Raw genomic sequence first — 230686 nt, 5'->3', positions numbered from 1 at the left:
CCGCCGCGTGCATGGGGCTGGCCGTCCACCTCACCGACTACGGCGTCGACCGCCTCGGCCTGTGCGCGGCGTCGCCGTGCCGCAACGTCTTCCTCGACACCTCGACCAACCGCTCCCGCCGCTACTGCTCGGACCGCTGCGCGACCCGCGCCAACGTCGCGGCCTACCGCGCCCGGAAGCGCCAGGCCAGCGGCCGTACCGCCGACGCGGCCCACGAGACCACCGCGGGCACCGACCGCACCGAGCGCTGAAGCCCCCGCGGGGGCCGCAGCCGCAGCAGGGCGCGGGCGACCACCAGTTCGTCCGGTACGGCGCCGAACTCCCGGCTGTCGTTCTCCACGAACCGGTTGTCGCCGAGCACCCACCAGCCGCCGTCGCGGCGCTCCACCACCCGTTTCACGATCAGCAGATCCTGCTGGAACGGGTGGCGCAGCACGGCCACGTCACCGGGCCGCACCGCCGACTCGTACTGCACGAGGAGCTGATCCCCCGGACGCAGCGTGGGCACCATCGACGGACCGTCGACCACCGCGAGGCCGAGGCGCTGGAGCCCTCGGCGCCCGGCGTCGTGCCCGCGCTCGTTCACCTGGCCCTGCATCGGGCATGCACCTCCGGCCTGTCGTCCACAAGGCCCAGCCTTCCACTGGACTTTTGACCTAAGCCCTCCGGGGCACTCGCGAATTTTCGTTCCCCACGGAGTAATGTCCCATCTGGAAGACGATCACGAGGAAGGACGGCTGCTTTCCATGATTTCTCGCCTGTTCGCCCCCAAGGTGACGGTCAGTGCCCACTGCGATCTCCCCTGCGGCGTCTACGACCCGGCCCAGGCTCGCATCGAGGCCGAATCGGTCAAGGCCATCCAGGAGAAGATGCAGGGCAACGACGACCCGCACTTCCAGGCGCGGGCCACCACCATCAAGGAGCAGCGCGCGGAGCTTGCCAAGCACCACGTTTCGGTGCTGTGGAGCGACTACTTCAAGCCCCCGCACTTCGAGAAGTACCCTGAGCTGCACCAGCTCGTCAACGAGACCCTCAAGGCCATCAGCGCCGCCAAGGGTTCCACCGACCCGGCCACGGGCCAGAAGGCACTGGACTACATCGCCCAGGTCGACAAGATCTTCTGGGAGACCAAGAAGGGCTGAGGCCCGACCGTCCGCGAGGACTGTCCGCGAACACCGCGCCCGTACCGTCACGGACGGTACGGGCGCGTCGGCGTCCGGGCCGCGGATTCCCCCCGCTTCCGTAACAGTTCCCTGCTACGCCCGCGCGTCGATAAGTTCTTGCTACGCGGCGCGCGTTGCCGTCAGTTCTTCCGGAGATCGGCGAGCGCCGTCTTCGTCTCGTCCTTGAGCATCTGCTCCACCTCGTCGTAGGACGGCGGATCGCCGGAGTCGGTGCCTCCGTAGTAGCTCCAGTCCATCTCGTAGGTGAACCAGCCGTCGCGTACGGCCAGGCTCATCGAGCGGCTGCTGCTGTCGCCGTCGCTGTCCTCCCGGACGAGGAACGCCTCGTCGCCGAAGCCGCTGACGGGCTCGGTCACGTACTTGTAGTCCTCGTTCGAGCGGTCCTCGAAGCCCTTGTACGTCGCGGCGAACTCGCCGCCCGGGTCGGACGCCTCGTGCCAGACGGCGCTGGCGGAGAGGTAGGAGCTGGCGTAGTCGGACGAGTCCGCCTCGCGGTCCGTCAGGCTCCAGCTACAGAAGCTCTGGTCCAGCCCTTCCTGCTGCGAGCCCCAGCCGGTGGCGTCGCCGGCGGTGTCGGCAATGTCGTAGCGCTCGTCGAACGCCTCCAGGTCCGAGTCGCACAGGTCCTTCTCGAAGCGGTAGCCGAGGACCGCCTCCGGCTCGTCGGAGGAGTCGAACCCGCCGGTGGCGAAGAGCGTGCCCGCCCACACCGCGGAGGCGAGCACGGCGCCGCCGAGACCCCAGAGCCAGGCCGGCACACCCTTCTTCTCCGGGGTGCCGAAGGACGGCGCGCCCGGGGGCTGCCCCGGCTGGCCCGCGGGCTGGCCCGGAGGCTGGCCGGGCGGGGGGCCGCCGGCGGGCTGGCCGGTGATCGGGACGCCGGCGGGCATCGTCGGCTGCGCGTACGGGTACTGCTGCGGCACCGAGCCCTGTGGCGGCTGCTGAGCGTAGGGGTTGGGGTTGTTCTGCTGGTACGGATTCGGCGGCGGGCCCGGCGGTATCGACATGTGCGCAATGTACCGCCTGGCAGCGGCGGTGGCCGAGCCGTCGCCCCGGCGCCCCCGGACGGGGCCGGGGCACGGCCGGCGGCCTCAGAGAGGTAGGCTCCAGGTGGCGGGCTCTTTCTCGAAGTCGAAGCCCTGGAGGACAACTTCGACGTCGAGGTTCTTCGCGCCCTCGGGGACGAAGAAGGCGAACCTCTGTGAGCCCTTCTTGCCGGGCAGGATGTTTCCGGCGAAGCCGCCGCCGACCTCTCCGTCGAAGATCTCCTCGGCCTCGTTGCCCTCCTGGCCCGCGCGGGCCAGGAGGAGGGTCATCGTCGCGTCGAACTTCTCGTCGCCGACGTTCTCCAGCGCGACCGTGACCTCGTAGGGCTTGTGGCCCGCCGGGACGTCGACCATCTCGTCGATCGCGTACGGCGTCGCCTCGGTCACGGTGGCCTTGAGGTCGTCGTAGGCCGCGGTGTCCCCCGGGGCCAGCGCCCCGCTCTCCTCCGCCGCCTCCTTCTCCTCCCCCGACCCGCCGCCCTTGGCGGCGGAGCCGGCCTTCTCGGTCTTCGGCTCGTCCGCCCCGCAGGCGGTAAGGCCGCCGAGGGCGAGGACGGCGGCGATGGTGCCGGCCACGGCGAGAACTCTGCGGCGAGGCGCGGTGATGGATGCGGACATGGGTCCCTCCCCTGAATTGAACGACCCCCCGTTTGGGGCTCGCGGGTCAACACTAGAGATGACTGTGAACGTCGTCAACACTCTTTTTCATTTGAGATGCATTCACGCCGTGGACAGGATCTTTGAGCGCATGCCGATAGGCTTTGGCTCACAGCTCCGGGCCGAACCATGCGAGGAGGCGCCGTGCCGGACGAGCACACCGCCGTGACCGCCGCCGGCATCGCACGCCTCGCCGGCGTCGGCAGAGCCGCCGTCAGCAACTGGCGGCGCCGCCACGCGGACTTCCCGCGCCCCGTCGGCGGCAGCGAGGCCAGCCCCACGTTCGACCTCGCCGCGGTCGAGGAGTGGCTGCGCGACCAGGGAAAGATCCGCGCCGTGCCGCTGCGCGAGCGGGTCTGGCAACAGGTCTCGGCGCACCCCGACGGCGCACCCGCCGGGCTCGCCCTCGCGGGGTCGGCACTGCTCGTCGTACGGGAACAGCCCTCCGTATGGCTGGCCCTGGCCGAGGGCACCGACGCCGCCCTCGCCGCCGGGCTGCCGCCCGCGCTGCGGGAGGTGCTGGCCGGACGGCTCGGTTCACAGCATCCTGTGAACATCCCCGACGACGTCTCCGCCGCCCTGCCGCTCCTGCGCGGCGCGGGCGAGCTGGCCGCGGAGGCGGGCAGCGCCCCGCGCGCGTACGAGTTCCTGCTCACCCGCTATCTGGAAGCCAACCCCCGCCAGCACACGCTTACGCCGCCGGAACCGGCGTCCCTGATGGCCGCGACCGCCGGCGCCGGCCGGCACGCGGCCGTGCTCGACCCCGCGTGCGGCGCGGGGACGCTGCTGGCCGCCCCGCCCGGCGACGGGCCCCGCTACGCCCAGGAGGCCGATCCCGACCTGGCCGCGCTCGCCGCCCTGCGGCTCGCGCTCCACACCGCCGCCGAGGTCCGGGTCGCGGCCACGGACACCCTGCGCGCCGACGCCTTCGCGGACCTCGCCGTCGACGCCGTGCTCTGCCATCCGCCGTTCAACGAGCGCAACTGGGGCCACGACGAACTCGCCTACGACCCCCGCTTCGGCTACGGGCTCCCCGCCCGCACCGAATCCGAGCTGGCCTGGGTACAGCACGCGCTGGCCCGGCTGCGCGACGGCGGCACCGCGGTCCTGCTGATGCCGCCCGCCGCCGCCTCCCGCCGCTCCGGCCGCCGCGTCCGCGCCGAGCTGCTGCGCCGCGGGGCGCTGCGGGCCGTGGTCGCCCTGCCGGTCGGCGCCGCGGTGCCGTACGGGCTGCCGCTGCATCTGTGGGTGCTCCGCAGGCCCGGTGCGAGCGCGCCCGCGGGCGGGCTCCGGCTGCTGTTCGTGGACGCCGCCGAGCGCTACGGCGTCGGCCGGGACCGGGTCCGCTGGGCGCCGCTGCACGCCGACGTGACCGCGGCCTGGCGCACGTTCGACCGCGCCGGCGAGATCGAGGAGCAGCCGGGGGCGGTACGTACCGTGTCCGTCGTCGACCTGCTCGACGACGACGTGGACCTCACGCCCGCCCGGCACCTGCCGCCCGCCGCCGCGGACGGCTCCGCGGCGGCGCTCGGCGCGGTACGGGAGCAACTGGCCGACGCCCTGCGGCTGAGCGTGGAGCGCACACCGCCGCCGCCGGCCCGTGCCGCGTCCCGCGAGGCACCGCTGACCACCGTCGGCGAGCTGGCGCGGGCCGGCGCCCTGAAGCTGCGCATGGGCGGCGCGGGCGCGGTGCCGCCGGGCGGCGCGGCGATGGCGGTGCTGACCGAGCACGACGTCGCCGGGGGCACCGCGCCCTCCGGCCGGCTGCCGGAAGGTGCCGCGGAGGAGCCCTTCCTGGTCGCGGCCGGGGATGTCGTGGTTCCCGTGCTGGGCGGCGGGCGCGTCGCGCGCGTCGTCGACGAGGACACCGCGGGTGCCGCGCTCGGCCGCAACCTGGCGCTGCTGCGCCCGGACGCCGCGGCCGTGGACCCCTGGTTCCTCGCCGGGTTTCTCCGCGGTACGGCCAACGCCCGGCAGGCCAGCAGCCACGCGTCCACCTCGACTCGCCTCGACGTACGCCGGCTCCAGCTCCCCCGGCTGCCCCCCGCGCAACAGCGGCACCACGGCGAGCTGTTCCGGGCGCTGGCCGCGTTCGAGGACGCGCTGCGCGAGGCCGGCCGGCTCGGCGGCAGGCTGGTGCAGGGGCTGTACGACGGGCTGGCCGAGGGCAGCGTAGAACCCTGGTGAGTCGTGCGGTGTCCGTACACACGCCCGCGTCGGTACGCTTTTCTCCACCATTTCCCCACCTGCCCACGCCCGGTGGCGGCTTCGCCGCCGGGGTCCGCACCCCCACCCGGTCCCGCACAGGAGCACCGCATGTACGGCCCTCCGGAGCCGCGTCCCTCCTCTCCCGCGCTGCGCATCGTGCTGCGCCTGGTCCTCACGGCCGTGCCCGTCGTCAGCCTCGGCCTCCTCGCCTGGGTACCGATGCTGCGGCTGGCCATCCTGCGGCGTACTCGCCGCGACTGGGTCCTGTTCTGGGCTTCCGCCGCGGTCTCATTCGGCGCGGTGGGGATGCTGGTCACGGTGGACGACCAGAAGCTGCCGGCGTGGCGGGAGAACACGGGCGGGGTCCTGCTGATCCTGCTCATCGTGACGGTGGCCCCGTGGTTCCTCCGCGCCGACATCCGGCACCACCGGGAGGCCACCGGGCGGCAGTTCGGCGCGGGCGGTCCGGGGGCGGGCGGACCGGTGCCGCCGTACGCGCACCCGGGCGGGCCGGTTGGGCCGCCGCCGTACGCGCAGGGCACGAGGCCGCACGGGCAGGACGCGTCCCCGCATCCGCCGGGGGCCCTGCCGCCCCAGCCACCCCCGCCGCACGGGCCGTCCCAGCCGCCCCAGCCGTCCCAGCCGTCCCAGCAGCCTCAGCCGCGCGCGCCGGAAGCACCCCGCGCCGCCCAGGTCCGCGCCGAACTCGACGAGTTGAGCGACCTCCTCCGCCGCGAGCAGGAAGGCGGCCGGTGAACGGCCGCCTCGTCGCCGGCCGCTACGAGCTGTCCACCCCGATCGGCAAGGGTGGAATGGGCCAGGTCTGGCAGGGCTACGACCGAACGCTCGACCGCCGGGTGGCGGTCAAGCTGCTCCGGGTCGAGGCGATGACGACCGGCTCCCAGGCGGACGAGCTGCGCCGCCGCTTCGGCCGCGAGTGCCGCACCACCGCGCAGGTCGACCACCCCGGCCTGGTCACCGTGCACGACGCGGGCAGCGACTCCGGCGAGCTGTACCTCGTCATGCAGCACGTCGGCGGCGCCGACCTCGCCGACCATCTCGCGGAGCACGAGCCGTACCCCTGGCAGTGGGCCGTGGCCGTCGCCGCGCAACTGTGCGCGGTGCTCTGCGCCGTGCACGCCGTGCCGATCGTCCACCGGGACCTGAAGCCGCGGAACATCATGGTCCGGCCGGACGGCACGGTCACCGTGCTCGACCTCGGTATCGCGGCCGTGCTCGACGCCGACACCACCCGCCTCACCCGCACCGGGGCGCCGATCGGCACCCCCGCGTACATGGCACCCGAGCAGGCGATGGGCGGTGCCATCGGCCCGTACACCGACCTGTACGCGCTCGGCGTGGTGCTGCACGAACTCCTCACCGGCGGCGTGCCGTTCGGCGGCTCCACCGCCCTCGGCGTACTCCACCGCCACCTGTACGAACCACCCGTGCCGGTGCACCGGATGCGTCCCGAGGTTCCCGGGGAGCTGGCGGACCTGGTGCTCTCCCTCCTGGCCAAGGACCCCCAGGACCGGCCGGCGACCGCCCACGACGTGTACGAGGCGCTGACGCCGCTGCTCCCCGCGCCCGACGGCGCCCGCCCCTCCGGCCTGCTCGACCCGACCCGGCCCTTCCGCCGCCCGCACGCCCCCTGGCCGGACCGGGCTCCGGCACCGGGCGGGGCGGCGGCGGCCCCGGCGCCGACCGGACCGGCCGGTGCGCCGGAGCCGGCCGGTGCGCCGGAGCCGGCCGGCGCGCAGGGGGCGCTCGGCGCGCCCGGGAGCGTGCCGGCGCCCTCGTCCGCCGGTACGTCCTCCGCCGCGCCCGCAGGCGGGCCGCCCGCCCGCTCCGGCACCGACCTCGCCGCCGCGGTGGACGAGGTCAAGCAGCTTCTCGACGCCGGCCGGATCACCCAGGCCGTGGACATACTCGGCGGCATCCTGCCGGAGGCGAGCGCCCGCCACGGTGAGGGCTCCACCGTGGTCCGTATGATCCGCAGGCACTACGCGGCCTCCCTCATGGACGACGGCCAGTACCGGCGCGCGCTGCCGGAAATGCGCCGGCTCGCGGACGAGCGCGCCGCGGAGGCCGGGGCGGCCGACCCGCAGGCGCTCCGGTACCGCTACGAGGCCGCCCAGTGCCTGGAGCAGATCGGCGCGGCCTCCGCGGCGCTCGCCGAATACCGCGCGCTGCTGCCGTACTTCACGAACCCGTACGCGGGACTCGACCCCGCCGACGCCCTCGGCCTGCGCCACCGCACGGCCCAACTGCTGCTCGCGCTCGGCGACCACACGGCGGCCGGCGGTGAACTGTCCGCGCTCCTGCCCGAGCTGGAGCGGGTCTACGGTCCCGGACACCCCCTGGCCGAGTCGGCGCGCCGCGCTCTGGCCACCCTGACCCGGTTCGGCGCCCGCTGACCACCGGCCCCCTCAGAGCGGCCGGGCGGCGCCCGTCAGCGCAGCCGGGCGGCGCGCAACTGGAGATAGCGCTGTTCGGGCACGCTCAGCGTGCGCTCCGCCGCGCGCCCGTACGCCTCCCGCGCCGCCCCCGGCTCCCCCGCCAGCTCCAGCAGGTGGGCCCGTACCGCGTCGAGGCGGTGGTGCTCCGCGAGCCGCGGGTCGTCCGCGAGCTTGGCCAGCAGGTCGAGCCCGGCGCGCGGGCCGTCGGCCATCGCCACGGCGACCGCCCGGTTGAGGCTCACGACGGGGCCCGGCGCCAGCCGCTCCAGCAGGTCGTACAGCCCGAGGATCTGCCGCCAGTCGGTGTCCTCGGCGCGCTCCGCCTCGTCGTGCACGGCGGCGATGGCGGCCTGCACCTGGTACGGGCCGAGCGCGGCGGTCGTCAGCGCCCGGCTGACCAGGGCCACGCCCTCCTCGATCTGCGCGCGGTCCCAGCGCCCGCGGTCCTGCTCGTCGAGCGGCACCAGCGCGCCGCCGGGCCCGCTGCGGGCCTCGCGGCGGGCGTCGGTGAGCAGCATCAGGGACAGCAGCCCCGCGGCCTCGCCGCTGTCCGGCATCAGGGTGTGGACGGCGCGGGCGAGGCGGATCGCCTCGGCGGCCAGGTCGGCGCGGCGCAGGGAGGCGCCCGAGGTGGCGGTGTAGCCCTCGTTGAAGATCAGGTACAGCACGTGCAGCACGGCGTCGAAGCGCCCCGGCAGCTCCCCGGGCTCCGGCCGCCGGAAACGTGCGCCCGCGTCCTTGAGGGTCTTCTTCGCCCGGCTGATCCGCTGCGCCATCGTCGCCTCCGGCACCAGAAAGGCGCGGGCGATCTCGGCGGTGGTCAGACCGCCGACCGCGCGCAGCGTCAGCGCGATGCGGGACGGCTGGGTGAGCGCGGGGTGGCAGCAGAGGAAGAGCAGGGTGAGCGTGTCGTCCTCGGAGGGGTGGCGCGCCTCCCCCGGCGGCGGCGCGCTGAAGTCGTCGCGGGGCGTCAGCGCGGCGGCGGTCTCCTCGCGGCGGCGCCGGGCCTCCTCGCTGCGCAGCTCGTCCGTCAGCCGGCGGGAGGCGACGCGGATCAGCCACCCGCGCGGGTTGTCCGGCACGCCCTGCGCCGGCCACTGGCCGGAGGCCGCCAGCAGGGCCTCCTGCACGGCGTCCTCGGCGGCGTCGAAGTGGCCGTAGCGGCGTACGAGGGCGCCGAGGACCTGCGGCGCGTGGCGGCGCAGCAGGTCCTCGACAGGGGCGCTCACTTGTTCGGTGCCGCATCCAGAATGGGGCGGACCACGACGTTCGAGGGCGGGGAGCCGACCGGGGCGGGGCACTGGTGCACCCGCTTGGCGATCTCGGTGACCCGCTCGTCGCTGGCGCAGTCCAGCACCCAGTAGCCCGCCAGGACCTCCTTGGTCTCGCCGAAGGGCCCGTCGGAGACGACGGACTGACCGCCGGGGCCGCCGGTCACGACGATGGCCTGCTTGGGCGCCGACAGCCCGTTGCCGTCGACGACCTCCCCGGTCTCGGCGAGGTCGTTGTTGATCGACTCCATGTGCTCGAACATCGCCTGGAGGTCCTTCTCCGTCCACGCGGGGTGGCCCTCGGAGCCGGTGCCGTTCATGGCGTCGTAGTCGGCCTGCGAACCGTAGATCATCACCAGGTACTTCATGGTTCTCACTTCCCGTGTTCCCGGCACCCGGTGCGGGCGCCTCTCACAGGAGACGTCGGGGCCGGCGGGCGCTTCTCGACATGCTCCGCCAAAGATTCTTGCGGGAATTTTCCCCGCCCGCTCGTTCTCTCCGCGGGGAGGGTCGCGTAATCTCGATTACATGATTACATCGCAGGACACGGACGAGCTACGCGGATGGATCACCGGGCGGCTGCCCGACGGCCTCTACGCCTCACCGGTCGAGGTCACCGTCGACCGGGAGGAGATCAGCATCGTCGGCACCGTCCCGGAGCCCACGGGGCTCGCCGAGGACGTGACCGGCGCCGAGCGCGACGCGGCACTGGACGGCCGCATCGCCGAGTTCCGCGAGCGCACCCGCAAGGAGCGCATGGCGGTGGCGCGGGCCGCCGAGCGGCGCTACCGCAAGAAGGTCTCCTGGGGCGCCGAGTGCGGCGGGAGGCGGGAGGTCTTCACGAACGTCTCCGCACCGGTGATGACCCGGCTGCGGCAGCCGCAGCGGCAGGTGCTCGACACCCTCGTCGCGGCGGGGGTGGCGCGCAGCCGGAGCGAGGCGCTGGGGTGGTGCGTACGGCTGGTGGAGAGCCACGCGGACGACTGGCTGCGGGAGCTGCGGGACTCGCTGGAGCACGTACGGCACGTACGGGCCCAGGGGCCGGACCGGGACGGGGATCCTGCGGACCGGGCGCCCGCGGCGCCTCCCGCCGACCCGGCCGCCACCGGCCCGGCTCCCACCCGGGACGAGGCATGAGCGAGGGCACCCCGAGCATCTACGAGTGGGCCGGCGGAGACGAGGCGTTCCGGCGGCTCACCGAGGTCTTCTACGGGCACGTGCGCAAGGACCCCGTCCTGGCACCCGTCTTCGCGCACATGGACGACGCACACCCGCGGCACGTGGCCATGTTCCTCTCCGAGGTCTTCGGCGGCCCCGAGCGCTACAGCGCGGAGCACGGCGGCCACGACCACATGGCGCGCATGCACCTCGGCCGGCACATCACCGAGGAGCAGCGCAGGCGCTGGGTGTCGCTGCTGGCGGACAGCGCGGACGAGGCGGGGCTGCCCGCCGACCCCGAGTTCCGGGCGGTGTTCTCGTACTACATCGAGTGGGGCACCAGGATGGCGCTCGTCTACTCCGCCGACGACCCGCCGCCCACGGCGGGCCCGATGCCGAAGTGGGAGTGGGGCCAGACCCCGCCCTGGCGGCCGGGCGGCTGACGGCGGCCGGGCGCAACTGGCCCAAGTGGTCTGGACATTGGCACACGCGGTCGGATAAACAGGGTGTCCGTTGCACTTTCGTACACGGAGCAGCGTGACGAACCCCCCACCACCCGCACCGTGAGAGGACCGCCATGCGACCTGGGCCCGTGTATGTCTCCCGGCGAACCGCGCTCAAGGCCGGCGCCGGCGCCGCGCTGGCCGCCGGCGGGGGCGGCGCCCTGCTGCTCGGGGGCAACGCCGCGGCCGACGGCGGCGACTCCATGCGGCGCACGGCGGACGACCCGTCGTACGTGATCGGCACCGGCGACTGGGGCGCACGGCCGCCCGGGGGCAACGTCTCCGTCTCGTCCGGCACGACCACGAAGATCGTCGTCCACCACACCGCGTTCCCGAACACCACGGACTACTCGTACGAGGCCGCCGTCTTCATGGCTCGCAAGATCCAGGATCTGCACATGGACGACAACGGCTGGATCGACAGCGGCCAGCACTTCACCGTCAGCCGCGGCGGCTACGTACTGGAGGGCCGGCACCGCAGCCTGGAAGGGCTGACCGACGGCGGCTACCAGGCCGTCAGCGCGCACGCGGTCGGCGAGAACACCCGCGGCATCGGCATCGAGAACGACGGCCACTACGTCAACGACACCCCGCCGCCGGCGCTGCTGTTCTCCCTCCAGCGGCTGTGCGTGACCATCGGCACGCAGTACGGCTTCGGCGCGGACCGCATCTTCGGCCACTGGGACTTCAACGACACGCAGTGCCCGGGCGCGCTCTTCTACCGCGAGTTCCCGGCGCTGCGCCGGCAGGTGGCGCAGGTGCTCGGCCAGGGCCCGGACGAGATCCCGGCGCGCACCTGGCCCGACACGTACAAGTCCAGCAAGGGCGGCACGGTCGAGATGGCGCAGCGCCTGCTGCGCGCGTACGGCTACGAACTGAAGGCCGACGGCGCGTACGGGCCGGAGACGCTGGAGGCGGTGCACACCTTCCAGCGCACGATGGGCCTGCCGGCCGTGGACGACGGCACGCTGGACAACGCCACATGGGAGGCCCTGACGGTGCCGGTGAGCACGGGGCACAGCGGGGACGCGGTGCTGGCGGTGCAGCAGATGCTGGTCCGCAAGCTCCACCTGGAGCAGGCCACGGGCAAGTACGACGCGGCGACGACGACGGCGGTCGCCGAGATGCAGGAACTGCACGGGCTGCGCGCGACGGGCACGATGGACGTGACCACGTGGTGCGCAACGGCGGGCGGGGTCGTCCGCGAGGAGTTCACCACCGCCTGAGCGGGGCCGCCCGCCGCCACACCGGCCGCGGCCCGGGGTGCCGGGGGCTAGTCGGGGGGTGTGAACCGGATCTCGGTCTTTTCCGCGTCCGGGGCCGCGAAAGTCAGCAGGTCCTCGGCCGCCGCCGCCAGCCGGTCCCGGTCCGGGTCCGACAGGGCCGCGAAGGGGCGGAGGTCGACCGCGGCCGAGGTCCGCTTCAGCTCCGGCTGCCAGACGCCCGCGACGCGGCCGTCGAGCAGGATCGTGCCGCGGACGATGCCGTTCGCGGTGAACACCCGGCGCTCGTCGGCCTTGTCGATGATCCGCGTACGATCCGCGTGCGCGAGGAGGACGTTGTCGAAGGGGCCGAGGAGCAGCGGCGGCACCGGGGCGGCGGGGTCGGGCAGTTCGGTGCCGGCGAGGTCGAACAGCTCACGCCCCGCCGCGTCCCGGTACGTCACCAGCCGCGGGCGCAGCCGGTCGAAGACCGTCTTGAGGCGGGTCAGCGACAGCCACTTCTGCGCGTCCGCGACCGACGCGGGACCGTACGCGGCGAGGTAGCGCAGCACCGTCTCGTCCGCGGCCGGGTCGGTGGCGGACGGGGCGCCGAGCCACTGGTCGGCGTGCGCGTAGACGAGCCCGCCGCCCCCGCCCCACACCCCGCGCGGCGGCACCTGCACCAGCGGCAGCAGCGAACGGGCCAGATACGCCAGGTCGTTCGGCTCCGCGTCCGCCCAGCGGGCGGCGAGCCGGGCGCCCAGATCGTCGTTGTGCAGGGGCCCCGCGGCCAGCGCCGTACGGGCCGCGGCGGCGAGTTCCGCCGGGTCGAGGCCCGCGACCTTGCGCCCCGCGGTGGTGGTGAGCAGCGTCCTGTCGAGGTACGGCTGCACCACGGCCCGCAGCCGCAGCGCGTCGCGGGCGCTGACGAGGTGGATCGTGCCGCGCATCAGCACCACCCGCACCGCCCGGCGGCCGGTCAGCAGCGCCGACAGGTCGCCGGTGGTGAAGCCGGCGAGCCGGCTCCAGAGCTGGTAGTACGGGGCGTCGCCGGACTGCGCCTGGAGCGCGACGAGGTGTTCGACGGCGTCGAGCGGCGGCGCCTCGCGGCGCTCGACGAGCCACTGCCGGTGCAGCAGGGCACGGCCCAGCGCGCGGTTGTCGAGGACGGAGCCGGGCGAGGTCATGCGCGTTCCCTTCGTCGTGCAGGTGTACGAGCATGCCAGCCGCGCTCCGCCGCCGGCCCGGCCGCGCGCCCGCCCCGCCGGTCCGCCCTAGCCGCTCCCCCGCCCCGCCGCGGGCCGGGCCCGCGGGGTCGGGGCCGGCGGGGTCCGTACCGCGCCGGTGCTCGCCGCGATCACCATGCCGATCGCCACGCACTGCACCGCCGTGAGCCCCTGGTCCAGCACCAGGTACCCGGCGAACGCCGCAAGCGCCGGCGCCAGGCTCATCATCAGCGCGAACGTCGCCGCCGGCAGCCGCCGCAGGGCGAACTGGTCCAGCGCGTACGGCAGCCCCGAGGACATCACCGCCACCGCCAGGCCCAGCCCCAGCGTCACCGGCTCCACCAGCCGGCCCCCCGCGCTCGCCACCCCTATCGGCAGGCTGACCAGCGCGCCCACCGACATCGCGACCGCCAGCCCGTCGGCCCGCGGGAAACGCACCCCGGCCCGCGCGCTCATCAGTATGTACGCCGCCCACAGGCTCCCCGCGCCGAGCGCGAACGCCACGCCCACCGGGTCCAGTCCGCCGAACCCGCCGCCGCTGAGCAGCACCACCCCGGCCAGCGCCAGCGCCGCCCACAGCAGGCCCGCAAGCCGTCGCCCGGCGAACACGGACAGGATCAGCGGCCCGAGCACCTCCAGGGTGACCGCGGGGCCCAGCGGGATCCGGTCGATGGCCTGGTAGAAGGACATGTTCATACCGCCGAGCGCGACGCCGAAGCCGCACAGCACCGCCCAGTCGCCCCGCGAGTGACCCCGCACCCGGGGGCGGAAGACGAGCATCAGCACGGCCGCGGCGAGCGTCAGCCGCAGCGTCACCACGCCGAGCGCGCCGGCCCGCGGGAAGAGCAGCGCGGCGACCGCGGCGCCGAACTGCGTGGACAGCGAGCCGGTCACCACCAGCGCGACACCGCCGAGCCGCCCGGCGCCCCGCCCCTGGCGGGCGCCCCCGCCACCGCCCGCACGCCCGCGCCCGCCCACGCGCCCGCGCCACCCGGCGCGTACGCCCGCCGGCCCCACCGCCCCGGCGGACGCGGAGCCGGCCGCCGCGGCGGCGGGCCCTTCTGCGGCAGAAGCTGCGGAAGCTGCGGAAGCAGCCGAGGCAGCGGAGGCGGGGCCGGGGATCCGGGGGGACGTCACGCCCTCACGCTACGAGCGCACACTCCCCTCGTGAAATGCATAACCTGCTGCGCTTATGCTTCCGAAGCATGACCGTGGAGCTGCGGCACCTGCGCGCCTTCCTCGCCATCGCCGACGAGGGCAGCATCACCCGCGCCGCCGCCCGGCTGGGCACCGGCCAGCCCGTCGTCTCCCGCACCCTGCGCCGACTGGAGGACCACATGGGCGTCCTCCTCGTCGACCGCTCCACCCACCACCTGGAGCTGACCCGCGAGGGCCGCGCCTTCCTCGACCGGGCCCGCGCCGCCGTCGCCGCGGCGGACGCCGCGCTGGACCCGGCGGGACTCGTCGTACGCCCCCTGCGCCTCGGCCACTCCTGGGCCGCGCTCGGCGACGAGACCGCGGCCCTGCTGCGCCGCTGGGACGAGGAGCACCCCGACGTCCCGCTGGAGCTGCTGCGCATCGACGACCGCTGCGCCGGCCTCGCCCGCGGCCGGGTCGACGTCGCCGTGCTGCGCGCGCCCGCCGCCGACTGCGCGGCGCGTACCGAACCGCTGCGCACCGAGAGCCGCGTCGCCGCCGTCCCCGCGGACAGCCCGCTCGCCGCCCCCGGCCGCGGCTCGCTCACGCTCGCCGACCTCGCGCACCTGCCGCTGGCCGTCAACACCGTGTCCGGAATCACCACCCCGGCACTGTGGCCGAAGGGGCACCGTCCGCGCCGTACCGTCGAGGTCGCCAACACCGACGACTGGCTCGCCGCCATCGCCGCAGGCCGCGCCGTCGGCGTCACCACCACGGCCACCGCGCAGGCGCACCGCCATCACTCGGTTGCCTACGTCCCGCTGCCCGGCGCGCCCGCCGTCCCGGTGGTGCTGGCCTGGCGGGACCCGCCCGGCCACCCTGCGGTTCCCGCGCTGCTGGCGCTTGCGCACCAGGTCGCCGGGGAACCCGGACAGGAACCGAAGGGCCCCGGCAGCCGTTGATCCATTAAGGGGCGCGCGGGATACTTGGGACCAAAGCGGTAGCAGCGGCAGAAAACCATCCCATTCGTCAGGCATCACGTCAGGAGAGACACATGGCAGGCTTCCTCGACCGCGCGAAGGAGAAGGCGGAGACCGCGATGAACCAGGGCAAGGAGAAGGTCGGGGAGGTGCAGGCCCAGCGCGAGGGCCAGAGCCTCCTGCGCCGGCTCGGCACGGCCTACTTCAACGAGCAGCGCGGCACGGGTTCGCCGCAGGAGGTGCAGGACGCCCTCCAGGCCGTCCACGCGCACATCGCCCGGCACGGCGACGGATTCCTCACCCGCGGCTGAGCCGGGCCGGGACCCGCGGCCGAGCCCGCGGCGGTACGGGCCACAGGCCCGGCACCGGCCCCGACCGGCCACCGACCGGCCCCACCCGCCAACAAGAAGCGCCCCGTGCACGCCCCAGAGCCCGCCGGCCCCGGTCCGGCAGCCCCGCCCCCGGACGGCCGGCCCGACGGTCGATCAGCCCACGGCCGATCGCCCGACGACCGGCCGCCCGACAACCGTTCACCCGACGACCAGCCGCCCGCCGGCCCACCCTCCGGCGGGCGGCTCGCCGCGCTCCGCCCCCAACTGCCCTCGCCGCTGGAGGAGGTCGCGGACGACCGCCTGGCCGCCCGCGGCGTACGCCTCCTGCTCAAGCGGGACGACCTGATCCACCCGGCGCTGCCGGGCAACAAGTGGCGCAAGCTGATGCCGAACCTGGAGCCGCGGGCGGCCGGCACCGCCGAGGGGGACGGCCGCCCGCTGCTGACGTTCGGCGGCGCGTACTCCAACCACCTGCGGGCCACCGCCGCCGCGGGCCGGCTGCTCGGCATCGGCACCCTCGGCGTGGTGCGCGGCGCCGAGCTGGCGGACCGCCCGCTCAACGAATCGCTCGCCCGGGCCGCGGCGGACGGCATGCGGCTGCACTTCGTCACGCGCGCGGCGTACCGGCGGCGCACCGACCCCGCCTTCCACGCCGAACTGCGCGCGCTCTTCGGCGACTTCCAGCTCATCCCGGAGGGCGGCAGCAACGCCGCGGCGGTACGCGGCTGCGCCGCCCTCGGCCGCGAACTCGCGGGCGCGGCCGAGACCGCGGTCGTCGCCTGCGGTACGGGCGGCACGCTCGCGGGCCTGGCCGCCGGGCTGCCCGCCGGTGCGCGCGCGATCGGCATTCCCGTCCTCAGGGGCGGTTTCCTCGGCGCCGACGTCGAGCGGCTCCAGAGCGCCGCGTTCGGCGGCCGGTGCGGCGACTGGCGGCTCGCGGACGGCTTCCACTTCGGCGGCTTCGCCCGCCGTACGCCCGAACTCGACGCCTTCGCCGCCGACTTCACCGCCCGCCACGGCCTCGCCCCCGAACCGGTGTACGTGGCGAAGATGCTCTACGCCGTCGTCGCCCTCGCCGCCGAAGGCGCCTTCCCGCCCGGCAAGGCGGTCGCGGCGGTCGTCACCGGATGACGCCGGTGTCGCCCGGACGAGGGAAGCCGGTCGGCGGTTGTCGGCGGGCCCTGCCATAATGGCAACCCGGAGTGACCGCACGGGAATTGGGACGAGTAAGCCCTAGCGACGGAGCGTAACTAGGGTTTACTATTAGTGACAGCCGCGGGATGGGGTGGCCTTCTCCGGTCCAGGAGACAGCAGCTCATCGCACGCGGTAGCGTCGCAGGCGAACGATGTGCCGCGCCGGTCCGTTACTCCCAGTGACGGGGGACAGGCCGGCGTTCCTATGGCAGAGAGTCGCCACGCACCTTGGAGGTGAGGGTGTCCCAGTTCGAAGGCGAGCCCAGTCCGAAGGACTTCGTAGAAGTCCGGCTGCCGGCTGCGGGGGCGTACCTATCGGTGCTCCGCACCGCCACGGCAGGGCTCGCTGCCCGCCTGGACTTCACGCTCGACGAGATCGAGGATCTGCGCATCGCGGTCGACGAGGCGTGCGCCATCCTCCTCCAGCAGGCCGTTCCCGGCTCCGTACTCACCTGCGTCTTCCAGCTCGGGGACGACGCACTCCTGGTGACGGTCTCGGCGCCGACCACCGACGGCAGGGCGCCCGAGCGCGACACCTTCGCGTGGACCGTGCTGTCCGCACTGGCGGGCAGGGTGGACGCGACCGTGGGCGAGGACCGCACGGTCACGATCAGCCTGCTCAAGGAGCGCGGCGCGGCGCCGGGGCTGACGTGACGAACGTCAGGGGCGTTCCGATGCGAGACGAAGGCCGGCTGGCCGCGGCGGAGCGAGAGCGGGCGGACCACATGGACGGACTCCAGCAGCACGACAGGCGTGAACCGCAGGATCGCAGCGGCGCGCGGGCGATGTTCCACGAGCTGCGCAAGCTGCCCGTGGACTCCCCCGAGCACGCCGAGCTGCGGAACGCCCTCGTGCAGATGCACCTGCCGCTGGTGGAGCATCTGGCCCGGCGCTTCCGCAACCGCGGCGAGCCGCTGGACGACCTCACCCAGGTCGCCACCATCGGCCTGATCAAGTCGGTGGACCGCTTCGACCCCGATCGCGGGGTGGAGTTCTCGACGTACGCGACGCCCACGGTCGTCGGCGAGATCAAGCGGCACTTCCGCGACAAGGGCTGGGCGGTGCGGGTGCCGCGGCGGCTTCAGGAGCTGCGGCTGTCGCTGACCTCCGCCACCGCCGAGCTGTCCCAGTTGCACGGCCGTGCCCCGACGGTGCACGAGCTGGCCCAGAAGCTCAACATCTCCGAGGAAGAGGTCCTGGAGGGCCTGGAGTCGGCGAACGCGTACTCCACGCTCTCCCTCGACGTCCCCGACACCGACGACGAGTCCCCGGCCGTCGCCGACACCCTCGGCGCCGAGGACGACGCCCTGGAGGGCGTCGAGTACCGCGAATCGCTCAAGCCGCTGCTGGAGGAGCTGCCGCCGCGGGAGAAGAAGATCCTGCTGCTGCGCTTCTTCGGGAACATGACCCAGTCCCAGATCGCCCAGGAGGTCGGCATCTCGCAGATGCACGTCTCCCGGCTGCTGGCGCGCACGCTGGCACAGTTGCGCGAGCGGCTGCTCGTCGAGGAGTGAGCCGGGGGGCGCGTGCACACCGCCGTGACCCGCGAGGCGCTGTGCGCCGTTCTCCGGCGCCCGCGGACCCCTCGGTGGGCTGAGACGGGCTTCCGGTGCGTACGGGCCGTGTGGGGGCCGTACGCGGTCGTACGCCCCTCCCCCGGCCTCGCCGCGGTGCTACGCCGTCCGGCCCGGCCCCACGCCCAGCGCCTCCGCGGTGCTCGGGCTGAGCACGCACACGAGCGCCACCAGCGCCACGGCGCCCAGCGAGATCCCCAGCGGCAGCATCACGCCGCCCGCGGACGCCATCGCCCAGGCCACCGGCAGCGCCAGGATCTGCGTGATCATCGAGGGGCCCCGGCTCCAGCGGCGCTGCTGCCACAGCCCGAACGCGGCGGCCAGCGGCAGCGCGGCGAGCGCCAGCACGGTGAGCCCGCCGAAGACGGCCTGGCGGGTGCTGTCCGGCTCGCCGAAGATCCCGCGGATCAGCTCGTACGCCCCGAGGGCGGCGATGACGACCCCCTCGACCGCGGTCAGCACGGCGGCGACGGTCACCCGCGGCGGACGCGGCCCGCGCTCCTCGGCAACCTGCTCCTCGGTCCCGGCCCGCTCCGCCGCGGCCTTGCCGGCCCCGGCGTTCTTCGCGGCCGACGCCTTGCCCGGCTGCTTGCCCGCCTGCTTGTCAGACTGCTTGCCCGAGCCTGGTTTTCCGGAGCCCTTCATGCCGGAGGCCCGCGCCTCCGGCGCGCTCGCCGCGGGCTTGCCCCCCGCGTTCCTGCGCTTGGCCTGCGTGCCGCCGGAAGCCTCGCCCGGCGCCTCGCCCGGCGCCTCGCCCGGCGCCTCGGCCGCACTCGCCGCACCGGCCGCCGAAGCCTTCTTCCGACCCGCCCCGGCCGTCTTCTCCCGCCCGGACCGGGCCGCCTGCTTCCGCCCGCCCCGGCCCTGCGTTCCGCTCATGCGCTCCAGCCTACTGGGGCCCCGAGGCCCGCTACGTCTGGGCTGGGCCCGTCTACTTTTCGGTAGGTAACCTGCATGCCATGCGCGCGCTCCTCGTGGTGAACCCCGCCGCCACCGACACCAGTGCCCGGACCCGCGACGTGCTGATCCACGCACTCGCCAGCGACCTGAAGCTGGAGGCCGTCACCACCGAGTACCGGGGCCACGCCCGCGACGTCGCGCGGCAGGCGGCGGACAGCGGCGAGGTCGACATCGTCGTCGCCCTCGGCGGCGACGGCACCGTCAACGAGGTCGTCAACGGCCTGCTGCACCGCGGCCCCGCGCCCGAGGAACTCCCCCGTCTGGCCGTCGTTCCCGGCGGCTCCACGAACGTCTTCGCCCGCGCGCTCGGCCTGCCCAACGACGCGGTCGAGGCCACCGGCGCGCTGCTCGACGCCATGCACTCCGGCAGCGAGCGCACCGTCGGCCTCGGGCTGGCCTCCGGCACCCCGGACACCGACGACGAGGGGGCGCCCGCGCGCTGGTTCACGTTCTGCGCGGGTCTGGGGTTCGACGCGGGCGTCGTCGGCCGTGTCGAGCAGAAGCGCGAGGGCGGCAGGAGGTCCACGCACCCGCTCTACGTACGGCAGTTGCTGCGCCAGTGGCTCGGCGAGGGCAACCGCCGGCACGGCATGATCACGCTGCGGCGCCCGGCCGAGGACCCCGTCGAGGGACTGGTGCTCTCGCTCGTCTGCAACACCTCGCCGTGGAGCTACCTGGGCAACCGCCCCCTCTACGCGACGCCCGGCGCGTCCTTCGACACCGCCCTCGACGTGCTCGGACTCTCCCGGCTCTCCACTCCCTCACTGCTGCGTTACGGCACCCAATTGCTCACGTCCTCGCCGGAGCGCGGGCCGCACGGCAAGCACGCGGTGTCACTGCACGATCTCACCGACTTCACCTTGGAATCACAGGCCCCACTGCCTTTCCAGATGGACGGTGACCACCTCGGACTGCGTACGAGCGTGACCTTCACAGGCGTACGGCGCGCACTGCGTGTGATTGTGTGAGTGGAAGGCCCTAAAGTCCTTCCAGTCGAACGTTTAGGCTGCGACTCACCCCCTGGAAGTGGGGTCCTTAGTCAACTGAGACCAAGGAATCCAAAGAAACTTCCCGGAAGGGGTTGTATCCGAAGCTGAGGTTTGCGAACCTCTTCATGGCGGCTGGAGCGCCTACCCCTCAGGGGACCTGCCTCCGGCGCACTCGCCCCCTCCACATGTTGAAGGTCACACCGGAAATCTGGTCGGCCCCCTTCACTTGTCGGAGGATTCGTGAAAGCGTTCACATTCACAAGCAACTGACAGCAACGCGAAGAGATGGAGCAGTCATGGACTGGCGTCACAGCGCCGTTTGCCGCGAGGAAGACCCCGAGCTCTTCTTCCCGATCGGCAACACCGGTCCTGCGCTGCTGCAAATCGAGGAAGCCAAGGCCGTCTGCCGTCGCTGCCCCGTGATGGAGCAGTGCCTGCAGTGGGCGCTGGAGTCCGGCCAGGACTCCGGTGTCTGGGGTGGCCTCAGCGAGGACGAGCGCCGCGCGATGAAGCGCCGCGCCGCCCGCAACCGGGCGCGCAGGGCAAGCGCCTGACCCGACACCCCCCGGATGCGCGAAGGCGCCGTGGGACTCACGGCGCCGCTCTTCCCGAGCCGCAGCGCAGCAGCCACAAGCCACACACGAGCACCTCAGAGCCCCGGAGCCGACGGCCCGGGGCTTTTTGCTGCCTTTTTCCGCCGTCCTACGGACGGGTGTTGGCGTAGGGGCACACGGAGGCGCGGACGTACGGAGGCACGCGCCCGCGTCCGCCGCGCGTCAACGCGCGCCGTCCACTTCCGTACGCCCCAACCCCCGGCGCGTCAGCGCTTTTCGGGTTGCACGGGAATGTCGAACACCACCCGCGTGCCCCCCTCCGGCGCCCGCACCATCGAAAACGTGCCCGCCAACTCCCCCTCGACGAGCGTGCGTACGATCTGGAGCCCCAGGCTCCCGGACGTCGCCGGGTCGAACCCCTCCGGCAGCCCCCGCCCGTCGTCCTGCACGGTCACCAGCAGCCGGCTGTCCTGCCGCGCGCCGGAGCGCAGCGCGGTGACCTCCACGCGCCCCGACTCCCCCGGCCCGAAGCCGTGTTCCAGGGCGTTCTGGAGCACCTCGGTCAGCACCATGGACAGCGGCGTGGCGACCTCCGCCTTCAGCACGCCGAAGCGGCCGGTGCGGCGGCCGGTCACGCGGCCGGGGTTGATCTCCGCCACCATCGCCACCACCCGGTCGGCGATCTCGTCGAACTCCACGGTCTCGTCCAGGTTCTGCGACAGCGTCTCGTGCACGATGGCGATCGAGCCGACCCGCCGCACCGCCTCGTCCAGCGCCGCCCGGGCCCGCCCGTCGGGGTCCTCGGCGGCCAGCCGGCGCGACTGGAGCCGCAGCAGGGCGGCGACGGTCTGGAGGTTGTTCTTCACCCGGTGGTGGATCTCGCGGATGGTGGCGTCCTTGGTCATCAACTCGCGCTCGCGCCGCCGGATCTCGGTGACGTCGCGCAGCAGCACCAGCGACCCGATGCGCGCCCCGCGCGGCTTCAGCGGGATCGCGCGGAGCTGGATGACGCCGCCGTTGCCCTCCACCTCCGCCTCCCGCGGCGCCCAGCCGCTGGCGAGCTTGACCAGCGCCTCGTCCACCGGCTCCTTGCTGATGGCCAGCTCCGAGGTCGCCTGGCCGAGGTGGCGGCCGACGAGGTCGGCGGCCTGGCCGAGCCGGTGGTAGGCGGAGAGCGCGTTGGGCGAGGCGTACTGCACGATGCCGTCCGCGTCGAGCCGGATCAGCCCGTCGCCGACCCGCGGCGAGGTCTCCGTGTCGCCCTGCTGCCCGGGGTAGGGGAACGCGCCGGCGGCGATCATCTGCGCCAGGTCGGAGGCGCTCTGGAGGTACGTCAGCTCCAGCCGGCTGGGGGTGCGCACGGTCAGCAGGTTGGTGTTGCGGGCGATGACGCCCAGGACGCGGCTCTCCCGGCGCACGGGGATGGACTCGATCCGTACGGGCACCTCCTCGCGCCACTCCGGGTCGCCCTCGCGCACGATCCGGCCCTCGTCGAGTGCCATGTCGAGCATGGGGCGCCGGCCGCGCGGGACGGTGTGGCCGACCATGTCGTCCTGGTACGAGGTGGGGCCGGTGTTCGGACGCATCTGCGCCACGGAGACGTAGCGGGCGCCGTCGACGGTCGGGACCCAGAGCACGAGGTCGGCGAAGGACAGGTCGGCGAGCAACTGCCACTCCGATACGAGGAGGTGCAGCCACTCCAGGTCGGTCTCGCTCAGCGCCGTGTGCCGGCGGACGAGTTCGTTCATGGACGGCACCCCTGGAGCCTACCGGCGGGGCGAACACCCGCTCGCCCGCGACGGGCGGTGCGGGCCGGGGACACCGGGTCCGTACCGCGCACAGGGGCCCGGGGCGCCGGAACGCACTTCGGGCCGCGGTACCAGGACCGGGACCCTCAACCCGTCCGGCACCGCGGCCCGGAGCCAAGCACCGGTGCGCGCGTCGCGGAGTGTGCGGCCCCGCGGCGTCGCAACCGGTGAGGAGGCCGGGACGCAGTCAGGGCAGAGAACGTCTCGGGCCTCGTTCCGCCCCGTCGTGCGGAAGGGGCGGAAGCCTGACAAGCATTGTGGACTAGACCACTCCCGGCTGTCTACGCCCCGGACGCACCGACTTGGCCGCCCCGGGTCGCCGCCGTGAAGCCGGCCGCGGCGACCTCCGCCACCCGCTGGAGCAGCTCCCGGTCCGCACCGTCCCTGGCCTGCGCCGACATGCCCTGGAGGACGGCCCCGGCATAGGTCGCGAGCTTCTCGGCGTCGGTCCCGGGCGGCAGCACGCCGGCGTCCACGTCGGCCTGGACGCGGGCCGTCATGACCGCGAGGTTCAGGGCGCGCAGCTCGCGCATCTTGGTCACGACCTCGGGGGTGGTGGCACTCACGCCGACGCTGAGCACCATGCAGCCGCGCGGGCGGTCCGGTTCGGTGTAGCCGACGGCGGCCTCGCGCAGGATGCGCGTGAAGGCGGCGACGGCGGTGGGCTCCTCGGCCAGCGCGCGGTCGATGAACGTGCCGTTGTCGCTCGTCGCGTACGCCTCGACCGCGGCGTCGAAGAGCGCCTTCTTGTCGCCGAAGGCGGCGTACAGGCTCGGCGCGCCGATGCCGAGGACGCGGGTGAGGTCGGCGACGGACGTGGCCTCGTAGCCGTGCTGCCAGAAGGCGTGCAGGGCCTTCTCCAACGCCTCGTCGCGGTCGAAGGAGCGGGGGCGCCCGCGCTGCTTGGTGGCCATGGGAACAATTCTATAGCGCCCGCTAGCTAATGTGATACGGTCCTTTCTGTAGCGACCTTTACAGAAAGGGGGGCGCAGCCATGGGCGCGCTCACTGGCAAGACGGCGCTGGTCACGGGCGCAAGCCGGGGCATCGGCAGGGCGATCGCGGAGCGGCTGGGGCGGGACGGCGCGCGTGTCGCCGTGCACTACGGCAGCAACGAGGCGGCGGCGAAGGAGACCGTCGCCGCGATCGAGGCGGCCGGCGGCGAGGCGTTCGCGATCAGGGCCGAGCTGGGCGTGCCGGGCGACGCGGCGGCGCTGTGGGCGGAGTTCGACCGGCACGCGGACGGGCTCGACATCCTCGTCAACAATGCGGGCGTCGCGCTCCAGGCGCTCATCGAGGACACCGAGGAGCCCGACTTCGACCGGCTGTTCGCGGTGAACACCAAGGCGCCGTTCTTCGTCACCAAGCTGGGCCTGCCCCGGCTGCGCGACGGCGGGCGCATCGTCAACGTCTCCACGGTGGCCACGCACGCGGCGATGATGCCCACGCTGCTGGCGTACACGATGACGAAGAGCGCGGTGGACGCCTTCACCAAGTTCCTGTCGAAGACCGTGGGCGAGCGGGGCATCACCGTCAACGCGGTCGCGCCCGGCGCCCTGGACACCGACATGAACGCGGCGTGGCTGCGCGACAACGACGACGCCAAGGCCGGCATGGCCGCGATGTCCCCGCTCGGCCGGATCCCGGACGTGAGCGAGGTCGCGGACACGGTGGCGTATCTCGTCTCCGGCGACGCGGGGGTGCTGACCGGCACGTACGTCGACGTCTCCGGCGGCGTGCTGCTGTAGGCCGGTGCGATACGGGCGACGGCCCCGGCTCCGCGAGGGAGCCGGGGCCGTCGCCCGTACACGGTCAGCGGGTCAGCGGGTCAGCGGGTCTCCGTGACCTTCGCCAGCGAGCGCGGCGCGTCCGGGTCCTGGCCGCGGGCGATGGTGACCTCGTACGCGAGCAGTTGCAGCGGCAGGATCTCCAGGATCGGCTGCACCTCCTCCGCCACCCCCGCCGTCGGCAGCACGAAGCCCCCCGCGGCGGCGTCCACCTGCGCCCTGGGGCCGACGACGACGAGGTCCGCGCCGCGGTCCCGCAGCCGGTCGAGCACCGGCTGGAGCGCCTCGCCGCCGCGGCCGTCGGTGACGATGGCGATGACCGGCGAGACGTTGTCGACCATGGCCAGCGGGCCGTGCAGCAGGTCGGCGCCGGAGTAGGAGAGCGCCGGGATGTACGACGTCTCCATCAGCTTCAGCGCCGCCTCCTTGGCCGTCGGGTAGCCGTAGCCGCGCGAGGTGAGGACCATCCGCTCGGCGAAGCGGTACCGCTGCGCCAGGGCCTTGACCTCGTCCTGCCGGGCGAGGATCTGCTCCGCCAGCTCCGGCAGCACCGCGGCGGCCTCGCCGCGCCCGCCGCGCATGCCCTCGACGAAGAGGTAGAGCGCCAGCAGCGAGGCGGTGTACGTCTTGGTCGCCGGCAGCGCCTTCTCCGGGCCCGCCTTGACGTCGATGTGGTACTCGCTGACGCCGGCCAGCGGGGAGTCCGGGTTGTTCGTCACCGCCAGCGTGATCGCGCCGGCCTCGCGGGCGGCGCGGGTGGAGGCGACGAGGTCGGGCGAGCCGCCGGACTGGCTGACCGTGATCACCAGCACGTCGGCGAGGTCCGGCTTGGCCTCGTACGCCGTCGTGGTGGACATCGACGTCAGCCCGCAGGGCAGTCCGAGCTGGACCTCCAGCAGGTACTTGGCGTACAGCGCGGCGTTGTCCGACGTGCCGCGCGCGGTCAGCAGCACGAAGCGCGGCGAGCGGGCGGCGATCGCCTCGGCGACCCTGCGGATCTCCGGGGCGCCCTGCGCCAGGACGCGGCGCAGGGCCTCGGGCTGTTCGGCCATCTCGCCGGCCATGATCCGGCCCGGCTGGGCGGCAGTCATGCGGGGTGCCTCCGTTTTGCGGTGTCAGGTGGTGCGGGCGGTGGGGGTCAGGCCCCGGCGCCCTTGCCGGTGATGACCTCCGCGGCGGCGCGTCCGCAGACGCGGGCGGCACCGTGTGTCGCGATGTGCGGCGCCCCGCGCGGCGGCGCCTGCGGCACCCCCATCTCCACCACGACGGTGTCGGGACGGGCGGCCAGCAGCGCGTCGAGCGCGTCCGCCATCCAGGGGTGGCGGTGGACGTCACGTACTACTGCGACGATCCTACGATCACCCGCCGCCGCGAGCACATTTGCGGTCAGCGCCGACAAACCCTCCCGGCTCGCCGCGTCCCCGCCCCGGCTGTCCGCCGCGCCCAGCGCCGAGCCGTCGAAGACCGCGGACTCGGTGCCGGGCAGCTCGCGCTCCAGCTCCGCGCCGACGCCCCACGGGGTCTCCTGCCCCACCGCGATGCTGGCCACGGGCGTGAACCCCGCGACGTACACCGGGCCGGCCGGCGGCACGTAGTCCGCGGCCCCCGTGACGCGCAGCGCCCGGCGGGCCGCGGCCTGGCCGACGCCGGGGTCCGGCGCGATCCCCTCCACCGCGCCGCCCGTCGCCGACCAGGCCGCCAGCGCCCGTACCCGGGCGGCGGCGTCGGCCAGCCGCTCCTCGGGCAGGTCCCCGCCGCGCACCGCGGCCACCAGGGCGTCGCGGGTGCGCAGCACGATCTCCTCGTCGCCGCGGGCGCCGATGCACATCGCGTCGGCGCCGGCCGCGACGGCCCGTACGGCACCGCCCTCGATGCCGTACGTCGCGGCGATGGCCTGCATCTCCAGCGCGTCCGTGATGATCAGGCCGGTGAAGCCGAGCCCGCCGTCGGCGACGGGGGCGCGCAGCAGGCCGGTGAGCACCGCGGGGCTGACGGTGGCGGGCACGTCGGTGCGCAGGGCGGGCAGCAGGATGTGCGCGCTCATCACGGCCTTGGTGCCGGCCGCGACCGCGGCCCGGAAGGGCACCAGCTCGCGTTCGTGCAGCACGTCGACGGGGACGTCGATCCGCGGCATGGCGTGGTGCGAGTCGACGTTGGTGTCGCCGTGGCCGGGGAAGTGCTTCGCGCAGGCGCTGACGCCCGCGTCCTGGAGGCCCTCGATGTACGCGGCGGTGTGCCGGGCGACGAGCGCGGGGTCGGCGCCGAAGGAGCGGGCGCCGATGACCGGGTTGTCGGGGTTGGAGTTGACGTCCGCGGACGGCGCCCAGTCCAGGTTCACGCCGACCTCGGCGAGCCGGCGGCCCAGTTCGCGGGCGACGGCCCGGGTCAGCCCGGGGTCGTCGACGGCGCCCAGGGCGAGGTTGCCGGGGAACGAGGAGCCGGTACGCACCTCAAGGCGGGTGACGTCACCGCCCTCCTCGTCCATCGCCACCAGCACCTCGGGCCGGGCGGCACGCAGCCGCGCGGTGAGCCGGGCGACCTGCTCGGGGTTCTCGATGTTGCGGCCGAAGAGCCCGACGCCGGTCAGGCCCTCGTCGAGGCGGCGCAGCACCCAGTCCGGGGGCTCGGTGCCCAGGAAGCTCGGCTGGAGTACGGCGAGGGCGTCCCGGGTCAGGGTGTCGGTGCTCCCTGCGAGTGTCGTCATGGCCGTCGTGCTGTCCCTTCCCGCGGCGGGTGGTACCGCCGCAGCTTACGGGGTGGTACGTCAGCCCTTCACGGCACCGGCGGTGAGGCCGGCGGTGACCTTGCGCTGGAGGTAGAGGAAGAGCAGCAGGATGGGCAGGGCGAACAGCGACGCGGCGGCCATGGTGGCGCCCCAGTCGTCGCCGAACTGGGTCTGGAACTGCGACAGCCACAGCGGCAGGGTCTGCGCCTCGGCCTCCTTGTTGAGGACCAGCACCATCGGGAACTCGTTCCAGGCGGTGATGAAGCCGAAGAGCGAGGTGGCCATCAGGCCCGGCGCGAGCAGCGGGAAGATAACCTTGCGGAACGCCTGGGTGCGGCTGGCGCCGTCGACCATGGCCGCCTCCTCCAGGTCCTTGGGCACCGCGGCCACGAAGTTGCGCAGGGTCAGGATGGTCAGCGGCAGCACCATCACGGTGTAGAAGAGCGTGAGCGGTACCAGGCTGTTCAGCATGTCCGCGTCGCGCACCAGCATGTACACCGAGATGACCATGACCTCCCAGGGCGCCATCTGCGCGAACATGAACACCAGGATGAGGCTGCTGCGGCCCCGGAAGCGCATCCGCGCGATGGCGAAGGACGCCAGCAGCGCGATGATCAGCGAGAAGCCGACCGCCAGCAGGGTGACCGTGAGCGAGTTCTTCCAGAAGTTCCAGAAGTTGTCGGCGTCGAAGGCCGTGCGGTAGTGCTCGAAGGTCGGGTCCAGGGGGAACCAGACGGGGTCCTCGCTGATGATGTCGCCGGTCGGCTTGAGGGACGTGGCGAACATCCAGTACACCGGGAAGAGGAAGATGACGAACAGCACCATGGCCGTCGCGTTGGGCCAGAAGCGGCCGAAGAACGAGCGCCTCACGAGTCTTCCCTCTCCTGCTTCATGAGCAAGCGGATGTAGTACGAAGTCAGCCCCATCAGGACCAGGATGGTGAGTACGGAGATGGCCGCGCCCATGCCGTAGTGCTGGTTGCCGACGCCCTCGACGAAGGCGTAGACGGGCAGCGTCTCGGTGAGCCGGTCGGGCCCGCCGCCGTTGATCGCGTACACGTGCGGGAACGCCTTGAAGATCCAGATGATCTCCAGGAACGTGGTGGCGAGCAGGAACGGCCGGATGAACGGCAGGGTCACCGAGGTGAAGGTGCGCCACGCGCCGGCGCCGTCGAGCCCGGCGGCCTCGTACAGCTCCTTGGCGATCGTGGTCGTGGCCGCGTAGAGGTTGATCGCCACGAACGGGATCGACGTCCAGACGAGCATGACCGTGATCACGAAGAAGGTGGAGAACTGGCTGCTGGTCCAGGAGTAGTCGGCCATCGAGTGCCAGCCGAGCTTGTCCAGGATCCAGTTGACGACGCCGTAGCGCTCCGCGAACAGCCACTGGTAGACGGTGGTGGCCGCGATGATGGGCATCGCCCAGGCGAGCACGAGCGCCATCAGCAGGGTGAGCCGCATCTTGCGGCCGAGCCGGGCGAGCAGCAGCCCGACCAGGGTGCCGAGCACCATGATGAGCGAGACGTTGACCGCGGTGAAGATGATGGTCCGGAGCGTGACGCGCCAGAAGTCCTCGCCGCCGAGGGCGTCGGTGTAGTTGTCGAAGCCGTTCCAGACGGTGAGGTGCTGGATCAGCTCCTTCATGCCGAGCTGCTGGAACGACAGGATGCCGTTCTTGATCAGTGGCCAGCCGAGCAGCACCGCGGTGAGCACCAGGGCGGGCAGCAGCAGCAGGTACGGGAGGGCGCCGGCCGTTCCCTGTGACTTGCGGTGGCGTCCGGGCGGTGGGGGTTGGGTACGGGCGCGGCCTTTGACCTTCTCGGCCGGCCTCGGTATCTGCACAGTCATGATGCGGCGATCTCTTCGGGACGAGGTGGTTTCGGACCCGCGGGTGCGGGCGGGGCCGGGGCGTACCCGGTCCCGCCCGCCCGATGACACTTACTGCTGCGCGAGGCGCTCGTTCAGATCGCCCTCGACCGACTCGGCCGCTTCCTCGTGGGAGTCGCCGTTGAGGAAGGCGGTCATGTAGGACTTGATGGGGTTGGGGGTGTTCTCCACCGCGCCCCACTCCGGGATGAGGGGCGTGGTGCCGCCGACGGCGGCGGCCGGAGCCGCGGCCTCGGCCGCCTCGTTGCCCTCCAGCTTCGACTGGAGCGAGTCCTTGTTGGGGATCACTCCGTTGGCGGCCGCGAGGGCGCCCTCGTTCTTGTCGGAGAGCGCGATCTTCAGGAACTCCTGGGCCAGTTCCTGCTTCTCGCTGCCCGCGGCGATGGCGAGGTTGGAGCCGCCGAGGAAGACGCTCTCGGGGGTGTCGGCGGTCTCACCGGGGATGGTGAAATAGCCGATCTCCTTCTCGAAGTTCTTGTCCTTGCTCGCCTCGATGGCGATGCCGGACTCCCAGCCCATGCCGATGATCGCGCCGGTCTTGCCCTTGCCGAAGACCTCGCCCTGCTGGGGCGTGGCCTCGTCCTTGTCCTTGGGCGCGGTGGAGTAGTCGGCGTACTGCTTGTAGATCTCCATCGCCTGGCCGACCTTGGGGTCGGAGAGGTTGGAGACCCACTTGTCGCCGTCCTTCTTCACCAGCTCGGCGTCCTGGCCGATGAGCAGACCGTCGAAGAAGTACCAGTTCTGGCCGGGCATGTAGATCGGCTCGGCGTCGGTGTTCTTCTCGATCTTGTCGAACGCCGCGAAGAGGTCGTCACGGGTCTTGGGAAGCTCCGTGATCCCCGCTTCCTCGAAGATCGACTTGTTGTACATCACCACGCGGTTGGCGAAGAACCACGGGACGGCGTACTGCTTGCCCTCGTAGATCGACGACTCGTTGAGGGACTCGGTCCACTCGGTGCCGATCTCTTCCTTCAGTTCGGTCAGGTCGGACAGACCGCCGGTCGCCGCATAGGCGGGCGTCTGGGTGTTGCCGACCTCGACCACGTCGGGCGGGCTCTCCTCGGACAGCGCGGTGGTCAGCTTCTGCTGAATACCGTTCCACTGCTGCACCTTGTATTCGAGCTTGGCGCCCGTCTTCTTCTCGAACTCGGCCTCGACGTCCTTCAGCCAGTCGTCCGGTGTGGAGCCGTCCATGGCCCAGAAGGTGAGCGTCTCGCCCTTGAACGACCCGGGGCCACTGCCCTTGTCGTCGTCCTCGCCACCATCGTCAGAACCGCAGGCGGCGAGGCTTGCCACCAGGCCAGCCGCCGCCAGCACCGCTACCGCCGTGCGCTTCACGTCACCCTCCTCAACATGCCGGCCCACGCCCCCCTGCCGTCGTTCGCCAGCGATTCGCCACCGAAAAGTCCTTGCTCCCGGACCCTGCCCGTGGAGTGGACTTGTGGTCTTTAATGGTTTAGACCAGGTTGACGGTCTTGGTCTGGACCAATCGTGGAACGAAGCCTGGCCTAGACCAATGAGGGTGTCAAGGGTGTGCGGCCTGCTGGTTCGGCTTCCGTTATCGGACCGACATGTGAGCTATCCCGTCACCCCGCGCGTGCACCGACGGGTGACCAGCCGTGCCAGGATGTGAGCCGCTACCAGACGGAGGAGTCATGAGGACGAACGCCGGACCGGCCGAGGGAACGTCGGCTGCGACGGTACCGGCAGCCGACGAGCCGGGACGCGCCGGGGGGAGCGCCGGGCGGACCACCCGGGTGCCCAAGTACTACCGGCTCAAGCGGCACTTGCTGGAGATGACCGAGACCCTGCCTCCCGGCACCCCGGTGCCACCGGAGCGCACGCTCGCCTCCGAGTTCGACACCTCCCGTACGACCGTGCGCCAGGCCCTACAGGAGCTGGTCGTGGAGGGGCGGCTGGAGCGGATCCAGGGCAAGGGCACGTTCGTGGCCAAGCCCAAGGTGTCGCAGGCCCTCCAACTGACCTCGTACACCGAGGACATGCGGGCCCAGGGCCTCGAACCCACCTCGCAGCTCCTGGACATCGGCTACGTCACCGCCGGCGACCAGCTCGCCGAGCGGCTCGACATCACCCCCGGCGGACGCGTGCTGCGTATCGAGCGGCTGCGGCTGGCCAACGGCGAGCCGATGGCCATCGAGACCACCCACCTGTCGGCGAAGCGCTTCCCCGCGCTGCGCCGCAGCCTGGTCAAGCACTCCTCGCTCTACACCGCGCTCGCCGAGGTCTACGACGTCCACCTGGCCGAGGCCGAGGAGACCATCGAGACCTCGCTCGCCACGCCCCGCGAGGCGGGGCTGCTGGGCACGGACACGGGGCTGCCGATGCTGATGCTCTCGCGGCACTCGCTCGACACCCAGGGCGAGCCCGTGGAGTGGGTCCGGTCGGTCTACCGCGGCGACCGCTACAAGTTCGTCGCCCGCCTCCGGCGCCCGGTGGGCTGAGCGGATCCGCACGACGGCGGGCCCGGCCCAGCGCCGGGCCCGCCGCACGCGTCCCCCGCCACCGCGGGACCCAACCCCGAGGAGCGCTGAGCCCCGCCGGGGCCGGCCACCGCCCCGGCCCCGGCGCAGCCGGCCGCCGCAGCGCCCCGGCCGGGGACTTTCGTGATCGGATAGCGACGGCGCACCCTAGTGACGGCGGCCCCACCCTGCTCTACATTTTCGAGCGCATTGCAAGAGATGTGAGTGCTCAGGGGACGGAGCCGCCATGACTGTGCAAGCACCCCCGGACGCGCCGCGAAGGCCGCGCCCGGAACCGAAGAGCGTGATCCTCTGGACCGCCGTCGCCCTGGTGGGGGCGCTCGGCTGGACCGTGCTCGCGCTCTCCCGGGGCGAGGAGGTCTCCGCGGCGTGGATGGTGGCCGCGGCCCTCGGCTCGTACGCCATCGGCTACCGCTTCTACTCGAAGTTCATCGCCTACCGCGTGCTCAAGGCGGACAAGACGCGCGCCACCCCCGCCGAGCGGCTCGACAACGGCATCGACTACCAGCCGACCGACCGCCGGGTGCTCCTCGGCCACCACTTCGCCGCGATCTCCGGCGCGGGACCGCTGGTCGGCCCGGTGCTGGCGGCGCAGATGGGCTTCCTGCCGGGCACGATCTGGATCGTCGCGGGCGTGATCTTCGCGGGCGCGGTCCAGGACATGGTGGTGCTGTTCTTCTCCACCCGCCGCAACGGCCGTTCGCTGGGCCAGATGGCGCGCGAGGAGATCGGCCCGGTGGGCGGCGCGGCCGCGCTGGTCGCCGTGTTCGCGATCATGATCATCCTGCTGGCGGTGCTGGCGCTGGTGATCGTCAACGCGCTGGCGGAGTCCCCCTGGGGCACGTTCTCCATCGGCATGACGATCCCGATCGCCCTCTTCATGGGCTTCTACCTGCGGATGATCCGGCCGGGCCGGGTCGCCGAGGTGTCGCTGATCGGCATCGCCCTGCTGCTGCTCGCGCTGGTCGCGGGGCGCTGGGTGGCCGAGTCCTCGCTCGCGGACACGTTCACGCTGAGCAAGGAGTCGCTGGTCATCTGGATGGTGATCTACGCCTTCATCGCCTCGGTGCTGCCGGTGTGGACGCTGCTCGCGCCACGCGACTACCTGTCGACGTTCATGAAGCTCGGCACCATCGCGCTGCTGTTCATCGGCGTGCTCGTGGCCGCGCCGACGCTGAAGATGGAGGGCGTCACCGACTTCGCCACCGAGGGCACGGGACCGGTCTTCGCCGGCTCGCTGTTCCCGTTCGTCTTCATCACCATCGCCTGCGGCGCCCTGTCCGGCTTCCACTCCCTCATCTCCTCCGGCACCACGCCGAAGATGGTGCAGAAGGAGACGCAGGTACGGATGATCGGCTACGGCTCCATGCTGATGGAGTCCTCCGTGGCGATCGTCGCGATGATCGCCGCCTGCGTGCTCGACCCGGGGCTGTACTTCGCGATGAACTCGGCGCCCACGGTGATCGGCGACACCGCGCAGTCGGCGTCGGAGGCGATCCAGGGCCTCGGCTGGGAGATCACACCGGCGGCACTACAGGCGGCGGCCGACTCCGTCGAGGAGCCGTCGCTGCTCTCCCGTACCGGCGGCGCACCGACCTTCGCCCTCGGCGTCTCGGAGATCTTCTCCAACGTGACCGGGGACAGCCTCAAGGCGTTCTGGTACCACTTCGCGATCATGTTCGAGGCGCTGTTCATCCTGACCGCGCTGGACGCGGGCACCCGGGTGGGCCGCTTCATGCTCCAGGACACCCTGGGCAACGTCTACAAGCCGCTCAAGCGCGTGAGCTGGTGGCCGGGGCTCATCGGCACCAGCGCGGTGGTCGTGGGCCTGTGGGGCTACTTCCTGTGGGTCGGCGTCAACGACCCCCTCGGCGGCATCAACCAGCTCTTCCCGCTCTTCGGCATCACCAACCAGTTGCTCGGCGCGGTCGCGCTGACGATCTGCACCACACTGCTGATCAAGTCGGGGCGGCTGAAATGGGCGTGGGTGACGGGCATCCCGCTGATCTGGGTCGCGGTGGTGACGCTCACCGCGAGCTGGCAGAAGGTGTTCTCGGACGACCCGCGGGTCGGCTTCTTCGCCCAGGGCGACGTGGCGCAGGAGGGCATCGACTCCGGCAAGCTGTCCGGGCAGGAGCTGGAGGACGCCGAGACGATCGTCACCAACACGACGGTCGACGGCGTGCTGTCCGCCGTCTTCGCGCTGCTGGTGATCGTCGTGATCCTGGACGCGGCCCGGGTGTGCGTGAAGTCGCTGCGCGACCCGAAGTCGGTGGTCAGCCACGAGGAGCCGTACCACGAGTCGTCGTTCATCGCGCCGGCGCAGCTCATCCCGACCAAGGAGGAGAAGGCGGAGCTGGCCGCGGCAGGGCTCGGCAGCGGCGGCGGCTTCAAGCCGGGCACGGGACCGGGCGCCGGCGGCGGCAGTGGCGGCGGCGGTGCCGGTGGCGCCGGCGGCGGCAAGCAGGACGGGGCGGGCTCGTGACGGGCACGGCGACGCTGGCGGCGGCCGGGCGCAAGGTCTGGTGGTACGTCCGCGAGGTGATCGGCGACACGGCGTACGAGCGCTACGTCGAGCACCTGCGCCGCCACGACCCCGAGGCGAAGGTGCCCGGCCGGCGCGAGTTCGAGCGGATGCGCACGGACGCGGGCGACGACCCGCGCAAGGGCTTCCGCTGCTGCTGAGAGCGGTGCGGCGGGCAGCAGCCGACCGCGGTGGGCTCCCCCACTGCGCGCTGCGCGCGCGTGGGCGGTACCCCCAGGCCGCCGTCCCCCGGTTTCCGGGGGCGGCGGCCCGTTGTCGGTGGGGCAGGGCACACTTTCAGGCATGGACTTCACGGTGCGGCCGGTGCGGCCGGAGGAGTACGAGCAAGCCGGTGAGCTGGTCGCCCAGGCGTATCTGGCGGACGGGCTGCTGACGTTCGGCGAGGACGACGGCTATGTGCACGAGCTGCGCAACGTGCGCGCCCGGGCGGCGGCGGAGCGCGCCGAGGTGCTGGTCGCGGTCGACGGGGACGGCCGGCCGGACGGCGGGCGGGTGCTGGGCAGTGTGACCTTCGTGACGGCGGGGTCGCCGTTCGCGGAGCTGAGCGGGCCCGGGGAGGGCGAGTTCCGGATGCTGGCGGTGGCGCGGGAGGCGCGCGGCCGGGGTGTGGGCGAAGCGCTCGTACGGGCCTGTCTGGACCGGTCCCGGGAGCTGGGCGCGCACCGGGTGGTGATCTCCAGCACCCCGGACATGGCCCCGGCCCACCGGCTGTACGGGCGCATGGGGTTCATACGCGCCCCCGAGCGCGACTGGTACCCGCTGCCCGATCTCCCGCTCTGGGCCTTCGTCGCGGACCTCTGACGCACGACCGACACGCGACACAACATATAGGGGTGGTTCCCTGACGAGCCACTAGATGTATGCTCGTCCTAGCTGCCGAGCAGGGGAATCCGGTGGAAGTCCGGAGCTGTCCCGCAACGGTAAGCGAGGTGCCGCCATGCCCGCCACGCGCCGGTGTGTCCGTACGTCGTGAGCCCGAGAACCTCCGGCAGCGATCGATGACGTCCGGGTCTCGTGGATTGGGCTCACGGACGCAAGCGGGTCCGCCTCAGGCGGTGTCTGGCATGCCCGCGTGCGCCCGTACCGCAGCCTCTGCCGCGCGGCCCCGCCGAGCGAGGGAGAGCAGCACCTTGACGATCGCACCACCGGCCGTGCTTACGGAGCCCGCCTCAGCCACCCCCCGTGCCGACGACGGCCCGGCCGCCGCGCTCACCCGCACCCTCGCCGAGCTGACCGCCGACCTGCCCGCCACCGACCCCGCCAGGGTCGCCGCGGGCGCGCTGCGCGGGCGCCACCCCGGCTCCGGGGAGGCGGAGTTGCGGGAGCTGGCCACCGAGGCCGCGGCGGCGCTGATCGCCGAGGAGCCGGAGTACTCGCGGCTGGCCGCCCGGCTGCTGACCCGGGCCGTCGCCGAGGAGGCGGCGGGCCAGGGCGCCACCTGCTTCTCCGCCGCGATCGAGGTGGGCCACCGCGAGGGCATCGTCGCCGACGCCACCGCCGACTTCGTACGGCGGCACGCCGCGCGCCTCGACGCCCTGGTGGACGAGGCCGTCGCCGAGGGCCGCGACGACCTGTTCGGCTACTTCGGCCTGCGCACGGTCTACACCCGCTACCTGCTGCGCCACCCCACCGAGCGCGCCGTCATCGAGACCGCCCAGCACTTCTTCCTCCGCGTCGCCTGCGGCCTCGCCGCCGACCGGTCCGACGCCGCCGTGAGCGAGGTCGCCGAGCTGTACGGGCTGATGAGCCGCCTCGGCTACCTGCCCTCCTCCCCCACGCTGTTCAACTCCGGCACCCGCCACCCGCAGATGTCGTCCTGCTACCTGCTGGACTCCCCGCTAGACGAGCTGGACTCGATCTACGAGCGCTACCACCAGGTCGCCCGGCTGTCCAAGCACTCCGGCGGCATCGGCATCCCCTTCACCCGGGTCCGCTCCCGCGGCTCGCTGATCCGCGGCACCAACGGCCACTCCAACGGCATCGTCCCGTTCCTGCGCACCCTGGACGCCTCCGTCGCCGCCGTGAACCAGGGCGGCAAGCGCAAGGGCGCCGCCTGCGTCTACCTGGAGCCCTGGCACGCCGACGTCGAGGAGTTCCTGGAGCTGCGGGACAACACCGGCGAGGAGGCCCGCCGCACCCACAACCTCAACCTCGCGCACTGGATCCCGGACGAGTTCATGCGCCGCGTCGAGGCCGACGGCGTCTGGTCGCTGTTCTCGCCCGCCGAGGTGCCCGAGCTGACCGACCTCTACGGCGCCGCCTTCGACGCGGCGTACGCGCGGGCGGAGGCCGAGGGGCGGTACGTCAAGCAGGTCCAGGCGCGGCAGCTCTACGGCCGGATGATGCGTACCCTCGCGCAGACCGGCAACGGCTGGATGACCTTCAAGGACGCCGCCAACCGCACCGCCAACCAGACCGCGGAGCCCGGCGCCGTCGTGCACTCCTCGAACCTGTGCACCGAGATCCTGGAGGTCTCGGACGACGGCGAGACCGCGGTGTGCAACCTGGGGTCGGTCAACCTCGCCGCCCACCTCGGCCCGGAGGGCGAGATGGACTGGGAGCGGCTGGACGCCACGGTCCGTACCGCCGTGACGTTCCTCGACCGGGTCGTGGACGTCAACTTCTACCCCACCGAGCAGGCCGCCGCCTCCAACTCCCGCTGGCGGCCGGTGGGCCTGGGCGTGATGGGGCTCCAGGACGTCTTCTTCCGGCTGCGGCTGCCGTTCGACTCCCCCGGGGCGCGCGCGCTGTCCACGCGGATCGCCGAGCGCATCATGCTCGCCGCGTACGCCACCTCCGCCGACCTCGCCGAGCGGCACGGCCCGCACCCGGCCTGGTCCCGCACCCGCGCCGCCCGCGGGGTGCTGCACCCCGACCACTACCCCGCGGCCGACGTGACCTGGCCGGAGCGCTGGACCGCGCTGCGCACCCGGATCTCGGAGACCGGCCTGCGCAACTCGCTGCTGCTGGCCATCGCGCCGACCGCGACGATCGCCTCCATCGCCGGTGTCTACGAGTGCATCGAGCCGCAGGTCTCCAACCTCTTCAAGCGCGAGACGCTGAGCGGCGAGTTCCTCCAGGTCAACTCCTACCTGGTGGCCGAGCTGAAGGCGCTGGGGGTGTGGGACGCGCAGACCCGCGAGGCGCTGCGCGAGCACGACGGGTCCGTACAGGAGCTGAGCTGGATCCCCGAGGAGGTCCGGGCGCGCTACCGCACGGCGTGGGAGCTGCCGCAGCGCGCGCTGATCGACATGGCCGCGGCCCGTACGCCCTATCTCGACCAGGCCCAGTCGCTGAACCTCTTCATGGCCGCGCCGACCATCGGCAAGCTCAGCTCGATGTACGCCTACGCCTGGAAGTCCGGGCTGAAGACCACGTACTACCTGCGCTCCCGCCCCGCGACCCGGATCGCCCGCTCGGCCCGCGCCGCCGCGCCCGCCGACGCGACCGCCGGCCCCGGCCCCGTACCCCTGCCCGTCCAGCAGCCGCACGCCGACGACGCCGTCGCCTGCTCCCTGGAGAACCCCGAGACCTGCGAGGCATGCCAGTGACCACCGCCACCGAGGCCAAGAACCTGCTCGACCCCGGCTTCGAGCTGACCCTGCGGCCCATGCGCTACCCGGACTTCTACGAGCGCTACCGGGACGCGATCAAGAACACCTGGACGGTGGAGGAGGTCGACCTCCACTCCGACGTGTCCGACCTCGCCAAGCTCTCGCCGGGCGAACAGCACCTCATCGGGCGGCTGGTGGCGTTCTTCGCCACCGGCGACTCGATCGTGGCGAACAACCTGGTGCTCACGCTCTACAAGCACATCAACTCGCCCGAGGCCCGCCTCTACCTCTCCCGCCAGCTCTTCGAGGAGGCCGTGCACGTCCAGTTCTACCTGACGCTGCTCGACACCTACCTGCCCGACCCGGACGAGCGGGCCGCGGCGTTCGCCGCCGTGGAGAACATCCCGTCGATCCGCGAGAAGGCGCAGTTCTGCTTCCGCTGGATGGACTCCGTGGAGAACATCGACCGGCTGGAGACCCGGGAGGACCGCCGCCGCTTCCTGCTCAACCTGATCTGCTTCGCCGCCTGCATCGAGGGCCTGTTCTTCTACGGCGCGTTCGCGTACGTCTACTGGCTGCGCTCCCGCGGCCTGCTGCACGGTCTGGCGACGGGCACGAACTGGGTGTTCCGCGACGAGAGCATGCACATGGACTTCGCGTTCTCCGTGGTCGACACGGTCCGCGAGGAGGAGCCCGACCTCTTCGACGAGGAGCTGGGCCGGCAGGTGCGCGACATGCTCGACGAGGCGGTGCAGGCGGAGCTCCAGTTCGCGCGGGACCTGTGCGGCGAGGGCCTCGCGGGGATGAACACCGAGTCGATGCGCGCGTATCTGGAGTGCGTGGCCGACCAGCGGCTCGCCCGGCTGGGCCTCGCGCCGGCGTACGGGTCGCAGAACCCCTTCGCGTTCATGGAGTTGCAGGACGTGCAGGAGCTGACGAACTTCTTCGAGCGCCGCCCGTCCGCGTACCAGGTGGCGGTGGAGGGCTCGGTCGCGTTCGACGACGAGTTCTGAACCGCCGGGCCGGCCGGACCCGCCGCGAGGGGCGGGTCCGGCCGGCTGCTCGCCTGCACGGCGCCGTTGCCGCGCCGGGGCGTTCTCCCGCGGTCAGATGCCGCAGGAGGGAGCGGACCAGTAGCGGGAGGACCGGCCGTCCACGTGCGTGTGGTCGTTGTGGCCCGGGTAGCCGGGACCGAGGATCCCGCCGAAGCCGTGGGTACGCGCCTGCTGGGCCAGCCGGCAGAACGACGGGGAGCCGACGAGGTCGGCCGCCGTGCCGTACAGATGCTGGCTGTTGGAGGCGCCGCCGACCGCGTTGTTGCACGAGGTGGAGCGGAAGCCGCTGCTGATGTTGATCGCGACGTCACCGAGGGCGTGCCGCATCGCCTCCAGCTTCCACATGGTGCGCTTCGCGTTCTCCTTGGCAGTCGCCGCGGATACCGCTCCTCCGCTCCACGTGGAGTTGCACTTGTTCAGCTCGCCGTAGGTGAAGTGGATCGGCGTGCAGTCGGCGTCCTGAAGGCTGTAGATCTTGTTGAACGTGTTGGGACCCGCGACGCCGTCCGAGCTGAGCCCGTACGCGGCCTGGAACTTCGCCACCGCCGCCTTGGTGCGCGGGCCGAAGTTGCCGTCGACGGCGAGGATCTCGCCGGACGTCACGTGCCCCGCCACCCGGATCTGCAACTGGGTGACGTCGGCACCGGAACTGCCTTCACTGAGCGTGCGGTTCCACGTGTAGCAGGAGTCCGCCTGCGCGGTGCCGGCGGTCGCGACGGTACCGACGACACCTGCCGCCGCGATCATGACAATACTGAGGATGAGTCTGACCGTACGTCTGAGCATCGTGCCTCCGTGCCGTACGAATGGGGGGCTCCGAGCCTCGCGTGCGACGGGCGCGCGGTCAACGAGCCGCCAGGGTGCCAGTGGACTGGACCACTGCCGTAACCGCCGCGCAAGAGGCGGCGGTTACGGGCCGGCGGGGAGGCGGGCCTGGGCGGCCGGAGAGGCGGCCCTGGGCCGTCAGTCGTTGGGGACGGTCTCGTAGCGCGGGGTGTTCTCCGCCATCTGCTGCATGACGTCCTTGCGCTCGCGCTTGGAGAGCCGGTCGATGTAGAGCCGGCCGTAGAGGTGGTCCGTCTCGTGCTGGAGGCAGCGGGCGAAGTAGCCCGTGCCCTGCACCCGGACGGGGTTGCCGTCGAGGTCCCGGCCGCGCACCACCGCGTAGTCCGGGCGGGCCAGCGACATGTACGCGCTGGGGACGGAGAGGCACCCCTCGTTGCCGTCGTCGAGCTGCCGGCGGTCGGCGGGCAGCTCCTCCAGCACGGGGTTGCACACCGCGCCCACGTGCCGCACGCCGTCGTCGTCCGGGCAGTCGTAGACGAAGACCTTGAGGTCGACGCCGATCTGGTTGGCCGCGAGCCCCACGCCCTCCGCCGCCCGCTGGCTGGCGAACATGTCGTCCACGAGCGCCCGCAGCGCCTCGTCGAACTCCGTGACCTCCCTGCACTCACGGTGCAGAACCGGATTGCCCACCACCGTGATCGGTCTGACCGTGCCCCGCTCGCGGGCCTCCCGCTCACGCGCCTCGGCGTCCGTCACGTCGTCGAGGAACACGTCCGGCGACTCCGCTTCCCGCCCCGCCTGCTGCTGCTCCGCCTGCTGCGTCATCCTCGCCGTACGCCTTCCTGGTTCCCCGCCCTCGCGGGCATGACGAAAAGGTCGGAGTCCAGGGTACGGCCACGCTCGGACAGCCTCAGACGACTTCTTCCAGATCCCGCCAGTCCCGGGTGTCCGGACTGTCCGCGGCCCAACTCTCCAGCAGCCCGCGTACCAGCGACGCGGGCGCGGCTATCCCGCACTCCCGCTCCGGCACCCACAGCCCGTCCTCGGTGCGGTGCACCAGCGGCCCGGGCCGGCCGGGCTCGCTGTGGTCGTGCGGGTCGAGGGACGCCTGGAGCGAGCCCTCGGCGCTGGGCATGCAACTCTCCGAGCAGGTACGGCAGAGCAGCCGCACCGACGACGACCAGTCCTCGGCCGCGTACCCCGCCTCGGCCGCCAACCGCTCGACGGCGTCCCGGTCCGCCTCGGTGGCCGCCTCCAGCAGCACCACCCACGTCGGCACCGGCGACGGCGCCCACAGCTCTATCTCGTCGAAGACCGGGTACGACGGGCCCGCCAGCGTCGCCCGCTCGCCGTGCGGCACCCCGTCGTGCAGCACGACCTCGCCCCAGCGCCGCCCCGACGACGGCAGCGGGATGGACTGCACCTCGATCCGCGCCGGGTCCAGCCGGCGGCCCCAGACGACCTCCGCCTCGCCCTCCGGCGACAGCCGGACCGCGGCGCTGCCCAGCTCCATGTCCTCGGGCGGCTCGGCCGCCCCCTGGTGCGCGGCGCCGCCGGGCACGTGCAGCCCGTACGCCTCCCAGGCCCGCCGCGCCAGCGGCCAGTCCTGGAGCGCGGTGGCGGCGATGCCGACGTTCCACCAGTCGGGCGCGCCCGCCTCGCGGTCGAGCAGCGCGACGGCCCGCAGACCCGCGGCGCGCGCCTGCTCCCAGTCGTGGCGGAACTTGTGCAGCAGCGCAAGGTTGAACCACGACTCCGACAGCCAGGGCTCCAGGCCCGCGGCGCGGGTGAGCAGCGCGCCCGCGTCGTCGTACCGGCCGTCGCCGATCAACGTGAACGCGCGGTCGGTCGCCTGCCGCCACGAGGCGGAGGGCCGATGCCGTGTTCTGCCGAAGATCCTCACGATTCCTGCCTGCCGTCTTTGACTCCAGGATGACCACTGTGCGGCCTGTCCGCACGGCGTGCTCTCCCGGGGGGCGCCGTTGCTCCCCGCAACTTCCTGTCCGCTCGGGTGCCGGGCTATGCCCGCATCCAACCACGTGCTGCCGTACACCCGCTTCTTACCGGTCAGTTAGCGCACACGCCACCCGCCAGCACCTCCCGCAGCGCCTCCACCACGGCCGGGTCGTACTCCTCCGCGGTCGCCAGCCGCAGCCGCTCCAGGGCCTCCAGCGGCCCGGCGACGACCGCACCCTCACCCTTCGCGTTCCCCGCCACCAGTACGTCGTATGCGGCGGCGACGCGAACGATACGGGCCGCAACCGGCTGGTCACGGTACGGCTCCGCCTGCCGCTCCACCACGACGGCGACCTCGGCGGCCACCCCGGTCTGCCGCACCACCGCGCCGCCCAGCAGCGCGATGCGCCGCCGGTCGGCGCGGCCGTCGGCGCCGGCGGGCACGGGGCCGGCCAGCGACAGCTTGCCGAGGTCGCGCATGAGCGCGGCCTGCTCCACCACGTCCAGCTCCCGTTCCGAGAGCCCCCGCACCCGGCCGATGGCCCGGCTGAGGGCGGCGACGCGGTGGGCGTGGCCCTGGGTGTGGAAGCCGGCCATCTCGGTGGCTCGGGCGAGGGAGGCGATGGTCTGGCGGTACGTGCGGCGTACGGCGGCGTAGCGGCGGAACGAGAGCTGGGTGAGCAGCAGCGGCAGGCTCAGCACGGGCAGCGCCCACGGCCCGGCGACCTGCGCGGCGAGCGCGATGACGACGCCGGTCGCGCACATCGCGGAGCCGACGCCGGGCAGGGCGCGCAGTTCGTCGCGCAGCAGGGGGCCGTACGGCCAGCCGGTACGGGCCCGGGCGAGGCAGGCGGCGAGGACGGCGTCGCAGAGCGCGGTCAGGGCGAGGACGCCGAGCAGCGCCAGGACGTAGCCGGGGCCCGCGGTGAGGCCGGCGACCGGGCCGCCGCGGCCGTCATAGGGGGCGCCGGCGCACAGCGGGCGGCAGCAGGCGGCGGCGAAGGCGGTGCCGAGGACCCGGCGGACCAGGTGCTCGGCGGTGGGGGTCCGGCCGCGGGCGACGTGCGGGACGGCGCCGACGACGGTGGCGGTGAAGGAGACGGCGGCGATCTCCAGCACGGCGCCGCCGGCGGTGTCCGCGGGGATGCAGAGCAGGGCATAGCCGAGTGCACCGGCGGTCGCGAGAGGCGCGGGGATGCGCGCGGGGGCGCCCGCACGGTGGTCGCCCGCCACCTCGCCGAGCACGATGAGCAGTCCGAAGGCGAGCGCCGCCTGCGGCTGCGCGAGCCCGTGCGACAGCGTCCAGCCGAACCCCGCCGCGGTGACGGCCCCCGCGGCCCCGACCGCCACACGCACCTCGGGCGGGGTCCCGTGGCGGCGGCGGGAGCGGAGAACCGATTCGCTCACGGCGCGCCACCGCTGCGTACGACGGCGTCGGCCGCACCGCCCGCAACGCCACCCGCCGCGCCGCTTGCCGCGCCGCTTGCCGTGCCGCCCGCGGTGCCGCTTGCCGTGCCACCCGCCGCACCGCTTGCCGCGCCCTCCCCGGCCGTGCCGCGCAGCGGCGCGGGGACCGTCGCGGGCTCGTCCGCGGTGACCTCGGCGTGCCAGCCGCGGCGCTCGATCGCACCGGCCAGCGCGCGCACCATCCGGGGGTCGAACTGCTCCCCCGCGCACCGCCGCAGCTCCGCCAGCGCCGCGGGCACCTCCCGCGCGCGGCGGTAGGAGCGGGTCGACGTCATGGCGTCGAAGGCGTCGGCAACGGCCACCACCCGGGCGTATTCCGGAATCCGCTCCCCGGTGAGCCCGTACGGGTAACCGCGGCCGTCCATCCGCTCGTGGTGGTGCAGGATCGCCGAGCGCACCTCCTCCAGGAAGCCGATGCCGCGGACGATCTCGTGCCCGTACTCCGGGTGCAGCTCGATGACCCGCCGCTCCTCCTGCGTCAGCGGCCCGTCCTTGCGCAGGATGCGCGTCGGTACGCCGAGCTTGCCCACGTCGTGCAGGATCCCGGCGAACCGCAGCACCTCCTGCCGCCGCTCGTCCATGCCCAGCTCGCGCGCGATGAGCACCGACGCGCGGCCGACGCGCTCGCTGTGCCCGCGGGTGTAGCGGTCCTTGATGTCGACGGCCTGCACCAGCGCCCTGATGGTCGCCTGGTGCGCCGCGCGCTCCCGGTCGGCCTGGGCGAAAGCCCAGCATGAGATGGCCATCGGCAGCAGCACCAGCAGTCCGCTGGCGGGCCCGTGCGGGCTGTGCCAGAGCATCGCCATCATCAGCCCGGCGAGCCCGTGCACGAGGTACGCGCCCGCCGCCGCGGGCGCTCCGGCCAGCGCCGCACGCGGGGAGCGGCGCTCGGCGGCGGCCCGCATCACGGCGTCCAGGCAGGTGAGCACGGTCCAGAAGGCGGCGACCGCGGCGAGCGCGGCGGGCAGCAGCTCGGGGAACCCGGCCTCGCCGAGCCCGGCGTCCCCGGGCACGCGCCCGGCGGCGTACGCGGCGGCCCAGCCGGCGAGCGCCAGCTCGGCGGCCCGCCACAGCCGCCGCGGGGCGGTCGGCTGCTCGGCGACCCGGGCGGTCAGCGCGCCGGGGAGGGGGACGAGGGCCGCAGCGGCGGGCGGCAGCAGAAACGCTCCTGCAAGCAGGACCGGGAAGAACGCGCCGATACCGACGGGCACCCGGCCCGCCGGCAGGCAGCGCCAGAGGTGCTCGCCGGCCGCGTAGACGGCGGCGAGCAGGCCCAGCGCCGTCCAGGGGATCGCGGCTCCGGGCCGCAGTACGGGGGCGGCACACGCCGCCGTGGCGAGCAGGGCGCACAGCAGACAGCCGCGCCCGGCCGCAGAGACCTGCGCCATCTGCCCCATGCGCCCCACGCTCCTCGTCCGAGCAGTACTCCGTACGAGTTGGGGAGCATAGGGCGGCACCTGCGGCCGAATGGGGCTCAGTTGCCTAAAAGAACACTACGAGCCGGGTGGATTCGCACCTTCGAGTGACGTGGAGCGCCCCTCGTCCCCGGCGTCGAGCACGGGCTGCTCCGGTACGTCGTCGCCGGACCTGATGAGGTCGATCCGGCCCATCACCTTCGCGCGCAGGTCCGTCGGTACGTCGTCCTGCCCGCAGCAGCGCTTGACGAGCTTCTTCACCGCCTGCTCCAGGCCGTACTTCTCCAGGCAGGGGCTGCACTCGTCGAAGTGCACCTGGAACTTGGCACAGTCGCCTTCGGGCATCTCCTGGTCGAGGTACTCGTAGAGGTGGTCGAGGACCTCTGAGCAGTCGGTCTCGTGCGCGTCTCCGCAGCTCATGATCCCGAACCCTTTCCCGTGTGCGACCCGGCCGACTCCGGCCCGGCTCCCGCCGGCATCAGGCCGCGCTCCTGCGCGTAGTCCTCAAGGAGGCCGCGGAGCTGGCGGCGACCGCGGTGCAGCCGGGACATGACCGTACCGATCGGTGTCCCCATGATGTCCGCGATCTCCTTGTACGCAAAGCCCTCGACGTCCGCCAGATACACCGCGATACGGAACTCCTCCGGGATCTCCTGGAGGGCTTCCTTCACGTCCGAGTCGGGCAGGTGGTCGAGCGCCTGGGCCTCGGCGGAGCGCAGACCGGTGGACATGTGCGACTCGGCGCGCGCGAGCTGCCAGTCCTCGATCTCCTCGGCGGCGCTGCGCTGCGGCTCGCGCTGCTTCTTGCGGTACGAGTTGATGAACGTGTTGGTCAGGATGCGGTAGAGCCAGGCCTTGAGGTTCGTGCCCTCGCGGAACTGGTGGAAGGACGCGTACGCCTTGGCATAGGTCTCCTGCACCAGGTCTTCCGCATCGGCAGGGTTGCGCGTCATGCGCAGCGCGGCCGAGTACATCTGGTCGAGGAACTGGAGCGCGTCACGCTCGAAGCGCGCGTTCCGCTCGGCGGTCGTCTCCTCGGGCGCAGTCGGCTCCTCGGCCGGCTCGCCCTTCCCCGTGTCGGTCCCAGTGACGAGACCCACCTCCTCCAGCACCGTGGTGGAGCCAACCGCGGCCCCGTACGGTTCGGAGGATAGACGACGTCCGTGCACATCCGCCGCCCAGTACTTCTCCGCTGCCGCCGGCTGCGGACGCGACGGGCATGCAACCCCGCTCATGCGTTTCCCTTCGTCGAGCGCCTGGAACGTACAGGGGTGTCAACGCCTGCCCCCGGCGGCACATTCCCCGCCGGTGCGGGCGGGGAGCCGCGGGGCGGGTACGGGGCGCGCGGAACGTCAGCGCAGGCCGGTGAGCCATTCCGCGGCGGCGGCGGTGATCGTGGCGGCCGTTTCTGCGTCGTCGGCCGGGGCGCTCTTCGCCACCGCGAAGCCGTGGTCCGCGTAGGGCACGGGCACGACGTCGACGTCCGCGGGGAACTCCGCGGGACCGCCGAACGGGTCGCGCTCGCCCTGCACCACCCGGGTCGGCACCCCGGCGTCCAGCAGCTCCGCCAGCCGGGACTTCTCCGGCTTGCCCGGCGGGTGCAGCGGGAACGCCAGGGCGAGCACCGCCCTGGCCCCGAGGTCCCGGGCCGTCCGGCACGCCACCCGCGCGCCGGCGCTCCGGCCGCCCGCGACGACCGGCACCCCGGGCTTCGCCAGGGCGGGCCACAGCGCGGTCCAGCCGGCATCGAGGGTCCTGGGCGCGGGCGCCAGCTTGCGGCCGGCGACCCGCCAGGGCTGCTCGACCAGCGCGACGGTGACCCCCTCGGCGGGCAGCGCGGCGGCCAGCGCCCGCAGGTCGCGGGCCTCGATGCCGCCCCCGGCGCCGTGGCTCAGGGCGAGCACGAGCCGCGGGCGGGCGGCGCGGTGCCAGGTGATGCGGGCGTCGCCGGGCGGGGTGGCGACGGTCTCGGTGGTGGGCTTCACGCGCCTCAATCTAGGCGAGTCGTACGGGCCGGAAGGTGCCCCCGCACCGGCGCCGTGGGACGGACTCCCCCGGCAGCGCCCGCCCGATCCGCTGCCCGGAGCGGCTAGAAGAGCGTCTCCTCCTCCGGGGCCGCTATCTCCTCCACCAGCTCCGCGCCGTTGTTCCGCACGTCGCTCACCTGCGTCGACACCGGGAACGCCCGGAGCAGCCCGGCCGGCGGCGGGGTGAGCAGCTCGCGCAGCGCCTCCGGGTCCTTGTTGGCCGGGTCGAGCCAGGTGTCCCAGCGGTCCGGGGTGAGCATCAGCGGCATCCGCGGGTGGATCTCGGAGAGGGTGTGCGGCCCCGACTCACCCGCCGCGCCGCCCGCCAGCTCCGTGGTCTCCGCCTCCGTGGTCAGCACCGTGCACGTCACCCACCACGCGCGCGGGTCGTCGTCCGGCAGCGTCTTGTCCCGCCAGAACTCGAAGAGCCCGGCCATCGCGAAGACCGAGCCGTCGACCGGGGTGACGAAGTACGGCTGCTTGCGGGGGCGCTTCTTCTTGCCCTGCTCCTCAAGCTGCCGCTCGCCCTTGAACGTCAGCCACTCGAAGTAGCCGTCGGCCGGCAGCAGGCACCGCCGCGAGACGAACGCCCGGCGGTAGGCCGGCTTCTCGTGCACCGTCTCGGCCCTGGCATTGATCATCTTCACGCCCAGGTCCGGGTTCTTCGCCCAGGACGGCACGAGGCCCCAGCGCAGCGCCCGCAACTGGCGCACGGGCCGGGGGTCGTCGGAGTCCCGCTCGGGGCGCTCCAGCACCGCGTACACGTTCTTGGTCGGCGCCACGTTGTAGTCGGGCGCGAGCGTTTCCTCCGCGTCCCACTTCTCCACCTCGAAGAGGTTCGCCAGGTCCTCGGGCTTCCTGCTCGCCGCGTACCGTCCGCACATGGGTGACAAGCCTGCCACGCCCCTCTGACAGCCCGCACACGCCGCCTTGGCTACCCTGCTCGTCCGAGCACCGGGAGGGCACATGGAAGGAACCAGCCTCGGCGAGCTGTGGGACCGTGTCGTCGGCACGCAGCCTGACCCCTCGGAGTGGCTGGTCGTGGTGACGGGGCTCGTGGCGCTCTCCGCCGTGCTGCCCTGGGGCATATGGCGGGTGGCGCGCAACGCCGTCACCATCGCGCACGAGGGCGGCCACGGCCTGGTCGCGGTGCTCACCGGGCGGCGCCTGGAGGGCATACGGCTGCACTCGGACACCTCGGGCCTGACCGTCAGCCGCGGCAAGCCCTCCGGCCTCGGCATGGTCCTCACCGCCGCCTCCGGCTACACAGCACCGCCGCTGCTCGGCCTCGCCGGCGCCTGGCTGCTGGCCGACGGGCGCATCACGGCGGCGCTGTGGGGGTCGATCGCGCTGCTCGCGGCGATGCTGCTGATGATCCGGAACGCGTACGGGGTGGTGACCGTCGTGCTGACCGGCGCCGCGTTCTTCCTCGTCTCCTGGCTGACCGAGCCGGAGGTGCAGGCGGCGTTCGCGTACGGGGCCGTGTGGTTCCTGCTTCTCGGCGGGGTGCGGCCGGTCTTCGAGCTCCAGCGCAAGCGGCGCCGCGGCGAGGCGCCGCAGTCCGACGCCGACCAGTTGGGGCGGCTGACGCACACCCCCGCCGGGCTGTGGGTACTGCTGTTCTACGTCGTCGCGCTCTGCGCCCTGGCCGGCGGCGGCCGGTGGTTGCTCGACCTCTGATCTGCATCCGGTTGTCCACAACCGGCCGGTTTTCCACAGGCCGCGGCCGGACCCTGCGGGGCGCGGCCCGGCCCGCATAGGGTGAGTGCCATGACCGCTTCGCAGAGCAGCCACTGGCCCGCGCCGACCGCCTCAGGACCCGTGACCGCGGCCGTCACCGTGCCCGGATCGAAGTCGGTCACGAACCGGGCGCTGGTGCTCGCCGCGCTCGCCGCCGAGCCCGGCCGGCTGCGCCGGCCGCTGCGCTCGCGCGACAGCGCGCTGATGGCGGGGGCCCTGCGGGCCCTCGGCGTCGGCATCGAGGAGGGCACGGGCCCGGACGGCGGCGAGGAGTGGCGCGTCACGCCGGGCGGCGGACTGCGGGGCGACGCCTCGGTGGACGTGGGCAACGCGGGCACGGTCATGCGCTTCCTGCCGCCCGTCGCCGCGCTCGCCGACGGCCCGGTCCGCTTCGACGGCGACCCGCGCAGCCACGAGCGCCCGCTGCACGGCGTCATCGACGCGCTGCGCGCCCTCGGCGCCCGGATCGACGACACCGCGCAGGGCAGCCGCGGCGCCCTGCCGCTGACGGTGCACGGCGAGGGCGCGCTGCAAGGCGGCGCGGTCGAGGTGGACGCCTCGTCGTCCTCGCAGTTCGTCAGCGCGCTGCTGCTGTCCGCGCCGCGCTTCGACAAGGGCGTGGAGCTGCGGCACACGGGCGACCGGCTGCCCTCGCTGCCGCACATCCGGATGACGGTGGAGATGCTGCGCGCGGCCGGCGCCGAGGTGGACGCGCCGGAGGACGGCGGCGAGCCGCATGTGTGGCGGGTGGCGCCGGGCGCCCTGCGGGGCCGGGACCTGACGGTGGAGCCCGACCTGTCGAACGCGCAGCCGTTCCTGGCCGCCGCGCTCGTCACCGGCGGCCGGGTGACGATCCGCGACTGGCCCCGGCAGACCACGCAGCCCGGGGACGCGCTGCGCGAGATCTTCACCGAGATGGGCGGCTCCTGCGAGCTGGTGACCACCGCGGACGGCACGGACCTGGTCTTCACCGGCGCCTCGGCCGGCCCCTGGGGCGGCGGAGTAAGCGGCATCGACATCGACCTCTCCGAGGTGGGCGAGCTGACCCCCGGCATCGCCGCGGTGGCGGCGCTGGCCGATTCGCCGTCCCGGCTGCGCGGCGTCGGCCACCTGCGGCTGCACGAGACGGACCGGCTCGCCGCCCTCACCCGGGAGATCAACGGGCTGGGGGGCGACGTCACCGAGACCGAGGACGGATTGGAGATCCGCCCCCGACCGCTGCACGGCGGCGTCTTCCACACCTACGACGACCACCGCATGGCCACCGCGGGAGCGGTCCTGGGTCTGGTGGTGAAGGGTGTGCAGGTGGAGAACGTGGAGACGACCGCCAAGACCCTGCCCGACTTCCCCGCGATGTGGGCCGGGCTCCTCGCCGGGACCGGCACCGGGCCCGGAGCCGGCGCGCCCGCCCCCGCCGCCGCCCCGAGAGACTGACCCGCGCGATGCGGCGCTACGGCAAGAACCCCGACGAGGACGACGTCCGCGTACGCCCGGACCGCCGGGGCAGCCGGCCCCGCAGCCGCAACCGCCCCAAGCACGACGACGCCGCCGAGGGCTTCGTGGTGACCGTCGACCGCGGCCGCATCACCTGCCTGGTCGAGGACCGCACGATCACCGCGATGAAGGCCCGCGAGCTGGGCCGCAAGGGCATCGTCGTCGGCGACCGGGTCGACGTCGTCGGGGACATCTCCGGCGACCCCGGGACGCTGGCGCGCATCGTCCGGGTCCAGAAGCGCGCGTCGGTGCTGCGCCGGACGGCGGACGACGACGATCCGTACGAGCGCGTGGTCGTCGCCAACGCCGACCAGCTCGCCATCGTCACCGCCCTCGCCGACCCGCCGCCCCGGCCGCGGCTGGTGGACCGCTGCCTGGTCGCCGCGTACGACGGCGGGCTCGACCCGCTGCTGGTGCTGACGAAGTCCGACCTGGCGCCCGCGGACGACCTGCTGGAGTCGTACGCGCCGCTGGGGGTGCGGGCCGTCGCCTGCAACCGGGACGAGCTGGCCACCGGCGAGGGCGCCGCCCGCGTGCTGGACCTGCTCACCGACCGGATCACCGCCTTCGTCGGCCACAGCGGCGTCGGCAAGACCACCCTGGTCAACGCGCTCGTGCCGGAGCACCAGCGGGCCGTCGGCGAGGTGAACCTCGTCACCGGCCGCGGCCGGCACACCACGACATCCGCGCTCGCCCTGCCGCTGCCCGACGACAGGGGCTGGGTCATCGACACCCCGGGCGTGCGCTCGTTCGGCCTGGCCCACGTGGATCCGTCGCGCGTCATCCACGCCTTCCCCGACCTGGTGCCCGGGACGGCGGACTGCCCGCGCGGTTGCAGCCACGACGAGCCGGAGTGCGCCCTCGACGCCTGGGTCTCCGCGGGGCACGCCGACCCCGCACGGCTGGCTTCGCTGCGCCGGCTGCTCGCCACCCGCGAGCGCCACGAGGGCGACTGACGGTGGCTCACGGTGGCGGGCAGCGGCCGGCGGCGGCACTGACGGTGAATCAGCCAGACCAGGCAGACCAGCCGAATCAGCCCGCGGGCCGCGGGAGCCGATCGGCGAGGTCCATCGCCCCCGCGCACTCGCGTTGGGCATAATCGCAGGAGCGTCAACCGAACGGGAGGCACTACACGATGGCGTGGCTGCTGGTCGTCGTGGCCGGAATCCTCGAAACCGGCTTCGCCGTCTGCCTCAAGCTCTCCCACGGCTTCACCCGGCTCTGGCCGACGATCGCCTTCTGCGCGTTCGCGCTCGGCAGCTTCGGCCTGCTGACGCTGTCGCTGAAGAAGCTGGACGTCGGCCCGGCGTACGCGGTGTGGACGGGCATCGGTGCCGCGGGCACCGCGATCTACGGCATGGTCTTCCTCGGCGACCTGGTCTCCACGCTGAAGCTCATCTCCATCTCGCTGGTGATCGTCGGCGTCATCGGCCTGCAACTGTCCGGCTCGGCGCACTGACGGTCAGCAGCCCGCGGATCGTCCGCTCCACGTCCTCGCCCCTGGCCGCCGGCGCGACCACGTACGACAGCGTCAGCCGCGTCACCGCCTCGCAGACCCGGCGGCGTTCGCCCGGCGGGCCCGGCAAGTGCTCCTCCAGCGCCCGCAGCACCCGGTCGCGTACCTCGTCGACCAGCTCGGCGGGCGACTCGACGGCCAGGTCCTGCCCCGTTCGCCGCACCCCCGGCGGGCCGCCGCGGGCGGACACCCGACGTGCCGGGGCAGGCAGTTGCGGGCCCCAGCACCCGGTGAGCGCGGCACGCACCAGCGGGTTACCGCGCGCGGCGCGCAGTGTCCAGGCGACCAGGGCGAGCAGCCGGCCGCCGGCGTCGGCACCGGATCTGCGGGCGCCGGCCAGCGTCCGTTCCACTCCCGCGAGATAGCCGTCGACCTCGCGTCTGACGAGGGCCTGGGCCAGGCCCTCCTTGCTGCCGAACTCGTTGTAGAGAGTCTGGCGGGACACCCCGGCCGCGGCGGCGACGTCGACCATCCGCACCCCCGCCCAGGGCCGGTTCCTGAGCGCCGTGAAGGCGGCGTCGAGGAGTCCTTCTCGCGCTGTCGGCATCGTGGCCTCCAGAGGGCGACCGTGCGCTCAGAATTGACGCACCGCCAGGTGCTGTCAAGGGTCCGTACGAGGGGCCCTGGGACCCGCCACGCGGCCGGGCGAAGGTTCGCGGTGCACCTTTGGGGTTACTGTTCGTTGCATGGCCGGTTTTCATGATGATCTGCGTCTCGCCCACGTCCTGGCGGACGCCGCCGACGCCACCACGATGGAGCGGTTCAAGGCGCTCGACCTGAAGGTCGAGACGAAGCCGGACCTGACCCCGGTGTCGGAGGCGGACAGATCGGCCGAGGAGCTGATCCGCTCCTCGCTGCGGCGCGCCCGGCCACGCGACGCCGTGATGGGCGAGGAGTACGGCACGGAGGGCACCGGCCCGCGCCGCTGGATCATCGACCCCATCGATGGCACGAAGAACTACGTGCGCGGCGTCCCCGTCTGGGCGACGCTGATCGCGCTCATGGCGCCGGGCGCGGAGGGCAACCAGCCGGTCGTCGGCGTGGTGTCGGCGCCGGCCCTCGCCCGCCGGTGGTGGGCGGTGCAGGGCGGCGGCGCGTACACCGGCCGCAGCCTGGCGAAGGCGAGTCCGCTGCGGGTGTCCGGCGTGCAGCGCATCGAGGACGCCTCGTTCGCGTACTCCTCGCTGCACGGCTGGGACGAGCGCGGCAGGCTCGACGGCTTCCTGCACCTGACCCGCGACTGCTGGCGCAGCCGGGGGTACGGGGACTTCTGGCCGTACATGATGGTCGCCGAGGGCACGGTCGACATCTGCGCGGAGCCGGAGCTGTCGCTGTGGGACATGGCGGCGTGCGCGGCGATCGTGGCGGAGGCCGGCGGCTCGTTCACGGGCCTGGACGGCGAGCCGGGCCCGCACAGCGGCAACGCCGCGGCGTCCAACGGGCTGCTCCACCAGGAACTGCTGAAGTACCTCGGCCCGTAGCCGCCCGTCCGGACGGCCGGCGGACCCGCGCCCGGGGCGCGCGGGTCCGGCCCGGCCGGACCCTTCCCGCCCCTTGTTGCTCCCTCCCGGGCGTGCCAGTCTGACTGTGACAGACCTTGTGAACTTGTGAAAACCTTCACAGGCACGCACAGGGCCCCGTTACGCACAGGAGGTGGCTCCACCCCATGCTCGTCCGCGACGCCATGAGCACGGTGGTCCTCACCATCGGCCCCGCGCACACCCTCCGCCAGGCCGCCTCGCTGATGTCGGCGCGGCGCGTCGGCGCGGCGATCGTCCTCGACCCCGACACCAGCGGGCTCGGCATCCTGACCGAGCGCGACATCCTCAACTCCGTCGGCGCGGGCCAGGACCCCGACATGGAGAAAGCCGACGACCACACGACCACGGACGTCGTCTTCGCCGCACCCGGCTGGACCCTCGACGACGCCGCCGGCGCCATGACCCACGGCAGCTTCCGCCATCTGATCGTCCTCGACGACGCGGAGCCGGTCGGCATCGTGTCCGTACGCGACATCATCCGCTGCTGGACCCCGGAGCGGCAGGAGCCGGAGCACCGCGAGACAGCCCTCGCATAGCGCCCGGACGCAGCAGAGGGGCCGGGAGCCCGATCGGCGTCCCGGCCCCTCTGTCCGTGCACGGCAACCGGCCCGCGGCCGCACAGGGCCTGGAGCGCGACCTCGGGACCGATCGCCGTAGTCTGTGAGTGACACTACATTAGACACAGTCCAAGTCAAGATGCCAATGAAGTTCGTATGGGTTCTGGCCATAGAGCGGTGCGCTGCTACCCTGAATGCATGAGCGACCTCTTGGAGCGACTGCGCGGCCGAGGCTTCCGGCTCACCGCACAGCGGCGAGTCGTGGCCGAGGTCCTGGACGGCGACCACGTGCACTACACCGCCGACGAAGTACTTGCGCGTGCCACCGCCCTGCTCCCGGAGATCTCCCGGGCGACGGTCTACAACACGCTGGGCGAGCTGGTCGCGCTCGGCGAGGTGCTCGAAGTCAGCACGGACGGCCGCGCCAAGCGGTACGACCCGAACGCCCACAGCGCCCACCAGCACCTGGTGTGCAGCCGCTGCGGCTCGATCCGCGACGTGCGCCCCGAGGGCGACCTGCTGTCGGCCCTGCCCGAGACGGAGCGCTTCGGCTTCCGGATCTCGGGGGCGGAAGTCACGTATCGCGGCATCTGTCCGGACTGTGCGTAGCGCGGCGGGACGTAATTTGCGCTCGTCGATCAGCCAGGGGTAGTGTTGGTTTCACCGACGCGGGGTGGAGCAGCTCGGTAGCTCGCTGGGCTCATAACCCAGAGGTCGCAGGTTCAAATCCTGTCCCCGCTACCACTGACGGAGGCCCGGACCACACGGTCCGGGCCTCCGTCGTTCCTGCCCACGCGCTGTCTGCCCGCAGCCGGCCGCCGGCCACGGGTAAGGGCCGGCGGCCATGGCCGCCGGCCCTTACTCCGTACCGCTCAGGGTCGCCCGGGCCGCTCAGGCGGTGAGTTCCTGCGCGAGCGCGTCCCGCAGCCGGGCGGCGCGCTCGGCGACCTCCGCCGGGCCCAGCTCCACCGCCCGCGACGACCAGTGCTGGCTCTCCGGCAGGTCGCCCCGCCGGGCCGCCAGCAGCGCGAGCCGCAGCGCCGCGCGGCCGTGGCCGTGCTCCGCCGCCCGGCGCCACCAGATCGCCGCCTCCGGCACACTGCCCTCCCGGGCCAGCAGCAGGCCCAGGTTGAACGCGCCGTTGCGGCTGCCGGCCTCCGCGGCGGCCCGGTACCACCGGCCCGCGGACTCCGTGTCGCCCCGCGCGGCGGCGCGCATGCCCAGCCGCACCTGGGCACGCCGGTGCCCCTGCCGCGCGGCCTGCTCGTACCACCGCTCGCACTCGGCGTCCGCCTCGGAGCCGCCGGGGCCGCCCGGGGCGCCCGTGGAGCCCGTGGAGCCCGCCGACCCCGCGCCGCCCCACACCCGCGCGCTGCGCGGGCCCGCGGCACCCGGGGCGTCCGCCCCGGGCCCGGGGCGCCGGTCGTCCAGCAGCGCCGCCAGCCGGAACGCACCCTCGGGGCTGCCGCCCTCGGCGGCCGTACGCAGCCGGTGCTCCGCCTCCTTCTCCTCGCCGTCGCGCAGCAGCGCGATGCCGACCTGGAGCGCGGCCTCCACGTGCCCGGCGGACGCGGCGCGCTCGTACCACTGGCGCGCGCCCGTCTCGTCCTCCCGGCCCGCGTGGATGATCCCGAGGTTGAACGCCGCGTCGACGCTGCCCGCCTCCGCGGCCTTCGAGAACCACGGCTCGGCACCCGCGGCGTCGCCGCGCTGGAGCAGCAGCACGGCCAGCGCGTTGGCCGCCTCGCAGTGCCCCGTGTACGCGGCCTGCCGGTACCACTGCTCGGCCTGCTCGGCCCGGTTCCCCGCGGCGCACAGCAGCGCCAGGTTGTACGCGCCGTTCACGTCGCCCGCGTCCAGCGCCGCGCGGTACCAGCGCTCCGCCTCCTGCGGCTCGCCGCGGTCCGCGTAGAGCGCGCCGAGCGCGTTCGCGGCGTTGCCGTCGCCGTCCCTGGCCGCCTGGCGCCACCACACGGCCGCGCTGGAGTCGTCGCCGGCGTCGCGCAGCAGGAAGCCCAGGGCGCAGGCCGCGCGCGGCTCACCGCCCCGCGCGGAGATCACGTACCACCGGCCGGCCTCCTGCGACTCGCCGCGCTCCTCCAGGAGCGTGCCGAGGTGCAGCGCGGCGCGCACGTGCCCGCGCGCGGCGGCCTGGCGGTACCACTGCTCGGCCTCTGTGACCGGGTCGTCGCCGGCCCCGGCCGCGCCGCGGACGAGGCTCACCGCGCCCGGCCGCGCCGCCGGCGGCCTCAGCCGCGTACCGGTCTCGACGCCGCTGCCGGACGGCGCCCGGGCGCCGGTGTCGAGGATGCGCGCGAGCCGGTACGCCGCCTCGCGGTGCCCCTTGTCGGCGGCGATCCGGAACCAGCGCTCCGCGCCCACGTCGCTGCGGTGCTCCAGCAGGTCGGCGAGCGCGTACGCGCCCAGCGCGTGCCCGGCCTCGGCGGACTGGCGCAGCCAGTACTCGGCGCCGGGCTCGTCGCCGTTCTCGCGGTAGTACCGCCCCAGCGCGTGCGCGGCGGCGGGCGAGCCGCCGACCGCGGCGATACGCCACCAGCCGGCCGCCTCGTGCACCTGCCCGCGCTGGTAGAGCAGCACGCCCAGGTTGTTCGCCGCCGCCCTGTCGCCCTCGGCGGTCGCCGCGCGCAGCACCGGCTCCGCGCCGTCCAGATCCCCTTTGCGCAGCAGTGCCGCGCCCCGCGCGCTCAGTTCGGCCACGGCCGGATCCGGTCCGCGCGCAGCGCTCAACTCACCGGCGGCGGCGGGAGCCTTGCGCTCCTGGCCACCGGTGCCCCCTGTCCTACGGGCGTCCAACACCCTTGCCTCGTCCCCCATGAGGTCCATCGTCGCACCACCTGCAACCCGCGTACACCTGGTATACCGCAGCCAGGAAGGTCACTTCAGCGGTTTGTCGACTTCCCGACACAACGACTCATCAAACCTTGTCACGCCGGGTACCCCCAAAACAATGACCTCAAGAACACACACACGACACATCCGCCCCCCTCGCCATACCGCCCCCACGGCGCACACAGACCACGCGGCAGACACACGTCGAGGCCCGGAGTCCGATGGGACTCCGGGCCTCGATCTCGCGTAGCGGGGACAGGATTTGAACCTGCGACCTCTGGGTTATGAGCCCAGCGAGCTACCGAGCTGCTCCACCCCGCGTCGTGTGCCGTAAGGCTATCACGGTGCGGAGGGCCCCAACGCCGCCGTTCCGCGCGGGCCGTGGCCCGCCGGACTTCCCGTCCGGCGGGCCACGGGCCGCCCTAGGCCCCGCTGCCTCCGCCGTCACCGGCATCACCGGCATCACTGCCGCCTCCGCCGTCACCGCTGTCGGCACCGTCGGCGCCGCCGTCGCCGGCGTCCTCACCGGCACCGCCGTCGCCCTTCGAGTCCGCCTGCTGCTCGGCCTCCTCGATCCGCTGGAGGGCCTCCTCCAGCTCGTCCTGGGCCTGGCCGTACGCCTCCCAGTCCTGGTCCTGGAGCGCCTGCTGACCGTCCTCGTAGGCGTTCTGGGCGTCCTCCACGGCGTCCTGGAGGGTGCCCCCGGCCGGCGGCTCCTCCTCCGGTGGTGGCTCCTCGCCCGTGTCCTCGGGTGGTGTGGCTTCCTCCACCCCGAAGACGACGTTCAACGCCTTGGGCAACGTGTCCTCGAAGGCCGTCTGGTCGCCGTACGTGACCAGCACCTTGCGCAGCAGTGGGTAGCCGGTGCCGGTGCCTTGCACGTACACCGGCTCGATGTAGATCAGTCCGCCCTCCAACGGCACCGTGAGCAGGTTGCCGTAGATGACTTCCGAATCGCCTCTCTGAAGGATGTTGATCTGGTCGGCGATCGCGGCGTTGGAGTTGAATCTGGACTGCACCAGCTTCGGTCCCGGCACGGGACTGTTGGGTGGCAGCTTCAGGATTCTGATCTGCCCGAAGTCGTCGCTGCGCGCGTCCGCGCCCACGGCCATGTACGCGCCGAGGTTGTTGCGGTTGCGTGGCGTGAACGTCGTCGTCAGCGAGAACGTCCGCGAGTCCTGGTCCGGCATCTTCATGCTCAGGTAGTAGGGCGGCACCGAACTCTCGACCTTGGTGGTCGGGTCGTCCGGGATCTCCCACTGCTCGCTGCCGGAGTAGAACTGCTTGGGGCTGGTGACGTGGTACTGCGTCAGCAGCTCGCGCTGGACCTTGAACAGGTCCTGCGGGTAGCGCAGGTGGTCCATCAGCGAGTCGCCGATCTCCGCGCGCGGCTTGACCGTGTCCGGGAACGCCTTCATCCAGGTCTTGAGGACCGGGTCGTCGGTGTCCCACTCGTAGAGGTCCACGCTGCCGTCGTAGGCGTCGACGGTGGCCTTCACCGAGTTGCGGATGTAGTTGACCTGGTTCTGCTGCGCGATCACCGAACGCTGGTCGTCCGTCAGCGAGTCGGCCGTGGTGTCGCCCAGGGTGGTCCTGGTCGAGTACGGATAGCCGTTGCTGGTGGTGTAGGCGTCGACGATCCAGGTGATCCGGCCGTCGACCACCGCCGGGTAGGGGTCGCCGTCGATGGTCAGCCAGGGCGCGACGGCCTCCACCCGCTCCTTCGGGGTGCGGTTGTAGATAATCTGCGAGCCGTCGCCGATCGCACCGGAGTACATGATCTGCGGCTCGCTGAACGTCAGCGCGTACGCGGCCCTGTTGATCGGGTTGGACAGGTCCACCCCGCTGTCGCCCTTGTAGCGGTACGTCTTCTCGCCGGAGTCGTCGGCGTAGTCGACCTCGTCCTGCGGGCCGCCCACGATCGAGTAGTCGCGGGTCTGCTCGCCGTAGTAGATACGCGGCTCGTACTCGCCCAGCTCGCCCTCGGGCGGCAGGTTCTTCTCCGTGTACGCCGGGTCGCCGTCGTCGGTGACCTCGGTGCCCTTGGCGGCGACGACGCCGTAGCCGTGGGTGTAACGGAAGTGGCTGTTGATCCAGCCCTTCTCGGGGATGCCGCCGACGTTGATCTCGCGCAGGCCGACGACGGTGTCCTGCGAGTTGCCGTCCTCGTCCTCGTACCGGTCGACGTCCAGGGTGCCGGGGAACTGGTAGTAGCCGCGGACCTGCTGCTGCTGCTGGTACGTCGGCGAGACCACGCTCGGGTCGAGCAGGCGGACGCTCGCCGTGTTGTCGACGGCGGTGCGCAACTGCTCGTTGGTGGTGTCCTTGGGCGCCAGGCCCGAGTACTCCGTCACCTGGGAGTCATCGATGTCGTACGCCTTGCGCGTCGCCTCGATGTTCTTCTCGATGAACGGCGTCTCCTTGGCCTGCTCGTTCGGCTGCACCTGGAACTTCTGCACGATCGCCGGGTACAGCCCGCCGATCAGGATCGCCGAGAGGACCATGAGGCCGAGGCCGATGAGCGGCAACTGCCAGGTGCGCCGCCACAGGGTGGCGAAGAACAGGCCCGCGCAGATGATCGCGATGACGAAGAGGATCGTCTTCGCCGGCAGATAGGCGTTCGCGTCGACGTAGCGCAGACCGGTCCAGCCGTCCGTGGTTTTCAGACCGCTGGTCTTGGTCGCCAGGCTGTAGCGGTCGAACCAGTACGCCACCGCCTTGAGCGCCACGAAGGTGCCGAGCAGCACCGCGAGATGGCCGGTCGCCGCGGACGTCGCACGCGCGCCGGGGCTGGAGATGCGCAGCCCGCCGTAGAGGTAGTGCGTGAGCGCGGCGGCGATCGTGCACAGCACGACCGCCGCGAAGCCGAAGCCGAGCAGGAAGCGGTACCACGGCAGGTCGAACGCGAAGAAGGAGATGTCCTTGTGGAACTGCGGATCCTTCTCGCCGAACGACTGCCCGTTCACCCACAGCAGCCACGTGCGCCACTGCCCCGTCGCGGAGGCGCCGGCGATCAGGCCCACCAGCGTGGCGATGCCGAGCAGCACCCACTTCTTGTACGGGGCCAGGTTCATCCGGTAACGATCGAGGCTCTCCTGCTCCAGCGACATCGCGCTGAGCGGCGGGCGCAGCCTGTGGGCCAGCCACATGTTGAAGCCGACCGCGAGCGCCATCAGCAGGCCGAAGACGAAGAAGAGCCCCACCTTGGTCCACAACCGGGTGGTGAAGACCGAGGAATAACCGACGGAGCGATACCAGAGCCAGTCCGTCCAGAAGCCGGCGAACATGACGAAGATGATGCCCAGGATGGCGAGCACACCCAGCGTCATCAGCAGCGTTCGTACCCGCCGGGACGGCCTGCCCACACTGATCCGTGGCCCGGTGGGGCCTCCGCCGCGGTCCGGCATCTGGAAAGCCAACGTGGCACCTCGAGACTTGAACGTCCTGTCATACGGCCCCCGCGGCACAGGGGCTCAATGTGGCAACTTACTAAAGCTTTACTCAGTTCCCGCCGGGGGGTGGCAGAGAGCGATGAGGCAGGATGACGAGCATGTCCAACTCTCCCACCGGCGGTCCACCCCTGGCAGCTGACCCGCTGACACGCGCGGTCCTGGAGCTTGACGAGTACGCGGCCGGTTTCGGCTGGGACCGGCCCCCGCGGCTGTTCGCGCTCGTCGACACCGCGCGGCTGCGCGCGCAGGAGCCGGGGCTCGCCCGGCGGCTGGACCTCGACACCGAAGAACCCGGGTCCGGGGACGGCGCCGGGCTCGCGGCGGGGCCGGCCGCGCAGGTTTCGTACACACCGATCGAGCAGCAGGAACTGCCCGAAGGGCAGCCGCTCGACGAGTTCCTCGGCACCATCGCCTGGCCCGACGCGGTCGGCGGCTGCGCGCTCACGGTCGAGCGGCTGATGCTCCCGCCTGCGGCGGAGGCCGAGGTGCCCGAGGACCTCGACGAGGCGGGGCTCGCCGCCTGGGTCGCCGAGCACCCGCGGCGCGAGGAGGTCCGGATGACGGTGGGCGTGCTGCGCGACGGCAGCCGGGAGGCCGCGCTGCGGCTGCGCTCCAAGGACGCCCCCACAGAGGTGCTCACCGGGCCGGAACTGGTCCCGGGGCTCGCCCGGGCGCTGGCGGCGACGTTCGACTGAGCCGGTCGCCGGGCCGGCCGCCCCGCCGGGGCGGCCGGGCCTCGCCCGCTGTGCGCATCCGGCCGGCTACTCCTTGCACTCGTCGAGCCGGTCGAGGTTGCCGTCGCGGATGTGCTTCAGCGCACCCATGGCGTCGTCCATCGTCCGGATCTCCACCAGCGTGAGCCCGTCGGGTACGTCCCGGGCGGCAGTGGCGCAGTTCGCCGCGGGGGTGAGGAAGAACTTCGCGCCCTGGTCGCGGGCGCCGACGGTCTTCATGTGGATGCCGCCGATGGGCCCGACCCGGCTGTCGGTGTTGATCGTGCCGGTGCCGGCGACGAACTCGCCGCCCGTCAGGTCGCCCTTGGTGAGCTTGTCGACGATGCCGAGCGCGAACATCAGCCCCGCGCTGGGCCCGCCGACGTCGGCGAGCTTGATGTCGATCTCGAACGGGAAGGTGTGCGCGGTGCCCGCCGTGATGCCGACCATGGCCTTGCCGGGCTCCCGGTCGGACTCCCGGGTGGCGACCTCGATGTCCTTGCCCGGCAGCTTGCGGGGGTCCTCGCCGTTCTTCTCGGCCTTCTCGGCCTTGTCCGCGGGGACGATCCGGAACTCGACCTTCTCCCCCGGCTTGTGGCCGGTGACGAGCTCGACCACGTCGCCCGGCCCGTCGACGGGGGTGCCGTCGACCGCCTTGATCACGTCACCGGCGTGCAGCGTGCCCTGTGCGGCGCCGCCGGCGACCACGGAGGCCACGATCACGCGGGTGGTGAAGTCGATGCCCAACTCGTCGAGGGCGGCGACCTTTGCGCTCTCCTGCGAGGCGGTGAACTGCTCGGCGTTCTGCTGGTCGACTTCCTCGGCGGTGCTGTCGTCCGGGTACAGCGACTCGTGCGGCACCACCGCGTCGTCGGGCGAGAGCCAGCCGTAGACCGCCTCGACGAGGTTCATCTTGTAGTCGGCGCCGGTGACGCGGACCGTCGTCATGTTGAGGTGGCCGCTGGTCGGGAACGTCTTGCGGTCCTCGATGTGCAGGACGGGCTCGCCGTCGTGGTCCCCGAGGGTGTTCACCGTGGGCCCGGGCGACATCTCCGCGTACGGCACGGGGATGAAGACCCCGGCGATGAGGATGGCGAGCAGCGTCACGGTGGAGGCGAGCAGCGTCGCCGTGCGGCGTGGCATAGAACGACAGTACGGGACGCTCAAGCGGCCCCGGAACGCGAGTGACTACGCTCCATGGCTTCCCGGAAACGGGCGTACCCCGCCAGCTCGGTACTGTCTCCCACCTTGCGGTTGCGCGTCGCCCAGCCCGCCCATACGGCGGCTGCCCCGGCTGACGCGAGGGGTATGACCAACCAGGCTATCGCTGCCATCCCGTGCTCCTAGCTGATGTGAGTTCTTTCCGATAAGCCAACGCTCACGCGGGCCCGGAAGTTACGCAACTCGACAACCTCAGCCTGCGCCCACCCATTCCTCCGTCCCGTCGGTGAACTTCTGGTGTTTCCAGATGGGAACCTCGCGCTTGAGGGTGTCGACGAGGCGGCGGCAGGCGTCGAACGCCTCGGCGCGGTGCGGGCAGGAGACGGCGACGACGACGGCGAGATCCCCCACGGCCAGTTCCCCCACGCGGTGGACGGCGGCCAGGGCCCGTACCGGATAGTCGGCGGCGACCTTCTCGGCGATACGGCGCATCTCCGCCTCGGCGGTCGGATGGCAGGAGTACCCCAGCGCGGTCACGTCCTGGACGCGCTCGGACGCCTCCTGCCGGTCGTGGTCACGGACCGTGCCGACGAAGAGGGCCGTGCCGCCCGCGGCGGGGTCGCCGACGGCGGCGAAGACCTCGTCGAGCGAGAGCGGCTCCGCGCGGACGGCGACGAGGCGCACGGGGTCCGCGGCGCCCTGCTCGCCGGGGTGCTGCGGGGTGTCTGCCATGCGTCCATCCTGCCGCACGGGACCGACACCCCGCCCCGCGGCCGGTGGTAGCCCGGTGCGCCGGGCGGCCGAGCCGGCCGTGCGGCGCGTGGGCGGGCCGGCCGTGCGGCGCGCGGCCCGGCCGGCCGCGCGTACGGGCCGGGACCCGGTCCGTACGCGCCGCTCCGCCGCGGCGGAGGCTCAGATCTTGCCGCGTCGCGCCTTGCGCACCCGGCGCACGACCGCGGCCGTGCCCAGCAGCGCGACCGTCGCCCCGGCCGCGCCCGCGGCGCCCGCCGCCGCGGCGTCCTTGCGGCCCAGCCGGCGGCCCGCGACCGTGTGCCGGCCGGAGACCTCCTCCAGCAGCTCGGCGAGGACCTCCTCGTTGGTGTGCTGCGGGCGCCAGCCGGCGTCGTGCAGCCGGCTGCCGCTGACGACCCAGGGGTACATCGTGTACGCCAGGTCCCCGGCGGGCGACGGCGTGAGCCCGAGGCGGTGCAGCCGGGCGGCGGCGCCGAGCGCGACGGCCGACGGCAGCTCCATGCGCCGGATGCCGGTCAGCTCCTCGACCTCCTCCTGCTCCAGCCACCCGTCGCAGCCGACGGCCAGCTCGCCCTCGGCCTTCTCCAGGGCCGCGAACTCCAGCGCGGCGGCCAGGTCGTCGATGTGGCAGAACTGCCAGCACGGCCGGGTGCCCTTGACGACCAGCAGCCGCGGCGACTCGAAGTACCGGGTCAGCGGGGTGTCGACGCCGCCGACGACGGCGGCGGGGCGCACCACGGTGACGTTCAGGCCGGGGTGCGCGCGGGGCGCGCGGCGACCCAGGCGCTCCATCTCCAGCAGGTCGCCGACGCCGGTGGCCTCCTCGGTGGCGCGCAGCTCGGCGTCCTCGGCGAGCGGGACGGGGTTGTCCGGCAGGGCCCCGTAGACCATGGCGGAGGTGCACAGGACGACCCGGCGCACGCCGGCCGCGGCGGCGGCGGTGAGCACCGTCTGCGTACCACGTACGTTGTACGCGGTACGGGCCGTGGCGTCGGTCTCCAGGTCCAGGTCGAGGGCGAGGTGCACCACGACGTCCGTGCCGCGCAGCTTGTCGGCGATCGCGGGGTCCCGCACGTCCAGCACGTGCCAGTGGGCCTCGGGCAGCTCGCCGCGCCGCTCGTCGATGGCGACGACCTGCCTGACCTCGTCGGAGGCCGCCAGCCGCTCCGTGACCAGGGCGCCGATGCCGGCCGCCGCCCCGGTCACGGCGACGACGGGGCGCCACGCGCCCGGGGCGGGCTCGTCGGCCGCGACCCCATCGGCGGCCTTTCGCGCTGCGCGAACGTTCGGTTCCGGGGAACTCACCGGGCGGCTCCAGCTGTTGTGTGCAGTAGTTCCATCCATCCTGCCCCAGCCGCACCCGCAGCGGTGGCGACGGGCGGCAGGACATCGTGCAGGCATACGAAGCGGCATAGGGTGGAGGTATTGGAGGGCGTACGCCGCCGGCCCGGTGCAGGCGGCCCGACGAGCCGAGGAAACCGTGAGTGACACCCCATTCGGATTCGGCCTCCCCAAGGAGCCGGACGACGACGGCGAGGGCGACGACAAGGGTGCCCGCAAGGGGGACGGCGACCGGAGCGGCCGGGACCCGTTCGGCTTCGGGGGCGCCGCGGGCGACCCGCAGAACCCCTTCGCGGCCATCTTCGGCTCCCTCGGGGGCGGCCCGGGCGGCGCCATGGGCCCGCAGGACCTGGGCGCGGCCTTCCAGCAGCTCGGCCAGATGCTGAGCTACGAGGGCGGGCCGGTCAACTGGGACATGGCCAAGGACATCGCCCGCCAGACCGTCTCGCAGGGCGCGGCCGACGAGAGCAAGGACGCCAGCGTCGGCGACGCGGAGCGCAGGGGGGTCGAGGAATCCGTACGCCTGGCCGATCTGTGGCTCGACGAGGTGACGTCGCTGCCCTCCGGCTCGGGCGCCGCGCTGGCCTGGAGCCGCGCGGAGTGGGTCGAGGGGACCCTTCCGGTGTGGAAGGAGCTGGTCGACCCGGTCGCCGAGCGCGTGGGCGCCGCCATGGGCGGTGTGCTGCCGGAGGAGATGCAGGCCATGGCCGGCCCGCTCATCGGCATGATGCGCTCGATGGGCGGAGCGATGTTCGGCACCCAGATCGGGCACGCGGTGGGCGTGCTGGCCGGCGAGGTCGTCGGCTCCACCGACATCGGGCTCCCCCTGGGGCCCGCGGGCAAGGCGGCGCTGCTGCCGGTGAACATCAGGAGGTTCAGCGAGGGCCTGGGCGTACCGCTGGACGAGGTCCGGCTGTACCTGGCGCTGCGCGAGGCCGCGCACCAGCGCCTCTTCGCCCACGTACCGTGGCTGCGCTCGCACCTGTTCGGTGCCGTCGAGGGCTACGCGCGCGGCATCGAGGTGGACACCTCCAAGCTGGAGGACCTGGTCGGCCAGGTCGACATCGAGCGTCCCGAGCAGTTGCAGGAGGCACTCCAGCAGGGGATGTTCCAGCCGGAGGACACCCCCGAGCAGAAGGCGGCGCTGGCCCGTCTGGAGACGGCCCTGGCGCTGGTGGAGGGCTGGGTGGACGCGGTCGTGCACGCCGCCGCCGAGCCGCACCTGGACGCCCCGTCGCTGAACTCGCTGCGCGAGGCGCTGCGCCGCAGGCGCGCCACGGGCGGTCCCGCGGAGCAGACGTTCGCCACCCTCATCGGGCTGGAGCTGCGCCCGCGGCGGCTGCGGGACGCCTCGCGGCTGTGGGCGTCGCTGGCCGACGCGCGCGGGGTCGACGGGCGGGACGCGCTGTGGGCGCACCCGGACATGCTGCCGACGGCGGGCGACCTGGACGACCCGGACGGGTTCGTGCACAGCGAGCAGCCGGACTTCTCGGAGCTGGAGAAGATGCTGGGCTCGGGCGGGACGCCCGCGGGGCCGGACTCCGGCAAGGCGGTCGGGCCGGGTGAGGCTGCCGACGCGGGCGGCTCCGGCGGCGACGAGAAGGACCGCAAGGACGGGCCGGACGCAGAAGGCGAACAGGACGGGCAGGGCGGCGGCAAGGGCGACGCGGACAGGTGACGCTGCGGAACGACGCCGAGCGCGTACTGAAGGAGTGGCACGCGCCGGACGCCGGTCAGGACGCGCTGCGTGGCGCGTACCTGGAGCATCTGGCGGCCCATCCCGACGGCATGTACAAGCCGTGCGCGGCCGGGCATGTGACGGCCAGCGCCCTGATCGTCGACGTGGCGCGTGAGCGGGTACTGCTGACCCTCCACCGCAAGCTGAACATGTGGCTCCAGACGGGCGGCCACTGCGAACCGGGGGACGCCACGCTGGCCGCGGCGGCGCTGCGGGAGGCGAGCGAGGAGTCCGGCATGACGGGACTCACGCTGCTGCCCGGCGGCCCGGCGGGGCTCGACCGGCACGACACGCCCTGCGCGCGGCACCTGGACGTGCAGTACGCGGCCCTGGCCCCCGCGGGGGCGGTGCCGTCGATCAGCGAGGAGTCGCTGGATCTGCGCTGGTACGGGTACGACGAGGTGGCGGCCGTCGCCGACCCGTCGGTGGCGATGCTGGTGGAGCGCACGCGGGCGCGGCTGGGCTGAGGGCCGGGCTAGTCGGCGCCGGGCGGCGGGCCGGTCGGCGCGGGGCGCGGGATGAACGGCAGGCTCTCGCCGGCGACCACGCCCTCCAGGTAGCCGCGGGCCCGTTCGGTGCGGGGGTAGGCGCCGACCAGCTCCCAGAAGCGGGGGCCGTGGCCCGGCACGAGCAGGTGGGCCAGCTCGTGGATGAGCACGTAGTCGATGACGTAGTCGGGCATGCCCTTCAGCCGGTGCGAGAGGCGGATGGTGCCTTCGGCGGGGGTGCAGGAGCCCCAGCGGGTGTTCTGGTTGGTGACCCAGCGCACGCTGGAGGGCCGGGCGCGGCCGTCGAGGTACTGCGCGGACAGCCGCTGGGCGCGGTCGGCAAGCTCGGCGTCCCCGGGCATCCGCCGGTTCTCCTGGGCCTGGAGCTTGTCGAGCATCACCGTGACCCAGCGCTGCTCCTCCGCCTCGCTCATGCGGGCGGGGATCAGCACGACGGTGCGGTCGCCCTCGCGATAAGCGGAAACCGTCCTGCGTCTGCGCGCGCTGCGTCTGACCTCGACCGCTCGCGACGGTTTCGGCCGTCCTGGGCTGTGCTCTGGGTCAGCGGGCACGGCATGACGTTACCTGGTCAGGGGGGAGAAAGTCCCGGCCAGGAGCAGGTGTACGACGCCGCCGCGGGCGCCGTGTCCAATTCGTACGACTTTTTCCGGCACCTGTGGATAACTCGTGATGCGGCAAGGCGGGGCCTGGCAGAGTGGCGGAGGAACGAGGGGGGCGCGATGCATCCGATGATCAAGCCGGCGCTGCGGCGGAGCTGGCGCGGCAGGCACACCATGCAGATGGGGGTGACCAGGGCACATGCGGTGTCGATCCATCCGGTGGACTCGGCGACGGGGCTGTTCCTGCGCCGGCTGGACGGCACGCGCGGGCTGGATGCGCTGCGCCGCGAGGCGCACAGGTTCGGCCTCTCCCCCCGGTCGGTGGACACCCTCGTCGCCCGATTGACGAGGGCGGGGTTGATCGACGAAGGGCCGCCCCCGCCGAATACCACCGGAACTCCCCCGGACGACCACCCGACCTCCACCGACCGTCCACGCGGCATCCACCCTTCCCCGAGCCCGGATCCACCGGCACCGCCCGCGGCGGCGCCGTCCGGGCCGCCGCCGTCCGCGGCACGGCGGGGTGGGGCGCGGGGTGGGGCGCGGCGAGGTGGGGCGATACCGGCGCGGCTGCGGGGTGACCAGGCTTCGCTGTCCGTCGTGCATCCCGAGCCCGGGGCCGCCGCGGAGCGGCTGGCGGCGCGGCGGGGGCTGCGAGTGCTGGTGCGCGGCGCCGGGCGCGTGGGGGCCTCGGTGGCGGCGCTGCTCGCCGCCGCGGGCGTCGGCGAGGTGGAGGTCGTCGACGGCGGCTGCGTCGAGCCGTGGGACGTGGCGCCCGGCGGTGTGGGCGCCGGGGACGTCGGCCGGCGGCGGCGGGACGCGGCCCTCGGCGCCGTGCGGCGGGCCGGGCCGTGGCCGGCGGCGCGGGGCGGGCGCCCGGGCGGGGCGGTGTCGCTGGTGGTGCTGGCGCCGCGGGACGGGCTCGCCGCGTACGCGCCGGATCCGGAGGTCGCGCGGCGCTGTCGCGAAGCGGGCTTTCCGCACGTGTACGCGGGTGTGCTGGAGGGCACGGGGGTGGTGGGACCGCTCGTGCTGCCGGGTGGTTCGGCCTGTGCGGGCTGTCTCGCGGCGGCCCGGGCGGAGCGGGAGCCGGAGTGGCCGCGGCTGCTCGCCCAGTGGCGGAGCGGAGGTGATCGGGAGGGGGTCGCCGCGTGTGATGTGGCGTTGGCGACAATGGTGGCGGGACTGACGGCCGCCCACGCCCTGACCTTTCTCGACGGACGGCTGCCGGTCTGCACGGGGGCCCGGCTGGAGTTCGCGCTGCCGGGCCTGGCCTGGGAGTTGACGAAGCTCGATCCACACCCGAGGTGCGGGTGCGGTGCGGCGGCAGCCGCTGACCGGGATACGGGAGTGGCCCATGTCTGACCTTCCGCGCAAGGCGATCACGCGTACGGCCAGGCTGGCCTCGCTGCCGGTGGGCTTCGCCGGGCGCGCCACCTGGGGGCTCGGCAAGCGGCTCGGCGGACGGCCGGCGGAGCTGGTGGCCCGCGAGTTGCAGCAGCGCACCGCCGAGCAGTTGTTCAAGACGCTGGGCGAGCTGAAGGGCGGGGCGATGAAGTTCGGGCAGGCGCTGTCCGTCTTCGAGTCCGCCCTGCCGGAGGAGATAGCCGGGCCGTATCGCGCGGCCCTGACCAAGCTCCAGGAGGCGGCGCCGCCGATGCCGGTGCGCACGGTGCACGGGGCGCTGACGGAGCGGCTGGGCCCGGACTGGCGCGATCTCTTCGTGGAGTTCGAGGACACGCCCGCGGCGGCGGCCTCGATCGGGCAGGTGCACCGGGCGGTGTGGCACGACGGCCGCGAGGTGGCGGTCAAGGTGCAGTACCCGGGCGCGGGCAAGGCGTTGCTGTCCGACCTGGCGCAGTTGGGCCGCTTCGCGCGGCTGTTGGGGCCGCTGGTGCCGGGGCTGGACATCAAGCCGCTGATCCAGGAGCTGCGGGACCGGGTCGCGGAGGAGCTGGACTACGAGCTGGAGGCCCGGGCCCAGAGCGCGTACGCGGAGGAGTTCGCGGACGACCCGGACGTGCTGGTGCCGGACGTGGTGCACCAGGCGGACCAGGTACTGGTCACCGAGTGGCTGGACGGGGTGCCGGTCTCGGAGCTGATAGCGAACGGCTCGCGGACGGAGCGGGACCGGGTGGGCCAGTTGCTGGCGCGGTTCCTCTTCGCCGGTACGGCGCGCACGGGCCTGCTGCACGCCGACCCGCACCCGGGCAACTTCCGGCTCGTGAAGGAGGGCGAGCCGGAGGAGTGGCGGCTCGGGGTGATGGACTTCGGCACGGTGGACCGGCTGCCCGGCGGGCTGCCGGAGGAGATCGGCGTGGCACTGGGGATGACGCTGGCCGGCGAGGCGGACGAGGTCTACGAGCTGCTGCGCGAGCAGGGGTTCGTGAAGCCGGACGTCGAGCTGGATCCGGAGGCGGTGATCGACTATCTGGTGCCGATCATCGAGCCGGCCGCGGTGGAGGAGTTCGCCTTCAGCCGGGAGTGGATGCGTACACAGGCGGCCAGGATCGCCGACCCCCGCAACCCCGCGCACCAGTTGGGCCGGCAGCTCAACCTGCCGCCGTCGTATCTGCTGATCCACCGGGTGACGCTCAGCACCATCGGGGTGCTCTGCCAGCTCGGCGCGCAGGTGCGCATGCGCGAGGAGCTGACGGAGTGGCTGCCGGGCTTCGCCGACTACGCCGAAGGGGGCCGTCCGGAGGACGACCCCCACGAGGGTTCTGCGACGGAGGATCCGGCGCCCGCGAGCGCCTGAGGGCCGGGGCCGTTACTGCATGACGGCCATGGCCAGCGCGCGCCGGGCGCGCATGTGCGCGCGCTCGGCCCGTCGCTGCATCCGCCGGGCGGCGATCAGGCGCATGGCCCTGCGTTCCCGTTCCGCGGCCTCCACGCGGTCCCGATACTGGGCCCGCGCGAGAGCTTCTGGCATGAGTTGCATTTCGAGGTTCCTGTTCTGGCGCTCGTCGTAGGCGCCTGCTTCGTGGCGTGCTGCGGGGTAGTCGGTGGACGGGCTCATCGTCGTTTCCTGCTCTGCCGGTTCGTGCGCTCTCGGACGGTCGATCGTGCCGTGGGCGTTCATGCCACGACCGGGTTCTTCCGCGGGCGCCCACGCGGCCGCTTCCGCGGTACGACCACACCCTGGACGAACAGCTCGCCGCCCCAGACGCCCCAGGGCTCGCGGCGCTCCTTGGCGCCCGCGAGGCACGCCTCACGGACGGGGCAGGTCTGGCAGAGGGACTTGGCGTACTCGACGTCCGCCGGGGTCTCGGCGAAGAACACTTCGGGGTCGTAGCTCCGGCAGGGCACGAGGTCGCCGAGCGCGTCGATTCGCTCGTCGAGCTCGGTGAGAGCGGTGAGCTGGGTCAAGGGGACCTCCAGGTCGGTGGTGCCGGGCACGGGGTCGGGCGTGGGCCTGTGCGGGGTGTGCACGGGGAGGGACACGGTGCCGTCCTTGCTCGTCGTGTTGATCAACTTCTGCGTTGGGCAAATCAAAAGGGCCGCGGATCCCGGTTCGGGTTCCGCGGCCCTGGAAGGTGCCGTCTCGATCGGTTTGATCAAGATGGTTCTTTCCAGGGATCAGGCCCGCGGAAGGCCCGCATGTGCTGCGTCGTGGCCGCAATGCCGCCGCCAAAGGCGCCATTGGCCCACTCCTGCTGGAGGTCGGCACCCGCTGCCGCCGCCGCATAGGCCGGAGCCTGCGCCGCTGCTACAAGGAGTGCCTTGGTCGGTCGCTCGTCACGGGTGTCGGCACCCAGACCGCCACGGACACCGGACACACCGGTGGCGGGGACCTGGGACTTGGAGAGGGCGAGCAGGCAGGAGGAGACGACCTCGCGACCGTCGGCAGCACGACCGTCAAGTTTCGTGATGCTGATCATGGTTTCTCCTCCTCTCTGGTCTCGTCGGACCGGCGAGCCGGTCCAAGGTCTCCTAGTACAACACGGAATCACCGGCTCCGTGAAGAGCTGTTCTTCCGTGCCGGAAGGCTATGAGGCTACTCCCGGCGATCGCAAACCATTTTTCGGGGAATTTTTTCCGGCCCCCCGTCACGGCTCCTCGGCCGGCTCCCCGGACGGGTCGCGACCCGCGCACAGATCCAGGACATCGGCGCCATATCGGTCGAGCTTGCGCTTGCCCACACCCGAAATGACCGACAGCTCCTGCTCGTTGGCCGGTGTGGCCTCGGCGATGGCGATCAGGGTCTTGTCGGTGAAAACGCAGTACGCGGGCTGCCCGAGTTGCCGCGCCTGGACCGCGCGCCAGTCGTGCAGCCGCTCGTACAGCCCCTCGTCCATGTCGGACGGGCAGTCCTCGCAGCGCATCAGCTTGATCTCGCCGGCGTCCGTCAGCGTCCGCCCGCAGACCCGGCAGCGCACCGGCCCGCGCCGCCTGCGCCTGGCGCCCGTGCCCCGCTCCGCGCTCCCGCGCTCCACCCCGCCCTGCGTCACCACCCCGGCGCCGCCCCCGCGCCCTGAGCCCGGCCGCAGCCCGGTCAGGAAGCGGCTCGGGCGCCGCGAGGCCCGCCCGCCCGGCGAGCGGGACAGCGCCCAGGACAGCGACAGGTGCACCCGGGCCCGGGTGATGCCCACGTACAGCAGCCGGCGCTCCTCCTCGATCTGCTCGGGCGTCTTGGCGTACGTGATCGGGAGCATGCCCTCCGTGAGGCCCACCAGGAACACCGCGTCCCACTCCAGGCCCTTCGCGGCGTGCAGTGAGGCGAGAGTCACACCCTCGACCGTCGGCGCGTGCTGCGCCGCCGCGCGCTCGCCCAGCTCCTCGACCAGATCCCTCAGCGTCGCGCCCGGCCGGGCACGGGCGAAGTCCTCGGCCAGCCGCACCAGCGCGGCCAGCGACTCCCAGCGGTCCCGCACCGCGCCCGAGCCCGCCGGCGCCTGCGGCGACCAGCCCAGCACGGCCCGGACCTGGGCCGCCAGGTCGCCGTCCCGGCCGGCCTCGTCCAGCATCGCGTCGTTCTTGCCGCCCACCGCCGCGCCGCGCAGCTTGACCCCGGCCTCGCGGACCTCGGGCCGCTCGAAGAACCGCTCCGCGCCGCGGAGCTGGTAGGGCACGGAGCGGTCGGCGAGGGCCTGCTCGTAGACCTCCGACTGGGCGTTGATCCGGTACAGCACGGCGATGGAGCTGGGCGGCACGCCCGCGTCGACGAGCCGGCGGATGTGCCGGGCGGTGCCCTCGGCCTCGGCGGGCTCGTCCGCGTACTCCGTGAAGGCCGGCTCCGGGCCCGCCTCGCGCTGCGCGACCAGCTCCAGCCGGGCGGCGGCGGCCCGGCCGGTGGCCTGGGCCAGCACGCCGTTGGCGAGATGGACGACCTGGGGCGTCGAGCGGTAGTCCCGGACGAGCTTGACGACCGTGGCGTCCGGGTGCCGGGTGCGGAAGTCAAGCAGGTGGTCGGGGGTGGCGCCGGTGAAGGAGTAGATCGTCTGGCTGGCGTCGCCGACGACGCACAGGCTGTCCCGGCCGCCGAGCCACAGCTCCAGCAGCCGCTGCTGGAGGGGGCTGACGTCCTGGTACTCGTCGACGACGAAGTGCTGGTACTGCCGGTGCACCTGCTCGGCGATGTCCGGCCGGTCCTGGAGGACGCCCACGGTGAGCAGCAGCACGTCCTCGAAGTCGATGACGCCGCGGTCGCGCTTCAACTGCTCGTACCCCCGGTAGATGCCGGTGATCTCCGCCGGGTCCCGCGGGGCGTCGCGCCCGGCCTTGGCGATCGCCGCGGCGTAGTCCTCGGGGACGGTCTGCGTGACCTTCGCCCACTCCAGCTCGCCGGTGACGTCCCGCAGCTCGTTGCGGTCGAGCCGGACCCGGGCGCGCGCCGCGGCCTCGGCGACCAACTGGACCTTGCGCTCCAGCAGCCGCGGCAGCTCGCCGCCGACGGCCCGCGGCCAGAAGTACTGCAACTGCCGCAGGGCGGCGGAGTGGAACGTCCGCGCCTGGACGCCCGGGGCGCCGAGCTGGCGCAGCCGGCCGCGCATCTCGCCGGCCGCCCGGTTCGTGAACGTCACGGCCAGCACGCTCCCGGGCTGGAGCACGCCGGCCCGCACGCCGTACGCGATGCGGTGGGTGATCGCGCGGGTCTTGCCCGTGCCCGCGCCGGCCAGCACGCACAGCGGGCCCCGCAGCGCCGTCGCCACCTCGCGCTGCTCCGGGTCGAGCCCCGCCAGCACCGCGTCGGCCGAGCCCGGGACGGCGGGGAACTCCGTGGACTCCGTGGGCTGCGTGGACTCCGTGGACAGGGAGGGCTGCGTGGACCGGGAGGACTGCGGGGGCTGCGGTGCTGCTGTCACCCCGCCATGCTGCCAGGTCTCCCGGGACCGGTGTGCCGGTTGTCCACAGGCTCCGCGCGGCCGGTCCGGTTGTCCACAGACGAACGGGCGGGGCTACGGGAATGGCGGCGCCCCCGGGTACGTTCAACCTCCGGAACAGCTCGCGCCGCGACCGGCCGACCCCGAAGGAGCGCAGCGACATGGCGGGTACCGTCACGATGTACAGCACCACCTGGTGCGGCTACTGCCGTCGGCTCAAGGGCCAGATGGACCGCGAGGGCATCCCGTTCGAGGAGATCAACATCGAGCAGGACCCGGATTCCGCCGCCTACGTCGAGAGCGTGAACAACGGCAACCAGCTCGTGCCCACGGTCGTCGTGGTGCCGCGGCAGGGCGGCGAGTCCGTCGCCATGCCCAACCCCTCCCTGGCCCAGGTCAAGGCCGCCCTCGGCGCCTGACCGCAGCCCCGGGACCGCACCCGCGGCGGCCGTCAGCCCGGCCGCCGCGGGAGGTCCGAGCCGTACCACAGCTCGATCAGCCGCCCCGCGATCGAGATCCCGTACGGCGGCAGCACCTCGCCCGTCTCGTACGCGGCGCCCAGCTCCTTGCGCGAGAACCAGCGCGCCTCGTGCAGCTCCTCGCCGTCCACGCGGATCTCCGCGCCCTTGGCGTCGGCCGCGCGCGCGAGGAAGCCGACCATGAGGCTCGACGGGAACGGCCACGGCTGGCTGGCCACGTACTCCACGTCGCCGACCACCACCCCCGCCTCCTCGAAGACCTCCCGCCGCACCGCGTGCTCCAAGGACTCGCCGGGCTCGACGAAGCCCGCGAGCGTCGAGAAGCGCCCCTCCGGCCAGTGCACCTGGCGGCCCAGCAGGATCCGGTCCTCCGGGTCCGTCACGGCCATGATCACGGCGGGGTCGGTACGCGGGTAGTGCTCCGCGCCGCACGCCTGGCAGCGGCGGATGTGGCCCGCGGCGGCGATGACCGTACGCTCGCCGCAGCGCGAGCAGAAGCGGTGCAGCCGCTGCCAGTTCTCCAGCGCCACGGCGTGCACCATCAGCCCGGCGTCCTGCTCCGAGAGCAGCAGCCCCGCCTCGCGCAGCCCCGCGGCGCGCGCGGTGTCGTCCATGCGGCCGGGCAGGGAGTCCTTCTGGAGCGCGAAGTAGCGCACGCCGTCGGCGTCGGTGCCGAGGAAGTAGCGGTGCTGCTCGGTCGGCGGGGCCTCGAAGGCGGGGGTCGTCACCAGCTCCGTGCCGCCGTCGGGGGTGTCGTCGATGAGCACCTGGCCCTCGCAGACCACGAAGACGCGGGTCGTCGGATGGCTCCAGGCCGCCGCCAGCCACGCCTCGTCCACGCGGTGGTGCGCGGCGCGGTCGACGCCGCTGTCCGCCGTGAAGGAGACCGGCCGGGAGGCCGGCCGCTCGATGCCCGTGGTCACTGCTGCTCCCCTTCCGCCGCGCCGCACACGGCCCCCGCGCGCTCCTCCCGCAGGCACTCCGAAGGGTCGGCGACGCTGCCGGGGGTGGTGCTCATGCCCCCGAGCCTAATCCGTCCGGCCGGAGAGCAGGGCCTCAAGTTCCGCTCTGCCCGGCAGTGTGGCCGGACGCACGATCTCCCCGGTGCGTACGTACAGGAAGGCGGCGGTGACGTCGTCGAGCGGCAGCCGCTCCTGCTCGGCCCAGGCGAGGCGGTAGACGGCGAGCTGGAGGGGGTCGGCGCTGCCGCTGCGGCCGGTCTTCCAGTCGACGATCTCGTAGCCGCCGCCGGGTCCGCGGTAGACGGCGTCGATCCGGCCGCGGACGAGGCGGCCGGCGAGGCTGAGCTGGAAGGGGGCCTCCAGGCGGTACGGGGTGCGCCGGGCGTACGGGGACCGCTCGAAGGACTCCTTGAGCGCGGCCAGCTCGCGTTCGTCGGCGATGTCCGGCGCGTCCTCCTCGCCGCCGGGCAGCTCGTCGGGGCCGAGCATGGGCAGCGGCAGCGCCTCGAAGCGCGACTCGACCCAGGCGTGGAACCGCGTCCCGCGGCGCGCGGCGGGCATCGGCGGACGCGGCATGGGCCGGGCCAGCTCCTGCGTGAACGTCTCGGCGTCGGCTGCGAGCCGCAGGAGCTGCGAGGCGGTGAGGGAGGCGGGCAGGGCCACGTCGCGGACGGGCCGGCGGGCGGCGAGCAGCTCGGCTTCGAGGGCGTCGATGTCCCGGTCCCAGGAGTCGACGACCCGCACGTCGGCGGGACCGAGGGGGTGGGGGCGAGCCTCCTCGGGGCCGGTGCCGGCGGCGTGCTCGTCCGCCGCCGCCCGGCGGGTCAGTGCCGCCTGGACGGCCGCTGCCGCCTCGCGGCGGCGGGTGGTCGCCGCCGGGTCCAGCGGGAGCGGCCACGCGCGTTCCGCCGCGTGGGCCTCCAGGGCCGGGTTCCGGGCGTCCTTCGCGGGTTCCGGGGCCCAGGTCTCGACCTCGCCGCCGCCGCGTTCGCAGTGCTCCCGTAGCGCGTGCAGGAACGCCGACGGGCCGCGGGCCTCCTTCTGCGTCGGGCCCCACCAGTGGCCCGAGCCGAGGAGCAGCGAGCGCGGGCGGGTCACCGTGACGTACCCGAGGCGCAGCTCCTCCACCTCCTGGTGCTCCCGCATCGCCGCCTTGAAGTCCTTCAGCCCGCGCGCCGTCCACTCCGCCACGTCCGGCAGCGTCTCCGCGTCGCCCCGCAGCGCGTGCGGCAGCACCTTGCCCTGGGTGACCCACGACTCCCGCGGCCGGCGGCTCGGGAAGTGCTTCTCCACCAGCCCCGGCACCACCACGACGTCCCACTCCAGGCCCTTCGCCTTGTGCGCCGTGAGCACCTTGACCGTGTCCCGCCCGTCGCCGGGCAGCGAGCTGTCGAGCCCCTTCTCGTACTGCGCGGCCGTCCGCAGGAAGCCCAGGAACGCCAGCAGCGTCGCCTCGCCGTCGAGCGCGGCGGAGGCCGCGTAGTCGGCGGCGACGTCGAGGAAGCGCGCCAGCGTCTCGCGCCGCCGGGCCGCCAGCGCGTGCGGCGACGCGGACAGCTCGACCTCCAGGCCCGTCACGCCCAGCACCCGGTGCAGCACGTCCATCAGCGGGTCCGCGAGCGACCGCCGCAGCTCCCGCAGCTCCGTCGCCAGCCGGGCGAACCGCCCCCGCGCCACCGCGCCGAACGGCAGCCCGTCGTCGGACTGCCGGGACTCCAGGAACGTGTCCAGCGCGTCGGCCAGCGACGCCACCTCCGCCGGGTCGACGCCCTCGACGGCCTGCGCCAGCCGCTCGTCGGCGTCCGCCTCGCCGTCCGTACGCGCCGTGGCCACCAGCAGCCGCGCGCGGCGCCCCAGCAGCGCCAGGTCGCGGGCGCCGATGCGCCACCGCGGGCCGGTCAGGAGGCGTACGAGCGCGGCGTTGGCCGTCGGGTCCTGGAGCACCTCGCACATCGCCACCAGGTCCGCGACCTCCGGCAGGTCAAGCAGCCCCGCCAGCCCCACGACCTCCACGGGGACGTCCCGCGCGACCAGCGCCGCCTGGATGTCGCCGAAGTCGCCCGCGGTGCGGCACAGCACGGCGACGTCGCCGGGGGCCGTGCCCGTACGCACCAGATGCGCCACCGAGTCCGCCAGCCACTCCAGCTCCTCCCCGTACGTCGGCAGCAGCGCGCAGCGCACCGTACCGTGCCGCTCCGCGCCGGCGGCGGGGCGCAGCGCCTCGACGCCGACGTGGCGCTCGCGCAGGGGGGCGGCGAGGCCGTTGGCGAGGGCGAGCAGGCGCCCGCCGCTGCGCCGGTTCTCGCTGAGCGCCTGGCGGCGCGCGGGGCTGCCGTCGGCGTACGGGAAGTGGGCGGGGAAGTCGTCGAGGTTGGCGACGGACGCGCCGCGCCAGCCGTAGATCGCCTGGCACGGATCGCCGACGGCGGTCACCGCGTGTCCCGTACCGCCGCCGAACAGCCCGGCCAGCAGCCGCCGCTGGGCGACGGACGTGTCCTGGTACTCGTCCAGCAGCACCACCCGGCACTCCTCGCGCAGCAGCCGTCCCACCGCCGGGTGGTCCTCGGCGAGCAGCGCGGAGTGGGCGATCTGGTCGCCGAAGTCGAGCAAGTCGCGGCGGCGCTTCTCGCGCCGGTAGGCCCGTACGAGCCGCAGCAGCTCCAGCCGGGCCTGCGCGGCGCCGGGGGCCTTGCGCAGCTCGTCGTTGGTGAGCCGGACGCGGTCCAGTTCGGCGAGCTGCGCGGCGCCGAAGTCCGCGAGCGCGTCGGGGTCCACGAGGTGTTCGGCCAGCTCGGCGTCGAGGGCGAGGAGTTCGCTGACGAGGGTCGGCAGGGACTTCGTCAGCGCGGGGTACGGGCCGGGGGCGGTGCGCAGGACGTGGGCGGCGAGCTGGTAGCGGGTGGCGTCGGCGAGGAGGCGGGCGCCGGGTTCGAGGCCGATGCGCAGGCCGTGGTCCTTGAGCAGTTGGCCGGCGAAGGCGTGGTACGTGGAGATCCGCGGCTCACCGGGCTCCGCCGAGCCGTCGCCCCACACGCCGTCGCCGTACGCCCCGTCGCCGTATCCCCCCTCGCCGTACGCCCCGTCCGGGCCGGCCGCGCCCGCGGCCCCGTCCGCCGGGGTGACCCCCGCCTGCGCCAGCGCCCGGCGCACCCGCTCCGCCAGCTCCGCCGCCGCCTTGTTGGTGAACGTCAGCCCCAGCACCTGCTCCGGCGCCACCTGCCCCGTGCCGACCAGCCACACCACCCGGGCCGCCATCACCGTCGTCTTGCCGGAGCCCGCCCCCGCCACGATCACCTGCGGGGCGGGCGGTGCGGTGATGCACGCCGTCTGCTCCGCGGTGAAGGGGATCCCGAGGAGCTCCTTGAGCTGATCGGGGTGGGTGATACGAGCCGGCATTCCAGCGAGCGTAGCGGCGCCCGCCGACAGCCGGGACCGGCCGGCTGCCGACGGGCGCAAGGGACGGGGGATGCGCTACGGGGCGTACGCGCCCGGTTCGCCCGGGTTCGGGCAAGGACCGGGGTACGGCTCGGGGTTCAGCCGCTCAGCTCGTCCAGGCTCACCGCGTCGGCGGGCGCCGTGACGTCCACCTTCTCGTTGAAGCCCGAGAACTCCGCCGTGCCCGGCTCGTCCCCGTCCACCATCTCCATCTTGAGGATGTACGGCTCGCCCTCGGTGGCGACGTGGACCCGCGTGGTCTCGCCGTCCTCCTTGGCGATCAGCGTGATGGTCGGGGTGCCCCGCACCTCGCCCTCGTCACCCTTCTCGGTCTTCTCCTTCTTGTCGCCCTTGCCCTCGTCGTCCACGTCCTCAAGCATCTTGTCGAGGTCGCAGAAGGACGCGAAGTCCTCCTGGCCGGCGCCCATGTCGACCCAGCGGTCGCCCACCGCCGACTCGATGAGCTGCGCCTGCTCCGGGCTGCCCGCGTTCATCTCCCAGAACTTCGAGTCCGGCTTCATGTACGACGTGCCGTCGACGCGCAGGATCTCCGCGGTGGCGCCCTGGGTGGTGATGGTGCCCGTGCACTCACCGCCCTTGGTCACCGACAGCTTCATCGCCATCTCCTCGGCCCCGGTCTGCTGGAGGTCCAGGGTCATCGACTTGGCGGAGCGCATGGCCGCCACCGTCTCGTCCTTGATCTCCGCGGGCGACTTGCTCGCGAGGCCGTCGTCCTCGCTGCCGCACGCCGACAGAACCGTTACGCCAAGGGCCGAGACCAGGGCCGCCGCCACCACGCTCTTCCGCACAGTCAATCCTTACTTGTTGCTTACGCCTGACCGATTGGTCATACGACCACATAGAAGGCCCGCATGTCACACCGGGGTCTCACACTGTGGTCTCACTCGACGACGTGCCGGCCCTCCGGGCGGGCGCTGCACGAGCTGCGGAAAGTGCACTGCGCGCAGTGGTCGCCCGGCGTCGGCCCGAAGCGCTCGTCCAGCACCCGGGCGGCGGCGGTCGCCAGCATCCGGGGCACCCAGTCCCCCTCCGGCGGGGGCTGCTGCTGCACCTTCGGCAGCGCGTCGCCGCCCTCGCGGACCGGCGCCCCGATCCGCAGGTGGACCAGCTCGGCGCCGCCCGGGACGGTGCGCTCCGGGCCGGCCGCGCCCTCGGCGACGGCGGCCTGGTACACGGCGAGTTGGGCGTGCTCGGCGACCTCGGGGCCGGTCGGCCGGGACTTGCCGGTCTTGAAGTCGACGACGTAGGCGCGGCCTTCGTCGTCCTCCTCGACCCGGTCCATGGTGCCCTTGATCTGCACCTCGTACGTGCCTGCCTTCAGCGTGACGTCGAAGTCCCGCTCGCTGGCCACCGGCCGGCGGCCCCGCTCCAGCACGTGCCAGCGCAGGAAGCGCTCCAGGGCGGCGCGCGCGTGCTCCTTCTCCTGCGCGGACTTCCACGGGGCGTCGAAGGCGAGGCCGTCCCAGACGCCGTCGAGGCGCTCCATGAGCGCGTCGAGGTCGGCGGGGGTGCGGCCGGAGGCGACCTCGTCGGCGAGGGCGTGGACGACGAGCCCGAAGCCCTGGGCGGCGGAGGCCGGCTCTCCGGCGCGTACCTCGCGGCCGAGGAACCACTGGAGCGCGCAGGTGTCGACCAACTGCCCCACGGCGCTGCCGGAGAGCGCGACGGGCTGGTCGCGGTCGCGCAGCGGGACCGCGTTGTCGGTCGGCTCCACCAGGCCCCACCAGCGGTCCGGGTGCGCGCCGGGCACCAGCGGACGGCCGTCGTCCCCCGGCGCCGCCAGCCGGGCCAGCCGCTCGGCGGCGGCGGCGCGCAGGGCGTCGGACGCCTCGGGGTCGACGGTCGTCGCGCGCAGCTCCGCGACCATCGCGGCGACGGACAGCGGGCGGCGGGGGCGGCCGGTGACGTCCCGGGGGTCGACGCCCAGCTCCGTGAGGAACCGGGACGGCTGGTCGCCGTCCTCCGCCGGCGCCTTCACGGCGGTGACGACGAGCCGTTCGCGGGCGCGGGTGGCGGCGACGTAGAACAGCCGGCGCTCCTCGGCGAGGATCGCGCCGGGCGGCAGCGGCTCGGCAAGGCCGTCGCGGCCGATGCGGTCCGCCTCCAGCAGGGAGCCGCGGCGGCGCAGGTCGGGCCAGAGGCCCTCCTGGACCTGGGCGACGACGACGATCCGCCACTCCAGGCCCTTGGCGCGGTGCGCGGTCATGAGGCGTACGGCGTCGGGGCCCGCGGGGTCGGGGTCGGCGCGGCGGGTGAGGACGTCGGCGGCGATGTCCTGGGCCTCCAGCTCCTCCAGGAAGTTGAGCGCGCCGCGCCCGCCGGTGCGGTCCTCGGCGCGGGCGGCGGACTCGAAGAGGGCGCAGACGGCGTCGAGATCGCGGTCGGCGTTGCGGCCGGCGGGACCGCCGCGGGCGGCGGCGCGCTGGAGCCGGGCGGGCCAGGGGGTGCCGTCCCACAGCTCCCACAGCGCGGCCTCGGCGGTGCCGCCGCGGGCGAGGACGTCGCGGGCGTCGCGCAGGAGCACGCCGAGGCGGCGGGCGTTGCCGGCGTAGGAGCGGTCGTGGACGACCAGGCGCCGCGGCTCGGCGAGCGCCTCGGCGAGGAGCACGTCGGAGGGGCGCGGTACGGAACGCCCGGCGGACCGCTCCTCCTCGCGCAGGGCCCGCCCGAGGCGGCGCAGGTCGGCGGCGTCCATGCCGCCGAGGGGCGAGGAGAGGAGGGCGATGGCGACGTCGGGGGCGATCCAGGGTTCGGGGGCGGTGTCATCGGGGGGGTTGCGGGGGTCGGAGGTGGCGTCGGCTACGGGGCCGCCGTCCGGCACGGCGCCGGGTGCGCGGTCGCCGTCGGGCGGAGCGTCCGGTGCGGGATCGCCGTCCGGACCTGCGTCGGGTACGGGATCGCCGCCCGGTGCGCGGTCGCCGTCCGACGTGCCGTCGGGTACGGAATCGCCGTGGGGTACGGAATCGCCGTCCGGCCCGGCGGCGGCGGGGTGCGCGTCGGGGCCCGTCCCCGAGCCGGGCGCCGCGGCGGTCGACGGCGCCTGCGGCGCCGGGTCTCCCGCCCGCGTCCGCCCGGCCGCCGGACCGTCGCCGGCCCGGCCGCCCTCCGTCCCGTCCACCCGCTCCCCGCGCCGCGACGCAGGCGGTTGCGCCGCACCCGCCGCCGCGGCGGCCACCCGCAGGGCCGTCAGGAGGGGCTGGACCGCCGGTTCGTGGCGCAGCGGCAGGTCGTCGCCCGTGATGTGCAGCGGCACTCCCGCCGACGTCAGGGCGCGGCGGACGGAGGGGATCGTGCGGGCGCCCGCGCGGACCAGGACCGCCATCTCGCGCCAGGGGACGCCGTCTTCGAGGTGCGCGCGGCGCAGGATGTCCGCGATGTTGTCCAGTTCGCCGCTCGCCGTCGGGTACGTGTACGCCTCCACCCGGCCGCCGTCGCGCAGCGACGCCAGCCCCCGGTGGGCCCGTACCGCCGCGGAGGGCAGCCGCGGCAGCGGCATCCGGCGGGTGAGCAGCCGCGTCGCCGCCAGCAGCCGTGCGCCCGAGCGCCGCGACGTGCCGAGCACCGCGACCGGCGCCGGCCGGCCGTCCGGCCGCGGGAAGACCTCCGGGAACGTCAGGATCCCCCCGACGTCCGCGCCCCGGAACGCGTAGATCGACTGGTCCGGGTCGCCGAAGGCGACGAGCGTCCGGCCGCCGCCCGCGAGCGCCCGCAGCAGCCGCACCTGCGCCGCGTCGGTGTCCTGGTACTCGTCGACGAACACCGCGTCGTACCGCCCGGCCAGTTCCGCCGCCACCCGCTCGGTCTCGGCCAGCAGCACCGCGCGGTGCACCAGTTCGGCGTAGTCCAGCACGCCCTGCATGTCGAGCACGTCCAGGTACTCCGCCAGGAACTCCCCCGCCGCCCCCCAGTCCGGCCGCCCGGCCGCCGCCGCGAACCGGTCCAGCGCCTCCGCCCCCAGCCCCAGCTCCCGGCTGCGCGCCAGCACGGCCCGCACCTCGTCGGCGAAGCCGCGCGTCGTCAGGCAGGCCCGCAGCTCGGCCGGCCAGGACACCCGCGCCCGTACGCCGTCCTCGTCGTGGCCGGCGAGCAGTTCCCGTACGACGACGTCCTGTTCCGGCCCGGACAGCAGCCGCAGCGGCTCGACGAACATCTCGGCGTCCTGGTGCGCCCGCACCAGCGCGTAGCAGTACGAGTGGAACGTGCTCGCCTGCGGCGCCCGCGCGCCGTCCAGCCGGGCCGCCATCCGGTCGCGCAGTTCCACCGCCGCCTTGCGGCTGAAGGTCAGCACGAGGATCCGCTCGGGGTCCGCGCCGCGCCTGATCCGCTCGGTGACGGCCTCCACCAGGGTCGTGGTCTTGCCCGTCCCGGGGCCGGCGAGCACCAGCAGCGGCCCGGCCCCGTGCTCAACCACCGCGCGCTGTCGCGCGTCCGGCACAGGGGGGACCGGCCGCACGGGCGCGGTGCGGACGAGCCGGTAGGCCGGGGAGGGGACGGACAGAGTGCTCACATGTATCGCCGCTGGGAGAGATCGGGAGGGACGGGAGGGAGGTGCCGGTTGCCGAACCGTACTCCGTACGGGCGGTGCCCCGGGCCGTTTGGTGCCCGGTGTCGGAAGCTGTCAGATATGACCCTCGACACCGTCGCCGCTGCCGTCCCAGCGGGCGCGTCGGAGGTCGATGCGCTGGTCACCCGCGGTGGTGGCACGCAGGGGCGTGCCCTCCACGCGGTACTGCTCCAGGGCCTCGCGCTCGTGGCCGGGGAGCGGCCGGCCGTCCGCGCGCACCACGCGCCACCAGGGCACGGCGCTCCCGTAGAGCGCCATCACCCGGCCCACCTGGCGCGGCCCGCCGCGGGCCAGGAACTCCGCCACGTCCCCGTACGTCATCACCCGGCCCGAAGGAATGCGCTCTGTCACGGAGAGCACCAGGTCCGCGTACTCGTCGAGAAGAGCCGCGTCGGGGCCCGGGGTGCCCGCGGAGGGTGTCTCGTCGTCCATCCGCCCCATCCTGCCGCAGACCGCCGACAGTCCGGCACGGCGGCGGGCAGCGGGCGTACCGCTGCAAAGCACACCCGGATGCGACCATCGGAGACATGCTCGTGCCACCATCGTGCGGGCGGTGACTGGTGATACGAGACGAAGACGGGACTACCCAGGGCATGCGGCGCGACTCCGCGGCCGAGCCTCCGCCGGCAGAGCCGGCCGCGGAGGCGCAGAGCCCTGCCCGCCGGGACGGTGACGAGGGGGGTGCGCGCGGCGGCAGGGTGCGGCGCGTGAGCAGGGACGCGTACGAGGCGGGGGCCGCGCGCGACGAGCCGGACGGGCACGGTGGGCGGGACGGGCAGGGCGAGCGGGACGGGCAGGGCCCGTACGGGAAACCGGACGCCCGCGACGAGCCCGACGCCGACGACGGCCCCGACTCCCCGGACTCCCCCGGCTCGCCCGGCTCGCCCGACTCGTCCGACGCCGGCGACTCCCCCGAGCCCGCGAACGCCCCCGGCTCCTCCGCCGGCGACTCCCCCCGCGGCCTCTACGACGCCCCCCACGCCCCCGCCGCCGCGCCCCCCGCCGGCCGCCACGACTCCCGCCGCCGCGCCGCCCCCGGCCCCATCGAGGGCGACGACCCCCTCCTCCCCGCCCGCGTGCACCGCCCCTCCGACCTCATGCGGCTGCTCCTCGGCATCCTCGGCATCGCCGCCGTCCTGGGCCTCGCCACGGTCGCGCACGCCACCACCGAGGGCCTGGAGGAGGACATCACCAAGGGCGCCGAGTACACGCCCTCGTTCGTCGTCACGCTCGGCGGCCTGACCTCCAGCATCGCCGTCCTCATCGTCCCGGTCGCCTTCGCCGTCGAACGCCTCGTCAAGCGCGACGGGCTGCGCATCGCCGACGGCGTGCTCGCCGCCGTGCTCGCCCACGGCGCCGGCCTCGCCGTCTCGCTCTGGGTCTCCGAGGGCGCCCCCGGCTCCGTGCAGGGGGCGCTGACGCAGATCGCCCGTGACGGCGAGCGCACCGACCCCGTACACGGCTATCTCGCCCCCGTCATCGCCTACATGACCGCCGTCGGCATGTCCCGGCACGCCCGCTGGCGCGTGCTGATGTGGACGGTCCTGGTGCTCGACGGCCTCGCGGTGCTCGTCGGCGGCTACACCACGCCGTTCGCCATCCTGCTCACCGTCCTGATCGGCTGGACCGTCGCCTACGGCACGATGTACGCGGTCGGCTCCCCCAACGTCCGCCCCACCGGCCGCAACCTCCTCGCCGGGCTGCGCCGCGTCGGCTTCCGCCCCGTCAGCGCGCTGGTGCCCGAGGAGCAGCCGGACCTGGAGGGCGACGGCCGCGGGCGGCGGTTCGTCGTCACGCTGGAGGACGGCCCGCCGCTGGACGTCACCGTCGTCGACCGCGAGCAGCAGGCCCAGGGCTTCTTCTACCGCGCCTGGCGCCGCCTGTCGCTGCGCGGCGTCTACCAGCGGCGCAGCATGCAGTCGCTGCGGCAGGCGCTGGAGCAGGAGGCGCTGCTGTCGTACGCCGCGATCGCCGCCGGCGCCAACGCCCCCAAGCTCATCGCCACCTCCGACCTCGGCCCCGACGCGGTGATACTCGTCTACGAGCACACCGGCGGCCGGCCGCTGGGCACCGTCTCGGACGCGGCGCTCACCGACCGGCTGATGCGCGAGAGCTGGCGGCAGGTCAAGGCGCTCCAGTCGCGCCGGATCGCGCACCGCAGGCTCGACGCGGACGCGGTGCTGGTGACCCGCTCGGGCGAGGTGATCCTCACCGACCTCAGCAGCGGCGAGATCGCCGCGGGCGACGTCGTGCTGCGCATGGACATCGCCCAGTTGCTCACCACCTTCGCGCTGCGCGTGGGCGCCGAGCGGGCGGTCGCGGCGGCGGTGGAAGTGCTGGGCCCGGACGCGGTCGCCGACGCCCTGCCGCTGCTCCAGCCGATCGCGCTGACCCGGGACACCCGCGCGGAGCTGCGCCGGCTCTCCCGCGACCGGGCGGCGCGCGAGCGCGAGGCGGTCATCGAGGCGTCGCGGTCGCGCAAGCACCAGGCGGCCGGGGACCGCAAGTCCATGCGGGCCGCCAAGCAGGCCGAGAAGCGGGCGATCGAGGGCGCCCTCGACGAGGCCCGCGAGGAGGACGTGCTCACGCAGATCCGCCACCACGTGCTGCTGATCCGGCCGCAGGCGCCGGTGGAGCCGGTACGGATCGAGCGGATCCGGCCGCGCACGCTCGTCAGCATCATCGCGGGCGTCTTCGCGGCGTACTTCCTGCTGACGCAGCTCACCCACGTCAAGATCGACGACGTGCTGTCGCAGGCGAACTGGCGCTGGGCGGCGCTGGCCGCGGTGTTCTCCGCCTTCACCTACCTCGCCGCCGCGCTGTCCCTGCTGGGCTTCGTCCCCGAGCGGGTGCCGTACGGGCGCACGGTGCTGGCGCAGGTCGCCGCCTCGTTCGTCAAGCTGGTCGCGCCGGCGGCGGTCGGCGGGGTCGCGCTCAACACCCGCTTCCTCCAGAAGTCGGGCGTACGGCCCGGCCTGGCGGTCGCCAGCGTCGGGGCCTCGCAGCTCTTCGGGCTCGGCAGCCACATCCTGCTGCTGCTCACCTTCGGCTATCTGACGGGGACCGAGCGGACGCCGTCGCTGTCCCCGTCCCGTACGGTCATCGCCGGACTCCTCGCGGCGGCGGTGCTGATCCTGATCATCACCGCCGTACCGCTCCTGCGGAAGGCCGTGTCGTCGCGGATCCGGTCGCTCTTCGCGGGCGTGGTGCCGCGCATGCTGGACGTGCTCCAGCGCCCGCAGAAGCTCGCGGCGGGCATCGGCGGCATGGTGCTGATGACGCTGTCGTTCGTGCTCTGCCTGGACGCCTCGGTACGGGCCTTCGGCGGCGACCTCAGCTTCGCGAGCGTCGCGGTCGTCTTCCTCGCCGGCAACGCGCTGGGCTCGGCGGCGCCGACGCCGGGCGGCGTGGGCGCGGTGGAGCTGGCGCTCACGGCGGGTCTGACGGCGGCGGGGACGCCGAGCGACACGGCGCTGTCGGCGGTACTGCTGTTCCGGCTGCTGACGTTCTGGATGCCGGTCCTGCCCGGGTGGCTGTCGTTCACGCACCTGACCCGCAAGGGCGCGTTGTAGTGCCCCCGGGGGCGCGTCACAGGTCGACGACGCGCCAGGGGCGGATGCTCCAGTCGTCCACCAGCCCGTTCGCCACGTACGGGTCCTTCCTGACGAACTCCTCGGCGGGCCCCGGGCCGTCGGTCCGCCAGACCATCAGGCCGCGCGGCGGTGCCTCCGTCATCGCGCCGGCCATGAGGAGGTCGCCGCGCCGGTGGCACTCGCGGATGAGGTCGAGGTGGGCCTGGCGGTAGAGGTCCCGGCGCTCCAGGTAGTCGTCGACGTAGGCGTAGTCGAGGACGTAGTAGGACACGCGGCCTCCCGGGCGGCGGGGGTGAACGGTACGGGACCACCGTACTCACCCGTACGCCCCGCGCAGCGCGCGGCCGTCCGCTGCCCGCCGGACGATGGCAGTCCGCCCACCGCCGAGACCGGGGAGCCGCCGTGCGGGTCACCACCAAGCTGACCACCGCCGCCACCGCCGTCACCGCCGTCCTGCTGACCGCCCTGGCCGCGGGCGGCTGCGGCATCGCGGCGTCGTCCGACAGGGCCGGCGGCCGGGAGGACGGTGAGGCGGGCGGCGGCGTCGACTGGGGCGCCTGCAAGAACCTCCCCGCGCCCGCGCCGGGGGCGCCGGTCGCGGAGGCCGACTGGCAGTGCGGCACGCTCGACGTACCGCTCGACCACGACAGGCCGGACGGCGAGAAGATCGGCATCGCCATGATCCGCGCCGCGGCCACCGGGCCGCGGGCGGAGCGCATCGGCTCGCTGCTGTTCAACTTCGGCGGCCCCGGCGGCTCCGGCATCGACACCCTCCCGGGCCTGGCCGGCCAGTACAAGACGCTGCACAAGCGCTACGACCTCGTCAGCTTCGACCCGCGCGGCGTCGGCCGCAGCGACGGCGTGCGCTGCCTCGGCGACCGCGCGCTCGACAGGTACTTCGCCGCCGACAACACCCCCGACGACAAGGCGGAGGAGGAGGCGTACCTCGGCCGGATCCACGACTTCGCCGCCGCCTGCGAGAAGAACTCCGGCAAGGTCCTGCCGTACGTCGGCACCGAGAACGCCGCCCGTGACATGGACCGCATGCGCGCCGCGCTCGGCGACGACAAGATGCACTACTTCGGCATCTCCTACGGCACCGAACTGGGCGCCGTCTACGCCCACCTCTTCCCGGAGCGGATCGGCCGGGCCGTGCTCGACAGCCCCGTGGACCCGACGCAGGACAGCGCGCAGCGCTCGCTGGCCCAGGCCAAGGGCTTCCAGCGGGCGCTGGAGAACTACGCCGAGGACTGCGCCGAACAGGGCAAGGACTGCCCGCTGGGCGACGGCTCGGGCGGCGGCCCCGCGGTCGCCACCGACGACGTCGCGGACCTGCTGAAGCAACTCGACGGCAAGCCGATCCCGGGCACCTCCGGCCGCGACCTGACGGAGTCGCTGGCGACCGGCGGCATCGCGCAGTCGCTCTACTCCAAGCAGCTCTGGCCGCTGCTGACGCAGGGCCTCGAACAGGCGCGGGGCGACGACGGCGCGACCCTGCTGCTCCTGGCCGACGCGCTCAACGGGCGCGAGCCCGACGGGCACTACAACACGCTCCAGTCGTCCTTCCTCGCGGTCAACTGCGCGGACACCAAGGACCGCTACTCGACCGGCGACATCCGCGACCGGCTGCCGGAGTTCCGCGAGGCGTCGCCGGTCTTCGGCGACTTCATGGCCTGGGGCATGGCGTCGTGCGACGGCTGGCCGGTGACGGGCAAGCGCTCGACACCGGAGGTGAGCGCGAAGGGCGCCGACAGGATCCTGGTCGTCGGCACCACCGGCGACCCGGCGACGCCGTACGAGGGCACGCAGCGGATGGTCGACGCGCTCGGCGGCGACGTGGCGGTGAAGGTGACGCGCGTCGGCGAGGGACACGGGGCGTACGGCAGCGGCAACGAGTGCACGCAGCAGGCCGTCGACACCTACCTCCTCGACGGCAAGGCCCCCCAGAACGACACCACCTGCCGCAAGTAACCCCGCGGAGCGGCCCGCAGACACACGCGCGTGCCGCCGCCGGAAGCCCTCCGGCGGCGGCACGCGCGCGTCGTACGTCAGTAGATCGGCTTCTCCGGCTCGATCTGGTTCACCCAGCCGACCACGCCGCCGCCGACGTGGACCGCGTCCGCGAAGCCCGCCGACTTCAGCACCGCCAGGACCTCCGCGGAGCGGACACCCGTCTTGCAGTGCAGGACGATCTTCTTGTCCTGCGGCAGCCCTTCCAGGGCGTTGCCCATCAGGAACTCGTCCTTGGGGACCAGCCGGGCGCCGGGGATCGAGACGATCTCGTACTCGTTGGGCTCCCGGACGTCGATGATGTCGATGTTCTCGCCGTCGTCGATCCACTCCTTGAGCTGCTTCGGAGTGATCGTGGAGCCGGCCGCGGCCTCCTGCGCCTCGTCGGAGACGACGCCGCAGAACGCCTCGTAGTCGATCAGCTCGGTGACGGTCGGGTTCTCGCCGCAGACCGCGCAGTCCGGGTCCTTGCGGACCTTGACCTGGCGGTACTGCATCTCCAGGGCGTCGTAGATCATCAGCCGGCCGACCAGCGGGTCGCCGATGCCGGCGAGCAGCTTGATGGCCTCGTTGACCTGGATGGAGCCGACGGACGCGCACAGCACGCCCAGCACGCCGCCCTCGGCGCAGCTCGGCACCATGCCGGGCGGCGGGGGCTCGGGGTACAGGCAGCGGTAGCACGGGCCGTGCTCGGCCCAGAAGACCGACGCCTGGCCGTCGAAGCGGTAGATGGAGCCCCACACGTACGGCTTGCCGAGCAGCACGCAGGCGTCGTTGACCAGGTAGCGGGTGGCGAAGTTGTCCGTGCCGTCCACGATCAGGTCGTACTCGGCGAAGATCTCCATCACGTTGGAGGAGTCCAGCCGCTCCTGGTAGAGCTGCACGGTCACGTACGGGTTGATGCCCAGCACCGTGTCGCGGGCGGACTCGGCCTTGGAGCGGCCGATGTCCGCCTGGCTGTGGATGATCTGGCGCTGGAGGTTCGACTCGTCCACCTCGTCGAACTCGACGATGCCGAGCGTGCCCACGCCCGCCGCGGCCAGGTACATCAGCGCGGGCGAGCCGAGGCCGCCCGCGCCCACACAGAGCACCCTGGCGTTCTTCAGCCGCTTCTGGCCGGCCATCCCGACGTCCGGGATGATCAGGTGGCGCGAGTACCTGCGGACCTCGTCGACGGAGAGCTCGGGGGCGGGCTCGACCAGCGGTGGCAGCGACACGGGGACTCCGTAAGCGTGTGAGAGCACAGTGGGTCTTCCCGTAACACTGCCACGCACCCCCTCATTCCGAGACACCCTGTCCGAGACGCGAGACGAGCTCGTCCCAGTAGCCGGGCAGGGCCTCCCAGCCGGGCCGGTCGGTGAAGAACACCGAGGCCGCGCCCTGCCAGCGGGCGACCCGCAGGGCCTCGTCCAGATGCGTCGGCGGTACGCCGTGGACCAGGTGGCAGAACCGCTCCGCGGGGTGCTCCGCGGTCCACTCGGCGACCTGCGACCAGCGGTAGTCCGCCCACGCGCCCGCGAAGGTGACGAGCTGGTCGGCGGCCTCGGCGTAGCCGGGGTACGGGTGCGTGCCGATGCCGAGGACGACGTGGGCGCGCGGGGCGAGGGCGCCGAGCGTCGTGGAGACCCGCCGGACCTCCGGCAGGAGGTCCCGGTCGGCGGGGCAGCGGGCGAGGAAGAAGCCGTCGACGCGGTACCAGTCCAGGTAGCGGTGCGCGTCGGTGATCAGCTCGCCGAAGGGGCGGCGGCCGTGGCGCAGGTCGAGGCGGCCCAGGGTGCGCACCCGCGCCGACTTCAGCCGGCCCGCGGCCTCCAGGCAGTGCGGGTCGGGGCGGGCGCCGGGCCCGCCGGCGACGTCGAGCACCGTCCAGTGCACGGCGTCGGCGGCGGCGGGCCGGGTCAGCTCGCCCCACTCGACGGGGGCGAGGAGGGGGTGCGCGTAGCCGGGGACGCCGAGGCGGAGGGGGGTCTCGCCCGGCTGGGGCGAGGGCTGGCGCCGGCCCTCGGGGGCGGGCGGGGTCCCCGGCGGGTCCCGTAGCACCGCCCCCGGGCCGGCCGGTGCGCCGGTCCCGTCAGCTCTCAGATGCGGCATGCCGCCTCCATCCAGATATCGGCAAGGCTCTCCTCGATTCCGATCCGGGGCCGCCAGCCGAGCCGGTCCCGCGCCGTCCTGACGTCCGCCTGCTGCCAGGCGCCGCACCCGTCCGGATACGGATACGCCGCGGCGACCGCCGCCGGTTCCGTGCCGGGGCCCCCGTTCGTACCGTGGCCGGGTCCGTGGCCGTGGCCCGGCCCGTGCCCGAGGCCGTGGCCCAGCCCGTGCCCCGGGCCGTGGCCGCCGTGCCCGAGGCCGTGGCCGGCGCCCGCGGGCTGCGGGATCCGGCCGGTCAGCGTCGTGTCGTACTCGTGCAACTGGCCGCCGTACCCGGCGATCCGCGCCAGCGCCGCCGCCGCGTCCCGCAGCCGCACCGCGCGCCCGCCGCCGATGTTCACCACGCCCTGCGCCGCCGACAGCGACGCGGCGTGCACCGCCCGCGCCACGTCCCGTACGTCCACGAAGTCCCGCTGCGCGCCGAGCCCGCCGAGCTTCAGCTCGCCGTCGCCCTGCTGCATCGCCCGCCGCAGCGCCTCCGCCAGCCGGCCGAGCGGGGAGCCCGCCGGGGTGCCGGGGCCCGCGGGCGAGAAGACCCGCAGCACGATCGCGTCCAGGCCGGAGCCGAGCACCAGCTCGGTCGCGGCGAGCTTGCTCACCCCGTACGGGCCGCCGGGGCGCGGCAGCGCGTCCTCGGCCGTGGACGAACCGGCCGGGGAGGGCCCGTACTCCGAGGCGCAGCCGACGTGCACCAGCCGCGCCGAGCAACTGCTGCGCCGCATGGCCTCGCAGAGGGTGGCGACGGCGACGGTGTTGTGCCGGGTCAGGTCGCGGGCGCTGCCGCGGGTGGTGCCGGCGCAGTTGACGACGACGCCCGGGTGCACGGCGTCCAGGAACCGGGTCAGCGCGCCGGGGCTGCCGGACGACAGGTCGAACCGCACGTCGGCGTCGTCGCCGCGGCCGAGCGCGGTGAGCTGCACGGCGGGGTCGGCGAGCAGGCGGTCGGCGACGTAGCGGCCGACGAAGCCGGTGCCGCCGATGAGCAACACCCTCATCGCGTACCCCCCGGGTTCGAGGAGGGCGTGGCCAGTAGTGGTGCGGTCATCTCGTTGTGCTCCTTGCGATGAGCTGAGGCTCGGGTGAGTGCGCCGCCGGCGTACGCCAGCAGCGCGAGCGCGGCGACGCCGCAGGCGACCGCAGGCACGGCGGCCATACGGAAACCGGCGGAGCCGGCGACCAGCAGCTCGACCGGACGGCCGAGCAGGGCGAGCCCGGGAACCCGGGCGGCCAGGACCAGCAGCAGCGCCGCCACCTGCGTGGCGCAGGCAGCGGCGACGCCGTACGCGGCGGCCCGGGGGAAGCCGTGCACGGCGAGCAGCCGGGCGAGGAAGAGCAGGGCGCCGAGCGCGCAGGCGGCGGCGACGGTGCCGGGGACTCCGGCGGCGTGGTCGGCGACGACGTGTTCGGCGGCGGTACGGGGCCGCGGCCCGTCCGCCAGCCGTCCGGCGCCCGCGGCGGCGAGCTGGAGGGCGACGAGGACGGCCAGCACGGCGACGACGGCGGCGGCCAGCAGCGGGCGGGCGCGGGCGCGGAACTCCGCGAGGTCCCGGCTGTCCCGCAGGCCGCCGCGGGCCCGCGCGGCGAACCACCGCGCGACGGCGGCGGCGGGCAGCACGGCGGCGGTGAGCCCGGCGAGGGCGGCGGCGGTGGCGTACGGGACGACGGGCGCGCCGGTGACCCCGGTGGCGCCGCCGAGCAGTTCGCCGAGGACCCAGTCCCCGTACACGGCGTACGCCAGCAGCCACCCCACGCCCAGCCCGGCCCCGGGCGGCAGCCCCCGCCGGACCCGCAACGGCCCCCGCTGCAACCCGAGCACCAGCGCGACGACGACGGCGGCGACGCCCGCGGCGGTGACGACGGGCTGCGCCGTGCCGCGCAGTCCGGCGGCGCCGACCACGACGAGCCCGCCGAGGAGCGGCAGGAGGTGGGCGAGAGGGGCGAGAGGGGTACGGGCCGGGGGCGCGTCCCACTGCGACTGCGACTGCGACTGGGACTGCGACTGGGACTGCGACGGCTGCGGCTCGGCGTCGGGGCGGCGGGTCCGTACGTACATCTCCTCGGCGAGCGAGAACACGTCCCGGTGCCGGTACCGCAGGGCGATCCTGTCGGTCACGCCGTACGCCTCCAGCCCGGCGGCGATCTCCAGCGGATCGACGGCGCGACGGCACAGCTCCCGGTGCCGGTGCATGAGGCCCCGCACGGGATCGGCGGGCTCGGGTGCGGCGGCCGGTCCGGGCGGCGGGGCGGGCGTTGCGGGCGAGGGACCGGGGCCGGGGTGGGGGCCGAAAGCTTCCTTCAGGGCTTCCGCCAGATCCTCCGCCGGCGTCGGCGGTGACGGCTCCCCTGCCTTTGCCGTCCCGGGCGGCTGCGCCCGCGTCCGGCTTCGCGGCTCGGAGGCCGCTCTGGGTACGTCGGTCATCGATCGGCCCCTTCGAGCAGGGGGCGTACGCCCGGTGCCGGCGAAGCCGCGGGCCGGGACGGGAGGTGCGCCTCCGGCGGGTGCGCGAAGGGGCGCGGCCCGCCGGCCGCCGGGGCCGCCGCCGTGCGCCGCGAGACCAGCTCCAGGTAGATGCGCCCGAACGCCCCCACGTTCTGTTCCGCCGCGAACAGCTCCACCGCCCGCGCCCGGGCCGCCGCGCCCAGCCGGGCCCGGCGGGCCGGGTCGCGGAGCAGCGCCAGGCAGGCGTCCGCCAGCGCGCGCGGCTTCCGCGGCGGGACCACGAGCCCCGTGCCGCCGATGACCTCCCGCACCGCGCCGACGTCCGTCGACACCGTCGCCCGGCCGCAGAACATCGCCTCGACCAGGCCCACCGGGAAGCCGGCCACGGCGCTGGAGAACACCGTGATCCCGCCGGTCGCGTACGCCGCCGCCCGGTCCGGCAGCGCCGGGTCGCCGACCGCCTCGAACGACACCGGGCTCGCGCCCGCCGCGGGCGCGTCGGCGGGCTCGGCGGCGGCCTCGTCGGGGAAGAGCCGGGCGGCCAGCGCGCGGCAGTGGTCGCGGTAGCCCGCGTGGGCACCGGGCGAAGGGCCCGTCTCCACCACGACGAGGTGGGCGGCCGGCTCCTCCCTGCGGATCTCCGCGAACGCGTGCAGCAGTGCGATGAGGTCGCCGGCCGGCTCTATCCGGCCCGTCCAGACCAGGGTCCTGTCGTCCGCCCCGGCGGGCATCGACCTGTCCGCCTCCGTGAAGCGCGTGCTGTCCATCCCCGGGTAGACGGTCCGCAGCCGCCGCCGCTCGGCCCCCAGGTGCAGCGCCCAGCGGCGCGCGTGCGCGTTGCCGGGGGTGACCAGCGCCGCCTTGGCGTACGTCTCGGCCGCCAGCCGGCGGTGGAAGGCCGCCGTCAGCGCCCGTACGGTCACGGATCCGCCGGCGTGCGTCCCCGGCCCGCTCTCCAGGTAGTGCCGCCGCAGCCGCACCCCGTACTCCGTCACCAGCAGCGGCGTGCCGAAGAACCGCCGCGCCAGCAGCCCCGGCAGCGCCGCGGGACCGCCGGAGAGGGCGTGGCACAGGTCGACCCCGGCCAGCCCGCCGCCCGCCGGCCCCCCGTGCACCGGCCCGCCGGACCGAGACCCGCCGGACGGAGCACCGCCGCCCCGATCCCCGTACCACCCCGCCGCCAACGGCCGCAGCGCCCGGTCGAGATGGCCCGCCACCGCCACCAGGTCCGCCACGCGCGCCCCCTGCACGACCCGGTGCGCGCCCGGCGCCCGGCACGCCCGCTCCAGGATCCGCACCGCCTGCTCCGACCGCAGCGGGCGCCCCGGGCCGCCCGCGACCCGGGCCAGCTCGGCCAGCCCGTACAGCCCGGAAGCGAAACGGTCCTGCCCGTCCGCCTCCCCGGCCGCCCCGGTCTCCACGGCCCCCGCGGCGCCCGCCGCCAGCGCGGTGGCCAACTCCGTGAAGTGCTCGGCGAACCGGCGCCGGTCCGCGCGCCCGTAGCGGCGTTCGCCAGGCGCCGGGCGACCCAGCGGCGCGACGTGCACCGCGCGCACCTGCGGCGGCAGCGGGACGAGCCCCGACGTCTCCTGCGCCGCATCCACCGCAAACGCGAAAACGTCGAACTCGTGGTGCGCGAGCCCGCGTACGAGCCGGTCGCACCACCCCGGCGACTCGCCCGCGGCAAACGGAAATCCGCCCTCCGCGAGAAGGCCGATGCGCAACGCGAACACCCCCGAGACTGCTGTGGCTCCATCCGGTGGGAGGACCGTACGCACGCGAGGGGGCAGCGCGACGGACGGTTGTCCGTCGCACCACCGGAAGGGGTGAATACCCGTGACTATTTGGGGACTGGGGCGTTTTGCCCGCCGCCCGTCAGTCGCGCGGGAACGGCCAGGGGTTGGGCTTGCAGGTGGCGCCGTCCGTCGACAGGTACTTCGTCTGCTGCATCATCACCGGCGCCAGCGCCCCGTCGGCCGCGCACCCGACGTGCCCGTTCCCGAGCCGGTGGCCGACCTCGTGGTTGATGAGCATCTGCCGGTAGCCGTGGATGTCGTCGCCGTAGGTCTTCGAACCCTGCGCCCACCGGAAGGCGTTGATCATCACGCGCTCGGTGGCCGCGGAGTCGCAGGACACGTCCTCGTCGCCGGTGTCCAGGCCCGACTTGGCGCACCACTCGTCCGTGGTCCCGGGGCTGGCCAGGGTGATGACGAACTCCGACTCCTCGCCGGGGCCCACCCGCTCGAAGGTGCGGTAGCCCTGGCCGCCCCAACTGCGCTTGTCGTTGAGCGTCTTGTGCACCGCGGACGCGAACAGCTCGCCGTCCAGCGGCAGTCCCTCCTCGACGTCCACGCGGTACGCGACCACGTCGCCGCGGCCGGGCGCCTTGTCGCCGCCGGGGACCGCGGTGAGCTTGCCGGAGCCGGTGAGGTCGCGGCTGAGGGGGTACGTGGCCGCCATCTTCTCGCCGTACGTCGCGGGGACGGCCCGCGCCTCCTCCTCCGCCTCGGCCGGGGCGTCGCGGCCCCCGGAGCGGGAGGCGGCGTCGTCGGCGGCGGCGCGCTGCTTGCGCGCGTCGGAGGCCGCGGCGTCGGCGCGCTTGGCGCGGCCGTCGGAGACCTGGCCGGCGATGGCGGCGGCGAGCGCGCAGGTCACGACGGCGGCGGCGACGCCGGTGGCGACGCGGGCGCGGTTGGTCGGGCGGCGGCGGGCGCGGCGCCGGCCGCCGCCGGCGGACTCCAGGGCGGCGGAGTCGTCGGGCGGTTCGTCGTCGCCGGGCGGCGGCCAGCCGCGGTCGTCGGCGGCGGGGGCCGGTCCGGGCACGTCGCCGGGGCGGCGGCGCGCAGCGGGCCCGGCGGCGTGGCCGGGGCCGGGCCCGGGCCCGTCGAAGGCGTCGAGGTACTCCTGCCGTACGGGCGAGGGCGCGGCGGCGACGGTGGCGGTGCCGAGGCCGTGGGCGGGCTGCTCGTACGGCGGCGCGCCCCACCCGCCGCCGGGCTCGCGGTGCTCGGGATGGCCGAGGGGGTGCTCGCCGGTGTCGTCCGTACCGGGCCTGCCGGGCATGCCGGGCATGCCGGGCGTACGGGGCGCGCGGGGCATGCCGGCCGCGTGCGGCGGGCCTCCGGGTGCGGCGGTGCGGCGCATCGCGCCGGTGTCGCCGACCCCGCGGAAGCCCCCGGTGTCGCCGACCCGCGGCATCGCGCCGGTGTCGCCGACCGGCCGCATGGATCCGGTGTCGGTGACCCGGGGCACCGGGCCCGTGTCGGAAACCCGCGGAATCGGCCCGGTCCCGCCGGCCCGAGGCACCGGCCCCGTACCGGCGACCCGGGGCACCGGCCCCGTGTCCCCGAACCGGGGCATCGCGCCCGTACCCGTGACCGTCCGCGCGGCCCCGGGCACCGGCCCGGTCCCGGTCACCCGCGGCACCGGACCCGTGTCCGTCACCCGCGGCACCGGACCCGTGTCCGTCACCCGGGGGATCGGACCCGTGTCGCTGATCCGCGGAATCGGCCCCGTGTCCCCGCGCCGGGGCAGGGGCGGGCGCGACCGGGACCCGGTCCCGCCACCGCCGTCCCGCGCCTGCTTCTTGCCCTTGCCGGCCGCGCTGTGCCTGCCCACCTTGTGCGTCAGCTCCTGCCGGGACTCGCGTCGGCGGCCCCTGTCTCGTACTCGTCCAACAGCTCGGTGAAGGCCCTGGCCACCACTTCCGGGTACTCCATCATGGCCACGTGCCCCGCCGCCGGCAGCGCCAGCAGCCGCGAGTTGCGGAACGCGGTCTTCGCCCGCCGCGCCATCCTGAACGATACGAGTTGGTCGCGACCGCCGTAGATCAGCAGGGTAGGCGCCAGCACCCGTTCGGCAAGCCGCCACAGCGAGTGCTGCCCGCCGAGGGTGTACGCGCCGACGACCCCGCGCGCCGACCGCTCCATCGCATCCCAGTGGTACGGCAGTGTCATGCGCTTGGCGTACGCGCGCGCGTGCTCGGCGAAGCCCTCCGGGCTGACCCGCTCCGGGTCGCCGTAGCAGAGGCCGAGCACGGCGCGGGTGCGCTGCTCGGCGGTCCAGTTCCGGGTCAGCCGGGCGAAGAGCGCGGTGACGCCTGGCAGGGCGAGCAGCGCGGTGGGCACCGCGGTGGGCTGCGGGGGCAGCTCGGGCAGCGCCGGGGAGACGAGGGTGAGGGTGCGCACCAGGTCGGGGCGGAGGGCCGCGACGCGGGTGACGATGGTGCCGCCCAGGGAGTTGCCGAAGAGGTGTACGGGGCCGCGCTCGCCGGCGTCGAGGTAGCGGATGACGGCGCGGGCGTGGCCGGAGAGGGAGTAGTCGCCGTCGTCCGGGGGCGGGGAGTCGCCGAAGCCGGGGAGGTCGACGGCGTCGCCGTCGACGCGGCCGGCGAGCAGGGGGCCGAGGCCCGCCCAGTTCAGCGCGGAGCCGCCGAGCCCGTGCACGTACACCGCGGGCGGCAGCCCGGGGGCGGCAGCCGGGTGGCTGTGGACGGCGAGGGTCAGCCCGGAGAGCGTCACCTGCCGTCGCGTGACACCGCCTCGGCCTTCGCTCGGGGGTGGCGGCACGCTCGCGGACGACCCGGTCGCCGGGGGTACCTCGTCGCCCGCCAGATAGGGCTCTGTCGACGGCATGGGGGCAATGTTACGAGACAGTCACGCAGTGGTTCATGTGTTCGCGCCCACAAGCCGCCTCGCGGCCGAACGCACCCTCTCTTACGCTCGTATGGAGGACATCGGCCGAAACTGTGCCCGAAGTCCCGGTGACTTTCGGCGCGGAGCAGCGGCACTACGGGAACGGCACGGAGAGGGGAGCCGACGCTATGGCGGTCGACCCGCAGGATTCGGACACGTTCGACGAGCCCGCCCGCGGTACGGGCCCGGCCGACGCCGGGGACGCCCCGGGGGGACCGGACGGCGAGACCCCGGAGGCCGACGCCGCGGAGCAGCGCGCCGAGGTGGAGCAGGGCGAGGACGACACCGCGCCGGCCGAGCGCCACAGCGGCGAGGTGGACCCCGCGGACGCCGCCGAGCAGGCGCGCGCCGTCGAGCAGAACGAGGACGAATACCGGTGACGTGCTCTGTATTGCCCCGGTTCGGACCAGGTCGAGGCCGATGAAATTTCGCGCAGCGACGGAGCGCCGGACGATTACCCGCACGTACGATGGCACCTGCGGTCGGCCCGCCGGACAGGCCCGGCGTCCCGGGGGCGATCACCTGAGGAACCAGGAGGCGCAGTGACAGCCATGGAGCAGGCCGAGACGCGTCCACGCAGTACGCGGCTTCCCCGTCGCGCGCGCCGCAACCAGCTCCTCGGCGCGGCCCAGGAGGTCTTCGTCGCCCAGGGGTACCACTCCGCCGCCATGGACGACATCGCGGACCGCGCCGGCGTCAGCAAGCCGGTGCTCTACCAGCACTTCCCCGGCAAGCTGGAGCTGTACCTCGCCCTGCTCGACCAGCACTGCGACGCGCTGCTCAAGGCGGTGCGCGCGGCGCTCGCGTCCACGTCGGACAACAAGCAGCGCGTCGCCGCCACGATGGACGCCTACTACGCCTTCGTCGAGGACGAGGGCGGCGCCTTCCGGCTGGTGTTCGAGTCCGACCTGACCAACGAGCCGGCGGTGCGCGAGCGCGTCGACGCGGTCAGCCTGGACTGCGCGCAGGCGGTCAGCGAGGTCATCGCCGAGGACACCGACCTGCCGGTCGAGCAGGCGATGCTGCTCGCCGTGGGGCTGTGCGGCATGGCGCAGATCACCGCGCGGTACTGGCTGGGCTCCGGCCAGCCCATCCCGCGGGACGCCGCCGCCCGGCTCATCGCCTCGCTCTCCTGGCGCGGCATCGCCGGCTTCCCCCTGCACGGGGGCCCGGACCAGCCGTAGCACCCGCCCCCCGGGACACGTACCGCCGCGGTGTTCGCTGCGGGCGTGCAGGCATCGGTCCCGCGGGGTGTGTGCACCGGGTTAGTGTGCACACGTACATCCAACTGACCGAAAGGGATCAGGCCGTGGAGGTCAAGATCGGCGTGCAGCACGCCCCCCGAGAGATCAGCCTGGAGAGCGGGCAGTCCGCCGAAGAGATCGAGAGCGCGGTGGCGGACGCGCTCGGCGGCAAGTCGGAGGTGCTGACCCTGGTCGACGACCGCGGCCGGAAGATCCTCGTGCCGTCGGACCGTATCGCCTACGTGGAGATCGGTGCACCCACCGCGCGCAAGGTGGGTTTCGGCGCCATGTGACGGCGGGTCATCCCGCTTGCGCGGTTCGTCCGGCCCCTCGGTGTCCGTCACCGGGGGGCCGTCGTTTCGCCGCCGATCCCCGCGGGTAGATCCGGAGCGTCCGATTCGCCCCAGCAGCGGGGGCCCAACGAAGGGCGGGCGCGAGATGATCCTGACAGCCGTGTGTGCCGCAGTCATCGGCCTGGCGATTGCGCTGGCCGCATTCTCCCGCTATCCCGATCGGTTCAGGCACCGCAACCTCACCCTGGCCACCGGCCCGGGGGCCGCCGTGCTCGGCGCCGCCCTCGCGCACACGGTGCTGGGCGCGGGAAACCTGCCGATCGTGCTGCCGGTCGCCGGAGCGTTCGCGGCGGCGATGCTGTCGCTGCTGGTCAAGCACCCGGAGCGAAGCCGCCCCGCGGCGGCGTACCTGGCGGGACGCCCGGTGCGCTGAGCGGCGCCGCGGACGTACGAAGGCGTCGGCACCCGTAGACGTATGCGGACGCCGCACGTACGCGGACGCCGGAGTCACGCGGACGCACGCGCGCCCGGGCCCCACGGCCCGGGCGCCGCGCTACGCCGAAAGACCCAGCGCCGCCATCCGCTTGGTGTGCGCCTCGGTGATACGCGAGAACATCCGCCCCACCTCCGCCAGGTCGAACCCGTCGGCGACCCCGCCCACGAGCATCATCGACAGCGCGTCCCGCTCCGCCACCACGCGCTGCGCCTGGCTCAGCGCCTCCCCCATCAGCCGCCGCGCCCACAGCGCCAGCCGGCCGCCCACCCGCGGGTCGGCCTCGATCGCGCTGCGGACCTTCTCGACGGCGAACGTGGCGTGCCCGGTGTCGTCCAGCACGCTCAGCATCAGACCGCGGGTGTCGGAGTCCAGCCGGACCGCGACCTCGCGGTAGAAGTCGCTGGCGATCGAGTCGCCGACGTACGCCTTGACCAGTCCCTCCAGCCAGTCGGACGGCGCCGTCTGGCGGTGGAACTCGTCGAGCGCGGCGGCGAACGGCTCCATCGCGCGGGCCGGGTTCTCGTCGATCTCGGCCAGCCGGTCCCGCAGCCGCTCGAAGTGGTGGAACTCGGCCGCGGCCATCGCCGCCAGCTCCGCCTTGTCCTCCACGCCGGGCGCGAGCTTCGCGTCCTCCGCCAGCCGCTCGAAGGCGGCCAGCTCGCCGTAGGCCAGGGCGCCGAGCAGGTCCACGACCGCGGCCCGGTACCGCGGGTCGGCGCCGGCCTGCGCCCAGTCCTCGGCGGCTACGCCGGATGCGGCGGCCCCGGTGTCCCCGGCGGCCTGGGTTGCCCCGGTTACCTGGCTGGCCTCGGTGGCCCGAGTGTCCTGGGCGGCCCGGGTGGCGGCGTCGTCGGCAGAGGGAGAGTCCATGGAGCGGAGAATAGCGGCCCGCGCGGACCTGGGAAGAGCCTGGTCAGCCCGTGGACTATGAGACATCGCACAACACGGCTGCACGATTTTAGGTAGAGTGGTATAGCGCCCGCCGGTCACGGCGGGTCCCCCATGCCCGGGCGTGAGCCCGGAGGCGCGTGGGAAGCATGTACTGAAGGATGCCCGGTCGGTGGCCCGATCGGCTCCGACCCCGACCGCTCTCAGCGGAGCCCGTGCGGCCTGTCCCGCCGTACGCACACCGCCGGAGGGAATTCTCGCGGCTGGAGCGCCCGAGAGACGGAAGAAGTGGTCCCGCGCCACCATACGCGGTACGACCCCCGTCCCCCGCCGCTCGCCGCGACCGACAGAAGAGGCAAGCATCCTGTCCACGTTTCGAGACCTCGGGATCCTCCCCGAGACTGCTGAGGCCCTGGAGGCCGTGGGAATCACCGCTCCTTTCCCCATTCAGGAGATGACGCTTCCCGTGGCCCTCGCCGGCACCGACGTGATCGGCCAGGCCAAGACCGGTACCGGTAAGACGCTCGGATTCGGCCTTCCCCTGCTGGAGAAGGTCGTCGTCCCCGCCGACGTCGAGTCCGGCCGCGCCGAGACCGGCGCCCTGACGAACGCGCCGCAGGCGCTGGTCGTCGTCCCCACCCGCGAGCTGTGCGTCCAGGTCACCAACGACCTGCTGACCGCCGGCAAGGTCCGTAACGTCCGCGCGCTGTCCATCTACGGCGGCCGGGCGTACGAGCCCCAGCTTGAGGCGCTGAAGAAGGGCGTCGACGTCGTCGTCGGCACCCCCGGCCGCCTCCTCGACCTCTCCGGCCAGCGCAAGCTGGACCTGTCGAAGATCAAGGTGCTGGTGCTCGACGAGGCCGACGAGATGCTCGACCTCGGCTTCCTGCCGGACGTCGAGAAGATCATCCAGCAGCTGCCCGCCAAGCGGCAGACGATGCTCTTCTCGGCCACGATGCCGGGGCAGGTCATCGGCCTCGCCCGGCGCTACATGTCCCAGCCCACCCACATCCGCGCCACCGCGCCGGACGACGAGGGCGCGACCGTCGCCGCCGTCGAGCAGCACGCCTTCCGGGCCCACTCGATGGACAAGCCCGAGATGCTGGCGCGCATCCTCCAGGCCGAGGGCCGCGGGCTGACCATGATCTTCTGCCGTACGAAGCGCACCTGCGCGGACGTCGCGGAGCAGTTGGCCCGGCGCGGGTTCGCCTCCGGCTCGGTCCACGGTGACCTGGGCCAGGGCGCGCGCGAGCAGGCGCTGCGGGCGTTCCGCAACGGCAAGGTCGACGTGCTGGTCTGCACGGACGTGGCGGCGCGCGGCATCGACGTCGCCGGCATCACGCACGTGATCAACTACCAGACGCCGGAAGACGAGAAAACGTACCTGCACCGCATCGGCCGCACCGCCCGCGCGGGCGCGTCCGGCACGGCGGTCACCCTGGTCGACTGGGACGAGATCACCCGCTGGCACCTGATCAACAAGGCGCTGGAGCTGGGACTGGAGAACCCCGAGGAGACCTACTCCACCTCCCCGCACCTCTTCGAGGCGCTGAGCATCCCCGAGGGTACGAAGGGCGTGCTGCCGCGCGCCGAGCGCACCCGCGCGGGACTCGGCGCCGAGGAGCTGGAGGACCTGGGCGAGACCGGCGGCGGGCGCCGCGGCGCGGGCCCGCGCCGCGCGGTCGCCACCGAGGAGCGTCCCAAGCGCAGCCGTACGCCGCGCCAGCGGCGCCGCACCCGCAACGGGCGCCCGTTGGCGGCGGACGCCGTCGAGGGCGCCGGCGGCGAGACGCGGGAGGCCGCGCCGGAGCCGGTCGCGGAGGTGGGCGCGGACGCCGCGGCCCGCAAGCCGCGCCGCCGCCGTCGCCGCACCCGCAGCGGCAGCGCGGGCCAGCAGCAGGCCGCGGAGTAGCCCAACGGCAGGACCTTTTGGGCCCGGTGCGTACGTCACGGCGTACGCACCGGGCCCGCGGTCGTGCCCGGGGTGGGTGGCCGGGGGCGTACGGGCAGGGCCTAGGGTCGGGGCATGAGCAAGCCGCCGTTCGTCGCGCTGCCGGCCGGGGCCGAGGCCCTGCGGATCGAGACCCCGCGCGGGGCGTTCGCCGCGCTGCGGGCCGGCCGGCCCGTACACGGGACCGCGCTCCTGCTGCCCGGGTTCACCGGCAGCAAGGAGGACTTCATCGCCCTGCTCGCCCCGCTCGCCGCCGCCGGCTACCGCGTCGTCGCCGTGGACGGCCGCGGGCAGTACGAGACGGACGGGCCCGACGACGAGGCCGCGTACGCGCAGGACGAACTCGCGCAGGACGTCCTCGCGCTCGCCGCCGCGCTGACCGCCCCCGGCGACCCCCCGCCGCACCTCCTCGGGCACTCCCTGGGCGGGCACATCGCCCGGGCCGCGGTGCTGCGCGCCGACCCCCGCACCTTCTCCTCGCTCACCCTGCTGAGCTGCGGCCCCGGCATCGTCTGCGACGAGCAGCAGTCCCGCGCCAAGCTCCTCGGCGACGCCCTGACCAAGTACGACATGGAGTCCGTCTGGCAGGCCATCCGCGCCTTCGACCCGCCGGAGGCCCCCGACGCCGGCACCTCCGCCGAGGTGGACGACTTCCTGCACCGCCGCTGGCTCGGCACCAGCCCAGCCCAGCTCATCGCCACCGGCCGGCAACTGTGCGAGGAGCCCGACCGGACCGCGGAGCTGGCCGCCCTGCCGCTGCCCGTGCACGTGCTCACCGGCGCATCCGACTACGTCTGGCCGGTGACGCAGATGGACGGCATGGCCCGGCGGCTCGGCGCCCGCCGCACGGTCGTCGACGGCGCGGACCACTCCCCCAACGTCGACCGCCCGGCCGAGACCGCCGCCGCGCTCGCCGCGTTCTGGTCGGCCGGTCCGGCGGCGCGGTAGCGAACCTCAACCGTGGTTGAGGTCGGGTTACGCTGGCGGGCATGACGCAACACCTGTCCCCCCGGGCCAAGGAAGCCACCATCGGCGAGCTGTCCGACCGCAGCGGAGTCCCCCAGTCCGCGCTGCGTTTCTACGAGCGCCAGGGCCTGATCAGCAGCCGCCGCACCACCGGCAACCAGCGCCGGTTCTCCCGGGACACCCTGCGCAGGGTCGCGTTCATCCGTGCTTCGCAGCGCGTGGGCATCCCGCTGGCGGCGATCCGCGAGGCGCTCACGTTGCTGCCCGAGGGCCGTACGCCCAACCGCGCGGACTGGGCGCGGCTGTCGGAGTGCTGGCGCCAGGACCTCAACACCCACATCCGCCGGCTGGAGCGCCTGCGCGACAACCTCACCGAGTGCATCGGCTGCGGCTGCCTCTCGCTCGACAAGTGCGCCCTGGCCAACACCGACGACCGGATGGGCGAACGCGGCCCGGGCGCCCGCGGCCTCGGCGTGTGAGGCGGCAGGCGCCCCGCGCCCGCCGGACGGACTCCGGGGCCCGGCGCGCTCAGCGCTTGATCGGGGCGGCGCCCGTGGCGCGGTCGACGATCTGGTCGTAGATCTCCGGGGCGGTGGTGAACTCGCCCAGGCGGCAGGTCTTGCGCGAGCCGTGGTAGTCGCTGGAGCCCGTGGCCAGCAGGCCGAGGTCCGCGGCCGTGCCGCGGAGCTTGGCGCGGGTGTCCTCGTCGTGGTCCATGTGGTCCACCTCGATGCCGTCCAGGCCCGCGGCGGCCAGCTCCGCTACGGCGCTCTCCGGCAGGCACACGCCGCGCTTGACGGCGAGCGGGTGGGCGAAGACCGTGACGCCGCCGGCGGCCTTGATCAGGCGGATGGCGTCGAAGGGGTCCAGCTCGTGCTTCTCCACGTACGCCCGGCCGCCGGAGCCGATCCACTCGTCGGTGAACGCGTCCTGGATCGAGGCGACGATGCCGGCCTCGACCATCGCGCTGGCCACGTGCGGCCGGGCGATGGCGCCCTCGCCGGCGATCTCCTGCACCCGCTGCCAGGTGATGGGCACGCCCAGCTCGATCAGCCGCTCGGTCATCAGCCGCGCGCGGCGCACCCGGTCGTTGCGGACGGCGTCGCGCTCGCGGGCCAGCTCCGGCTCCTCGGGGTCGAAGAGGTACGCGAGCATGTGCAGGCTGACGCCGTCGAGGTCGCAGGACAGCTCCATGCCGGGGACGAGCGTCAGCCCGTCGGGCAGCGCCTCGATCGCCTCGGCGTGCCCGCCGACGCCGTCGTGGTCGGTGAGCGCGACGACGTCCAGACCCTCGGCCGCCGCTTTGCGCACCAGCTCGGCGGGGGTGTCCGTACCGTCCGAATCGGCGGAGTGGGTATGCAGGTCGATGCGCACGGACGGTACCTCGCACGGGCTCGGGGGCGCTGGAAGGCACCCAGCTTACGGTCCCGGGCGGGCGTCCAACTGCTGACGGTACGGGTTCCGGGCACCGGCCCGGCTACAGCAGCCGGGGCGACAGCGCCCCGCAGGGCAGCAGCTCGATCTCGGCGCCGGCGTCCCGCAGGTCGGTGAGCACCAGCTCGTCGTAGAGCAGCAGCCCCGACTGCTCCGGCCAGACGACCGCCCACAGCCACAGTCCGCGCGCCTCCCCGGCGAAGACGGCCCGGTCCGGGGGCACGCCGCCGACGTGCCACATCGGGGTGGGCCGGCCGGCGGCGATGACCTTGGCGTCCGGCGGCTTGTCCGTGCACATCCCCGGCCCGGGGTCGGGTCCCTGCACGCCGGCGAAGCGCGCGCCGAGGCCGACACCCAGCTCCTCGGCGACGAGGATCAGCTCGCCGGGGCCGCCCAGCGGCCCGGGTCCCGAGCAGGCGACGGCGGTGGCCCGGCCGCCGCTGCGGTCGTCGCCCGCGTTGGCGACGCCGGTGAACAGCCAGCCCAGGGGGAGCGGCCACGGCATCCACACCGGCACCTGGGCGCGGTGGACGACCACCCCGAGCGCCTCGACGCTGGGCGGTATGACGGGCTGGAGCGGCTGCACCGGCCCGTGCCGTTCGCACTGCCAGGAGTCGGTGAAGAGACCGGGCGCCCGGACCCGCCCGCCGCACTTCGGGCAACTGGGTTCGCCCCTCATAGGAACTTACGGTCCTCCCCGGTCGCCGCGCCGTCAAGGACGATCACCCGTCCGGGGCCGCCCGGCCCGGCGCCCCGGCGCACGCGCCGGACGTCGCCCCGGCCCCGTACGGCGAGCACCGGGAGGCGCCGCTACGCGCCCAGGTCCACCCCGCGGCGCAGCGGGTCGCGCAGGTCCGTGCCCGCCGCGAGCCAGCGCTCGCGCAGCGCCGCGGCGCCGTGCACCCGCTTCCACGCGGCCTCGTTCGGGGTCATCGGCAGCAGCGGCAGGAACCGCACCGGCTCCCGCGGCTCCGGCAGCGCCACGTCGTCCACCAGCCCGCCCGGCTCCGCGACCAGCACCGCGCGGAACGGCGCCCCCGGCCACAGCGGCTCCCCCACCTCCAGCGACGACCCCGGCGCCACGACGACGCCCTCCACCTGGGGCGACGCGGCGAGCACGGCGAGGGGGCGGAGCACCTTGCCGGTGTCGGCGTGCCCGGCCCGTACGGTCAGCAGCAGCTCGGCGCGCGGGCCGCGCAGCGGGTCGGCGAGCAGTTGCGCGGGGTCGGCCATGGGCTGCCCGGACATGCCGAGGGTGGCGTAGCGCAGCAGCGGCTCGCCGTCGGCGGTGGCGGACGTGAAACGCACCACCTCGATGCGGTCCGTGCCGACGAAGGTCACGGCGGCGCGCGCGTCGGGTTCGCCGAACGCCCCGGTCAGCCGCCGTTCCACCTGCGCGAGCACGTCGTCGTACGCCATGCGCCCCAGCCTAGGGCGCCGGTCCGCCGCCGAGCCGGGCGGCCCGTTCACCGGCGGCTGGTAACCTTGCGTGTCGGCTCGGTGCGCGTCGTAGGACACGGGCACCGCGTGCGACGCGAAGGCATCTGACCAGCACGCGAACGACCAGCACGCGAACGGCTTTGACTCGTACGCCCTTCGACAGGGCCCGGCCGGAGGAGGTGGGGACTGCGGTGGATCCCAGCCGACCTTGCAGTACCGACAGCTCTCCCGCCCGGCCCGGCCTCGCTGACCTCCGCTGAACCTTCCCCCGCACCGCCGCGGGGATCTCCAGGTCGACTCCCGGCCGCGCCGTTCGGCGCCTGGCGGCTGAGCACGCACTTTTCCGTCGTAATCCACTGACGTGCCGTCGGCGCGCTCAGCGGTGCCCGCTTTGTGGGTGTACCTCTGCGTAGATCCCCATTCCCGGCAGCGTTGGTCCGCGCCCGGCAGGAGCGTGAAGGAGTTCGCCCATGTCGATGATCCGTGACCTGCGAGCCGTCGTCCGTCCCGCCCACAAGCGCCGGGGCCAGTCCGCCCACGGCTACGACCCCACCCGCGACCCGGCCACCGGCAGCGCCGTCGTCGACTGCGCCGTCTACCGCGGCGGCCGGCGCATCAGCGAGCGGCTCTCCCCGGCCCAGGCGATGCGCCGGGTGCGCGCCGGGGGCGGCTTCGCCTGGATCGGGCTGCACGAGCCGACGGAGCGCGAGTTCGCCGGCATCGCCCGGGAGTTCGGGCTGCACCCGCTGGCCGTCGAGGACGCGATCGACGCGCACCAGCGGCCGAAGCTGGAGCCGTACGAGGACTCGCTGTTCACCGTCTTCAAGACCATCCACTACGTCGAGCACGCCGAACTCACCGCCACCAGCGAGGTGGTGGAGACCGGCGAGGTGATGTGCTTCACCGGCCAGGACTTCATCATCACCGTCCGGCACGGCGGCCAGGGCTCGCTGCGGGCGCTGCGCGCCCGGCTGGAGCAGGACACCGAGCTGCTGGCGACCGGCCCGTCCGCGGTGCTGCACGCCATCGCCGACCAGATCGTCGACAGTTACATCGTCGTCGCCGACGCCGTCCAGGAGGACATCGACGAGGTCGAGATCGACGTCTTCTCGCCCAGCGACGGCCGCAGCGCGCGCGGCAGCGACGCCGGGCGGGTGTACCAGCTCAAGCGCGAGGTGCTGGAGTTCAAGCGGGCCGTGGCGCCGCTGCTGCGGCCGATGCAGTTGCTCTCCGAGCGGCCGATGCGGTTCGTCGACCCGGAGATCCAGAAGTACTTCCGGGACGTCGCGGACCACGTGGCGCGCGTACACGAGCAGGTGGTCGGCTTCGACGAGCTGCTCAACTCCATCCTCCAGGCCAATCTGGCCCAGGCCACGGTGGCGCAGAACGCCGACATGCGGAAGATCACGTCGTGGGCGGCGATCTTCGCGGTGCCGACGATGATCGCCGGGGTGTACGGCATGAACTTCGACCACATGCCGGAGACCGCGTGGGAGTTCGGCTATCCCATGGTGCTCACCCTGATCCTCGGCATCTGCCTGGCCATGCACCGCGGCTTCCGCCGCAACGGCTGGCTGTAGGGGTACGGGCCCGGGGCCCGGCGGCTACGCTCGTGCCCCATGGAGCCGATCGCCGCCGCCCTCGCAGAAGAAGCCGCCAGGAAGTCCGGGCTCGTGTGGATCGAGGGCCCCGACGGCACCCAGCGCGCGCTGTGGCACGTCTGGCACGACGGCGCCGTGCTCCTGGTCGGCGACGGCCCGGCCGAGCAGCCGCTCGACGGGCTCGGGCTGGCCGACGGGGCGCTGGTGACCGTGCACGCGCGCAGCAAGGACAAGGGCGGGCGGCTGGTCGCGTGGCCGGCGCGGGTGGCCGAGCTGGCGCCAAAGAGCGAGGCGTGGGCGGCGGCGGTGGAGGAGCTGAAGGGCAAGCGGCTCAACGCCGTGGACGCCGACCACGTCGCCGGGCGCTGGGCGCGGGAGAGCCGGGTGCTGCGGCTGGCGCGGGACGGCGCCGCGGTCGCCGGGGACGCGCTGCCGACCGGGTCGCTGGCCGCCCCGCCGCCGGTGACCCCGGCGACGACGCGGCAGCCGGCGCCGGCGGCGCTGCCGCGGCTGCTGTTCCGGCGGCGGCGGCGCGGCTGAGGGCGGCGCGGGTCGTACGGCGGGGAGGGCGGCGGCCGTTCAGCTCGCCGAGATCTGCTTCCCGTAGTCCACGACGTCCTCCTTGCGCGGGGCGTTGACCTCGAACTCCTCGTCCCAGTCCACGAGTCGCAGCTCGCCCGCGTCCCCCGCGCGCTCCAGCAGCAGCGGGTACGGCCGCCCGTCCAGGGCCACCTCCAGCGCGCCGCCCGCGCCGTCGTCGGCCGTCACCCGGATCGTGGGGAAGCCGTCGACCTCGCCGTTCTCGTCCGCCGCCAGCTCGCCGTCGAGCTTCAGCAGCCCGTCGAGCAGCAGCTTCATCTCCGTGAAGCCGCTGAGCTGCTTGTACGCGGTGTCCTCCGGCGGCACCTTCACGTACTTGCCGTCGAGCTTCCTGGCCGCCGCCACGTCGGAGTCGGAGGGGCTGCCGCCGTCGTCCTTGCCGTCGTCCTGGTGCAGCCAGAACTCGTCGCCGGCCTTCAGGAAGAGGTCTTCCTCGTCGCGCAGCAGCGAGAACGTCATGCCGCCGGTGGACACTTCGCCGACCCCGCCGTCCGACGACAGTCTCATGTCGAGCTTGACCGGCTGGCCGTTGCTCACCAGCGTGCCCGCCAGGCGTACCGAACTCGCGCCCGCCGCCGCCCGCTCCGCCTTGGACCTGATGCTCTCGGGGGAGAGCTTCCCGACACCGTTGTCGCCCGCCTGCGGACCGTCCTCGGAACAGCCCGCGAGGACGGTGGCCGAGACAGCGAACAGCACCATCCGGAAGGCCGATCTCCTCATCACGTGCGGCAGCGTACCGGGCCCTCGGGCACCTGGCTTTCCCCGCCCGCGGCACTCGGCCGTACGCTGGTGGCATGGCTGTCACAGAAGAGGCGGTGCGCACCGCGCTCGCGACGGTGAACGACCCGGAGATCCACCGGCCGATCACCGACCTCGGCATGGTCAAGTCGGTCGAGATCGGGACAGACGGCTCGGTGGCCGTCGGGGTCTTCCTGACCATCGCCGGCTGTCCGATGCGGGACACGATCACCTCGCGGGTCACCGAAGCCGTCGAGCAGGTCGCGGGTGTGACGTCCGTCACCGTCGAGTTGGACGTGATGAGCGACGAGCAGCGCAAGGCGCTCGCCGCGTCCCTGCGCAACGGCAAGGCGGAGCGTGAGATCCCCTTCGCCCAGCCCGGCTCGCTGACCCGGGTGTACGCGGTGGCGTCCGGCAAGGGCGGCGTCGGGAAGTCGTCGGTGACGGTCAACCTGGCGGCGGCGATGGCGGCCGAGGGGCTCAAGGTCGGGGTCGTCGACGCCGACATCTACGGCCACTCCGTACCCCGCATGCTCGGCACGGACGCCGTGCCCACCCAGGTCGAAGACATGATCATGCCGCCGACGGCGCACGACGTGAAGGTCATCTCCATCGGGATGTTCACGCCGGGCAACGCGCCGGTCGTCTGGCGCGGCCCGATGCTGCACCGGGCGCTCCAGCAGTTCCTCGCGGACGTCTTCTGGGGCGACCTCGACGTGCTGCTCCTCGACCTGCCCCCGGGCACCGGCGACATCGCGATCTCCGTCGCGCAGTTGATGCCGAACGCCGAGATCCTCGTCGTCACCACGCCGCAGCAGGCCGCGGCCGAGGTCGCCGAGCGGGCCGGCGCGATCGCCGTGCAGACGCACCAGAAGATCGTCGGCGTGGTGGAGAACATGTCGGGCCTGCCGTGCCCGCACTGCGGCGAGATGGTCGACGTCTTCGGCAGCGGCGGCGGCAAGCAGGTCGCCGAGGGGCTGACGCGCACGACGGGCGCACAGGTGCCGGTGCTCGGCGCCATCCCGATCGACGTGACGCTGCGGGCCGGCGGCGACGAGGGCAAGCCGGTCGTGCTGACCGACCCGGACTCCCCGGCGGGCGCGGCGCTGCGCGACATCGCGGCGCAGCTCGGCGGCCGGCCGCGCGGGCTCGCGGGGATGTCGCTGGGCGTCACACCGCGCAACAAGTTCTGAGCGGCGCCGCCCGGACGCCGGGCGCGGCGGGGGCGTACGCCCCCGTGCCGCGTGGCCGGGGGGCGCGGTGCGTACGCGATCCGCGCCCCGAACCGCCGCGGGCGGCTACCCGCGGCGGTCTTCGTACGTGGTGATGTCCTTGATCACCGAGAACGCGAGCCCGTACGCGCTCATGCCGCGGCCGTACGCGCCCAGGTGCACCTGGTTCTGCGTCGTCCCCGCCAGCACCCAGCCGAACTCCGACTCGCGGTAGTGGAACTGCGTCGCCTCGCCGTCGACCGGCAGCGACAGCGCCGACCAGTCGGACCCCTCCAGGTCGTCGGCCAGCTCCCAGGCCACCGACGTCTGCTGGTCCAGCCACTCCTCGCGCATCTGGCGCTCCATCTGCGTCGGCCAGGTGCACGACAGCAGCCCGGAGCCCGCCAGCCAGGCCGCGGACGACACGGACGTCGCCTCCAGCACCCCGGTGCCGTCCGCGCTGCGCCGCACGGGGCGGCTCGCGACGGTCACGACCACCGCGAAGCGGTGCTCGCGCATGCCGGCCTCGGCAAGGTACGAGGGCTGGTCCCCGTGGCCCACCGTGCCGTGCTCCACACCGCCGTCTCCGCCCCCGGTGGACTGGAGCCAGCGCGGACCCGCGAACGCGCCGTCCAGCCCGTACCAGGGGAAGGACGCCAGCAGAAAGCTGTCCACCAGACGCGGCTCGGACTCCTGAACCGTCCCCCCGGGCTCCGCCTCGCTCGTGATCTCCATCAGCGTGGTGCCTCCTCGTGGCCTGGACCTGTCATTCGGCGGTCGCCCCCCGCCGGGGCGCACGCCCCGCCTGGCACACCGCATGCCGGGCGCTCACCCAGACACACGGGAGGATATCCACCTGCATACGCTAGGACAGGCAGGTGGTCTGATATGTGAGCCGATCAGGTGGCGTCCGCGTCGTACGGGGGGCGCTCGGCGGTGGCCGTGCCCTTGGCCTCACCTGCGGCGTCGCTCTTGCCGTCGGTGCCGCTGCCGCCGTCCTTCGTCAGGCTCAGCGGCTTGCCGCCGCCCGCGGCGCCGTCGTCGATGTCCCCCACGGTGCGCGCCGCCTCGCCGACCTCGGCGACCTCCTTCTTGAGGTCGAAGCCGTTGCGGATCTCCTTCAGACCCAGGTCGTCGTTGTCGAGGAGGTGCTTCTTCGCGAAGTTCTTCGGGTTCAGGTCCTCGAACTCGAAATCCTTGAACTCCGGGCCCAGCTCCTTGCGGATGTCCTCCTTGGCGCTGTCGGAGAACTCCCGGACCTTGCGGACGAACCGCATGGTGTCCTGGATGACCTTGGGCAGCTTGTCGGGGCCGAAGACGATCGTGGCCAGGATGATGAGAGCGATCAGCTCGAGGGGTCCTATGTCGAAGAACACCTGGCACTCCTTGCTGTCCTGTCCGTCGGCCCGCTGCCGGCAGGTCCGGGCGACTCTCACGGTACCTGGCGATCCCGCCCCACCGGGAGTACCGCATCGGCCGCTGTGGACTGGTCATCGGCGGCCGATGCGGTGTTTGACGGTGTTTGGCAGGGTCAGTCGGTGGAGTCGCCCTCGCCGAGGGTGACGTCGACGGTCAGCTCCTCGCCGCCGCGCTCGACGGTCAGGGTCAGCTCGTCACCGGGGCTGCGGCTGCGGATCTTGACTATCAACTCCTCGCCGTTGTGCACCCCTTCGCCGTCGACGCCGGTGATGACGTCGCCCGGCTCGATGCCCGCGGTGTCCGCGGGGCCGCCCGGGGTGACCGGCTCGGTGCCGCCCTCCTCGGCGGAGGAGCCGACCTGGGCGCCGTCGCCGGTGTACTGCATGTTGAGCGTGACGCCGATGACGGGGTGCGTGGCCTTGCCGGTGTTGATCAGCTCCTCGGCGACTTCCTTGCCCTTGTTGACCGGTATGGCGAAGCCGAGGCCGATGCTGCCGCCCTGCTCGGTCTGCGGTTCGCCGCCGCCGTTGTCGGCGGCGCGGATGGCGCTGTTGATGCCGATCACGCGGCCCCGGGAGTCGAGGAGCGGACCGCCGGAGTTGCCGGGGTTGATCGGGGCGTCGGTCTGGAGGGCGTTGACGTACGAGATGTCGCTGCCGTCGCCCTGCTCGCCGCCGGCGGTGATGGGGCGCTCCTTGGCGCTGATGATCCCGGAGGTGACGGTGTTGGGCAGGTCGTACGGTGCGCCGATGGCGACGACGGGGTCACCGACGGCGACCGAACGGGAGTTGCCCAGCGGCAGCGGCTTCAGCCCGGAAACACCCTTGACGCGGACGACGGCGAGGTCGTACCCGGCGTCACCGCCGACGACCTCGGCGGACTTGGACTCGCCGCCGCTGAACGTCACCGTTATGTCGCCGCCCTCCTCGGCCGGCTGCACGACGTGGTTGTTGGTCAGGATGTGCCCGCGCTTGTCGAGGACGAAGCCGGTGCCGGTGCTCTGCTCGGCCGCCCCGCTGACGCGCAGCGTCACGACCCCGGGCAGCGCGGACCGGGCGATCCCGGCGACGCTGCCGGGCGGGCGCTTGCCGCCGGCGTCGTCGGCGGAGGACTGGTCCAGCTCCAGTTGGCCCGGGGTGCCGTTGCGCTCGACGTAGCTGCCGATGGCGCCGCCGATGCCGCCGGCGGCGAGGGCGATGACGAGCGCCCCGACGAGGGTGGCCCACCTGCCCTTGCGCCGCTCCGCTGCGTGGTGGGCCGGGTGCGCGGAGGCCCAGGGGTCGTAGCGCTGCCACTGGGCCCCTTGCGGGGCGCCCTGCGGGTGGGGGCCGTACGGCGCGGTCGCGCCGGGCCCGCCGCCGGGGGGCCGCCCGGAACCGTCGAACCCGGGCGTGCCGGGTCCGGGGGTGCCGGGGCCCGCGCCCGGGCCGGGGGTCCCCGAGGCGGGGGTTCCAGGGCCGGGAGTGCCGTGACCCGGGGAGCCCGTGGCGGGGGTGCCTGGGCCCGGGGTGCCGGGGCCGGGGGCGGGCATGCCGTGCGCCGCGGGCGGGTGGCCGCCGGGGGGGCGCCCGGAGCCCTCGGGCCCGGGTCCGCCCTGCGCGGGTACGCCGCCGGGCGGTGGCGCGCCGTGTACGGGGGGCCGGCCGCCGGGCCCGTACGGCGCCCGGGGACCGCCCTGCGGGCCGGGGCCGCCGGGCGCACCGGGCGTACCGGGGTGGCCGGCCTGCGGGGCGGGGTAGCGGGTGTCGCCGGGCGCGGGCCCGCGCGGCACGTCGCCCTCGGCGCCCCCGGCCGCCGCGACGGCGGGTGCCACGGCCGCGTCGGCCGCGGGCCGCCGCGGACCCGGGACCTCCCCGGCGGTCCGGGGGTCGGAGTCGGAGATGACGGCGAGCTGCGTGGTGTCGTCGTCCTCGACGACGGGCCCGGCCGCCACGGCGTCGTTCGGTGCCTCCACGGGCTCCTCCCGGCCGGAGGCGGCCGTACGGTCGCCGGCCGCGGGGGCGGGCGGCGGCGGGGGCGCTGCGGCGTCCTGGGGGCCGTCTGCGGCTGCTGCCGGGGGCTCGGGGGCGGTGTCGTCCCGTTCGTCGCGCGGCGGCAGGGCGGCGCGGCCGGCGCGGGCGCCCGCGACGGCGGACACCGCGGCGGGTATGTCTCTGCCGCCCGGCGAGGCCCCGGCCCCGGCCTCCGCGGCACCCGGGTACGGCCGTACGCCGACCTCCCAGGGCCGTTCGTCCGAGCGGTCGCCGCCCGCCGCCGACGCGGCGGAAGGGCCCGCCGCGACAGCGTCCGGGGCCTGCCCCGCGTGCGCAGCCGCGGCTGCCACCTCGTCGGGTGAACCCGCGTCGGCGGTCCCGGATCGTGCCGGGAACGCACCTGCGTCCGTACTGCCCGGGGGAACGCCCGCGTCCGCGATCGGCCCGCCGGCTGCCACAGGGCCCGGTGCGTCCGCGACCCGGGGCCGCGTCGGGAGCACACTCGTGTCCGTGTCCGGCCCGCCCGTCTCCGGGGCCAGCGCCGCGGGAAGATCCGCCTCCGTCACCGCTCCGGCGGGCGCGTCCGCATCCCGCCCGGCACCGGCGTCAGCGGCCGGCGGCGCGTCAGCCGCCGGGGTCCACGCATCGGACGCCACCGTGTCCGGCCCTGCTACGGCGTCCGCCCCCGGGCCCACCGAGGCAGCACCGGCCTCCGGGGTCGGCGCATCGGGGGCCGCCGTCTCGAAGGTCAGCGTCTCGGCGGCGTCGGCGACCGCGGGCGGCTGCCCGCCCGGCGCCGTCACGTCCCGCTCGCCCGCACCACCGGCACCCGGCCCGCCCCCGGCGGGCGGCACCGCCGCGTCGGGCGACGACGCCCGGCTCCGGCCCCTGTGGTACTCGTCCTCCCCGTCGCGCCACTCCCGCAGCGCCTCCCGCACCCGGCGCAACTGGTCCACCTCCGGGTCGTACCCCGGGGGCGGACCCGCGTCCTCCGGCGGGGCCGCCGGGGCGGCCTGCGGCGCGGAGGTGTCGGAGTCGGTGGGCGGTCCGGCGGTGTCCGGCTCGGCCTCGCGCGCAGGCTCGCCGGGCTCCTGCCTCCACCAACTCGGCTTCCCCTGGTCCATGTTCTCCCCACACGTTCCGCATGCGACTGGGCGCGAACCGTCGCGGCCCGCAGTTGTTGCTCACCCGCCGGGCAGGCCCTTGCGATTCAATCAGGTGCATGCGGTCCGGCGCATCGCCCAGGGACCGACGCCTCGCCGGTCCCCGCGGGCCGTCACTGCGGCGAAGGGGTATTCATCCCGCTCAGTGCGGTCTGCGGCGCGGAGGTCGACGGCTCGGTGACCGCGAACACCGACAGCAGCGGCGGCTGCGGGGTGGCGGTCGTCGCCGCCGTCGCGGAGGCGGCCATCTGGAGCGGCCCGCTGTGGGTGGAGAACGGCTGCACCGGGCCGGCGTCCTGCGCACCGCCGCCGGTGGAGAGCTGGGGGTCGTACGAGTAGCGCGCGGGCACGCCGCGGTCGCCGGGGGTGACCGCCGGGGAGCCGGCGGGGTCGACGGGCACCTCGATGGGCAGCGCGCCGCCGAGGGCGAGGGCGGCGAAGGAGACCGCGCCGGCGGCGGCGAACGCGAAGCGCCGCCCGCGGGCCACGGCGGGCCGCTCGACCTCGTGGATCGGGAATCCGGGGCCGCCGTCGAGGACGCCGCCGCCGTCCAGCATGCCGCCGTCGAGCACGCTCCCGCCCGACCGCCTGCGCGCGGCGGCACCCGCCGGCGTCAGCCCGGCCCGGGAGCCCGCGTCGCGCCGGCCGCCGAAGCCGCCGGCCCGCGTCGCGCGCGCGCCGCCGGCCCTGCCGCCCGTACGCGCACCGCCGCCGTCCCCGGCCGCGAAGGGCGACCGGCGGGCGGCGTCGTCGAGGTCGACGCCCGGCAGGTTCTCCAGCCGGGCCAGCAGTCCGTCCGAGGGCGCGGGCGGCGCTGCGGCGGAGAACACGCTCTTGAGCCGACGCTGCTCGTCCGCCTCGGCCTTGCACCGCGGACACGTCGCCAGATGCGCGAGCACGCGGTCGCGCGCGTCGTGGGGCAGCTCCCCGTCGACCAGCGCCGCCAGCGCTTCGCCCAGGTGCTGCTCGGCGGGCGACAGCCCGCCCACGCTGCTCACAGCGTTCCGCCCTCCTCGTCCGAGCCGTAGGCGCCCTGCCCCGCCCCGGCGAGCGAGCGCTGCTCGGCCCTCGCCTCCGGGGAGCGGTGCTTGAGCGCCTTGCGCAGGTGGGAACGGCCGCGGTGGATCCGGCTGCGGACCGTGCCCAGCTTGACGCCCAGGGTGGCGGCGATCTCCTCGTACGACAGGCCCTCGATGTCACACAGCACCACCGCTGCCCGGAACTCGGGCGCGAGGGTGTCCAGCGCCTGCTGGACGTCGGCGTCGAAGTGCGTGTCGTTGAAGTGCTGCTGCGGCGACGGCTCGCGGCTCGGCAGCCGCTCGGCGGCGTCGTCGCCGAGCGCGTCGAACCGGATGCGCTGCTTGCGCCGCACCTGGTCGAGGAAGAGATTCGTGGTGATGCGGTGCAGCCAGCCCTCGAACGTCCCCGGGGTGTACGTCGACAGTGACCGGAAGACGCGGATGAAGACCTCTTGCGTGAGGTCCTCGGCGTCGTGCCGGTTCCCGGTGAGGCGATAGGCGAGACGGTAGACGCGACCGCTGTGGGTGCTGACGATCTCCTCCCACGAAGGCGGAGTCCACCCCTTGGACGACGCGTCGTCTGCCGGGAACGCGGAGAATCCGGCAACGGTCACGGTGTCGGTGGCGTGGCTGCGGTCGTCAGCATTGTCGGTCACGGATTTCGGCTCATCCGGTGTCCGGGACCCGCGGCCGATTCGCCGCAGGGCGCCCCGTTCGCCGAACGCGGCCGCACCTCCCCTGGTGGCTCTGGTGATGTCCAGTAGGCCCCCTACCATATCCACCTCGCCCGTTAGCTCCGGATAAGCTCATCCGACCGGTATTTTCCCGCATTCAGCGGAACCATCCCCGCCGGCATCCTTACCTCGTCCGTATCACTTCCGTCTCCCCCAACGCACGGTCCGGCCAGCAGGTTCCCAGGGGCAGCGGATACAGTCACGCTTGCGACGGATGCAGGTGCAGGTGCCAACGGGGAACAGGAGAAGGCGATTACCGGCAACCGGCTGGCGAGCTGGTCGTTCGCGGAGGCGTACGGCACGGACGGTGCCGCGGACGCCGACAGCGGCCGGGCCGGGGCGACCCCGGGCGGCCCGGCGGCCTCGACGCGTGCGCAGGGCTCGGCGACGGCTGCGCTGCACTGGGCCCGGCAGCGGGCCCTGGAGGCGGGGCTGCGCCAGGTGTCCGCGGGCGCCGGGGCCGCGCTGCGGCTGCTGGCGGCGACGGCGGGCGCCAAGTCGGTGGTCGAGATCGGCACCGGCACCGGGGTCTCCGGCATCCACCTGCTCCAGGGCATGCGCGCCGGCGGGGTGCTGACGACCGTGGACCCGGAGCCGGAGCGGCAGCAGTTCGCGCGCCAGGCGTTCCGGGCGGCGGGGTTCGCCGCGAACCGGGCGCGGATCATCGTCGGCCGGGCGCTGGACGTGCTGCCGCGGCTGGCGGACGGGTCGTACGACATGGTGTTCTGCGACGGCGACCCGCTGGAGTGCCTGGAGTATCTGGGCGAATCGTTGCGCCTGCTGCGCCCGGGCGGCGTCGTGTGCTTCGAGGGCGTCTTCGCGGACGGCCGCACGGTGGACTCGGCGGCCCAGCCCGACGAGGTGCAGAAGCTGCGCGAACTGCTGCGCGCGGTGAAGGAGAGCCCGGAGCTGATGCCCGCACTGCTGCCGGTGGGGGACGGGCTGCTGTGCGCCGTCAGGCGCGAGACATGACGGCGTGACGGACGTGACGGACGTGACGGACACGACACGACAGCGTCCGGGAGGATCCGGCCCGTGAGGGCGATCCGCCCCGGCCACCACGTGGCCGGGGCGCATACAGGGTTCTTCCGGACCTCGGTCCGACTAGCTGACGACCTTCTTCAGGGCGTCGCCGAGCGCGTCGGCTTCATCGGGGGTCAGCTCGACGACGAGCCGCCCGCCGCCTTCGAGCGGAACGCGCATGACGATGCCCCGCCCCTCCTTGGTCACCTCGAGCGGGCCGTCGCCCGTCCGCGGCTTCATGGCCGCCATGCTCGTTCCCCTTCCTGAAACCAGCTCTTCGTTGAGAAGCTCTCGACGGCCTGTGGGCAGGCTCGTCGCCACCGGCATCGAACACAGTGCTTCTCGCCCATTATCCCGCATTGCCGGTCCCGATGACCAACATCGGTCCGCATCCTCTCGACGACGTCCGACCGCAAAACCTCCCAATTCCCGCCAGAGGGATGCGATACTGCGCCCTTCCCGGCCGGGGCGCGCCGCGTTTCGATTTGACGCACGTCACATGTCGCGGGGCGGGGATCTCCGCCATGCTGACGGCACCGACGAGACGCGGCAGAGCCCCGGCCACCCCGGGGCGTAGCGAAGGGAAGAACATGGCGGACACCGTGCTGTACGAGGTCGCCGACGGACTCGCGACCGTCACCCTCAACCGCCCGGACGCGATGAACGCCCTCGACACCGAGACCAAGAACGCCCTGCGCGACACCCTGCGGCGGGCCGCCGCCGACGACGCCGTACGGGCCGTGCTGCTCACCGGCGCGGGGCGGGCGTTCTGCGTGGGGCAGGACCTCAAGGAGCACATCGGCACCCTCGCGGCGGCCCGGGCCGCGCAGCGCACGGACCACGCGATGGACACCGTCGCCGAGCACTACAACCCCATCGCCGCCGCCCTCGCCGGGATGCCGAAGCCGGTGGTCGCGGGCGTGAACGGGGTGGCCGCGGGGGCGGGCGCGGGCTTCGCCTTCGCGGCGGACTACCGCGTGGTGGCCGACAGCGCGTCGTTCAACACCTCCTTCGCGGGCGTCGCGCTGACCGCCGACTCCGGCGTCTCCTGGACCCTCCCCCGCCTCGTCGGCCACGGCCGGGCCGCCGACCTGCTGCTCTTCCCGCGCCGGATCCCCGCGGACGAGGCGCTGGCGCTGGGCATCGCGAACGTCGTCGTGCCGGCGGCGGACCTGGCCGCCGAGGCGGCGGCGGTGGCCCGCAGGCTCGCGTCGGGGCCGACCGGGGCGTACGCGGCGATCAAGGAGTCGCTGGCGTACGGGGCCGGGCACTCCTTCGCCGAGACGCTGGCGAAGGAGGCGGAGCTCCAGTCCCGGGCGGGCGCGTCGGAGGACCACAGGATCGCGGTGGAGGCGTTCGTGGCGAAGGAGGAGCCGCGCTTCACGGGCCGCTGAGCACGGCGGCCCGGAGGGCTCGTACGCGCCCGCCGTGCCCCCGTGCCGCAGCCGTGCCCCGCCGCCACGCGCGCTAGCGCGCGTGGCAGTCCGCGAGGTGGTCGTCGACCAGGCCGCACGCCTGCATCAGCGCGTACGCCGTGGTGGGTCCCACGAACCGCACGCCGCGCCGCTTCAGCTCCTTGGCCAGCGCCGTCGACTCCGGGGTGACGGCCGGTACGTCCGCGAGCGTACGCGGCACGGGGCGGCCGGCGGGGTCCGGGGCGTACGACCAGATCAGGGTGTCCAGCTCGCCCGGGGCCCAGGCGGCGAGGGTGCGGGCGTTGGCGAGGGTGGCCTGCACCTTCAGCCGGTTGCGGATGATGCCGGGGTCGGCGAGCAGCCGCTCCTCGTCCGCGGGGCCGAACTCCGCCACCGCGGCGATCTCGAAGCCGGCGAAGGCGGCCCGGAAGCCCTCGCGGCGGCGCAGGATCGTCAGCCAGGACAGCCCGGACTGGAACGCCTCCAGCGACAGCCGCTCGAAGAGCGCGTCGTCGCCGTGTACGGGCCGGCCCCACTCCTGGTCGTGGTACGCGACGTAGTCCTCGGCGGAGAGCCCCCAGGGGCAGCGCAGCAGGCCGTCGGGCCCGGCCACGGCCCCGCCGTCGGCGCTCATGCCCGCCCGTCCAGGCCGCCGCGCGGCTCCGGCCCGCCGGAATCGGGCCCGCCCGGCTCCCGGCCGCCGAAGTCCCCGTCACCGAAGTCCCCGTCACCGAAGTCCCGGCCGCCGAAGTCGTCCCCGCCGAAGTCCCCACCGCCGAAGTCCCGGCTGCCCAGCTCCCGGCCGCCCCGGTCCGTACCGCCGTTGCTCCGGATACCGCCCAGGTCCTCGCCGCCTCCGAAACCCGGCCCCCGGTAGTCCACCGCCCCGGGCGCCGCGTCCTCGTACTCCCGCCCCGCCGGCCGGGCCCCGCGGTACGCCGTTGCGTGCGCCCCCGCCAGCGCCGCCTCCAGCTCCGCGATGCGCGCGTCCCGCTCCGCCAGCTCCGCGGCGACGCGGTCCAGCGCGTCGTCCACGTCGTCCATGCGGTATCCGCGCAGCGCGACCGGCAGCCGCAGCGCGTCGATGTCGGCGCGGCCGAGCGGGCGGTCGGGCGGCAGCGGGTCGTGGAGCCGGTCCGGCTGCGGCTCGGTCAGTTCCTCCTCGCCGTTGCCCGCCAGCACGACGGTGACCGCGGCGACGACCGCGACCATGGCGATGAGCATGAACCAGAACACGATGTCTCCCCGTGGACAGCCGGGGCGCCGGATGGCCGCGCCCGGTACGCCGGGTGGCTGCGCCCCACCATATCCGGGGCCTGTGACAGCCCCCGGGCCCGCGGGCGCGGCGGCACCGTGCCCGCCCCGCCGCGCCCGCGGGCTAAGGTCGCGGAAGGAGCCCGGGGCCGCCGTCCCGGAGGGTGTCAGAGGAGGCAGCATGCTGCGACTGGGGTCGCGCGCTTTCGCCGCGCACGAACCGGTGATCATGGCGATCGTCAACAGGACCCCGGACTCCTTCTACGACCAGGGCGCCACCTTCCGCGACGAGCCCGCGCTCGCCCGCGTCGAGCAGGCCGTCGCCGAGGGCGCGGCGATCATCGACGTCGGCGGGGTGAAGGCCGGCCCCGGCGACGAGGTGTCGGCCGCGGAGGAGGTGCGCCGCACCGCGGGCTTCATCGCCGAGGTACGCCGCCGCCACCCGGACGTCGTCATCAGCGTCGACACCTGGCGGCACGAGGTCGCCGAGGCCGCCTGCGCGGCCGGCGCGGACCTGCTCAACGACGCCTGGGGCGGCGTCGACCCGCGGCTCGCCGAGGTCGCCGCCCGGTACGGCGCGGGGCTGGTGTGCACCCACGCGGGCGGCGTCCGGCCGCGCACCCGGCCGCACCGCATCGCGTACGAGGACGTGATGGCCGACATCCTGCGGGTCACCCTGGGGCTGGCGGAGCGGGCCGTGGAGCTGGGCGTACGCCGCGACGGGATCCTGATCGACCCCGGTCACGACTTCGGCAAGAGCACCCGGCACTCGCTGGAGGCCACCCGCCGGCTCGGCGAGATGACGGCGGCGGGCTGGCCCGTGCTCGTCTCCCTGTCGAACAAGGACTTCGTCGGCGAGACGCTGGACAAGCCGGTCAAGGAGCGGCTGGTCGGCACGCTCGCCACCACGGCGGTCTCGGCGTGGCTGGGGGCGCAGGTGTACCGGGTGCACGAGGTGGCCGAGACCCGGCAGGTGCTGGACATGGTGGCCGCCATCGCGGGCCACCGCCCGCCCGCCGTCGCCCGGCGGGGACTCGCCTAGCCCGCCGCCGCCCTACGGGCCGCCGGCCCTACGGCGTCTCCTTCGTGACCAGCGTCACGGCCTCGCTCACGTCGTCCGTGATGTGGAACAGGTCGAGGTCCCGCTCCGCCGCCTTGCCGCCGTCCACGACGGTCTTGCGCAGCCAGTCGACGAGCCCGCCCCAGTAGTCGCTGCCGAAGAGGACGATCGGGAACCGCGTCACCTTCTTCGTCTGCACCAGGGTCAGCGCCTCGAACAGCTCGTCCATCGTGCCGAAGCCGCCGGGCAGCACCACGAACCCCTGGGAGTACTTCACAAAACATGTCTTGCGCACGAAGAAGTAGCGGAAGTTCACGCCGAGGTCGACGTACCGGTTGAGGCCCTGTTCGAAGGGCAGCTCGATGCCCAGCCCGACGGACAGCCCGCCGGCCTCCAGCGCGCCCTTGTTCGCGGCCTCCATCACCCCGGGCCCGCCGCCGGTGATCACCCCGAAGCCGGCGTCCACCAGCCCCTTGCCGATGGCGACGCCCCGCGCGTACTCCTCGCTGTCCGGCGCCGTACGGGCCGAGCCGAAGACGCTGATCGCCGGCCCCACCTCGGCGAGCGCGCCGAACCCCTCGACGAACTCCGCCTGCATCCGCAGCACCCGCCACGGGTCCTCGTGCACGTACTCCGCGGAGCGCTCCCGGGTGTCCAGCAGGTGCTGGTCCATCGTCCCGCGCTGGATGCGGCTGCGGCGGCGGATGACGGGGCCGAGCCGCTGCTCCTTGAACTCGTCCCAGTTGCCCACGGGCACGCTCCCTTCCTGGTGTCTCGTCGCGTTTCCGCGTACGACGATCTCCGGCCCAGGCTAGGCGAAGCGGCCGGAAGCCCGGGGAATCCCGGCAGAAACCGCTGCGGAACAGCCGGTGACGCGCCCCGCCGGTCAGGCGGTGAGCCAGGCCCGCAGCCGCTCCTCGCAGTGGTGGATACGGGCCGTGTGCACGTGCTCGTCGCGCTTGTGCGCGTAGTTCGGGTCGCCGGGGCCGTAGTTCACCGCGGGGACGCCGAGGGCGGTGAAGCGGGCCACGTCGGTCCAGCCGTACTTCGGCCGCGGGGTGCCGCCGACGGCGGCGGCGAACGCGGCGGCGGCGGGGTGGCCCAGGCCCGGCAGCGCGCCCGGGGAGCTGTCCTCGACGGTGATCTCCGCGACGCCGCAGCCCGCGAAGTACTCCCGGACGAAGGCGATCGCCTGCTCCTCGGAGCGGTCCGGGGCGTAGCGGAAGTTGACGGTGACCTCGCAGACGTCGGGCACGACGTTGCCCGCGACGCCGCCGGAGACGCGGACGGCGTTGAGGCCCTCGCGGTACTCCAGGCCGTCGATGACGGCGTGCCGCGACTCGTACGCCGCGAGCCGGGCCAGCGCGGGGGCGGCGGCGTGGATGGCGTTGGTGCCGAGCCAGGCGCGCGCGGAGTGGGCGCGTTCGCCCTCGGTCCGCAGGACAGCGCGCAGCGTGCCCTGGCAGCCGCCCTCGATCCCGCCGTCGGACGGCTCCAGCAGCACGGCGAAGTCGCCGGCGAGCCAGTCGGGGTGGCTCTCGGCGAGGCGGCGCAGGCCGTTGCGGGAGGCGTCGACCTCCTCGTTGTCGTAGAAGACGAAGGTGAGGTCGCGGTTGGGCGCGGGCACGGTGGCGGCGATGCGCAGTTGGACGGCGACGCCGGCCTTCATGTCGGAGGTGCCGCAGCCCCACAGGACGCCGTCCTCGTACGTGCCGTCGAGGCGCGACGGTACGTTCCCGGCGATGGGCACGGTGTCGATGTGCCCGGCGAGCACGACGCGCTCGGCGCGCCCGAGCCCGGTCCGGGCGACGACGGCGTCGCCGTCGCGGTCCACCCGCAGGTGGTCGAGCCGGCGCAGCGCGGCCTCGACGGCGTCGGCGAGGTGCTTCTCCTCGCCGCTGACGGAGGCGGTGTCGACGAGGTGGGCGGTGAGCCGTGCGGCATCGAGCGTCAGGTCCATGCCGACGACCCTAAGGCCCGGCGCGCGGCGCCCTCGCGGCGTACGGGCACGGTGCCGGCGCGGTACGGGCGCCGTACGGGAACGGTGCGGCGGCGCAACGCGCGCGGTACGGGCGCCGTACGGGAACGGTGCGGCGGCGCAACGCGCGCGGTACGGGCGCCGTACGGGAACGGTGCGGCGGCGCAACGCGCGCGGTACGGGCGCCGCCCGCCGCGCTCCGGCGTCGGCGGCCGTCCGCCGCGAACGCTACGGTGGGCCCGTGCCCGCCTCCCCCGTTCTCCGCCGCCGCCTCCTCCGCGCGTTCGTCGCGCTCGCGGTGCTCGGCGGCGTGGGCGCGTACCTGCTGGTCCACCTCAACACCGGCGGCGGTCCCGCGCCGCGCTGCGAGGTCCGCGGCAAGGGCGACGGCGAGCCGTACGAGCTGGATCCCGAACAGGCCGCCAACGCCGCGACGATAAGCGCCGTGGCGTCCTCGCGGCGGCTGCCGGAGCGCGCGGTGACCATCGCGCTGGCCACCGCCATGCAGGAGTCCGGGCTGCGCAACATCGAGCACGGCGACCGGGATTCGCTCGGCCTGTTCCAGCAGCGCCCGTCGCAGGGCTGGGGCTCGGAGGAGCAGATCCTCGACCCGGTGTACTCCAGCGGCAAGTTCTACGAGCACCTGGCGGAGAACCCCGGCTACTCGCGGCTGCCGCTGACCGAGGCCGCGCAGCGCGTCCAGCGCAGCGGCTTCCCGCAGGCGTACGCGAAGCACGAGCCGGCCGCCGCCCTGCTGTCCGCCGCACTGACGGGCCGCGCGGGCGGCGCCTTCACGTGTACGACGGCGAAGGGCGACCCCCGCGCCGGCGACCTCGCGCTGCTGCGCAGGGAGCTGAAGCGGGAGTTCGGCGCGGGGGTGCTGCCGGACGCGGGCGCGGGCGGCCCGGGCGGCGGGGCCGGCGGTGCGAGCCGGGGCGAGGACGGGCAGGTGCTGGTGCTGCCGGTCGCCGGGGACACCGCGGGCGGCAACACGGACGCGACCGGCCGCGGCTGGGAGCTGGCGCACTGGGCGGTGGCGCAGGCGCCGCGGCTGCGCGTCGCGCAGGTGTCCTTCGCCGGCCGCGAGTGGCGGGCCGGGGAGTCGGCCGACGGCTGGCGCGCGGTCGAGGGCGCGAACGCGGAGGCGGGCGCGGCGTCGGTCCGTATCGTCACCGAGCCGTAGCGCGCGTTCCTTCTTACGGGGGAAGCCGGTCAACGCCGCATGACGGCGGAACGGGAATTCCCGTTCTTTTCCACGATCCGACAAATCCCCGGTGAGCGTCGGTCCTTGGGCTCTCGAACGCGACTCGCACCGACCCGCTTTGCCCGGTTTTCTGGCGAAGCAGATAATGCGACGCATTACCAACTCTTTACCTGGGGCGGCCGCAACCTTCCGGCGCCTCACGCGGTAGTCACAGCGTCCGCCCGGCGGACACGACCATCCAGTAACCCCTCCGTCAAAGGAGCACCATGTCCCACCCCCTGAAGCGCCACCTCGCCCGGGTCGCACTCGTCGTCGCTGCGGGTGCCGCCCCGGTCGTCGGCGCCGCGGGTGCCGCCAGCGCCGTCGAGCTGCCCAGCACGAACGGCCTGAACCCGGTCAGCGCACTGGACACCGCCTCGCTGCCCGCCACCGCCTCCCAGACCGGCGGCGAGGTGCTCACCAGCGGTACCGAGACCGCGAACCAGCTCGGTGACACCGCCGGCCCGACCGCCGAGAAGGCGCTGGTCGCGGTCCAGGAGACCACCGGCAAGACCGTCGAGCAGGGCCAGACCGCGGTCACCGACGCCGCCGGGAACCTGGCCCCCGACCTGCCCACGTCGGGACTGGGCCTCGTCTGAGCCCGACCGGCTGACCCACGAGGCCGCCGGCGGCCCGCGGAGCCGTCCTCCGCGGGCCCGGCGGCTCGTCAGCGCCGCAGCGCCGCCAGCCGCGCCACGGCGGCGGCCACCCGCTCGTCCGTGGCGGTGAACGCCACCCGCACGAACCGCTCCCCCGCGGCCCCGTAGAACTCCCCGGGAGCCACCGCGATCCCCAGCTTCGCCAGCTCCGCGACCGTGTCCCAGCACGGTTCGTCGCGCGTCGCCCACAGGTACAGCGACGCCTCGCTGTGCTCGATCCGGAAGCCCGCCCCCGTCAGTGCCTCGCGCAGCGCGGTCCGCCGGCGGGCGTAGCGCTCGCGCTGCTCGTCCACATGCCGCTGATCGCCGAGCGCGGCGATCATCGCCTGCTGCACCGGCCTGGGCATCATCATCCCCGTGTGCTTGCGCACCGCGACCAGCTCGCGCACCACCGCCGCGTCGCCGCCCGCGAACCCGGCGCGGTAGCCGGCGAGGTTGGAGCGCTTCGACAGCGAGTGCACGGCGAGCAGTCCCTCGTACGAGCCCTCGCTGACCGACGGGTGCAGCACGGACACCGGCTCGGTCTCCCAGCCCAGCTCCACGTAGCACTCGTCGGAGGCGACGAGCACCCCGTGCGCCCGCGCCCACACAACCGCCCGGCGCAGCTCGGCCGCGTCCATGGTGCGTCCGGTGGGGTTGGACGGGGTGTTGAGCCAGAGCAGCTTCACCCGCGCCGGGTCGAGGTCCGCGACCGGATCGGCGTACGTCACGGGCTCGGCGTGCGCCGTCAGCGCCCCGATCTCGTACGTCGGGTAGGCCAGCCGCGGGTACGCCACCTGGTCCCCCGGCTCCAGCCCCAGCAGCGTCGGCAGCCAGCCGACCAGTTCCTTGGTGCCGATCGCCGGCAGCACCGCGTCCGGCCCGACCGCCGCCCCGAGCCGCCGGCCGAACCAGCCGGCGATGGCCTCGCGCAGCGCCGGGGTGCCCCACGCGAGCGGATAGCCGGGGCTGTCGGCGGCGTCCGCGAGCGCGGCCTTGACCACCTCGGGAACGGGGTCGACGGGGGTGCCCACGGACAGGTCGACGATGCCGTCGGGATGGGCGGCGGCAGCGGTCTTGTAGGGCTCCAGCCGGTCCCAGGGGAAGACCGGCAGGCGGGAGGAGACGGGTCGCACTCTCACAGTCCTCGATCGACGCAACAGCCCCCGCCGATCGGCCCGGAGCCGATGGGCAGGGCCGAAGGGCGGGGGCGATGCGTGTGTGTCGCCGTGGTTCTCGGGTAATGCCGACTGCTACTCGTCGTGCTCCTGCGGCGGAAGGGCCGCGACGATCGGGTGGTCCCGCTCGATCAGGCCGAGCTTGGAGGCGCCACCGGGCGAGCCGAGGTCGTCGAAGAACTCGACGTTCACCTTGTAGTAGTCCTTCCACTCCTCGGGAGTGTCGTCCTCGTAGAAGATCGCCTCCACGGGGCAGACCGGCTCGCACGCACCGCAGTCGACGCACTCGTCCGGGTGGATGTACAAGAACCTCTGGCCCTCGTAGATGCAGTCGACGGGGCACTCCTCAATGCAGGCCTTGTCCTTGAGGTCCACACAAGGCTCTGCGATGACGTAGGTCACGCTGTCGTTCCTCCTCGATCAGGCTGGCGGCGCGGGAGCGCGGCGTGTCGATGCCCGCACCTAGTATCTCCGTTCCCGGGCACTGAGCGAACAAGAGGGGCGTGGAGAGCTGTGGAATTCACCACTGGGGCGCGGCTCGAAGTCCGTATCACCCCCGATGACGTGGGAAAACGCGTTTCCGTACGACGCCTGACAGATGCCTGCGAGACAGGCGCGCGGTTCACGGACGCGGTCGGCGTGCTCACATCGTGGGACGCGGGCGAGCTTCGGCTGACCAGACGGAACGGTCAGGTCGTCCGGATCCCGGAGTCGGCCGTGGTCGCGGCGAAGGTCGTGCCGGCCGAGCCGGCGCGGCGGCGCGGCCCCGCGGCCACGGCGGCGGAGCTGGTCCGGGTGGCGGCACGGGGGTGGCCGCCGGTGGTGAGCGAGCAACTGGGCGACTGGACGCTGCGGGCCTCGGACGGCTTCACCGGCCGGGCCAACTCGGTGCTGCCGCTGGGCGGCCCCGGACTGCCGCTGGACGCGGCGCTGGCGCGGGTGACGCGCTGGTACGGGGAGCGGGGGCTGCCGGCGATGGTGCAGGTCGCGACCGGTGCGGCGGGCACGCAGGAGTCGCTGGCGGCGGAGCTGGACGCACGCGGCTGGTCGGTGCGGCGGGCGGCGCTGATGCAGGTGGGCGAGCTGGCGCCGGTGGCGGACAGGGGGGCGGCACAGCGGGTGGAGCTGTCCCGTACGGCGTCCGCGGAGTGGTTCACGCTCTACAACCGGGCCGGGGAGCCGACGCCAGCCGCGCGGACGGTGCTGGAGGGCGGTCCTTCGGTGTGGTTCGCGACGGTCCCGGGTGCGGACGGCGTACCCGCGGCGATCGGCCGCTGCGTGGTCGACGGCCGCTGGGCGGGTTTCGCGGCGGTCGAGGTGTCCCCGGAGCACCGCCGCCGCGGCCTGGCCACGACGGTGATGGCCGCGCTCGCGGCCCGGGCCCTTCAGGAGGGCGCCTCGGCCGCGTACCTCCAGGTGGAGCCCGACAACGAGCCCGCCCTGGCCCTCTACGAGGGCCTGCGCTTCACCACCCACCACGCCTACCACTACCGGTACCGCCCCACCACCTGACGCCGGCCCGCGGCGCCGGGCGCGGGCGCCGCGGCGCGCGCTCCTTGCCCACCGGTGTCCCGTTGCACGGGACGTGTGCGCCGGCGCGTCGCACAATGGGTGAATGAGTATGTCCGGTGTCTGGCACCGGGCCCGGTTCGCGGAGGAGGCCCGCGCACCGCGGCCCGATCTCGCGCTGCTCTGCCTCCTGGTCGGGGCCGAGACCGACCCCGGGCTCGACGAGGACGGCATCGACGCCGTGCAGATCGAGCTGGACGAGCTGGCCGGGCAGTTGCCGTACGCGCCCGGCGGGCCCCGCGCGTGGGCGCGGGCCGCCGCCGACCTGCTCGGCGAACGCTGCGGGTTCCACGGGACGCCCGGTGACTACGGCCGGCTGGAGGCGTCACAGCTCCACGAGGTGCTGCGGCGCCGCCGCGGGCTGCCGATCATGCTCTCCGTGATCTGGATGGAGGTCGCCCGCCGCGCCGGCGCCCCGGTGTACGGCGTGGCGCTGCCCGGGCACTTCGTCGTCGGCTTCGGCCCGCCGCCCACCGGCCCGGGGGCCGCACCCGCCGCGGGCGACCCGGTGCTGGCCGACCCCTTCGACGGCGGCCGGCTGCTCTCCCCCGCCGACGCCGAGCTGCTGGTCGCCGAGGCCACCGGCGGGGAGCCGCTGTCGCCCGCGATGCTCGTACCGGCCGACCCGCTGGACATCGTGCTGCGCATCCTCAACAACATCCGCGCCTGGGCAGCCCCGCGCCCCGAGCAGTCCGACGTCCAGCTCGCGGCCGTCGAACTCGCGCTGCTGCTGCCCAGCCACCCCGCGCGGCTGCGGCACGAGCGCGCGCAACTGCTCGTCGCCCGCGGGGACTTCGTCACCGGGGCGGCGGAGCTGGAGGAGTACGCCTCGGTGATAGCGGCGATGGAGCCGCAGGGCGCCGACACCCTGCGCCGCCAGGCCCGCGCCGCCCGCGCCCGCCTCAACTGAGCGCAACCGGCCCCCGGAGGGCGGCACGGACGACGGCACCGGAGACGGCAGACACGGCAAAGGGGCCGGTCCCGGGAAACCCCGGCACCGGCCCCGCGACGATCGGCATGCGCCCCCGCCGCTACTCCTTGACCGGATCCGCGGACGGGCTGTCCTCCAGCGCCGCCAGCGCCTTGTCCATGATGACCACTTCCTCGCGCTCCACCGTGGGCTCCTCGGGGAAGTGGCAGGCCGTCAGGTGCCCGCCGCGGTTGCCGCCGATCTGCACCAGCGGCGGCTCCTTCTCCGCGCACAGGTCCTGCGCCTTCCAGCACCGGGTACGGAACCGGCAGCCGGTCGGCGGGTTGATCGGCGACGGCACGTCGCCCGCCAGCCGGATGCGCTCCCGCGGCACCTCCTCCTCGTCGTCCGAGAGGAGCGCCTCCGGGACGGCCGAGAGCAGGGCGTGGGTGTACGGGTGCCGCGGCCGGGTGTAGATGTCGTCCCGGTCGCCGATCTCGACGATCTTGCCGAGGTACATGACCGCGACGCGCTGCGAGAAGTGCCGGACGATCGCCAGGTCGTGCGCGATGAACAGGAACGCGATGCCCATCTCGCGCTGGAGCTGCTGGAGCAGGTTGACGACCTGCGCCTGGATCGACACGTCCAGCGCCGAGACCGGCTCGTCCGCCACGATCAGCTTCGGCTTGAGCGCCAGCGCCCGCGCGACCCCGATGCGCTGCCGCTGCCCGCCGGAGAACTCGTGCGGGAAGCGGTTGTAGTGCTCGGGGTTGAGGCCGACGGTCTCCAGCAGCTCGCGGACCCGCTTCTCCCGGCCGCCGGGCGGGTTGATCCCGTTGACCTCCATCGGGCTGCTGATGATGGTGCCGACGGTCTGCCGCGGGTTCAGCGACGAGTACGGGTCCTGGAAGATCATCTGGATCTCGGACCTGATCGGCGCGAGAGCCTTGCGCTTGGCGTACGTGATGTCCTGGCCGCGGTACGTGATCTTACCGCCGGTCGGCTCCAGCAGCCGCGTCAGCAGCCGCCCGGTCGTCGACTTGCCGCAGCCGGACTCGCCGACCAGGCCCAGGCTCTCGGACGCACGTACCTTCAGGTCGACACCGTCGACCGCCTGCACCGCGCCGACCCGCCGCTTGATCGGGAAGCCTCCCATGATCGGGAAGTGCTTCGTGAGCCCCTCGACGGTGAGCAGCTCCTCGCCCGCCGCTGTCGGGGTGTCGTCCCGGGGGCCGGGGAGGGTGAGTTCTTCGCTCATGGTGGTCAGTCGCTCCCTAGCCCAGCCGGGGCTTGATCTGCTCGATGAAGATGTCCTGCTTCTGCCCGGCGCTCAGGTGGCAGGCGGCCCCGCGGCCCTCGGGCAGCGCCGGCCGGTCCGTACGGCAGGCGACGCCGCCCACGTCCTTGACGAAGGCGCACCGCGGGTGGAACGGGCAGCCCGGCGGCGGGCTCAGCAGGCTGGGCGGGGTGCCCTTGATCGGGGTGAGCGGCACGTCCACGTCCGACGACAGCCGCGGCATGCTGCTCAGCAGGCCCCAGGTGTACGGGTGCTGCGGCTTGCGCAGCACCTCGCGGGTGCTGCCCCGCTCCACGGCGCGCCCCGCGTACATCACCAGGATGTCGTCCGCGACGTTCGCGATGACGCCGAGGTCGTGGGTGATGAAGACGATCGCGGAGCCGAACTCTTCCTGGAGGTTCCTGATCAGGTCGAGGATCTGCGCCTGCACGGTCACGTCGAGCGCGGTGGTCGGCTCGTCGGCGATCAGCAGGTCGGGGTTGCAGACGAGCGACATCGCGATCATGGCGCGCTGCCGCATGCCGCCGGAGAACTGGTGCGGGTAGTCGTCCGCGCGCAGCTTGGCGTTGGGGATGCCGACCTTGTCCAGCATCTCCACGGCCCGCTGGTGCGCGGCGCGCTTGGAGACGCCCGTGTGCTTGCGGTACGGCTCGGCGATCTGCCGGCCGACCGTGTAGAAGGGCGAGAGCGCGGTCAGCGGATCCTGGAAGATCATCGCCATCTTGTTGCCGCGCAGCTTCTCCATCTTGCGCTCGGGCGCGCCGATCAGCTCCTCGCCGTCGAGGCTGATGGAGCCCTCGACGTTGGTGAACATCTGGTTGTGCAGGCCCAGCACGGTCAGGTTGGTGACCGACTTGCCGGAGCCGGACTCGCCGACGATGCCCAGGGTCTTGCCGCGCTCGACGTCGAAGGAGAGACCGTCGACGGCCTTGACGACGCCGTCCTCGGTGGTGAACTGCACGCGCAGGTCCTGCACCGAGAGGAAGGCACCGTCCGCGGACGGTGCGGAACCTTCCGATTCCTTGGTCAGGGTGGTCACTGCTTCTCCTAGGACAGACGGACGCGCGGATCGATGAAGGCGTACGCCGCGTCGACGATGACGTTCATCAGGATGATCATGGTGGACGAGAACAGCAGCACGCCCATCAACACCGGCAGGTCCGCCTTGAACACGGAGTCGATGGAGAGTTGGCCGAGGCCCGGCAGCGAGAAGGTGAACTCGGTGATGATCGCGCCGCCCAGCAGCGAGCCGAGGTCGATGCCGAAGATCGTGACGACCGGGATCAGGGCCCCGCGCCAGGCGTAGCGGAAGAAGACCGTGCCGCTCGACATGCCCTTGGCCTTGGCCGTTCTGACGTGTTCCTCCTGCAACTGCTCGATCATCGTGGACCGCACCATACGGGTGTAGTTCGACGCGAAGATCGTGGAGAGCACTGCCCAGGGGAGGATCAGTCCGACCGCCCATTTCCATGGGTTCTCGGTGAACTCGTTGTAGGCCGGGTCACCGAAGAGTCCGGTGCTGTACACCAGCGCCCACAGGACGAGCGGGCCGATGAAGTAGATCTGGAGCGAGCCGATCACCAGGGAGCTGCCGCTGACGAACTTGTCGAGCGGGGTGCCGCGCCGCCAGGCGGCGATCATGCCGGCTCCGACGCCGAAGACGAGGAAGACGACGGCCGCGCCGATGGTGAGCGACAGCGTGGTGGGGAAGCGGTCCTGGATAAGGGTGAGGACGTTCTCGTCGTGCACGAAAGAGCGGCCGATGCAGGGCGCCGGGCAGTCGCCCGTCGGGAAGGAACGGCCGGCGAAGATGCCGGAGAGGAAGTTCCAGTACTGCACCGGGACGGGATCGTCGAGGCCGAGGGACCTGCGGATCAGCTCCAGGTTCTCCGGCGTGCACTTCTCACCACAGGAGATGCGGGCCGGGTCACGCGGAATGGCGAAGAACAGGAAAAAACAGACCGCGCTGAGGATCAGCAGGATGATCAATGCGCCGATTGTCCGGCGAATCAGGAAACGAAGCATGACTGTGGGCTGCTTTCGAAGGACAAAGCGGCGACGTGGACTGAAGGGTGGTGCGCGGGGCCCCGCCGATCGGGCGGGCGCCCCGCGCACCGGAAGTGGTGCTTACTGCTTCAGGTAGATCTTGCGCAGGTCGATGTCACCGATGACGTCGTCGTACTGGACGCCGCCGATGTTCGAGCCGTAGAGCTGGATCTGCTTGTAGTACGTCATGGGGATGTTGGAGATCAGGTCCTTCACCACGTACTGGGAGAGCGTGTTCCACTCCTTGGCCGCCTCGGCCGGGTCCGAGATCTTCTGGATCCGGTCGATCTCGCTGTTGACGTGGTCGTCGTTCGTGTGCGAGTAGTTCGACGAACCATCCTGGATCTGCCGGCCGTCGTACAGCGGCGGAACCACGGTGCTGGCGGACGGCCAGTCGGCGCCCCACGCGCTCACGTACATGTCGAACTTGTTGTCGACCAGGCCGATCTCGTCGTAGTACGTCTCGGCCGAGATCTCCTTGCGCTGGACGTCGAAGCCGGCCTCTTCGAGGGTCGCCTCCATCGTCGGCGAGTAGTTCTGGCCCTCGGGGGTGTTGATGTAGCCCCAGGTGAGCTTGTAACCGGTCTCGCCGGCCTCTTCCAGGATCTTCTTGGCCTTGGCCGGGTCACCCAGCGGCTTCTTCAGCTTGCCGAAGGGGTCGAAGCCGTCCTCGTAGCCGGAGACGGTCGGGCTGATCAGACCGCCGGCCAGTTCCATGCCCTGCGGGCCGCCGAACGCCTGCTGGTAGGGCTGGATGGGCAGGGCGTACGCGATGGCCTCGCGGACCTTCTTGTTCTTGACCCGGTCCATGTTGATGGCCATCTGGGCGACGTACGGCTGGTAGCCGTTGACCGAGCGCTTCTGGGCGTCGGGGTCCTTGTTCAGCTTCGGCAGCGTGGCGGCGTCCACGTTGTTGGTGAAGCTGATCGAGTTCTTGTTCTCACCCTTGTCGGCCATCAGCCGCTCGGCCGAGGTCTCGAACTGGATGTTGAAGGTGATCTCGTACCCGTCGGGGTAGGCGTTCCGCGTCGAGTCGGTCGCCGGGTCCCAGTGCTCGTTCTTGACCAGCGTCATCGACTTGCCGGTCTTGAAGGACTCGATCTTGTACGGGCCCGCGGTCATCGGGTCCTTGTCGTACTTCTCCTGGGTGTCCTTGGCCTCGGAGACCATGGAGTAGCCCGGCATCGCCAGGGCGTAGGGGAAGTCCGGCTTCGGGTCCTTGAACTTGAAGATGATGGTCTTGTCGTCCGGCGTCTCCAGGACGGAGTCCGGCAGGTGGTCACCCTTGTACGGGCCCTCGGGCAGCATCTCGCGGTACTCGGTGCCCGGCACGTTGGCCAGCCACTGCTGGATGAAGACCGGGCCGTCGTTGATGAACTCGGCGAACTGCCGCTCGAAGGTGTGCCGGACGTCCTTCGACGTGATGTCCGTGCCGTCGGCCCACTTGATGTTGTCCTTGAGCGTGTACGTCCACGTACGGCCGCCGTCGGAGGGCTTGCCGCTGTCCGTGGCCAGGTCGCCGACGAGGGTCTGCTTGCCCTTGAAGTCGGCCTTGTAGCCGGTCAGACCGCGGTGGATCAGCCGCGCCAGCGCACCCTCGTCCGAGACGTATATCTGGGCCGGGTCGAGGTGCGCGTAGCTGTCGCGCTGCATGACGGGGATCGTGCCGCCCTCTTGGGCGCCCTTCACCTCGGCGGCGGGGCCGGTGGACGCCTTGGCGTCACCGAACGGGATCTGCGCCTGCTGCTCCGCCGCCTTCTTCTTCTCGTCCTGCTGCGAGTCGGTGTCGTCCGAGCCGCTGCTGCACCCGCTCAGGGCCAAGGCCCCGGCTGCAAGCGCCGCCACCACGGCGTGCGATCTGCGTGCACCCCTGATTCTCACTGTCTACCACCCTGTCTGTCGGTCTTGACTTGCTGTGTGCGTGTTCACCCGTTGCCACGGCGTCGCACCCTGGCGGCGGTACGAACGTCAGCGCGCGGCCTTCGGATCGAACGCGTCGCGGACGGAGTCCCCCAGCAGGTTGAAGGCGACCACGAAGATCACCATGGCGATGCCGGGGAAGAACATGAACGTGGGAACGGTCTCGGACACGTCCGCGGCCCGGGAGAACATCAGGCCCCAGTCCGGGGTCGGGTTCACCAGGCCGACGCCGAGGAACGACAGTCCCGCGGCGCTCGTCACGACGAGCGGCAGCTCGAAGGTTCCCTGCACGAGGATGGGTGTGACGAGGTTCGGCAGCATCTCCTTGCGGATGATTCGCCAGTTCGACGCCCCGCTCACCTTGGCGGCCTCGACGAACTCGCGCTCACGCATCGACAGCGCGACACCGCGCACGATGCGGGCCATGCGCATCCAGCCCAGCGCGGCGAGCACGCCGATCAGCACCGCGATCCGCAACCAGGTAGGCGTCGCGTCTTCGGGAGCGACGAACATCGCGGTGATGACGGGCATGAACGCCACGAAGAAAAGCTGGCTCGGGAACGCCAGCATCAGGTCGGTGAAGCGGCCGATCAGCGTGTCGGTGCGACCACCGGTGAAGCCGGCGGCCACGCCCAGCAGCACGCCGACGCCGACGGTCAGGATCGTCACCGCGATGGCGATGGCCAGCGAGGTCCGGATGCTGTAGATGAGCAGCGTGAAGACGTCCCGGCCGAGGATGGGCTCCAGGCCGAACCAGAACTCGCCGCTGATGCCGCCGTTGGGCTTGACCGGGTAGCCGAGAGCGTCGAACAGCTCGGGCTTGCCGCTTGCCGAGTTGTACAGCGTGTACGGCGACTTCCCGTACAGCTTCGAGATCAGTGGAGCCAGGATCGCGATCAGCACGAAGAAGCCGACGATATACGCGGATATGACCCCCGCGCGGTCGCGCTTGAAGCGCTGCCACATCAGCTGACCGGGCGATTTGCCGATGTACTCGGCGGTGCCCTGGCCTTGGTCCCCCTCTGCCTTGACGGGTTCGAGCGTTGTGGGCTCGGACCCCGTCGGGGCAGCCTCGGATGGACTCGTCATTGGCGTTGTGCTCCCGAACCGGATGAGAGCCGCAGCGCCCGTGCACGCTGCGGTGGTTGACGGGACTTTCGCAACCGATTCATCCCCTAGTCAAGGGGGTGGCCGGTGAGACCGACGTGCGGTATCGCTTCTTGAGCGTATGTTTTGCAGATTGAGGTCCGTACGTGCTTGACAAGACGCCTTAGTGACCGACATGTCCGACATATTGGATCGAAGGTCGTTAACACGTCGGCAACCGACCTGTCGCATCACCGATATACGAACGCGTCACTCTGGGGAGCGTACGGCCGTGCGGGTGCCGTCACCCGGCCGGGTCCGGCCAGCGTGCCGGATCCGGCCGGATCCGGGCGCCTTCCGCCCCCGCCCGGCGGGTCTTGCCGAGGGTGTTGTCCGGCGCTGCCGAGAGGTGTAGACCTGGGTGCCGAGTGGGCCCAAAAGGCGCACGGTTGCGTATCGGGGGTCGGCCGGCGATGGACCAAGGACACATACTGGGGCGCGGCGCACGCGTCTTCGGTGCCGTGTGCTGCGCGCTCCTCGCCCTGCTCTCGCTCCTGTGGATCGGCCGCGACGTCGACGTCGCCGCGAGCCTGCCCGACCTGTGGTGGTCCTGGGCGGGCTCCCCCGAAAGCGCCCCCGAGAGCCACTGGGGCACCTCCCTCTACGACCCGGTCCTCGTCTGCGTGTACGCCGTCGCCGGCGTCACCGCCCTGCACTCCACCGCCGCCGCCGGCGCCCTCGGCGCGGCCGGCGCGGCCACGATCCTGCTGCGCGCCCCCGCGCTGTGGACGCTGACGGCCGACTGGATGCAGGACGTCGACCAGGACCTGCGCAACCGCGCGCTGCTCTCCGCCGGCGTCGCCGTCACCCTCGGCGCCGTGCTGCTCATCTCCGTCGCCGCCGGCCGCCGGCCGGTGGAGTCCGGCACCGGCTACCTGCTGCCCGACGAGCAGCCGCCGCGCCGGCCCGCCCGCGGCGCCGCGGCCACCGGCGCGGTCTTCCTCGGCGTCGCCGCGCTGGCGTTCGCCGCGTGGGAGGTGCGCCGGGCCGCCGTCGACGGCTGGGACGCGTACGGCCACCGGCTCACCGGCGAGCACACCACCTACGCGCTGCTCCAGCCCCCGGCCGCGTACGGCAAGTGGGCGCTCGCCGCCCTGTGCTTCGTCGCCGCCGTGGCCGCCGCCAAGCGCACCCCGCTCTCCCGCCCGCTGGGCATGACCGCCGGCGCGTTCGTCCTGGGCTGGGGCACCGCCGAGACCTCGCGGTACCTGAGGGACGAGGTCTTCGAGAACTTCCGCGCCCTGGGCACCGAGCACCAGTTGCTGGCCGGCACCGCGATCGGGCTGCTCCTCGCGGGCTTCGTCATCCTCTTCGCGCTCGCCGGCCGCGGGGAGCGCGACCCCATGGCGGAGCCCCTCACCGGCTGGCAGGAGCCCTCCTCCCCGCCCCCCTGGTGACCGTCCGACCACAGCCGTCCCACCGCTGAACGACGCCTCCGCCGCCGCCCCCGCGGCGGCCTTCCGCGTGCGACCCCTTCATGCGCCGGTGCGCCGAACGATGCACAGGCACCGATAGTTATGATGCGTGCGCGCGACGGGCATGCATCACCTTGCTCGTCAGATGACCCGACCGCAGGTCCCGGGAGGTGAGCCGCTGTGGCTCTGTCGATCTCGCTAGTGCTGCTGCTCGCGATCGTCGTCTTCTTGCTCGTCAAGAAGAGTGGCCTGAAGGGCGGCCACGCAGTCGTGTGCATTCTGCTGGGCTTCTACCTCGCCAGCTCGTCCATGGCACCGACCATCGACGATGTGACACAGAACGTCGCGGGGATGATCGAGAGCATCAACTTCTGACCCGGGGGACCTTCCGTCCGCTCGTCTAGGCTTCCCTCATGAGCAGGGAGCTTCCGAAGCGCAGGCTGCTGCTGGTGCACGCGCATCCGGACGACGAGACGATCACCACCGGCGCCACCATGGCGCGATACGCCGCCGAGGGCGCCCTCGTCACCCTGGTGACGTGCACCCGGGGCGAGGAGGGCGAGATCATTCCGCCCGCCCTCGCCGGTCTGGGACCCGGGCGGGACGACCGGCTCGGCCCGTACCGGGAGGGCGAACTCGCCGCCGCCATGCGGGCGCTGGGCGTCACCGACCACCGCTTCCTCGGCGGGCCCGGGCGGTTCCGGGACTCGGGCATGAGCGGTCTCGACGTCAACGGCCGCCCGGGCACGTTCTGGTCGGCGGGCGTCGACGAGGCGGCCGGGCTGCTGGTGCCGGTGATCCGCGAGGTACGCCCCCAGGTGCTGGTCACGTACGACCCCCGCGGCGGCTACGGCCACCCCGACCACATCCAGGCCCACCGCGTCGCGACCCGCGCGGCGGAGCTGGCCGCGGACGCGGCGTACGCCGCGGACCCCGCCGAACCGTGGGCGGTGGCCCGTGTCTACTGGACCTGCGTCGCGCGCACCGCGGCGGAGAAGGGCCTCACCGAACTGGCCGCGGCCGGCCACCCCTTCCCGGACACGGCGACCGTCGCGGACCTGCCGGGCGTCGTGGACGACGGCGAGGTCACGGCGGCCGTGGACGGCGGCGCGTACGCGGCGGCGAAGTCCCGGGCGATGGCGGCGCACGCGACGCAGATCACCGTGGCCGGCGGCGCCTTCGCGCTCTCCAACGGGCTGGGCCAGCCGATCGTGACCACGGAGCAGTTCCGGCTCGCCGGCGGCGCGGACGCCGCGCGGCGCGATCCGGGCGCCGTGGAGACCGACCTGTTCGCGGAGGTGGCGGCGTGAGCGCCAGGAAGCGGCCCGTACGCCCCAAGTCGGCCGCTGGCGGCGGGAGTACGGGCAACGGCGGCGCGAGCCGCGGGAGCGCGGGCAAAGGCGCCGGAAGCGGCGGGAGCGCGAGTCGCGGGGGCGCGGGCGGCGGGAGCGCGAGCCGCGGGGGCGCGGAGAAGCGCAGCCGGGCCGGCGCCGCCACGACGAGCCCTCCCGCGCGCCGCCCCGCGACCCCGCCCCCCGGCAGCGCCCTCGCGCAGCCCGTGACGCTCGGGCGCGTACTCGCCTACCTGGCCGCCCTGGTGCTCGGCGCCCTCGTCGGGCTGGCCGGTTCACTCGTCCAGGGGGCCTGGTCGCCGGGCGGGATGCTGCTCGCCCTCGCCGCCGTCGGCGCGCTCTGCTACGGCGCCGGGGTGGCCACCGGCGGCCGGGGCGCGGGCTTCGCCGCGGGCGGCGGCTGGTTCCTGGCGGTGATCGCCATGTCGCTCAACCGACCCGAGGGCGACTTCGTCTTCGTCTCCGGACTCGGGCCGCAGCTCTTCATCTTCGGCGGGATGGTGATCGCTGTGATGTGCACCACCCTGCCGCGGCTCGTCGCCACCGGCGAACCCCCGTCCCGACTCCCCGAGTGACGTGCTCTGTTGGGCATCGGGTGCTGTCGAGTACGCCTTCGCGCGGGTGGCCGAATGCGGTTGTCTGGCCTGTGTGACGGAGCGGACAAGTATGGTGGTGCGCGCCGCCGAGCTGCCCGCGGGTGCCATGACGGGCGGCGGAGCACTACGGGAGACCTGCCGTGAGCCGAGAGAATGACAGTCCGCCATCCGGTCCCGAGGGACGCGGCGACGCCGCGTATCCGCCGGGTACCCCGCCGTACGCGGGACCGGACACGCCGACCGCCGGGGGTACCGCCCTGGGGGAGCCCCCCGCGCCCGCTCCGGGCACGGGAGCGGGCCGGGCCGGCGGCGCGGGCGTTCCCGCGACCGAGACGACGCTGACGACCCGGATCCGGATCAACATCCCCGGCTCCCGGCCGATCCCGCCCGTCGTGGTGCGCAAGCCGCTGGAAGCCGGGGCGGAGGAGCCCGACACCGCCGGCGGCGCCGGCGTTCCCGCGCCGGCCCCGGGCCCGGCGGAAGCCGCCGCGGCGTCCGCGAACGGGCAGGGCGGCGCCGGCGGCAACGCGAAGCCGGCGACGAGCGACTGGTTCGCCCCCCGCAAGCAGAAGGACGCGACGCCCTCCCAGGGCGTCCCCGAGGCCGCACCGGCGGGCCCGCCCCCGGCGCAGCCCCCGATGGCGCCGCCCTCGGGCCCCACGGGCACGACGGACGGCTCCGGGATGCAGTTCCCCGCCTTCGCTCCGCCTCCCGGCGAGCCGGCGGGGCCGTCGGACACCCCGCCGGCCGGCGTCCCGCAGGCCCACCCGGCGCCCGGCGACACCGGTGCGGTGGACGTACCGGTGAGCGAGAGCGGGCACGGCTTCGCCGGGGACGACCCGGCCAACGCCCTGCCCGTACGCCCCACTCCGTCCGGCGGCACGCCCCGCGGCGGCCTCGGCGGACCCGGCGGCCCGGCCGGCGCCGGCGGTCCCGGCCGCGTGCCCTCCGGCCCGACCGCGGGCCCGGCCACCGGCAGCATGCCGCTCAAGCCCGCCGCCCCGGCCGCCGGCCGCACCCTGCGCGGCTCCGCCGCGCCGCAGACCCCCACCGGCGGCATGGGCGACACCGCCGTCGGCGGCATCCCCGCGGTGCCGTCCGGCCACGACCCGACACCGGCGCACGGCGTGCCGCAGGGCCCCGGGCACACCCCGGCCCACGGCGTACCGCAGGCCGGCCCGCACGGCGCGGGCCCCGGCCACACCCCGGCGCACGGCATCCCGCAGGGCGGCCCCGCCCCCCGCGGCTCGCAGTACCCCCAAGAGGCCGCGCCCGCGCCGGGGTTCGCCCCCGCCGGGCAGCCGCCGCGCTCCGGCCCCGGCGGCGCGCCGCCCCCCGGCCCCGGCCCCGTACCAGGCAGCGAGGGGCCGCCCGTGCCGCCGCCCGCCCCGGCCGCCGCCGCGCGCTCCCGCTCCGGGAGCCCGTCCGGCCGGGCCCGCGGCGACCGCAAGAAGCTCGGGGTCATGGCCGGCGCCGGCGTCTTCGGGGTGCTCTGCATCGCGTACGGCGCGGGGCTCGTGCTCAACAACGACGACGTGCCGAAGGGCACCACCGTCCTCGGCGTCGACATCGGCGGCAGCTCCCGCGACCAGGCGGTCGCCAAGCTCGACGCCGCCGTCGAGGAGCGTACGAAGGCGCCGATCGTGCTCCGCGTCGGCGAGCGGGAGCAGGAGCTGACGCCGCAGTCGGCCGGCCTCGGCATCGACACCGCGGAGAGCGTCCGCTCGGCGATGGGCAGCGACTACAACCCGGTGTCGGTCATCGGCTCGCTCTTCGGCGGCTCCCGCGAGGTGGACCCGGCGATGGTCGACGACACCGACAAGCTCCGGGCCCAGTTGCAGGAGATCGCCGACGAGGCGGGCGGCGGCAAGGACGGCATGATCCGCTTCGTCGACGGCGAGGCGGTGCCGGTGAAGGGCGAGCCGCACGAGGCCGTGGACGTGGAGAAGTCCATGAGCGCGGTGCGGGCGGCGTTCGACGAGCGCGCGGCCGGCGGTGCGAACAAGCCGGTGACGCTGCCGGTCTCGCAGCAGGAACCGGCCGTCAGCCAGGCGGAGTTCGACACGGCGATGAACGGCTTCGCCGAGACCGCCATGTCCGGCTACGTCTCGGTGCAGGCGGGCGACCGCTACATCGAGTTCAGCCCGGAGCGCTCGATCTCCGAGTTCCTCACGATGCAGGCGACGCCGGACGGCAAGCTGGCGCCGAAGTTCGACCTGGAGAAGCTGGAGGCGCTGTACGGCAGCACCTTCGACGGGCTCCTCGTCCAGCGCGGCGACGGCAGCACGACGGAGATCACGCCGAACGACGTGGCGAGCGCCATGATGGGTCCGCTGCGCGAGACCGACCCGGAGAAGCGGGTGGGGGTCATCGACATCGCCTGACCGCCGCGGCGCGGCCCCGCCTCCGGCGCGGGCCGCCCGGAGCGGACGGGTCGCCGACGCGACGTACGAGGACGGGCCCCGCGGTGCTGCCGCGGGGCCGTCGTCGTACGGGCTCAGGCGGTGCGGCGCTTGCGGGCCACCACGACGGCGCCGGCGCCGAGGGCGGCGAGGCCGCCGATGCCGGAGGCGAGCGGAAGCCAGATGTCGGCGCCGGTGTCGGGCAGTTGCCCGGCGCGCGCGTCCTCGTCGTGGTCGTAGTCGCGCGGGGCGGTGCGTCCGTCGGGCGGCTCGAAGCCGTCGCCCTCCCCGTCCGCCCCGCTGCCGGACGCGGGCTCCTCATCCTCGGGCGACGCGGGGGCCGCGGGCGCGGCGGCCGCCGGGGCCCCGGCGCCGGGGCCTTCGGCACCGGGAGGGTCGACCGCCGGGGCCTCGGTGCCGGGGGGTTCCGCAGAAGGCCCGTCACCGCCCGGCACCTCGCCGCCGGGGCCGTCATCGCCGGGGCCGTCATCGCCGGGGGCCCCCGGAGCCCCGGCCCCGTGGTGGTCCGGCTCGGCGGGCCCCGTCCCCGCGCCCCTCCCTCCGCTGCCGCCGTCCCGAGTCCCCGGGCCGGTCTTGTCGTCCGCGCAGTCGTCGTCCGGGCCCGCGGCCTCGAACTCCGCCGCCTCCGCCTCGATCTCCGCCTCCGACGCCCCGAACCCGGCCTCGATGTCCCCCGCGAACTCCTCCGCGAACCCCGCCGCCGACGCCTCCCGGTCCTCCGTCGCCGGGCGTACGGACCCCGCGGCCGGTGCCGCGTGGACCTCCGGGACCGCGACCGCCAGGGCGGACGCGGCGGCGAAGAGCGCCCCGCTCAGCACACTGAGCCGGCGGCGTGGCAATCGCTTCATGGTGGGTGTCCCTCTGCTCGGTGACGGGGCATCAGTGGCCGACGCCCACCATGGCTATCACTGATTCGTGATAAAACCGACTAACCAGACTTCCCGCTCGGCGTCAGATTCGCCCCGTCGGCCTACCGGCCCGCCCCCGGCTCCTCGTCGTCCTCCCGCTCCGCCGCGAAGTGGCAGGCGGACGGGTGCACCACCGCCCCCTCCGCCTCCCGGAACCACGGCGGCACGTCCAGCGCGGGATCCTTCTCCGCGCACACCGGCTGCGCCTTCCAGCACCGCGTCCGGAACCGGCACCCCGACGGCGGGTTCGCCGGCGACGGCACGTCGCCGCTGAGCAGGATCCGCTCCCGCGTCTCCCGGTCCTCGGGGTCCGGCACCGGCACCGCCGAGAGCAGCGCCTGCGTGTACGGGTGCGTGGCGTGCTCGTAGATCGCCTCGTCCGTGCCGGACTCCACGATCCGGCCCAGGTACATCACCGCGACCCGGTCGGAGATGTGCCGGACCACGGACAGGTCGTGCGCGATGAAGATGTACGACAGGTGGAACTCGTTCTGGAGCCGCTCCAGCAGGTTCACCACCTGCGCCTGCACCGAGACGTCCAGCGCCGAGACCGGTTCGTCCGCGACGATGATCTCCGGCCGCAGCGCGAGCCCGCGCGCGATCCCGATCCGCTGCCGCTGCCCGCCGGAGAACTGGTGCGGGTAGCGGTTGATGTGCTCGGGGTTGAGCCCGACGACGTCCAGCAGTTCCCGGACCCGCCCCCGCCGGCTGCCCTTCGGCGCCACCTCGGGGTGGATGTCGTACGGCTCGCCGACGATGTCGCCGACGGTCATCCGCGGGTTGAGCGAGGTGTACGGGTCCTGGAAGACCATCTGGATGTTGCGCCGCACCGCCCGCAGCGCGCGCCCGGACAGCCGGGTGATGTCCTCGCCCTTGTACCGGATCCGGCCGGCGGTCGGCCGCTCCAGGTTGACCAGCATCTTGGCGATGGTCGACTTGCCGCAGCCGGACTCCCCGACGATGCCGAGGGTTTCGCCGCGCCGCAGGTCGAAGGAGACGCCGTCGACCGCCTGCACCGCGCCGACCTGCCGGTGGAAGACGATCCCCTGGGTGAGAGGGAAGTGCTTGACGAGGTCGCGCACTTCGAGGATCGCCTCGCCACCGGCCGCCTCCGGCCGGACCTCGGTCACCTCAGGGCTGGTCATGAAGCTGGTCCTTCCAGAAATGGCATGCGCTCCCCCGCCCGGCGAGAGGTCGGCCCGTGTCGTCCGTCACCTCGTACAGCGGCGGGCGGTCGGTCAGGCAGATGTCCTGGGCGCGCGGGCAGCGGGGGTTGAAGGGGCAGCCCGGGGGGATGGACAGCAGGCTGGGCGGGGTGCCGTGGATGGCGCTCAGCTCCTGGCCCTTCTGGTCCAGCCGCGGGATGGAGTCCAGCAGCCCGCGGGTGTACGGGTGCGCCGGCGCCTTGTACAGGTCGTGGACCGGCGCCGTCTCCATGATCCGGCCCGCGTACATCACCGCGATCTTGTCGGCGACGTCCGCGACCACGCCCAGGTCGTGGGTGATGAGGATGAGCCCCATCCCCGTCTCGTCGCGCAGCTCCGCCAGCAGGTCCATCACCTGCGCCTGCACGGTCACGTCCAGGGCCGTCGTCGGCTCGTCCGCGATGATCAGCTCCGGGCCGAGCGCCAGCGCCATCGCGATCATGATGCGCTGCCGCATGCCGCCGGAGAACTGGTGCGGGTAGTCGTCGACCCGCTCCCGGGCGGCCGGGATCCGTACCCGCTCCATCAGCTCGATCGACCGGGCCCGCGCCTCCGACCGGCTCGCGCCGCGGTGCACGCGGAACATCTCGCCGAGCTGGAAGCCCACGCTGAGCACGGGGTTGAGCGACGACAGCGCGTCCTGGAAGATCATCGCCATCCGCTCGCCGCGCACCCGGCGCCGCGCCTCGCGGCCCAGCGTCAGCAGGTCCTCGCCCTGGAAGAGCACCTGCCCGCCGGTGACGAACCCGGGGGGCGTGTCCAGGATGCCCATCACGGCCTGCGCGGTGACGGACTTGCCCGAGCCGGACTCGCCGAGCACCGCCAGCGTCTCGCCCGCGTCCACGCTGTACGAGACGCCGTTGACGGCCTTCGCCACCCCCTCCCGGGTGCGGAACTCCACCTGTAGGTCGCGGACGTCGAGCAGCGCGGTCACGGGCACCTCACCTGAGCTTCGGGTCGAGCGCGTCGCGCACCGCGTCGCCGAGCATGATGAACGCCAGCACGGTCAGGCTCAGCGCCCCGGCCGGCCACAGCAGGGCGTGGGGCGCGTTGCGGATCTGCTGCGAGGCGGTGGAGATGTCGCCGCCCCAGGAGACGGTCGGCGGCTTCAGGCCGACGCCGAGGAACGACAGGGTCGCCTCCAGCGCCACGTACGTACCGAGGGCGATGGTGGCGACGACGATGATCGGCGCGATCGCGTTGGGCAGCACGTGCCGCAGCATGATGCGCCCGGTGGACGCGCCGAGGGTGCGGGCGGCCTGGACGTAGTCGTTCTGCTTGGCCGTGATCACCGAGCCGCGCGCGATCCGCGCCACCTGCGGCCAGCCCAGCAGCACGATCAGCCCGATCACCGGCCAGACCGACCCGCTCTTGATGACGGAGAGGAAGACCAGGCCGCCCAGCAGGATGGGGATGCCGAAGAACACCTCGGTGATCCGGGAGAGGACCGCGTCGCCCCAGCCGCCGAAGTAGCCGGCGAGGCCGCCGAGTACGGTGCCGATGACGGCGGCGCCGAGGGTGGCCAGGGTGCAGACGGTCAGCGAGGCGCGGGCGCCGTAGACGGTGCGGTTGTAGACGTCGCAGCCCTGGCTGTCGAAGCCGAAGGGGTGGCCGGATTCGGCGCCGAGGTTGCGCTTGGCGATGTCGCAGTCGTACGGGCTGCCGGTGGCCACCACGCTGGGCCACAGGGAGATGAAGACCAGGAAGAGGATCAGCAGCCCGGAGACGACGAAGACGGGGTTGCGGCGCAGGTCCTGCCAGGCGTCGGACCACAGGCTGCGGGCCGGCTGGTCCGTCCCGGCGGTGCCGCCGGCCTCGGCCTGGAGGATGTCGCTGCCGGGCAGCGACTCCGCCTCCTGGGTCGCGATGTCCGCCCGCTGCTTCTCCTCGTAGCGCTCAGGCATAGCGGATCCGGGGGTCGAGGACCGCGTAGAGCACGTCCACCAGCAGGTTCGCGAGCAGGTAGACGATGACGAGGACGGTCACGAAGCCGACGACCGTGGGCGCGTTCTGCCGCAGCACGCCCTGCCAGAGCTGGTAGCCGACGCCCTGGATGTTGAAGATCCGCTCGGTGACGATGGCGCCGCCCATGAGGTTGCCGATGTCGATGCCGAGGAAGGTCACCACCGGGATCAGGGAGTTGCGCAGCAGGTGGCGGACCGTGATGCGGCGGCGCGGCAGGCCCTTGGCGACGGCGGTGCGGACGTAGTCGGCGCGGGCGTTCTCGGCCACGGAGGTACGGGTCAGCCGCGTGGTGTACGCGAGCGAGACCAGCGCCAGCACCACCGCCGGCAGGATCAGCTCGTTCCACGGCGCCCCGGGGGACACCGCGGGCTTGACCCAGCCCCACTTGACGCCGAGGAGGTACTGGAGCACGTAGCCGGTGACGAACGTCGGGATGGAGATGACGACCAGGGTGGCGAAGAGCACCCCCGTGTCCACCGCCCGGCCGCGCCTGAGGCCGGAGACCACGCCGAGGGTGACGCCGATGATCATCTCGAAGAGCACGGCGAGCAGGGCGAGCCGGACGGTGATCGGCCAGGCGCTGCGCATCAGGTCGAGCACCGGCTGGCCGTTGAACGCCCGGCCGAAGTCGCCGGTGAAGATGTTGCCCATGTAGAGCACGTATTGCTGCCACAGCGGCTTGTCGAGGTTGAGGTCCCGGCGGATCTGCGCCGCGGTGGCGGGGTCGGGCGCCCGGTCGCCGAACATGGCGGCGACCGGGTCGCCGAGCGCGTACACCATGAAGAAGATGAGGAACGTGGTGCCGATGAACACGGGGATCATCTGAAGCAGCCGCCGGATCACGTAACGGCCCATCGGCGCCCCTCCTCTCCTCGCGTGCCCGCTCCTTCCGTCCCTGCCGCGGCGGTCCGCCGCGCGTGCACTACTTGACCTTGACGTCCGGGTAGTAGGGCACGCTGAAGGGGTCGAGGAAGACGTCGGTGACGCGGTCGGAGTGGCCGGCGATGCCGTTCTGGTACCACAGCGGGATCGACGGCACGTCCTTGGCGAGCAGCCGCTCCGCCTCCTTGTACTTGTCGACGGCGGCGGCGGTGTCCTCGGCGGCGTTGGCCTGGTCGAGGAGGTCGTCGAACTTCTTGTTGCTGTACTCGCCGTCGTTGGAGGACGCGCCGGTGTAGTACGTGGGCGCCAGGAAGTTCTCGATCAGCGGGTAGTCCATCTGCCAGCCGGAGCGGAACGGGCCCTTGAACTCCCGGTCCACGACCTGGGTGCGGAAGTCCGCGAAGGTGCCGACCGGGTTGACGACGCAGGCGTTCTCCTTGTCGAGCGTCTTGTTGATGCTGTTGCAGACCGCGTCCATCCACTCCTTGTGGGAGCCGGTGTCGACGTTCGAGGAGATGGTCAGCTTGCCGCCGGGGAGGCCGCCGGCGTCCTCGATCAGCTTCTTGGCCTGCTTCGGGTCGTACGTGCACAGGTCGCCGCAGATCGTGTCGTCGAAGCCGCCCTTCTCGCCGATGACCGGGGAGGTCCAGTCCTTGGCGGGGATGCGGGTGTCGTTGTAGATCTGCTTGGTGATCTGCTCGCGGTCGATCGCCATGGAGATCCCGCGGCGCAGGCCGGCCTTGTCGGCGCCGGACCAGGCGTCGTCGTAGAGCGGGTAGGCGAGGGTCTGGATGATGCCGGCCTTCTGGTTGATGAAGCGGTCGCCGAGGTCGCTCTCGGCGTTGGCGAGCTGGCCGGCGGGCAGCTCGTCGGAGATGTCGAGGTTGCCGGCCTGGAGGTCGGTGTAGGCCGTGTTCTGGTCGGTGTAGACCTTCAGCTCGATGCCGTCGTTCTTCGCCTTGTCGTCGCCCTTGTACTTCTTGTCCTTCACGAGCTTCATCGACGTGCCCTTGGAGTACGAGTCGATCTTGTACGGGCCGTTGCCGACGGGCTTGTCGAGGTAGGCGTCGTGGTCGTCGAAGAACGCCTTCGGCAGCGGCGCGAAGGCCGGGTAGCCGAGGGTGTCCGGCCAGATGGCGAACTTCTGCGAGAGCTTGACGGTAAACGTATGGTCGTCCACGACTTTGAGCCCGGAGAGCTGCTGCGCGCGGGGCTCGGCGTCCTCGGCGGTCGGGTGGACCTCGTCGTAGCCGTCGATGTACTTGAAGAAGCTGCTGTTGACCTGCTGGTTCTTGATGTTGGCCGCGTAGTTCCAGGCATCCGTGAAGGACTTGGCGGTGACCGGCTCGCCGTTGCTGAACCGGAAGCCCTTCTTGACCTTGACGGTCCAGTTCTTCTGGTCGTCGCTCTCGATGGACTCGGCGAGCATGTTCTTCGGCTCGGCGGTCTTCGGGTCGTACACGACGAGCCCGCGGGTGATGAGCTTGAGGACCTTGCCGCCCTGGACCTCGTTGACGTTCGCCGGCTCCAGCGGACTCTGCGGGTCCCCCCACTGCGCGGTGACGGTGCCGCCGCCCCCGCCCGACGAACCGCCGCCGCCGTCACCGCTGTCACTGCCGCAGCCGGTCGCGGCGAGCGCGGCGCAGACGGCACAGGCCGTCCACGAGGCGCGGGTGGCTCGACGCATGGTGCCTCCCAAGAGTCCCAAGTATCACTTAAGTGACATAAGACCCCATGGGGGACGCCCGCGCTCCCGGTGGCACGCCATCGGGGGAACACAACCCCCCGGATGGAGCGCGCGCCGCACGCCCGGTCCGGAGGGCTTCCTCTGCTACGTACGACCCGCGCGCCGTCCGTGCGTCCCGCGCGCCGCCCTACGCGTGCTTGGCCCGCGAGGCGGCCCGCGCGCGCTCGCGCCCGTCCAGCGCCACCTTGCGGATCCGCACCGTCTCCGGCGTGACCTCCACGCACTCGCCGTCCCGGCAGAACTCCAGCGACTGCTCCAGCGACAGCTTCCGCGGCGGGACGATCGACTCGGCGATGTCCGCCGTCGAGGACCGCACGTTGCTGAGCTTCTTCTCCTTGGTGATGTTGACGTCCATGTCGTCGGAGCGGGAGTTCTCCCCGACGATCATGCCCTCGTACACCTCCGTACCCGGCTCCACGAAGAGCGTCCCGCGCTCCTGGAGGTTCGTCATCGCGAACGCCGTCACCGCGCCCGTCCGGTCCGCGACCAGCGACCCGCTGCTGCGCGTACGCAGCTCGCCGAACCACGGCTCGTGGCCCTCGAAGATCGAGTGCGCGATGCCGGTGCCGCGGGTCTGGGTCAGGAACTCCGTACGGAAGCCGATGAGCCCGCGCGAGGGGACGACGAACTCCATCCGCACCCAGCCGGAGCCGTGGTTGGTCATCGTCTCCATCCGGCCCCTGCGGGCGGCGAGGAGCTGGGTGATCGCGCCGAGGTGCTCCTCCGGGGCGTCGATCGTCATCCGCTCGACGGGCTCGTGGACCTTGCCGTCGATCTCCTTCGTGACCACCTCGGGCTTGCCGACGGTCAGCTCGAAGCCCTCCCGGCGCATGGTCTCCACCAGGATCGCCAGCGCCAGCTCACCGCGGCCCTGCACCTCCCAGGCGTCCGGCCGCTCGGTGGGCAGCACGCGCAGCGACACGTTGCCGACCAGCTCGCGGTCCAGGCGGTCCTTGACCAGCCGGGCGGTGACCTTGTGGCCCTTGCCCTTCCCGCCGCCGATGCCCTTGCCCACCAGCGGCGAGGTGTTCGTCCCGATCGTCATCGAGATCGCCGGCTCGTCGACCGTGATCAGCGGCAGCGCGACCGGGTTCTCCGGGTCCGCCAGGGTCTCGCCGATCATGATGTCGGTGATGCCGGCGACCGCGCAGATGTCGCCGGGCCCGGCGAGCTGAGCGGGGCGGCGGGTGAGCGCGTCGGTCATCATCAGCTCGGTGATCCGCACGTTCTGCACGGTGCCGTCGCGCCTGATCCACGCGACGGTCTGCCCCTTCTTCAGCTCGCCCTGCTCCACGCGCAGCAGCGCGATGCGGCCGAGGAAGTTGTCGGCGTCGAGGTTCGTCACGTGCGCCTGGAGCGGCGCGCCCTCGTCGTACGACGGGGCCGGGACGTAGTCCAGCACGGTGGAGAAGAACGGCTCCAGACTGTCGCTGTCCGCCGGCACCGTGCCGTCCTCCGGCTGGGTCAGCGAGGCGATGCCGTCACGGGCGCAGGCGTAGACGATCGGGAACTCGATCTGCTCCTCGTCGGCGTCGAGGTCGAGGAAGAGGTCGTACGTGTCGTCCACGACCTCGGAGATCCGCGAGTCGGGCCGGTCCGTCTTGTTGATGCACAGGATCACCGGCAGCCGCGCCTGAAGCGCCTTGCGCAGCACGAACCGGGTCTGCGGCAGCGGTCCCTCGGAGGCGTCCACCAGCAGCACGACGGCGTCGACCATGGACAGCCCGCGCTCGACCTCGCCGCCGAAGTCGGCGTGGCCGGGGGTGTCGATGATGTTGATCACCACCGGGTCGCCACCGCCCTTGGGGTGGTACTTCACCGCGGTGTTCTTCGCGAGAATGGTGATGCCCTTCTCGCGCTCCAGGTCGCCGGTGTCCATGACCCGGTCGTCGACGGACTGGAGCTGGTGCTCGGCGAAGGCGCCGGCCTGCTTGAGCATGGCGTCGACCAGGGTGGTCTTGCCGTGGTCGACGTGGGCGACGATGGCGACGTTGCGGATGTCCTGGCGCGTCGGCATGACTGGGCGGTGCTCCCGAACTAGAGGGGGTCAGCCGGGCGATTCGACCACGGCCGTCCTATCGTACGGGCCCTCTCCGACATCGCCGCGCGCGCCGGGTGCCGCCGGCCGGCCGGCCCGGTCCGCCGTCAGTTGCGGTAGCCGATGTCCTGGTAGCGGGGGGTGGCGAAGCCGAAGGCGCCGGCGTTGGCGAGGTTGCGGTCGGTGGCGACCAGTTGGGGGCGCTGGTAGAGCGGGATCGAGCCGGCCGCCGCCCAGATGCGGGCGTCGGCGCGGGTCAGCAGTTCCTGCGCGGCCTCGTCGTCCAGTTCGGCGACCGCCTGGTCGAAGAGCTGGTCGATCTCGTCGGTGCCGACCCGGGTGTAGTTCTGCTCGACGACCAGGGAGCCGTCGGGGGACGGCACCGGCTTGGCGTAGATCGGGCGGGCGTCGGTGGCCGGGTAGGGGGTGCCGGGCCAGGAGTAGAGCGCCATGTCGTACTCGCCGGCCGCGATGTGGTCCCTGAAGTAGCCGGCCTCCCCGGCCTCCACCACCTCGGTCCGTACGCCGATGTTGTCCATCATCCTCACCACCCGCGAGGCCACCGACCGCAACTGCTCCGTGCCCGGCCCCTGCGGCACCACGAAGCGGAGCGTCAGGGGCTTGCCGTCCTTGACGAACGGGCGCTGCCGCGGCGGCTGCGCCACGCTCGTCTCCCGCTCGGCCAGCGCCGCGCGCGCCAGCCGGGCCGCCTTCACGGCCTTCTTGTACGGCTTCGAGGACTTGCCGTGCTTCGCCGCCGCCGCCCACAGCTCCGCCTGCCGGCCCAGCGCGACGTTCTGCGCCTGCGCCGGCCGCGTGACCGACAGCGGCAGGTCGTACGTCGGCAGCAGCGCCGCAGCCGGCTTGTCGTCGCCGGAGCGCGCGCCGTCGGCCCGGTCGCGGCCGTCGCGGCCGTCGCCGTCGCCGGTGCCCTTCGCCTCCGCCTCCGCCGACCGCGGGCCGCCCTTCCAGCCCGCCTCCGCCAGCAGCTTCTGCGCCGCCATCACGTCCTGCGGGCCGAGCGCGCCGCTCTGGTCGCTGTAGCCGGGCTGGCCCGGCATCAGCAGGTGGCTGCCGAGCGGCTTCGCCGGCAGGCCGTGCGGGCCGAGGACGCTGCGCGCCAGCGTGCCGCGGTCCACGGCGCGGGCGACGGCGCGGCGTACCCGCTCGTCGGCGAGCGGGCCCGCGCTGCCGTTGAGCGCGAGCTGCGTGTACGCGGGCTCCAGCGCCCGGTGCACGGTGTACGGGCGCGGGCCGGCCTTCGGCAGCGTGACCAGGTCCGCCGGTTTGCCGTCCTGGGCCCGGTCGGACCTGGCGACCTGCACCGTGGCCGCCGCGGCCCGCTCGGCGCGGGCGGCGTCCAGGGCCTCGTCCCGTTCGACCTCGGCGATGTCGAGCCGGCCGGCCTTCAGCGCCTTCTCCCGCCCGGTGCCGCGCGGCAGCTCCTCGAAGACCAGGCGGTCGAGGAGGGCACGGTCGCCCCACCAGCGGGGGTTGCGCACGAGGGTCACGGACGTCGGCTCGCTCGCGGCGGCCCCGTCCCGCCTCCCCTTCTTCCCGCCGTCCTTCTCCTTCTTCTCCGACTTCTTCTCCGACTTCTTCTTCTCCGCCTTGCCGTCCTTCTTGCTCTTTCCGCTCTTCTCCGCCTTCTTGCCGTCCTTGTACGTCCCGCTCTTCCTGTCCTTCTTCTTCTCGCCCTCGTCGCCCTTGACGTCCTTGACGTCCTTGACGTCCTTGACGTCCTTGACGTCCTTGATCATGAACGGGCCCGCGACCTCCGGCAGCCCGGTCCGCGCCCTTTCGTTGAACGCCTCCGGCGTTTTCGTCACGCTCATCGGGTACAGCGGCGAGAACAGCGCCTGCCAGTCCGCGTACGGCTCCTCGAAGACGACCTCCACCTCGCCCGGCTCCTCGCCGGCCCCGACCGACTCGATCCGGTCGTACCCGGCGTTGCGCGCCGTCCAGTACGCGGTGTCCTCGCCGTTGAGCGCCAGCCACTGCGCCTCGAAGTCCTCGGCCCCGATCGGCCGCCCGTCGCTCCACACCGCCCGCGGGTTCAGCCGGTAGACCACCCGCTGCTCCGGGGTGCGCTCCACGACCTCCGCGCTCTCCAGGTAGTCCGGGTCGGCCGCCGGCCGGCCGTGCTCGTCGAGGGTGAACAGCCGCGGCAGCACCGCGCCCGCGACGCGGTCGGTGGCGTCGCCCGCGTCGGCCTGGAAGACGTTGAACGTCTCCGGCGCCGCGTCCACGGCCCAGCGGACCGTGCCGCCGGGCCGGAGCTGCTCGCGCGAGACGGCGGTCACGTCGTGCGCGGCGCCGGCGGCGTTGTCCGGGGAGGTGTCGCAGCCCGCGAGGGGCAGGGTGACGCCCGCCGCGATCAGCGCGGCGGCGTAGCGCCTGCGGCTGTGAAGGGACATGCGCGATACCTCCGTGATGCACACTTTCGGCGCATTTGCCGCTCATCACACTTCTCTTGCCCCGCCACCTAAAACGAGCCCGCCCCCCGCCCAGGGGCGACACGGCGGGCGCGCCGCGCAACGCAACCCGTCCGGCCCAGCCATCGGGAGATCGGCCCGTGTGTTTTCCGTACACATCGGCCGGATCCAGCCCCGTACGTCACCCCAGCAGGGGGAAATCCGCAGATCTCTTCCCAAGCGAGCGCGGGACGCGCGACACTTCCCCCCACAGCGCCCTGAGCGCGTCTTCGCCGTGCGCGGAGACCGCGCGAGGGGCACCGTCAGCACCGCCCGACCGAAGACGTGAGGGCATGTCATGACCCTGAACGAAGAACTGACCGCAGCACAGCGTTCCGTCGACGATCTCGTACGCACCGTGAGCCGCCTGGAGCAGCGCATGGGCACCGGCGCGCTGGAGTTGCGCCGGGTGCGGACCGACGCCGACCACCTGCGGGAGTCACTCGCCCTGCTGCGCGAGGTCTCCGCCCAGGGACCGGAGAAGGAGGGACCGACCCTGGTCCCGATTCCGGACCAGCCTTACGACCACACCCTGTGGCGGGACGCCGACGACGAGGGACTCGGCGCCGGCGGCCGGCACGCCCCATAGCCGGGCTGCCGGACCACCCCCGCCCGCGCCCGCGCGCCGGGGCCCCGTCAGGCCCCGGTCCGCCGACGCACCCTCCGTCCCTCCCCCGACCCCACTACTCCCGTCCTGCCGGAGAAGACCTTGGCCACCGGAACAACCGAACGCCCACCCAGCCCCGACCAGCCGGGCGGTGTCCGCGCCCCGGGCCGGGCCGCGATCGCGGCCCGCCATCTGCGCACCGACCGCTGGTGGGTGCAGCCGACCGCCACCGTCGCCGGGCTGCTGGCGTTCATCGTCTACTCGACCTGGCGCGCCCTCATCAACGACGACTACTACGCGGCGCCCTACGTCTCACCGTTCTACTCGCCCTGTCTGGGCTCCGACTGCGTGGACATGAAGGGCGGCCCGAACTTCGCGCTCTTCGGCGACTGGTGGTTCATGTCCCCGGCGGCGATCATCCTGATCTTCCCGCTGGGCTTCCGGCTCACCTGCTACTACTACCGCAAGGCGTACTACCGCGGCTTCTGGGCGTCGCCGCCCGCCTGCGCCGTCGCCGAGCCGCACAAGACGTACACCGGCGAGACCCGCTTCCCGCTGATCCTCCAGAACCTGCACCGGTACTTCTTCTACGCCGCGCTCGCGGTCGCCGCGATCCTCACGTACGACGCGATCCTCGGCTTCCGCAACAGCGAGTACGAGTGGGGCCACATGGGCCTCGGCACCATCGTGCTCTGGATCAACGTCGTGCTCATCTGGCTCTACACCATCTCCTGCCACTCCTGCCGGCACATCGTCGGCGGCCGGCTCCGGCACTTCTCCAAGCACCCGCTGCGCTACCGCGCCTGGGGCTGGGTGGGCAAGCTCAACGAGCGCCACGCGCAGCTTGCCTGGGCGTCCCTGATCAGCGTGGGGCTGGCCGACCTGTACGTGTACCTGGTGGCCTCCGGCGCATTCGACGACCCGGTGCTGTTCTGAGGCGCAGCGAGCCGACCGATGGGAAAGGCGAAGCACAGAAAATGACGCAAGTCGAACGGCAGCAGTGGGACGTCGTCGTGATCGGTGCCGGGGGCGCCGGGCTGCGGGCGGCGATCGAGGCCCGTGAGCAGGGCCTGCGCACCGCCGTGATCTGCAAGTCGCTCTTCGGCAAGGCCCACACCGTGATGGCGGAGGGCGGCATCGCCGCCAGCATGGGCAACGTCAACGCGGGCGACAACTGGCAGGTGCACTTCCGCGACACCATGCGCGGCGGCAAGTTCCTCAACAGTTGGCGGATGGCCGAACTGCACGCCAAGGAGGCGCCGGACCGCGTCTGGGAGCTGGAGACCTGGGGTGCGCTCTTCGACCGCACCAAGGACGGCAAGATCTCCCAGCGCAACTTCGGCGGCCACGAGTACCCGCGCCTCGCCCACGTCGGCGACCGCACCGGCCTCGAACTGATCCGCACGCTCCAGCAGAAGGTCGTCTCCCTCCAGCAGGAGGACTTCAAGGAGAGCGGGGACTACGAGTCCCGGATCAAGGTCTTCCAGGAGTGCACGGTCACGCGCATCCTGAAGGCGCCCGACGGCCGGGTCTCCGGCGTGTTCTACTACGAGCGCGAGTCGGGCCGGTTCTTCGTGATCGAGTCGCCGGCGGTGGTGCTGGCCACCGGCGGCATCGGCAAGTCGTTCAAGGTGACGTCCAACTCCTGGGAGTACACCGGCGACGGGCACGCGCTCGCGCTGCTCGCCGGGGCGTCGCTGATCAACATGGAGTTCGTCCAGTTCCACCCGACCGGCATGGTCTGGCCGCCCTCGGTCAAGGGCATCCTCGTGACCGAGTCGGTCCGCGGCGACGGCGGTGTCCTGCGCAACAGCGAGGGCAAACGCTTCATGTTCGACTACATCCCGGACGTCTTCAAGGAGAAGTACGCCCAGAGCGAGGACGAGGGCGACCGCTGGTACGAGGACCCGGACAACAACCGGCGCCCGCCCGAGCTGCTGCCCCGCGACGAGGTGGCGCGCGCCATCAACTCCGAGGTCAAGGCGGGCCGCGGCTCACCCCACGGCGGCGTGTTCCTGGACGTCTCCACCCGGCTGCCCGCCGAGGAGATCAAGCGCCGGCTGCCGTCGATGCACCACCAGTTCAAGGAGCTGGCGGACGTCGACATCACGGCCGAGCCGATGGAGGTCGGCCCGACCTGCCACTACGTGATGGGCGGCGTGGACGTCGACCCCGACACGGCGGCGGCGCTGGGCGTGCCCGGTCTCTTCGCGGCCGGCGAGGTCGCCGGCGGCATGCACGGCTCCAACCGCCTGGGCGGCAACTCGCTGTCGGACCTGCTGGTCTTCGGGCGCCGCGCGGGCCTGCACGCGGCCGAGTACGCGCGCGGCGCGGCAGGCTCCGGCGCCGGTCCTGCGGAGATCGACGAGGAGCAGGTCGCGGCGGCGTCGGCGGAGGCGCTGCGCCCGTTCAGCGCGGAGGCCGACGCCGGTGACGCGGCCGGCGCGGCGGGCGGGGACGGCGGCGCCCGGCCACCGGAGAATCCGTACACGCTCCACCAGGAGCTCCAGCAGTCCATGAACGACCTGGTCGGCATCATCCGCCGGGAGGGCGAGATGAGCGAGGCCCTGAACCGCCTCGGCGACCTTCGGGTACGTGCCCGCCGCGCCGGCGTCGAGGGCCACCGGCAGTTCAACCCCGGCTGGCACCTCGCGCTGGACATGCGGAACATGCTGCTGGTCAGCGAGTGCGTGGCGCGCGCGGCCCGGGAGCGTACCGAGTCCCGCGGCGGCCACACCCGCGACGACCACCCGGCCATGGACCGCGACTGGCGCAAGCAGAACCTGGTGTGCCGCCTCGCCGACCCGGCCGGCGGCGCGCTGCCCGGGAGGGACGTCCCCGACCCCGAGCGGGGCCAGATCCGGCTGGAGAAGCGCGAGATGCCGCCGATCCGGCCCGACCTGCTCGACCTCTTCGAGAAGGACGAGCTGGTGAAGTACCTGACGGACGAGGAGCTGACCGAGTGACCACGGCACCCACCACCGGCACGGGCACACCGCCCCCCGGGGAGCAGCCCCCCCAGGCCCCCCACCTCGCCCACTTCAGGGTCTGGCGCGGCGACACCGAGGGCGGCGGCCTGGAGGACTTCAAGGTCGAGGTGAACGAGGGCGAGGTCGTCCTCGACATCATCCACAGGCTCCAGGCCACGCAGGCCCCGGACCTGGCCGTGCGCTGGAACTGCAAGGCGGGCAAGTGCGGCTCGTGCAGCGCGGAGATCAACGGCCGCCCGCGGCTGCTGTGCATGACCCGGATGTCGGTGTTCGACCGCGAGGAGACCATCACGGTCACCCCGCTGCGCGCCTTCCCCGTGGTCCGCGACCTGGTCACGGACGTGGGCTTCAACTACGAGAAGGCCCGTGAGATCCCCTCGTTCGTGCCGCCGGAGAAGCTCGCGCCCGGCGAGTACCGGATGCAGCAGGAGGACGTGAACCGCTCGCAGGAGTTCCGCAAGTGCATCGAGTGCTTCCTGTGCCAGGACACGTGCCACGTGGTCCGCGACCACGAGGAGAACAAGCCGGCCTTCGCCGGCCCGCGTTTCCTCATGCGGGTCGCGGAGCTGGACATGCACCCGCTGGACGCGGCCGGGGACGAGGGTCTGGACCGGAAGACCACGGCGCAGGACGAGCACGGCCTGGGGCTGTGCAACATCACCAAGTGCTGCACCGACGTCTGCCCGGAGCACATCAAGATCACCGACAACGCGCTGATCCCGCTCAAGGAGCGGGCGGCCGACCGCAAGTACGACCCGCTGGTGTGGCTGGGGAACAAGATCTTCCGCCGCAAGGAGTGACCGCCTGACCCGGCCGTCGGCCGGATAACCACCGGTCGGACCAATGACACGGGCAGCAAGGTACTTGTTGCCCGTGTCGCGGTTCCGGAATGCTCCACTGTCATGAGCAGATCCCCCAGACGTCCGAAGTCATCAGCGCGTACGTGGACTTGGCCGGCCGCCACCGCGATGGCCGCCCTCCTCGCCCTCGGCCTCGGCGGCGGCGCCCCCGCCGGGGCGGATCCCGACGACGACGGGCTCAAGCAGGCGCTGGACAACGTCCTGGCCGACGAGCGGCTGGAGGGCGCGCTCGCCTCCGTCGTCGTGGCCGACGCGGCGAGCGGCGAGACCCTGTACGAGCAGTCCGCCGCCACCCGGCTCACCCCCGCCTCCAACACCAAGCTGCCCACCTCGGCGGCGGCGATGGAGCTGCTGGGCCCCGACTACACCTGGTCCACGGACGCCCTCACGGCGGGCGGGGACCTCTACCTGCGCGGCACCGGCGACCCGACGATGCTGGCCGCCGACTACGACGCGCTGGCCGCGAAGGTCGCGGCGGCGGGCGTGGACGAGGTCGACCGGCTCGTCGCGGACGACACCCGCTTCGACTCCGTACGCCTCGGCAACGGCTGGTCCGCCGACTACGAGTCGGACTACTACGCGATGCAGATCTCCGCGCTGACCGTGGCCCCGGACACCGACTACGACTCCGGCACGGTGGTCGTGGAGGCGTACCCCGGCAAGCGGCCGGGCGCGAAGCCGACGGTGAAGGTGACGCCGGCCAACGACTACGTGAAGATCGACAACCGCGGCCGTACGGTCGCGGAGGGCGAGCCCGACACGCTGGGCATCACGCGCGAGCACGGCACGAACACCGTCGTCGTCAGCGGGAACATCCCGGTGAAGGCGAACGCCACCAAGGAGTGGATCACGGTCTGGGAGCCCACGGGCTACGCCGCGTCGGTCTTCCGGGACGCGCTGGAGCGGCACGGGGTGGAGGTCGACGGCCGGACGGTTCCCGGGCGGGCGACGCCGGAGAGGGCGCGTACGGTCGCGAGCCACGCCTCGATGCCGCTGAAGGACCTGATGGTCCCCTTCATGAAGCTGTCCAACAACGGCCACGCGGAGATCCTGACGAAGACGATCGGCGTGGAGACGGCGGACGCCGGCACGTGGAGCGCGGGCCTGCGGGGGGTCTCCTCGTACCTGAGGTCGGTGGGCGTCGACACCTCGACGCTGCGGCAGGTGGACGGCTCGGGGCTGTCGCGGGGCAACACGATCCCGAGCCGCGAGTTCGTCAAGCTGCTGACGGCGGTCCAGGACGAGCCGTGGTTCGACGCCTGGTACGAGTCGCTGCCGGTGGCCTGCGGGGAGGACCGCTTCGTCGGCGGCACGCTGCGGACGCGCATGTGCGACACCCCGGCGGAGGGCAACGCGCGGGCGAAGACCGGGTCGCTGACGGGTGCGTCGGCGCTCTCTGGCTATGTGACCGACGCGGGCGGCCGGGAGCTGGTCTTCAGCGTGGTGCTCAACAACTATCTGGCGGGTTCGGTGAAGGACATCGAGGACGCGGTGGTCACGACGCTGGCGGGATACGGCGGTACGGAGACGGCGGAACCGCAGCCGCGGTCCCCGACGAGCCGGAGCGCGGAGCACCGGGCGGATGTGGAGTGCGCGTGGCTGAAGCCGAGGGCGTGCTGAGCCCCCGCTGAACGCGGCCCCTGCGGGCGCCGGGCACGGCCGTGCCCGGCGCCCCCGCGGCCGGCCGGCCCGGCCGAACGGGTGAGTACTTCCCGCGCGCGCTCCGGACGGGCCCGGGGCGCGAGAAACGCCGCCGCGCGGGTCCCGGGTGCGGGGGTGAGGAAAGCCGCATAACCTCCCGTACAGGGCGCGCCGACCTGCGGTGCGACCGGTGCGGGAGGCGCGCGCATGCGGATACGGCGGCTGGCTGCCCGGCTGACCACGGCCGGCGCCCTCGCGCTCCTCCTCGCCGCCGCCCCGGCCGCACCCGCCGCACCCGCCGCACCGGCCGCATCCGCCGCCGCACCGGCGCCCGGCCCCGCCGCCGCCCCCGGCACCGATCCCCTCCCCCTCGACCGCGACGGCCAGGTCACCGACCGCGTCGGCGCCCTGCGGGACCGGCGGCCCGACGTCGGCGCCGCACTCGACCGGCTCGACCGGGACCACCGCATCCAGCTCTTCGTCGCCTACGTACGCGACTTCTCCGACTTCTCCGCCCAGGACTGGGCCGACACCACCGCCGAGCAGAACGGCCTCGGGCAGCGCGACGTCCTGCTCGCCGTCGCCACCGGCGACCGTCAGTACGCCGTGTCCGCCGCCGCCGACTCCGGGTTCTCCCAGCGCGACATCGACGCCGTCAACGCCGAGGCCGTCGAGCCCGCCCTGCGCCAGAACGACTGGGCCGGCGCGGCCATCGGCGGGGCGAACGGCTACGCCGCCGTGCTCGACGGCCGGGCCGTCCCCCCGCCCGACGTCACCCCCGGCCCCACCGACCCCGCCGGCGACCCCGGCGGCGAGTCCGCCGAGGGCGATGTCAGCGCCACCGACTTCGTGGTGCCGGTCGTCGCCGCCCTCGCGGTCGCCGTCCTCGCCGCCCTGTTCTTCTCGCGCAGACGAAGCCGCAGAGGCGCGGGACAGCCCCACGGGCCCCGGCCCCGGGGCGCCGCCGCCACCCCCCTGCCCGAACTCGACGCCCACGCCAAGGCACTCCTCGTGGAGACCGACGACGCCCTCCGCACCAGCCAGGAGGAACTCGGCTTCGCCACCGCCCAGTTCGGCGACGAGACCGCCCGCCCCTTCGCGGAGGCCGTGGGCCACGCCCAGGCCGAGCTGACCGCCGCCTTCCGCCTCCGGCAGGCCCTCGACGACGCGTACCCCGAGGACGACGCCGCCCGGCGCGCCATGCTGGCGGAGATCGTCACCCGCTGCACCGACGCCAACGCCCGTCTCGACGCCGAGTCCGACGCCTTCGACCGGCTCCGCGCGATGGTGTCCCGGGCCCCGCAGGTCCTCGCCGCCGCCGAGGCCGTCGCGCAGCGGCTCCCGGAGCGCCTCGGCGCCGCCGAGGGCACGCTCGCCGCGATGGCCGACGCCTACGACCCCGCCTCCTTCGCCGCCGTCGCCGGCAACCCCGACGCCGCCCGGGACCGCCTGGACTTCGCCACCGAGAACCTCGGCAACGCCCGCGCCGCCCTCGGCGCCGACGACGCGGCCACCGCCGCCGTCCACGTACGCGCCGCGGAGAGCGCCGTCGACCAGGCCGGCACCCTCGTCGAGGCGGTCGTCCGCCGCGAGCAGGAGCTGCGCGAGGCCGCCGCGGGGCTCGCCGACGCGCTGCGCGACATCCGCGAGGACGTCGCCGACGCGCAGGGCGTGGTGCGGGGCACGGCCGCGGACGAGTCGAGCGCCGACCTCCAGGGCCGGGTCGCGCGGGCGCGGACGGTGCTGGCGGAGGTGGAGCAGGAGGTGGCCGGCGGCCGGTACGACCCGCTGGCGGCGCTGCGCCGCGTGGAGGAGGCGGACGCGGCGCTGGAAGGGTCGCTCGCCGGGGCCCGGGAGCGGGAGGAGGCCGACCGGCGGGCGCGCCGGCTGCTGGACCAGGCGCTGGTCGGCGCGCGCAGCTCGGTGGCCGCCGCCCGGGACTTCGTCACCACCCACCGCGGCGGCATCGGCCCCGTGGCCCGCACCCGGCTGGGCGAGGGCGAGCGGCACCTCCGGCAGGCCGTCGAGCACGCCGGGACCGACGCGGCCGGCGCCCTCCGGCACGCCCAGCGCGCGGACGAACTCGGCCGGGAGGCGCGCCTGCTGGCGGAGCAGGACGTCGGCGGCTTCGACGGCTCGTACGGCGGCGGGCCCTTCGGCGGCCCGTACGGGGGCGGCTACGGCCCGGGCGGCGGACGCGGCGGCATGGGCACCGGGATGCTCGGCGGGATCATCCTCGGCGGCATGCTCGGCGGCGGCTTCGGCGGCGGCCGGGGCGGCTTCGGCGGCGGCTCGGGCCCCGGCCCCGGCAGCTTCGGCGGCGGGGGCACTCGGGGGCGGATGGGCGGCGGAGGCCGCTTCTAGGAGGCCGCCACGACCACGAGTACGCGAGTACGCGACCGCGCGCTCCGCGCGTCCACCCACCAGATACGAAGGAGACCCCCCGTGACCGGCAAGCAGACCATCCTCGGCCGCACCCTCCAGCTCGCCCGCGCCAACGTCAACGCCCTCATCGACCAGGCCGAGGACCCGGCGAAGATGCTCGACCAGCTCATCCGCGACTACTCCAACAGCATCCGCGAGGCCGAGCAGGCCGTCGCCACCACCATCGGCAACCTGCGGCTGATGGAGGCGGACCACAGGGAGGACACCGGCGCCGCCGAGGAGTGGGGCGCCAAGGCCCTCGCGGCCAGCCGCAAGGGCGACGAACTGCGCGCCGGCGGCGACGGGCCGCAGGCCGAGACGTTCGACAACCTGGCCCGCAAGGCGCTGGAGCGGCAGATCACCGCCGAGAACGAGGCGACCGCCGCCGAGCCGCTGATCGCCGCGCAGACCGAGGTGGTGGAGAAGCTGAAGCAGAACCTCGACGCGATGCGGGAGAAGCTGGCCGACCTCGACTCCCGGCGCGACCAGCTCGTGGCCCGCGCCAAGACGGCGGAGGCGCAGAACCGGATGCTCGACGCCGTCGAGAGCATGGACGTCACCGACCCCACCGCCGACCTGGGCCGCTTCGAGGCGAAGATCCGCCGCGAGGAGGCGCGCGCGACGGGCCGGACGGAGCTGGCGAACTCGTCCCTGGACGAGCAGTTCGAGCAGTTGGACGACCTGGACAAGGAGGCGGAGGTCGACGCCCGGCTGGCGCGGCTGAAGGGCGACGAGATCCCCCGCATCGGCGGCGACCAGGCCGCGGCCTGAGCGGGCGCGGGCCGGGCGGGGGCGGCGGGTGGGTCGTGCGCGGCGGGCCGGACCACGGGCGGCGGGTTCGGCTCAGAACGCCGACAGCAGCGCTTCGGCGTCCAGTTCGCGTTCCTGGCCCGTGCCGGGCAGCGCCAGTTCGTACCAGACGGTCTTGCCGCGGTGCGTGCGCCTGCTGCCCCAGTTGCTGCTGAGCATGCTGACCAGCTGGAGCCCGCGCCCGCCCTCGTCGGTGTCCCGGGCGCGGCGGCGGCGCGGCTGGACCAGGTTGCTGTCCCACACCTCGCACACCAGCGTGCGGTCCAGCAGCAGCCGGAGCCGTATCTCCGGTTCGCCGCCGCCGCTGCGGCCGCCCTCGCCGTGCCGGAGCGCATTCGTCACCAGCTCGCTGACCAGCAGCTCGGTGGTGTCGATCAGCGGTTCCAACTGCCATGCGGCGAGCTGCGTGCGGGCGTGTTCGCGGGCGAGCGCGACCGAGCGGGGTTCCGCGGGCAGCAGCCAGTCGCCGACGGTGTCGGCGGGCAGTCCGCCGATACGGGCCATCAACAGGGCGATGTCGTCCTCTCCGTGCCGGGTGTAGAGCGTGTCGAGCACGTGGTCGCAGACGTCCTCCAGCGGCTGTGCGGGGTCGGAGAGCGCCTTGCGGAACTCCTCCAGGCCCTCGTCCAGTCCGTGGTCGCGGGACTCCACGAGACCGTCGGTGTAGAGCGCGAGAAGGGCGCCGTCCGGCAGCTCGACCTCGACCTCCTCGAACGGCTCGCCGCCGACGCCGAGCGGCATCCCCGGCGGCACCTCCAGCAGCAGCGGCGGCTCGCCGGGCTCGACGACGACCGGCGGCAGGTGCCCGGCGTTGGCGAAGGTGCAGCGCCGGGTGACCGCGTCGTAGACGACGTAGGAGCAGGTGGCGAGGTAGACCTCGTCGGAGACGCCGCCGAGGCCGCCGGCGATCTCGTCGAGCGCGGCGAGCACCTCGGCCGGCTCCAGGTCGAGCATGGCGAGGGTGCGTACGGCGCTGCGCAGTTCGCCCATGGCGACGGCGGCGCGCAGGCCGCGGCCCATGACGTCGCCGACGACGAGGGCGGTGCGGTGGCCGGGCAGTTCGATGACGTCGAACCAGTCGCCGCCGACCTCGGTGGCGGTGTTGCCGGGCAGGTAGCGGCAGGCGATGTCGAGGCCCGCGGCCTCGGGGTCGCCGGGCGGGAGCAGGCTGCGCTGGAGGATGAGGGCGCGGGAGTGCTCGCGGCGGTAGAGGCGGGCGTTGTCGATGCACACCGCGGCGCGGGCGGCGAGCTGTTCGGCGAGGGCGGCGTCGCGTTCGCCGAAGTCCTCGCTGCCGCGGGCGCGGGAGAACTGCACGAGCCCGACGACGGTGTCCCCGGCGACCAGCGGCACCGCGAGCGTCGTCTGCACCAGTCCGCTGTCCCCGCCCGGCACCCGGCGCACCTGGGCGGTGCGCAGCGCGGCGGCGTGCGGGGAGTGGAAGGCGAAGCGGTGGGTGGAGCCGACGGCGGTGACGGGGGCGTCGGAGACGGCGCTGGCGAACGCGACGCGCCGCAGCTCGGCGCTCCCGTCGGCGAGGCCGGGGCGGCCTTCGTCGCCGTCGAGGAGGCTCTGGTAGACGTCCACGCAGGCCATGTCGCAGAACTGCGGGACGGTGACGCCGAGCAGCTCGCGGGCGGTGGTCTCCAGGTCGAGCGAGTTGCCGATGCGGGCGCCGGCCTCGTTGAGCAGGGCGAGGTTGCGGCGGGCGCTGGCGGCCTCGCTCTCGGCGCGGCGGCGGCGGGTGACGTCGGAGACGATGGCGGCGACGCCCATGGCCCGGCCCGTGCCGCTGTGCACCCGGTACAGCGATATCGACCACCGCAGGCTGCCCGCCTGCCCCTCGCGCGCGGACGGGGCGGCGGGGCCGCTCAGCGGGTCCTCGGGGGTGGGCCCGAGGATCTGCATGTCGGTGACGGGCTCGCCGGTGTCGAGGACCTGCTTGAGCGCCGCGGTGACGCGCTCGGCCTCGGGCCGCGGGAGGTAGTCGCGGGGCGAGCGGCCGACGTGCGAGGCGGCGGTGCCGCCGAAGGCGGCGGCGACGCGCTCGTTGACGCGTACGAGCCTGAGGTCGGTGCCGAAGAGCAGGAAGCCCATCGGGGCTTGGCCGAAAACGGCCTGTGAGGCGGCGAGATCGGTCTCGATACGGCGCAACGCGTACGCGTCGACGGTGAGGCACAGCGCGCCGCGGGCACCGCCGACGCCCATGGTGGGCATGACGTACAGCTCGGCGATGCCGTCGACGGCGGGGTGGGTGGCGCCGGCGGCATCCGTCACGGCCGGCTTGCGGTACGGCAGCAGGCCCGTCCACTCCCGCCCGTCGAGGATCTCCGCGACCTTCTCCCCGACGTCCGCCCGCAGCTCCTCCGGAACCAGCGCCTCGACGGCGTCACGGCCCAGCACCTCGGCCGCGGAGACGCCGAGGAGCTCCTCGGCGCGGGCACTCCACTGCTCGATGTGGCCCTCCGCGTCCAGCGCGAAGGAGGCCACCTGGATGTGGTCGTAGATGGAGCCCGGCGGACTGCTCTGCCAGAACGGTGCTCCCACGCGACCGCCCCCTTTGCTGATCCTGCTCCGGGTACGCACCGCAGAGTATGCGGGAAGATCCGTATCCGGAACATGGTCGTCGGGTCACGGGTTCGGAACGCCCCACCGCTTCCGGTCCCCGGTATCCGCTGCGTCTGCGAGTGGTGCCCGCACGGCACCCGGCGCTACGCCACCGCGCGGCCCCCTTCCGTACGTCTATGAAGCCTCCCCCGTACGTTCTAACCAGCGGACCCCAGCTCGAACCACACCGTCTTGCCCATTCCGCCGCAGCGGGTCCCCCAGCGCAGTGCGACGCTGGCGACGAGTTGGAGTCCGCGGCCGCCTTCCTCGTCCGGCGCGGCGGCGCGGAGCAGGGGCGGCACCGGCAGCGTGTCGGAGACCTCGACGCGGATGCCGCCGCCCGCGTCGGGCCCGCCGACGGGGCGCAGGCGCAGGCCGACGGGGCCCGAGGCGTAGCGCAGGGAGTTGGTGACCAGCTCGCTGACGAGCAGGACGGCCAGGTCGGTCACGGGGTCGAGGTGCCAGGTGCGCAGGGTTTCGCGGACGACGGCGCGGGCGGTGCGCACGCAGCCGGGGTCGGCGGGGAAGCTCCACTCGGCGGGGCCGGCGGGGTCCGCGCCGGCGCCGGCGGCAGGGGCCGCGGGATCTCGGAGGCCGGGGAGTGCGGAGGGGCCGGTGAGCGGGGGAAACGGCGTCACGGCGGCGTGGCGGAGGAACGGGGGGTTGCTCACACCTACCACATCCCAGCGGAGTTCTGTCGGTTTTGCCCGACTTAAGGGGAGTGGTAGATGCATACCCGCTTTGGGGGGAAAATATCACCTACATGCGTACGTGGAGCTACACGGAGTTGGCGTCGCCGCCGCCGGTGCGCTCCACCCGGTATATCTGCCGTTGCTCCGCGGGCCCGAAACGGGAGACCACGCGCTCCGCCTCGTCACGCGTGGCGTAGCTGCCCACGCGGTAGCGGTTACCGTTGCCGTCCTCGCGGACGATGACCCACGGGCGTGCGGCGCCGCTGTCACCCGCACCCATAAAGCCCACCCCAGGAATGTCTGCCCCGGACGCACCACGGGACGACTGCGGCCCCGGCGTCCTGCTTGCCTTCCGAATATGCCAGAGCTTACGCCCGGCATTCACTCCCCGCATACGGCTTTACACGAGAAGTGCCATTCTCGGCCGAAAGTTCGAATCGAAGCATGGCAGAAAAGGAGAGGGCCCCGGGAGCCGCAATCCCGGGCTACCTGACGGGCAGGTGGTAACTGACGCGGTAGCGGTCGGCCGGCACGATGACGTCCGCGGTCTCGACCGCCCGCCCCGAGGCGTAGAACGTCCGCTGGATGCACAGCACCGGCTGCCCCGGCACGGCCCCCAGCGCCTGCGCCTCGTCGGCCAGCCCGGGGCGGGTGCCGACCTCCTCCGCGACGTTGTCCACGACCACGTCGATCGCCGCCATCCGCTCCACCACCCCGCGGCCGGCGAGCGGCCCCTCCTCGGGCAGCATCACGGGCGTACGGCCGGTCAGGGCCAGCGGCTCCCAGGAGGTGGAGAGCAGGACGGGCTCGCCGGCCGAGCGGAAGACGTAGCGGGTGCGCATCACCGGATCGCCGGCGCCCAGGTGCAGCCGGGCCGCGACGCCCGCCTCGGCGTGCTCCTGTGCGCTGCGCGACTCCCAGGAGCCGGCCACCGACTCGTCGGCCTGCTCCTGGCGGAAGGGCGTGAGGTCGCCGAGGCCGCGGTAGCCGGTACGGACCAGCCGGTGCGGCTCGGGGCGGGGGCGTACGTACGTACCCGACCCGGACCGGCCTTCGACCAGGCCCTCGGCCATCAGGACCTTGCGCGCCTCCAGCGCGACGGTGTCGGAGACCCCGTACAACTGGCGGATGCGGGCCTGGGACGGCAGCCGGGCGTGCGGCGGGAGCTCCCCGCCGACGATCTTCCGGCGAAGGTCCGCGGCGACCCGCAGATAGGCGGGCTGCTCACCTAGAGGCACCGTTTCTTCACACCCCCGTCGCCGCAGTTGCCGTACGGGCCCGCGCCGTCCCCGGCCTGCACCGTTCCGGCCTGAACACGCGCGAAAGCCTGGCAACCCGGAACCGGCGCCGCAACCTCGGGGGAGAGCTTTACGGTGCGCGTTCACCGACCGGTGTGCGCGGGGCCACCGGGACGTACGCCCGCGCACGGGAAGCCCTGCCCGGGCCCGCGGCCAGCCCCGCTCACAGGCCGAGCACCACGCGGGCGATGAGGAAGTAGATCACCAGTCCCGTGGCGTCGACCAGCGTGGTCACCAGCGGGGCCGAGATCACCGCCGGGTCGATCCCCAACTGCTTCGCCAGCAGCGGCATCACGGAGCCGACCACCGCCGCCCACGAGCAGATCAGCACCAGCGACAGCGACACCGTCAGCGCGATTCCGCCGTCGGTCATGATCGTCGCCATCACCATTCCCACGATGCCGAGCCCCACCCCGAGCAGGAACCCCACCCGGCACTCCCGCCACGCCACCCGGGCCACGTCGCCCGGGCGCAGCTCGCCGACCGCGATCGCGCGCACCGCGCCCGTCGCGGCCTGGGCGCCGACGTTGCCGCCGGTGCCGACGAGCAGCGGGATGAACACCGCCAGCGCGGTCACCTCGTCCAGCTCGCCCTCGAACGCCTGGAGCACGCTCGCGGTGAGGGTGGCGGCGAGGATCAGCAGGAAGAGCCAGATGATGCGCGCGCGGGCGAGCCGGAAGACCCCGACCGACAGGTAGTGCCCCTCGACGGGCTCGGCGCCGGCCTGCCGGGCCACGTCCTCGGTGTCCGCCTCCTCGATCAGCTCGATGGCGTCGTCCACCGTGAGGATGCCGACGACCCGCTCCTCGCTGTCCACGACGGGCAGGCCCAGGAGGTTCGCCTCCTGCATGAGGCGGGCGGCGGTCTCGGCGTTGTCCGTGGCGTAGACCCGCGGGAACTCGGTGTCCACCAGCTCGATGAGGGGACGCTCCGGCGGGGCCAGCACCACCTCCCGCAGGGAGGCGACGCCGACCAGGTGCCGGCGGTCGTCCACGACGGGCAGCGTGTAGACGGTCTCGGCGTCCGGGCCCTGGCTGCGCACCCGCTCCAGCGCCTCGGCGACGGTGGACTGCTCCTTCAGCCGGACCAGCTCCGGCGACATGTACCGGCCGACGGCGTCCGGTTCGTAGCCGAGCAGCGGGGCGGTCAGGGCGCGCTCGCGGGGGCTGAGCCCGGCCAGCACGCGCTGGGTGAAGTTGGCGGGCGCCTCGCCGAGGAGCCGGGCGCGGTCGTCGGGGTCCATCTCCTCGACGACGTGCCGGAAGGTCTGGTCGCGCAGCCCTTCGAGGATCTTCTGCTGGTCGCCGGCGCGCAGTTCCTCGAAGACCTCGACCGCGCGGTCCTTCTCCAGCAGCCGGAAGCAGAAGACGGCCGTGACCTCGTCGGCGCGGGCGAGTTCGTCGGCGACGACGTGCGGCGGGTGGTCGGCGAGCCACTGCTGGAGTCCGGCGACGTCGTTGCCGTCGAGGAGGGTGCCGAGGTCGGTGTCCGTGCTCATGCCGTACCGCCCTCCGTTCCGGCCGCTGTCCGGCTTCACCCTAGAACGTGCCGATTACCGGGCTGAGCAGGGGCATGCCGCCGGGTGCGCCGTGCCGTACGAACCCTTGACCCCTATTGGTCTAGGCCAATAGCGTTCGGCGCACCCGAGAGAAGCGCGATCTCCCGAGAAGAGGGCTTTCATGCACCGAAGACTCGTGCGCCGCCTGGCCGTGGCCGGCTGTGCGCTGTCCCTCCTGGTCACCCCCGGCCTCACCACGGCCGGCGCCACCGCCGCGACCCCCGACGACAGCGCCGCCACCGCCGCCACCGCGGCCCCGCAGGCCGGAAAGGGCGGCCACGGCGGGCACGGCGGGCACGGCGGCCGAGAAGAGGCCCGGCGTGTCGGCTACTTCACCCAGTGGGGGGCCAGGGACCGCGACTTCCTCGTCAAGGACCTCGTCACCAGCGGCACCGCCAAGCGGCTGACCCACCTCAACTACGCCTTCGGAAACGTCAGCCCGGACGGCAAGTGCTTCGAGGACAACATCCCGGGCGAGGGCGACGCCTTCACCGACTACCAGCGGACGATGACCGCCGCCGAGTCCGTCGACGGCCGGGGCGACTCCTCGCGGCAGCGGCTCGCGGGCAACTTCAACCAGCTCCGCGAGCTGAAGGCCAGGTACCCGGACCTGAAGGTCATGATGTCGCTCGGCGGCTGGGCCTGGTCCACGTACTTCTCCGACGCGGTCCGTACGCCCGAGTCGCGCAGGGAGTTCGTGTCCTCGTGCATCGACCTGTTCATCAAGGGCAACCTGCCGAAGATCGACGGCCGCGGCGGGCCCGGCAGCGCGGCGGGCGTCTTCGACGGCATCGACCTGGACTGGGAGTGGCCGAACTACCCGGGTGACGTCGACACGATCTACCGCCCCGAGGACAAGGAGAACTTCACCGCGGTCGTCGCCGAGTTCCGCCGGCAGCTCGACCGGGCGGAGCGCTCGCGCGAGGGCCGCGGCCGGCACCTGCTGCTGACCGCGTTCCTGCCGGCGAACGCCAACGCGATGGACGCGGGCTACGAGACCCGCAAGATCTTCCCCAAGCTGGACTACGCCACCCTCCAGGGCTACGACCTGCACGGCGCCTGGGAGAAGAACACCAACCAGCAGTCCGCGATCCACTCCCCCGACGACAGCCTCCAGCAGGTCGTCGACGACTGGCTGCTGCGCGGCGCGCCGCGGGACAAGCTGGTCCTCGGCATCCCGTTCTACGGCCGCGGCTGGAAGGGCGTCGAAGGCGGCGGCGACGGCTACAACCAGCCCGCCGCGGGCGCGGCGCCGGGCACCTGGGAGGCGGGCTTCGAGGACTACAAGGTCCTGAAGGAGTTCGCGGCCTCGGGCGAGTACCAGGTCCACCGCGACAAGGAGAGCGGCCACGCCTGGCTCTTCGACGGCAGCACGTTCTGGACGTACGACGACCCGAAGGTCATCGCGCAGAAGGCCGAGTACATCGACGACCGCAACCTGGGCGGCGCGATGGTCTGGTCCCTGGACGGCGACGACGACGGCGAGCTGTACCGGGTCCTGGACCGCGGTCTGGACTGACCCGTCCCCGACGAGGCGGTGCCGGGTCCGGGCCCGGCACCGCCTCCTTCCGTACCCCCCGCGCCGTACCCCCCGCGCCGCACCCCCGCGGGACGGGCTGGAGCGGGTGGTGACACCGCGTCATGTGACCATGTCGGCATGACCGACAGCGCTCACGCCGAGGCGGCGAACCTCGCTCCCCTCCCCGACGACTGGCAGCGGGCCCTCGCGGTCGTCGCGCACCCCGACGACCTGGAGTACGGCACCGCCGCCGCGGTGGCGAAGTGGACGGACGCCGGCAAGGAGGTGGCGTACGTGCTCGCCACCCGCGGCGAGGCCGGGATCGACGGGCTGGAGCCCGTCGAGTGCGCCCGGGTGCGCGAGGCTGAGCAGCGGGCCGGCTCCGCGGTCGTGGGCGTGAGCGCGCTGGAGTTCCTCGACCACCGCGACGGCGTCATCGAGGAGGGCCTGCCGCTCCGCCGCGACCTGGCCGCCGCCATCCGCCGGCACCGCCCCGAGCTGGTCGTCACCATCAACCACCACGACACCTGGGGCACCGGCCCCGGCGCCCCCCGCAACACCCCCGACCACCGCGCCGTCGGCCGCGCCGTGCTCGACGCCGTCGGGGACGCCGGCAACCGCTGGATCTTCACCGAGCTGCTGGAGCAGGGCCTCGAACCGTGGGGCGGCGTCCGCTGGACCGCGGTCGCCGGCTCCCCGTACCCCACGCACGCCGAGGAGGTCACCGACGCCGCCATGGGCCGCGCCGTGGCGTCGCTGGCGGAGCACCACGCGTACATCGTCGGCCTGGGCGAGGACGACCCGCGCGAGTACGCCCGCGGGCTCATCGAGCAGATGCTCGCCTCCACCGGCAAGCAGCGCGGCGTCGACCTCGCCGTGGGCTTCGAACTGGTGCCCCAAAGTTTCGGGGACTGACGGCTTGACCTTGACGTAACGTCAATTTCTACGGTGGAGGCTCACCGACCGGCCACCGGCCACCCGCCTTCGTACCGAGGAGCGAGCACCGCCATGGAGTGGTCCATCCAGGAGATCGCGCGCACCGCGGGCACCACGAGCCGCACCCTTCGCCACTACGGCGAGCTGGGGCTGCTCCGCCCGAGCCGCGTCGCGGCCAACGGCTACCGCTACTACGACGAGCACGCCCTCGTCCGGCTCCAGCGCATCCTGCTGCTCCGCGAACTCGGCCTCGGCCTCCCGGCCATCGCCGAGGTGCTCGACGGCGGCGACGGTCCCGAGGACGCCGCGGCGGCGCTCGGCACGCACCTGGAGCTGCTGGTGCGGGAGCGGCGGCGCATCGGCCGGCAGATCGCGTCGGTGAAGACCACACTGCGCAAGCTGAGAGAAGGAGAGCCGCTCATGGCGGAAGAGGTGCTCGACGGGTTCGACCACACCCGGTACGAGGAGGAGGTCACACGGCGCTGGGGGAAGACGGCGTACGAGCGGGGCGATCGGTGGTGGCGCTCGCTCAGCGAGGAGCAGCGTCAGGACTTCCAGCGCCGCCAGCGCGACATCGCCCGCGACTTCGCCGCCGCGCACGCCGCCGGCGAGGCGCCGGACGGCGCGGCGGCGCAGGGGATCACGCGGCGCCAGTACGAGTGGATCAGCGCGGGCTGGCAGGGGCAGGGGCCGTCGGCGGAGGCGTTCGCGGGGCTGGGGCAGATGTACGTGGACGACCCGCGGTTCACCGCGAACTACGACGCGCACGGGGAGGGGACGGCGGTGTTCGTACGGGACGCGATGCGGGTGTACGCGGACCGCAACCTGGGCTGACGGGAGGCGCGGGGCGCCGGGGCCGGCGCCCGTACGGCCCGCGTGACCCCGCGCCCGTACCCGCTCGCCCCGCGCCCGCGCACCCCGCGCCGAAGGGCCCGTCGACCTCGTCGACGGGCCCTTCCGTACGCCCCCTCATGCCGCCAGGGCGACCGTCTCGACCGCCGGCGTCCGCAGCACCCGCCGCGCGGTGCCCAGCGCGGTGACCATCGTCGCCGCCGCGGCCACCCCCACGACCGCCGCCCAGATCCCGTACCCCGCCTCGGGCAGCACGTTGTCCGTACGCGCCACCGTGAAGGGCAGGATCCCGGCCGTCGCCGCCAGCGTCCCGAAGAACACCCCGGTCACCGTCAGCAGCAGCCCCTCCATGCCGACCCCCGCCAGCACCTGGCCGGGCGTCGCGCCGGCCAGCCGCTGCTGGCCGAACTCGCGGCTGCGGTACGAGGTCGCCGCGTACAGCGTGTTGATCAGCATCACGCAGGCGAAGACCGCGATGATCCCGACGACCACGAAGTTCAGCGTCTCCACGTTCTTGTCGTCCACCGACTGCGTCAGCCCGGCGGCCTCGATGTGGTCGTTCTCGATGGCCTGCATGTACAGCGTCGCCACCGAGATGCCCACGAAGAGCACCATCGGCATCAGCACCCCGGACAACTGCGCGGCCCGCTGCCGCAGCCCGTGCACCGTCAGGTAGCCGCTACCGCCGCCGAACACCGTCAGCAGCCCGCCGGTGAGCCGCAGCAGCCCGCCGAGCAGCGCCGGCGAGAAGGCCGCGAAGCCGACCGACAGCAGGATCGCCCCGTACGCCGGCGGGGCCATGGCCTCCGGGCCCGCGTCGCCCATGGCGAAGCCGGTCAGGCACAGCGCCGCGCCCAGGCCCAGCGCGGCGAAGCCGCCCCAGGTGCGCAGCCGGCGCCGCGGGGCGCGCTGTTCGCGCGCCTTGTTGGCCCGCCGCACGGCGAGGAACGCGGCGCCCACCGACGCCAGCAGCGTGATGTCGATGCCGGACATCAGCGCGATGGTGCCGAAGACGTGGTCGACGTCGTCCGCGACCTGCCCGCTGTCCTGGAACAGGTCCAGCAGGATCTGGCCGCCGAGCATGCCGGGCACGATCGCCAGCAGTCCGCCGACGAGCGCGACGACCGCCGCCTCCCCGACGACCATCCTGCTGATCTGCGCCGGCGTCGCGCCGGTGGAGCGCAGCAGGTCGATCTCGGTGGTCCGCTGCCGTACGGCGACCGTGAGCGTGGAGGCGACGGCGAAGAACACCAGCAGGGACCCGTAGCCGCCGACGACCATCGCGGCCGTGGTCAGGGACTCGGAGCTGACGTCGTCCACGCCCTTGGCGCCGGCGGTGTCGAGCAGCGAGTTGAACATCATGATGATCGTCGCGCCGAGGAAGGCGGACAGCAGCGTGGCGGCGAAGCGGCCGGGCCGCTGCCGGATCGAGCGCATGGCCAGCGTGAACATCGGTCAGACCCCCATCGGCGCGCCGTGGCGCGGGTCGTGGTGCGGGGCGCCGGCTTCGTACATGTCGCCGAGGTGGGTCATCCGCTCCGCGACGGTCTCGGCGGTCGGGGCGTTGAGCTGGCCCACCAGGCGGCCGTCGGCGAGGAAGAGGACCGAGTCCGCGTACGACGCGGCCACCGGGTCGTGCGTCACCATCACCACGGTGCGGCGGTCGACGCGCACGGTCTCCTGGAGGAGGCTCAGCACGTCGCGGGCGCTGCGGGTGTCGAGGGCGCCGGTCGGCTCGTCGGCGAAGACCACGCTCGGCGCGGCGACGAGCGCCCGGGCGATGGCGACGCGCTGCCGCTGGCCGCCGGAGAGCTGGTCGGGCCGGTGCCGCATCCGGTCGGCGAGGCCGACGCGGGCCAGCACCTCGCGGACCCGGCCGCGGTCGACGCGGCGGCCGGCGAGCTTCAGCGGCAGCACGACGTTCTGCGCGACGTTCAGCGTGGGCAGCAGGTTGTACTGCTGGAAGACGAACCCGATCCGCTCGCGGCGGAACTTCGTCAGCTCCGTCTCGCTGCCCCCGGTCATCTCCGCGCCGTCGACCATCACCACGCCGCTGTCGGGCCGGTCCAGGCCCGCCGCGCACTGGAGCAGCGTCGACTTCCCGGAGCCGGAGGGCCCCATCACGGCGGTGAAGGACCCGGCCGGCAGGCTCAGCGTCACCCCGTCGAGCGCGGTGACGGCCGCCTCCTCGGCGCCGCCGGTGCCGTAGACCTTGGTCACCTTGACCAGTCGCAGCGCCTCGTGCGGCGCGCCGCCGTCCACGGGACCGGCGGACCCGCGGCGCTCGTTGCGTCCGAACATCGTCTTCACCCCTCGTCAGCAAGGCACTCCCTGTGCCTGACTACGAAGCTACGGACGGTGACGGGCGCGGGCACTGGGCGCACGACCCCAATGGGGGGTGGTGTTACGTGCACCCTCCCGGGGGCGCCCAGGTACGGGTTGACCTGAACCGCGGTTGAAGTCGCAGGCTGGGGGCGTGCCACCGACGAAAGGGGAGCGGCCGTGATTCTGGTGACCGGAGCGACGGGCAAGGTGGGCGGACAGGCCGTCGCGCAGTTGCACTGGGCGGGCGCGGACGTACGCGCCCTGGTCCGCGACCCCGCCCGGGCGGACTTCCCCGAGGGGGTGGAGGTCGTACGGGGAGACCTCGCCGACCCCGCCTCGCTGGGCCCGGCCTTCGCCGGCGTCTCGGGGCTCTTCCTCGTCTGGCCGCTGCCCACGGCCGACACCGCGCCCGCCGTCCTGGACGCGGCGCTCGCCGGGGGCGTACGCCGGGTCGCGTACGTCTCCGCCTGGGGCGCCGCCGACGACCCGGACGAGGAGCCCGACGGCATCCTCGGCTTCCACACCGCCATCGAGCGGCTGCTGCGGGCCTCGCCCGTGGAGTGGACCCTGCTGCGCGCCGGCGGCTTCGCCGCCAACACGCTGCACTGGGCGGACGAGATCCGCGCGGGCGACGTCGTCCACGCCCCGTACGCGGACGCGGGCCGCTCCCTCATCCACGAGGCCGACGTGGCGGCGGTCGGCGTCCGCGCGCTGACCCACGAGGGCCACGCCTCGGAGACGTACCACCTGACGGGCCCGGAGACCCTCACCCAGGCCGAGCAGGTCCGCACGATCGGCGAGGCCCTGGGCCGCGACGTCCGCTTCGAGGAGTCCCCGCCGGAGGTGGCACGCAGGGCGTACGTGGCCGCGGGCCTGCCGCCGTCGTTCGCGGACGGGATCCTGGAGGCGCACGCCGAGCTGGTGGCGAACCCGGAGCCGGTGACGGACACGGTGGCCGAGGTCACGGGCCGCAAGGCCCGCACGTTCGCGGAGTGGGCCCGCGACCACGCCGCTGACTTCGGCGGCTGACCCGGTGTACGGGGCGCCCGCCGGCGCGGCGGCCCGGTGGCCGCGGAGTCCACGGTCCGGGACGAGCCGCCCGCCCGGGCCACGGCGTCACCCCCCGGCGCCGGCGGGTGCCCGCTGCCCCTCCTCCGCGGCGGCGGTCAGTGGACCGTCCAGCGGTAGCAGCGGCTCACCGTGCCGCCGGAGGGGGTGGGGAAGGACGCCGTGCCCAGGGCTTCGCCGGTGTGCGTGAGCCAGCTCACCTCGCTCTCCACCGCGCCGTCCGGGAGGCCCAGGTCGACGACGCGGCCGTGGCGCCAGTACACCGCCCGTCGGCCCGCCTCCGTGTAGCAGTGGCCGGCCGCGTCGCCGCGGTCGTTGAGAGCGGTGGCCGTGGTGCCGTAGAGGGCGTCCGGGAGGGTGGGGAGGGGCCTGAGTCCGTCGCCGGGTGACCAGCGGAAGGGGCCGTCGGTGGCCCGGCTGCTGCCGATCAGCTCGCCGCGGGCGCTGAGGAAGCGGCCGTCGAGCGGGACGCTGCTGGTGCCGCCGTCGAAGCGCGCGAAGTCCGTCAGCCGCTCGCCGTCCCAGACGAACGCCCGCCACTCCCCCGTGTCGCCTTCCGCTGAACCGGCCACCAGGCCGCGGGCGTTGACGCCCGCGCCGAACACCGGGCGGTACGCGCCGGTGAGCCGGGTCAGCTCGGTGACGGTGCCGTCGTGCCACAGGAACGGGTCCGGCGACCAGGCCATGAAGCGCACCTGGCCGGCGACGACGTGGCCGCCGTCGCCGAGTGCGCCGGCGGCGGCGTTGACCGCCTCGGGGTCGGGGGGCGTGATGCGTACGGGCGCGGCGGAGGTGGCGGGGCGAAGGACGTACAGGCCGCCGCGGGAGGGGAGTTCGGGGTCGGCCTGGTACTCGGTCTGGGTCCGCACCAGGACCCGGCCGCGGTCGTCGATGTGCGTGCCCCACGCGCGGTAGTCGTCGCCGGCCAGCACGCGCCGGGGCGCGCCGCCGCGGGCCCAGACGACCGCGTGCGTACGGTCCTCGTCCGGCAGGTAGTGGTAACCGACCAGCGCACCGCGCCCGTTGACCCCCTGGAGGGTGTACGCGCCCGCATCGTGCAGCGCACGGGGCCGCCGCACCCGCGCCCCGCGCCACGCGGCCTGCACCTCCTCACCGTCCGGCCCGAGCGCGCGGCCCACGGCCGGGCCGGCGGGGTGGACGTACGACAGGAACGTCATCGGCAGCGAGCCGTCCGGGTTGGCCAGCGGCCGGGCCACCACGCGGGGCGCGGGGCGGCGTCCCGCGGCCGTCGCCGCCGGCTGCGGGGCCAGGGCCGCGATGCCGCCCGCCGCCGCGCCCGCGAGCAGCGCCCGCCTGCCTATGTGCCGGTACTCGGGCACGTCTCTCCTCGGGTCGGGTACGTAGGAGTCCGGGGGTTCCGGGTACCGATCCGTGGGGGACCTGCGCGCCACTGTCGCACGGTGCCCGGCGCGTGCGCTACGGCCTCAGGGGTTCGTCCACGCGTCGGGGTCCTCGGACAGCTCGTGCACGTACCCCGGCAGCCGCGCGGAGGCCACGTCCGCGAGCGTGACCTCCCCCAGGATCTTGCGTACGTTCACGCGCAGCGCGATCCACAGCGGCAGCAGCGACTCCGCGGGCCCCACGTACGACAGCTCCGGCGGCCGGGCGCCGCGCACCGACACCAGCGGGCCTTCCACCACCCGTATGACGTCGGCGATGGTGATCTCGTCGGCGGGCGCGGCGAGCCGGTAGCCGCCCCGGCCGCCTCGCTGGCTGACCACGAGCCGGCCGCGGCGCATGTCGCCGAGGATGCTCTCCAAAAACTTGTGCGGAATGCCCTGCGCGTCCGCGATCGCCTCCGCCTTGACCGGGGCGTCCTCCGTCGCCGCCGCCAGCTCCAGTGCCGCGCGCACCGCGTAGTCTGCTCGTGCCGAGATCCGCATGCCGGTCATTATGTCTGCACGGTGTCCCCGGCTCTGTCAGGGGCATGCGCGTCACCCCGCCTTACCCGTCACGCGTGCGTGCCGGGCGGGCGGTCCGGGAGCGGGATCACGGCGCGTACCCGGTAGCCACCGCGGGGGCGCGGGGCGGCGTGGAGCGTACCGCCGTAGACCGCGAGACGTTCGCGCAGGCCGATGAGTCCGCGCCCGCTGCCGGCCGCGGCGCGGGCGGTGGGCGGGCCGCCGGTGTCGGTGACCTCGACGCGCAGTTCGCCGGGCCCGTGCGCGACGGAGACGGCGACGGAGGCGCCGGCGGCGTGCTTGACGGCGTTGGTCAGCCCCTCCTGCACGACGCGGTACGCGGCGAGGTCGACGCCGGCCGGCAGCGGGGCCTCCGGGGCGCCGGTCACGGACAGCTCGACGGGCACGCCGGTGTCGCGCACCCGCCCGGCGAGGGCGGCCAGTTGGCCGAGGCCGGGCTGGGGGGCGAGGTCGACGGCGAGGGCGGGGTTGGCGGCGCCGGGTGCGGGGCCGGCGGCGGTCCTGCGGGGGGTCCTGCCGTCCGACTTGCGGTCCGACTTGCGGTCCGGCTTCGCGCCCGGCTTGCGGGCCGTCCTGCCGCCCCGCTTGCGGTACGTCCCCCGGACCGGCCCGGGATCGGCCATCGGGTCCGCGATCGGATCCGCGATCGGGTCCGCCATCGGGTCCGCCGTCGGGTCCGCCATCGGATCCGCCATCGGATCCGCCGTCGGGTCCGCGGTCGGGTCCGCCGTCGCGTCCGCGGCCGGGTCCGCCGCCCCCTCCGGCCCCGCCGCCGCCATCGTCAGCAGCCCCATCACGTGCCGCAGCTCCGCCATCGCCGCCCGCCCGCCGGCCTCCACCGCGCGCATCGCCTCCCGCGCCTGCTCCGGCGACGTGTCCAGCACCTTGCGCGCCGCCCCCGCCTGGATCGTCATCATGCTGACGTTGTGCGTGACGACGTCGTGCAGTTCGCGCGCGATCCGCGACCGCTCCTGGTCCACCGCCCGCCGCGTCGCCTCCTCCTGCTGCTCCTGGAGGGCGCGTACGCGCTGCTGCCAGGTGTGGATCGCGTTGGCGGCCAGCCCGACCGGCAGCAGCACCAGCAGCGGTACGAACCCGCGCCCCACCTCCGGCACCACCCCCGCCACCGCGAACAGCGGCACCCCCGCGAGCAGGCTCGCCAGCGCGCTCCTGCGGTACGGGCTGTACATCACCGCGCTGTACGCCGCGACCACCCAGGCCGCGAACGCGAACGCCGTCGCCCCCTGCGCGACCTCGCCGAAGTGGAACGTCACGGCCGCGCCGAGCACCGCCCAGAACGCGGCGAGCGGGTAGCGGCGCCGTACGGCCAGCGGCACGGCGGTCAGCGCCGCGAGGGCCAACTCCCAGCCCCGCACGGGCGGCAGCACGTGCTCGACGACGGGCGGCGGCGGGTACACCTCCTCGCGGGGCGGCTCGTCCGGCCCGCCCCTGCCGCGCTCGGGCACCCCCGGCGAACCCGGCTCCGGGAGCAGCGACGAGCCGGGCTCGGGAAAGAACGGCGAACCGGGCTCCGGGAACAGCGGCGAGCCGGGCTCCACCATCCCCGGCCAGCCCGGCGGCGGCGGGCCGACGTCCTGCGGGGCGTCCCCGCGCGACTCGTAGAAGGAGCGGTCGAGGTCGGCGACGACGGTGCCGACGGACAGCACGAGGGCGAGCGCGATGTCGGCGGTCCAGGCCCACCGCGACAGCCGCGGCGGCACGCGGACGCCGCCGGCCGGGCCCCGGGTCCCGCCGAACCACCCGCGCGCCCGTCCCGCCGCGCGGCCCACCCCGCGCCCGTACCGTCCGATGACCGCACCCGCCCACGTCACCGGTTCAGTGTGCCAACCCGTCCCCGCCGCCGGATCCACCGCGCGGCCCACCCCGCGTCCGCCCCGCGCCTACGCCGCGGGGATGACGCCGCCCGCCGTCGGCCGGATGCGGTACGGACCTTCCGCACCGCGGCCGACGTGCCCGCGCCGCCGCCGCGCCTAGCGTCTGGCCGCACGCCGACCGCCGAACTGGGGAGGAACCCGGGCCATGGCCACACCAACGCACACCGCCCAAGCCGCGAGCGACCACGGCGGTGCCGACGTCCTCATCGACGTGCGCGGGGTCAGCAGGACGTACGACGAAGGCCCGCCCGCGCTGGACGACCTGACGCTGGCGGTACGCACCGGGCAGGCGCTGGCCGTGCTGGGCCCGTCCGGCAGCGGCAAGTCGACGCTGCTCAACCTCATCGCGGGGCTGGACCGCCCGGACGCCGGCACCGTCACCGTGGGCGGCATGCGCGTGGACGAGCTGAGCGAGAGCGCGTCGGCGAAGTACCGCCGCGCGTCGGTCGGGATGGTCTTCCAGTTCTTCAACCTGCTCGACGACCTGACCGTGGCCGACAACGTGCTGCTGCCCGCCCAGTTGGCCGGGATGCCCCGCGCCCGCGCCGCCGCACGGGCCGCCGAACTGCTGGCGTACCTCGGTATCGAGCGGCACGCCCGCGCGTACCCCGGCCGGCTGTCGGGCGGCGAGCGGCAGCGCGTGGCGGTGGCCCGGGCGCTGATGAACCGCCCGCCGCTGCTGCTCGCCGACGAGCCCACGGGCGCGCTGGACACCGCGTCGGGGGCGGAGGTCCGCGAGCTGCTGCGGGACCTGCACGCGGACGGGCAGACGATCGTGCTGGTGACGCACGACCTGACGCTGGCGGAGGCGTGCGCGACGCGGACGGTGGAGCTGGTGGACGGGCGGATCGCGCGGGACAGCGGGGACGGGGGCGGCGGTCCCGCGTACGGCGCGCAGGGCCCGTACGCAGGCGCCGGCACGACCGGCACGACCGGCACCGCCGGCACCGCCGGCACCGCCGGCACCGCCGACCGCCGTCCGGGGGCCGGCCGATGAGCGCCCTGGGCCGGGTGGTGCGCGCCGGGGTCGGCCGGCGACGCGTGCAGACCACCGTGATGGTGCTGACCACGCTGCTCACCGTCGCCGCCGCCGTGCTGGCGACCGGGCTGCTCGTCGCCTCCCGGGCGCCGTTCGACGACGCGTTCGCGAAGCAGCACGGCGCCCATCTCACCGGGCAGTTCGACGCGGCGAAGGCCACGGCGGCGCAGGTACGCGCCACTGCCGACGCCGACGGCGTCGCCGCGGCCTCGGGCCCGTACGCGATCACCTCGCTGCGCATGCGCACCACCACCGCGCCCGAGGGGGCCGATTCGCCGCCCATGGCGGTGGCCGGGCGGGCGTCGGCCGGCGGTCCCGTGGACGACCTCGACGTCACGGAGGGGCGCTGGGCGAAGGCGCCCGGCGAGATCGTGATCGAGGTCGGCGCGCGGGCCCCGGACATGGTGATCGGCGCGCGGATACAGGTCGACGACGCGCCGGGCAGCCCGACCCTGAAGGTCGTCGGGATCGCCGAGTCGGTGGGCGAGAGCGCGGACGCCTGGGTCGTACCGGAACAGCTCGGCGGCCTGACCGCGGCCGGCACCCGCCCCGACCGCCAGATGCTCTACCGCCTCGACGACGCGGGCTCGCGGGCCGACGTCGCGGCCGGGCGGAAGGCGGTGGCCGCCGCCGCGCCCGCGGGGGCGCTGGCGGGCTCGCAGTCGTACCTGGACGTCAAGCAGCTCGCGGACGAGAACACCGCCGCCTTCATCCCGTTCGTGACCGCCTTCGCGCTGCTGGGGCTGGCGATGTCGGTGCTGATCGTGAGCATCGTCGTCAGCGGCGCGGTGGGCGCCGCGACCCGGCGGATCGGCGTGCTGAAGGCGCTGGGCTTCACGCCGCCGCAGGTCGGCCGGGCGTACGTCGCGCAGGCGGCGATCCCGGCGGCGGTGGGCGCGGTGCTGGGCGCGGTCGTGGGCAACGCGCTGTCCGTACCGCTGATGAGCGAGGTCGCGAGCGCGTACGGCACGGGCCGGATCCTCATCCCGCTGTGGGTCGACCTCGCGGTGCCGGCCGCCGTCCTCGCCCTCGTCGGGGTGACGGCACTGGCCCCGGCGCTGCGCGCGGCCCGGCTGCGGACGACGGCGGCGCTCAGCGTCGGCCGCACCCCGCGGGCGGCGCGGGGCCGGCGCGTACGGCACGTGCTGGGGCGGCTGCCGCTGCCGCGGGCGGTGGGACTGGGCCTCGCGGGCCCGTTCGCGCGGCCGGCGCGGTCGGCGACGATGGCTGCGGCGGTGACGTTCGGGGCACTGGCGGTGACGTTCGCGGTGGGGCTGGGGACGTCGCTGATCGCGTTGCAGAAGGAGGGGACGCCGGACGCGACGGGGGATGTGATGGTGCACCGGATGCTGGGGCCGGAGAGCGGGATGGAGCACGGGGCCCCGGGCGCGCCGGGCGCACCGGGCGCACCGGGCGAGAGGGGCGCACCGGGCGAGGGGGGCGAGGGCGCGGGGCCGGCGGAACCCGGCGGCGCACCGGAGACCCCCGCAGCCGCCCCGGCCGCCTCCACCGCCTCCACCGCCTCCACCGCCTCCACCGCCTCCACCAAGGAGATCACCGCGGCGCTCGACGCCCGCCCGGAGACGGAGCACTACTTCGCCACCGCGGAGACCGATGTCGGCGTCGCCGGTCTCAAGGGCGCCGTACCGCTGGTCACGTACCGCGGCGAGGCCCCCGACGACGGCCACCGCCTGGCGAAGGGCCGCTGGTTCGCCGCCCCGGGCGAGGCGGTCGCCCCGGCCCGCTTCCTCCAGGCCACGAACGCAGGCATCGGCGACACCGTTACCCTCAGGGACGGCAAGCGCACCGCCGAACTCCGCATCGTCGGCGAGGTCTTCGACCTGGGCGACGAGGGCATGGCCGTACGCACCGCGAACGCCTCCGTCGCCGGCCTGGTCCCGGACCTGGAGCCGGCCGAGTGGGCGGTGGAGCTGACCCCGGGCACCGACCGGGCCGCCTACCTCAAGGCGCTCAACGCCGAACTCCAGTCGCTGGGCGCCCAGGGGACCTTCTCCGAGAACGACAGGGAGTCCTCCGTGATCGTCGCCATGCAGGCGCTGATCGCCATGCTCACGGCGATGCTGGTGGCGGTGGCCTGCCTGGGCGTCCTCAACACCGTCGTCCTCGACACCCGCGAACGGGTCCACGACCTGGGCGTGTTCAAGGCCCTCGGGATGAGCCCGCGGCAGACGGTCGCCATGGTCCTCACCTCGGTGGCCGGCATCGGCCTGGCCGCCGGCGCGGCCGGCGTCCCCCTCGGCGTGGCCCTGCACCACTACGTGGTCCCGGAGATGGGCCGCTCGGTCGGCACGAACATCCCCGACGCCCTGGTCGACATCTACGCGCCGCTGGACCTGACCCTCCTGGCCCTGGCGGGCATCGCCATAGCCACGGCCGGCGCCCTGCTCCCCGCCACCTGGGCCGCGGCCACCCGCACGGCAACGGCCCTACGCTCGGAGTAGCGGACCGAGGGGTCCAGCACCGGGGAGGGGTCGGGGCGGGTGAGCATCATCGACGAGCTGTGGAGCGGGTTCGAACTACCGATCCGCGACGCGCTCCACATCGGGGGCGGAAAGTCGTACGACGTCACCCTCGCCCCGGCCGCCCCGGCCGGCCTGCGGATCCAGGACCCTTTCGACCTCGCCGCATTCGTGGCCGCCGACCCCGGCTGGACCTCGGCGGTCGACGGACTGACCGAGGTGGAGTGCGGCGGCGGAGACCTGATCTGGGCCGGCGAGGGGTCCTACGGCTCCGAGGGCTTCGCCGCCCGGCTGCATAGGGACCGGACGCTGGTGTGGGCGGTCTTCTTCGCCGACTCCAATCCCTTCACGGAGATTCGGACCTCGGAAAGAAAAGCGACGTTCCTCTCGACCTCGGGGGTCGGGATCACCCTGGACGTCGACGACCCGACCGCCTGACGCGGCGCCGCTCACACCTCGGCCGCCTTCGGGTCCACCGGGTGGACCGCCAGGGCGTGGACCGTGACGTCCATCCAGGGCCAGACCGGGAGCGACGAGATGATCGCGTGCATCTCCGTGGGGTCCGCCGCCCGCCACAGGCCCCAGTTGTCCGTGCGGCCCGGGACTCGCCACATGCGGACCAGGTGGCCCGCCCCGGCGAGTTCCGCCGCGCGGCGGCGTTCGGCCTGGGAGACCGAGTCCTTGTGTTCCGGGTCCATTCCCTCGGGCCAGGTGATGCGTATGTTGATGAGGAATTCCATCGGGGGGTCCTGTCGTCTCGTACGAAATGGGGCGTCAGGCGCCGAACGGGTCGGCGGGTGTGCCGTGTTCGATGACCACGGACTTCGTCTGGAGGAACTCGGCGACCGCCTCGACGCCGTTCTCCCGGCCCAGCCCCGACTGCTTGTAGCCGCCGAAGGGGACGCTCCAGTGCAGCAGCCGGTAGGTGTTCGCCCAGACGACGCCGGCCTGGAGGCGGCGGGCCAGGCGGTGGGCGCGGGGGGCGTCGCGGGTCCAGAAGCCGGCGGCGAGGCCGTAGTCGACGGAGTTGGCGAGCGCGACCGCCTCGTCCTCGGTGCCGAAGGGGTGGACGGTGACGACCGGGCCGAAGACCTCCTCGCGGCAGACCGCCGCGTCGGGGGCGGCGTCGACCAGGACGGTCGGCTCGTACCAGTAACCCTCCCGGAAGTCCGCTCCCACCGCCGCCCGCCGCCCGCCCGTCAGGGCCCGGGCGCCGCCGGACAGCGCGTCGGCCACGTACGTCTCGATGCGCTCCAGTTGCGCCGCTGAGGCCACCGGGCCGACGTGCGTGGCGGGGTCCGCCGGGTCGCCCACGCGCAGGCGGGTGACGGCGGCCGCGTACCGGGTCAGGAACTCGTCGTAGACCTCGCGCTGTACGAGGATCCGGGAGCCCGCCACGCAGGTCTGGCCCGCGGCGGAGAACGCGCCCTGACGGGCGGCGGTGACGGCGGCGTCCAGGTGGGCGTCGGCGAAGACGAGGTGCGCGGACTTGCCGCCGGCCTCGCAGACGTAGCGCTTCATCAGGCCGGCCGCGCGCGCCCCGAGGGTCCGGGCGACCGCGGTGCTGCCGGTGAACGTCACCATCGCCACGTCCGGGTGGTCCAGCAGCCGCCCGCCCTCCTCCGCGCCGCCGATGACGACGCTGACGACGCCGGGCGGCAGCCCCGCGTCGAGGGCGAGTTCCGCCAGCCGTACGGAGGACGCCGGGGCCTGCGGCGGCGGCTTGAGGACGACGGTGTTGCCCGCGGCCAGCGCCGGGGCGAGCTTCCACGAGCCCAGCGACAGCGCCCCGTTGAACGGCGTGAAGGCGGCCACCACGCCCAGCGGCTCCTGCCGGATCAGCGCGTCGGTGGTGGCGCCGAGCGTGCGGTGCCGGTCTTCGAGGGTCTCGGCGGTGGCGGCGAAGTAGCGGTACCAGCGGGCCAGCGCCCGCACCTCGCCGCGGGTGGCGCTCAGCGGCTTGCCGTTCGCCAGGGTCTCCAGCCGCGCCAGTTCGTCGGCGTGCTCCACGATCACGTCGCCGAGCCGGTGGAGGAGGTCGGCGCGGCCGTGCGCGGGCAGCGCGCCCCAGGGGCCGTCGGCGAACGCGGTACGGGCGCCGCGCACCGCGTCGTCCACGGCGTCCGCGTCGAGGCGGGCCCGCGCCCAGACGCGGCCGGTCGCCGGGTCGGTGAGCGGCACGGGGGTGCCCGCGGGCGCGCGCCGGCGGCCGTCCGTGTGGGAGGTGTACTGGGCGATCGAATCGGGAGCGGGGGTCATGGTGCGGGGGTCCTTTCGGCGAGGGCGGCGCGCACGGCCGGGGTGTCGTGGTGGTGGCAGGCCACGGTGTGGCCGGTCGCCGAGACGGCGGCGGGCAGCGGTGAGCCGCCCCGGCGGCACTCGGCGGTGGCGAAGGGGCAGGACCGCTGGTAGCGGCAGCCGGGGGGCGGGGCGGAGGGGTCCGGTGGCTCGGCGCGTAGGACGTCGGCACGCGGGCCGTCGTCGTGCGGCCCGTGGGCGTGCGGCCCTTCGGCGTGCGGGCCCGCGTCCGGCGGGCCGCCCTCCCGCGGGCCGGAGCCGCGCATGCCCGGTGCCCTCGGGTCCGGCACCGGCACCGCTTTCAGCAGCGCCCGCGTGTACGGGTGCCGCGGCGCCGCGAACAGTTCGTCGCACGGCGCGCTCTCCATCACCTTCCCGCCGTACATCACCACGACGTGGTCGGAGAGGTGCCGGACCACCCCCATGTCGTGCGAGATGAACAGGAAGCTGACGTCCCGCTCGCGGCGCAGGTCCTGGATGAGGTTGAGTATCTGGCCCTGGATGCTGACGTCGAGCGCCGAGACGATCTCGTCGCACACGATGAACCGCGGCTCCACCGCCAGCGCCCGCGCGATCGCGGCCCGCTGGCGCTGCCCGCCGGACAGCTCGTGCGGGTAGCGGCCGGCCAACTGCGGGCGCAGGCCCACCTGGTCGAGGAGTTCGGCGACCCTGCCGGAGACGGCGCCGGGGGCGACCGTGCGGTGCACCGTGAGGACTTCGCGGAGCATGGTGCGCAGCGTCATCCGCGGGTTGAGGCTCGCGTACGGGTCCTGGTAGACGATCTGCGCCACCCGCGGCAGCGTCCGGTCCCGGCGCAGCTCGCCCAGCTCCCGGCCGTGCAGCCGCACGCTGCCGGAGGTGACGGGCGACAGGCCGAGCAGGGCGCGGCCCGTGGTGGTCTTGCCGCTGCCGGACTCGCCGACGAGGCTGACGATGCTGCGCGCGGGGACGGTGAAGGAGACGCCGGCCACGGCGCGGGTCGTGCCGGTGACGCGGCGCAGTAGTCCGGTGCGTACGGGGAAGTCCACCCGCAGGTCCGCCACGACGGCGGCGGGCGGCACGGTGCCGGAAGCGGGGTCCGGGGCGGTGTCCGGGGCGGTCATGTGCCGGCTCCTCCAGCGGTGACGGGTACGGGGGCGGTGACCGGGCAGCGCACGAGGTGCCCGGCGCGCGCCGGAGCCGGCGCCGCCGCCTGCGCCCACTCCGCCAGCGGTGGGACACCGTCCCCGCACTCCGGGCGCGCCAGCGTGCAGCGCGGCTGGAACGCGCAGCCGGGCGGCGGCGAGGCGGGGTGCGGCGGCAGGCCGGGGATGGCGGGGAGCCGGTCGCCGGGCTTGCGGTCCATCCGCGGTACGGACTCCATCAGGGCCCGCGTGTACGGATGGCCGGGCGCGTCGAACAGCGCCGCGGTCGACGCCGTTTCGACGACCATCCCCCCGTACATCACGGCGATCCGGTCGGTGACGCCGGCGACGACGCCCAGGTCGTGGGTGATGAGCACCAGCGCCATGTCCAGCTCCCGGCGCAGCCGGTCGATGAGCCGCAGCACCTGGGACTGGATGGAGACGTCGAGCGCGGTGGTCGGCTCGTCGGCGATCAGCAGCTTCGGCTCGCGGCTGATCGCCATGGCGATCAGGACGCGCTGGCGCATGCCGCCGGAGAGCTGGTGCGGGTAGGCGCGCAGCCGGTCGCGGGCGGCGGGAATGCCGACGAGCCGGAGCAGTTCGGTGCAGCGGTCGGCGGCGGACCTGCGGCTGTGGCCGTCGTAGCGGACGAGCGGCTCGGCCATCTGCCTGCCGATGGTCATGGCGGGGTTGAGCGCGGACAGGGCGTCCTGGGAGACGAGCCCGATGCCGGAGCCGCGGACCGCGCGCAGTTGCTTCTGGGTGAGCGCGGTGAGGTCCGTGCCGTCGAACACCACCCTGCCCGAGACCCGGGCGCCGCCCCGGCCCAGCATGCCCAGGACGGCCAGCATCGTCTGGCTCTTGCCGCTCCCGGACTCGCCGACGACGCCCAGCGACTCGCCGGCGGCGACGCGGAAGGAGACGTCGCGGACGGTGGTCAGCGAGGAGTCGTGGTCGTGGCCCGGGTGGGTGACCTCAAGGTGCGCTACGTCCAGCACGTTCACGGTGGTGCCTCCCGCTACGCGAGCTTGATCTTGGGGTTGAAGTACGCCTGCGCCACGTCGACCAGCAGGTTGATCAGCACGAAGGCGACGGCGATGACGAGGATTCCGCCCTGTACGAGGGGGATGTCGCGGGACGAGATGGCCTGTTGGAGCGCGAGCCCGACGCCGGGCCAGGAGAACACCGTCTCGGTGAGTACCGCCCCGCTGAGCAGGAACCCGGCCTGGAGCCCGATGACCGTGACGACCGACGGCATGGCGTTGGGCAGCACGTGCCGTACGACGACGTGGAACTCGCCGATGCCGCGAGAGCGGGCCGTCTGCACGTAGTCGTTGTCGATGACCTCCAGCACCGCCGAGCGGGTCATGCGGGCGATGACGGCCAGCGACCAGGCGGCCAGGGTGACGACGGGCAGCACCATGTGGGCGGCGGTGTCGAGCGCGCCGCCGCCGGCGATCGAGGTCATGCCCGTCGCCGGGAGGATCCGCAGTTGCAGCGAGAAGACGACGATCAGGACCAGGCCGAGCCAGAACGACGGCACCGAGTTGAGGAACAGCACGCCGACGGTCAGCCCCCGGTCGCGTACGGAACCGGGCTTCTGCGCGGCCCACGTGCCGATCGCGACGCCCAGCACCGCGGCGACGACGATGGCCGTGCCGGAGAGCAGCAGGGTGTTGAGCAGCCGCTCCGACAGCACCTCGGAGACCGGGCGGCCGAAGGACAGCGAGCGGCCGAGGTCGCCGCTGAAGAGGTTGCCGAGGTAGGTGAAGTACCGCGAGACGGCGGGCTCGTCGAGGCCGAGGTCGGCGCGCAGGGCGGCGCGGTCCTCCTCGGAGGACGTCGGGCCGAGGAGCGCGGCGGCCTGGTCGCCGGGGATGATCTGGCCGAGGCCGAAGGTGGCGACGGTCACCCCGAGGAGTACCGGGACCATCTGGAGCGCACGGCGCAGGATGAAGGTCAGCATGCCTGCTCTCCCGTCCTGCCGGACCCCGTCTTGCCGGACCCCGTCCTGCCGGACCCCGTCCCGCCGGCCGCGCGGCCGTCCGCCGTCGCGGCGCGGCCGTCCGTCTTCGTGACGCCGTCGTCGCTCTTCGCGCCGAAGTCGTCCGCCTTCGCACCGCCGTCGTCCGCCTTCGCCGCCCGCGAGCGCCGCGAGCGCGGGTCGAGCCGGTCGCGTACGCCGTCGCCGAGGAGGTTGAAGCCCACCGCCAGGACCACGACCGCCAGGCCGGGGAGCGTGGCCACGTGCGGCGAGGTCACCAGCAGCGCCCGGCCGCCGCTGAGCATCTGGCCCCAGTCGGGCGTGGGCGGCTGGGCGCCGAGGCCGAGGAAGGCGAGACTGGCGCTGAGGATGACGTTGCGGCCGGTCTGGAGGGTGGCGAAGACGACGAGGCCGCCGAGCAGGTTCGGGGCGATGTGGCGGAACGCGATCCGCCCGTGCCCGTAGCCGAGGGCCGAGGCCGCCTCGACGTACTGCTCCTGCCGCAGCGAGACGACGTTGCCGCGGACGATCCGGCCGAACTCGGGGATCGTCACGACCACCACCGCGACGATCAGCGACGTGGTGCTCGGCCCCAGCGCGACGCCGATGCCCAGCGCCAGCAGGATGCCGGGGAACGAGAACATCACGTCGAAGACCCGCATCAGCACGCTGTCGACCCAGCCGCCGACGTAGCCGGAGAACAGGCCGATACAGCCGCCGACGGCCAGCGCGAGGAGCGTCGGCAGAATCGCGACGAGCAGCGCCGTCCGGGCCCCGTACATGAGCCTGCTGAGGATGTCGCGGCCCACCTCGTCGGTGCCGAGCAGGTGCCCGTCGCCGAAGAGGCCGAGGCCGATGGCCGCGGGGTCGGTGTCCAGCGGGTCGTGCGGGGCGATGAGGGGCGCCAGGAGCGCGACGAGGACGGTGACGGCGACGATGCCGCCGCCGAGGTACGCGGTGGCGTTGCCGGCGGAGAGCCGGGCGAGCCGGCCGCGCGTCCGCGGACGGGGGCGCGGGCGCGGGCGCGCGGCGGGCGCGCGGCCGGCTCCCGGGGGTGCTGCCGCGGTGGCCTTCATGGCTGTTCTCCCCTCACTTCTCTCCACGCTTGTCTGCGCACCTGTCTCACTTCTCCCGTTCCTCACCGGCGGCGGATGGTCGTGTAGTCGACGTAGACCGAGGCGGCGGGCGCGACGCCGCCGACCTTGTCGCCGAGGAGGCGGGGCAGCCGGTCCTGGTAGAGGAAGACCCAGGGGGCGTCAGCCGCGATCTCGTCGGCGGCCTGCCGGTAGAGCCCCATGCGGCGCGCGGTGGCCGGCTCGCCCCTGGCCCGGTCGAAGAGCGCGTCGACCTCGTCGTTCGCGTACCAGCCCCGGTTGACGCCCGCCGGCGGGTGGGCCTGGCCGCTGAACATCCGCTCCAGGAAGTCGGCGGCGTCGGCGCCCGTGGTCCAGCCGTTGAACGAACCGTGCGTGCGGTCGTCGTAGCCGTTGCCCTCCTCGGCCACCAGGGACGCGAACTCCATGTACCGCACCCTCAGCGACACCCCGACCGCCTTCAGGTCCTGCTCCAGCAGCGCCATGATCTCGGTCGCCTGGGAGAAGCCGGGTCCGCTGTCGGGGGCGAGGAGCGTGATGCGTACGGGCGTCTCGACGCCGCTCTCGCGGATGAGCTGCCTGGCACGCTCCGGGTCGTACGTGTACGGGGAGCTGCCCCGGCCGTCCGTGCGCGCGGCCTGTTCGTCGTACGCCTCGTTGCCGCGCGGCAGCGGCCCCGTGGAGGGTGCGACCTGGCCCTGGGTGAGGGTGGCGATCGCCTTGCGGTCGACGGCGTGGTTGAGCGCCTGCCGGAACGCCGGGTCGTCGGTGGGGGCGATGCGGGCGTTGAGCCGCAGGAAGTACTGGTTCGCCGCGTCCGGGTACTGCACGCTCATCGCGTCGTCGTGGGTGAGCTGGTGCACCTGCTGGGCGCCGGCGCTGAGGATGGCGTCCACCTCGCCCGTCTCGGCGGCGATGGCCAGCGTGGTGGGGTCGGTGACGGACTCGACGACGATGGTCGGCGTGCGCGGCCGACCGCCCCAGTAGCCGGTGTTGCGCTCCAGGGTGATGCGCCGGCCGTGGTCCGCCGAGCGCTGCGTGAACGGGCCGGTGCCGACCGGGTGCAGGCCGATGTCGTCGGGCCTGCCGGCGCGCAGCGACTCGGGGCTGACGATGGACATACGCCGGTCGGAGAGCAGCCGCGGCAGTCCCGCGTACGGCTCGGAGAGCCGCAGGGTCAGCTCGTACGGTCCGGTGGCCTCGACGCGCTCGATCCAGCGGGTCAGGAACGTCATGTTCCCGGCGGCGGTGGCGTCGTGGACCGGGGAGTCCTCGTCCATGATTCGGTCGAAGTTGAGCTTGACGGCGTCGGCGTCCAGGCGGGCGCCGTCGGCGAAGGTGACGCCCCTGCGCAGTGAGAGGGTGTAACTGCGCGCGTCGGGCGCGGACTTCCACGACTCGGCGAGGCCGGGGCGGAGCGCGGGGGCGCGGTCCGTACGGGCGCTCAGGTCCTCGCGGACGAGGGGGTCGTAGAGGGCATCGACGATGCGCAGGCCCACGGTGCCGGACATGCGGTGCGGGTCGAGCGGCGGTATCTCGCCCTCGGCGCCGATGACCAGGGTGTCGGGGTCGCGGCCGAAGGAGGGGTTGGCGCTGCACCCGGCGAGCAGCAGCGCGGCGGCGAGCGCGCAGCCGGCGGCGGCGCGCAGGCCCCCGCGGGGTGCGCGGCGCGGACGGGGCGGACGGGGGCGGTGCGTGAACCTCATGCCGGTCGCCTTTCCTCGTCGTCGTCGGTCGGGTCGTGGGCCGGGGCGCGGGGCGGGTCGTAGGCCGGGTCTTGGGCCGGGTAGCGCAGTCCGGCGCCCGGGGCGGGTCGCGAGCCGGGGCCGGGGCCCGGGGCGGTGTTCCGGTCGCCGGACCCGCCGCCCTCGCGCAGGTCGGTGAGCACCGTGCGGGCCGCGTTGCGGCCGGGGGTGCCGGTGACGTAGCCGCCGGGCCAGGTGCCGGCGCCGGAGACGTAGAAGCCGCGCAGCGGGGTGCGGTAGCCGGCGACGGCGGGGTGGGGGCGGGCGCCGAAGAGGCCGGCGGGGAGCATGTCGCCGTGCGTGATGTTGCTCTCCACCAGGCCGAGTTCGCGCTCGATCGCGTCCGGGCCCAGGAAGCGGTGGTCGACGATCCGGTCGGCGAGGCCCGGCATCAGCTCCTCCAGCACCGCCACGCAGCGGCGGCCGAACGCCTCGACGCGCGCCCCGTCCCAGCCGCCGTCCTCCGGTGCGTACGGCGCGTGCCAGGCGTTGACGCTGACCAGGTGGGTGTTCCCGGGGGTGAGACCGGGCGAGGTGAGGGTGGGGACGAGGCCCCACATCAGCGGGCGTTCGGACATCCGCCCGGCCAGGGCCGCGGTGACGGCCTCCTCGATGTGGCCGAGCGAGTCGCCGAAGCGGAACTGGCAGGCCCGCGCCGCGTCCGGGTCGGCGCCGTCGGGCAGCCCGGCGTACGCGGGCAGCGCGTCGACCTCCAGCACCAGCTTGAACGCCGAGCCGCGCATCCGCTGCCCCGCCACGTCCGCGCGGACGCCGGCGCCCAGCGCGCCGTCGTCGAGGAGGTCGCGGAAGAGGTGGACGGGGTTGACCGCGGCGACGACGCGGTCGGCGGCGAACTCCTCGCCGGACGCGGTCACCACGCCGCGTACGCCGCCGTCGCCCCCCTCGTCGTACAGGATGCGGGTGACGGGCGTGCCGGTGCGGAACTCGACGCCGTGGGCGCGGCAGCTCGCTTCGAGCGCGTCCACGATGGCGCTCATGGAGCCCACCGGCAGCCCGGTGGAGCCGCGCAGCGCCACGCTCTCGGCGTCGCCGGGCCCGCGCAGCCCCGCCGCCGACGCGCGAGCGAAGGGGCGCATCATCAGCCCGACGCCCGTGCCGGGCGCCGACGGCGGGACGAGCTGGGCGTTGAGCGCCAGCATCCCGAGCAGTCCCCCGGCCTGCTCGGAACGCAGCCGCTCTGCCAGCAGCCCGGTGAGGCTGCCGTCGAAGACGGCGGTGAAGAGCCTGAGATCCTCCGGGTCCGACAGGCGTCCGCGCAACTCGCCCAGATCCGGGGGCGGTTCGTCCAGCGACACGCCGAGAGCGGCGCCTAGGCGCTCCAGGCCGGCGATCAGCTCGCGGTAGCGGCGGGCCTCGCCGGCGGCAAGGGCGTCGAGCTGCCGGTCGACGCGGGCCCGGTCGCGCCAGCCGACGAAGCTGCGGTCGGCGAAGCGGTGCACCACGGTGGGATCGGCCCGTACGAACCGCAGACCGTGGTCCGCCAGGCGCAGCTCCCGGACCACCGCGGGGTTGAGGGAGCCGGGCGAGTTGGTGAACGACAGGCTGCGGCCGGGCAGGAACTCGTACGCGCCGCAGGGCCCGCCGAGGCGGTCGCGCGCCTCGACCACCGCGACGCGCAGCCCCGCCCGGCCCAGGTAGGCGGCGGCCACCAGGCCGTTGTGGCCGCCGCCCACGACGACCGCGTCAAGACGCCTCATCGCCGCACCACGTCCTCTCCGGAAGTCCCGTCGTCGTGTGTCGTCGTGTGTCGTCGTGTGTGCTCGGGTGTGCCGTACCGCTGCGGGAACCGGCCGGGGTCAGCCCTGCGCGCCCGGCCGGAAGCCCTCGTCGAAGACCCGCACCCAGTTGCCGCCCGAGATCAGCTCCACCTCGCGCTCGCCGAACCCGCGGCGGCGCAGCTCCGCGAGCACGCCGGCGTAGCCGCTGCCCGCGGCGAACCACTCGGGGAAGTCGACCTGGCCGGAGATCGGCACCAGCGGCTTGCGGCTCCAGCGCCCCTGGCGCCACCAGTGCAGTTCCTCGTCGCCCTGGCCGGCGTAGTAGTCGGAGGCGAGGCCGACGTGCTCGACGCCGATCAGCTCGACGGTGTACGCGACCATGTCGCAGAAGTCGGCGACGGTGCACGCCTGCCCGTTCGGCGCCAGCCGCGGGTACATGCTCAGGCCGACGACGCCGCCCTGCTCGGCCGCCTTCTTCAGCACGGTGTCGGACTTGTTGCGGAAGGCGAGTTCGACGTCCTCGCCGACGAACGCGCGCGGGTTGGCGTGCGTGATCATGACGGGCCGCTCGGAGGTCTCGATCGCCTCCAGCGAGGTCCGCTCGTTGCAGTGGGAGATGTCGACGAGCATCCCGACGCGGTTCATCTCGCGGATGAGGTTCACGCCGTACGTGCGCGAGAGCCCCGCGTTGTCCGCCTCCCAGCAGCCGGCCCCGGCGGAGTTCTGGGTGTTGTACGTGAGCTGGGCGATCCGCACGCCGGCCTGGTGGAACGCGCCGACGAGGTCGAGGTCGTCCTCGAACGGGCTGCTGTTCTGGAAGCCGAGGACGACCGCCGTGCGGCCGTCGCGGTCCGCGGCGCGGATGTCGTCGGCGGTACGGCCCTCGCACAGCAGGTCCGCGTGCTCGGCCAGGTGCCGCTGCCAGCGCCCGACCTCCCGCATCGTCTCGGTGGAGTCCTCCCAGATGGCCACGGTGACGTGCACGGCGGTGATCCCGGCGGCGCGCCACTCCTCGAAGCGTTCGCGTGCGGGCTTGTTGAACTGAAGGGCGTCTACGAGCACGGTCCTGTTTCCTCTGCGGTGCGGTGGGGTGTGGTCCGTCGGGCGGCGGGGCTCAGCCGGGGAGGCCGCCGAGCCTGCCGAGCGCCGGCATCTCGTCCCGTAGACCCAGGTGGCGCAGGGCCCGCCACAGGGATGCCTGGTTGCTCGTCACCACGGGCAGCCCGGTGTCGAGTTCGAGGTACGGCAGCACCTCGAACGTCCGGAACGTGCCGCAGGAGATGAGGAGGGCGTCCGCGTCGGGCGCCGCCTTGTGCAGCCGGCGGCCGAGCCGGTAGGCGCTGTCGGCGTCGTGGACGCTGGCCTCGTACGGGTCGGTGAGCTGGAGGCCCTCCATCGCCACCACCTCGAAGCCGAGGGCGGTGAGGTACGTGCGCAGGGCCTCGTTGACCTCGTCGGTGTAGATGCTGCCGACGGCGACCTTCGTCGCGCCGAGGGCGCGCAGCGCGTCGTTGGTCGCCTGCTGCATGGTGATCGCCGGTACGCCGGTGGCGGCGGTGATCTCGGCGGTGACCTTCTCGTCGGTGCCCGGGCCGGGGATGAAGGTGCCGGGGGCGCCGCACTGCACGATCAGGTCCACCTTCGCGGTGGCCAACTGCCGCGACGCCTCGACGACCTGGCCCATCATCTCCCGCAGCCCGGCGGCGTCTACGCGCGGGACGATGGTCCGGGCGTCGGCGAACGCCACGCCCGTAGGCGCTACTTCACGCCACTCCTCCGCCCCTTCGATCGCCGTCGCCGGGCGGATCTGCCCGATTCGTGCACGCCAGCCGAGCAACATCAGAGCCTCACCTTTGATTCTGGGACACTGTACCAAGACCGATTGGGACACCGTACCTTCAGCTTTTGGGCAGGTCAATGGGGTGGGAGGAGAACGATGCGGGCACGAAAAAGCCGGTCAGACGCCTGATCGGCGCCTCACCGGCCGGAAATCACGGGTGGTGCGGGGGTGGTGCGGGGGTGCTGCGGGCGGGGTGCGCGGGGCGCGGGGGCGCTACGCGGGCTGGCGCCAGCGGAGCGCGATCTCCGCCGCCGCCTTCTGGAGCGCCGGTACGAGTTCCGCCATGCGCTCGTCGGTGAGCCGGGCTTCGGGCCCGTAGATGCTCAGGGAGGCGACGAGGCTGCCCTGCGTGCCGATGGGTACGGCCACACCGCAGCCGCCGGCGATCCACTCGCTGCGGCTGAGCGCGTAACCGTTCGCGCGGACCTCGGCGACCTGTCCCAGAACCCGGTCCGCGGCCGTCTCGTCCGGCCCCTCGGCCCCGTGCTCCCGTACCAGCCGGCGGCGTTCGTCCTCGGGCAGCAGGGACAGCAGGACCCGGCCGGTGGCGCCGGAGAACAGCGAGTAGGGCCGGCCCACGCCGGTGATCAGCCGCAGCGGCTGCGAACTCTCCGCCTCGTGCACGGTCACGCGGCGGCCGTCGACGATGGTGGAGATGCAGGCGGTCTCGCCGGTCACGGCGGCGATGCGTGCGGTCGTGCCGGTGGCGGCACTGACCAGGTCGCTGTTGTCGGCGTGCTTCCACGCGAGCGTGAGCGCGGCGGGCCCGACGACGTACTTGCGGGTGGCCTCGTCCGCGACGGCCAGCCCCACCCGCTCCAGGGAGGCGAGGATGCGCTGCGTGGAACTCTTGCTGATGGCGAGGTCCCGGCTCAGCTCCCGCACGCCGCGCGGTCGGTCGGCCTCGGCGATGGCCTTGAGCACCATGAGCGCGTGATCCACGATCTGCACGGTCCCGGGCCCCTGGGCGCTCTGCGTGCCCCGCCCCGCACCGGCGGCGGCGTCCGCGCCGCCCTGCCCGGCCGGCTCCGACGCCTCTGCGGTCGCCATCGAGCCCGGTCCTCTCCTCGCAGCCGCTCCCTGCACCGCCAGGAGTATCACACAGCCCCCCATGAGCAGTCACTTCGCGCTCACGGCCGCCCCCGGAGAGCGGGGCGGCCGTGGCCGGTTCGGGGTCGGCGCGCGTTCAGAACTGGTCGTCGTCCACGTCGTAGTTCCGCTCCGCCAGGCGCATCGGGCGGGCCGGGGCCGGGGTGCTCGCCACGGTGACGCCCGGGCGGCCCGCCTCGACGACGAACTCCGCCGACGTGGTCGCCGTCGTGCCCTCCGGGCGCCAGACCGTGTCGACGGTGCGCAGCGAGGCGGTCAGCCGCTCGCGGGTCACGTCGCACAGCACGTACGCGCGGCGGTTGTCGATGTACTTCCAGTGCGGGCTTTCGGCCATGATCGGGTCGTACGTCGCGTGGAAGGCCGCCGGGTCGCTGTCGCCGCCCGAGGAGATCGACGAGCCGGTCAGCTCCGCGCCGACCACCGGGCTCGCCGGGTCGTCGAAGTCGGGCTTGAGGTCGCAGACCCAGGTGGCGTGGCGGTCGCCGGTGAGGATCACCGGGTTGTCGGTGCGGCCCGAGCCGAAGAACTCCAGCAGGCGGCGGCGCTGGGCGCGGTAGCCGTCCCAGTTGTCGAAGTCGAAGACCTGCTCGGGGCCGGCCCTGCGGTCGTTCTGGGCCCACATGAGCTGGTTGGCCAGCAGGTTCCAGCGGGCGCCGGAGCGTTCCATGCCGCGGACGAGCCAGCGCTCCTGGGCGGCGCCGGTGAGGGAGCGGGTCGGGTCCTCGGCCTGTTCGAGGGTGGTGATCTGGTCGCTGCGGTACTGGCGGGTGTCCAGGACGTGGACGGTGGCGAGGTTGCCGTAGCGCAGCGAGCGGTAGAGCCGCATGTCCGGCCCGTCGGGCAGCGAGGCGCGGCGCAGCGGCATGTGCTCCCAGTACGCCTGGAGGGCGGCGATGCGGCGGGCGCGGAAGGCTTCGGGGGTCTGCTTGTCGGGGTCCTGGGGGATGTCGTCGGCCCAGTTGTTGTCGATCTCGTGGTCGTCGAGGGTGACGATCCACGGCGCGTGGGCGTGCGCGGCCTGGAGGTGGGCGTCGCTGCGGTACTGGGCGTGGCGGTTGCGGTAGTCGGTGAGGCTGTACGGCTCGTCGGTGCCCTCGTGCTTGCGGACGGTGGTGTCGCGGGGGACGGACTCGTAGATGTAGTCGCCGAGGAAGGCGATGAAGTCGACGTCCTCCTGGGCGGCGTGGTGCCAGGCGGTGAAGTAGCCGTCCTGCCAGTTCTGGCAGCTCGCGAAGAGGAAGCGCAGGTTCCGTACGCGGGCGTGGGCGGCGGGGGCGGTACGGGTGCGGCCGGCCGGCGAGGTCTCGCGGCCGGCGCGGAAGCGGTACCAGTACTCGCGGTCGGGCGCCAGGCCGTGCACCTCGACGTGGACGGAGTGGCCCTGCTCGGGGCGGGCGAGTGCGGCGCCCCGCTTGCGTATCCGCGTGAAGGAAGGGGTGTCGGACACCTGCCACTGCACGGGCACCGGCCGCGCCGGCATGCCGCCGCCGGCGAGCGGGTCGGGCGCCAGCCGGGTCCACAGGACGACCCCGTCGGACTGCGGGTCGCCGGAGGTGACGCCGAGGGTGAACAGCCCGGAGGGCAACCCGTCGGCGGTGCCGCTGCGTTCGGCGGCGGTGGCGGTGGAGGGGGCAAGCAGCGCCGGGGCGCCGGCGGCGGCACCGAGGGTGCCGAGGGCGAGGGCGCCGCCGGTGCCGAGCACGCTGCGCCTATCCGGATTTGAGCGAGAGCTCACGGAATCTTCCTTCTTGTGTGGGAAGTTGCCTGAGAACTCGCATGACCATGACAGCGCAAAGAAAAGTCGCGGGGAAGCGGCAGCTACGCCCGGATGGGCACCGCCTGAAGGCTGGACGACGCCGGGATGCCCGGCGACCTGCGCGAACACCCGCCGGTCAGTGACGCCCCGTCAGCCCGCGGGCGGCGGCGGGGCGGTGGCCGCGGCGACCTCGGCCGCGTACAGCTCGGCGGGGTCGAACCCCATGCCGGCGAAGTGCCCCGCCAGCTCCAGCGACAGCACGCCGTGCAGCCGGGTCCAGACGGTCAGGGCCCGGTGGAGGACGGCGGCCGGGGCGGGGTGGCCGCGGGCCCAGTCGCGGTGGGTCTCCAGGTGCTCGGCGAAGGGCGCGGAGGCGGGGGCCGGGCCGGGCGCGGGGCCGGGCGCGGGGGCGGGTTCGTACGGCAGCGCGGCACAGGCGTCGAGGAGCGTCGCCATGATCTCGGCGGAGACGGCGGTGATGTCGTCGGGCGCGTGGTAGCCGGGGATGGGGGTGCCGTAGATGAGCAGGTAGCGCTGCGGGTCGGCCAGCGCCCACATGCGCAGCGAGCGCGCCAGGGCGTGGACGTCAGGGGCGCCGGTGACGACGCCGGCCTTGGCCGCGGTGGTGTGCATCGTGTCGGCGAGGCTCTGGTAGGCGTCCCTGATCAGGGCGGTGATCAGCTCGTCGCGATTGGCGAAGTAGCGGTAGAGCGCGGGCCCGCTCATCCCCATCTGCTTGGCGATCGCGTTGAGGGAGAGCGCGGAGGCGCCCGCGGTGCCGATCTGGTCCCACGCGTGCTCCTTGATCTCCGCGCGCACCTGGGCGCGGTAGCGCTCGCGGGGAGTCGTCGAGTCCGTCTGTCCGGCCATGGCCTGCCACCCACCCCTTACAGCTTCAAGGTTCCGTTAGAAGGTATCACCCTCGCCATTGACTCCAACCTTTCACGGGAGTTATAACCTCTAACCAAAGGAACAGCCCATACGAATCGGGAGATCGTCATGCCAGCCCTTACCGCCCCACCCACGGCCCCCGCAGCCCGGGGCATCCCGCGGTTTGTGACCCGCACCACCGAGGGGCGGTAGAGCGATGCTGTCGCGCATAGCCGAACTCGCCGTCCGCCGCGCCCGCCCCCTGCTCCTCCTCGCCGCGCTCGCCGTCGCCGTCATGGCCGTCGTCGGCTTCGGCGCCTTCGGCAAGCTCAGCGGCGGCGGGTTCAGCGACCCGGACGCGCCGTCCAGCCGCGCCGAGCAGGTCATCGACGAGGAGTTCGGCGGCGACACGAACCTCGTGCTGCTCGTCGACGCCCAGCAGGGCGGCCCCGACGCACCCGCCACCGCCGAGCGCGGCCGGGAGATCGCCGACGGGCTGCGCGCCGAGGAGACCGTCTCCCACGTCGTGTCGTACTGGGACCGCGACGACGCTGCCCTGAAGTCCCGCGACGGCGACCAGGCGCTCGTCCTCGCCCACGTCGAGGGCGGCGACCGGCACGAGGGCAAGAACGCCGAAGCCCTGATGGAGGAGTACACCGGTGAGCGGAACGGCGTCTCCGTGCGCGCCGGCGGCACCGCCGCCGTGAACAGCGACATGTCCACGCAGGTCGCCGAAGACCTCGCACTCGCCGAGGCCATCGCCGTGCCCGTCACCCTCGTCCTGCTGGTGATCGCCTTCGGCAGCCTGGTCGCGGCGCTGCTGCCGCTCGTCATCGGGCTGATCGCGATCCTCGGCACGCTCGCCGAGCTGTACGTGCTCGGCAGCGTCACCGACGTCTCCGTCCTCTCCGTCAACCTCACCACCGCGCTCGGCCTCGGCCTCGGCATCGACTACGGCCTGCTCCTCGTCTCCCGCTTCCGCGAGCAGTTGGCGGCCGGCGACTCCGTACCCGACGCCGTCCGCCGCACCGTCACCACCGCCGGGCGCACCATCGCGTTCTCCTCCGCGGCCGTCGTGGCCGCCCTGGCCGCGCTGCTGGTCTTCCCGCTGTTCTCGCTGCGCTCGTTCGCGTACGCCGGGATCGGGGTCGTGGCCATCGCCGCCGTCAGCTCGCTGCTCGTCATCCCCGCGCTGCTCGCCCTGCTCGGCCACCGCGTCAACAAGGGCCGCGTCCCCGGCACCCGCGCCGCCCACCGCACCGACTCCCCGCTGTGGGGCCGGATCGCCGGCGCCGTCATGCGCCGCCCCGTGCTGACGTCCCTGCCCGTGCTCGCCGTGCTGCTGCTCGCCGCGAGCCCGCTGCTGGGCGTCGGCTTCGGCACCCCCGACGAGCGGGTGCTGCCCACGAGCGCGCAGAGCCGCCAGGTCACCGCCGAGCTGCGGGCCGGGTTCGCGGCCACGGCCGACGGCGATGCCGCGGTGCAGATCGTCACCACCGGCCCGGTGGCGGCCGACGCGCTCGGTGCGTACGCGGGCGACCTCTCCCGCCTCGACGGCGTCCGCCAGGTCGACGCCGCCACCGGCAGCTACGCCGACGGCCGCCGCGCCGCCCCCGGCCCGGCCGCCGCCGCCCTCGCCGCCCCCGACGCGCAGCGGCTCACCCTCGTCCACGACCTGGCCCCGGCCTCCGGCGCGGCACAGGACCTCGTCCGTGACATCCGCGCCGTCGACCCGCCCGCCGGCGCCGAAGCGCTCGTCGGCGGCGGCGACGCCCGGCTGGTGGACTCCAAGGACGCCATCGCCGGCGGCCTGCCGCTGGCCGTCGCCTGGATCCTGGGCACCACGTTCGTGCTGCTCTTCCTCTTCACGGGCAGCGTGATCCAGCCGCTGCGCGCCCTGGTGCTCAACGCCGTCAGCCTCATGGCCACCATGGGCGCGATGGTCTGGATCTTCCAGGACGGCCACCTCGGCGGGCTGCTCGACTTCACCGCCCAGCCGATGGAGACGGGCACGGTGGTGCTGATGTTCTGCGTCGTCTTCGGCCTGTCCATGGACTACGAGGTCTTCCTCACCAGCCGCATCAAGGAGTTGCACGACGCCGGGGCGACACCGGCCGAGGCGGTCGCGAAGGGGCTGGCGGGCACCGGCCGGATCGTCACGATGGCCGCGGGGCTGCTGGCCGTCAGCTTCTTCGCCTTCGTCACCAGCGGCGTCAGCTTCATCCAGATGTTCGGGCTCGGCAGCGGGCTGGCGATCCTCATCGACGCGGTGGTGGTACGGGGCGTGCTCGTACCGGCGGCGATGCGGCTGCTGGGGCGGTCCGCCTGGTACGCCCCGGCGGCGCTGCGCCGGCTGCACGCCAGGGTCGGGCTGAGCGAGGGACCGGCACCGGGGGCGGCGCGGACAAGGGCCACCGGCGCTCCGGAGTCCACCGGCGCTCCGGCGTCCGTCGAGGTCCCGGAGTCCGCGCAGGTCGGGGACGTACCGGACCGGGAGCGGGCGGGCGCGTAGCTTCCGGAATGTCCGGTCTCCCCCGGCGTGGGCGGGAATTAGCAGCAAGCTGTCAATTCCCGCCCGCGCCCCCGGCGGGCGATGATGAGTACGGCTCCGAAGCGGTGACGCCTGAAGTGGGGTATCCGGAAATGGGCAGTGGTTCCTCGCGTGCACCGAACTCGCCGTCCCCGGGCCCGCCGCCCGGGTCGCCGGTGGCCACGCACTGCCCGTACTGCGCGCTCCAGTGCGGCACCCGCCTCCAGCCCGGCGCCGCCCCCGGCGAGCCGCTGCGCGTCGAGCCCGACGCCGACTTCCCCGTCAACCAGGGCGGCCTGTGCCAGAAGGGCTGGACCGCCCCCGCCGTCCTGCGCGCCCCCGACCGCCTGCGCACCCCGCTCCTGCGCGACCGCGCCCGCAGCCGCGACCGCGCCCCGGAGGGCAACCGCGACCGGGCCCGCCCCGGCCCCCTCGTCCCCGCCGCCTGGGACACCGCGCTGGACACCGTCGCCGCCCGGCTGGCGGAGATACGTGCCGCGCACGGCCCCGACTCCGTCGCCGTCTTCGGGGGCGGCGGGCTGACCAACGAGAAGGCGTACCTGCTGGGCAAGTTCGCGCGCGTGGCGCTCGGCACCCGGATGATCGACTACAACGGCCGGTTCTGCATGTCCTCCGCCGCCGCGGCGGGCGTCGCGGCCTTCGGGCTGGACCGCGGGCTGCCGTTCCCCGTCACCGACCTCGGCGAGGCCGACACCATCCTCCTCGCGGGCGCCAACCCGGCCGAGACCATGCCCCCGTTGATGCGCCACCTCAACAAGGCCAGCGCCCTCGTCGTCATCGACCCGCGCCGCACCGCCACCGCGGAGCGCGCCGCGCTCCACCTCGCCCCCGCCCCCGGCACCGACCTCGCGCTCGCCCTCGGCCTGCTGCACATCGCCGTCACCGAGGGCCTGCACGACGAGGAGTACGTCGGGGCCCGTACCGTCGGCTTCCGCGCCGCCTGGCGGCGGGCCGCGGGCTGGTGGCCGGAGCGCACGGAACTGGTGACCGGGGTGCCGGCGGACGCGCAACGGGAGGCGGTACGGCTGCTGAGCGAGGCCCGGCGCGCGTACGTCCTCACCGGGCGCGGCGCCGAGCAGCACAGCAAGGGCACGGACACGGTCGCGGCGTTCCTCAACTTCGCGCTGACGCTGGGGCTGCCGGGCCGGCCAGGCTCCGGGTACGGCTGCCTGACCGGGCAGGGCAACGGGCAGGGCGGTCGCGAACACGGCCAGAAGGCCGACCAGTTGCCCGGCTACCGGCACATCACCGACCCCGGGGCCCGCGCCCACGTCGCCGGCGTGTGGGGCGTGGACCCGGACAGCCTGCCGGGCCCGGGGCTGAGCGCCGCGGAGCTGCTGAACGCCCTCGGCACCGACGGCGGGCCGCGGGCGCTGCTGGTGTTCGGCTCGAACCCGGTGGTGTCCGCGCCGGACGCCGCGCGCGTCCAGCGCCGGCTGGCGGAGCTGGACCTGCTGGTCGTCGCGGACTTCGTACCGTCGGAGACCGCGGCCATGGCGGACGTCGTCCTGCCGGTCACCCAGTGGGCCGAGGAGGAGGGCACGCTCACCAACCTGGAGGGCCGCGTCCTGCGCCGCCACCGCGCCCTGACGCCCCCGCCCGGCGTACGCACCGACCTGGCCGTGCTCCGCGAACTCGCCGTCCGCCTCGGCCAGCCGGCCGAGCGCTTCCCGGACGACCCGCGCCGCGTCTTCGACGAACTCCGCCGCGCCTCCCGCGGCGGCACCGCCGACTACAGCGGCGTCAGCTACGCACGCCTCGACGCCGGCGAAGCGCTCCACTGGCCCTGCCCCGCCACCCCCGAAGGCGACGCCCCCCACCCCGGCACCCCGCGGCTCTTCCTCGACCGCTTCGCCCACCCGGACGGCAAGGCGCGCTTCCAGGACGTCGAGCACCGCGACCCCGCCGACACCCGCGACGACCGCTTCCCGCTGTGGGCCACGACGGGCCGGCAGCTCGCGCACTACCAGTCGGGCGCGCAGACCCGCCGGGTGCCCGAGCTGGTACGGGCCGCGCCCGAGACGACGGTGGAGATGCACCCCGACACGGCGGCGCGGGCGGGTCTCGCGGAGGGCGAGCTGGCGCGGGTGCGTTCGGCGCGGGGGGCGGTGCTGGCGCGGGTGCGGCTGGTGGCGACGCTGCGGACGGACACGGTGTTCCTGCCGTTCCACTTCCCGGGGCACGGGCGGGCCAACCTGCTGACGGGGACGGCGCTGGACCCGCGCAGCCGGATGCCGGAGTTCAAGGTGAGCGCGGTGAGCGTGGAGCCGGTGGGGACGGACGAGTCGGTGGCGCCGCCGGAGCGGATACGGGAGGCGGCGGTACGGGAGGCCGCGGAGCGGGTACGGGAGGCGGCGGCGGTACGGGGCGGGGCGGGATGAGCGCTACGGGTCCCCGCATCGTGATCGTCGGCGGCGGCCCGGTGGGCCACCGCGTCGCCGAACGCCTGCGCCACCACGGCCACGAAGGCCCCGTCACCCTCCTCGACTCCGAACCCGGCCCCGCCTACCACCGCGTCCTCCTCCCCGCCCTCCTCGACGGCAGCCTCACCGCCACCGACCTCCGCCTGCCCGACCTGCCCGACGTCCACCTCCGCCACGGCGTCTCCGCGGCCGGCATCGACCGCCGCCGGCGGCTGGTGCGTACGACGGAACACGACCGGATCCCGTACGACACCCTCGTGCTGGCCACCGGCGCCCGCCCGCACCTCCCGCCCGTACCCGGCCTGCGCCACGCCTCCGGCTGGCTGGTCGACGGCGTCACCGGGCTGCGTTCGCTGACGGACTGCACCCGCGTGCGCGGCGACGAGATCGTCGTCCTGGGCGGCGGGCCGCTGGGCGTGGAGACCGCGGCGGCGCTGCGGCGCGGCGGCCGGAAGGTCACCCTGGTGCACCCGGGCCCGTACCCCCTGCACGACCGCCTCGACGCGGAGGCCGGCGGCCTGCTGACCCGGCATCTGGCGGGGCTGGGCGTCCGGTTGGAGCTGGGCCGGGTGGCCGCCCAGGTGCTGCCCGGCAAGGTCGCGCTGGACGACGAGTGGCTGCTGGCCTGGGACACCCTGCTGTGCTGCACGGGCGTCCGCCCCCGCACCCGGCTGGCGGAGGCGGCGGGCCTGGCGGTACGGACCGGGGTGCTGACCGACGCCTGGGGACGCACCAGCGACCCGGCGATCCGCGCGGTGGGCGACTGCGCGGAGCCCGCGGGCCGGCCGTCGGGGTCGCTCTTCGCGGGCTGGGAGCAGGCGGAGGCGGTGGCGAGGTCGCTGACGGGCAGGGAGGCCGCGTACGAAGGCGGAGGCAGCCGGCACCGGCCGGTGTTCCGGCTGCGGGTACCGGGCCTGGCCCTGGGGGTGCTGGGCCGCGGCGGGTTCGGCACCGGAGACGAGATCGTCACGTACCGCGACCCGGCCCGCGGCCGGTACGCCCGCCTGTCGGTCAACGCGAAGGGCCGCCTGACGGCCGCAACCCTGGTCGGCCTCCCCCAGGCCCTGGCCACGCTCACCCAGCTCTACGACACGGGCGCCCCCCTCCCGTCGAGCCGCCTCGCCCTGCTCCTGGGCCGCTCCGCCCCCCGCACGGGCCCGCTGCCCGCACTGCCGCCGGAGGCGGTGGTGTGCCGCTGCAACAACGTGACGAAGGGGGCACTGGCGGCGGCCTGGGCCGGGGGCGCGCGGAACCCGGACGCGCTGGCGGGGGCGACGCGGGCGACCACGGGATGCGGGTCGTGCGCGGAGGACGTCCAGGTCCTCTGCCGGGAGTTCGCCGGGAGCACGGCATGAAGCGCCTCCTGGTCATCGGCTACGGAATGACGGCACACCGGCTGGTGGAGGAGCTGCGCTCCCGCGACCGGGAGAACCGCTGGCGGATCGTGGTACTGGGCGAGGAACCCTTCGAGGCGTACAACCGCATCGCGCTGGCGGACAGATTGCGGGGCGTACCGGCAGGCAAGCTGATGCTTCGGGCAACGGGCGATCCGCTGGTGGAGGTCCGTACCTCCACCAGGGCGGCGAGCATCGACAGACGGACGCGCGAGGTGGTGACGGCGGACGGCGAACGGGTGCCGTACGACGCGCTGGTACTGGCCACGGGCGCGACCCCGGCGAGACCGCCCATACCGGGAGCGGAACTGCGGGGTTGCCACGTCTACCGAACGCTGGAAGACGTCAACGCAATCCGGCGAGCGGCGGAAACCGCGTCGGGCGAAAGGGCGGTGATAGTCGGCGGGGGCCTACTGGGCCTCGAAACCGCGGAAGCACTCCGCCGCCACCTGGGTATACGCCCGCACGTGGTGGAGGCGGCCCCGCACCTGATGCCGGCGCAGTTGGACCCCATGGCGGCGGAACTCCTGGCAACGCGCCTGAGCCACAGGGGAATCCGCCTGCACCAGGGAACGGCACTCCTGTCCGTGAACGGCGACCGGACCGGCAGGGCAACCGGCATCACCCTCGCGGACGAAACCCGCATCGACGCCGGCATGGTGGTCTTCACCGCAGGCACGCGCCCACGCGACGACCTGGCACCGGAGGCGGACCTGCCGCGGGGCGAGAGGGGCGGCTACCTGGTGGGCGACGACTGCCGCACGCCGGACCCGGCCATCTGGGCAATAGGCGACTGCGCGGCAGTCCACGGCCGCCGCACGGGCACGGTGGCCCCCGGCTACCACATGGCAGCCCAGGTAGCCGGCCACCTCCTGAACACCCCCACGCCCCAACCGCCCCTCTCCCCCGCGGAACCCTCGACGGTGCTGAAGCTCCCCGGCGTGGACGTGGCCAGCATGGGCAACCTCCACGCCACCACCCCGGGCGCGATCGAACTCACCTACACCAACGCCACCCCGGCCACCCGCTACGCCAAACTCATCCTGGACCCGGAAGCCCGCACCCTCCAGGCCGCCATCCTCCTGGGCCACCCCACCGCCTACCCCCGCCTCCACGCCCTGGTAGGCCAAGAACTCCCCGCCCCCGCCGAACAACTCCTCACCTGACCGCCAGCCACGGCGTCGAATGAGAAGCCACGGCGGAGAAACCGGAGTCTGAATCGACTCGCGCCGGCCCACCGAAGTGACGCACGCCGGCGGCGAGCGGCGCATCGCCCTCCCGCCGAATGTATCGGGCAGAGCCTGTCTGTGATGAGTTACGCACCAAGAAGGCGAGTGAGCTTGATCTCTACAAATCCAGCCCCTTCGAGTCCGTCCTGCGGAAGCAGCCGACACTCACGTGAATCGAGCCGCTCCTCCCGGGAAACCGTGAGCGAATCACCGTTGTAAACGACACGAATATTCCCGTCCCTACAGAAGTCAGGGACATTCCATTCAGCAGGATTCCATGATTCCACCCTCCCCACGACCGGCCACTTCTCTCGAACAAGCCCGAGGTCACCGAAACGGCAGACCTTAATTGCCGAATTCGCGTCAAGCGTACGCGTTTGCGGCAGGTCTTCGAGGGGCTCCACGCGCGGACCGAAGAAATAGCCGAGCACGATGCCCTTGCCATCCATCCGTGCCACCACACCGATCGCGTACCCTCGATCACGAAGAGGCACCGCGAAGATGTCGCCTGACGAATACGGCAACTTTCGAGTCACATCTAACCGCCCTGCCCTGGATACCATTTGGCAAAGAATTGCCCGGCAGCATCCATGTACTCGTTGTATTTCGGATGCCTTGCATCGACTCCCGCCGTCCTTCTCACACCGGGCAATGTGGGACGCCCGTTGAGCATCCAGACAACTTGCTCCAGACCACGCTGTTCCTTGTAGACGTCCGTGCGGTATTCGACTTGGAACCTGTAGTCGGCCGTGCCGTCCGCGCGGGCGTGCTCGCGTTCTCTCCGCTGCAAGTCATTTGTTCGCCCGGTTCTGACCACATTGCCATCCACATCCCGGAGTGTATAGGCCCCACCTCGTGCATGTGGATCTCCTCCACAGTTGTGCACAAGGACGGGAGTCTGCCCCGCGAGCACATAGTACGTGTGGATGTCGTCGATCGTCAGGTCGTGGGTACGCTGGCGCTTGGTGTAGTCGTCGACATCCACAACGACGACGCCGCCGCCCTCTGGCGTGCGCAGCACCATACCGAGAGTGACATCGCCGGCGTCCACCCATCGATCACCGTTGACGACCCAGAATGGGTGGGCCGTGGTAGCGGTCAAAGCGCTTGCTTCACCGTCACGGGTGGCGACCGTCAGTTTGACAAAGTGCTTGTCGTCCTCAGTGCGGATGGTGCGTATGACCTCACGGGTGCCCGTTTTGCCCGTGGCAGGCTCGGTTACCCTGACTTTCTCACCGATCTTGATGTCCTCGATAGCCTTACGACGGCCGTCCGCAAGGAGCACCTTGGTTCTGGGCAAGAAGCTGTGACGTACGCATTTGCCGAGGGCAGCGGCTGCTACGTTGTCACCCTTGCGAACTAGCTTGGCCGCCTTCCCAACGGAGCCGAAGGGCACGAAACCAACGAACGTCCATACGCAAGATCCGCCGTCGCCATCGGCACAGCGTTCGGCATCGCGATATCCGATGAGCTCGAGGAAATCCTTGGTGGGACTGACCCAGCCCAGGGCATGGAGATCCGCGCAAAGCGCCGAACCGGGTTCACTCATGCATTGGCTGTTGGCCCACTGATTGAGCATTTCGGAGTGGGCGACATCTTCACGGGACCAGTTGTACCCCATCCCCTCCAATTGCTTCTGCGAAGGGACCACGATTCCACCGGAAAGGACCGGCCGCTGTTTCGAGGAGTCTCCGCCACCACTACGGCTACTTTGCTTGACAGGCGGATAGATCGGATATTTCGGTGCACTGCCGATAGTCTCGAGCGGGTTTCCGGTGCCCGGGCCGGTGCCCCCGACAGGGCAACCCGCGCCACATGCGTCCGCCCGGGACAGACCGGTGGGGTCCGAGAACGTGAGGGGACTGCTGCCTGCGTAGGTGTAGCCGTTGAGGGATTCCGGGTCGGTCAGGTCCATCAGCGGGTCTACCGAGATGAATCTGCCCGTGGTCGGGTCGTACTCGCGTGCACCGAGGTGCGTCAGGCCGGTGGCCTTGTCGGTGGTTCCCCCGACGAAGCCTTTCGTGCCGGGCCAGTCGGTGGGCTGCTCGCCGCGAGGGGTACCGAACGGCTGCTCCCGGCGGCGTTGCAGGTCAAGGGTCTGGACGTCGAGGGCGAGTTGGCCGGTGCCCTGGTGGTCGGCGATGGTGAACCCGGAACTGCCGTCATCCTCCTGCACGGCCTGGTGACCGCCGCCGAGGTCGAAGTAGCGGGTGGCCTTCGCCTGGCTCGCCCCCTTGGGCAGGACGACTTCGGTGTGGCCCAGGTACAGCGTGGTCTCGGTGGGCGTGCGGCCGATGAGCCGGTTGCCCTCGGCGTCGTAGAGGTACTCGGTGGTCTTCTCGCCGCCGCCTTCGACGGGCGTCGCGACCTTCGCCAGATGGCCTTCCGCGTCCCAGGTGAGGGTCTGCTCGTCTCCCGCCAGAGTACGGGTGGCAGTGTTCCCCGTCGCGTCGTAGGTGTAGGTGTCCGCAGCGGTGCCCGTCGGGCCTTCACTCATGACCGAGGTGAGGGTGTGCGGCTGCGGTTGGCCCGCATCGGGATAGGTGTAGGTGTACCGCGTGTCGCCGGCCGTGTTGCCGGACGTGTCGTGGTCGGTTCGGCTGAGTCGATTGCCGGTCTTGTCGTAGGTGAAGGACTGCCAGTACGCGGCCGGGCCGCCGATCGCACCGGCAGACGGGCCGGCCTGGCACACAGTGTCCGGCTCAGTCCATGCCTCCGTGAGGCGGCGGAGGTGGTCGTACGCGAAGCACTGGTTGTCGGTGCCGGTGCTGTTGACGTCCGCGACGGATGTGATGTTGCCGATGTCGTCGTAAGTGTAGGTGGCGTGCTTGTCCACCCCTGGTACGTCCTGCCGATCCACTCGGCTCGTGGCCAGGCGCTGGGTGCCGCGCTCATATGTGTTGGCGATCGTGGCCTGACGCGTTCCTCCCTCTGCCTTGAGCTCGTACAGCATCGGCTGGCCGGTCTGGCGGTAGGAAGTGATCGTGGAGTTGCCCCAGTTCCCGTACGCCTTGATCGGACGCAGGATCTCGTCGTAGGCGAATTTGACACCACCACCGGGCAGGGAGCCCGCCGCGGAGTACGTCTCGCCGAGCACGAGACCGTTCGCCGCGTAGTCCGTGCCTGCCTGATAGGTACGGCCCAGCGCACCCTCCACGGCCGGGATGGTGACAGCGGTCTTCATCGGCCGGTAGAGCCGGTCGTAAGCGGTCACCCTGGACGTGTAGGCGGCGGTCCCGTCGTAGCGTGTCGCGGATCCGAGATGACCCTTGGCTCCGATGATGGTGTCGTAGACCCATTCGGCGCGCAGTTCTCCGGTAGCCGAGTCCTTACGCACCTGGGTCTTGCGGCCCAGGTTGTCGTAGACGTAGGCGAGTTTGACCCCGCGGGCGTCCGTCGTGGAGGTCAGTTGGCCGCGGTCGTCGTAGGTGCTGGTGGTGATGCCCTTGTCGGGGTCGTTCGCTTCGATCTGGCGCCCGAGCTGGTCGTAGGTGTAAGACCAGGCGTTTCCGGCGGCGTCGGAGACCTTCGCCAGTTCGCCGCGCGGGTTGTGAACATAGCGGGTGGTGTCGTACACCGCTTCGGCAGAGCGTGCATGGTGGTATCGCACTTCGGTCATGCGTCCACGGGCGTCGGTCAGGCTGGTGGTGGCCGTGCCTCCCTGCGGCGGAATCACTGTGGTGCGGTCTCCGCGGTAGCTGGTGGTGGTCACCGCGAGGACGTCACCCCCGCCACCGCTGCCCGCCACCTGCTTCTCCTCGATGACCCGCCCTAGGCCGTCATACTGTAGCCAGGTCTGGGTCTCGACCTGGATCGCGCTCTCGGGCGCGAACACCGCGGCCGCCGGGGCACCGTCGGCGTAGTACGGGGCGTAGGTCCCGGACTTCAGTCCTCGCTCGTCGTAGAACGTGTCGGCGATGAGGCGTCCGCCACCGGGGCCCGGCTGCTGTGTCTGCCGCTCGCGCAGGAAGCCGTCGTACAGCGCATACGAAGTGAGCTGCCCACCGCCGCCGATGGTCAGGGCCCTGGTGGCGACCGCCACCGGCTTGCCCTCGGTGACCTGGTAGTTGAACTGATACGTCGGGAGCTGGCTGGTGTCCCGGTCGGCCTGCCACACCTTGGTGGACCGGCCGAGGGCGTCGTAGGCGAACTCGGTGGACTTGCCGTTGGTGTCGGTCTGTTTGACCGGCAGGTCACGCTGGCGGTCCACCTCGGTGATACTCGTCTGCACCGTGGCGTTGTCGCCGGCCTTTGCCGGGGGTGTGGTCTCTTTGATCTGTGCCACGAACCCCGAGGCGGGGGTGTAGGCGGTTGTCGTCGTTCGTCCGTCGGTACGGGCGGAACGCGAGACGAGTTGTCCGCTGCCGTCGAACGAAAGGTCAGCGGTGAGATCGGTCTCGGTGAGCTTCCGGCCGTAGGCGTCGAAGGTGGCCCTTGATTCCAGGTACGTCGCCTGGGCCGACGTCCGGGCCTTCAGGACGGCAGCGGCGGTTGCATCACCCTTGGTGGGTGAGGTGGGCGTGCCGGTGATGGGGTCGCCGTCGTACGCGGTGCGGGTGTCGGAGATGACGTCCTTCGTACGGTCCACTGGCTCGTCACACGCCTTGCCGACAGTCTCCTCGCGCGCGAGGAGACCGAGAATGTTGGCATCGACGTTGGTGGCATAGGTGGTGCGCGTGCACCGATTGTCCGCTGCGGTGGAGGTGTCGGCGAAGTCGTCCACAAGGGTCACACGGCCGGCCACGGTGTCGTAGCTCTTGTCTATTCGCGTGGTGCGCCAGTTCGCACCGGCCCCGTTGTCCAGGGAGGTCCACGTCTTGCTGCTGGCCGTCCCGGTGAAGTTGGCGGTCACCGTGCCCCAGGAACGCTCCCTTTTCGCCGTCTGGTGGTGCCAGGGCCGGTTGACCACCTTTTCCAGGATCTTGCCGCCCGGGCCCGTGAAGCTGACGGTCTTGTATGCGAAGCCGGTCACCGACTCGTGGTCGGTGATCAGCTCCCCCTCACCTTCTCCGAGGTCGACCCGCACGTCCTTGCTACCTCCCGCACCGTTGGCACGATCGCCGTGCATTCCGCGTAGGAAATACGTGTCGGCCTGCGACATCAGGGCGCTCTCACCGCCTGATCCGCCGGTCTTGACGCGCACGTGCCCGTAGCCGCGCCACTGCGACCAGGTCTTGAACTTCTCCTTGGTCATTCCGTCGTCATCGTCGTAGTGCCAGGCTGCCCCGTCCAGGTACTCGTAGCGGGTGACCATGTCGGACGCGCCACCCGTGCGATCACTCGCCAGCACTCTGGTGGTGACGTACTTGTTGAACCACTGCCTCTCGGGATCCGCGGTATCACTGCCGCCGATGTACTGCGGGAAGCAGCGGGTCGTGTTCGACTGCGGGGTGGGCAGGTCGGCCCAGCCGCAGGCTTCGGCGGAGTAGTCGGCTGAGACCTGTCCGCCGGTCTCGTCGGCAACTGCCGACAGGCGCGCCTTGATGAAGGGGGCGTAGCCGTCTCCGGTCTTGTCCAGCCGGTTGGCGAGTTGTGTGTAGGCGAAGGTGGTCTTCGGTAGTGTGATCGCGGGGTCTGCCGTGTGGCCGGTGTGCTGAATGGAGTCCAGTAGCAGTTGGTAGTCGATGTCCGCCTGCCCCCAGCGGTGCTTGAACTCCCAGGAGTCGACCTTGCCGTAACTGCCATCGCTCTTCAGCACATGGGTAGCGATATCTGTCAAACGATTTCGCGTGAAAAATGTCGGTGAGTAGCGGCCCTGGTCACAGTCGGCAGTCTCACCGCAGTTCAGGTCCCAGGGGGTGTCGTACCAATAGGCTGAGTCTTTGGAGATATCGCTACAGTCCGTCTGGCTGCTGGGGAGGCAGCGCTCGCCGTTGACGAGGTTCACCTTCGCTAGCGGCTTGTCGTAGACCGCCGAGGACTTCAGGCCGTACTCGATGCGGTCGAGAGTCCCGCCACGGGTGTAACGGGTGTTGTTGGCAGCCTTCAGGTTACGGCCGTACGAGTTCTTCTCCTGGTCGTAGTAGTAGGCGACGGCGTTTCCGTGGGTGTCGACCACGTAGTCGAGATTCCATCGCCAACTCTGCTGGCACCAGGAAGAGCCGAAGCCCGCGGCGTCGTGACACGGTTCGTCCGAGTCGTCACCGAAGACCGGCACCGACCAGGTCGAGTCGGTGGTCTCCTTGCCCGACTCCCATCCTGGCAAGCGGTGGTAACCGAAGTAGTAGCGGGTGCCGTTCGGGTCGGTCAGGCGCCAGTACTCGTTGTTGTTGTCTCCGTTGTCACGGTCGGCAGATGTCAACCGCTTGATGCGAGTGCCGTCGTCGTTTCTAAGCTTCCATTCGTCGCCGCCGGCCGGTACAAGTTCTCCGGCCTTGCCGTTGAAGGAGAGGACCGCGTTGTCATAACCCCAACAAAGATCACCCGGCCCGTTGCCATGGGAGTCGGCAGGTACGCCATCGTCGACGCAGGGTTTGTAGCGACGTTCGATGTATCCGGGCCACATCTCGAAGCCGTCGCCGATCCACGACGACTGGTTGTTGGTGTTCCCGGTACGGCCGTCGATGGCTCCGGACGAGTAGGCCAGGCCGACGTTCGGCTTCAGGCCACCGGGCACCTCGGGCACCGGTACGTCGTACGACCAGGTGAAGTCGCCGGTGTTGAGACTGACGTCCCAGGTGGAAGACGGGGGGAGCTGGGTGGCCTTGAAATCTCCCTGGTCGCCGTCCGCGGCGGCGGCTGCGGCCAGCAAGGTGGTCTCACCAGAGCGCACGTTGATGTGTGCACTGGTGAGGGTCTGTTCCTCGGTGTCGTTGTGTGCCTGGACGGGAGTGGTGGTGCGGCAGGCCGGCTTCTCCGGTGTGGTGAGCGCGCAAGCAGGCAGGCTCGTGAGTCCCAGCCGGGAGGCGTAGTTACCGCCGAAAGCCTCGGCGAAGTCGCTGTAATCCACGCTGACGCCCGTCCGCCCGCGACTCCCGACCTCGCCAGTGAGGGAGAAGAGCAACCCCCGCACACCGGCCTTCGAGGACACTGCTCGACTGTACGTCCGCACCCGGGCCTGGCCCGTGGCCGTCTGCTGTGCGTTTTCCGCGCTGCGGTCCGTGGAGGGTAGGAGCCCCACGGGCATCCCGTCAGCAGCCACGGCGCCGTTCGCCAAAGGCAGATCGAGGAGCGTCGTGCTTGGCTTCGGCCACACGGCCTCTGGAGCTCGCTTCGGCGTACGTGGCCCTTTGGACTTTGCTCGCGGCTCGACGGTGGCGTTCGTTCCCGCAACCACCTCGCCGCGGTCAGGCGCGGCAGACAATCCGACTGACTCGGCCCGAGAGGTTGGCGACACCACCGCCTGCAAGAGTGTCGCGCACATTACCGCTGCGACGCCGAGTGCCACCCGCCGGTGCAAAGCTCGGCTTATCCGCGTCTGTGCATTTACTAAACCCATGCTTGCCCCTCCCGGGCGCAGCGCCGCAGTGCGGCCCAGTTGAACAATCGACACGCCGGTACATCGCCGACAGACCCGCACATGCCTCGATCAACCGCCGGGCGGGACCTCGGTCGGGACGTCGAACCAGTTGGATGTGAGCCATCCGATTTGGAATTCACTCAACGCACCCTGGAAGGTCCAGATATCATCCACGGCACCGGGGAAGTACTCGCCGAAGCCACTGCCGGCCTTCGACCTCCCGATTTGGAGCGACTTGCTCGCCTTGAACGAAAGCGCGTCTTGCGCCCACGGCACGATGTCCTCACAACCGGCCTGATCCGGTTCGCCGTCGCCGTCGTCGTCAGCGCAAACGGTCTCCTCCAGCACGCCGTTGACGTAGAACTGGAGCTCTTTCGAGAAACCGTCGTAAACCAGCGCCAGATGGTTCCACTCGCGTACGTCGTGAAAATTAGCGCTATCCACCCGTACCACAGGCGCCGTCGCAGCGTCGGTGCTGGGTAGAGCAACCTGCCAGCGCCCGACTCCACCTGCGTCGGGGACGTACCGGATGGAGAAGGCACTCGTGTTCACGCCTTCCGCACTGGCCATGGCGATCGCATGATCCGGCACGGCGGCAGCCTGTGCCCAGCCGGTCAGGGTAAAGCTGCCGGAGGTGTCAACCGGGACGGTACCGGCGGCGGCATAGGCGTCGACGCCGTCGAGCTCAAGGCCGGAGAAGTCGATCCAGCCCTGGCCCAGGGCTGCCCCGCCACCCAGTGTCAGGTCGTTGCCACCTGCCTCGTCCGGCGTGGTCATGGGTGTGGTCCCGGATGCCTCTTCGAACATCCAGCGGCCTTTGACGAAGGGGCGCTGCTTGTAGAGCTGCTGGACCTCGGCCGGGGAGATGGGTCGGTTGAAGAGGCGTACGTCGTCGATGGTGCCGGGGAAGTGGCTCTTGAGGGTGTTGTTGACGGAAACGGCGCCGACGTACATGGAGCCGGCGGCGTAGAAGGCGTCGACCAGAGTCGTTGAGCCGGCCTTCTTGCCGTTGACGTACAGGGTCAGGGTGTTGGCTGTGGTGTCGTGCACGCCGACCAGATGTGCCCACGTGCCCGCGTAGGCGTCCCCCGGCTGGTCGGCCATCGCCCGGATGATCGGTGCGCCCGCGGTGTCCGACGCGTACTGGTTGAACACCCAGCGGTCGTAGGCGGCGGAGTAGTAGAGCTCGAAGCCCAGGGCGAACTCGCCCGCCTGCGCCACGACGGTCGCCTGACGATCCGGTTTGGCGTCCAGCTTGGCCCAGGCGGAGACGGCGAAGGACCGTTCGCTGTTGATGTGCGGTCCGGAGGTCTGCCCGATACGGGCGTAGCCGTCGGTGCCGTTGAACTTCGTGGCCTTGCCCGCCACGCCGGCCACGCCGGTCGTCACGCCACCGTGGTAGCGCGCGGGGAGCACACCTCCGCGCCCGGCGACCTCGGTGGCGCCTGCCGGCTCGTCGAGTTCGAAGACGGCGGTGGCGGGGCGGCCGGGGTCGCCGATGGTCTGCTTGGCGTAGAGCTTGTCGACCTCGTCCTGGGCGATGCGCTTGTCGAAGATCTGGACCTTGTCGAGGGTGCCGGGGAAGAAGTCCCTGGCAACCCCGGCCGCCGAGCCGGCGCCCAGTTGGAGGCCGCGGCGGGCGTTCCAGGAGCTGACGAAGGGGGTCTCGCCGACGAGGGTGCCGTTGACGAACAACTGGAGCTTGTCATCGACGGAGTCGTACGAGCCGACGAGATGGGTCCAGGTTCCGGTCTGGACGCCGCCGGGGTTGGGTGCCATGGCCCGGTGGACGGTGGCGTCGGGGGTGTCGGCGGAGAAGCCGTTGAAGATCCAGCGGTCATGAGCGGCCGCGTAGTGCAGCGCGAAACCCATCCGCTCGTTGCCCGGCTGGGAGGCGACCACGGCCGCGCCGGTCGTCGGCTTGGCGTCCAGCTTCACCCAGGCCGAGACGGTGAAACCGCCGGTGTTGTTGACCGCCGACAGATCGGTGGCCGCGTAGGCATCGGTGCCGTTCAGCCCGAGCGCGGTGCCCTCGGCCCCGGCGGCGCCCGTGGTCGCCCCGCCCTTGAGAGCCAGGGTGCGTGGCGGCGTGGAGCCCTCCGCCTGCATGGCACCGGCCGGCTCGTCGAGCTGCCACGTCGCGCGATCCGGCTGCCCCGCCTTCACACGGAACTGGTACGTACGGGTCTCGCTGTTGTTGCCGGCCGTATCGAAGGACTGGATGGTGAAGAAGTTCAGGCCCGGCCTCGCCGGGAGGATCTTGATGTCCTTCGCCGCGCCGCCGGAGGTTGACACCTCGTTTGCAGGCAGGGGATCACTGTTGATGCCGTAGCGGTACCGGTTCACATCCGCATCGGGCGAGTCAACGGTGAAAGTGCCGTACTGACCCACCCCGTCCAGCCACGGGTCATTCGGGTCTTCCGGATTGGACTCCGGATACTCGCCCGAGGTCACCGAGGGTGCCTTGGGTTCCTTGGTGTCGTAGACGAAGTAGCAGCCGGTTGGATCACCCGCGTAGGACCAGGGCGAGTACTGCGCCCCGTCGTGGGCACGCGCGTACCAGTGCACCGTGGTATCGGCGGGTATCGCCGGGTCGCGGGTCGGCAGCGAGATGGCGAAGGTCCGGCCCGATGGCTTGCTGCCGGTCCTCGCAGGCTTCCAGCTCCCGCCGTCCCACTTGGCCTGAAACTGTACCGAGACGTTGTCACCATCGGGATCGGTGACATCGTTGGCGTAGATCGTGCTGAGGGTACGCACCCGCGCCTTGTTGTCAGGACGCTTGCAGACACCGCCGAACTTCATCGTCAACTGAGACATCTTGATCTGAGTAGGCGGCCGGTTGTATTTCACTCGCAGGAACGCCTTGCTGGAGAACCTCTTCCACGCGTACTTGTCATCCTCATTGGCCGCTCGCAGCCCGAAGGTCATCGTCGACCACTTGTTGTTGGCCGCCTGCTGCACCGCGGACTTGATACCGAACTCGGCGTCCTTCGCCGCACAGCCGTCGTAGCCGTATGCGAAGGAGCGGGCGTCCAACTGGTCGAGCCAGAACCCGGATCCGGCATCCTGACTGTTCCAGGTGGTGGAGGACGAAATGTCCTTGGTCCGCCAAAGCTCGACCGAACGGTCCGCGCAGGAAGCCGACCACACGTTTCGTACGACGAACTCCGCCGACAGGATCGACTTGCCCGCGAAGCGGGAGGTCGGGATGCGGTAGAAGACGCGCTTGGTGTCGTGCGGCGCGCAATAGTCCCAGCCGCAGTAGCCCATCCCGGCGTTGTCCTCGCCGTTGAACTTCCACTGCGGCGACGACGCCCAGTACTTCGACGCGAAAGTCCACGCCGACGCCCGCGGCGAATACCACTGCGGATCGATGAACACCGGATACACCGTGTCCGCACCCTTCAGCACCTGCGCGTCCGGAGTGAGCACCAACTGGTCAGGCTCCTGGGCGACCTCGACGCCGACCGGGGCCAGCTTGCCCGACTCCCCCGCCACCGGCTCACCACCCGGATCACTGCCGCTCCGGGCGCCGGGGGTAGTGCCGCCGCTGGAGTCCCACATCACCGGCTGCGGCGCCTCGAACACCGCCCCGCCGGCACCGGCATCGACCGCCTCCAAGCCGCCGGCCACGGTCTCACGTACGTCCATCCCCGTCGCGCCCAGGTGCAGCCGAAGCTGCGTCAACTCCGGATTCTGCGCCGCCTCGGCGGTCTTGACCACCAGCAGTTGGGCGAAGCCGTCAGCCTGCACCCCCATCCGCAGGTCGACCCCCGGCAACACCTCCGGGTAGACGGCCGCATCACCCTCCAGCCGCGGCTGCGGCAACTCACCCGGCCACGACAGCGACAACTCCCGCCCGGCCCGGGCCATCCGCACCAACGGCGCCGCCCCACCACCGGAGAACTCCAGCCCCACGGTCGTCGCCCCCGGCGCCACCATCCCGTCCGCGGCCGGAGCGAGCCGGGTGTCGATCGCCTTCCACTCGCCACCCACACGGGTCCACACGGGCCGCAGATACTCGCGCGCCTCCAGGTTCCCGTCAGGAGTGGCGAACACCTCACTGGACTCGCCACGCAACGACGCGATCTCCACCGGCTCACCGGTACGCTCCGCCCGCGCCGCCGCCTGTTCCTCGGTGTCCGTGATCGCCGCGGTCTCTGCACCGGCAGCGGTGTCCGACGCCGCCGAAGGTGCGGGCGTGCTACCCGGGACCGCGCTCGCTTCCACGAAGGGCGCCGTGCCCAGCAACAGCGCCGTGCCCAACCCCGCCGTCAACCATGTCCGATATCCCCGCCCACGCGCACGCCACACCACAGAGCCCCACCCCTGAGACAACCCAACGTAACGTCGCGCTAACGTAACGGCATTGATGCGTCTGGACTAGACCTTCTTTGCGGGGCAATCCCGGTAATTCACCCGTGACACTCGTGACTTACAACACATCGTTTACCCCTTCGGGTACAGCAACTTCGATAAAGCACGGTCGATATGGGCTAAAGAACAGTCAAGTCCCATCACCTCGGGCGAAGTGCTCCCAGGTGCGTGCGGCCATGGGTGTGCCCCGCGCCGCCCGGCGGGGTCGGGGTCGTGGGCGGCGCGGGGCACGGGTGGGGGGCTGGTGGGGGTCAGCCCGTGGTGGTGGCGGAGGAGCGGGGCGGGACCGTCAGGGTCTGGCCGTCGGAGAAGGTCACCGTCTGTTCGCTCGCCCCGTAGTTGTGGGCCGCGTACGTCTTCGTGCCGCCGGTGCCGAAGACCGCCGCCGTGGGGCTGTCCGCCGTCACCGTGGTGTCCGGGGCGCCCGTTGCGGCGAGGGTGTGGATCCAGTGGTAGACGTGGGCCCACGACTCGCCGGCTTCCGGCCCGTACGTGCCGCCGCCGCCCGCCGCGTACGCCTGGCGTGCCGCGGCCGCGTCGCTGAGGGCCTGGAACTCCCAGAGCAGTTCGCGCCACTCGACCGCCGGGCCGCCGTTCTCGCGTTCCATCTCGGCGAGGTTGCGGTCGATGGCCGCCTTGTCGCGGGCGAGGTGCAGTGAGGCGCCGGTGACCGGGAGGACGTTGATGCCGTGGATCTCCTCCGGGTTGCCGGTCCACCAGGTGGCGTGGGCGCCGCCGGCGCTCCAGACCATGCCCAGCGTGTTGTGCTGGAAGTCGGCCGGGAAGGCGTCCTCGTCGCCGTCGAACCAGTAGTTGCGTACGGCCTCGGACTCCGTCGTCAGCAGGTACACGCCGAGGTCGCGGAGTTCGGTGTCGCCCGTGGCGGAGCCGAACATGATCAGGCCGGCGCTCAGGTTGATCGACTCGGAGGACGCTTCCTGGTTGTTGCCCGCCGCGAAGCCGGCGTGGCCGGCGGCCCAACTGTGGCCGGCGTAGACGTCGAAGCCGCGCAGGAACGGGTAGCGGTCGCCGTCGCGGGCGGGGTTGGCGGCGTCGCCGATCAGCTCGCGGACCATGCCGCCCCAGGCGGAGTCCGCGGCCCAGGCGGCGTCGTACTGGGCGACGACCGCGGCGGCCATCACGTAGTAGCCGTAGTGGAAGTGGTGGTCGTTCAGTTCCATGTCGCTGCCGTACGAGGCCGGGTAGCCGGTGAGCGTCTTCCAGTCGGAGTCGTACGAGAACTCCGTCTCGCCGCCCGCCGTGAACCACTCCTCCAGCCGCGACTTCATCACGCCGAGGATCTTGTCCCGCGCCGCCGTCGCCCCGACCTGGTCGGCGATCGGCACGACCTGGGCCAGGCGGCCGAGGGCCTTGCCGGTCCAGTACGTGTCGGCGCGGCCGATGGCCGCGGTGTCGGCGACCTCGTTGACGAAGGCGGTCAACTGACCCTGGTCCGGGCCGCTCGACTTCGGCAGCGCGGGCAGCACGCCGGTGACGTCCTGGGAGGTGGTGAAGGAGGCGCCTTCGCGGACCTTCATGGTGCCCCGCGGCGAGATGTACTCGTGCGCCGTGAGCTGGTCGGAGGTGTGCTTCCACTGGTGCGGGTAGAGCGCCTGGAGGGTGCCGGTCTCGGTGCCTTCGCGGGCCTCGGTCTCCAGGGTGTACGTCGCGTTCATACGGCCCTCGCCCGGGGCGTAGTCCCAGTCGACGCGGGAGCCGGTGACGAAGCTGAAGGCGTACTGGCTGTACGTCTCGAAGGCGTCGGCGCTCGGGAGGACGGCGACGGAGTAGTACTCCTTGCCGCCGAGGTCGGCGCTGAGGGTGCTGCCGGAGACGTTCCAGTCGCTGCCGGTGGGGGCGAACAGCGCGTAGTGCTTGCCGCCGACGGTGATGCCGAGGGCGTTGCCGTCGTCGGCGAAGACCTCGGGCGCGGCGGAGGCGTTGATCTGCGCTGCGCCGCCGGTGGCCTCGGCGTAGACGTAGGGGCTGCCGTGGCCGATGGTGGCGCGCAGGGTGCTGCCGCCGCCGGACCAGTAGGGGCTGACGGTCCAGTCGGACCAGCCGTCGGCCTTGGCGTCGGGCGAGTTGAGGCCGGCGACGCCGAGGGTGAGGTCGGCCTTGTGCTGGAACTCGTACTGCGCGCCGCCTCCGACGACGACGTGCTCGGTGGCGTATCCGACCTCCAGCCCGCTCGCCACCGCGCGGTAGCTGAGCGGGTGGCCGAACATGGGCAGGGAGTACGGGTTGTCGGCGGCCCGCTGGTACGCGAGCGACGACCACCAGTCGTTGGTCGGTACGGGCCGGTCGGCGACCCGGTCGGTCACCTTCGGCGACACCGGCTGCCCGGCGTTGTCGACGGGCCCGGATGTGCCGGGCGGCCGGGTGTCGGAGTAACTGCCGCTGCCGACCGGTATCTCGGCGGCGTTCGCCGTGCCGGCGGGCAGGGCCGCCCCGGCGACGACGGTCGCGGCGGCGGTGAGGGTCAGCAGGATGCGTCTGCGCTTCTGATGTGGTCCCACGAGCTGCGTACCTCGCAATGAGTGGGGGGCAGAGGAGGGTGAGAGCGCTCTCAAGGGGCGTCGCAGAACCTAGAGCCGCCCGAAACCGCTGTCAACACCTCTCGTCAAGACTCAACTCGGTATCCCCGCCCCAGCATTCAGTTCCTGAAGGCACCTGAAGGCACTTGAAGGCTTCTGAAGGCGCCGCAAGGCGCGGAAGCGGGTCCGGGTGACAGGAGCGGGACGTGGGGGTGCGCGGTGCGCGCTGCGGGGTGCGAGGCGAGGGGCGAGGTACGCCCCTGTCGGCGGGCGCGCAGCCGGAGCCGCCGGGGCTCGGCCGGACGGCGGCGGTATCCGCGCGCCGCCGGGGAACTGCCCGGCCACGGCACCCGCCATGGCCGGGACGTGGACGACGGAGAACCCGGAACCCTCCGGGATCCGTGTCAGGGCTTGCGGAGCAGGCCGCCGTAGTCGTACAGCCGGTTGCTCTTCTTCGTGGTGCCGACGTACTTCTGGAGCTCCGGCGGGACCGGCGGCAGCGGCGGCTGGTCCGGGTCCGGCCGCCAGTCCGCGATGTTCCCCATCCCCGGAGACACCGGCTCCAGCCCGTCGGTGAACGCGTCGACCTGCCGGGGGGTGCGGGTCTGCCAGGGGACGTGGTTGCTGTTCATGTACTCGGACGAGACCTTGGCGTGCTCCTCGTCGTCCGTGACGGCCTGGGTCAGCGCCATGTAGCTGCCCGGCACGGCACGGTCGATGACCGTACGCAGGATGGTCCGCGGGTCGTCGGCGTCCCTGAGGTGGTGGACCACCGAGAGGAAGAGCACGGCGAGCGGCTCGTCGAAGTTGATGAGCCGCTGAAGCTCCGGGTGGCCGAGGACGACCTCCTGGTCGCGCATGTCGGCCGTGATGACCACGGTGGAGTCGTCGTCGGAGAGCAGCGCCCGGCCGTGGGCGAGGACGATGGGGTCGATGTCGACGTAGACGACGCGGGTGTCCTTGTCGAACTGCTGGGCGACATTGTGGACGTTGTTGTCCGTGGGCAGGCCGCACCCCATGTCGAGGAACTGGCGGATCCCGGCCTCCTGCGCGAGGTAGCGCACGGCGCGGTAGAGGAAGAGCCGGTTCTGCCGGGTGATGTCCAGACCTTCGGGGAACCGCGGCAGCCCGGCCCGGATCATGTTGCGGTCGACCTCGTAGTTGTCCTTGCCGCCGAGCATCCAGTCGTAGGCGCGGGCGGAGGTGGGACGGTCGGTCGGGATACCGGGGATCGCGGGTCCTTCGTCAGGCGTCACTGCCCACACTCCTCGTCTGGGAACGGCCGAACATACCTACGTACGACGGAAGTTGAGACTATCCACTCCCGTCCGGCCCGACCACCGGGGTCCGGCTTACGTACCGGAGGCGGAAGCGGAGCAGGGGGTACGGGGCTCTGACGGCCGGTTTTGCGGTGTGGGGCAACAGCGTCGCCGGGGCACCCCCCGCCGGGCGACCGTAGTGCCCGCACCACGGGGGACCGGACGTACCGTCCGGCAATGCCCTTCGTACCGCTCCGCGCCTAGCCGTGCGGGGCGTGAAGGAATGGGGGATTCACCATGCGTATGGCATTCAGGGCTTCGGCCGTTGCCGCCGCCGGCGTCACGGCGGTCCTGGGCCTGTCCGGCCCGGCGGCCGGTTCGGTGTCCGGCACGGCGTCCGGCGCGGCGCAGCTCGACGCCACGATCGCCGCCGAGGCGAAGCGTGCCGGGCTGAGTACGGGGGAGGTCGCCGGGCTTCAGAAGAAGGTCGACGCCCAGCTCGCGAAGACGCCGGGGGGCGAGCGGACCGGGGTCAACGAGATCTCCTGGCGCGACGGGCAGACGGTGCTGACGCTGCCGCTGCCGGGCGAGCGGCAGGCCCGTTCGGTCGACCAGGCCGTGGGCACCCTCGGCACGGCGAATTGCAGCAAGTACTACACCTGCCTCTACGAGCACGCGACCTTCGGCGGGCGGCGGCTGTCGTGGCAGGACTGCGCCTTCCACGACCTGTCCGACTTCGGCTTCAACGACAAGACGTCGTCGTGGCACAACAACCAGTCGACGAATACCAAGACCCACGTCTACAACTGGACGGGCGGCACGTGGTCCCGCATCTGGTCGTCCGTGGCACCGTCGTCTGACACCTACGTCGGCGCAGGCGACAACGACAAGGCCGACGGCATCACCGTCTGCTGACACACGGCGGCTCGGCGGTGTGATCACCGGCGGTCGCCCGCCCCCGCCGACGGGGCACGCAGCAGCCCGGCGCCGGCGGGGGTGAGGGTGTGCAGCACCGAGTTGCCGTCGCGGACCGTGGTGATCAGCCCCGCGTCGCGCAGCGTGCCCGCGTGGCGGCTGGCCGCGGAGGCGGAGACACCGGTGGCGCGGGCGAGTTCGCCCGTCGTCGCGCCGTGCGCGGCGGCGTGCAGGACGGCCGCCCGGGCCCGGCCGAGGAGCGCGGCGAGCCGCTGCTCCGGGGGGAGGCCGGGGTCCGGGGGGACGGGGGCCGGCCGGTGGTGGACCGGGTACCAGAGGACAGGCGGGAGTTCGGGGTCCGCGAGGCTCACGGGGGCGTCGGCCGCGAAGTACGACGGCACGAGCGTCAGGCCCCGCCCGTCCAGCCGAAGGTCCCGGTCCACCCCGGCGGGGTAGCGCACCTCCAGGACCGGCGCGCGCCAGTGCATCGCCGGGCCGAGGCCCGCGAGCATGCCGTCGGAGCCCCCGTCGAGCAGCCCGCGCAGCCGGACGGTCCGCTCGGCTTCGAGCCGGGCCTGCATGTGGTCCGACCAGGGTTCGACGACGGCCTCGTAGTACGCCCGCAGGAGTCGTACGAACTCGCCGCGCTCCGCCGACTCCGCCAGCCGGGGCGCCCAGGAGGGGGCGCCGACCGTACGGGCGAGGCGGCCCACTTCGGCGCGTACCCGGCTCGGCGGGGCGGCGAGCAGCAGCTCCGCGCCGTCGCGGAACGACATCCCGGCGCGGCCGGCAGACCGGCCCGACGCCCGGCCGGAGGCCCGACCGGACGTCTGTCCAGGTGCCTGACCAGGCGCCTGACCGGGCGTCAGGAAGTCCGGGAAGTACCGCGCCCGCGGGTACGTCGGGATCAGGGTCTCGCGCACCGCGCGTTCCAGACCCTTCTCCCGCAGCACCCGGCGGGCGGTCCGGTACCACGCCGCGTGCGCGTAGCGGCCCTTGCGCGTCTGGAGCCGGTGCAGGCTGACCGCGATCTCCCAGAGCGGATCCGGCACGTCGGCGACCCGCGTTCTGACCAGGTCGGCGTCGCTGAAGTGAATGCGGAGCATGATCGTCCCCCGATCGATGAACCCCGGCCCCGCGCGAGCTTCCTCGATCGCGCGGCCGTCCCCCCGTGTGACGACCCCGCGGCCGGTGACGTCATCCACCATGCGGAACGGACCTGGGAGGAACCTTGCAGGCACCTAGAATCCGCTGGTAGCGCCGCCGGGCGGGCGGGCTGGCCGACGGGGGAACGCGCATGGAGTTTCAACTGCTGGGCGGGATCGAGGCCGTGGCGGACGACGGCCGTCCGGTGGACCTCGGCCCCGCGCGGCAGCGGAGCGTACTCGCCGCGCTGCTCGTCGACGCGGGCCGCGCGGTGCCCACGGAGCAGTTGATCCACCGGGTGTGGGGGTTCGCCGCCCCGCAACGGGCCAGGGAGACGCTGTACAGCTACCTCTCCCGGCTACGCCGTACCCTCGCGGGCTCGCCGGCAACCCTCGCCCGCGGCTCCGACGGCTACGAACTCGCCGTCGCCGCCGGGGCGGTGGACTTACACCGCTTCCGCCTGCTGCTCACCCGCGGGCGCGCGGCGAAGGACGACACCGGGGCCGCGGACCTCTTCCGCGAGGCGCTGGCGCTGTGGCGCGGCGTGCCGTTTCCCGGCATCGACACCCCGTGGTTCAACGGCCTGCGCGACGGCCTCGGCAAGGAGCTGCTGGCCGCGGAGCTGGACTGCGCCGACGTACGGCTTCGCCTCGGCGACCATGCCGCGCTGCTGACCGCGCTCGCGGAGCGCATCGCCGCGCACCCGCTGGACGAGCGGCTGGCCGCGCAGTACATGACCGCCCTCTACCGCTGCGGCCGGCCGGCCGACGCGCTGGCCCACTACCGGCGCGTCCGCGGCCTGCTCGCCGAGGAGCTGGGCATCGACCCGGGGCAGCGGCTCCAGCAGTTGCACCAGGCGGTGCTGGGCGGCGACCCGGAGCTGAGCCTGCCGGAGTCGAGCGGTCCGGAGTCGAGCGGTCCGGAGTCGAGCGGTCCGAAGTCGGCCCGCGCGGCGGCCGTACGAAGACCGTCGCCCGCCCGGCCCGCCCCGCCCGCCTGGTCCGTGCAGTGCCAGCTCCCGCCCGCCGTACGGGGCTTCGCCGGCCGCACCGATCTCGTCGACCGCCTCGCCGAGCTGCTGGTGTCCCCCGACGCCGCCCCCGTCGTCGTCTCCGGCTCGCCCGGCGTCGGCAAGACCGCGCTGGCCGTCCACCTCGGCCACCGGCTGCGGCAGGCGTTCCCCGACGGCCAGTGGTACGTACGGCTCCAGGGCACCCGCGAACGCCCGCGCAGGCCCGCCGACGTCCTGGCCGGCCTGCTGCGCGTCTCCGGCGAGGACGCCGCCGCCATCCCCGAGTCGCCGGAGGACCGCGCCGGGGCGTTCCGCGGCCGGGTGGCCGACCGCCGCGTCCTGCTGGTGCTCGACGACGCCGCGGACGCCGAGCAGATACGCCCCCTGCTGCCCGGCACCGCGGGTGTCGCGGTGCTGGTCACCAGCCGCTCCGACCTGCGGGGCCTGACCGCCAGCCACGCGGCGCACCCCGTACCGCTGGACGTCCTGCGCCCCGGCGAGGCCAACGACCTGCTCGCCGGGATCCTCGGCGAGCGGCGGGTCGCCGCGGAGCCCGCGGCGGCGGCGCGGCTGGCGGAGCTGTGCGCCCGGCTGCCGCTGGCGCTGCGGATCGGCGCGGCCAACCTCGCGGCGCGGCCGGGGCGTTCGCTCGGGGCGTACGCGGACGAGCTGGCGGACGACGGGCGGCTGGCGAAGCTGTCCATATCCGGCGACCGCGAGGCCGCGGTCCGTACCGCCTTCGACCACTCCTACGCGGCCCTGGAGCCGGCCGCCGCCCGGCTGTTCGGCCTGCTGGGGCTGCACCCGGGGCCGGACTTCACGGCGGCGTCGGCCGCGGCGCTGCTCGGCTGCGCGCCCGCCGACGCCGAGGAGCCGCTGGACCGGCTGGCCACCGCGGGCCTCGTGCAGCACACGGGCGCCGACCGGTTCCTCTTCCACGACCTGCTGCGGCTGTACGCCGCCGAGCGGGCCGCCGCCGACCCGGACGGCCCGGCGGCGTGGCGGCGGCTGTGCGACTGGTACCTGGCCTCGGCGGACGCCGCCACCGCCTTCAGTTACTCCGGCCTGGCCCAGCTTCCCCGCCCCCGGCACACGTCCGGCCGGTTCCGCGACGGGCCGCAGGCGCTCACCTGGCTCGACGCCGAGCGGGCCAACCTCGTCGCCGTCGTCATCCGCGCCGCCGCGGCCGGCCCGTACGAGATCGCCTGGCAACTGGTCGACCAGTTGCGGATGTTCTTCTTCTACCGCCGCCACCAGCCCGAGTGGCAGGCGACCGCGACGGCCGCGCTGCGAGCGGCGGAGGAGCACGGCGAGGTGCACGCGCGGGCGGCGATGTACCACAGCCTGGGGCTGCTGCGGCAGAGCACCGGCGACTCCGACGCCGCGCTCGAAGCCCTGCACCGCGCGCTGGACGCCTACCGCGAGGCCGGCGAGCAGCGCGGCGAGGCGGCGATCCTCAGCAACCTGGCGGTACACGCGGGCCAGCGCGGCGAGATGCACCGGGCCCGGCACTGCCAGGAGCTGGGCCTGGAGGTGCTGCGCTCCCTGGACATGCCGGTGCAACTGGCCAACTCGCTCAACACCCTGGGACTGATCCACTTCTACCTCGGACAGCTCAGCCGCGGGCTTGCGTGCACCACCGAGTCGATCGAGGTCAGCCTGCACCAGGGGCAGCCCTCGCGCGCCATCAGCCCGCTGATCAACCGCTCCCTCGTCCACCACCACCTGGGACGCCACGAAGAGGCCCTGGCGGACGCCACGGAGGCGCTGCGCCTGTGCAGGGAGCACCGCGAACGCCACAACGAGGCCGACGCCCACGAGGCCGCCGCCCGCGCCCACCTCGGCAGCGGAAGCACCGACCTCGCCGAGCCCCACGCCGAACAGGCCCTCAGGACCGCCCGCGAGGTCGGCGACCCCACGGAGGAGACGGACGCCCTGATCACCCTCGCGAGCCTGCACCGCATGCGCGGCCACACCGTCCCGGCCACGGACCACCTCACGGCGGCCCTGGCCATCACCCGCCGCTACGGCTTCCGCCACCAGCGGGCCGAAGCCCACGCGGCCCTGGCCCCCCTCCGCCTGGCCGCAGGCGAGGTGGCCGCGGCCACGGACCACGCGGAACTCGCCCTGGCCACGGCCCGCGAACTGGACCTGCCCCTGACGGAACACCGGGCCCAGACGGCCCTGGCGGCGATAGCCCGCGCAGCGAACGCCCCCGACAAGGCCGCCGGCCACACGGCCGAAGCCCGCCGCATCGAACGGGAAACGGGCTACCGCCCGGGCCCGAACGCCTGACCCGGCCAGGACCGTCCGGCGGTACCGGTGCGGGGCGGCGGTGATTACCCGTGATTAGCCTGTGGGTTCCCTTGACGGCCTTCGGCGGGCGGCGGCACAGTCCTGCTCATCCGCATCAGCTCCCGCCCTGCCGGTGCACGCTCCCCTGCTAATGCGTATTAGCAGTACGCGTCGCGCGCCGCCGCCCCAGCCCCGCAGCCGACAAGGAGCCCTCATGACACTCGACCGCCGCCGCTTCCTGCGCACCGCCTCCGCCGCGTCCGCCGTCACCGCCGGCGGCACGCTGTTCGCCCTCGGCGAGCCCGGCGCCGCTCCCGCGGTGGCCGCGCCCGGCGGGTTTCCCGACTACCGCTACGTGCGCACCCTGCTGGTCCCGGGCGACCTCGACTACAACCTCACCGGCGAGATCATCTTCCCCTGCATCCGCGGCGTCTACGACCGCCTGCCCGCCCCGCTCGGCCGCTACTACCTCTACTACGCGCCACACGAGAACCCCGGCGGCATCTGCCTCGCCTACGGCGACTCCCTGGAGGGCCCGTTCACCGAGTACCCGCACAACCCGATCGTCGCCAACGTCTGGTCCCCGCACTACAGCGTCAGCCACGTCTCCTCCCCCCACGTGATGTGGCACGCCGGGCGCCGCGAGCTGTGGCTCTACTTCCACGGCGAGAACAACACCACCCGGCTCGCCCGCTCCACGGACGGCATCCGCTTCACCTACGACAAGGCCGTCCTCACCACCGCGATGCTCCCCGCCGGCACCACCGAGACGTCCTACGCCCGCGTCTTCCCGTACGACCTGCCGGGCCGCGGCGCGCACTACGTCATGCTGTTCATGCGCAACGACAGCACCGACCACCGCGACATCGGCTGGGGCTGGTCGGCCGACGGCCGCACCTGGACGTTCGACCCCGCGCCGCTCATCGACCACGCCGCCGTCGGCGCCTCCGACGTCTCCGGCGCGCACCTGCTGGAGCGGGGCGGCAGCGCGTACGTCGTCTACCACACCGACAAGGGCAGCGGCGGGAACATCCTCATCACCGAGGTCGGCGCCGACTTCTCCCGCCGCAACCACCTCGGCGTCTTCTACGACTCCCGCTCCACCGGCCCGGAGAACGGCCGCGCCGCGGCCCCGTCGTTCGGCACCGACCGCGGCGTGCCGTACATGATCTACGAGGCCGGCGAACGCCTCTCCGGCGTCATCGCCATGGCCCGCGGCTGACCCCGGAGCCCCGGCAGCCGGAGGTCCGGAACCAGGACGGTCCGCCACCCTCCCCGGCGGGCCGTCCTACCGCAGCACCCGGACCGGGTCCCCGTCGCCGTCCACCGCCGTCACCTCGTACGACGCCGTGCCGCCGTCGATCCCGTACTTCTCCAGATCCACCGCCAGACACGCGCGGCGTCGAGTTCCCGCTCCCCGGGCGCGGCCGGTCCCCGGGCGGTCGCCGCCCCGCGGCGTCCAGCGGCCGTACGTCGCCGCGCAGCAGCGACCCCACGGGGCTGCGCCCGGAGCGTACGACGTGGAAGACGCCGTCCTCGCCGACGACGTCGCGGTCGCCGGCGCGGCCGGCGTGGACGACGGCGATCCCGCCGCGCGGCACCGGCCGCCGCCCGCTGTCCCCCGCGCGAGCTACGCGCAGGTGTCCTCCCCGCGGTGACGCCTCCGGGGCCGCCCGGACCCTAGCGTTCTGGGCAACCGGAGTACGGCCGAGCGGCCGACCGGGCCCGGATTCCCGCTTTTTGGAGGACATCGTGTTCCGCAGCATCCGCAGCAACGCCACCGCGACGGCACTGGTCTGGCTGTGCTGCACGGCGGCCGGCGCAGGGCTCGCCGGCTGCGCGGACTCCTCGGACTCCTCGGACGCGGCGGATCCGGGCGCCTCCGACGACGGGACCGCCGCCGCCCGGGAACGCGGCTCCGACGAGGACCTGCTCACCGGTACGAAGAAGGTCGAGATCGACGGGCAGTCGGTGAACGTGTCCTGCTCCGGCGCTCCCGCAGACGGCCGGCCGGTGGTCGTCCTGCTCTCCGGGGGCAGCGACGACCTGACGAAGCTCGCCGGCATCCAGCAGACGCTGAGCGCGAAGGACCGCGTCTGCTCGTACGACCGCCTGGGCCAGGGCGCCAGCGACAAGCCCGCCGGGCCGCAGACGATCGAGAGCACCGGGAAGGTGCTGACCGGGGTGCTCGACCGGGTCGCCGGGGAGGGTCCCGTCGTGCTGGCCGGACACTCGCTGGGCGGCCTGATCTCCGCGCGGTACGCGCCCGACCACCGGGACCGGGTCGGCGGGCTGGTGCTGATGGATGCCACCTCGCCGACCCAGAACGCCGACCTCGCCCGCGGGATCCCCGACTCCGCCACCGGCCCGGCGGTCGAACTGCGCGAGCAGACACTGGCGGTCCTCGGCGGCCAGGGCCCGGAGAAGCTGACCGTCACGGACGGGGAGGTGCGTTCCGCGGGGGACATCCCGGTCGAGGTGATCCGGCACGGGAAGGAGTACCTGGCGGCGGTGCCGGAGTACGGGCCGGGGCTGGAGCGGGCGTGGCTCGGCGGGCAGCGCAAGTGGCTGGCGCTGTCGGAGCGCAGCAGGCTGAGCACGGCGGAGAACAGCGAGCACTACATCTACGCGGACGAGCCGGAGGTCGCGGTGGAGGCGATCCGGCGCGTCACGTCCCAGGCGGCAAAGGGTGCCGCGGCGCAGGGTGCGGAGGCGGAGGGTTAGGCCCCGGTACGGCGGCGGCCGGAGCCGGCCGTGTCCCTCTCACCCGGCCCGGCGCCGCCCCGCGGCGCCCGCCCCCGCCGCGGCTACACTCCCCCGGCGACGAGTCCCCGGCAACTTTCCGAGCTGTGGCGCCGGTTCGACGTCACGGTCCGGGACCTCCCGCTCGGGCTCCTCATCCTCGTCGCCGCGCTCCTCCCGGCGTCGCACACCCACGGCACGCAGCTCGGCGGCCTCCCCGGCCGGGACTTCGACGCCCTCGCCGTCGCCGCGGTCGCCCTCCAGTGCCTGCCGCTGGCGATCCGCCGCCGGTGGCCGCTGGTCTGCCTCGCCCTGGTGACGGCCGGCTTCGCCGTCGACCAGCTCCGCGGCTACCACTCGCTCGCCGGCACCGCCCAGGCCATCGCCCTGATGAGCGCGGGCGCCCATCTGGAGCGCCACCGCCGCCCCCCTCGCGCTGCTGCTCTCCGTCGCGTACGCGGCGCTGGCGGTCGCGCTCGTCGGGGCCGGCGGGACGGAGGGACCGAGCGAGTTCGTCATGTACTACCTGGCGATGGCCCTGGTGTGGGGCATGGGGTCGTGGCTGCGCTCCACCCGGGCGGCGGAGGCCGCGCACCGGCGCCGGGTCGCCGAGGACACCCGTACCGCGGAACGTACGCGCATCGCCCGGGAGTTGCACGACGTCGTGACCCACCACGTGACGGCGATGGTCGTGCAGGCCGAGGCGGCGCGGTATCTGACCGCCGCGCCCGACCGCCTCGACACCACCCTGACCGCGGTCACCGACACGGGCCGCCGCGCCATCACCGACCTGCGGCACCTGCTCGACCTGCTGGACCCCGGCTACGGCGACGACACCGGCATCCCGTCGGTCGGCAGGCTGCTGACGCTGGTGGAGCAGACGCGGCAGGCGGGGCAGCCGGTGGAGTTCACGGAGCGGGGCGCGGCGCCGGAGTCGACGGGCAGCGCCGACCTGGTGGCGTACCGGGTCGTGCAGGAGGCGCTGACGAACGCGCTGAAGCACGCGCACGGCAGCCGCACCTCGGTGGCGGTGCACCACGGCGCGGGCGAGATCACCGTGGAGGTGAGCACGGCCGCCGCCGCCTCGCCCGCCCGCTCCCCCGGCGGCAGCGGCCGGGGGCTGGCGGGCCTGCGCGAGCGGGTCGACGTGCTGGGCGGCGAGTTCAGCGCGGACCGGCAGTCGGGCGGCCTGTCCAACGGCGAGATAGCCGCGGACCTCCAGCTCAGCCACGAGACGGTCAAGACCTTCGTGTCGCGCATCCTCACCAAGCTCGACCTGCGGGACCGCGTCCAGGCCGTCGTCTACGCCTACCGTCAGGGCCTGGTGACCTGACGCACCGCGGGACGGAGCCGGGGCCGGGGCCAGGTCCGGGTCCGGGTCCGGGTCCGGGTCCGGGCCGACGTTTCCGGCGGCACGGCACGGGCCGCGAACGGGCGTTGGATTTCTGATCGAGTCCTTACGGATTTCGATCGACTGCGCCCGGAAAAGGCGGAGTCGATCGCCGAGCCGAATGGCCCGCCGACAACAGGCGGTGCGAAAAGGGGACTTTCGTCATTAGGCACTGCGACGTTAGCGGCACACCCCGCACGGCGGTACTGTCCGTGGGTGATGAGATGGATACCTTCGGACACGAAGAGGGCCCCGGAGACGGCCACCCAAGCAGCTCCGGGAACCCTTCACTTCACGACCGGCAGGGAAAGGGTCTTCGATGCGCGATCCATTTGTTCGAGGCAGCGAGGTGCCGATGTCGAACGTTTGTGAAAGTAGCACGCTGCGGTTTTCTCCGGCTGCCCGCGGCGGGGCAATTGCCTGGAGTGTCATGCACCTCAGCGGGATGTTCGCGCTGGGCGCGATGCCGGTGCTGCTGGCCTCGGACGCGTGGCGTACGCCGACGGGTGCCGGCGTCATGGTCGCGATGACGCTCACGGCCTCCCGATCCCACTTCGGCTACCTGCGACTTCGGGCTCGCTGAGCCCGGTGCACCGGGACGCCGCCGCCCTCGCGGCCACGTACCGGCGCGCCTTCCGGCTCTTCCGTCCGGCCCTCTCGGCGGCGCGCGTTCCGTGCCGTACGTATGCGAGATGTTCAGCAGGGCGGAAGAGAAACAGGAGCAGGTATCCACGAGGAGAAAGGGCAGGTTTCAGGTGAGTGCGCCACAGAAGAGTTCGTGCTCGTACTGCGAGCGGGGGTTCGTCCAGCGCGAAGGCCCCGGACGAAAACGCGACTACTGCTCGGCGGCGTGCCGGCGGCGTGCGCAGCGCCGGCGGTCGGGGCAGTCCGGCGCGGTCGCGCCCACGCCGAAGCGGCTGGGGCTGGCCATCGCCGAGGAGTTGCCCGAGCGGGCCGCGGCGGTGCTGGCGGGCGAGCACGGCGGGGCGCCGCTGGCGACGCTGCTGGAACGGGCGGAGCAGTTGCGCCGCGAACTCGACCACTACATCGCGGCGGCGGTCGTCGACGCGCGGCGCTCGGACACCACCTGGGAGCAGGTGGCCGCGGCGGCACGGGTGAGTCCGGCGACCGCCCGGGAGCGGTGGGCCGAGGCGGAGGTCGAGCGCCGGCTGCGCAGGCGCCAGAGCGACCGCGCCGCGGAGTTCGCCCGCGCCGGGCGG

At 73.3% G+C, this 230686-nt stretch carries 192 protein-coding genes, 2 tRNA genes, 1 pseudogene and 1 riboswitch (2 of these 196 cut by a window edge); of the genes and pseudogenes, 87 read left to right on the top strand and 108 right to left on the bottom strand.

Annotated features, from left to right (window positions below; all coding sequences use genetic code 11):
• Positions 1–251, top strand: partial view of a CGNR zinc finger domain-containing protein gene (locus QBL21_RS06650; protein WP_407561052.1) — the final stretch only. Its footprint begins 370 nt before the window's first position; the window shows 251 of its 621 coding nt (coding positions 371–621); the start codon falls outside the window, past its left edge; the stop codon is at positions 249–251.
• On the opposite strand, the gene sodX is transcribed toward QBL21_RS06650, so the two are convergent.
• The gene (sodX, locus tag QBL21_RS06645) at positions 164–598 is read right to left on the bottom strand and encodes a nickel-type superoxide dismutase maturation protease (protein ID WP_407561051.1); all 435 of its coding nucleotides are present in this window, start codon (positions 596–598) and stop codon (positions 164–166) included. The two genes, QBL21_RS06650 and sodX, sit on opposite strands and share 88 nt — an antisense overlap.
• A 148-nt stretch (positions 599–746) precedes the next feature.
• Between sodX and sodN the strand changes: the two genes are divergently transcribed.
• Positions 747–1142, top strand: a complete 396-nt coding sequence (gene sodN / locus QBL21_RS06640; RefSeq protein WP_407561050.1) for a superoxide dismutase, Ni — start codon at positions 747–749, stop codon at positions 1140–1142.
• A gap of 161 nt (positions 1143–1303) precedes the next feature.
• Here the strand turns inward: sodN and QBL21_RS06635 are convergent, their stop codons facing one another.
• Together QBL21_RS06635 and QBL21_RS06630 are read right to left on the bottom strand one after the other, a co-directional pair.
• Positions 1304–2191: a hypothetical protein gene (locus QBL21_RS06635; RefSeq protein ID WP_407561049.1), complete on the bottom strand. Its 888-nt coding sequence runs from the start codon at positions 2189–2191 to the stop codon at positions 1304–1306.
• 84 nt (positions 2192–2275) lie between these two features.
• On the bottom strand, positions 2276–2848 hold the full coding sequence (locus QBL21_RS06630; protein WP_407561048.1) for a DUF4352 domain-containing protein: 573 nt from the start codon (positions 2846–2848) through the stop codon (positions 2276–2278).
• A 183-nt stretch (positions 2849–3031) separates the two neighbouring features.
• On the opposite strand from QBL21_RS06630, the gene QBL21_RS06625 reads away from it, so the two are divergent.
• From QBL21_RS06625 to QBL21_RS06615, 3 genes are all read left to right on the top strand, one after another.
• Entirely contained in the window at positions 3032–5074 is a 2043-nt protein-coding gene (locus tag QBL21_RS06625; RefSeq protein ID WP_407561047.1) for an N-6 DNA methylase, read from the top strand.
• A gap of 129 nt (positions 5075–5203) precedes the next feature.
• Positions 5204–5851: a hypothetical protein gene (locus QBL21_RS06620; protein WP_407561046.1), complete on the top strand. Its 648-nt coding sequence runs from the start codon at positions 5204–5206 to the stop codon at positions 5849–5851.
• Positions 5848–7512, top strand: coding sequence for a protein kinase domain-containing protein (locus tag QBL21_RS06615; RefSeq protein WP_407561045.1), 1665 nt, complete (start codon positions 5848–5850; stop codon positions 7510–7512). Before QBL21_RS06620 ends, QBL21_RS06615 begins: the two co-directional genes overlap by 4 nt.
• 35 nt (positions 7513–7547) lie before the next feature.
• Here the strand turns inward: QBL21_RS06615 and QBL21_RS06610 are convergent, their stop codons facing one another.
• Together QBL21_RS06610 and QBL21_RS06605 are read right to left on the bottom strand one after the other, a co-directional pair.
• Positions 7548–8783, bottom strand: coding sequence for an RNA polymerase sigma factor (locus QBL21_RS06610; RefSeq protein WP_407561044.1), 1236 nt, complete (start codon positions 8781–8783; stop codon positions 7548–7550).
• Positions 8780–9193 carry a YciI family protein gene (locus QBL21_RS06605; protein WP_407561043.1) on the bottom strand — a complete coding sequence of 138 codons (414 nt, stop codon included), beginning with the start codon at positions 9191–9193 and terminating at the stop codon, positions 8780–8782. The genes QBL21_RS06610 and QBL21_RS06605 overlap by 4 nt, the downstream gene beginning before the upstream one ends.
• Before the next feature lie 160 nt (positions 9194–9353).
• Here QBL21_RS06605 and QBL21_RS06600 point away from each other — a divergent pair, with 160 nt between their 5' ends.
• The 3 genes from QBL21_RS06600 to QBL21_RS06590 all read left to right on the top strand — a co-directional run bounded on the left by QBL21_RS06600 (position 9354) and on the right by QBL21_RS06590 (position 11712).
• The gene (locus tag QBL21_RS06600) at positions 9354–9962 is read left to right on the top strand and encodes a hypothetical protein (protein WP_407561042.1); all 609 of its coding nucleotides are present in this window, start codon (positions 9354–9356) and stop codon (positions 9960–9962) included.
• Positions 9959–10426, top strand: a complete 468-nt coding sequence (locus tag QBL21_RS06595; protein WP_407561041.1) for a group II truncated hemoglobin — start codon at positions 9959–9961, stop codon at positions 10424–10426. The genes QBL21_RS06600 and QBL21_RS06595 overlap by 4 nt, the downstream gene beginning before the upstream one ends.
• Before the next feature lie 134 nt (positions 10427–10560).
• Positions 10561–11712 (top strand): peptidoglycan-binding protein, encoded by a 1152-nt coding sequence (locus QBL21_RS06590; protein WP_407561040.1) that lies wholly within the window; start codon positions 10561–10563, stop codon positions 11710–11712.
• A 47-nt stretch (positions 11713–11759) separates the two neighbouring features.
• Here the strand turns inward: QBL21_RS06590 and QBL21_RS06585 are convergent, their stop codons facing one another.
• Together QBL21_RS06585 and QBL21_RS06580 are read right to left on the bottom strand one after the other, a co-directional pair.
• Positions 11760–12875, bottom strand: coding sequence for a winged helix DNA-binding domain-containing protein (locus QBL21_RS06585; protein ID WP_407561039.1), 1116 nt, complete (start codon positions 12873–12875; stop codon positions 11760–11762).
• 87 nt (positions 12876–12962) lie between these two features.
• Positions 12963–14051, bottom strand: a complete 1089-nt coding sequence (locus QBL21_RS06580; protein WP_407561038.1) for an EamA family transporter — start codon at positions 14049–14051, stop codon at positions 12963–12965.
• A 68-nt stretch (positions 14052–14119) separates the two neighbouring features.
• On the opposite strand from QBL21_RS06580, the gene QBL21_RS06575 reads away from it, so the two are divergent.
• The 5 genes from QBL21_RS06575 to QBL21_RS06555 all read left to right on the top strand — a co-directional run bounded on the left by QBL21_RS06575 (position 14120) and on the right by QBL21_RS06555 (position 18071).
• Positions 14120–15013, top strand: coding sequence for a LysR family transcriptional regulator (locus QBL21_RS06575; protein WP_407561037.1), 894 nt, complete (start codon positions 14120–14122; stop codon positions 15011–15013).
• Positions 15014–15105: 92 nt separating this feature from the next.
• Positions 15106–15342 (top strand): hypothetical protein, encoded by a 237-nt coding sequence (locus QBL21_RS06570; RefSeq protein ID WP_407561036.1) that lies wholly within the window; start codon positions 15106–15108, stop codon positions 15340–15342.
• Between the two features lie 105 nt (positions 15343–15447).
• Positions 15448–16494, top strand: coding sequence for a 1-aminocyclopropane-1-carboxylate deaminase/D-cysteine desulfhydrase (locus tag QBL21_RS06565; RefSeq protein WP_407561035.1), 1047 nt, complete (start codon positions 15448–15450; stop codon positions 16492–16494).
• A gap of 303 nt (positions 16495–16797) precedes the next feature.
• Positions 16798–17211: an anti-sigma regulatory factor gene (locus QBL21_RS06560; RefSeq protein ID WP_018835073.1), complete on the top strand. Its 414-nt coding sequence runs from the start codon at positions 16798–16800 to the stop codon at positions 17209–17211.
• On the top strand, positions 17100–18071 hold the full coding sequence (locus QBL21_RS06555) for an RNA polymerase sigma factor SigF (RefSeq protein WP_407561034.1): 972 nt from the start codon (positions 17100–17102) through the stop codon (positions 18069–18071). The genes QBL21_RS06560 and QBL21_RS06555 overlap by 112 nt, the downstream gene beginning before the upstream one ends.
• 159 nt (positions 18072–18230) lie before the next feature.
• Here the strand turns inward: QBL21_RS06555 and QBL21_RS06550 are convergent, their stop codons facing one another.
• Positions 18231–19010 (bottom strand): hypothetical protein, encoded by a 780-nt coding sequence (locus tag QBL21_RS06550; protein WP_407561033.1) that lies wholly within the window; start codon positions 19008–19010, stop codon positions 18231–18233.
• Between the two features lie 80 nt (positions 19011–19090).
• Here QBL21_RS06550 and QBL21_RS06545 point away from each other — a divergent pair, with 80 nt between their 5' ends.
• On the top strand, positions 19091–20059 hold the full coding sequence (locus tag QBL21_RS06545) for a diacylglycerol/lipid kinase family protein (protein WP_407561032.1): 969 nt from the start codon (positions 19091–19093) through the stop codon (positions 20057–20059).
• 317 nt (positions 20060–20376) lie between these two features.
• Entirely contained in the window at positions 20377–20634 is a 258-nt protein-coding gene (locus QBL21_RS06540; protein ID WP_018835069.1) for a WhiB family transcriptional regulator, read from the top strand.
• Positions 20635–20900: 266 nt separating this feature from the next.
• Here the strand turns inward: QBL21_RS06540 and QBL21_RS06535 are convergent, their stop codons facing one another.
• Together QBL21_RS06535 and QBL21_RS06530 are read right to left on the bottom strand one after the other, a co-directional pair.
• Positions 20901–22382 carry a sensor histidine kinase gene (locus QBL21_RS06535; RefSeq protein WP_407561031.1) on the bottom strand — a complete coding sequence of 494 codons (1482 nt, stop codon included), beginning with the start codon at positions 22380–22382 and terminating at the stop codon, positions 20901–20903.
• Positions 22383–22723: 341 nt separating this feature from the next.
• On the bottom strand, positions 22724–23356 hold the full coding sequence (locus QBL21_RS06530; RefSeq protein ID WP_407561030.1) for a TetR/AcrR family transcriptional regulator: 633 nt from the start codon (positions 23354–23356) through the stop codon (positions 22724–22726).
• 80 nt (positions 23357–23436) lie between these two features.
• Between QBL21_RS06530 and QBL21_RS06525 the strand changes: the two genes are divergently transcribed.
• Positions 23437–24189, top strand: a complete 753-nt coding sequence (locus tag QBL21_RS06525) for an SDR family oxidoreductase (RefSeq protein ID WP_407561029.1) — start codon at positions 23437–23439, stop codon at positions 24187–24189.
• 80 nt (positions 24190–24269) lie between these two features.
• Here QBL21_RS06525 and QBL21_RS06520 read toward each other — a convergent pair whose 3' ends face one another.
• The 5 genes from QBL21_RS06520 to QBL21_RS06500 all read right to left on the bottom strand — a co-directional run bounded on the left by QBL21_RS06520 (position 24270) and on the right by QBL21_RS06500 (position 30177).
• Positions 24270–25319 (bottom strand): SIS domain-containing protein, encoded by a 1050-nt coding sequence (locus QBL21_RS06520; protein ID WP_407561028.1) that lies wholly within the window; start codon positions 25317–25319, stop codon positions 24270–24272.
• A 47-nt stretch (positions 25320–25366) separates the two neighbouring features.
• Positions 25367–26932, bottom strand: a complete 1566-nt coding sequence (locus QBL21_RS06515; protein ID WP_407561027.1) for a glycoside hydrolase family 3 protein — start codon at positions 26930–26932, stop codon at positions 25367–25369.
• Positions 26933–26992: 60 nt separating this feature from the next.
• The gene (locus QBL21_RS06510; RefSeq protein WP_407561026.1) at positions 26993–27823 is read right to left on the bottom strand and encodes a carbohydrate ABC transporter permease; all 831 of its coding nucleotides are present in this window, start codon (positions 27821–27823) and stop codon (positions 26993–26995) included.
• Positions 27820–28800 (bottom strand): carbohydrate ABC transporter permease, encoded by a 981-nt coding sequence (locus tag QBL21_RS06505; RefSeq protein ID WP_407561025.1) that lies wholly within the window; start codon positions 28798–28800, stop codon positions 27820–27822. Before QBL21_RS06505 ends, QBL21_RS06510 begins: the two co-directional genes overlap by 4 nt.
• A gap of 90 nt (positions 28801–28890) precedes the next feature.
• Entirely contained in the window at positions 28891–30177 is a 1287-nt protein-coding gene (locus tag QBL21_RS06500; protein ID WP_407561024.1) for an extracellular solute-binding protein, read from the bottom strand.
• 317 nt (positions 30178–30494) lie between these two features.
• On the opposite strand from QBL21_RS06500, the gene QBL21_RS06495 reads away from it, so the two are divergent.
• The 6 genes from QBL21_RS06495 (at position 30495) to QBL21_RS06470 (ending at position 38452) form a co-directional block, all read left to right on the top strand.
• Entirely contained in the window at positions 30495–31301 is an 807-nt protein-coding gene (locus tag QBL21_RS06495; protein WP_407561023.1) for a GntR family transcriptional regulator, read from the top strand.
• Positions 31302–31566: 265 nt separating this feature from the next.
• Complete coding sequence (locus QBL21_RS06490; RefSeq protein ID WP_407561022.1) at positions 31567–33825, top strand: carbon starvation CstA family protein; 2259 nt, start codon at positions 31567–31569, stop codon at positions 33823–33825.
• A complete protein-coding gene (locus QBL21_RS06485) occupies positions 33822–34025 on the top strand; it encodes a YbdD/YjiX family protein (protein WP_407561021.1) in 204 nt (67 codons plus the stop codon). The genes QBL21_RS06490 and QBL21_RS06485 overlap by 4 nt, the downstream gene beginning before the upstream one ends.
• A gap of 142 nt (positions 34026–34167) precedes the next feature.
• Positions 34168–34686: a GNAT family N-acetyltransferase gene (locus QBL21_RS06480; protein WP_407561020.1), complete on the top strand. Its 519-nt coding sequence runs from the start codon at positions 34168–34170 to the stop codon at positions 34684–34686.
• A 58-nt stretch (positions 34687–34744) separates the two neighbouring features.
• Positions 34745–34891: riboswitch (cobalamin riboswitch) on the top strand.
• A 124-nt stretch (positions 34892–35015) separates the two neighbouring features.
• Positions 35016–37436 carry a ribonucleoside-diphosphate reductase subunit alpha gene (locus QBL21_RS06475; RefSeq protein WP_407561019.1) on the top strand — a complete coding sequence of 807 codons (2421 nt, stop codon included), beginning with the start codon at positions 35016–35018 and terminating at the stop codon, positions 37434–37436.
• Positions 37427–38452: a ribonucleotide-diphosphate reductase subunit beta gene (locus QBL21_RS06470; RefSeq protein ID WP_407561018.1), complete on the top strand. Its 1026-nt coding sequence runs from the start codon at positions 37427–37429 to the stop codon at positions 38450–38452. Before QBL21_RS06475 ends, QBL21_RS06470 begins: the two co-directional genes overlap by 10 nt.
• Before the next feature lie 93 nt (positions 38453–38545).
• Here the strand turns inward: QBL21_RS06470 and QBL21_RS06465 are convergent, their stop codons facing one another.
• The 9 genes from QBL21_RS06465 to QBL21_RS06425 all read right to left on the bottom strand — a co-directional run bounded on the left by QBL21_RS06465 (position 38546) and on the right by QBL21_RS06425 (position 47029).
• A complete protein-coding gene (locus QBL21_RS06465; protein ID WP_407561017.1) occupies positions 38546–39280 on the bottom strand; it encodes a D-Ala-D-Ala carboxypeptidase family metallohydrolase in 735 nt (244 codons plus the stop codon).
• Positions 39281–39457: 177 nt separating this feature from the next.
• Positions 39458–40105, bottom strand: coding sequence for a peptide deformylase (gene def / locus QBL21_RS06460; protein WP_407561016.1), 648 nt, complete (start codon positions 40103–40105; stop codon positions 39458–39460).
• A gap of 85 nt (positions 40106–40190) precedes the next feature.
• Positions 40191–41183 carry a tetratricopeptide repeat protein gene (locus QBL21_RS06455; RefSeq protein WP_407561015.1) on the bottom strand — a complete coding sequence of 331 codons (993 nt, stop codon included), beginning with the start codon at positions 41181–41183 and terminating at the stop codon, positions 40191–40193.
• Positions 41184–41347: 164 nt separating this feature from the next.
• The gene (locus tag QBL21_RS06450) at positions 41348–42643 is read right to left on the bottom strand and encodes a metal-dependent phosphohydrolase (protein ID WP_407561014.1); all 1296 of its coding nucleotides are present in this window, start codon (positions 42641–42643) and stop codon (positions 41348–41350) included.
• Complete coding sequence (locus QBL21_RS06445) at positions 42640–44091, bottom strand: HD-GYP domain-containing protein (protein WP_407566330.1); 1452 nt, start codon at positions 44089–44091, stop codon at positions 42640–42642. Before QBL21_RS06445 ends, QBL21_RS06450 begins: the two co-directional genes overlap by 4 nt.
• 105 nt (positions 44092–44196) lie before the next feature.
• Positions 44197–44538 (bottom strand): mycothiol system anti-sigma-R factor, encoded by a 342-nt coding sequence (gene rsrA, locus QBL21_RS06440; RefSeq protein WP_407561013.1) that lies wholly within the window; start codon positions 44536–44538, stop codon positions 44197–44199.
• Complete coding sequence (locus QBL21_RS06435; protein ID WP_407561012.1) at positions 44535–45218, bottom strand: sigma-70 family RNA polymerase sigma factor; 684 nt, start codon at positions 45216–45218, stop codon at positions 44535–44537. Before QBL21_RS06435 ends, rsrA begins: the two co-directional genes overlap by 4 nt.
• A gap of 252 nt (positions 45219–45470) precedes the next feature.
• Positions 45471–46103, bottom strand: a complete 633-nt coding sequence (locus QBL21_RS06430; protein ID WP_407561011.1) for an alpha/beta family hydrolase — start codon at positions 46101–46103, stop codon at positions 45471–45473.
• Positions 46104–46207: 104 nt separating this feature from the next.
• Entirely contained in the window at positions 46208–47029 is an 822-nt protein-coding gene (locus QBL21_RS06425; protein ID WP_407561010.1) for an SOS response-associated peptidase, read from the bottom strand.
• 82 nt (positions 47030–47111) lie between these two features.
• Here QBL21_RS06425 and QBL21_RS06420 point away from each other — a divergent pair, with 82 nt between their 5' ends.
• The 4 genes from QBL21_RS06420 to QBL21_RS06405 all read left to right on the top strand — a co-directional run bounded on the left by QBL21_RS06420 (position 47112) and on the right by QBL21_RS06405 (position 50838).
• On the top strand, positions 47112–47825 hold the full coding sequence (locus QBL21_RS06420) for a M50 family metallopeptidase (protein ID WP_407561009.1): 714 nt from the start codon (positions 47112–47114) through the stop codon (positions 47823–47825).
• A gap of 90 nt (positions 47826–47915) precedes the next feature.
• Complete coding sequence (gene aroA / locus QBL21_RS06415) at positions 47916–49319, top strand: 3-phosphoshikimate 1-carboxyvinyltransferase (protein WP_407561008.1); 1404 nt, start codon at positions 47916–47918, stop codon at positions 49317–49319.
• A gap of 8 nt (positions 49320–49327) precedes the next feature.
• On the top strand, positions 49328–50335 hold the full coding sequence (rsgA, locus tag QBL21_RS06410; protein WP_407561007.1) for a ribosome small subunit-dependent GTPase A: 1008 nt from the start codon (positions 49328–49330) through the stop codon (positions 50333–50335).
• Positions 50336–50514: 179 nt separating this feature from the next.
• Positions 50515–50838, top strand: a complete 324-nt coding sequence (locus QBL21_RS06405) for a DMT family transporter (protein ID WP_407561006.1) — start codon at positions 50515–50517, stop codon at positions 50836–50838.
• Here QBL21_RS06405 and QBL21_RS06400 read toward each other — a convergent pair.
• A complete protein-coding gene (locus QBL21_RS06400) occupies positions 50804–51442 on the bottom strand; it encodes a TetR family transcriptional regulator (RefSeq protein WP_407561005.1) in 639 nt (212 codons plus the stop codon). The two genes, QBL21_RS06405 and QBL21_RS06400, sit on opposite strands and share 35 nt — an antisense overlap.
• Before the next feature lie 139 nt (positions 51443–51581).
• Between QBL21_RS06400 and hisN the strand changes: the two genes are divergently transcribed.
• The 4 genes from hisN (at position 51582) to QBL21_RS06380 (ending at position 53737) form a co-directional block, all read left to right on the top strand.
• Positions 51582–52376, top strand: coding sequence for a histidinol-phosphatase (hisN, locus tag QBL21_RS06395; RefSeq protein WP_407561004.1), 795 nt, complete (start codon positions 51582–51584; stop codon positions 52374–52376).
• A gap of 185 nt (positions 52377–52561) precedes the next feature.
• Complete coding sequence (locus QBL21_RS06390; protein WP_407561003.1) at positions 52562–52972, top strand: cyclic nucleotide-binding/CBS domain-containing protein; 411 nt, start codon at positions 52562–52564, stop codon at positions 52970–52972.
• A 219-nt stretch (positions 52973–53191) separates the two neighbouring features.
• Positions 53192–53602 (top strand): Fur family transcriptional regulator, encoded by a 411-nt coding sequence (locus tag QBL21_RS06385; RefSeq protein ID WP_407561002.1) that lies wholly within the window; start codon positions 53192–53194, stop codon positions 53600–53602.
• 58 nt (positions 53603–53660) lie between these two features.
• A tRNA-Met gene (locus QBL21_RS06380) sits at positions 53661–53737 on the top strand.
• Between the two features lie 147 nt (positions 53738–53884).
• On the opposite strand, the gene QBL21_RS06375 is transcribed toward QBL21_RS06380, so the two are convergent.
• From QBL21_RS06375 to QBL21_RS06365, 3 genes are all read right to left on the bottom strand, one after another.
• Positions 53885–55711: a tetratricopeptide repeat protein gene (locus QBL21_RS06375; protein ID WP_407561001.1), complete on the bottom strand. Its 1827-nt coding sequence runs from the start codon at positions 55709–55711 to the stop codon at positions 53885–53887.
• Positions 55712–56090: 379 nt separating this feature from the next.
• Positions 56091–56164, bottom strand: a tRNA-Met gene (locus tag QBL21_RS06370).
• Between the two features lie 101 nt (positions 56165–56265).
• Positions 56266–59250, bottom strand: a complete 2985-nt coding sequence (locus tag QBL21_RS06365; protein WP_407566329.1) for a UPF0182 family protein — start codon at positions 59248–59250, stop codon at positions 56266–56268.
• A gap of 143 nt (positions 59251–59393) precedes the next feature.
• Between QBL21_RS06365 and QBL21_RS06360 the strand changes: the two genes are divergently transcribed.
• Positions 59394–59990, top strand: coding sequence for a PPA1309 family protein (locus QBL21_RS06360; protein WP_407561000.1), 597 nt, complete (start codon positions 59394–59396; stop codon positions 59988–59990).
• Positions 59991–60056: 66 nt separating this feature from the next.
• Here the strand turns inward: QBL21_RS06360 and QBL21_RS06355 are convergent, their stop codons facing one another.
• The 3 genes from QBL21_RS06355 to QBL21_RS06345 all read right to left on the bottom strand — a co-directional run bounded on the left by QBL21_RS06355 (position 60057) and on the right by QBL21_RS06345 (position 63227).
• Positions 60057–61151, bottom strand: coding sequence for a PDZ domain-containing protein (locus tag QBL21_RS06355; RefSeq protein WP_407560999.1), 1095 nt, complete (start codon positions 61149–61151; stop codon positions 60057–60059).
• A 270-nt stretch (positions 61152–61421) separates the two neighbouring features.
• Positions 61422–61901, bottom strand: a complete 480-nt coding sequence (locus QBL21_RS06350) for a molybdenum cofactor biosynthesis protein MoaE (protein ID WP_407560998.1) — start codon at positions 61899–61901, stop codon at positions 61422–61424.
• A gap of 180 nt (positions 61902–62081) precedes the next feature.
• The gene (locus QBL21_RS06345; protein WP_407560997.1) at positions 62082–63227 is read right to left on the bottom strand and encodes an NAD-dependent epimerase/dehydratase family protein; all 1146 of its coding nucleotides are present in this window, start codon (positions 63225–63227) and stop codon (positions 62082–62084) included.
• A gap of 175 nt (positions 63228–63402) precedes the next feature.
• Here QBL21_RS06345 and QBL21_RS06340 point away from each other — a divergent pair, with 175 nt between their 5' ends.
• Both QBL21_RS06340 and QBL21_RS06335 read left to right on the top strand, forming a co-directional pair.
• A complete protein-coding gene (locus tag QBL21_RS06340; protein WP_407560996.1) occupies positions 63403–64941 on the top strand; it encodes a zinc-dependent metalloprotease in 1539 nt (512 codons plus the stop codon).
• The gene (locus QBL21_RS06335) at positions 64938–65468 is read left to right on the top strand and encodes an NUDIX hydrolase (RefSeq protein ID WP_407560995.1); all 531 of its coding nucleotides are present in this window, start codon (positions 64938–64940) and stop codon (positions 65466–65468) included. The genes QBL21_RS06340 and QBL21_RS06335 overlap by 4 nt, the downstream gene beginning before the upstream one ends.
• Before the next feature lie 8 nt (positions 65469–65476).
• On the opposite strand, the gene QBL21_RS06330 is transcribed toward QBL21_RS06335, so the two are convergent.
• A complete protein-coding gene (locus QBL21_RS06330) occupies positions 65477–66061 on the bottom strand; it encodes a M48 family metallopeptidase (protein WP_407560994.1) in 585 nt (194 codons plus the stop codon).
• A gap of 168 nt (positions 66062–66229) precedes the next feature.
• On the opposite strand from QBL21_RS06330, the gene QBL21_RS06325 reads away from it, so the two are divergent.
• Positions 66230–67474, top strand: coding sequence for a ThiF family adenylyltransferase (locus tag QBL21_RS06325; protein WP_407560993.1), 1245 nt, complete (start codon positions 66230–66232; stop codon positions 67472–67474).
• Positions 67467–68867, top strand: coding sequence for an ABC1 kinase family protein (locus QBL21_RS06320; protein WP_407560992.1), 1401 nt, complete (start codon positions 67467–67469; stop codon positions 68865–68867). Before QBL21_RS06325 ends, QBL21_RS06320 begins: the two co-directional genes overlap by 8 nt.
• Before the next feature lie 12 nt (positions 68868–68879).
• On the opposite strand, the gene QBL21_RS06315 is transcribed toward QBL21_RS06320, so the two are convergent.
• From QBL21_RS06315 to QBL21_RS06300, 4 genes are all read right to left on the bottom strand, one after another.
• Entirely contained in the window at positions 68880–69191 is a 312-nt protein-coding gene (locus QBL21_RS06315) for a hypothetical protein (protein ID WP_407560991.1), read from the bottom strand.
• The gene (locus QBL21_RS06310; protein WP_106966315.1) at positions 69188–69553 is read right to left on the bottom strand and encodes a WhiB family transcriptional regulator; all 366 of its coding nucleotides are present in this window, start codon (positions 69551–69553) and stop codon (positions 69188–69190) included. The genes QBL21_RS06315 and QBL21_RS06310 overlap by 4 nt, the downstream gene beginning before the upstream one ends.
• 113 nt (positions 69554–69666) lie before the next feature.
• Positions 69667–69990 (bottom strand): hypothetical protein, encoded by a 324-nt coding sequence (locus QBL21_RS06305; RefSeq protein WP_407560990.1) that lies wholly within the window; start codon positions 69988–69990, stop codon positions 69667–69669.
• Positions 69991–70158: 168 nt separating this feature from the next.
• Positions 70159–72294: an ATP-dependent DNA helicase UvrD2 gene (locus tag QBL21_RS06300; RefSeq protein ID WP_407566328.1), complete on the bottom strand. Its 2136-nt coding sequence runs from the start codon at positions 72292–72294 to the stop codon at positions 70159–70161.
• 299 nt (positions 72295–72593) lie between these two features.
• Between QBL21_RS06300 and QBL21_RS06295 the strand changes: the two genes are divergently transcribed.
• Positions 72594–72851 (top strand): mycoredoxin, encoded by a 258-nt coding sequence (locus QBL21_RS06295; protein WP_407560989.1) that lies wholly within the window; start codon positions 72594–72596, stop codon positions 72849–72851.
• A 32-nt stretch (positions 72852–72883) separates the two neighbouring features.
• Here the strand turns inward: QBL21_RS06295 and nudC are convergent, their stop codons facing one another.
• The 5 genes from nudC to QBL21_RS06270 form a co-directional block, all read right to left on the bottom strand.
• The gene (gene nudC / locus QBL21_RS06290; RefSeq protein ID WP_407560988.1) at positions 72884–73834 is read right to left on the bottom strand and encodes an NAD(+) diphosphatase; all 951 of its coding nucleotides are present in this window, start codon (positions 73832–73834) and stop codon (positions 72884–72886) included.
• Positions 73835–73939: 105 nt separating this feature from the next.
• The gene (locus QBL21_RS06285) at positions 73940–77269 is read right to left on the bottom strand and encodes a UvrD-helicase domain-containing protein (RefSeq protein ID WP_407560987.1); all 3330 of its coding nucleotides are present in this window, start codon (positions 77267–77269) and stop codon (positions 73940–73942) included.
• Between the two features lie 137 nt (positions 77270–77406).
• Positions 77407–78117 carry a hypothetical protein gene (locus QBL21_RS06280; protein WP_407560986.1) on the bottom strand — a complete coding sequence of 237 codons (711 nt, stop codon included), beginning with the start codon at positions 78115–78117 and terminating at the stop codon, positions 77407–77409.
• 92 nt (positions 78118–78209) lie between these two features.
• The gene (locus QBL21_RS06275; protein WP_407566327.1) at positions 78210–81710 is read right to left on the bottom strand and encodes a UvrD-helicase domain-containing protein; all 3501 of its coding nucleotides are present in this window, start codon (positions 81708–81710) and stop codon (positions 78210–78212) included.
• 237 nt (positions 81711–81947) lie between these two features.
• Positions 81948–82325, bottom strand: a complete 378-nt coding sequence (locus QBL21_RS06270) for an MGMT family protein (RefSeq protein WP_407560985.1) — start codon at positions 82323–82325, stop codon at positions 81948–81950.
• A 161-nt stretch (positions 82326–82486) separates the two neighbouring features.
• Between QBL21_RS06270 and QBL21_RS06265 the strand changes: the two genes are divergently transcribed.
• On the top strand, positions 82487–85465 hold the full coding sequence (locus QBL21_RS06265) for a flippase-like domain-containing protein (RefSeq protein ID WP_407560984.1): 2979 nt from the start codon (positions 82487–82489) through the stop codon (positions 85463–85465).
• A gap of 16 nt (positions 85466–85481) precedes the next feature.
• Here the strand turns inward: QBL21_RS06265 and QBL21_RS06260 are convergent, their stop codons facing one another.
• A complete protein-coding gene (locus QBL21_RS06260; RefSeq protein ID WP_407560983.1) occupies positions 85482–85757 on the bottom strand; it encodes a YciI family protein in 276 nt (91 codons plus the stop codon).
• A gap of 131 nt (positions 85758–85888) precedes the next feature.
• Between QBL21_RS06260 and QBL21_RS06255 the strand changes: the two genes are divergently transcribed.
• On the top strand, positions 85889–87457 hold the full coding sequence (locus QBL21_RS06255; protein ID WP_407560982.1) for an alpha/beta hydrolase: 1569 nt from the start codon (positions 85889–85891) through the stop codon (positions 87455–87457).
• Between the two features lie 77 nt (positions 87458–87534).
• Here QBL21_RS06255 and moeZ read toward each other — a convergent pair whose 3' ends face one another.
• From moeZ to QBL21_RS06220, 7 genes are all read right to left on the bottom strand, one after another.
• Entirely contained in the window at positions 87535–88713 is a 1179-nt protein-coding gene (moeZ, locus tag QBL21_RS06250; RefSeq protein ID WP_407560981.1) for an adenylyltransferase/sulfurtransferase MoeZ, read from the bottom strand.
• Positions 88714–88774: 61 nt separating this feature from the next.
• Entirely contained in the window at positions 88775–89587 is an 813-nt protein-coding gene (locus QBL21_RS06245) for a spherulation-specific family 4 protein (protein ID WP_407560980.1), read from the bottom strand.
• Complete coding sequence (locus QBL21_RS06240) at positions 89575–90642, bottom strand: NAD-dependent epimerase/dehydratase family protein (protein WP_407560979.1); 1068 nt, start codon at positions 90640–90642, stop codon at positions 89575–89577. Before QBL21_RS06240 ends, QBL21_RS06245 begins: the two co-directional genes overlap by 13 nt.
• Positions 90639–91835, bottom strand: a complete 1197-nt coding sequence (locus QBL21_RS06235) for a hypothetical protein (RefSeq protein ID WP_407560978.1) — start codon at positions 91833–91835, stop codon at positions 90639–90641. The genes QBL21_RS06240 and QBL21_RS06235 overlap by 4 nt, the downstream gene beginning before the upstream one ends.
• 227 nt (positions 91836–92062) lie before the next feature.
• The gene (locus tag QBL21_RS06230) at positions 92063–93820 is read right to left on the bottom strand and encodes a DUF3492 domain-containing protein (RefSeq protein ID WP_407560977.1); all 1758 of its coding nucleotides are present in this window, start codon (positions 93818–93820) and stop codon (positions 92063–92065) included.
• Positions 93821–93962: 142 nt separating this feature from the next.
• Positions 93963–95339, bottom strand: a complete 1377-nt coding sequence (locus QBL21_RS06225; RefSeq protein ID WP_407560976.1) for a DUF3152 domain-containing protein — start codon at positions 95337–95339, stop codon at positions 93963–93965.
• Positions 95340–95713: 374 nt separating this feature from the next.
• Entirely contained in the window at positions 95714–96721 is a 1008-nt protein-coding gene (locus tag QBL21_RS06220; protein WP_407560975.1) for an alpha/beta fold hydrolase, read from the bottom strand.
• Positions 96722–96909: 188 nt separating this feature from the next.
• Here QBL21_RS06220 and QBL21_RS06215 point away from each other — a divergent pair, with 188 nt between their 5' ends.
• The 4 genes from QBL21_RS06215 to QBL21_RS06200 all read left to right on the top strand — a co-directional run bounded on the left by QBL21_RS06215 (position 96910) and on the right by QBL21_RS06200 (position 98751).
• A complete protein-coding gene (locus QBL21_RS06215) occupies positions 96910–97161 on the top strand; it encodes a hypothetical protein (RefSeq protein ID WP_407560974.1) in 252 nt (83 codons plus the stop codon).
• Between the two features lie 162 nt (positions 97162–97323).
• Positions 97324–97965, top strand: coding sequence for a TetR/AcrR family transcriptional regulator (locus tag QBL21_RS06210; protein WP_407560973.1), 642 nt, complete (start codon positions 97324–97326; stop codon positions 97963–97965).
• Positions 97966–98090: 125 nt separating this feature from the next.
• Entirely contained in the window at positions 98091–98318 is a 228-nt protein-coding gene (locus tag QBL21_RS06205; RefSeq protein ID WP_407560972.1) for a DUF3107 domain-containing protein, read from the top strand.
• Positions 98319–98478: 160 nt separating this feature from the next.
• Positions 98479–98751 (top strand): hypothetical protein, encoded by a 273-nt coding sequence (locus tag QBL21_RS06200; protein WP_407560971.1) that lies wholly within the window; start codon positions 98479–98481, stop codon positions 98749–98751.
• Positions 98752–98871: 120 nt separating this feature from the next.
• Here the strand turns inward: QBL21_RS06200 and QBL21_RS06195 are convergent, their stop codons facing one another.
• Complete coding sequence (locus QBL21_RS06195; protein ID WP_407560970.1) at positions 98872–99684, bottom strand: ferritin-like fold-containing protein; 813 nt, start codon at positions 99682–99684, stop codon at positions 98872–98874.
• 379 nt (positions 99685–100063) lie between these two features.
• On the opposite strand from QBL21_RS06195, the gene QBL21_RS06190 reads away from it, so the two are divergent.
• From QBL21_RS06190 to soxR, 3 genes are all read left to right on the top strand, one after another.
• Positions 100064–101614, top strand: coding sequence for a DEAD/DEAH box helicase (locus QBL21_RS06190; protein WP_407566326.1), 1551 nt, complete (start codon positions 100064–100066; stop codon positions 101612–101614).
• 114 nt (positions 101615–101728) lie between these two features.
• Complete coding sequence (locus QBL21_RS06185; protein ID WP_407560969.1) at positions 101729–102601, top strand: alpha/beta fold hydrolase; 873 nt, start codon at positions 101729–101731, stop codon at positions 102599–102601.
• Between the two features lie 41 nt (positions 102602–102642).
• Entirely contained in the window at positions 102643–103098 is a 456-nt protein-coding gene (gene soxR, locus QBL21_RS06180; RefSeq protein ID WP_407560968.1) for a redox-sensitive transcriptional activator SoxR, read from the top strand.
• Positions 103099–103147: 49 nt separating this feature from the next.
• On the opposite strand, the gene QBL21_RS06175 is transcribed toward soxR, so the two are convergent.
• From QBL21_RS06175 to QBL21_RS06165, 3 genes are all read right to left on the bottom strand, one after another.
• Entirely contained in the window at positions 103148–103993 is an 846-nt protein-coding gene (locus QBL21_RS06175; protein ID WP_407560967.1) for a PHP domain-containing protein, read from the bottom strand.
• Between the two features lie 103 nt (positions 103994–104096).
• Entirely contained in the window at positions 104097–104732 is a 636-nt protein-coding gene (locus tag QBL21_RS06170; RefSeq protein WP_407560966.1) for a DUF6758 family protein, read from the bottom strand.
• A gap of 131 nt (positions 104733–104863) precedes the next feature.
• A complete protein-coding gene (locus tag QBL21_RS06165; RefSeq protein ID WP_407560965.1) occupies positions 104864–105472 on the bottom strand; it encodes a suppressor of fused domain protein in 609 nt (202 codons plus the stop codon).
• Positions 105473–105963: 491 nt separating this feature from the next.
• Between QBL21_RS06165 and QBL21_RS06160 the strand changes: the two genes are divergently transcribed.
• Positions 105964–107073 (top strand): magnesium and cobalt transport protein CorA, encoded by a 1110-nt coding sequence (locus QBL21_RS06160; protein ID WP_407560964.1) that lies wholly within the window; start codon positions 105964–105966, stop codon positions 107071–107073.
• A gap of 39 nt (positions 107074–107112) precedes the next feature.
• Positions 107113–107634, top strand: coding sequence for a hypothetical protein (locus QBL21_RS06155; RefSeq protein ID WP_407560963.1), 522 nt, complete (start codon positions 107113–107115; stop codon positions 107632–107634).
• 39 nt (positions 107635–107673) lie between these two features.
• On the opposite strand, the gene QBL21_RS06150 is transcribed toward QBL21_RS06155, so the two are convergent.
• The gene (locus QBL21_RS06150; RefSeq protein ID WP_407566325.1) at positions 107674–108393 is read right to left on the bottom strand and encodes a hypothetical protein; all 720 of its coding nucleotides are present in this window, start codon (positions 108391–108393) and stop codon (positions 107674–107676) included.
• Positions 108394–108488: 95 nt separating this feature from the next.
• Here QBL21_RS06150 and QBL21_RS06145 point away from each other — a divergent pair, with 95 nt between their 5' ends.
• Entirely contained in the window at positions 108489–109625 is a 1137-nt protein-coding gene (locus QBL21_RS06145) for an Mrp/NBP35 family ATP-binding protein (protein ID WP_407560962.1), read from the top strand.
• Positions 109626–109730: 105 nt separating this feature from the next.
• Here QBL21_RS06145 and QBL21_RS06140 read toward each other — a convergent pair whose 3' ends face one another.
• The 5 genes from QBL21_RS06140 to sigE form a co-directional block, all read right to left on the bottom strand.
• Positions 109731–110378: a hypothetical protein gene (locus QBL21_RS06140; protein WP_407560961.1), complete on the bottom strand. Its 648-nt coding sequence runs from the start codon at positions 110376–110378 to the stop codon at positions 109731–109733.
• 164 nt (positions 110379–110542) lie between these two features.
• Positions 110543–111019: a sec-independent translocase gene (locus QBL21_RS06135; protein WP_407566324.1), complete on the bottom strand. Its 477-nt coding sequence runs from the start codon at positions 111017–111019 to the stop codon at positions 110543–110545.
• A gap of 155 nt (positions 111020–111174) precedes the next feature.
• The gene (locus QBL21_RS06130; RefSeq protein WP_407566323.1) at positions 111175–112833 is read right to left on the bottom strand and encodes a S1C family serine protease; all 1659 of its coding nucleotides are present in this window, start codon (positions 112831–112833) and stop codon (positions 111175–111177) included.
• 1478 nt (positions 112834–114311) lie between these two features.
• Complete coding sequence (locus tag QBL21_RS06125; protein ID WP_407560960.1) at positions 114312–115196, bottom strand: anti-sigma factor family protein; 885 nt, start codon at positions 115194–115196, stop codon at positions 114312–114314.
• Entirely contained in the window at positions 115193–115993 is an 801-nt protein-coding gene (gene sigE / locus QBL21_RS06120; RefSeq protein ID WP_407560959.1) for an RNA polymerase sigma factor SigE, read from the bottom strand. The genes QBL21_RS06125 and sigE overlap by 4 nt, the downstream gene beginning before the upstream one ends.
• Positions 115994–116392: 399 nt before the next feature.
• Between sigE and QBL21_RS06115 the strand changes: the two genes are divergently transcribed.
• The gene (locus QBL21_RS06115; protein ID WP_407560958.1) at positions 116393–116923 is read left to right on the top strand and encodes an O-methyltransferase; all 531 of its coding nucleotides are present in this window, start codon (positions 116393–116395) and stop codon (positions 116921–116923) included.
• 132 nt (positions 116924–117055) lie between these two features.
• On the opposite strand, the gene QBL21_RS06110 is transcribed toward QBL21_RS06115, so the two are convergent.
• A complete protein-coding gene (locus QBL21_RS06110; RefSeq protein WP_018834979.1) occupies positions 117056–117223 on the bottom strand; it encodes a DUF3117 domain-containing protein in 168 nt (55 codons plus the stop codon).
• A gap of 341 nt (positions 117224–117564) precedes the next feature.
• Here QBL21_RS06110 and QBL21_RS06105 point away from each other — a divergent pair, with 341 nt between their 5' ends.
• A complete protein-coding gene (locus QBL21_RS06105) occupies positions 117565–118368 on the top strand; it encodes an enoyl-CoA hydratase-related protein (protein ID WP_407560957.1) in 804 nt (267 codons plus the stop codon).
• A 73-nt stretch (positions 118369–118441) separates the two neighbouring features.
• On the opposite strand, the gene QBL21_RS06100 is transcribed toward QBL21_RS06105, so the two are convergent.
• On the bottom strand, positions 118442–119023 hold the full coding sequence (locus QBL21_RS06100) for a DNA-3-methyladenine glycosylase I (RefSeq protein ID WP_407560956.1): 582 nt from the start codon (positions 119021–119023) through the stop codon (positions 118442–118444).
• Entirely contained in the window at positions 119020–119625 is a 606-nt protein-coding gene (locus QBL21_RS06095; RefSeq protein ID WP_407560955.1) for a DivIVA domain-containing protein, read from the bottom strand. Before QBL21_RS06095 ends, QBL21_RS06100 begins: the two co-directional genes overlap by 4 nt.
• 199 nt (positions 119626–119824) lie before the next feature.
• Here QBL21_RS06095 and folP point away from each other — a divergent pair, with 199 nt between their 5' ends.
• On the top strand, positions 119825–120685 hold the full coding sequence (gene folP / locus QBL21_RS06090) for a dihydropteroate synthase (protein ID WP_407560954.1): 861 nt from the start codon (positions 119825–119827) through the stop codon (positions 120683–120685).
• A 28-nt stretch (positions 120686–120713) separates the two neighbouring features.
• On the opposite strand, the gene QBL21_RS06085 is transcribed toward folP, so the two are convergent.
• Together QBL21_RS06085 and dapE are read right to left on the bottom strand one after the other, a co-directional pair.
• Complete coding sequence (locus QBL21_RS06085) at positions 120714–121454, bottom strand: TIGR00730 family Rossman fold protein (RefSeq protein ID WP_407566322.1); 741 nt, start codon at positions 121452–121454, stop codon at positions 120714–120716.
• A 135-nt stretch (positions 121455–121589) separates the two neighbouring features.
• Positions 121590–122663, bottom strand: coding sequence for a succinyl-diaminopimelate desuccinylase (gene dapE, locus QBL21_RS06080; protein WP_407560953.1), 1074 nt, complete (start codon positions 122661–122663; stop codon positions 121590–121592).
• A 259-nt stretch (positions 122664–122922) separates the two neighbouring features.
• Between dapE and QBL21_RS06075 the strand changes: the two genes are divergently transcribed.
• The gene (locus tag QBL21_RS06075; RefSeq protein WP_407560952.1) at positions 122923–123864 is read left to right on the top strand and encodes a heavy metal transporter; all 942 of its coding nucleotides are present in this window, start codon (positions 122923–122925) and stop codon (positions 123862–123864) included.
• Between the two features lie 287 nt (positions 123865–124151).
• Complete coding sequence (locus QBL21_RS06070) at positions 124152–124523, top strand: hypothetical protein (RefSeq protein ID WP_407560951.1); 372 nt, start codon at positions 124152–124154, stop codon at positions 124521–124523.
• Positions 124524–124591: 68 nt separating this feature from the next.
• Here QBL21_RS06070 and dapC read toward each other — a convergent pair whose 3' ends face one another.
• On the bottom strand, positions 124592–125698 hold the full coding sequence (gene dapC, locus QBL21_RS06065; protein WP_407560950.1) for a succinyldiaminopimelate transaminase: 1107 nt from the start codon (positions 125696–125698) through the stop codon (positions 124592–124594).
• A 117-nt stretch (positions 125699–125815) separates the two neighbouring features.
• Positions 125816–126142 carry a ferredoxin gene (gene fdxA / locus QBL21_RS06060; RefSeq protein WP_027754067.1) on the bottom strand — a complete coding sequence of 109 codons (327 nt, stop codon included), beginning with the start codon at positions 126140–126142 and terminating at the stop codon, positions 125816–125818.
• A 111-nt stretch (positions 126143–126253) separates the two neighbouring features.
• On the opposite strand from fdxA, the gene QBL21_RS06055 reads away from it, so the two are divergent.
• Together QBL21_RS06055 and QBL21_RS06050 are read left to right on the top strand one after the other, a co-directional pair.
• Positions 126254–127252, top strand: a complete 999-nt coding sequence (locus QBL21_RS06055; protein ID WP_407560949.1) for a GNAT family N-acetyltransferase — start codon at positions 126254–126256, stop codon at positions 127250–127252.
• Between the two features lie 109 nt (positions 127253–127361).
• Positions 127362–128219 (top strand): transglutaminase-like domain-containing protein, encoded by an 858-nt coding sequence (locus QBL21_RS06050; protein ID WP_407566321.1) that lies wholly within the window; start codon positions 127362–127364, stop codon positions 128217–128219.
• Between the two features lie 121 nt (positions 128220–128340).
• On the opposite strand, the gene QBL21_RS06045 is transcribed toward QBL21_RS06050, so the two are convergent.
• The 5 genes from QBL21_RS06045 to QBL21_RS06025 all read right to left on the bottom strand — a co-directional run bounded on the left by QBL21_RS06045 (position 128341) and on the right by QBL21_RS06025 (position 134571).
• Positions 128341–129477 (bottom strand): ABC transporter ATP-binding protein, encoded by a 1137-nt coding sequence (locus QBL21_RS06045; RefSeq protein ID WP_407560948.1) that lies wholly within the window; start codon positions 129475–129477, stop codon positions 128341–128343.
• Between the two features lie 16 nt (positions 129478–129493).
• Positions 129494–130555: an ABC transporter ATP-binding protein gene (locus QBL21_RS06040; protein ID WP_407560947.1), complete on the bottom strand. Its 1062-nt coding sequence runs from the start codon at positions 130553–130555 to the stop codon at positions 129494–129496.
• 8 nt (positions 130556–130563) lie between these two features.
• Entirely contained in the window at positions 130564–131541 is a 978-nt protein-coding gene (locus QBL21_RS06035; protein ID WP_407560946.1) for an ABC transporter permease, read from the bottom strand.
• 102 nt (positions 131542–131643) lie between these two features.
• Entirely contained in the window at positions 131644–133407 is a 1764-nt protein-coding gene (locus QBL21_RS06030; protein WP_407560945.1) for an ABC transporter substrate-binding protein, read from the bottom strand.
• 123 nt (positions 133408–133530) lie between these two features.
• The gene (locus QBL21_RS06025; RefSeq protein WP_407560944.1) at positions 133531–134571 is read right to left on the bottom strand and encodes an ABC transporter permease; all 1041 of its coding nucleotides are present in this window, start codon (positions 134569–134571) and stop codon (positions 133531–133533) included.
• A 470-nt stretch (positions 134572–135041) separates the two neighbouring features.
• Between QBL21_RS06025 and QBL21_RS06020 the strand changes: the two genes are divergently transcribed.
• From QBL21_RS06020 to QBL21_RS06000, 5 genes are all read left to right on the top strand, one after another.
• Entirely contained in the window at positions 135042–136025 is a 984-nt protein-coding gene (locus tag QBL21_RS06020) for a hypothetical protein (protein ID WP_407560943.1), read from the top strand.
• A gap of 198 nt (positions 136026–136223) precedes the next feature.
• On the top strand, positions 136224–136418 hold the full coding sequence (locus QBL21_RS06015) for a hypothetical protein (protein ID WP_407560942.1): 195 nt from the start codon (positions 136224–136226) through the stop codon (positions 136416–136418).
• A 38-nt stretch (positions 136419–136456) separates the two neighbouring features.
• Positions 136457–137353, top strand: a complete 897-nt coding sequence (gene mshB, locus QBL21_RS06010) for an N-acetyl-1-D-myo-inositol-2-amino-2-deoxy-alpha-D-glucopyranoside deacetylase (protein WP_407560941.1) — start codon at positions 136457–136459, stop codon at positions 137351–137353.
• Positions 137350–137970, top strand: a complete 621-nt coding sequence (locus QBL21_RS06005) for a DUF6113 family protein (RefSeq protein WP_407560940.1) — start codon at positions 137350–137352, stop codon at positions 137968–137970. The genes mshB and QBL21_RS06005 overlap by 4 nt, the downstream gene beginning before the upstream one ends.
• A gap of 161 nt (positions 137971–138131) precedes the next feature.
• Complete coding sequence (locus tag QBL21_RS06000) at positions 138132–140375, top strand: hypothetical protein (RefSeq protein ID WP_407560939.1); 2244 nt, start codon at positions 138132–138134, stop codon at positions 140373–140375.
• Between the two features lie 113 nt (positions 140376–140488).
• On the opposite strand, the gene QBL21_RS05995 is transcribed toward QBL21_RS06000, so the two are convergent.
• The 8 genes from QBL21_RS05995 to QBL21_RS05960 all read right to left on the bottom strand — a co-directional run bounded on the left by QBL21_RS05995 (position 140489) and on the right by QBL21_RS05960 (position 151576).
• Complete coding sequence (locus QBL21_RS05995; RefSeq protein ID WP_407560938.1) at positions 140489–141262, bottom strand: LPXTG cell wall anchor domain-containing protein; 774 nt, start codon at positions 141260–141262, stop codon at positions 140489–140491.
• A gap of 122 nt (positions 141263–141384) precedes the next feature.
• Positions 141385–142467 carry an ABC transporter ATP-binding protein gene (locus tag QBL21_RS05990; protein WP_407560937.1) on the bottom strand — a complete coding sequence of 361 codons (1083 nt, stop codon included), beginning with the start codon at positions 142465–142467 and terminating at the stop codon, positions 141385–141387.
• A complete protein-coding gene (locus tag QBL21_RS05985; RefSeq protein ID WP_407560936.1) occupies positions 142454–143461 on the bottom strand; it encodes an ABC transporter ATP-binding protein in 1008 nt (335 codons plus the stop codon). The genes QBL21_RS05990 and QBL21_RS05985 overlap by 14 nt, the downstream gene beginning before the upstream one ends.
• 7 nt (positions 143462–143468) lie before the next feature.
• Positions 143469–144431, bottom strand: coding sequence for an ABC transporter permease (locus QBL21_RS05980; RefSeq protein WP_407560935.1), 963 nt, complete (start codon positions 144429–144431; stop codon positions 143469–143471).
• Complete coding sequence (locus tag QBL21_RS05975; protein ID WP_407560934.1) at positions 144424–145347, bottom strand: ABC transporter permease; 924 nt, start codon at positions 145345–145347, stop codon at positions 144424–144426. The genes QBL21_RS05980 and QBL21_RS05975 overlap by 8 nt, the downstream gene beginning before the upstream one ends.
• 67 nt (positions 145348–145414) lie before the next feature.
• The gene (locus QBL21_RS05970; RefSeq protein ID WP_407560933.1) at positions 145415–147061 is read right to left on the bottom strand and encodes an ABC transporter substrate-binding protein; all 1647 of its coding nucleotides are present in this window, start codon (positions 147059–147061) and stop codon (positions 145415–145417) included.
• A 187-nt stretch (positions 147062–147248) separates the two neighbouring features.
• On the bottom strand, positions 147249–149138 hold the full coding sequence (gene typA / locus QBL21_RS05965) for a translational GTPase TypA (protein WP_407560932.1): 1890 nt from the start codon (positions 149136–149138) through the stop codon (positions 147249–147251).
• Between the two features lie 128 nt (positions 149139–149266).
• On the bottom strand, positions 149267–151576 hold the full coding sequence (locus tag QBL21_RS05960) for an ABC transporter family substrate-binding protein (protein WP_407560931.1): 2310 nt from the start codon (positions 151574–151576) through the stop codon (positions 149267–149269).
• 355 nt (positions 151577–151931) lie between these two features.
• Here QBL21_RS05960 and QBL21_RS05955 point away from each other — a divergent pair, with 355 nt between their 5' ends.
• The 7 genes from QBL21_RS05955 (at position 151932) to QBL21_RS05925 (ending at position 160926) form a co-directional block, all read left to right on the top strand.
• On the top strand, positions 151932–152222 hold the full coding sequence (locus QBL21_RS05955) for a hypothetical protein (protein WP_407560930.1): 291 nt from the start codon (positions 151932–151934) through the stop codon (positions 152220–152222).
• 120 nt (positions 152223–152342) lie between these two features.
• Positions 152343–153176, top strand: a complete 834-nt coding sequence (locus QBL21_RS05950; RefSeq protein ID WP_407560929.1) for a hypothetical protein — start codon at positions 152343–152345, stop codon at positions 153174–153176.
• 41 nt (positions 153177–153217) lie between these two features.
• Entirely contained in the window at positions 153218–155206 is a 1989-nt protein-coding gene (locus QBL21_RS05945; protein WP_407560928.1) for a fumarate reductase/succinate dehydrogenase flavoprotein subunit, read from the top strand.
• The gene (locus tag QBL21_RS05940) at positions 155203–156030 is read left to right on the top strand and encodes a succinate dehydrogenase/fumarate reductase iron-sulfur subunit (protein ID WP_407560927.1); all 828 of its coding nucleotides are present in this window, start codon (positions 155203–155205) and stop codon (positions 156028–156030) included. Before QBL21_RS05945 ends, QBL21_RS05940 begins: the two co-directional genes overlap by 4 nt.
• 102 nt (positions 156031–156132) lie before the next feature.
• Positions 156133–157710 carry a D-alanyl-D-alanine carboxypeptidase/D-alanyl-D-alanine-endopeptidase gene (gene dacB, locus QBL21_RS05935; RefSeq protein ID WP_407560926.1) on the top strand — a complete coding sequence of 526 codons (1578 nt, stop codon included), beginning with the start codon at positions 156133–156135 and terminating at the stop codon, positions 157708–157710.
• A gap of 228 nt (positions 157711–157938) precedes the next feature.
• Positions 157939–160095, top strand: a complete 2157-nt coding sequence (locus tag QBL21_RS05930) for a TPM domain-containing protein (RefSeq protein ID WP_407560925.1) — start codon at positions 157939–157941, stop codon at positions 160093–160095.
• A gap of 81 nt (positions 160096–160176) precedes the next feature.
• Positions 160177–160926, top strand: a complete 750-nt coding sequence (locus QBL21_RS05925; protein ID WP_407560924.1) for a PspA/IM30 family protein — start codon at positions 160177–160179, stop codon at positions 160924–160926.
• A gap of 72 nt (positions 160927–160998) precedes the next feature.
• Here QBL21_RS05925 and QBL21_RS05920 read toward each other — a convergent pair whose 3' ends face one another.
• The 5 genes from QBL21_RS05920 to mgtE form a co-directional block, all read right to left on the bottom strand.
• The gene (locus tag QBL21_RS05920) at positions 160999–163512 is read right to left on the bottom strand and encodes a SpoIIE family protein phosphatase (protein WP_407560923.1); all 2514 of its coding nucleotides are present in this window, start codon (positions 163510–163512) and stop codon (positions 160999–161001) included.
• 218 nt (positions 163513–163730) lie between these two features.
• Positions 163731–164243, bottom strand: a complete 513-nt coding sequence (locus QBL21_RS05915) for an ATP-binding protein (protein WP_407560922.1) — start codon at positions 164241–164243, stop codon at positions 163731–163733.
• A gap of 106 nt (positions 164244–164349) precedes the next feature.
• Positions 164350–164544 (bottom strand): SPOR domain-containing protein, encoded by a 195-nt coding sequence (locus tag QBL21_RS05910; protein ID WP_407560921.1) that lies wholly within the window; start codon positions 164542–164544, stop codon positions 164350–164352.
• A gap of 205 nt (positions 164545–164749) precedes the next feature.
• Positions 164750–165502, bottom strand: a complete 753-nt coding sequence (locus tag QBL21_RS05905) for a GntR family transcriptional regulator (RefSeq protein WP_407560920.1) — start codon at positions 165500–165502, stop codon at positions 164750–164752.
• 223 nt (positions 165503–165725) lie between these two features.
• Positions 165726–167060, bottom strand: a complete 1335-nt coding sequence (gene mgtE, locus QBL21_RS05900) for a magnesium transporter (protein ID WP_407560919.1) — start codon at positions 167058–167060, stop codon at positions 165726–165728.
• A gap of 181 nt (positions 167061–167241) precedes the next feature.
• Here mgtE and QBL21_RS05895 point away from each other — a divergent pair, with 181 nt between their 5' ends.
• The 3 genes from QBL21_RS05895 to QBL21_RS05885 all read left to right on the top strand — a co-directional run bounded on the left by QBL21_RS05895 (position 167242) and on the right by QBL21_RS05885 (position 170409).
• Positions 167242–168639 carry a glycoside hydrolase family 18 protein gene (locus QBL21_RS05895; RefSeq protein ID WP_407560918.1) on the top strand — a complete coding sequence of 466 codons (1398 nt, stop codon included), beginning with the start codon at positions 167242–167244 and terminating at the stop codon, positions 168637–168639.
• A 138-nt stretch (positions 168640–168777) separates the two neighbouring features.
• The gene (locus tag QBL21_RS05890) at positions 168778–169554 is read left to right on the top strand and encodes a PIG-L deacetylase family protein (protein WP_407560917.1); all 777 of its coding nucleotides are present in this window, start codon (positions 168778–168780) and stop codon (positions 169552–169554) included.
• A 93-nt stretch (positions 169555–169647) separates the two neighbouring features.
• Complete coding sequence (locus tag QBL21_RS05885; protein WP_407560916.1) at positions 169648–170409, top strand: MerR family transcriptional regulator; 762 nt, start codon at positions 169648–169650, stop codon at positions 170407–170409.
• Between the two features lie 135 nt (positions 170410–170544).
• Here the strand turns inward: QBL21_RS05885 and QBL21_RS05880 are convergent, their stop codons facing one another.
• Together QBL21_RS05880 and QBL21_RS05875 are read right to left on the bottom strand one after the other, a co-directional pair.
• Positions 170545–171879 carry an FtsX-like permease family protein gene (locus QBL21_RS05880; protein WP_407560915.1) on the bottom strand — a complete coding sequence of 445 codons (1335 nt, stop codon included), beginning with the start codon at positions 171877–171879 and terminating at the stop codon, positions 170545–170547.
• Positions 171880–171882: 3 nt separating this feature from the next.
• Positions 171883–172728: an ABC transporter ATP-binding protein gene (locus QBL21_RS05875; RefSeq protein ID WP_407560914.1), complete on the bottom strand. Its 846-nt coding sequence runs from the start codon at positions 172726–172728 to the stop codon at positions 171883–171885.
• A gap of 201 nt (positions 172729–172929) precedes the next feature.
• Here QBL21_RS05875 and QBL21_RS05870 point away from each other — a divergent pair, with 201 nt between their 5' ends.
• Positions 172930–173781, top strand: coding sequence for an NAD(P)H-binding protein (locus QBL21_RS05870; protein ID WP_407560913.1), 852 nt, complete (start codon positions 172930–172932; stop codon positions 173779–173781).
• Positions 173782–173918: 137 nt separating this feature from the next.
• Here QBL21_RS05870 and QBL21_RS05865 read toward each other — a convergent pair whose 3' ends face one another.
• From QBL21_RS05865 to QBL21_RS05855, 3 genes are all read right to left on the bottom strand, one after another.
• Complete coding sequence (locus tag QBL21_RS05865; protein WP_407560912.1) at positions 173919–175160, bottom strand: hypothetical protein; 1242 nt, start codon at positions 175158–175160, stop codon at positions 173919–173921.
• A gap of 105 nt (positions 175161–175265) precedes the next feature.
• Positions 175266–175724 carry an RrF2 family transcriptional regulator gene (locus QBL21_RS05860; protein ID WP_407560911.1) on the bottom strand — a complete coding sequence of 153 codons (459 nt, stop codon included), beginning with the start codon at positions 175722–175724 and terminating at the stop codon, positions 175266–175268.
• A gap of 68 nt (positions 175725–175792) precedes the next feature.
• A complete protein-coding gene (locus tag QBL21_RS05855) occupies positions 175793–177595 on the bottom strand; it encodes a histidine kinase (protein ID WP_407560910.1) in 1803 nt (600 codons plus the stop codon).
• A 208-nt stretch (positions 177596–177803) separates the two neighbouring features.
• On the opposite strand from QBL21_RS05855, the gene QBL21_RS05850 reads away from it, so the two are divergent.
• The 3 genes from QBL21_RS05850 to QBL21_RS05840 are packed head-to-tail and all read left to right on the top strand — an operon-like array spanning position 177804 to position 181615.
• Entirely contained in the window at positions 177804–178655 is an 852-nt protein-coding gene (locus QBL21_RS05850; protein ID WP_407560909.1) for an ABC transporter ATP-binding protein, read from the top strand.
• The gene (locus QBL21_RS05845) at positions 178652–181159 is read left to right on the top strand and encodes an FtsX-like permease family protein (RefSeq protein WP_407560908.1); all 2508 of its coding nucleotides are present in this window, start codon (positions 178652–178654) and stop codon (positions 181157–181159) included. The genes QBL21_RS05850 and QBL21_RS05845 overlap by 4 nt, the downstream gene beginning before the upstream one ends.
• Before the next feature lie 39 nt (positions 181160–181198).
• A complete protein-coding gene (locus QBL21_RS05840) occupies positions 181199–181615 on the top strand; it encodes a hypothetical protein (RefSeq protein WP_407560907.1) in 417 nt (138 codons plus the stop codon).
• Between the two features lie 11 nt (positions 181616–181626).
• Here QBL21_RS05840 and QBL21_RS05835 read toward each other — a convergent pair whose 3' ends face one another.
• From QBL21_RS05835 to QBL21_RS05775, 13 genes are all read right to left on the bottom strand, one after another.
• Complete coding sequence (locus QBL21_RS05835; RefSeq protein WP_407560906.1) at positions 181627–181917, bottom strand: muconolactone Delta-isomerase; 291 nt, start codon at positions 181915–181917, stop codon at positions 181627–181629.
• A 34-nt stretch (positions 181918–181951) separates the two neighbouring features.
• A complete protein-coding gene (locus tag QBL21_RS05830; protein ID WP_407560905.1) occupies positions 181952–183436 on the bottom strand; it encodes an aldehyde dehydrogenase in 1485 nt (494 codons plus the stop codon).
• Positions 183433–184578: an ATP-binding cassette domain-containing protein gene (locus tag QBL21_RS05825; protein WP_407560904.1), complete on the bottom strand. Its 1146-nt coding sequence runs from the start codon at positions 184576–184578 to the stop codon at positions 183433–183435. Before QBL21_RS05825 ends, QBL21_RS05830 begins: the two co-directional genes overlap by 4 nt.
• Positions 184575–185603 carry an ABC transporter ATP-binding protein gene (locus QBL21_RS05820; RefSeq protein ID WP_407560903.1) on the bottom strand — a complete coding sequence of 343 codons (1029 nt, stop codon included), beginning with the start codon at positions 185601–185603 and terminating at the stop codon, positions 184575–184577. Before QBL21_RS05820 ends, QBL21_RS05825 begins: the two co-directional genes overlap by 4 nt.
• A gap of 14 nt (positions 185604–185617) precedes the next feature.
• A complete protein-coding gene (locus QBL21_RS05815; RefSeq protein WP_407560902.1) occupies positions 185618–186565 on the bottom strand; it encodes an ABC transporter permease in 948 nt (315 codons plus the stop codon).
• The gene (locus QBL21_RS05810) at positions 186559–187659 is read right to left on the bottom strand and encodes an ABC transporter permease (RefSeq protein ID WP_407560901.1); all 1101 of its coding nucleotides are present in this window, start codon (positions 187657–187659) and stop codon (positions 186559–186561) included. Before QBL21_RS05810 ends, QBL21_RS05815 begins: the two co-directional genes overlap by 7 nt.
• A 62-nt stretch (positions 187660–187721) precedes the next feature.
• Positions 187722–189383 (bottom strand): ABC transporter substrate-binding protein, encoded by a 1662-nt coding sequence (locus tag QBL21_RS05805; protein WP_407560900.1) that lies wholly within the window; start codon positions 189381–189383, stop codon positions 187722–187724.
• Positions 189380–191140, bottom strand: coding sequence for a phytoene desaturase family protein (locus QBL21_RS05800; RefSeq protein WP_407560899.1), 1761 nt, complete (start codon positions 191138–191140; stop codon positions 189380–189382). Before QBL21_RS05800 ends, QBL21_RS05805 begins: the two co-directional genes overlap by 4 nt.
• 99 nt (positions 191141–191239) lie before the next feature.
• Positions 191240–192223: a membrane dipeptidase gene (locus tag QBL21_RS05795; RefSeq protein ID WP_407560898.1), complete on the bottom strand. Its 984-nt coding sequence runs from the start codon at positions 192221–192223 to the stop codon at positions 191240–191242.
• A gap of 52 nt (positions 192224–192275) precedes the next feature.
• Positions 192276–193001: an aspartate/glutamate racemase family protein gene (locus QBL21_RS05790; RefSeq protein WP_407560897.1), complete on the bottom strand. Its 726-nt coding sequence runs from the start codon at positions 192999–193001 to the stop codon at positions 192276–192278.
• A 213-nt stretch (positions 193002–193214) separates the two neighbouring features.
• Complete coding sequence (locus tag QBL21_RS05785) at positions 193215–194051, bottom strand: IclR family transcriptional regulator (RefSeq protein ID WP_407560896.1); 837 nt, start codon at positions 194049–194051, stop codon at positions 193215–193217.
• A gap of 136 nt (positions 194052–194187) precedes the next feature.
• Positions 194188–195813, bottom strand: coding sequence for an alkaline phosphatase D family protein (locus QBL21_RS05780; RefSeq protein ID WP_407566320.1), 1626 nt, complete (start codon positions 195811–195813; stop codon positions 194188–194190).
• A 204-nt stretch (positions 195814–196017) separates the two neighbouring features.
• A complete protein-coding gene (locus QBL21_RS05775) occupies positions 196018–196737 on the bottom strand; it encodes a TetR/AcrR family transcriptional regulator (protein ID WP_407560895.1) in 720 nt (239 codons plus the stop codon).
• A gap of 217 nt (positions 196738–196954) precedes the next feature.
• On the opposite strand from QBL21_RS05775, the gene QBL21_RS05770 reads away from it, so the two are divergent.
• The 4 genes from QBL21_RS05770 (at position 196955) to QBL21_RS05755 (ending at position 204271) form a co-directional block, all read left to right on the top strand.
• On the top strand, positions 196955–199249 hold the full coding sequence (locus tag QBL21_RS05770; protein ID WP_407560894.1) for an MMPL family transporter: 2295 nt from the start codon (positions 196955–196957) through the stop codon (positions 199247–199249).
• Between the two features lie 131 nt (positions 199250–199380).
• On the top strand, positions 199381–201669 hold the full coding sequence (locus QBL21_RS05765) for a molybdopterin oxidoreductase family protein (RefSeq protein ID WP_407560893.1): 2289 nt from the start codon (positions 199381–199383) through the stop codon (positions 201667–201669).
• Positions 201666–203066, top strand: coding sequence for an FAD-dependent oxidoreductase (locus QBL21_RS05760; protein ID WP_407560892.1), 1401 nt, complete (start codon positions 201666–201668; stop codon positions 203064–203066). The genes QBL21_RS05765 and QBL21_RS05760 overlap by 4 nt, the downstream gene beginning before the upstream one ends.
• Positions 203063–204271 (top strand): NAD(P)/FAD-dependent oxidoreductase, encoded by a 1209-nt coding sequence (locus tag QBL21_RS05755; RefSeq protein ID WP_407560891.1) that lies wholly within the window; start codon positions 203063–203065, stop codon positions 204269–204271. The genes QBL21_RS05760 and QBL21_RS05755 overlap by 4 nt, the downstream gene beginning before the upstream one ends.
• Positions 204272–204420: 149 nt before the next feature.
• Here QBL21_RS05755 and QBL21_RS05750 read toward each other — a convergent pair whose 3' ends face one another.
• The 5 genes from QBL21_RS05750 to QBL21_RS05730 all read right to left on the bottom strand — a co-directional run bounded on the left by QBL21_RS05750 (position 204421) and on the right by QBL21_RS05730 (position 219963).
• Positions 204421–204897 (bottom strand): immunity 26/phosphotriesterase HocA family protein, encoded by a 477-nt coding sequence (locus QBL21_RS05750; protein WP_407560890.1) that lies wholly within the window; start codon positions 204895–204897, stop codon positions 204421–204423.
• Positions 204873–211364 (bottom strand): RHS repeat-associated core domain-containing protein, encoded by a 6492-nt coding sequence (locus QBL21_RS05745; protein WP_407560889.1) that lies wholly within the window; start codon positions 211362–211364, stop codon positions 204873–204875. The genes QBL21_RS05750 and QBL21_RS05745 overlap by 25 nt, the downstream gene beginning before the upstream one ends.
• Positions 211365–211862: 498 nt before the next feature.
• A complete protein-coding gene (locus tag QBL21_RS05740; RefSeq protein WP_407566319.1) occupies positions 211863–215735 on the bottom strand; it encodes a LamG-like jellyroll fold domain-containing protein in 3873 nt (1290 codons plus the stop codon).
• Between the two features lie 686 nt (positions 215736–216421).
• Positions 216422–218689: a glycosyl hydrolase gene (locus QBL21_RS05735; RefSeq protein WP_407560888.1), complete on the bottom strand. Its 2268-nt coding sequence runs from the start codon at positions 218687–218689 to the stop codon at positions 216422–216424.
• A gap of 422 nt (positions 218690–219111) precedes the next feature.
• Complete coding sequence (locus tag QBL21_RS05730) at positions 219112–219963, bottom strand: SAM-dependent methyltransferase (RefSeq protein WP_407560887.1); 852 nt, start codon at positions 219961–219963, stop codon at positions 219112–219114.
• A 306-nt stretch (positions 219964–220269) separates the two neighbouring features.
• On the opposite strand from QBL21_RS05730, the gene QBL21_RS05725 reads away from it, so the two are divergent.
• Positions 220270–220881, top strand: a complete 612-nt coding sequence (locus QBL21_RS05725; RefSeq protein ID WP_407560886.1) for a peptidase inhibitor family I36 protein — start codon at positions 220270–220272, stop codon at positions 220879–220881.
• A gap of 23 nt (positions 220882–220904) precedes the next feature.
• On the opposite strand, the gene QBL21_RS05720 is transcribed toward QBL21_RS05725, so the two are convergent.
• Positions 220905–221987: a MarR family transcriptional regulator gene (locus QBL21_RS05720; protein ID WP_407560885.1), complete on the bottom strand. Its 1083-nt coding sequence runs from the start codon at positions 221985–221987 to the stop codon at positions 220905–220907.
• Positions 221988–222178: 191 nt separating this feature from the next.
• Between QBL21_RS05720 and QBL21_RS05715 the strand changes: the two genes are divergently transcribed.
• The 8 genes and pseudogenes from QBL21_RS05715 to QBL21_RS05680 form a co-directional block, all read left to right on the top strand.
• Positions 222179–225334 (top strand): AfsR/SARP family transcriptional regulator, encoded by a 3156-nt coding sequence (locus tag QBL21_RS05715; protein WP_407560884.1) that lies wholly within the window; start codon positions 222179–222181, stop codon positions 225332–225334.
• Positions 225335–225548: 214 nt separating this feature from the next.
• The gene (locus tag QBL21_RS05710; protein WP_407560883.1) at positions 225549–226556 is read left to right on the top strand and encodes a hypothetical protein; all 1008 of its coding nucleotides are present in this window, start codon (positions 225549–225551) and stop codon (positions 226554–226556) included.
• Between the two features lie 298 nt (positions 226557–226854).
• A complete protein-coding gene (locus tag QBL21_RS05705) occupies positions 226855–226992 on the top strand; it encodes a hypothetical protein (RefSeq protein ID WP_407560882.1) in 138 nt (45 codons plus the stop codon).
• A gap of 82 nt (positions 226993–227074) precedes the next feature.
• Entirely contained in the window at positions 227075–228058 is a 984-nt protein-coding gene (locus QBL21_RS05700) for an alpha/beta fold hydrolase (protein WP_407560881.1), read from the top strand.
• 123 nt (positions 228059–228181) lie between these two features.
• Positions 228182–229265, top strand: a pseudogene (locus tag QBL21_RS05695) (sensor histidine kinase); the annotation flags it as partial.
• Positions 229266–229409, top strand: a complete 144-nt coding sequence (locus tag QBL21_RS05690; RefSeq protein WP_407566318.1) for a response regulator transcription factor — start codon at positions 229266–229268, stop codon at positions 229407–229409.
• A 487-nt stretch (positions 229410–229896) separates the two neighbouring features.
• The gene (locus QBL21_RS05685) at positions 229897–230049 is read left to right on the top strand and encodes a hypothetical protein (protein ID WP_407560880.1); all 153 of its coding nucleotides are present in this window, start codon (positions 229897–229899) and stop codon (positions 230047–230049) included.
• Between the two features lie 172 nt (positions 230050–230221).
• Positions 230222–230686, top strand: partial view of a helix-turn-helix domain-containing protein gene (locus tag QBL21_RS05680; protein WP_407560879.1) — the start only. Its footprint extends 618 nt past the window's final position; 465 of the gene's 1083 nt are visible here — the first part of the coding sequence; its start codon is at positions 230222–230224; its stop codon lies off the right edge, out of view.

Source organism: Streptomyces sp. 184, from assembly GCF_045781775.1.
Taxonomy (GTDB): domain Bacteria; phylum Actinomycetota; class Actinomycetes; order Streptomycetales; family Streptomycetaceae; genus Streptomyces.
Note: the sequence above shows the minus strand (reverse complement) of the source record. Positions and strands in the feature narration are given on the sequence as shown.

Excerpts from the sequence above, each read along its gene's own strand:
- sodX (WP_407561051.1), bottom strand. The coding sequence starts at position 598 with ATGCAGGGCCAGGTGAACGAGCGCGGGCACGACGCCGGGCGCCGAGGG.
- sodN (WP_407561050.1), top strand. The coding sequence starts at position 747 with ATGATTTCTCGCCTGTTCGCCCCCAAGGTGACGGTCAGTGCCCACTGC.
- QBL21_RS06635 (WP_407561049.1), bottom strand. The coding sequence starts at position 2,191 with ATGTCGATACCGCCGGGCCCGCCGCCGAATCCGTACCAGCAGAACAAC.
- QBL21_RS06630 (WP_407561048.1), bottom strand. The coding sequence starts at position 2,848 with ATGTCCGCATCCATCACCGCGCCTCGCCGCAGAGTTCTCGCCGTGGCC.
- QBL21_RS06620 (WP_407561046.1), top strand. The coding sequence starts at position 5,204 with ATGTACGGCCCTCCGGAGCCGCGTCCCTCCTCTCCCGCGCTGCGCATC.
- QBL21_RS06605 (WP_407561043.1), bottom strand. The coding sequence starts at position 9,193 with ATGAAGTACCTGGTGATGATCTACGGTTCGCAGGCCGACTACGACGCC.
- QBL21_RS06600 (WP_407561042.1), top strand. The coding sequence starts at position 9,354 with ATGATTACATCGCAGGACACGGACGAGCTACGCGGATGGATCACCGGG.
- QBL21_RS06595 (WP_407561041.1), top strand. The coding sequence starts at position 9,959 with ATGAGCGAGGGCACCCCGAGCATCTACGAGTGGGCCGGCGGAGACGAG.
- QBL21_RS06590 (WP_407561040.1), top strand. The coding sequence starts at position 10,561 with ATGCGACCTGGGCCCGTGTATGTCTCCCGGCGAACCGCGCTCAAGGCC.
- QBL21_RS06585 (WP_407561039.1), bottom strand. The coding sequence starts at position 12,875 with ATGACCTCGCCCGGCTCCGTCCTCGACAACCGCGCGCTGGGCCGTGCC.
- QBL21_RS06575 (WP_407561037.1), top strand. The coding sequence starts at position 14,120 with ATGACCGTGGAGCTGCGGCACCTGCGCGCCTTCCTCGCCATCGCCGAC.
- QBL21_RS06570 (WP_407561036.1), top strand. The coding sequence starts at position 15,106 with ATGGCAGGCTTCCTCGACCGCGCGAAGGAGAAGGCGGAGACCGCGATG.
- QBL21_RS06550 (WP_407561033.1), bottom strand. The coding sequence starts at position 19,010 with ATGAGCGGAACGCAGGGCCGGGGCGGGCGGAAGCAGGCGGCCCGGTCC.
- QBL21_RS06545 (WP_407561032.1), top strand. The coding sequence starts at position 19,091 with ATGCGCGCGCTCCTCGTGGTGAACCCCGCCGCCACCGACACCAGTGCC.
- QBL21_RS06540 (WP_018835069.1), top strand. The coding sequence starts at position 20,377 with ATGGACTGGCGTCACAGCGCCGTTTGCCGCGAGGAAGACCCCGAGCTC.
- QBL21_RS06535 (WP_407561031.1), bottom strand. The coding sequence starts at position 22,382 with ATGAACGAACTCGTCCGCCGGCACACGGCGCTGAGCGAGACCGACCTG.
- QBL21_RS06530 (WP_407561030.1), bottom strand. The coding sequence starts at position 23,356 with ATGGCCACCAAGCAGCGCGGGCGCCCCCGCTCCTTCGACCGCGACGAG.
- QBL21_RS06525 (WP_407561029.1), top strand. The coding sequence starts at position 23,437 with ATGGGCGCGCTCACTGGCAAGACGGCGCTGGTCACGGGCGCAAGCCGG.
- QBL21_RS06520 (WP_407561028.1), bottom strand. The coding sequence starts at position 25,319 with ATGACTGCCGCCCAGCCGGGCCGGATCATGGCCGGCGAGATGGCCGAA.
- QBL21_RS06515 (WP_407561027.1), bottom strand. The coding sequence starts at position 26,932 with ATGACGACACTCGCAGGGAGCACCGACACCCTGACCCGGGACGCCCTC.
- QBL21_RS06505 (WP_407561025.1), bottom strand. The coding sequence starts at position 28,800 with ATGACTGTGCAGATACCGAGGCCGGCCGAGAAGGTCAAAGGCCGCGCC.
- QBL21_RS06495 (WP_407561023.1), top strand. The coding sequence starts at position 30,495 with ATGAGGACGAACGCCGGACCGGCCGAGGGAACGTCGGCTGCGACGGTA.
- QBL21_RS06490 (WP_407561022.1), top strand. The coding sequence starts at position 31,567 with ATGACTGTGCAAGCACCCCCGGACGCGCCGCGAAGGCCGCGCCCGGAA.
- QBL21_RS06480 (WP_407561020.1), top strand. The coding sequence starts at position 34,168 with ATGGACTTCACGGTGCGGCCGGTGCGGCCGGAGGAGTACGAGCAAGCC.
- QBL21_RS06470 (WP_407561018.1), top strand. The coding sequence starts at position 37,427 with ATGCCAGTGACCACCGCCACCGAGGCCAAGAACCTGCTCGACCCCGGC.
- QBL21_RS06465 (WP_407561017.1), bottom strand. The coding sequence starts at position 39,280 with ATGCTCAGACGTACGGTCAGACTCATCCTCAGTATTGTCATGATCGCG.
- def (WP_407561016.1), bottom strand. The coding sequence starts at position 40,105 with ATGACGCAGCAGGCGGAGCAGCAGCAGGCGGGGCGGGAAGCGGAGTCG.
- QBL21_RS06445 (WP_407566330.1), bottom strand. The coding sequence starts at position 44,091 with ATGGCGCAGGTCTCTGCGGCCGGGCGCGGCTGTCTGCTGTGCGCCCTG.
- rsrA (WP_407561013.1), bottom strand. The coding sequence starts at position 44,538 with ATGAGCTGCGGAGACGCGCACGAGACCGACTGCTCAGAGGTCCTCGAC.
- QBL21_RS06425 (WP_407561010.1), bottom strand. The coding sequence starts at position 47,029 with ATGTGCGGACGGTACGCGGCGAGCAGGAAGCCCGAGGACCTGGCGAAC.
- QBL21_RS06420 (WP_407561009.1), top strand. The coding sequence starts at position 47,112 with ATGGAAGGAACCAGCCTCGGCGAGCTGTGGGACCGTGTCGTCGGCACG.
- aroA (WP_407561008.1), top strand. The coding sequence starts at position 47,916 with ATGACCGCTTCGCAGAGCAGCCACTGGCCCGCGCCGACCGCCTCAGGA.
- rsgA (WP_407561007.1), top strand. The coding sequence starts at position 49,328 with ATGCGGCGCTACGGCAAGAACCCCGACGAGGACGACGTCCGCGTACGC.
- QBL21_RS06405 (WP_407561006.1), top strand. The coding sequence starts at position 50,515 with ATGGCGTGGCTGCTGGTCGTCGTGGCCGGAATCCTCGAAACCGGCTTC.
- QBL21_RS06400 (WP_407561005.1), bottom strand. The coding sequence starts at position 51,442 with ATGCCGACAGCGCGAGAAGGACTCCTCGACGCCGCCTTCACGGCGCTC.
- hisN (WP_407561004.1), top strand. The coding sequence starts at position 51,582 with ATGGCCGGTTTTCATGATGATCTGCGTCTCGCCCACGTCCTGGCGGAC.
- QBL21_RS06390 (WP_407561003.1), top strand. The coding sequence starts at position 52,562 with ATGCTCGTCCGCGACGCCATGAGCACGGTGGTCCTCACCATCGGCCCC.
- QBL21_RS06385 (WP_407561002.1), top strand. The coding sequence starts at position 53,192 with ATGAGCGACCTCTTGGAGCGACTGCGCGGCCGAGGCTTCCGGCTCACC.
- QBL21_RS06365 (WP_407566329.1), bottom strand. The coding sequence starts at position 59,250 with ATGCCGGACCGCGGCGGAGGCCCCACCGGGCCACGGATCAGTGTGGGC.
- QBL21_RS06360 (WP_407561000.1), top strand. The coding sequence starts at position 59,394 with ATGTCCAACTCTCCCACCGGCGGTCCACCCCTGGCAGCTGACCCGCTG.
- QBL21_RS06355 (WP_407560999.1), bottom strand. The coding sequence starts at position 61,151 with ATGCCACGCCGCACGGCGACGCTGCTCGCCTCCACCGTGACGCTGCTC.
- QBL21_RS06350 (WP_407560998.1), bottom strand. The coding sequence starts at position 61,901 with ATGGCAGACACCCCGCAGCACCCCGGCGAGCAGGGCGCCGCGGACCCC.
- QBL21_RS06325 (WP_407560993.1), top strand. The coding sequence starts at position 66,230 with ATGCATCCGATGATCAAGCCGGCGCTGCGGCGGAGCTGGCGCGGCAGG.
- QBL21_RS06320 (WP_407560992.1), top strand. The coding sequence starts at position 67,467 with ATGTCTGACCTTCCGCGCAAGGCGATCACGCGTACGGCCAGGCTGGCC.
- QBL21_RS06315 (WP_407560991.1), bottom strand. The coding sequence starts at position 69,191 with ATGAACGCCCACGGCACGATCGACCGTCCGAGAGCGCACGAACCGGCA.
- QBL21_RS06305 (WP_407560990.1), bottom strand. The coding sequence starts at position 69,990 with ATGATCAGCATCACGAAACTTGACGGTCGTGCTGCCGACGGTCGCGAG.
- QBL21_RS06295 (WP_407560989.1), top strand. The coding sequence starts at position 72,594 with ATGGCGGGTACCGTCACGATGTACAGCACCACCTGGTGCGGCTACTGC.
- QBL21_RS06285 (WP_407560987.1), bottom strand. The coding sequence starts at position 77,269 with ATGCCGGCTCGTATCACCCACCCCGATCAGCTCAAGGAGCTCCTCGGG.
- QBL21_RS06270 (WP_407560985.1), bottom strand. The coding sequence starts at position 82,325 with ATGGACGACGAGACACCCTCCGCGGGCACCCCGGGCCCCGACGCGGCT.
- QBL21_RS06265 (WP_407560984.1), top strand. The coding sequence starts at position 82,487 with ATGCGGCGCGACTCCGCGGCCGAGCCTCCGCCGGCAGAGCCGGCCGCG.
- QBL21_RS06245 (WP_407560980.1), bottom strand. The coding sequence starts at position 89,587 with ATGCCGCATCTGAGAGCTGACGGGACCGGCGCACCGGCCGGCCCGGGG.
- QBL21_RS06240 (WP_407560979.1), bottom strand. The coding sequence starts at position 90,642 with ATGAGGGTGTTGCTCATCGGCGGCACCGGCTTCGTCGGCCGCTACGTC.
- QBL21_RS06235 (WP_407560978.1), bottom strand. The coding sequence starts at position 91,835 with ATGCACCGGCACCGGGAGCTGTGCCGTCGCGCCGTCGATCCGCTGGAG.
- QBL21_RS06220 (WP_407560975.1), bottom strand. The coding sequence starts at position 96,721 with ATGCCGTCGACAGAGCCCTATCTGGCGGGCGACGAGGTACCCCCGGCG.
- QBL21_RS06215 (WP_407560974.1), top strand. The coding sequence starts at position 96,910 with ATGGCGGTCGACCCGCAGGATTCGGACACGTTCGACGAGCCCGCCCGC.
- QBL21_RS06195 (WP_407560970.1), bottom strand. The coding sequence starts at position 99,684 with ATGGACTCTCCCTCTGCCGACGACGCCGCCACCCGGGCCGCCCAGGAC.
- QBL21_RS06185 (WP_407560969.1), top strand. The coding sequence starts at position 101,729 with ATGAGCAAGCCGCCGTTCGTCGCGCTGCCGGCCGGGGCCGAGGCCCTG.
- soxR (WP_407560968.1), top strand. The coding sequence starts at position 102,643 with ATGACGCAACACCTGTCCCCCCGGGCCAAGGAAGCCACCATCGGCGAG.
- QBL21_RS06170 (WP_407560966.1), bottom strand. The coding sequence starts at position 104,732 with ATGAGGGGCGAACCCAGTTGCCCGAAGTGCGGCGGGCGGGTCCGGGCG.
- QBL21_RS06165 (WP_407560965.1), bottom strand. The coding sequence starts at position 105,472 with ATGGCGTACGACGACGTGCTCGCGCAGGTGGAACGGCGGCTGACCGGG.
- QBL21_RS06160 (WP_407560964.1), top strand. The coding sequence starts at position 105,964 with ATGTCGATGATCCGTGACCTGCGAGCCGTCGTCCGTCCCGCCCACAAG.
- QBL21_RS06155 (WP_407560963.1), top strand. The coding sequence starts at position 107,113 with ATGGAGCCGATCGCCGCCGCCCTCGCAGAAGAAGCCGCCAGGAAGTCC.
- QBL21_RS06150 (WP_407566325.1), bottom strand. The coding sequence starts at position 108,393 with ATGGTGCTGTTCGCTGTCTCGGCCACCGTCCTCGCGGGCTGTTCCGAG.
- QBL21_RS06145 (WP_407560962.1), top strand. The coding sequence starts at position 108,489 with ATGGCTGTCACAGAAGAGGCGGTGCGCACCGCGCTCGCGACGGTGAAC.
- QBL21_RS06140 (WP_407560961.1), bottom strand. The coding sequence starts at position 110,378 with ATGGAGATCACGAGCGAGGCGGAGCCCGGGGGGACGGTTCAGGAGTCC.
- sigE (WP_407560959.1), bottom strand. The coding sequence starts at position 115,993 with ATGGTAGGGGGCCTACTGGACATCACCAGAGCCACCAGGGGAGGTGCG.
- QBL21_RS06110 (WP_018834979.1), bottom strand. The coding sequence starts at position 117,223 with ATGGCGGCCATGAAGCCGCGGACGGGCGACGGCCCGCTCGAGGTGACC.
- QBL21_RS06105 (WP_407560957.1), top strand. The coding sequence starts at position 117,565 with ATGGCGGACACCGTGCTGTACGAGGTCGCCGACGGACTCGCGACCGTC.
- QBL21_RS06100 (WP_407560956.1), bottom strand. The coding sequence starts at position 119,023 with ATGAGCGCCGACGGCGGGGCCGTGGCCGGGCCCGACGGCCTGCTGCGC.
- folP (WP_407560954.1), top strand. The coding sequence starts at position 119,825 with ATGCTGCGACTGGGGTCGCGCGCTTTCGCCGCGCACGAACCGGTGATC.
- dapE (WP_407560953.1), bottom strand. The coding sequence starts at position 122,663 with ATGGACCTGACGCTCGATGCCGCACGGCTCACCGCCCACCTCGTCGAC.
- QBL21_RS06070 (WP_407560951.1), top strand. The coding sequence starts at position 124,152 with ATGTCCCACCCCCTGAAGCGCCACCTCGCCCGGGTCGCACTCGTCGTC.
- QBL21_RS06050 (WP_407566321.1), top strand. The coding sequence starts at position 127,362 with ATGTCCGGTGTCTGGCACCGGGCCCGGTTCGCGGAGGAGGCCCGCGCA.
- QBL21_RS06045 (WP_407560948.1), bottom strand. The coding sequence starts at position 129,477 with ATGAGCGAAGAACTCACCCTCCCCGGCCCCCGGGACGACACCCCGACA.
- QBL21_RS06035 (WP_407560946.1), bottom strand. The coding sequence starts at position 131,541 with ATGCTTCGTTTCCTGATTCGCCGGACAATCGGCGCATTGATCATCCTG.
- QBL21_RS06025 (WP_407560944.1), bottom strand. The coding sequence starts at position 134,571 with ATGACGAGTCCATCCGAGGCTGCCCCGACGGGGTCCGAGCCCACAACG.
- QBL21_RS06020 (WP_407560943.1), top strand. The coding sequence starts at position 135,042 with ATGGACCAAGGACACATACTGGGGCGCGGCGCACGCGTCTTCGGTGCC.
- mshB (WP_407560941.1), top strand. The coding sequence starts at position 136,457 with ATGAGCAGGGAGCTTCCGAAGCGCAGGCTGCTGCTGGTGCACGCGCAT.
- QBL21_RS05995 (WP_407560938.1), bottom strand. The coding sequence starts at position 141,262 with ATGAAGCGATTGCCACGCCGCCGGCTCAGTGTGCTGAGCGGGGCGCTC.
- QBL21_RS05990 (WP_407560937.1), bottom strand. The coding sequence starts at position 142,467 with ATGACCAGCCCTGAGGTGACCGAGGTCCGGCCGGAGGCGGCCGGTGGC.
- QBL21_RS05980 (WP_407560935.1), bottom strand. The coding sequence starts at position 144,431 with ATGCCTGAGCGCTACGAGGAGAAGCAGCGGGCGGACATCGCGACCCAG.
- QBL21_RS05975 (WP_407560934.1), bottom strand. The coding sequence starts at position 145,347 with ATGGGCCGTTACGTGATCCGGCGGCTGCTTCAGATGATCCCCGTGTTC.
- QBL21_RS05970 (WP_407560933.1), bottom strand. The coding sequence starts at position 147,061 with ATGCGTCGAGCCACCCGCGCCTCGTGGACGGCCTGTGCCGTCTGCGCC.
- typA (WP_407560932.1), bottom strand. The coding sequence starts at position 149,138 with ATGCCGACGCGCCAGGACATCCGCAACGTCGCCATCGTCGCCCACGTC.
- QBL21_RS05960 (WP_407560931.1), bottom strand. The coding sequence starts at position 151,576 with ATGTCCCTTCACAGCCGCAGGCGCTACGCCGCCGCGCTGATCGCGGCG.
- QBL21_RS05955 (WP_407560930.1), top strand. The coding sequence starts at position 151,932 with ATGACCCTGAACGAAGAACTGACCGCAGCACAGCGTTCCGTCGACGAT.
- QBL21_RS05945 (WP_407560928.1), top strand. The coding sequence starts at position 153,218 with ATGACGCAAGTCGAACGGCAGCAGTGGGACGTCGTCGTGATCGGTGCC.
- dacB (WP_407560926.1), top strand. The coding sequence starts at position 156,133 with ATGAGCAGATCCCCCAGACGTCCGAAGTCATCAGCGCGTACGTGGACT.
- QBL21_RS05930 (WP_407560925.1), top strand. The coding sequence starts at position 157,939 with ATGCGGATACGGCGGCTGGCTGCCCGGCTGACCACGGCCGGCGCCCTC.
- QBL21_RS05910 (WP_407560921.1), bottom strand. The coding sequence starts at position 164,544 with ATGGGTGCGGGTGACAGCGGCGCCGCACGCCCGTGGGTCATCGTCCGC.
- mgtE (WP_407560919.1), bottom strand. The coding sequence starts at position 167,060 with ATGAGCACGGACACCGACCTCGGCACCCTCCTCGACGGCAACGACGTC.
- QBL21_RS05895 (WP_407560918.1), top strand. The coding sequence starts at position 167,242 with ATGCACCGAAGACTCGTGCGCCGCCTGGCCGTGGCCGGCTGTGCGCTG.
- QBL21_RS05890 (WP_407560917.1), top strand. The coding sequence starts at position 168,778 with ATGACCGACAGCGCTCACGCCGAGGCGGCGAACCTCGCTCCCCTCCCC.
- QBL21_RS05885 (WP_407560916.1), top strand. The coding sequence starts at position 169,648 with ATGGAGTGGTCCATCCAGGAGATCGCGCGCACCGCGGGCACCACGAGC.
- QBL21_RS05880 (WP_407560915.1), bottom strand. The coding sequence starts at position 171,879 with ATGTTCACGCTGGCCATGCGCTCGATCCGGCAGCGGCCCGGCCGCTTC.
- QBL21_RS05875 (WP_407560914.1), bottom strand. The coding sequence starts at position 172,728 with ATGTTCGGACGCAACGAGCGCCGCGGGTCCGCCGGTCCCGTGGACGGC.
- QBL21_RS05860 (WP_407560911.1), bottom strand. The coding sequence starts at position 175,724 with ATGCGGATCTCGGCACGAGCAGACTACGCGGTGCGCGCGGCACTGGAG.
- QBL21_RS05850 (WP_407560909.1), top strand. The coding sequence starts at position 177,804 with ATGGCCACACCAACGCACACCGCCCAAGCCGCGAGCGACCACGGCGGT.
- QBL21_RS05845 (WP_407560908.1), top strand. The coding sequence starts at position 178,652 with ATGAGCGCCCTGGGCCGGGTGGTGCGCGCCGGGGTCGGCCGGCGACGC.
- QBL21_RS05835 (WP_407560906.1), bottom strand. The coding sequence starts at position 181,917 with ATGGAATTCCTCATCAACATACGCATCACCTGGCCCGAGGGAATGGAC.
- QBL21_RS05830 (WP_407560905.1), bottom strand. The coding sequence starts at position 183,436 with ATGACCCCCGCTCCCGATTCGATCGCCCAGTACACCTCCCACACGGAC.
- QBL21_RS05825 (WP_407560904.1), bottom strand. The coding sequence starts at position 184,578 with ATGACCGCCCCGGACACCGCCCCGGACCCCGCTTCCGGCACCGTGCCG.
- QBL21_RS05815 (WP_407560902.1), bottom strand. The coding sequence starts at position 186,565 with ATGCTGACCTTCATCCTGCGCCGTGCGCTCCAGATGGTCCCGGTACTC.
- QBL21_RS05810 (WP_407560901.1), bottom strand. The coding sequence starts at position 187,659 with ATGAAGGCCACCGCGGCAGCACCCCCGGGAGCCGGCCGCGCGCCCGCC.
- QBL21_RS05805 (WP_407560900.1), bottom strand. The coding sequence starts at position 189,383 with ATGAGGTTCACGCACCGCCCCCGTCCGCCCCGTCCGCGCCGCGCACCC.
- QBL21_RS05800 (WP_407560899.1), bottom strand. The coding sequence starts at position 191,140 with ATGAGGCGTCTTGACGCGGTCGTCGTGGGCGGCGGCCACAACGGCCTG.
- QBL21_RS05790 (WP_407560897.1), bottom strand. The coding sequence starts at position 193,001 with ATGTTGCTCGGCTGGCGTGCACGAATCGGGCAGATCCGCCCGGCGACG.
- QBL21_RS05785 (WP_407560896.1), bottom strand. The coding sequence starts at position 194,051 with ATGGCGACCGCAGAGGCGTCGGAGCCGGCCGGGCAGGGCGGCGCGGAC.
- QBL21_RS05775 (WP_407560895.1), bottom strand. The coding sequence starts at position 196,737 with ATGGCCGGACAGACGGACTCGACGACTCCCCGCGAGCGCTACCGCGCC.
- QBL21_RS05770 (WP_407560894.1), top strand. The coding sequence starts at position 196,955 with ATGCTGTCGCGCATAGCCGAACTCGCCGTCCGCCGCGCCCGCCCCCTG.
- QBL21_RS05765 (WP_407560893.1), top strand. The coding sequence starts at position 199,381 with ATGGGCAGTGGTTCCTCGCGTGCACCGAACTCGCCGTCCCCGGGCCCG.
- QBL21_RS05760 (WP_407560892.1), top strand. The coding sequence starts at position 201,666 with ATGAGCGCTACGGGTCCCCGCATCGTGATCGTCGGCGGCGGCCCGGTG.
- QBL21_RS05755 (WP_407560891.1), top strand. The coding sequence starts at position 203,063 with ATGAAGCGCCTCCTGGTCATCGGCTACGGAATGACGGCACACCGGCTG.
- QBL21_RS05750 (WP_407560890.1), bottom strand. The coding sequence starts at position 204,897 with ATGGTATCCAGGGCAGGGCGGTTAGATGTGACTCGAAAGTTGCCGTAT.
- QBL21_RS05740 (WP_407566319.1), bottom strand. The coding sequence starts at position 215,735 with ATGGTGGCGCCGGGGGCGACGACCGTGGGGCTGGAGTTCTCCGGTGGT.
- QBL21_RS05725 (WP_407560886.1), top strand. The coding sequence starts at position 220,270 with ATGGCATTCAGGGCTTCGGCCGTTGCCGCCGCCGGCGTCACGGCGGTC.
- QBL21_RS05720 (WP_407560885.1), bottom strand. The coding sequence starts at position 221,987 with ATGCTCCGCATTCACTTCAGCGACGCCGACCTGGTCAGAACGCGGGTC.
- QBL21_RS05715 (WP_407560884.1), top strand. The coding sequence starts at position 222,179 with ATGGAGTTTCAACTGCTGGGCGGGATCGAGGCCGTGGCGGACGACGGC.
- QBL21_RS05710 (WP_407560883.1), top strand. The coding sequence starts at position 225,549 with ATGACACTCGACCGCCGCCGCTTCCTGCGCACCGCCTCCGCCGCGTCC.
- QBL21_RS05685 (WP_407560880.1), top strand. The coding sequence starts at position 229,897 with ATGCACCTCAGCGGGATGTTCGCGCTGGGCGCGATGCCGGTGCTGCTG.